The organism is Chelatococcus sambhunathii (assembly GCF_001418005.1).
GTDB classification, from domain to species: Bacteria; Pseudomonadota; Alphaproteobacteria; order Rhizobiales; family Beijerinckiaceae; genus Chelatococcus_A; species Chelatococcus_A sambhunathii.
In genome coordinates this window covers 224,429-452,457 of sequence record NZ_LIOL01000003.1, presented here as the reverse complement: position 1 = coordinate 452,457, position 228,029 = coordinate 224,429, and the positions used below count along the sequence as shown (strand labels likewise).

The window sequence follows — 228,029 nt, the reverse complement described above, 5'->3', positions numbered from 1 at the left end:
AACTGTTCACGGGCATCGCGCCCGACGCCGACCGGATGAAGGCCGCCTTCGCGGCATTCACGCACGAGCCTGCCGGATAGCAGGCCAGTTTCGGAAAGAAGAACAGGGAGGAATTCAAATGAAATTACATGCCACACGCCGCCAGTTCCTCATCGGGAGCAGCATTCTCGCAGCCTCCTCGGCCGTCCCGGCGTTCGCGCAGGACAAGCCGAAGCTGCGCTTCTCGGCCGTCTTTTCCGAGCAGGACATCCGCGCCGAGATGATGAAGAAGTTCGCCGACGCGATTGCCGGCGACTTCACCTTCGAGGGCTATTACGGCGGCAACCTGTTCAAGCAGGGCACCGAGCTCGTGGCGCTGCAGCGCGGCAACCTCGAGATGGGCAATATCGCGCCGCAGGACATCTCCAACCAGATCCCCGCCTGGTCGATCCTGACCGCCGGCTACCTCTTCCGCGACGCGGCGCATCTCAAGGCCTTCTTCGCCAGCGATGCCGGCGCCGAAATGAAGAAGATGACCGAGGACCAGCTCGGCGTGAAGGTGCTGGGCCCGACCTATTTCGGCGTGCGCCAGGTCGGCCTCAGGGTCGACAGGGAGATCAAGACGCCGGCCGACATGGCGGGGATCAAGCTGCGCATGCCCGGCGGCGACGCCTGGCAGTTCCTGGGCCGTGCGCTCGGCGCCAACCCGACGCCGATGGCCTATGCCGAGGTCTATACCGGCCTGCAGACAGGCGCCATCGACGGCCAGGACAATCCGCTGCCGAACGTCGAGAACATGAAATTCTATGAGGTGATGAAGCAGATCGTGCTAACCTCTCACCTCGTCGGCTTCGACCTCCTGACCGTATCCAAGAAAGTCTGGGACGGGATGGATGCCGACCGACAGGCGCGGTTCCAGGCGGCGGCGGACGCGGCGATCGACTTCTCGACCGAGAAGCACCTCGCCCGCGAAACCGAGCTCGCCGAACGGTTCAAAGCGGCCGGGCTGAAGATCTACGAGCCCGACGTCGAGGCCTTCCGCAGCCATGTGCAGCAGCAGTACCTTGCGTCGGACCTCGCGGCGAGCTGGCCCGCGGGCATGGTCGACAAGATCAACGCCCTCTGAGAACGTCACGCGGCGTACCGCCGCCCGCGAGGGCCGGCGGTACGTCCACGGGAGACAAGCCGATGCGGCACGGTGCGCGGCTCCTGGCGGGCTGGCTCTATCGACGCGGCGAGAACCTCGTCGTCGTCATGATCGGCGTGATGTTCGCCGCCTTTCTGCTCCAGGTGATCTTTCGCTATCTCCTGCAATGGCCGACCGGCTGGAGCAACGAACTCACCGTGGTCCTCTGGATCTGGGTCGTCCTGTTCGGGGCCGCCTTCGTGGTGCGCGAGGAGGAGGAGATCCGGTTCGACCTCATCTACGGCGCGGTCCGCCCCCGCGTGCGCCGCGTGATGACGGTGATCGCGGCGGCCGCGCTCCTCGTGCTCTACGGCTGCTCGCTTCCCGCCGTCTACGACTACGTGACCTTCATGAAGGTGCAGAAGACCGCCTATCTGAAGATCCGTTTCGACTGGCTGTTCTCGATCTATGTCATCTTCGTCGTCGCCGTCCTCGCCCGCTACCTGTGGCTCGGCTGGCATGCTCTCACGGGTCGGGAGCCGGACGAAACCGATCCTGCCAAGGCGAGCCCCACCACATGATCGTCATCGACCCGTTCTGGCTGGCGCTGGTCTCCATCTGCGCGCTGGCACTCATCGGCCTGCCGATCGGCCACGCGATGATCGCATCCTCGATCCTCTATCTGTGGCTCGCCGGACTCGACATGGGCACCGCGGCAGAGCAGATCCTCAACGGCCTCTATACCGGATACCTCCTGCTCGCCGTGCCCATGTTCATCCTCGCCGCCGAGATCATGAACGCGGGGACGATGACGCAGCGGCTGCTCCATTTCTGCAATGCCGTCGTCGGCCGCTTCCGCGGCGGCCTCGCACAGGTCAACGTGCTGCAGTCCCTCATCTTCGCGGGCATGTCCGGCTCGGCGATCGCCGATGCGGCCGGCACGGGCAAGATGATGCAGCAGCTCATGACGAAGGACGGCAGGTATCCTGCGAGCTATGCCGCGGCGCTGACGGCGGCCACGGCCGTGATCGCGCCGATCATCCCGCCCTCCATTCCGCTCGTCATCTATGCGCTCGTCTCGGACGCCTCGGTCGGCTTCCTGTTCCTCGCAGGCATCACGCCCGGGATCATGCTGGCGCTCGCGCAGATGACTATCGTGGCCATCGACGCACGCCGCAAGAACTTCCCCGTCGAGAAGCCTGTTCCGCTACACCGGTTGCCCGGCCTCACGCTGCGGGCCCTGCCGGCACTCATGCTGCCGGTGGTTCTGCTCGTCGGCATCCGGGGCGGCGTGATGACGCCGACAGAGGCGGCGGCCGTGGCGGCAGGCTATGCGCTCCTCATCTCCGTCGCGATCTACCAGAGCGTCACGCCCGGGCAGCTCTATCGCGCGCTCCTCAGCAGCGGGCGCACCACCGCCTCGATCGGCATGCTGCTGGCCGGCGCGATGGTGTTCAACTACGTCGTCACCGTCGAGAACATTCCGCAATCGCTGTCTGCCCTGCTGCTCGGCTGGAATCTCACGCCGACGCAGTTCCTCCTCCTCGTCAACGTGCTGCTTCTTCTCCTGGGCTGCGTGCTCGAGGGCACCACGATACTGCTCGTCATCGTGCCGGTGCTGATCCCCGCGGCGCGGGCCCTCGGCATCGACATGGTGCATTTCGGCGTGGTGGTCGTCCTCAACATCATGCTCGGGCTGATCACGCCGCCCTACGGGCTGCTGCTCTTCATCATGACCCGCATCGCTGAGGTGCCGCTGCGCGATATCGTCCTCAACGTCCTGCCTTTCCTGTTCGCCATGCTCGGCGCGCTCGCCATCGTCACGCTGGTGCCAGGCACCGTCCTGTGGCTGCCGCGCCTGCTCGGATACGGGGGATGACCGTGAAGCCGATCTTCGTTCTCAACGGGCCCAACCTCAACCGGCTTGGCACGCGCGAGCCGCACGTCTACGGCACGACGACACTGGCCGAGATCGAGGCCATGTGCCGGCAGGCGGCCGGCGACACGCCCGTGCGCTTCCACCAGACGAATGCCGAGTACCAGCTCGTCGACTGGGTGCACGAGGCGATCGACGGGGGAGCGGGCATCCTCATCAATCCGGCGGGGCTGAGCTTCCGCTCCATCCCGCTGCTCGACGCCCTGAAGATGTTCCCCGGGCCGATCGTCGAAATCCACATCTCGAACATCCATCGGCGCGAGGAGATCTATCACCACTCGCTTGTGTCCAGGGCCGCCACGGCTGTCATCGCCGGGCTCGGGCCGCGCGGCTACGTCCACGGCATCCGTGCCCTGATCGAGATGATCGATGGAGGATCGCCATGAAGACATCCATCGCCACGGTCTCGATCAGCGGCGACCTGCGGGAGAAGCTGGCAGCAATCGCCGCGGCCGGGTTCGACGGGGTCGAGATCTTCGAGCAGGACTTTCTCGCCTTCGACGGGACGCCGGCGGAGGTCGGCCGCATGGTGCGCGACCACGGTCTCGCGATCACGCTCTTCCAGCCCTTCCGCGACTTCGAGGGCCTGCCCGAGCCGCAGCGCAGCCGCGCGTTCGACCGGGCCGAGCGCAAGTTCGACCTCATGCAGGAGCTCGGCACGGACCTGATGCTGGTCTGCTCCAATGTCTCGCCGGCAGCGCTCGGCGGCATCGACCGGGCCGCCGCCGACTTCCGCGAGCTCGGCGAGCGGGCGGGCAAGCGCGGCCTGCGCGTCGGCTACGAGGCGCTCGCCTGGGGCCGCCACATCGGCGACCACCGCGATGCGTGGGAGATCGTGCGCCGCGCGGACCACCCGGCGATCGGCCTCATCCTCGATTCCTTCCACACGCTGGCCCGCGGCATCGACGTCGACACCATCCGCGCCATTCCCGGCGACCGCATCTTCATCGTGCAGCTCGCCGACGCGCCGAAGATGACGATGGACCTGCTCTCCTGGAGCCGGCACTACCGCAACATGCCCGGCCAGGGCGACCTCCCGGTCGTCGATTTCATGCGCGCGGTGGCGGCGACGGGCTATGTCGGGCCGCTCTCACTGGAGATCTTCAACGACCAGTTCCGCGGCGGCTCGCCCCGGTCGATCGCGGTCGACGGCCGGCGCTCGCTCGTCAACCTCATGGACCAGGTCCGCCGGTCCGAGCCGGCCATCGCGATCGACGTGCCGGCGATGCCGGAGCCGGTGCGGGTGGAAGGCGTCGCCTTCGTCGAATTCGCGGCGAACGAAGAGGAAGCGGGCGCCCTCGGCTCTCTGCTCATGACGATGGGTTTTGCCCCGCACGCCAGGCACCGCAACAAGGAGGTCGTGCTGTGGCGGCAGGGCACAGCCGACGATGGCATCAACATCGTCATTAATACCGAACACGAGGGCTTTGCCCACTCGTCCTATCTGGTGCACGGCACCAACGCCTATGCCTTCGGCATCAAGGTCGGGGACGCCGACGCCACGGTGGCCCGCGCCCGCGCGCTCGGCGCCGAACCCTTCGAGCAGAAGCACGGGCCCGGAGAACTGGCGATCCCGGCCATCCGGGGAGTCGGCGGCGGCGTTATCTATTTCATCGACGACCGCACCAATCACGTCTGGGACATTGAGTTCGAACCTCTGCCGCAGGCCCCACAGACGGGGCAGGCGGTGGGACTCGTCGGGATCGATCATGTCGCCCAGACGATGAACTACGAGGAGATGCTGACCTGGATCCTGTTCTACACGGCGATCTTCCGCATGGAGAAATCGCCGATGGTGGACGTGGTCGATCCCGGTGGACTTGTGCGCAGCCAAGTGGTCGCGAGCACCGACGGGGCCGTCCGGCTGACGCTCAACGGCGCCGAGAACCACAAGACCCTCGCCGGGCATTTCATCGCCGAAAGCTTCGGCTCGTCGGTGCAGCACCTCGCCTTCCGCACGGATGACATCTTCGCGAGTGCGGCGGCCATGGCAGAACGTGGCTTTCGGGCACTGGAAATCTCGCCCAACTACTACGACGATCTCGCGGCCCGCTTCGGCATCCAGCCGGAGCTGCTCGACCAGCTGCGCACCCACAACATTCTCTACGACCGCGACGACGGCGGTGAATATTTCCAGGTCTACAGCACCAACTACAGCGAGGGCTTCTTTTTCGAGATCGTCGAGCGCCGCGGCGGCTATCGTGGATACGGCGCCGCCAATGCACCCTTCCGCATAGCAGCGCAGAAGCGGCAGCTGCGGCCGCCGGGGCTGCCCCGAAGCTGACGCCCGTCATCCATGGCTATGGGACCCGCGAGGATCGGCTGATCGGGACTTTTCCGATGGAACACGTCAGCGTCATCGCCCGTGACGCGCATCAGGATGCCGCCGGAGCCATTCCGCGACACCAGGCGTCGCCGCCCCGGACCGACCCGAAATGCCCGGCTCACGCTTTTGCGGGCTGCTGCGTCTGATGAGGTGCCGTGCCATCCGCGACCGGCACCTCGCGCAGCCTTTGGACGTCCTCCGCACTGGAACGAAATGTCCGGCCGGGCGTTTCCCTCGTGCCGAAGGGACGCAAAGCGACCCGACAGCACTGGACCAGACTTACAAAGAAAGGGCCGAGCGGCCATAGCAAACACATGGTGACAAGCATAAAATAATCAACAATGACCTATTTACTTGAGCATGGTTCTTTTGGAATGAGAACGATTATCAATAGCTCATTTCAGTCTAATCATTATTGCATCGCGACAGGAAACCCGGGGCTGGCTGCGGCAAAGGAAAACGCGATATGCTTCGCCGGACCCTATTTCTGATCATCATGGCCTTCGCTCTGACCGTGGGCGCCGGAACCGCCTTCGCCCAGCAGGAACGGTTTGCGCTCGTCATCGGCCAGGCCGATTATCCGAGCGGCCGCCTGCCGACCACCCTCAATGACGCCGGCCTCGTGGCCCAGACCTTGCGAACCGCCGGCTTCGACGTGTCGGGGGGCGCTGACCTGAAGGGCGACGACCTGCGCCATGCCATGCGGGCGTTCCTGGACAAGGTCCAGGGAGCGGGCCGGGATGCGGCTATCGTCGTTTATTTGGCGGGACAGGCGCTGCAGCTTGAGGGAGAGAACTATTTCCTGCCCGTCGATGCGCGGCTGAGCAACGACAGCGATGTTCCGCTCGAGGGCTTCAGGATCTCGGATCTGCTTCGCTCGCTGGCGGGCGCCTCGGCCGGCGTACGCATCGTGATCCTCGACGCCGCCCGCCCCCATCCGGAGCTTGGCGGGCAGCCGATCGCGCCAGGTCTCGCCATCATCGACCCCCCGCAGGGGTTCGCCATTGCCTACTCCGCGGCGCCCAACTCGGTCGCGCCGGAAGGGCAGGGCCCCTACGGCCCCTATGCCACGGCGCTCGCCGAAATGATGCAGCAGCCCGGCCTGCCGATCGATGTGCTCTTCGGGCGGGTGCGGCTGCGCGTGCACGAGGAGACGGGCGGCCGGCAGACGCCCTGGGACAGCGTCAATATCGGCGATGCCGATTTCTTCTTCTTTGAGCCCGAGCCGGGATCGGCGCCGGTGGCCGGCCCGCCGCCGCGCCGTTCGATCGCGCGGCTTCCGGCTCCGGAAGCCTATGTCTATGCCATCGAGGAGGACACCATTCCGGTCTACCAGGAGTTCCTGCGTATCTATCCGCGGGATCCGATGGCCCGGCGCGTGCGTGTCATCCTTGCCGAGCGGCGCGAAGCGCTGATCTGGCGCCGCACCCTCCTCACGGATTCGCCGGAAGCATACTGGACCTACCTGCACCGCTATCCGCGCGGGCCGCATGCCGTGGACAGCCGCCGCCGCCTTTCGAGGCTGTCGGTCGCGCTCGAGCCGCCGCGCCGGTTCGACATCATCGAATATGACGACCTGCCGCCACGGCTGCCGGACGAGTTCGAGGATTATGCCGAGATCTACGAGATCCGCGACCTGCCGCCACCGCCACCGCTCCCCGTCGCCATCCTGCCGCCGCGGCCGACCGAATTCGAGCGCCTGCCGCCGCCGCCTCCGCCGACAGCCGGCTTCCTGCCGATCCCCACCGAAGTACCCCTGCCGAGCGCAGCGCGGCGGCGGCCGGAAGGCGTTTTCCGTCCGGCACTGGATCCGCAACGGGTCATCGACGTTCAGGTGCCGCGAACCGCGCCTGCGCCGGCGGCGCCCGAAGGCGCGCGCCCGGACACCGATCAGCCACCGCCCCCGACCCCGCCTGCCCCGCAGCGCACGGCCCCACAGGGCGACCGGGCGCCGCAGCCGGCCGATGATGCCCGGCCCGGCTCACCCGCGCCCGCCCAGCGAGGCGAGGCGCCCCGCCAGCGCCGCGCTCCGGGTGAACCGCCTGTACCGGACCGGGACGCGGCGCCGCCCGCATCCGCGCCGGGCCACCTGCGCGACCCGGAAAGGGCTCCTGCCGATCAGGTCCGGCCACGGCGAGAGCGAACGCCTCGACCGGCAGATCGCGAAGCGCCGCGGCAGCGCCGCGCGCCGGGCGAACTGCCGGTGCCGGGCGAGGGCGCGGCGCCACCCGCGCCGGTACCCGTGCCCGACGAGCTTCGCGGCCAGCGGACGGAGCCCAGCGACGAGGCTCGGCCGCAAAGGAGAACTCGGCCCGCCGAGCGCCAGGCCCCAGCGCAGCGCAGCACGCCGGAAAGGTCGTCGAGGCCGGGGCGAGACGCCGCCCCGCCTGAGCGCCCGCCCGCTGCGGGCGCTCCCGGTCGGCAGACGGCGCCGAGCGAAATTCAGCCGCGGCAACCGGCGAGGCAGGCGCCCGCCGGCACCCGTCCCCGACGCGAGCCCGCGCCTTCAGAGACCGCTCCCCCGGTACGCATGCCGCAGCCGTCCGTTCGCGAGGCGCCGCCCCGACAAGAACGATCAGGGCCGGTGCAGCCGCAACGTCCATCCGGTTTCGATTGGCGCGCACCGGTCATGCCTGACGCACGGCCGGGTCGCGCAGAACAGCCCCGCGCCCCCGCCGCCATGCCGCGTCCAGAACGGCCCGCGCCCGAACAGCCGCGCATGCAGGCCCCCCGTCAGCAGCCGTCCGGTCCAGCGGCGGAGCGCGGCCCGCGCGGACCTGGCCGGCGCGGCTGCCCAGAAGGCGCGGACTGCCCGCAACCATAGATGCGTGGTGAATCGACGCCCGGTCCAGTGATCATCGCCTGCGGGCCACGATGTAGGGACGCCGGTCCCTTCCTCTGCTGGCGTGGGTCTCCAGGGCAAGAATGTCGAACCCCGCACCGGTGATCAGCTGGTCCAACGCGGATGTATCGAACGAATTGACATGCGGCGCTTGTCCGACAGCCCGCATCGCGGGCAGCAGGAGCAGCCGGATGAGCGGGTTCATGTCTCCGAGGCAAGGGGTTTTCGAGATGAACAGACCTGCGGGCTTCAGCAGCGTGTGAATGCCACGCAAGGTGCCCGGCACGTCACGCACCAGGTGCAGGTAGTTAAAACCGAGGACGACGTCGAACCGGCCTTCGTCGTGGATCAGTTCCTCGGCCGTCGCCGTGCGAAACAACAGTGCCGGGACCGGCTCTGCCGCCAGCTTGTCTTCGGCGATCGCGATCATGCCGCGGGAAAGGTCCGTCGCGAGATAGCTCTGAACGCCGCTTGCAAGTCGCAATGCCGTCGTTCCCGTGCCGCAACCGAGTTCCAGCACATCATCGGTGGGCCGCAGATGGGCGCGCGTGCGTTCGAGAGTGCGCTCGTACCCAAGCTGGTCCGCGATGGCGGAGCGAGCATATCTGCGGGAAGACCTGTCCCAGAAGCGAGCGTCGCTGGCGGTGCTCATCATGCCGTTCTCTCTGGGCAGGAAAGCTTGCCCTGATATGCGGTGGGTTAGATCGTGGCGGCCCGCTTCGCAACACCAGCAGTTTCGCCATCTGCGCCACCTCCGGCAACAGGCGCATCCGCGCCACTCGAGCGGCACATGGCTCAGCAGTCGATCCACATGATGGATGCCATGAGAATCGCTTCGGCCGGCAGGGGGCCGGCGCAACCGCCGTCGCAACATCGTGCGCACGTCATCCAGGGTCTGCGGCCGGCATTGCCTGTGGGCGACGGGATGGTTAGTTGCTTGGTTCGAATACTGGGGCGGCGACCGGCAGCCCGGACGGGTGCGGAAAGGAATGCAGCCGATGGTTCTGGCGAATGCGCAGATGGCCGTGGAGTTGCCCCGTGCCTGGGTCGGCGATCTTGCCGGCTATGCCTGCCGGCCGCAGACCATCGGCTGCTCCGAGGCGGCGGTCTACCGGCTCGAGGCACATGGCCGTCCGACCCTGTTCGTGAAGGCGGAGCCGGTCGGACCGCTGTGTGAGTTGCCGGGAGAGGCAGCGCGACTGCGCTGGCTGGCCGGGCAGGGTATCGCCTGCCCGCGGGTCCTCGCCGAGGCCGAGGAGGCGCAGTGCTGCTGGCTTCTCATGAGTGCCGTGGCCGGCCGCGACCTTGCCTCCTCGACCGATCTCGCGCCCGGGCAGATTGTGACCATCGCGGCGGAAGCCTTGCGTGGGCTGCACGCGCTCGCCGCACGCACCTGCCCCTTCGATCATGGACTCCGCCCGCGTATCGCGCTCGCCCGGACGCGCATGGATGCCGGGCTGGTAGACGAGGAGGATTTCGACGATGAGCGCCGCGGCCGCAGCGCGGCCGACCTCTTCAACGATCTGCTGTCAAGCTGTCCCGAAGGCGAGGACCTCGTCGTCACGCATGGTGACGCCTGCCTGCCCAATCTCCTCGCCCAGGACGGGCGTTTCACCGGCTTCGTCGACTGCGGCAGGCTCGGCGTGGCCGACCGCCACCAGGATCTGGCGCTGGCAAGCTGGAGCATCCGCCACAATCTCGGCGAGGACTGGGTCGAACCCTTCCTGCGGCATTACGGCGGAACGGTCGATCCCGATCGTCTGGCCTTCTACCGTCTGCTCGACGAGTTCTTCTGAACGCGCTCCGCCTATCGGCCCCGCCGCCTCCCGTTCGGAAGGGAAGAGGGCGAGGTCGCTCGAACAGTTCTCCAGAATCGCATAAGCGTTCTTATGGAACCAGATGGCCGGATCGGGGATCAGAACCCAAGGACGCCGCGCACGCAGAGATTGTCGTCGAGATGCACGATCTCGGCGACTGCACCACGGCGCAGGCGTCCGCGCCTTGCGTCGCCGATCAGTTCGGCCGGATAGAGGGAAGCCATGCGCAGCGCCTCCTCCGTGCCGAGGCCGAGGTCCCGCGCCGCATAGCGCACCGCGCTCGCCATGTCGATGTCGGCTCCGGCCAGGGTGCCGTCCGCGAGCGTGAGCCGGCCGCCGCGGCGATAGACCGTGCGCCCGCCCAGCGTGAAGCTGTCGCCGCTCCAGCCGACCGAGGCCATCGCATCGGTGACGAGATAGAGCCGTCCCGGCCCGCGCTTGGCCGCCAGCGCCACGCGCAGGCTCTCCGGATGCACGTGGTGGCCGTCGGCGATGATCCCGCAAAACACGGCGCCGGCCGCCAGGGCGGCGCCGACCATGCCCGGGTCGCGGTTGCCCAGCTGGCTCATGGCATTGAAGAGGTGGGTGACCGCGCGCGCGCCGGCATCGATGGCCGCCCGCGCTGCGTCATAGCCGGCATCGGTGTGGCCGAGGCTCACGATGACGCCGGCATCGGCCAGGCGGCGGATGAGCCGCAGCGGCGCCTGTTCGACCGCCACGGTCACCATGAGCACCCCGATGCGCTCCCTCGCCTCGATCAGGCGGGCAACGTCGTTCTCCGTCAACGGACGCATCAACTCGGCCAGATGCGCACCCTTGCGGGCGGGCGCCAGGTGCGGCCCTTCGAGATGAAGGCCGAGAACGCCGGGGATCCGCCCTGCCACCTCTGCCGCGGCGGCGATGGCCGCCGCCGTCACGGCGGGCGTGTCCGTGATCAGCGTCGGCAGCAGCCCCGTCGTGCCGAAAGGCCGGTGCGCGGCCGCGATCTGCTCAATCGCCTCGCCGCTCGGCCCGTCGTTGAGCATGACCCCGCCGCCGCCGTTGACCTGCAGGTCGACGAAACCCGGCGCCAGCAGCCCGCCGTCGAGCACGCGGCGCTCGGCATGCGCGGGCACGTCTTGCGCCCGCACCACGTCGAGGACGGTGCCGCTGGAGACGAGGACCGCCGCCTCCTCCCGGATCCGATCGCCGTCGAAGACGCGGGCGCCGACCATGGCTGTGAGAGACATCAGACGGTTTCCGTAACCTTGAGGAGATGGGGCGGGCGGTCGGGATCGAAGCCGCGCAGACGGCTGACCTTCTCGATCAGTCCATAGAAGGACACCGCCATCGACAGAGGATCGAGATGGGCGTGACCGGTCGCCGCGACGGGCAGCCGCTTGCCGGGCGCGTCGGCTGTCGCCGCCGGAAAGACGTGGCCGCCGGCCGCCTGCAGGCGCTGCAAGGCGGCGCGCCCGGCCGCGGCCGCCCTGTCTTCCGGCAGGAAGGCGAGGATCGGGAAATCCGCGCGCACGAGGCGCAAGGGGCCGTGCATGATCTCGGCAGTCGAGAAGGCCTCGGCATGAATGGCAGCGGTTTCCTTGCTCTTCAGCGCCGCCTCCTGCGCGATGGCCAGGGCCGGCCCGCGGCCGACCATGTAGCATGAAGAGGCCGTCGACAATGGCTCCTCGAGCGCGGACCAGTCGGCGGCCAGCGCCTCGGCAAGGCTCTTGGGCAGACCCCGGATCGCTGCGAGCAGGCGCTCGTCGCCGGCCCAGGCCGCGACAATGGTGGCAGCCGCGGCGGCGGCAGCGATGAAGGATTTCGTCGCCGCCACGCTGCGCTCGACGCCGGCCTGGAGCGGGATGGCGACATCGGCCGCCTGCGCCACCGGGCTGTCGTCGACATTGACGAGGGCGACCGTCAGCGCCCCGGCCGCCCGGGCGGCGGCCTGCAGCGCAACGATGTCCGGGCTCTGGCCCGACTGCGAGATCGTGAACAGCACGGCGCCGCGCAGGCGCAAGGGCGCGTCGTAGACCGACGCCAGCGAAGGCCCAAGCGAGGCGACGGGCGTGCCGGTCGCAATCTCGAGGAGGTACTTCAGATAGCCCGCCGCATGGTCAGACGTGCCGCGCGCGCAGGTGGCGACGATCGGCGGCGCCATGCCGGACAGGCGGCGACCCAGCGCCGTCAGGTCGTCGAGGCTGGCGTCGAGAAGCCGGGCGACAGCCTGCGGTGCCTCCCGCGTCTCCCGCTCCATCTCAGTCATAGGATTCAACACACCCTCCGGATCGCCATCAGCTCTCGTCCTTCGGGGCATCGGCGGGCTGCTGTGACCTTCCCTCGAAAGCCGCCGCCGTCACCGCAGGCAGGTCTTCGCCGGACGCGCGCGAGGCCTGCTCGGCCTCGGCCGGCGACAGGCCCTGCACCACGAAGATGGCGAGCTTGACCTGGAATGTCGCCTTTTCGAGAGCTGCCCGGGCCGCGGCCGGGCTGCAGCGGTGACGTTCGCCACGATGTCCCCGCGCGGCGATGGAGCTTGCCAGCGGGATGACCCGCTGGAGCGACGGCAGCACCGCCCAGACGGTGCCAATCGCCTTCTCCTGTCCCCGTACGAGCGCGCGCAGCATCTACTCGCCCAGAAGCTTCTCGAGGTTCCGGTACTTGAGGCTGCGGCGTTCGGTATGGCCGATCAGGCCTGCCCTGGTCATGCCACCGCTCCATAACCACTATGATACCGGAGTAAACTGCGCGGAGAACCGACGCAACGGACTTTCACGGGATGGGTCATCGACTCCAAGCGGCTTGAACCAAGGATGCCGTGCACAACCCCCTCCCCGCAACGACCCCGCTGGCGTGACGAAGCGCTCGAAAGAAGACCGCAACTGGTTGACAACGGGCTCTCTCCGATCCGCTTGGCGGGGTCGGCCGGCCTGCCCCGCAGGAAGGCATGCGCCTTGGACAGACACGCGATCATCGGCGGCGTGCGCCTGGAGGGTACCGTCCAGGTCCCGGCGCGAAGAACGCGGCCCTGCCGGTGCTGGCGGCTAGCCTCCTCAGCGGCCAATCGCTCCCGTTGAGCAATGTTGCGGATGCTGCCGACCTGCATACGATGCTAGCCCTGCTGCGCCGGCTCGGCACCGCGATGGACGTGGGCCCATCCCGCGTACTCTCGATTTCCTCCGGCTCGCTGACCAACACCGAAGCAATCTACGTCCGCAAGATGCGGGCCTCTTTCCGCATGCTCGGGCCGCTCGCGGCCCGGCTCGGAGAGGCCCTATCTCGCTGCCCGGCGGCTGCGCCATCGGCGCCCGTCCCGTCGATTTCCACCTCGCGGCCATCGAGCGGCCGAGCGCCAGGGGAGAGATCGCCGTCGGCGCAACCCATACTGCCAGGATGGCGGCGACGGACGCTAACGGCCAGACCCCGATCGTCCTAACGTCGCACAGATGCGATGCAGCCCTGCCTCGCGTCCTGCGAGCCGGTCGCGACGATCGGCGCCTCAGCCGAGTGTGTGACTGGCGAGCGCCATGCGGCGCGGGCCATCGGCGCTCGCCGGCCTGAAGGGTGCGCGACCAAGCCCCATCGATGTCAGCGTGTCATGGACCTGCATGCCGGCGGCGGCGAGAAAGCCGGTAAAGGCCGCGTTGGCGGCCGGCGTATCGGCGCGCAGGAAACCGCCGGCGTGAGCTTCGACATGCGGCATCGCGACGGCAATCGCGTCCTCCTCGGTGGCAGCGATCACCGGACCGATGACATGGCCGCGCCCGAACTGGCGGCAGAGCGCGAAGGCGACCGTCTCGCCGTTGCGGACAAGCACGTGACCCGTCGATAGCGGCAGCAGCCGGCGGAACATGGCGGACCGGTCGCAGCCCACCGCCGCCCGGTCGAGATCGAGCAGCGCATCGTGATCCGCCGGGCGGACGGGCCTGAGGCTGCCCGCGACGACGGCCCGCACATCCGCGGGCACAACGGCCCGGCCCTGGCACTGCAGGACCTTCTGCTCATGGCCATAACCCAGCGAGCGATAGAGCCGCCTCGCCGCACGCGTCGCCGTGAGGCCGAACACCGACCCCTTGTTCAGCTCGTGCACGCGCTGCATCAGCCAGCGTCCGGCACCCTGCTCCTGCAGGCGCGGCGACGTAATCAGCATGCCGACCTTGACGAAGTCCGGTGCATAGCGGAACCACATGACAGAGCCGACCACGCGGCCGATCTCGTCGACGGCCGCGATGCCCCGTCCCAGGTCGAGCAGCATGCGCCAGTCGCTCTCACGATGGGGCCAGCCGACCGCGACGGACAGGGCGTGCAGCTGGTCGATGCCCACTACCGCGATATCGCGCAGGGTGACCTCGAAGGCATCCAGCTGCAGTTGAACGTCGGTCTCCAAAATCGAAAGCTCCGGCGAGTCCCCGCCGCGCGGGCGGGAACGATCGGGCCACCAGCCCAGAGCTCTTTCTAAACCATTCTCTCGACAGGAAGCACTGTTCTTCCGCGGCATTTCGGCAGGTTCGACCGTCGGCGCGCACACAAACGAAGGGACGGCCGCTGCGCCCGGCCTATCTTGTTCGCGCCCCCGATATCCCGATGTTGCCGGAGAACGCCTCTTGACCTTCCTCTTCAACTCCACCGAGGAGCGCGCCAGGGTGTTCGCGGCGCGTTTTGCTGAGGAACTCCCCGACATCCGCTTCGTGCGGAACGGCGACGCCTTCGATCCCGCCGACGTGCGCTACCTGATCACCTGGACGGCGCCGGACGATCTCGGCCGCTTCTCCAGCCTCGAGATCCTGTTCTCGATCGGCGCCGGCATCGACCAGCTGAACACGGATGCCCTGCCCCCGCACGTCCTCGTGGTGCGCATGGTCGAGGAGGGCATCACGCGCATGATGCAGGAATATGTCACGCTCGGCGTGCTCGCCCTGCATCGGCAGTTGCCGCTCTATATCACCCAGCAGAAGGAGGCGCGCTGGCAGGCGCACGACCTCCTCCCGGCAACGCAACGACGCGTCGGCGTGCTCGGCCTCGGCATGATGGGCTCGGCCGTCATCGAACGACTGAAGCCCTTCGGTTTCCCGATCGCGGGCTGGAGCCGCTCGCCGCGGTCGCTCGACGGCATCCGCTCGTTCCACGGCAAGGAGGGCCTGGCCGCCCTCCTCGCCGAAACCAACATCCTGATCTGCCTGCTGCCCCTCACCCCGGAAACCGTCGGCATCCTCGACGCCGATCTCTTTTCGCGGCTCCCCGCCGGTGCCGGGCTCGTCCATGTCGGGCGCGGCCAGCATCTCGACCAGGCGGCCCTCATCGAGGCGCTCGACAGCGGCCACCTGTCGGGCGCCGTCCTCGACGTCACCGACCCGGAGCCGCTGCCGGCGGATCACCGGCTCTGGAACCACCCCGGGGTGATCCTGACGCCGCACGTCGCGAGCAAGGTCGAGGCCGCGCCGGCGGCCAAGGCCGTCATCGACAACATCCGCCGCCACCGGGCCGGCCTGCCGCTCATCGGCCTCGTCGACCGCGGCCGCGGCTACTGACACCCCCACCAGGAAAGGTTGACCCATGTCCCTTCTCGTTCAGCTCGATCTTGCCCCGACCGACGAGCCCAGGCACAGCAGGCCGGCGCCCGACCGGCTCATCGCCGGCGATCCCGCCTTCAAGACCTGGGCACAGGACGCCTCCCGCGACGACACCGTCAAGACCGGCATCTGGGAGGCGACGCCCGGCGAGACCCGCTCCATCAAGGGTGAGACCTTCGAGTTCTGCTACATCCTGTCAGGCGTCGTCGAGCTCACGGAAGAGGGTAAGGCACCGCGCATCTTCCGTGCCGGCGACAGCTTCGTCATTAAGCCCGGCTATGTCGGCGTGTGGAAGACCATCGAGACCGTGCGCAAGATCTACGTCGTCGTCGGCTGAACGCGTGGCGGCAGGTTTCTCCGTCACGGGCGCGGCGAACGGGATTTCCCGTCGAGCCAGCCCGTCCTTCCGATCGCACCTGCGGACCGCGGCATGTGAGGCTTGCGGCCGCATGCGGAGATGAGCCCTTGTCGCTGAGTTTCGATCCTGCCGCGGTCATCATGCCGCAGGTCCATTTCATCGGCGGCGAGCGCGTGGCCGCGGCCGATGGCATCACGCTTCACCGCCCCTCAGACGGCGTGGCCTTCGCCAGTTGTCCGGTCGCCGATGCCGGCATCGTCGATCGCGCCGTCGGCGCCGCCAGAATGGCCCTCGCGACCAGCGGCTGGGGCCGGGTGCGGCCGCGCGAGCGCGTCGATGCCCTCCACCGCTGGGCCGATCTCATCGCGGCCGAGGCGATGACGCTGGCGCGGCTGGAGGCGGTGGCGTCGACCCGGCCGGTCGCGGAGCTGATCAGGGTCGACATTCCGATCACGGTCGAGCAGATCCGCTTCTTCGCGGAATTCGCCGACAAGGAAGGGGGCGACCTCGCCCCCACAGCCGCCGACAGCGTCGGCATGATCGCGACGGAGCCCTATGGCGTCATCGGCGCCATCACGCCGTGGAACTTCCCGATCTCGATGGCCGCCTGGAAGCTCGGCCCAGCTCTCGCCGCCGGCAATGCCGTGGTGCTCAAGCCGTCGGAGATGACGCCCTTCGCCACGCTTTTCATGGCCGAGCTGTCGGTGCGGGCGGGATTGCCGGCGGGGCTGATCAACGTCGTGCTCGGCGACGGGCGCACCACCGGCGCGGCGATCACCAGCCATCCCGACATCGCCAAGATCAGCTTCACCGGCTCGACGGGCGCCGGGGCGGCGATCATGGAGAATGTCGCGCGCACCGGCATCAAGCCGATGACGCTGGAGCTCGGCGGCAAGAGCCCGCAGCTCGTCTTCGCCGACGCTGACCTTGCGCTCGCCGCCGGCGCCATCGCCCGCAGCATCCTCGCCAATGCCGGCCAGGTCTGCGTCGCGGGCTCCCGGCTCATCGTTGAGGCAACCGTCGCGGATGAGCTCATCGGGTTGATCACCAAGCATATGGCGGCGATCCGGCCCGGCCCGACCTGGGACGAGGCCACGGGCTATGCGCCGATCGTCTCCGCGCGCCAGCTCGGCCGCATAAAGAGCATCGTCGATGCCACCCTCGCGCAGGGCGCCCAGTGCCGCTTCGGCGGGGAGTGCCTCGACCGGCCGGGCTATTTCTATGCCCCGACCCTCATCGACGGCGTCGACGCCAACTCCCGGGCCGTCGCGGAGGAAATCTTCGGGCCGGTGCTCACCGTCCAAACCTTCCGCGAGGAAGAGGAGGCGCTCGCGCTTGCCGATCATCCGACCTACGGTCTCTGCGCCGGCCTCTATACGCGGGACCTGTCGCGCGCGCTGCGCCTGAGCGGCCGGCTGGAGGCCGGCACGGTGTGGATCAACCGCTATGGCCGCTCGCGCGACCACATCCTGCCGACCGGCGGCTACAAGCAATCGGGGCTCGGCAAGGACCTCGGCCGCGAGGCCTATCTCGCGAACCGCAGGTCGAAGAGCGTCCTTATCGCCATCTGAGGAGGAAGACCAGTGAAATCCTACAAGATCGCCCTCATTCCGGGTGATGGCATCGGTGTGCCCGTCACCGAAGCCGCCTGGGAGGTGCTGGGCAAGGCGGCGCGCGGCGCCGGTTTTTCCCTTGAAGGCACGACCTTTCCCTGGTCCTGCGACTTCTACGAGCGGACGGGCAAGATGATGCCGGCGGATGGCATCGAGACCCTGCGCAGCTTCGACGCCATCCTGCTCGGCGCGGTCGGCTGGCCGGCGCGCGTGCCCGATGCGGTCTCGCTGCACGGGCTGCTGCTGCCGATCCGCAAGGCCTTCGTGCAATATGCCAATATCCGGCCGCACCGCCTGCTGCCGGGCGTCGAGGGGCCGCTGCGCGCAGGCGCCTTCGACATCCTCTGTATCCGCGAGAACACCGAGGGCGAGTATTCCGGGGCCGGCGGCCGCGTCCACAACGGCACGGACGACGAGGTCGCGGTGGAGACGTCGATCTTCACGCGCAAGGGGGTGGAGCGCATCCTGCGCTTCGGCTTCGAAGAGGCGCGCCGGCGGCGGGGCAAGCTTGCCTCGGTGACCAAATCGAATGCCCAGAAGCATTCCATGGTGTTCTGGGACGAGGTCACGACGCGGCTCGCCGCCGACTATCCGGACGTCACGGTCACGAACTACCACATCGACGCGATGGCGGCGCGGATGGTGATGGCGCCGGAGAGCCTCGACGTCGTCGTCGCTTCCAACCTGTTCGGCGACATCCTGACCGATCTCGGCGCCGCCATCCAGGGCGGGCTCGGCTTCGCCGCCTCGGCCAACATCAATCCGGACCGCACCGCCCCGTCGATGTTCGAGCCGGTGCACGGCTCGGCGCCGGACATCGCCCATCTCGGCATCGCCAATCCGATCGCGGCGATCTGGTCCGGGGCGATGATGCTGGAGCATCTGGGCGAGCCGTCCGCAGCGGCGGCCGTCATGGCCGCCATCGAAGCTGCGACCGCACGCGGCATCGGCACAGAGCCCGGCAAGCACCGCACCACCGAGATCACCGCCGCCGTGCTCGCGGCACTCGCCTGACAGGAGACGAACGACATGACCATCGAAGGCCTTCGCGATCCCGGCCTCGTCCGGGAGGCCTGCCTCGTCGGGGGCCGCTGGAGCGGAGCCTCCGCCGGCCGGACGCTCGATGTGATCGACCCGGCCACGCAGTCGGTGCTCGGCACGGTGCCCGATGCCGGCGCCGAGGAGACCCGCGCCGCGATCGAGGCGGCGGCCGCCGCCTTCGAGCCCTGGCGTGCCAGGACGCCCGCCGAGCGCGCCGCGCTGCTGGAGGCGTGGCACGCGCTGATGCTGGAGCATCTGGAGGACCTCGCGCTGATCCTGACGCGCGAGCAGGGTAAGCCTCTTGCCGAAGCGCGGGGCGAGATCCGCTACGGCGCCTCCTTCGTCAAATGGTTCGCCGAGGAGGCGCGCCGCATCTACGGCACGACGATCCCTGCCCCGACGGCGGACCGGCGCATCGTGGTGCTCAAGCAGCCGGTGGGCGTCTGCGGCATCGTCACGCCCTGGAACTTCCCCAATGCAATGATCACCCGCAAGGTCGCCCCGGCGCTCGCCGCCGGCTGCACGGTGGTCATCAAGCCCTCGGAGCTGACCCCCTTCTCGGCGCTGGCGCTCGGCGTGCTCGCCGAGCGCGCGGGCATTCCGGCGGGCGTGATCAACATCGTCACCGGCATGCCGACGCCGATCGGGGCGGAACTGACCGGCAACCCCGCGGTGCGCAAGCTCTCCTTCACCGGCTCGACGCGCGTCGGCGCCCTGCTCATGCGCCAGGCGGCCGACAGCATCAAGCGGCTCAGCCTGGAGCTCGGCGGCAATGCGCCCTTCATCGTCTTCGACGATGCCGATCTCGACCTCGCCATCGAGGGCGTCCTCGCCTCGAAGTTCCGCAACGGCGGCCAGACCTGCGTCTGCGCCAACCGCATCCTCGTGCAGGACGGCATCTACGACCGGTTCGCCGAGAAGCTGTCGGCCAAGGTCGCGGCGATGAAGGTCGGCCCCGGCACGCAGGAGGGCGTCGCCATCGGCCCGATGATCAATGCCGCCGCGATCGAGAAGATCGAGCGCCACGTCGCGGACGCGCTCGCCAAGGGCGCCCGGCGGCTCGCGAGCGCCGCCGAGGTGCCGGACGGGCCGCAATACGCGTCCCCGACCGTGCTCGGCGACGCCAGCACCGATATGCTGCTCGCGAGCGAGGAGACCTTCGGGCCGGTGGCGCCGCTCTTCCGCTTCCGCCACGAGGAGGAGGCGATCGGGATCGCCAACGGAACGCCCTTCGGGCTCGCGGCCTATTTCTTCACGCAGGACCTGCGGCGCTCCTGGCGCGTCGGCGAGGCGCTCGAATTCGGCATGGTGGGGCTCAACACCGGCGCCATCTCGATGGAGGTCGCGCCCTTCGGCGGCGTCAAGCAGTCCGGCCTCGGCCGCGAGGGCTCGCAGCTCGGCATCGAGGAATATCTTGAGGTCAAGGCCTTCCACATGGGCGGCCTTGCCTGAGCGCATGGAAAAGGCGCCGGGGGATCCTCCCGGCGCCTGCAGCATCATGTGCCTACTGGATGCGGTCGAGCATCTTGTAATAGAGCCCGACCAGCGGCAGGAACCAGGGCTTGCCGAAATGGCCGGGCACCGCCGGCCAGGCGAGGTCCTTCAGGGGATTGCGGTCGGACCGGCCGAGGATCGCATCGGCCATGATCATGCCCAGATGCGTCGACAACTGCGCGCCGTGGCCGGAATAGCCCATGGCATACCAGACGCCGTCGGTACGGCCGGCGCGGGGATAGCGGTCCCTGGTCATGTCGACGAGGCCGCCCCAGCAATAGTCGATCTCGACATCGGCCAGCTGGGGGAAGATGCGTGCAAGGCTCGCCCGCAGGATGGCGCCGCTCATTGCATCGGACGCCTCATCGGAGGTGGCCGAGAAACGCGCGCGCCCGCCGAAGATCAGGCGGTTGTCGGGCGCGAGGCGGAAGTAGTTGCCGATGTTGAGCGAGGTCACCGCGGTGCGGTTGCCCGGCATGGTCGCCGCGATCTCGGCCTCGCTCAATGGCCGCGTCGCGATGATGAAGCTGCCCACCGCGATGATGCGCCGCCGGAACCAGGCGAAGGGCCCGCTCGTGTAGGCCCCTGTCGCCAGCAGCACCTCCCTGGCCGAAAGGCTGCCGCGCGGCGTGCCGAGGAGATGCCGACCGCCCTTCTCCCGCCGTGCGGTCACGGGCGCATGTTCGTGGATCACCGCGCCGTACCGCACGGCCGCGTCGGCCATGCCGGTGACGAAGCGACCCATGTGCATCATGGCGCTCTTCTTCGAGAGCATGGCGCCGTGGAAGCCGTCGGAGCCGATCTCGCCGGCAAGATCCGCCCGGCCGAGGAGGGCCGTGTCGGGATCGACCTCGCGATGCACCGCCTCGAAGTTGCGCGCGATCGCGTCGAGATGCCCGGGCTTGGAGGCGAGCTTCAGCTTGCCGGCGCGGCGGAAGGCGCAATCGATGCCCTCCTCGGCGACGAGGCGCTCGATCGTGTCGACCGCATCGTCGAAGGCTTTGTAGAGCGCGATCGCCCGCTCGGTCCCCAGCGCCGCCTTGGCGGCGATGAAGCTGTGCGCGAGGCCGTTGTTGAGATGGCCGCCGTTGCGGCCGGAGGCGCCGCAACCGACGGTGCCGGCCTCCAGCACCACGACTTTTGCACCCGCCATCGCGAGCGCACGCGCGGCAGCGAGCCCCGTGAAGCCGCCGCCGACGACGGCGACGTCATAGGCGCCCTCGACCGGGCCGGAGGCTGCGCCCGCGAAGGGCGGCGCCGTGTCGTGCCAGTAGGACCGGAACTGCATGGGCTGAGCCTCACAGGCCGAAGACGCCAGGAAGTCCCGAGATGTCCTTGATCTCGACGTAGCCGTAGTAGGGGTTCGCCGGCTCGTGGCCGCGGTTCACCCAGACCTTGTGCGTGATGCCGAGATCGTGTGCCGACATGAGATCGTAGCGGAACGAGGACGAGCAGTGCACGATGTCCTCCGGCCCGCAGCCCAGCATGTCGAACATGTATTCGAAGGCCTTGAAGCGCGGCTTGTAGGCGCCGGCCTGCTCGGCCGTGTAGACGGCATGGAACGGCGCGCCGAGCTTGGCGACATTGGACGGGATCTGCGCATCCATCGCGTTCGAGAGGATAACGAGCGGGATTTCCTTGGCCACCTTCGCGAGGCCGGCCGGCACGTCCGGATGCGGCCCCCAGGTCGGGACCTGCTCGTAGACCCAGCGCGCATCTTCCGGGCGGAAGGCGACATCGTTCCTGCGACAGGTCCGCGCGAGCGCGTTGTAGACCACTTCCTCATACGGCTTCCAGGCGCCGAGCACCTCGTCGAGCCGATAGGCGGCGAAATCGGCGAGGAACTGCTGCATGCGCGGCTCGTTAAGCCTCTCGCCGTAGAGCGTGCGCGCGGCATCGGCCATGGCGAAGTAGATCAGCGTGCCGTAGCAATCGAAGGTGACGTATTTGGGCTTGAAGGCGCTCATGGGTTCATTCCCTGCTGGCGAAAGGTCGGTTCGCTCCCACACCGATCATAGTCCGGGCGGATCCGGCCCCGGGCACCGCATTGCCGCCGCTGGGGAGCACAAAGTGCCGTCTGCCTCTCGGCCTTTGGCAGACAGTTGCGCCGGTCACCGCCGCCGGCCTGCCGGAGGGGGCCCTTCGCCCATCCCAGTGCCGGAGGACTTTGGCATTCCATGCGGTCCCCGCCCGCTCCTTCGGCCGAAGATGTCGCTCAGTGCCGATCCACAAGAGCAACTGCGCCTGTGCCCGTCTTATTCATGGAGCAAGTGAAACGGACCGAGGCACATGAAGCAGGACACCATCGACCTCGCGATTTTCGACGAAAGCCACCTCGACGGCGCCCACGTCCTGTCGCGGGAGGCAAACTGGCCGCATCGACGCGAGGACTGGGCAATGGTCCTGTCGCTCAGCCGCGGCTTCGTCGCCTTGGAGGACGGCGCCGTCGTCGGCACGGCGATGATGACGCCCTTCGGCGACACCGCCGCGACCATCAACATGGTCATCGTTGCAGCAGCGATGCGCGGCTGCGGCCTCGGCCGGCGGCTGATGGACAGGGCCCTCGCCGCCGCCGGCCCGCTGGAATGCCGCCTCATCGCGACCGCGGAGGGGCTGCCGCTCTATGAAAAGCTCGGCTTCCGCGCGACGCACGAGATCCGCCAGCACCAAGGCGTGCCCGACGGGATCGCAGCGGTTGCGATGCCGCAAAGTGGCCGGGTCGCCTGGGCCGGCGCCGGAGATCTGGCGGCGATCGCCGCGCTCGATCGTCTCGCCCTCGGCATGGACCGGGGCCCCTTGCTGCACCTCCTCGCCGAAGCGGGGCGCATGGCCGTCCTGCGCGCTGCCGACGGGCAGGTTGCGGGCTACGGCGTGTTGCGTCCCTTCGGGCGCGGCGAGGTGATCGGGCCGGTGATCGCCGGCAGCGAAGAGGAGGCGCAGGCCCTGATCGCCTTTCTGATGGCGGCCCGCCCCGGCGCCTTCCTGCGCGTCGACACGCCCGCGCTCACGCACCTTTCGCCCTGGCTCGCCGCCTGCGGCCTCGAGGAGGTGGGCGGCGGCATCGCCATGTGCACCGGGCCCGCGCGGCCCGGTCCGTCGGCCCCTTGCAAGCCCTTCGCCCTCGCCAGCCAGGCGCTCGGATAACCGGAGAACCGTCATGTTGAGCAATTCGCTGATCGAGCTCGATCGCGCCCACTGGGTCCACCCGGTCGCCTCCTATCGCGGCCACGAGAAGGCCGGAGTCCGCGTGCTGCGCTCCGCCAAGGGCGCGACCGTCACCGACGCGACCGGCCGCCAGCTCATCGACGGCTTTGCCGGGCTGTGGTGCGTCAATGCCGGCTATGGCCACGACAGCATCGTCGAGGCCGCCGCCAACCAGATGCGGGAACTGCCCTACGCGACAGGCTACTTCGGCCTCGGCTCCGAACCGGCCATCCGGCTCGCGGCGGCGCTCGCCGAGCGGGCCCCCGGCGATCTCGACCATGTCTATTTCACGCTGGGCGGCTCCGACGCCATCGACAGCACGGTGCGCTTCATCCGCTATTACCAGCAGGCGCGCGGCAAGCCGCAGAAGGACCAGTTCATCTCCATCGAGCAGGGCTATCACGGCTCGTCCACCGTCGGTGCCGGGCTGACGGCGCTGCCCGTCTTCCATGCCGGCTTCGGTGTGCCCTACGACTGGCAGCACAAGATTCCGTCGCACTATACCTACCGGAATCCGGCCGGCTCCGAGCCGGCGGCCGTCATCGCCGCGTCGCTCGCGGCGCTCAGGGCGAAGGTCGACGCCCTCGGCGGCCCCGAGCGCGTCGCCGCCTTCTATTGCGAGCCGATCCAGGGGTCGGGCGGCGTCCTGGTGCCGCCACCCGGCTGGATCAAGGCGATGCGCGATCTGTGTCGGGAGCTCGACATCCTCTTCGTCGCCGACGAGGTGATCACGGGTTTCGGGCGCACCGGCCCGCTCTTCGCCTGCGAGGACGAAGGCATCATCCCTGACCTGATGACGACCGCCAAGGGCCTGACCGCCGGCTACGTGCCCATGGGGGCCGTACTGATGTCGAGCAACGTCTACAACGTCATCGCCGATGGGGCGGGCGCGGCGACGATCGGCCACGGCTATACCTATTCCGCCCATCCGGTCAGCGCCGCGGTGGGGCTCGAGGTGCTGCGCCTCTATGAAGCGGGGCTGCTCGACAACGGCCGCAAGGCCGGCAGGCGGCTGATGGAAGGGCTGCGCAGCCTCGCCGACCACCCGCTCGTCGGCGAGGTGCGCGGCCGCGGTATGCTGGCCGCCGTCGAGCTCGTGATCGACAAGGCGCGGAAGACCCCTCTGCCGGCGGCCTCTCTGCCGGCGCAGCGTATCTTCGACCGGGCCTGGAACAACGGCCTCATCATCCGCGCCTTCGGCAACGGCGTGCTCGGCTTTGCGCCGCCCTTGTGCTGCACCGAGGCCGAGATCGACGCCATCGTCGAGCGCACGCGGGCGACGCTCGACGAGACGCTCGCCGACCCGGACGTGCGCGCCGCGATGGCATGAGGCAGGGGCTGCGGCCCGGCCGGCGCCGCAGCCGATATTCCGCCAGGCCGGCGAATTCGGAATTTTGTGCCGCCGGATTTTCGACATTCGGCGAATCCGGCGATCCGGGCGGTGAGACAGTAGCGTTCAGAGCCGACGCAGACGCGGCAGGGGAACAGAGCGTGAGCATCGCAAGAGGCGCCCGAGCGGCGCGGCGATGACGTGACTGTGCTTTGCAGGTGATCACGGGATGTCCCGCCGGCGATACGCGGGATGAGGCGGAGGGACCATGGCCAAGAGTTTCGCCGATTTCCGCTACATGACCTTCGACGTCGTGGGCACGCTGATCGATTTCGAGGGCGGCCTCGTCGGCTGCCTTGAGGAGATCGCCCGGGAGGCCGGCGTCTCCTTCGACGGCGAGGAGGCCCTCGCGCTTTATCGCGCCGCCCGCTACATGCCGGATGCCGGGCATTTCCCCGACGACCTCGCCCGGGTCTATGGTGTGATCGCGCCGCAGCTGGGCCTGCCCTCGGGCGCCGCCGATGGCGAGCGCCTGCGGGACAGCGTGAACGACTGGCGGCCCTTCCCCGACAGTGCCGACGCGCTCGCACGGCTGGCGCGGCGCTACAAGCTCATCGCCATGACCAATGCCCAGCGCTGGGCCTTCGCGCACTTCTCCCGCGCCCTCGGCGATCCGTTCTACGCCGGCTTCACGGTCGACGACACCGGGACGGAAAAGCCCGATCCCGCCTTCTTCGAGCACGTCTTCGCCTTCGTCGAGAAGGACGGCGGCTCGCGCGACGAGATCCTGCACGTGGCGCAGAGCCAGTACCACGACATCGGCATCTCGCGCCGGCTCGGCCTCACCAATTGCTGGATCCAGCGGCGCCATGCCCAGCCCGGCTATGGCGGCACGATCGAGCCCGAGCGCTTCACCGAGCCCGACTTCCATTTCATCTCGATGGCCGGCCTCGCCGATGCCGCCGGGACCAAACCGGCCGCCTGAAAGGCGGAACCGGACAAAAAGCCGGCGGCAAACGCCGGCGACAAACCAGAGAAGGGAAAGACCGTGAGCGAGAAGATCACCTCCAGCTGGACGGGCGCTGACGACGCCCTTGTCGAACATGCCATCCGCCGCGGCGCCAGCCGCCGCGACCTCCTGCAGATGTTGATGGCCGGCGGCCTCGCGGCCTCCGCCGGCAGCCTCGTACTCGCCCGCGCCAGCACGGCGCTGGCTGATACCCCGGTCAAGGGCGGCCACCTGAAGGCGGCCGGCTGGTCGTCCTCCACCGCCGACACGCTCGACCCGGCCAAGGCCTCACTCTCGACGGACTATGTCCGCTGCTGCGCCTTCTACAATCGGCTCACCTTCCTCAACCAGGGCGGCGTCCTGCAGATGGAACTCGCCGAGGCGATCGGCACGGAGGATGCCAAGGTCTGGACGATCAGGCTGAAGAAAGGCGTGACCTTCCACGACGGCCGGCCGCTCACCTCTGCCGACGTCATCTATTCGCTGAAACGGCATCTCGATCCGGCCACCGGCTCGAAGGTGAACGCCATTGCCAAGCAGATGGTCGACTTCAAGGCTGTCGACCCGCTGACGGTCCAGATCACGCTGGCGGCGCCGAACAGCGACCTGCCGACCATCCTGGCGATGCACCATTTCATGATCATCGCCGATGGCACCACCGATTTCTCGAAGGCGAATGGCACGGGCGCCTTCGTCTGCGAAAACTTCGAGCCCGGCGTGCGCTCGATCGGCGTGAAGAACAAGAACTACTTCAAGCCTGGCGGGGCAAACCTCGATTCATTCGAATTCTTTGCCATCTCGGAGGATACGGCCCGCGTCAACGCGCTCCTGGCCGGCGACATCCAGCTCGCGGCCGCGATCAGCCCCCGCTCGATGAGGCTCGTCGAGAGCCAGCCTGGCGTCGCCCTGTCGAAGACGACCTCCGGCAACTACACGAACCTCAACATGCGCCTCGACATGGCTCCGGGCGACAAGATGGATTTCGTGACGGGCATGAAATACCTGCTCAACCGGGAGCAGATCCAGAAATCGGCGCTGCGCGGTCTTGCGGAGATCGCCAACGACCAGCCCGTCTCACCCGCCAATATCTATCACAACAAGGAATTGAAGCCGAAGGCGTTCGATCCCGAGAAGGCGAAATTCCACTTTGAGAAAGCGGGCCTCCTCGGCCAGTCGATCCCCATCGTCACCTCCGAGGCGGCCAATGCGGCCATCGACATGGCGGTCCTCGTTCAGCAGGCCGGCAACGCCATCGGCATGAAGTTCGACATCCAGCGCGTGCCGTCCGACGGCTATTGGTCGAACTACTGGCTGAAGGCGCCCGTCCACTTCGGCAACATCAACCCGCGGCCGACCCCGGACATCCTGTTCTCGCTGCTCTATGCCTCCACCGCACCGTGGAACGAGAGCCGGTACAAGTCCGAGAAGTTCGACCAGATGCTCCTCGAGGCCCGCGGCTCGCTCGACGAGGCCAAGCGCAAGGAGATCTACGGCGAGATGCAGGTGATGGTCGCCGAAGAGGCAGGCACCGCGATCCCCGTCTACATCTCGAACGTCGACGCCATCTCCAGTAAGCTAAAGGGTCTCCAGCCCAACCCGCTCGGCGGCATGATGGGCTATGCCTTCGCCGAATACGTGTGGCTCGAGGCCTGAATCTTGCTTGCCTTGTAGCACGTTGAGCACAAGGCATTTCGCTGCCGGACGGCATCCGGCCGGCACGAGGTGCTCGCGGGCCGGGTCCCATGTGGCCCGGTCCTCCTTCCTCGTGTCACACTCTCCCTGGAGCCATCAGCTGCAGGAGCGCCCGATGAACACTCACCTGTTGTCCCTGCTGGGCGGCCGCCTTCTCGTCGCGTTGTTCACCCTCTTCGTGGTGTCCTTCGTCGTGTTCGGCGCGACGCAGATCCTGCCCGGTGACGTGGCCGAGGTTCTCCTCGGCCAGGCCGCGACACCCGAGGCCGTGGCCGGCCTGCGCGCGGCCATGCATCTCGACGATCCGGCGATCCTGCGCTTCTTCTATTGGCTCGGCGGCCTGGTGACGGGCGATCTCGGCACGTCCTACGCCAACAACATGCCGATCGCGCAGCTGATCGGTGGCCGCCTCAAGAGCTCGCTGCAGCTCGCGGCCGCCACGGCACTGTTCTCGGTGCCGATCGCGCTCGCCCTGGGCATCACCTCGGCCATGCTGCGCGGCACGCTCTACGACCGCGCCATCACGACGGCCACGATCACGGTGATATCGGTCCCCGAGTTCATGGTGGCGACCGCGGGCGTCCTGATCTTCGCCGTCTGGCTGAAATGGCTGCCCTCGCTCTCGATCACGCGCAACGTCGATTCCTTCGGCGAACTCATCCGCATCTACGCCATGCCGGTCTTCACCCTGAGCTTCGTCATCTCGGCGCAGATGATCCGCATGACGCGGGCAGCCGTCATCGAGGCGCTCAACACTCCTTACGTCGAGATGGCGCGGCTCAAGGGCGCGTCCCGCACGCGCATCGTGCTGCGCCATGCGCTGCCCAATGCACTCGGGCCGATTGTCAACGCCGTGGCCCTGTCACTCTCCTACCTGCTCGGCGGGGTCATCATCGTCGAGACGATCTTCAACTATCCCGGCATCGCCAAACTGATGGTCGATGCGGTGTCGACGCGCGACCTGCCACTCATCCAGAGCTGCGCGATGATCTTCTGCTTCGTCTACCTGCTGCTGATCACGACGGCGGACATCATCGCCATCCTGTCGAACCCGAAGCTGCGCTGAGCCATGGCCATCGACGTCTCCCCCACCTTCAAGCCGCGCCTTCCGGGCTACCGGTTCAACCTGACCGGCTGGGCGAGCCTCGCCGTCGTCATCACCTGGGCGGCGGTCGCGGTCCTGGCGCCCTACCTGACGCCGCACGGCGTCGGCGACATCGTCGATCTCGACTACTTCGGCCCGATGAGCGCCGAGTTCCCGCTCGGGACCGACTATCTCGGACGCGACATGCTCTCGCGCATCCTGTTGGGCGCGCGCTACACGGTCGGCATTTCGCTCGCCGCGACGCTCATCGCCTGCACCGCCGGGGTGACGCTCGGCATGGCCGCTGCCGTCAGCGGCGGGTGGTTCGATGCGGCCCTCAGCCGTTTCCTCGATGCCTTGAACTCCATCCCCAGCAAGCTCTTCGGCCTCGTCGTCGTGGCCGGCGTCGGCTCCTCGATCCCGGTGCTCATCCTGACGCTCGCCATCATCTATACGCCTGGCTCCTATCGCTTCGCCCGGGCGCTCGCCGTCAACGTCAACACGATGGATTTCGTGACCGTGGCCCGCATCCGCGGCGAGAAGCTGGGCTATCTGATCGGCTCGGAGATCCTGCCGAACATCATCGGCCCGGTCTTCGCCGACGTCGGCATCCGCTTCGTCTTCATCGTGCTGCTGCTCTCGGGCCTGTCCTTCCTCGGGCTCGGCGTGCAGCCGCCCGAGGCCGACTGGGGAGCGCTGGTGCGCGAGAACATCGGTGGCCTGCCTTTCGGCGCTCCGGCGGTGATGGCGCCCTCCTTTGCCATCGCGAGCCTGACGATCGCGGTGAACCTGCTGATCGACAACCTGCCGCAGAAGATCCGGGATCGGAGCGCCTGATGAGCCACCTCGTCGAGATCCGGAACCTCAAGGTCGAAGCGACGACCGATGCCGGCCGGCGCGTCGACATCATCAAGGGTGTCGACTTCGACATCGCCGAAGGCGAGATCGTCGCGCTCATCGGCGAGAGCGGCTCGGGCAAGACCACGATTGCGCTGACCCTGCTCGGCCATACGCGGACGGGCTGCCGCATCGCCGGCGGCAGCATCCGCGTCGCAGGACGGGATATGGCACAGCTGAGCGAGAAGGGGCGAACCAGAGTCCGCGGCAGCGAGGTCGCCTATGTGCCGCAGAGCGCGGCCGCGGCCTTCAACCCGGCGCAGCGCATCATGGATCAAGTCATCGAGATCACCCGCATCCACGGTCTGATGCCGCGCGCCGCGGCCGAGGCCAAGGCGGTGGAACTGTTCCGCGCCCTTTCGCTGCCCTCGCCCGAGACGATCGGCACACGCTACCCGCACCAGGTTTCCGGCGGCCAGCTGCAGCGTCTGTCGGCGGCCATGGCGCTGATCGGTGATCCAAAGCTCGTGATCTTCGACGAGCCGACCACGGCGCTCGACGTCACCACGCAGATCGAGGTGCTGCGCGCCTTCAAATCCGTCATGCGGCAGAGCCGGATGGCCGGGGTCTACGTCTCGCACGACCTTGCCGTCGTCGCCCAGATCGCCGACCGCATCGTCGTGCTGAAGGGCGGCGAGGTGCAGGAGATCGGCACGACGCGCGAGATCCTGTCCGCGCCCAAGCATCCCTATACGCGCGCGTTGCTCGCCGCCTTCTCTCCGCCCGGCCGGGTCACAGCACAGCCGGCAGCGGAGAACGACACCGCCCGGCCGGTTCTGGAGCTTGAGGCCGTGAGCGCCGGCTATGGCAAGCCCGGCGCCGACGGGACGCCGCCGATCCTCGCCGTCGACAAGGTCAGCTTCAGGCTCGAGCGCGGCCGCAATCTCGGCATCATCGGCGAATCCGGCTGCGGCAAGTCGACGCTCGCCCGCACCATCGCCGGTATCATCCCGCCCGCCTCGGGCCACATCTATTTGGACGGCAAGCCGGTCGCCCCCCGGGCGCGCGACCGCAGCCCGGACGAGTTGCGCAGACTGCAGATCGTCTTCCAGTCAGCGGACACCGCGCTCAACCCGGCGAAGTCGATCGCGGACATCCTCGGCCGGCCGCTCGCCTTCTATCACGGACTACGCGGCGCGGCGCGCGACGCCCGCATCGACCGGCTGCTCGACCTGGTGCATCTGCCGCGCACCCTGAAGCACCGGCTTCCAGCGGAGCTGTCGGGCGGCCAGAAGCAGCGCGTCAACCTGGCACGCGCCCTTGCCGCCGATCCCGACCTCATCCTGTGCGACGAGATCACCTCGGCGCTCGACACGGTGGTCGCCGCCGCCATCATCGACCTGCTGAAGGACCTCCAGCAGGAACTCGGCCTGTCCTATGTCTTCATCAGCCACGACCTCCACACCGTGCAGGCGATCTGCGACGAGGTCGCGGTCATGTATCGCGGCGAGAAGGTGGAGCAACTGCCGGCCAGGGATGTGGGCAGCGCCGCCGGGCACCCCTACTCCCGCCTGTTGATGGCGTCGGTGCCGAAGCTCGACCCGACATGGCTCGACCGGCTGGAGCGCGACCCCGAGCTCGTGGCCGCCTTCGCGAAGCGCTGAGAGCCGTCACGCGCTGACGGGAAAGAGGCTCGTCAGCGGCAGGTGCGGCTTCACGATCGGCGACTTCAGCACGACGAAGCTGAAATACTTGTCGATGCCGATATCGAGGTCGATCAGCCGCTCCATGAGCGTCTGATATTCGATGATGCCGCTGGTGACGAACTTGACGAGATAGTCGTAGCCACCGGAGACGAGATGGCACTCGACCACCTGGTCGAGCTTGTCGACGGCCGCGAGAAAGCGGGCGAAATCGATCTGGCGGTGGTTCTTCAGCGTCACCTCGGTGAAGACCGTCAGCGTCTGGCCGAGCTTGCCGATGTTGATTAGGGCCGAATAGCCGAGGATATAGCCTTCCTGCTGCAGCTTCTTGACCCGCGTCAGGCAGGGGCTCGGCGAAAGGTGCACGAGATCGGCCAGCTCGACATTGGTGATCCGGCCGTTCTTCTGCAGCTCGCAGAGGATTTTGACGTCAATCTGATCGAGCTTCATCGCAACCTCGTCGGGCTGGGCGCTTCGCCGTCGAGGCGCCGTCTTGCTCTCGCGAGCCGGGTGCAGGCGACAGCCTGCACCCACCATACAGCAGATAGTGCCGTAGAAAAATCGAGAAGCTTGCCGGCATTAACGGAATAATATCGCAGATGGCTGGGGTACCCGCGAAAGGAAATGCCGCGTCGGATCGATCTACGGTGCCCGCGCCTTCTGCGGGGGCGCTAGGGTCTTTGCGTCCAGGGAGACCCACGATGCCGGCGCCACTTTTCGAGATCGAGACCAGCCCGACCCTGCCCGAGCGGGCCGATGTCGTCGTGATCGGCGGCGGCATCGTGGGCGTCTCGACCGGCTATTATCTCGCGCGCCGCGGCCTCAAGGTCGCCTTGCTGGAAAAGGGCCGGATCGGCGCCGAGCAGTCGAGCCGCAACTGGGGCTGGTGCCGCCAGCAGAACCGCGACGCCCGCGAGTTGCCGATGGCAACGCACAGCCTCGCGCTCTGGGACCGCCTCGCCACCGAGATCGGCGAGGACCTCGGCTTCCGCCGCTGCGGCCTGCTCTATCTCAGCAACGACGAGGCCCAGCTCTCCGTCTGGGCCAAGTGGCGCGATTTCGCCGCGAGCGAAGGGGTCGTCACGCACATGCTCTCAAGCGAGGAGGCCTCCGCCCGCGGCAGCGCGACCGGGCGGCGCTGGAAGGGCGGCGTCTTTTCCCCGAGCGACGGCACAGCCAACCCCGCACGGGCCGCTCCGGTAATCGCCCGCGGCATCATGGCTGCCGGCGGCACGGTGCATCAGTTCTGCGCGGCGCGCGGCATCGAGACGGCCGGCGGTCGCGTCGCTGCCGTCGTGACGGAGAAGGGCACGATCCGCACCGCGACCGTGGTCCATGCGGGCGGGGCTTGGGCCTCCTCCTTCCTCAACCAGCGCGGCATCCGCTTTCCCCAGTCTTCCGTACGCGCGTCGATCCTCTCCGTCGCCCCCGGCGCAGCGGGTCTGCCCGATGCGCTCCATACGACCGAGGTCTCGGTCACGCGCCGCGCGGACGGCGGCCATACGCTGGCGATCAGCGGCGGCGCCCGCGTCGATCCGACCCCACAGCAGCTGCGTTTCGCCCGCCAGTTCGTGCCCATGTTCCTCAGGCGCTGGCGCAGCCTCGCCCCGGGCGGGCTCCAAGGCTGGCGGGCCGGGCACGAGACGCTCGCACGCTGGCGGCTCGACGCGCCAACGCCGATGGAGGCGACGCGGATCCTGGATCCCACCCCCGATCCGCGCCAGATCGCCGAGACCCACGCCCGGGCGCGGCGCCTGCTGCCGGCCCTCGAGGCGGTCCCCGTCGCGGCGCGCTGGGCGGGCTATATCGACAGTACGCCGGACGGCGTGCCCGCCATCGGCGAGCTCGCAGCCCTGCCGGGCTTCATCCTCGCCGCTGGTTTCAGCGGCCATGGCTTCGGTGTCGGCCCCGGTGCGGGCCACATGATCGCGGACCTCATCACGGGCACGAAACCCATCGTCAATCCGGCGCCCTACCGGCCGGAACGGCTCGAAGGCTCCGCCTTCGGCAAGGTCGCGGAGTTCTAGGGACCGGTCATCCTCAGGCGGCGCGGCTCTGTCGAGGGGTGACGCCCTCCTTCAGCGAGCCCTCGACGACGACATAGGGCGCGCCGGATGCGGTCCGTTCCATGCGTGCGGCGATGCCGTAGACCTCGGCGAGGAGCGCCGGCGTGATCACTTCGGCTACCGAGCCGAGCGCGGCGAGGCGGCCGCCTGCGAGCATCATGACGCGATCCGCCACCTGCAGCGCCTGGTTGAGATCGTGCAGGGAGATGAGCACGCACAGGCCCCGCTCGCTGGCGAGTCGGCGCACGAGCGACAGCACCTCGAACTGGCGGTGAAGGTCGAGCGCGCTCGTCGGCTCGTCGAGCAGCACGATCTCCGGCTCGCGCGCCAGCGTCTGGGCGATGGAGACGAGCTGGCGCTGGCCGCCGCTCAGTTCGCCGAGGGAACGGAAGGCGAGATCCTCGATGGCGAGCGCCCGCAGCACGGCGTCGATAGCGGCGAGTTCGTCGTCGCTGACGCGCCAGGAGCCGTCCTGCTTTTTGGCGAGGAGGACGGACTCGTGGACCGTGAGCACGGCGTTCACGGCCATGTCCTGCGGCAGGTAGCACGGGACCCGCCCGGTGGAGCTGCCGACGCGCACCTCGCCCGGGCCGCGCGTCAGGCCGGCGATGCGGCGGAAGAGGCTGGACTTGCCGGCAGCGTTGGGGCCGATCACCGCCACCACCTCCCCGCCCCGCAGCGGAGGCGTGGTGATGCCGGCGAGGATCTCCCGCCGGCCGTAGCTGACACCGACGCCGACGAGTTCGAGACTCACCATGACCGCCTCCGAGTCGAGAGAATGAGGCTGAAGAAGAACGGCACGCCGATCAGTGCCGTAACGATGCTGATCGGGAAGACGAGGCCCGGGATGAGCGACTTGCTCACCACCGAGGCAGCCGAGAGGATGGCCGCCCCGGCGAGCGCCGAGGCCGGCAGGAAGAAGCGCTGGTCCTCGCCGATGATCATGCGGGCGATGTGCGGCCCGACGAGGCCGATGAAGCCGATGGTGCCGACGAAGGCGACGGGGACGGCGGCGAGCAGGCTGACGAGCAGCATGGTCTCGAGCCTGAGCCGGCGCACGTCGATGCCGAAGCTCGCCGCCTTGTCGTCCCCGAGCCGGAGCGTCGTCAGCGCCCAGGCACGGCGGACGAAGACGGGCAGGCACAGCGCCAGCACGGCCGTGGTGATGGCGAGCTTGTGCCAGGTGGCCTTGGTCAGGCTGCCCATGGTCCAGAACACGACGGCGCCGAGCGCCTGTTCCGAGGCGAAGAACTCGAGGAGTGCCAGGAGGGCGTTGAAGGTGAAGACGAGCGCGATGCCGAGGAGGACGATGGTCTCGGTGGTCACGCCGCGCCGCTGGCTGAGCACGTGGATGATGAGCGCCGCGGCCATGGCGGCGAGAAAGGCGTTCACCGCCACCACATAATTGATGGCTAAAGGCACGATGGCGATGCCGAAGACGAGGGCGAGCGCGGCGCCGAAGCTCGCCGCCGCCGAGATGCCGAGCGTGAAGGGGCTCGCCAGCGGGTTGTTGAGGATGGTCTGCATCTGCGCTCCGGCGATCGCGAGCGCTGCACCGACGACGACGGCCATGAGCGCGACCGGCAGGCGGATGTCCCAGATGACGACGCGCACCGCCACGGGCGCCGCATCCGGCGTGAACAGCGCCGCGAGCACCTCGCCCGCGCCGTAGCGCGCGGGGCCCAGCATCATGTCGGCGACGAGGCTCGTGAGCAGCAGGACCGCCAGCGCGAGCAGGATGAGCTGCTTGCGGAGGGTGCGAGCGCGGTAGGCGAACCGCGCTCCCTCCGGCTGCTCGGCGGCGATCGTGTCGCCGGTCACCGTCACTGCACCTTCTCCAGTGACACCCAGTAGCCCGGCTTGTACGGCAGGGGCAGAAAGCGCTCATGCAGGGTCTTCAGGGTCGCGTCGGCATCGACGTCCTTGAACAGATCCGGATGCAGCCAACGGGCGATCGCCTGGATGGCCACGAACTGGTAGGGGCTGTTGTAGAACTGATGCCAGATGGCGTGGACGCGGCCGTTGCCGACGGCGGCGGTGTGGGCGAAGGCCGGACGCTGGGTGAGGTTCGCGAGCTTGCGGCGCGCCTCGGCGAGGTCCGTGCCCGGTCCGAGGCCCACCCAGGCGCCGCCCGGCACATAGGCATCCCAGTTGCCGCCGGTGACGATGACGACATCCGGATTGGCGGCGACGATCTGCTCGGGATTGACGACGCCGAAGGTGCCCGGGATGAGGTCGGCGGCGAGATTGCGGCCGCCGGCGATCTCCACCATCTTGCCGAAGTTCTCACGGCCGAAGGACATGCAGCAGTCGTCGGAATAGCCGCCCGCGCGCTCGATCATGACGAGCGGCTGGTCGACTTTCGCGCCCTTCAGCCGGTCGGTGATACGAGCGATCTCGGCGGCGCGGAAGGCAATGAACTCCTCCGCCTTCTCCTCCTCGCCGAAGAGCTTGCCGATGAGGCGCATGGATGGCTCGGTGTTCTCGAAGGGCCGCTCGCGGAAATCGACATAGACGACCGGAATGCCGACGGCGGCGAGCTTCTCGATCAGCTTGGCCTCGTCGCTCGCGACCTTCGATTCGATGTTCATGAAGAGCACGTCGGGCTTCAGGGCAATCGCCTGCTCGACGTCGAACGAGCCCTCCTTCATGCCGCCGAAGGTCGGCAGCTTCGCGATGTCCGGATAACGCGCGAGATAGGCCTTGTAATTGTCCGGGTCGGCCTTCGGCAGGTCGTCGCGCCAGCCGACGATGCGCTTGAAGGGATCGTCCTTGTCGAGCGTGGCGACGAAATAGATCTGGCGCCCCTCGCCCAGGATGATGCGCTCGACCGGTGCCTTGACCTCAACCTCGCGGCCGAGCACGTCCGTCACCTTGACGGTCTCGGCCCGAGCCGCCAGGGGAGCCACGAGAGACACCGCCAGTGTGACCGCCACCGCCATCTTGCGAAGAAACTGCATTGTCGCCTTCCACCATACCGGGCTAGTTGGTGCAGGCACGTAGAGAATGTATTCGGACGGGTCAATCGCTATCTTTTTTAACTGATACAATGTGCATTACATGAATTAGAAAAATTTTAAAGAACCAGAGAGAAGAATTAGCGCACTGTCCCTCACGAAAGCGCTTGTTCACGCTTCCGTATCGGCCTAATACTGCGCGCCCGCACACGACCCGCAAAGACCAGGCGTGAGGACAGGAAGGCGCCATGACCCAACCCGCTCCCTTGTCGAACTTCTCGCTCAAGGAGGAGATCCGCGCCTATTGGTCGGACCGGGCGCCGACGTTCGACGGCGACGTGCAGCATCGCATCGCCGCCGGCCCTCCGTTCGACGCCTGGGCACGGGAGATTCGCGAGAGGCTCGGCACGGCGCCGTTGCACGTCCTAGAGCTCGCCAGCGGCACGGGCGAAGTGACGCGCGTCCTGACCGGGCTCGGCCACGAGGTGACGGGGCTCGACTTCTCGCCCGCCATGCTGGAGCTGGCGCGGGACAAGCACCGCGACAATCCGCGGGCGCGCTTTGTCCTCGCCGATGCCGAGAACACGATGGAGCCGGACGAACATTACGACGCCGTGGTGTGCCGCCATCTCGTGTGGACGCTGACGGACCCCGCCGCCGCCCTTGCCGACTGGCACCGCGTCCTCAGGCCGGGCGGCCATCTCATCATCTTCGATGGCAACTGGGTGCGGCAAGGCCTCGTCGGGCGGCTGGCGGCGTGGCTCATCGCCCGGCTGCAGCAGGCTCCGGCCGTGCCGGGCGGACGGGACGCGACGAGCCGCGCCCGGCACGCGGCGATCATGCAGCAACTGCCCTTCGGCGACGGCCTGACCTTTGAAGCCCTCGCCGGGCTCGTCTCCGCCGCCGGCTTCACGGACATCCGCCGCGGCAGCCATGCGCGCATCGGTGCGGCGCAGCGCCGGGGCGCGGCCTTCGCCGACAAGCTGCGCACCCTCACCTACAGGCGTTTCATCCTCCACGCGCGCCGCGGCTGACGCTAGCGCTCCCCGATCTCGAGCAGGAAGCTCTCGAGAACCTTCCGGCTCTGGGCCAGCTTCTCCGTCTTCAGGTCGGCGAGGCGGATCTGTTCCTTGAGAACGTCCCCCAATTCATCGCAAGGCTCGAAGACCGGGCCCTCTCCGCGCACGCACGGCAGAAACTGCCGGATGGTCGCCAGCGTCATGCCCGCCGAGCCGAGCAGCCTGATCCGCTCGACCGTGCGCACCTCGGCCGGGTCGTAGTCCCGATAGCCGCCCATGGTGCGCTGCGGCTTCAGCAGCCCCTCGGCCTCGTAATAGCGCAGCATGCGGACGCTCACGCCGGTGCGCCGGGACAATTCGCCGATCCTCATATCACGCCTTGACTCTGACAGCGCTGTCAGACCCTAAGGCCGTTGCTCGTCGATGTGAACACCACGAGGAGCAAGACCATGTCTTCTGACGCCAGCCTTTACGGGGCCTGGATCGACGGCCACGCGGCCACCCCCGATGAGCTGATACCCCGGGCCTTCGCCGGGTTTGCCCATTTCACGGCGATGCAGGTGCGCGGCCGCAGGGTCAAAGGACTGGATCTGCATCTGGCGCGCCTGCGCAAAGCATCCATGGCGCTTTTCGGAAGGGCGCTGCCCGACGAGCAAGTCGCGTCCCGGATCGCGGCGGCAATCGCGGCGGGCCCCGAAGACCTGTCCCTGACGGCCACGGTCTTTTCGCGCAAGGGCGAGTTCACGGCGGACAGCATGGATGCCGAGCCGGTGGTTCTCGTGCGGACGGCGGCACCATCCAGCGGCCCAAAGGGGCCGCTCCGGTTGGCTGCGGTCGACTACGAGCGGCCGCTCGCCGCCATCAAGCATGTCGGCGAGGTGGGCAAGACCCACTACTTGCACCAGGCCATACGCCAGGGGTTCGACGACGCCGCCTTTCGCGACCGGCACGGGCGGCTGAGCGAGGCGACCATCTGGAACCTCGCCTTCTGGGATGGCGACACCGTCATTTGGCCGAAGGCCGCGATGTTGACCGGCACGACGATGGGCATCGTGCAGCGGCAGCTCGAGCGCCTGGGGATCCCCCAGCGCCGGGAGGAGATCACCCTGGAGAAGCTCCAATCCTTATCCGGCGCGGCCGTGATGAACTCGTGGACGCCGGGCATCGCAGTGACCGCGATCGGTTCGAACGTCCTGCCCGAGGCAAGGCCGTTCATCGCCCTGCTGCATGACGCCTACGAAGCCGAGCCGGCCAGGGAAACGAGCTGATCGTCCTTGAGGGCGACGCCGCTGAGGCGCCGCCGCAGCATCTCGCCGGCGAGCCAGACGATCTTGTCGGCCGCGGCGGCGTAGGAGAGCCCGCCGTTGCGATGGATATTGGAGATGCAGTTGCGCTCGGCGTCGCGCGTGCCGCGCTTCGGCGCATAGGTGAGATAGGCGCCGACGCTGTCCGGCACCGTCAGACCGGGTCGCTCCCCGATGATCACGACGACCGCCCGGGCGCCAAGCGCCTCGGCGATCTCGTCGCCGAGGGCGACGCGGCCCTCTTCGGCGACGACGAGCGGAGCGAGCCCGAGGTGGCGCGGCAGGCGCGCCAGGATGGCGGCGACGAGCGCCGGCGCGTGGGCAGTGATGCCCGTGGCGGAGAGGCCGTCCACCACGACGAGGGCAAGGTCGTGGTCGCCCTTGGGCAGCGACGGCAGGCAGGCAGGATCGAGCCGGCGGCCGAGGTCGGGGCGCCTCAAATAGGTCGGCCGGTCCGGCGCGAGGCTGCGCACGCGGATGGCCGGCGGATCGGCCAGCGCCGCCGCGAGCGCGGCAGCGTCGAGCCGGGCATGGACAGCATCGCGGGCGAGGGCATGGGCGGCCTGGAAGGCGAGCACCGCGCGCGTCGGCTGGGCATCGCCCACCTGGCCGAGGCCGATGCGGGCCGGGGTCGCGGCTCTCAGCCGCGCCCAGGGATCGGGCGGCTGCGGATCGGGCCCGTGCCGGACGGGAGGCTGCTCAGCCATCGGTGCCACCCGCAAGGGCGAGGAAGCGCTGGGCCGGCAGGGCATCCCGATCGAGCGTGCGCAGGCGCCCATCGGGGCGGGCGAGGCCCGTCTCCGCGAGCCAGGCCTCGAATTCCGGCGCGGGGCGCAGGCCGAGAGTGGAGCGCAGGTAGAGGATATCGTGGAAGGAGAGCGACTGGTAGTTGAGCATGACGTCGTCCGCCCCCGGCACCGCGATGAGGAAGTTGACCCCGGCAATGGCAAGCAGCGTCGCCAGCGTGTCCATGTCGTCCTGGTCGGCCTCGGCATGGTTGGTGTAGCAGACGTCGACGCCCATCGGCAGGCCGAGCAGCTTGCCGCAGAAGTGGTCCTCGAGCCCGGCGCGGATGATCTGCTTGCCGTCGTAGAGATATTCCGGCCCGATGAAGCCGACGACGGTGTTGACGAGCAGCGGACGGAAGGCGCGGGCGACGGCATAGGCGCGCGCCTCCAGCGTCTGCTGGTCGACGCCGTGGTGGGCATCGGCCGACAGCGCCGAGCCCTGCCCCGTCTCGAAATACATGACATTGTTGCCGAGCGTGCCGCGCTTCAGCGATAGCGCGGCCTCGTGCGCCTCGCGCAGGATGGCGAGATCGACGCCGAAGCCGCGGTTGGCCGCCTCGGTGCCAGCAATGGATTGGAAGACGAGGTCGACCGGCCCGCCGCGCGCCATGATCTCGATGGTGTTCGTAACATGGGTGAGCACGCAGCTCTGGGTCGGGATGGCATGGCGCTGGCGCAGTTCGTCCAGCACCTCGAGCAGGGTGATGGCATTGCCGACACTGTCGGTGACCGGATTGACGCCGATGAGGGCATCGCCGCTGCCGAGGAGAAGCCCGTCGAGCGTGGCAGCGACAATGCCGGCAGGATCGTCGCTCGGGTGGTTGGGCTGCAGGCGGCTGGCGAGCCGCCCCGGCAGGCCGAGCGTCGTGCGGAAGGCGACCTCGACACGGCACTTGCGGGCGACCGCGATCAGGTCCTGGTTGCGCATCAGCTTCGACACCGCCGCCACCATCTCCGGCGTCAGCCCGGGCGCCAGCGCCGTCAAGACCGGCGTCGTCGCCGCGTCGGACAGCAGCCAGTCGCGAAAGTCCCCGACCGTCATGTGGGCCACGGGCGCGAAGGCCGCGGCATCGTGGCCGTCGATGATGAGGCGCGTGACCTCGTCGTTCTCGTAGGGCACCACGACCGCGTCGAGGAAATGGGCGAGCGGCACATCGGCAAGTGCCTGCTGCGCGGCAGCGCGATGCGCGGCATTCGTCGCCGCGATGCCGGCCAGCTCGTCGCCGGAGCGCGGCGGAGAGGCGGCGGCGAGCAGCCCGGCAAGCCCGGCGAAGACGTAGCGGGTGCCGCCGAGATCGGCGGTGAACGCAGCCATGCGATCCACTCCCTCGCGCGACGATCGAGGTACACGACGACCGGGGCAATGCTAGCACGCCGCCGTTTTCGCGCGAGGCCCACCTTGCTCCGGAACAGCCTGCGACGGCATCGGCCATCAGGAGGATGCACAGGGCTTCCTGCCCCCGGAACAATCTCGGCTCTCGAACGCTTTGGGCGAAACAAGGGAGTGGATGCCATGGGTGATGACAGTATCAGCACCATCCGCGGGACCTTCGCCCCACGGGAGGCCGCCCGTGCCGAAAACTCAGACCTCGACGCCGCACTGCGCGGCAGCATCGCGATATCGGCCGACGTCAGCCGCAGCCAGACCGCACGGGCCGAGCAGGTTTTTCGCGAGGCCGGCGCGACCGATGTCGAGACAGGTTGAGGGCCGTCCCATGTCAGAGCTCAGTCCCTTCGAACTCGAAGGCCGCATCAACGGCCTGAAGGAAGTCCTCGCCATCGTCGTCGGGCATCTCGTGAGGAACGGCGCCGACGATCTGAAGGCCGCGTTGGAGGATCGCCTGACGATCATGGACCAGCAGGAGGATCCCGGCGCCGTCATGCAGCCGAGCTTCGCGGCCGAGGCCGCCGCGGCGCGGGAGATCCAGTCGCTCATCGAGCACGCCTTGGGCCGCACGGAAGGGCTGCGTGATGGACGACGTCACCCAACTGGCTAATGAGCCATCGAGCGAAGGATAGTTCCGGAATGAAAACGACCGGAGCGGATGAGAGGCCGCCTGACACGAAGGCGGTCGCCATCATCGTCGAGGCGGTGGCAAGAAAGGCGGCCCGGAACCCGTCCAAGCTGCGGACAGGGCGAGCGGATCGCCATCGCAGGCCGGACCAAGGCCGACATCGGTCATGGTCTCCCTAATTGCAAGGGCCGGCGGGCCGCAAGGGTCCGTGGACGCCCGGCACGCGCGCCCGCCGCGCGCTGACGCGGCGGGCAGCCGTTCAAAGTTTAGTTTTCTCGACGGCGCCGATGGGTAGTGCGACCGCATGGAGGAAGTCGTCCAAGAGCTGTCTGGGCTTTTCGAAGAGACACCTGTCCTGATCGCCGTCTATGACGGCTTCGATCGTCTGCGCTACGCAAACAAGGCCTTTCGCGCCGCCTATTTCATCGAGCCGGGCGAGATGCCGCTGTGGGCCGACCTGATGCGGCGCAACCATCAGGCCAGCCGGGGCACGGTCATCCACGCGGCCGATTTCGAGGAGTGGCTGCGTTCCACGCAGTCGCGCCGCGGCAAGATGGGCTTCCGCGCCTTCGAGACTGACCTGCTCGACGGCCGCTGGCTGTGGATGACGGAGACGATGCAGGCCGACGGCTGGATGCTGTGCATCGCCAGCGACATAACCGGCTTGCGGGCCAGGAGCCGCGCGGTCCGCCAGGACCGGGACCTCGCCATCAAGGCCTCCTACACCGACGAACTGACCGGAGTGGCCAATCGCCGCTTCGTGATGGGGCGGATCGAGGACATGCTGCAGCGCGGCGCTGCGGTGCGCGGCTGCCTCGCCGTCCTCGACATCGACGGCTTCAAGGCCATCAACGACCGGTTCGGACACCAGACGGGCGACCAGATCCTGCGCGACTTCACGATCAAGGTGCACGGCCTCGTTCAACGCACCCATTGCTTCGGCAGGGTCGGCGGCGAGGAATTCGTCCTCGTCATGCCGGGCACCTCCCTCGAGGAAGCGGCCCTGATCGTGGAGAAGATGCTCGTCATCGTCCGCAAATCGCGTCCGCTCACCGAGCGGCCCGACTTCAGCTATACATTCTCGGCGGGAATAGCTGCCTGCCGGGAGGGGGACATCGCCCTCAGCCTCTATTCGCGCGCAGACAAGGCGCTCTATTGCGCCAAGATGGCCGGCCGCAATCGTATCCAGCTCGACGGCTCCGACTCCGACCAGTCGGCCGCCAGCGGATAGAAAGCGCCCCCCCCCCCCGCTCCCGCGCCAGGGGCGCCGGCCGACTATGCCTCCGCTCAATCCTGCAGGTATTTCCACTTCACCATCCGCTCCCGAAGGTCGATCACGCGGCCGTCGACGGTGAAAGTGCCGTCGCCCCGGTGGTGGAGCGTTCGCTTTTCCCTGCGGTCCGCGTCAATCCAGATGCGCACCGCCTCCAGGATGAAGAGGTTGTAGCGGTCCACCAGGCTCGTATCCGCCACCCGACATTCGATATTGGCGAGGCAGTCGGCAACGAGTGGCACGGCGACATCGCGCGCGGGGACTGAGGTGAGGCCGAAGGTCTCGAATTTGTCGGTCGTCTCGCCGGAGCAATTACCGATGGCGACAACTTTCGCCGCAAGATCGACCGTCGGAATGGCGATGACGCATTCGCCGCTGTCGCGCAAGGCGCCGAAGCTGTAGTCCCACGGGCCGATGATGCAGCCTATCAGCGGCGGCATGTGCTGCATCACCATGTGGAAGCCCACCGTCATGACGTTCGGCTTTCCATCGCGGACGGTGGCGACGAGGACCACCGGGCCAGCCTCGAGCAGACGGTACGCCCTGGAGGCGGGCATCTCCTGCATGGTCTCATCTCCTCGGCAGGATCTTGATCCATCGTACTGTGCCGCTCTGGCGGTGTCATCGCGGCAATCACGGCAGCATGCCGCCCGACACCCGATGCAGCGCGTCTCGCCATCTCCCCTGGTGGAACGCCCGGCCCGGCAAAACGACCCCTGCCGGACGCTATGCGCCGCGACCTCGACCGGCGGGCGCGGAAGAGGTAGAGACGCAGCATGGCCACCGTCCTGCGCACACCCCAATCGTTCCGCGAACGCGTCGGTGCCCTGCGCCATCTGCCGGCCTTCATCCGCCTCGTCTGGGCTGCGAGCCCGGCGCTGACCTCGGCGAGCATCGCCCTGCGCCTCGCGCGCGCCGTCGTGCCGGTGCTGATGCTCTATATCGGCAAGCTCATCATCGATGCCGTCGTCGCCGAGGCGCGCGTACCCCATCCCGACTGGTCGCTCGGCGACTGGATCGAGAGCGGCCGGCTCGCGCATGTCGGCACGCTCGTGGCGCTGGAGCTTTGCCTCGCGATCGTGGCGGATGTCTCCGGCCGCCTCAGCTCGCTCGTCGACAGCCTCCTCGCCGAGACCTACAGCAATTTCGCCAGCATCCGCCTGATGGAGAAAGCGGCCTCGCTCGACCTCGAGCAGTTCGAGAGCAGCGAGCAGCAGGACCGGCTCGACCGCGCCCGGCGCCAGGTCACAGGTCGCACCAGCCTGCTCGGCCTCGTCTTCGGCCAGATTCAGGACATCCTCGGCGCCGTCACGCTGATGATCGCGCTCGCCGCCTACTGGCCCTCGCTGATCCTGCTGATGCTCGTCGCGCTGCTACCGTCGCTGCTCGGCGAACTGAAGTTCAACGCGCTCGGCTACCGCCTCGACTATTTCCGCACGCCCGAGCGGCGACAGCTCGACTACGTGCGCTATCTCGGCTCCAGCATCGAGACCGCCAAGGAGGTCAAGCTCTTCGGTCTTCAGCGCTTCCTCATCGAGCGTTTCCGCCGCTTCGCCGAGACCATGTACCGCGACAACAGGCGCCTCGCCACCCGCCGGGCCTTCTGGGGCGGTCTGTTCGCCGCCTTCGGCACCCTCGCCTATTACGTCGCCTATGCTGCCGTCATCTGGCGCACCATGGCGGGCGACTTCAGCGTCGGCGACATGACGTTCCTCGTCGGCTCCTTCCTGCGCCTCAAGGGCCTGCTCGATGGGCTGCTGCTCGGCTTCTCGCAGGTGGCGGGCCAGGCGCTCTATCTCGAGGACCTGTTCTCCTTCTTCGAGATCGCACCGCGCGTCGTCTCGCCACCCGATCCGGTGCCCGTCCGGCAGTCGATCCGCTCCGGCTTCGTCTTCGAGGACGTCGGCTTCCGCTACGAGGGCGCGCAGCAATGGGCCATCCGGCATCTCGACCTCGAGATTCCGGCCGGGGAAGTGCTGGCCCTCGTCGGCGCCAACGGCGCGGGCAAGACGACGCTCGTCAAGCTCCTCGCGCGGCTCTACGATCCGACGGAGGGCCGCATCCTGCTCGACGGCCGCGACCTGCGCGACTACGACCTCGACATGCTGCGCAGCCGCGTCGGCGTCGTCTTCCAGGATTTCGTGCGCTTCCACTTCACGGCAGCGGAGAACATCGCCATCGGCGACATCGGCGCGGCGGGCGACCGCGAGCGGATCGCCGAGGCGGCGGACCGCAGCCTCGCCGGCGCGATCATCGCCCGGCTGCCGCTCGGCTTCGAGCAGCCGCTCGGCCGGCGCTTCGGCGGCGGCATCGACCTCTCGGGCGGCGAATGGCAGAAGATCGCCATCGCGCGCGCCTATATGCGTGACGCCGAGGTGCTCATCCTCGACGAGCCGACCTCGGCGCTCGACGCCCATGCCGAATACGAGGTGTTCCAGCGCTTCCGCGACCTCAGCGCGGGCAAGACGACGCTGCTCATCTCGCACCGCTTCTCCACCGTGCGCATGGCCGACCGCATCATCGTCCTCGAGGGCGGCCGCATCCTGGAGGCCGGCACGCATCAGGCGCTCGTCGCCCGCGGCGGTCGCTATGCGCAGATGTTCGAGTTGCAGGCCGCCGGCTATCGCTGACGACCGCGGCTGTTCGGGTCAGCGCTTGCGCAGCACCGCCTTCGCGTCCTCCACAAGCTTCTCGGCCGCCTCGGCGACGGTCAGCTTGCCATAGGCGAGCTGGTCGGCAACCGGGCGGAAGACGTTGCGGTCGTATTCGTTGGCGCCGATCGGCGCGGGAGGCGGATAGTCCATCACCCGGTCCTCGAGCATGTTGACATAGGCGACCGTCGCCTGCTCGGTCGGGTTGAGATTGGGCAGGATCGCCTCGCGCACCTTCGGCGACATGGGCACGCCACGCTCGACGCCGAGGATCTTGCCCGCCTCGATGTCGTTGACGAAGAAGCTGATGAACTCCGCCGCCGCCTCGGGGTGCTTGCAGCTCGCACCGATGCTCCAGATGAGCGCTGGGCGATAGAAGTGGCCGGACGGCGCCCCCTTGCCCGCCTGCGGCACCATGGCGATGCCGAGCTTGTTCTTGATCAGCAACTGGTAGCCGACGAGCTGGTTGGAATAGGTGAAGCCGATGGCCGACTTGCCGAGCGCGAGGCAGTTGTTCTGGATGGAATTGTCGTCGATGGAGGCGACGTCGGCCGGCACGATGACCTTCTTGTCGCGCAGACCCTGCCAGTAGGTATAGAACTCCTTGATGTCGTCGACGGTAAAGCCGATGCCGCCATCCTCCGAGAAGGTCGTCTTGCCGCGCTGGCCGAGCCAGACCTGGAAGACGTAGTGATAGCGGCTGCCGTCCGGCGAGGCCCAGTATTCGCCCGGGCGGCCGACGGCCTTGTTCAGCTCCGTCACGAGCCGGGCATAGTCGTCCCAGGTCGTGTCCGGCGTCGGCGCCGGCAGGCCCGCCTTCTCGAACATCGCCGTGTCGTAGAACATCGAGAAGGAGTTGAGGCCGAGCGCGACGCCGTAGAGATTGTCGTAGACACGCCCGAGATCGACCATGCGCTGGCCGAAACCCTCGATGTCGAGGGGCTTGGGCAGGAATTTCGTGAGATCAAGGCAGGCGCCGCGCCCCGAATAGTCGGGCAGCGTGTTGGGCTCGAGCTGGAACACGTCCGGAATGTTGCGGCCGGCCATCTGGGTCGCGAGCTTCGGCCAGTAGGCGTCGCCGCCGACGGGCTCGCCGATGACCGAGATGCCCGGATGGGTCTTCGAGAAGAGCTCGGCCACGGCGAGCGTGCGCTGGGCCCGGTCCTGCGAGCCCCACCACGTCGCGCGCAGCCGGACCGTCTGCTGCGCCTGCGCGGGGCCACCGGCGAGCGCCGGCAGCGCGGTCGCGGCACCCGCGGCGAGGGACGATTTCAGAAAGCTCCGCCGATCCAAGCGCATCATTTCCTCCTCCGGGTTATGACGGCCGGACGCCAGACAAGGCTCGCCGGTCCGCAATTTTGCAGAAGGATATGCAAACGGGAAAATGAGCGCAAATGTTTTCTTGTATTGCAAATTTGCATTAACTCACGCAAACATGAGCCCATGACCGACGCCGCATCCATATCAGCAAGACGCCCCCGCCAGGCGGACATCGCCGAACGGGCCGGCGTTTCCATCAGCACGGTCTCGCGGGTGCTCGCCAACGAGCCGGGCATCAGCGACAGCGTGCGTCGCCACGTGCTCGAGGTGGCGGAAGAGATCGGCTATCTCGCGCGCCGGCAGGCCTCCGGCCCCGGTCATCAGCTCGTTGCCCTGGTCCATGCCGTGCAGGCGACGGCCGACCTCAGCTCCTTCTACGACGGCGTGCTCAGGGGGCTCCGTGAAGCCGCCGAGGATGCCGGCATGCCGCTCGCGGTGCGCCTCACCTATGCCGACGCGATCACGCGGGAGGAGCTCGAACGCCACCTCGCCGAGGCGGGGGCGGGCGGGCTCTTCCTCGTCGGCGTCGATGCGCCGGAGACGACCGGCCGCTGGCTGCGCGAAGCGGGGATCCCCGTCGTCCTCGTCAATGGCGCCGATCCAGGCCTCACGTTCGATTGCGTCTCGCCGTCGAACTTCTACGGGGCGCGGCAGGCGACCGAGATCCTGCTCGCGGCTGGCCACCGGCGCCTCGCCTATCTGACGCGCAGCGTCCGGCCGACCCTGCGCGAGCGCATCCGCGGCTTCGAGGCGGCCATCGCGGCGACGCCCGGCGCGCGCGGCACGGTCGTGGAGCTGAAGCAGGGCGAGACCGGGCTGCAGGAGGGCATCAACACGATGAAGACCCTCATCGCGGAGGGAACGGACGTCACGGCCGTGCTGTGCCTCAACGACCTCATCGCCGTCGGAGCCATGGAGGCGGCCCAGCGCGCCGGCCGCCGGGTGCCCGACGACATCTCCTTCATGGGCTTCGACGGCCTGCCCTGCGCGGCCATGGCGAGCCCGCGGCTCGCCACCATGGACGTGCCGCGCGAAAAGCTCGGCCGCGAGGCCCTGGCGCTGATGCAGGCGCGCCTCGCCTCCCCGCACGAGCCGGCGCGGCAGGTGCTGCTCGCGGTCCGGCCGCAGGCCGGCGGCAGCGTCGCCCCGCCCGGATCGTAAGGAAGCGACCGCCCGGCCGGGCCGCGTCAGAGCCCATGAGATCAGCGCCCACCACCAGCGATCCGCCCAGACAAGGCGAGCCCCCGATGCCCATCGATCCCTCGCGCAGCAACCCCTTCGCCGGCAACCCGCTGCGGACCCGCGCCGATGTCGTCAAGGCGCTCGACGACAGCTTCGCGCCGCTGCTGCCCTATTTCGACCCGGGCGGCGGCGCGCGCGTGCGCCTCGACGCCGCGGCGGCGCATTTCGACCGTGCCGCGGCCGATTTCGAGGGCTTCGCCCGGCCGCTCTGGGGGCTCCTGCCGCTCGCGAAAGGCGGCGAGCCCTTCGCCCACTGGGCCATGTACCGCGACGGCCTCGCGAACGGGCTCGATCCTGAGCATCCCGGCTTCATCGGCCGGGCCGGCCCGCGCGACCAGCGGCTCGTCGAGCTCGCGGTGATCGGGCTGGCGCTGCGCCTCTGCCCCGACATCTTCTGGGAGCCGCTCGACGCCCGCGCGCGCAAAAATGTCGCGAACTATCTCCTCGAGGCCCGCCGCCACGACTATGCCGACAACAACTGGCGCTTCTTCCGCGTCCTCGTCGACATGGGGCTGAAGCACGTCGGCGTCGCCTTCGACGAGAGCCTGACGGAGGCCTATCTCGACGAGATCGACGGCTGGTATCTCGGCGACGGCTGGTATCGCGACGGCAATGTGCGCCGTATCGACCACTACATTCCCTTCGCCATGCATTTCTACGGCCTCATCTATGCGGCGCTCGCCGCGCCGGGCGATCCGCGCGCCGCGCGTTTCCGCGAGCGGGCGCGGCTGTTCGCGCAGGACATCCGCCACTGGTTCGATGATGCGGGCGGCGCCCTCGCCTTCGGCCGCAGCCTCACCTATCGCTACGCCATGGCCGGCTTCTGGGGGGCGCTCGCCTTCGCCGACGAGGAGGCGCTGCCCTGGGGCGTGGTGAAGGGCCATTACCTCAGGCACCTGCGCTGGTGGGCGGACAAGCCCATCGCGCATCGCGACGGGGTGCTCTCCGTCGGCTACGGCTATCCCAATCTCCTCATGTCGGAGAACTACAATTCCGCCGGCTCGCCCTATTGGGCCTTCAAGGCCTTCCTGCCGCTGGCGCTGCCCGAGAGCCACCCCTTCTGGCAGGCCCGGGAAGAGCCGGCCGAGCCGGCGTCGGAGCCGGTCCCCCTCCGGCATCCGGGCATGGTGATGACGCAGAGCCCCGGCAATGTGGTGGCGCTCTCCTGCGGGCAGGAGAACCTCGCCATGCGCTTCGGCTCCGAGAAATACGCCAAGTTCGTCTATTCGAGCCGCTACGGCTTCAGTGTCGAAAGCGACGAGCGCAACTTCGGCCTCGCCGCGCTCGACGGCATGCTCGCCTTCAGCGACGACGGCCTGCACTTCCGCGTGCGCGAGGGCAACGAGGAGGCGCAAATCGCCGGGGACAGCCTCTTCGCGCGCTGGCGGCCCTTTCCCGACGTCCTGGTCGATACGTGGCTCGTGCCGGCGGGCCTGTGGCACATACGCCTCCACCGGATCGTGACGCCGCGGCCGCTCCTGACCGCCGAAGGCGGCTTTGCCATCGCCCGGGCCGACGGCGCCGCGGACAGGACCGAGGAGGCGGACGGCCGAGCCTGCGTCACGAGCGTCACGGACTTCAGCGGCATCGCCGACCTCGGCTCCACGGTGACGCGGCGCGGCATCGCCAGCAAGGTCGCGCCGAACACCAACCTCATCGTCGCCAAGACCACGGTGCCGCAGCTGCGGGCCACTGTTCCCGCGGGCGAGAGCCTTCTCGTCACGGCGGCGCTCGCGAGCCCGGACCTCGCGGCAGTGCGGGCGGCGTGGGCGAGCCCGCCCCCGGCGCCGGACCTGCCGACCGTGGAGCGATTATTCGCCACCAAGGGCGAGCGGGTGAGCGCGATCATGATCGAGGAGGCGCCGCGATGAAGCCCGGCATCGCCTTCGCCATGGATCCGGCCCGCACCGGCCACGTGCTGCCGCCGGATCTCCTGGCACGCCTCGCAACGCTCGGGCGCATCGTCGATCCCGTGCCGCTGAAGCGCTTCGACGACGCGCGCGCCCGTTCCGTCCTGGCCGCCACCGAGATCCTCGTGACGGGCTGGGGGTGCCCGACCATCGATGCGGCGGTGCTCGGCCTCGCTCCGCACCTCCGGCTCGTCGCCCATGCGGCGGGGACGGTGAAGCATTTCATCGGTGAGGAGGTCTATGCCGCCGGCATCCGCGTCACCCATGCGGCGGAGGCCAATGCGGTGCCGGTGGCCGAGTTCACGCTGGCGGCGATCCTCTTCGCGGCCAAGCAGGTCTTCCGCTTCCACCGGCTCTACCGCGAGGATCGCCACCGCGGGCGCATCGATGCGCTCAAGGGCCAGCCGATCGGCAATTACCGCAAGACGGTCGGCATCGTCGGCGCCTCGCGCATCGGCCGGCGGGTCGTTGCCCTGCTGCGGCCCTTCGGCTTCACCATGCTGCTCTACGACCCGCATGTCGATGCGGCGGAAGCCGCGCTTCTCGGCGTCGAAGCCGTGCCCCTCGGACAACTGATGGCGCGTTCCGACGTCGTCTCGCTGCACGCGCCGGCCCTGCCCGCGACGCGGCACATGATCTCGGGGCCGATGCTGGCACGCCTGAGCGACGGCGCGACGCTCATCAACACGGCGCGCGGCATCATCGTCGACGAGGAGGCGCTGATCGCCGAGCTGCGCACCGGCCGCATCAGCGCCATCATCGACGTGACGGAGCCGGAGGTGCCGCCGCCCACGTCGCCGCTCTACGATCTGCCGAACGTGTTCCTGACGCCGCACATTGCCGGCGCCGTCGGCACCGAGCGCACCCGGCTCGGCGAGATGGCGGTGGACGAGATCGCCCGTTTCTGCGCCGGCGAGCCCCTGCTCTACGAGGTCCATCCGACCCTGCTCGAGCGGCTCGCATGATCGGGCTCGCACCGGCCCTTTGCTCCGTCACCTTCCGGCAGCTGCCGCCGGGGGAGATCGTGGCGCTCGCCCGGCAGGCGAATCTCGCCGCCATCGAATGGGGCGGCGACGTGCACGTGCCCGCCGGCGATGTCGCCATGGCGCGGCACGTGCGCCGCATCACCGAGGAAGCGGGCCTCCTGCCCGCCTCCTACGGCTCCTATCTCTACCCGCCGGACCACGGCCTCGAAGACTTCCGCCGCGTCCTCGACACATGTCACGCACTGGGCTCGAGCAACGTGCGGATCTGGCCGGGCCGGCGCGAGCGCCCCTCCGCCGCTTATGACACCAAGGAGCGCAGCGAGGCGGCCGACCTCATCCACGCCATGGGAGAGCTGGGGCGCGCGGCCGGCATCTCCATCTCGCTCGAATACCACCCGAATTCGCTCACCGACGAGACGGGCTCCGCCGCAAGCCTGATGGACGAGATCGCGCACGATAATGTCCATCTCTACTGGCAGCCGCGCCCGGGCCTGCCGCTCGACGAAGCCCGCGAGGAGATCGCCCGCATCGGCCCGCGTGTCTCCCATGTCCATGTCTTCGCATGGGACGGCGCGCGCCGGCGCTATGCGCTCGCCGACCGCGCGACGTGGTGGTCGGCCGTCTTCGCGGCGTTGCCGGAAAGCCGCTTCGAGGGAGTGCGCTACGCCATGCTGGAATTCGTGCGGGACGATGCGCCGGAGGCGTTCCTTGCCGATGCCGCGACCCTTCGCCGGCTCCTCGACCGCCGGGCGCCGGCGAGCGCCTGAACCATCGCCGGTATCAGCCCGCCGCGATGATCTGCGCGCGGAAACGGGCGCGGCGACACCGGCCAGCCCGTCCGCCGCATCGCCCTCGCCAGCTTTCCGAAGCAATCGTTGCGGCAGCGCATGGACTCGCGCCACCGATATGCTACTGGCGGTCACTGTCCAGCGACAGGGGCACAGATGCGTCTCAGAGACTGCCACAACTTCCATGATTTCCGCCGCATGGCGCGGCAGCGGCTGCCGGGGCCGATCTTCAACTACATCGACGGTGCCGCCGACGACGAAGTCACCTATCGCCGCAATACGGAGGCCTTCGACCGTTGCGATCTCGTGCCCAATGTCCTGCGCGGCGTGGGTGACGTCGACATGTCGGTGACGGTCATGGGGCAGCGGCTGGCGATGCCGGTCTACTGCTCGCCTACGGCGCTGCAGCGGCTCTTCCACCATCAGGGCGAGCGTGCGGTGGCGGCCGCCGCCGCGCGCTTCGGCACGATGTTCGGCGTCTCCTCGCTTGGCACTGTCAGCCTCGAGGAGGCGCGCCGCATCAGCGGCGGACCGCAGGTCTACCAATTCTACTTCCACAAGGACCGTGGCCTCAACCGCGAGATGATGGCCCGCGCCAAGGAGGCGGGTATCGAGGTGATGATGCTGACCGTGGACAGCATCACCGGCGGCAACCGCGAGCGCGACAAACGCACGGGCTTTGCCATCCCCTTCCGGCTCAATTCCTCCGGCATCGCCCAATTCGCCATCAAGCCGGCCTGGGCCCTCAATCATTTCCTCCACGAGCCCTTCCGACTCCCGCAGCTCGAGAGCCATGTGGACATGGGTAGCGGCGTAATGTCGATCAGCCGCTACTTCACGGAGATGCTCGACCCCTCCATGTCGTGGGACGACGTCGCGGGGATGGTGCGCGAATGGGGCGGGCCGTTCTGCCTCAAGGGCGTCATGTCGGTCGAGGATGCGCGGCGCGCCGTCGAGATCGGCTGCACCGGGATCGTCCTCTCCAACCACGGCGGGCGCCAGCTCGACGGCTCGCGCACCGCCTTCGACCAGCTCGCCGAGGTCGTCGATGCGGTCGGCGACCGCATCGACGTCATGATGGACGGCGGCGTGCAGCGCGGCACCCATGTGCTCAAGGCGCTCTCGCTGGGCGCCAAGGCGGTCGGGCTCGGCCGCTACTACCTCTTCCCCCTCGCCGCCGCCGGACAGGTGGGCGTCGAGCGCGCCCTCGAGCTGATGCGCAACGAGATCGAACGCGACATGAAGCTGATGGGCTGCGCCTCGGTGGGCGAACTCACCCGGCAGAACCTGCGCTTCCGCTGACCTTCGCCCGGCACCATCGTCCTGCTGTCCATGTCGTCATGACAACGACCTTCTGACAGAGGAGAAGCGTGGACGCGCTGCCTCACAAGCCGCCGAGACAGACGTATTTCAGCTCCAGGAAGCCCTCGATGCCGTACTTGGAGCCTTCGCGCCCCATGCCGGACTGCTTGACGCCGCCGAAGGGCGCCATCTCGTTGGCGAGGAGGCCAGTGTTGACGCCGACCATGCCGCTTTCCAGCGCCTCGGCCACGCGCCAGACGCGCGCCATGTCCCTGGCGTAGAAATAGGAGGCAAGGCCGAATTCGGTATCGTTTGCCATCGCAATCACCTCCTCCTCATCGCGGAAGGCGATGATCGGCGCGAGCGGGGCGAAGGTCTCCTCCTTCGCGACCCTCATCTCCTGGGTAATGCCGGTCATCACCGTCGGTTCGAAGAAGGTGCCGCCAAGGTCGGAACGCTGGCCGCCGAGGACGAGCCGGCCGCCTTTGGCGAGGGCGTCCGCCACGTGCTCCTCCATCTTGGCGACGGCGCGTTCGTCGATCAGCGGACCCATCGCGACGCCGTCCTCGGTGCCGCGGCCGAGCTTGAGCGCGCGGGCCTTGGCCACGAGCTTCTCGGTGAAGGCCTCGACCACAGTCTCCTGCACGTAGATGCGGTTGGCGCATACGCAGGTCTGACCGGCGTTGCGGTATTTGGAGATGATCGCGCCTTCGACGGCGGCATCGAGATCCGCATCGTCGAAGACGATGAAGGGCGCATTGCCGCCAAGCTCCAGCGACAGGCGCTTGATGCCGTCGCCGGCTTCGCGCATCAGCCAGCGGCCGACACCGGTCGAGCCGGTGAAGGTGATCTTGGCGACCTTCGGATTGCGGCAAAACTCCTCGCCGATGGGCCGCGCCTCACCGGTGATGACTGAGAAGGCCCCCTTCGGGACGCCCGCCCGTTCGGCGAGCACGGCAAGCGCGAAGGCGGACAAGGGCGTCTGCGCCGCCGGCTTGAGCACCATGGTACAGCCGGCCGCCAGCGCCGGGCCAACCTTGCGGGTGATCATGCCGTTGGGGAAGTTCCAGGGCGTAATGGCCGCGCAGACGCCGACAGGCTGCTTGAGCACGACGATGCGCTGGTCAGGACGCGCGCCGGGAATGACGTCGCCGTCAATACGTTTCGCCTCCTCGGCGAACCATTCGAGATAGGCGGCATTGGAGACGATCTCGCCCCTGGCCTCGGCGAGCGGCTTGCCCTGCTCCGTCGTCAGGATCAGCGCGAGGTCGTCGACATTGGCGAGGATGAGCTCGTACCAGCGTCGCAGGATCTGGCTGCGCTCCTTCACCGGGCGCTTCGCCCATGCCTTCTGCGCCGCCTCAGCCGCATCGATGGCACGGCGGGCGGTCTCGGGCCCGAGGTCCGGCACCTCCATGATGAGCGCGCCGTCGACGGGATCGGTGACGGGAATGGTCCGGCCGTCCGGCGCTTCGATCCACTCGCCACCGACATAGGCCTTGCCCGTCAGCAGCGACGGGTCCCTGAGGTCGAGCACGCGGCGGCCGGCTGTCTTGTCGTGTACGGTCATCAATGCACTCCCAGGAGGCGCAGGACGGCGGGGACGCCGAGCGACACCCCCGACAGGAAGAGGAGGACGAAGACGATGCGCCGCATCACCTGCGGAGCGATCGGCGGCGGCCAGCGGCGCGCGGCGAAGGTCGCCGCCATCACGGCCGGGATGGCGAAGAGGCCGGTCAGCGTCGAGGGCCCGGGCAGGTTGCCGGAAAAGGCGACGAGGCCGATGCGGAACACGGCATTGAGCGCGAAGACGCCGACGAGCGTCTCGCGGATCGTCGCGAGGGCCAGCGGCTGGCGGTAGAAGTGATAGACGAGCGGCGGCCCGGCCGTCGAGAACATGCCGCCCATGAGGCCCGCGATACCGCCGAAGAAGAGGAAGGAGGCGCCGCCGGACTTCTGCGCGAGCGGCGCCGGCCGCATGGCCAGCTGCAGGCTGGAGGCGATGATGACCGCACCGAGCACGAGGCGCAGCATGTCGGCCCGGGCGTCGGCGAGCCATTCGAGCAGCCAGTAGCCGGCAAAGAGCAGCGGCACGCTCGCGGCCATGACGAAGGCGAACTCGCGCCAGGCGACATCGCGCCAGCCCTTCAGCAGCATCTGCGTTGCGTTGACGAGCGTCAGCACGCTGACGATCATCGCCGCATCGGGCAGGGACAGGAGGCCGGTGAGGCCGACGCCGCCCATGGTGATGAGGCCGAAGGCGAAGCCGGTCAACGTCTGGGCATAGGCGGCGGCGAACGCGAGCGCCAGAAAACCGATGAGTTCGCCCGGCGACATGCCTCAGAGGGTCCTCGTACAGGCGAAGAGCTTCGCGAAGGCCGAACCGGCACGGCGGACGACCGGCGCGACGATGACGTCCGGCCCATGCAAACAGGCATCCTGCGCGGCATCGGCGCGCGGATCGTCCTCGAAGTGGCGGAAGAGCGGGCGCTGCGCGGGCCGGCCGCGGATGGAGGCTTCGTTCACGAGGGACTTCAGGTGGAGCACGAGGCGGGCATGGATTCGCGTGATGCGCGCGGAATGTGCCAGTACTTCGCCGTCCTGATCAATCTATAGATTGTCGCGCGGGCGATTCCCCTCGTGGCTGCGCATCACCGGGGGACGGAAGCGCCGGGGAAGACATGCACGGTTGCCCCGCCGCTCAACGCGGTGCCTCGGAGACCCGCGCGCCCCGCGCCTCGTACCATCCCTGCGAGCGGTTCACGATCCAGACGACGGACAGCATCACCGGCACCTCGATGAGCACGCCGACGACGGTGGCGAGCGCCGCGCCGGAGTTGAAGCCGAACAGGCTGATGGCGGCGGCGACCGCGAGCTCGAAGAAATTGGACGCGCCGATGAGCGCCGAGGGTCCGGCGACGCAATGGGCCTCGCCGCTCAAGCGGTTGAGGAGGTAGGCGAGGCCGGAGTTGAAATAGACCTGGATCAGGATCGGCACCGCAAGGAGCGCGATGACGAGCGGCTGCGCCAGAATCTGCTCGCCCTGGAAGGCGAAGAGCAGCACCAGCGTCGCGAGCAGCGCGACGAGCGAGAGCGGCTGCAGGACGCCGAGGAAGCGCGCCAGCGCCGCCTCGCCGCCCGACTTGAGAAGCCGGGCGCGGATGACCTGCGCGGCGATGACCGGCACGACGATGTAGAGCGCCACGGACAGGATGAGCGTGTCCCACGGCACGGTGATCGCGGACAGGCCGAGCAGCAGGCCAACGATCGGTGCGAAGGCAACGATCATGATGGCGTCGTTGAGCGCCACCTGCGACAGGGTGAAGTGCGGCTCGCCCTTCGTCAAGTTCGACCACACGAAGACCATGGCCGTGCACGGCGCCGCCGCGAGCAGGATAAGGCCGGCGATATAGCTGTCGATCTGGTCGGCAGGCAGATAGGGCCGGAACAGGTAACCGATGAAAAGCCAGCCGAGCAGCGCCATCGAGAACGGCTTGACGGCCCAGTTGACGAAGAGCGTCACGGAGATGCCGCGCCAGTGCCGGCCAACCTCGCGCAGAGCGGCGAAGTCGATCTTCACCAGCATCGGCACGATCATGAGCCAGATGAGAACGGCGACCGGCAGGTTGACGCGCGCCACCTCGAGCCCGGCGATGGCGTGGAACACGGAAGGCGCCAGCGAGCCGAGCGCGACGCCCGCGACGATGCACAGGAAGACCCACAGGGTCAGATAGCGTTCGAAGGTGGACATGGGAATTCCTCAGGCCGTCGCGACGCGGCGGCCGTGCTCGTCGATGACGCGCTCGCCGTCTTCCTTGACGAATTCGCCGCGCTGCGGCGGCAGGAGGTCGAGCACCTCCTCCGACGGGCGGCACAGGCGCACGCCCTTCGGGCTCACCACGATGGGCCGGTTGATGAGGATCGGATGGGCGAGCATGGCGTCGAGGAGCTGATCGTCGCTCAGCGCCGGGTTTGCGAGGCCTAGTTCGGCATAGGGTGTACCCTTCTCGCGCAGCAGGGCGCGCGCCGGGATACCCATGCGCGCAATCAGCCACTGCAGCATGGCTCGCGTCGGCGGCGTCTTCAGATATTCGATCACATGCGGCTCGACGCCCGCATTGCGGATCATCGCCAAGGCGTTGCGCGAGGTGCCGCAGGCGGGATTGTGATAGATGATGACGTCCATGACGGTCCTCATGCCGCGCTCGGGCGCGGCTTCGTCGCCCCTTCGAGCTGTCCGATCTCGGCGAGCCGGGAGCCTAGCGCGATATGGCCGAGGCTCCGCACAGGCAGCGCCGTGAACACGGAGATGCGGTTCTTCATGTAGCGGAAGGCGGCGACGAAGGCAGCCTCCCGTTGGATGTCGGTTCCCTCGACGGCGGCGGGGTCCTCGATTCCCCAATGGGCCGTCATCGGCTGGCCCGGCCACAGCGGGCAGGCCTCGCCAGCCGCGCTGTCGCAGACGGTGAAGACGAAGTCCATCACCGGCGCGTCACTCCCGGCAAATTCCTCCCAACTCTTCGAGCGCAGCCCCGCGGTGGGATAGCCGTAACCTTCGAGCACCTTGAGCGCCAGCGGATGGATGACGCCCTTGGGCCGGCTGCCGGCGGAGAAGGCGCGGAACCGCCCTGCCCCGTCCTTGGCGAGGATGCTCTCGGCCAGGATGGAGCGGGCGGAATTGCCGGTGCACAGAAAGAGCACGTTGTAGATCGGGTCAGCCATGATCAGGCCTCGTGGGTGGCTTGGACGTTCGCTCGGGCAGGAGGGCAGCAGGGCGCAAGCTCGGCGACGAGCGGCGCGCAGATCTCGGGACGTCCGCCGCAGCAGTCCTTGAGCAGGAAGGCCGTCAGCGCGCGCACCGTGTCGAGTTCCGCCCGGTAGACGATGGAACGGCTGCGGCGCGCGGCGCTGACGAGACCGGCCCGCGCGAGGATGCCGAGGTGGGAGGACATCGTGTTGTGCGGCACGGCGAGGCGCCGTGCGATCTCGCCTGCCGCGAGCCCGTCCGGCTCGCTCTCGACGAGCAGGCGGAACACCTCGAAACGGGTGGGCTGGGCGAAGGCCGCAAAGGCGAGAAGAGCCTGTTCATTTTCCATATGTCGAGACTACCCGACATATGGACATGATGCAACGGCTCATGGCGCCGTTCCGGTCGTAGGACACGCAACCAACGCCGCCGACATGCAGGCCGCCCGGACATCCACAAGGACCGGTGGAGCGTCACGGAACTGTCGCCGATCTTTCATCGAAGCGTCACCCGCCTTCGCTACGCCGCTTGCCGGATACCCGAGCGCTGGTTGCTCAATTCACACCCTGTGTCATAACAGAAACAATCGAAACGCCGATCACTGCCCGATAACGTTTCATGACTGGTCAGGATGGGCAAACAGCGTTGCGGGACATGGCAGAGATCGTCGTCGACAATCTGACGAAGGTATGGAGCGGCTCGCCGGCGGTCGACGGCATCAGCTTTACCTGCGCGTCGGGTGAATTCACGGTCCTGCTCGGTCCCTCCGGCTGCGGCAAGTCGACGACGCTGCGCCTCATCGCGGGGCTCGAGCAGCCGAGCGCGGGCGCCATCGCCATCGGCGGGCGCGACGTCACGCGCCGCTCGCCCGCCGAGCGCGGCATCGCCATGGTGTTCCAGTCCTACGCGCTGTTTCCGCATCTCTCGGTAGCCGAGAACATCCTGTTCGGATTGAAGGTGCGGCGCGTGCCGCGCGCCGAGCGCGACGAGCGGTTGAAGCGGGCGGCGCAGACGCTCGGCCTCACGCAGCTTCTCGACCGCAAGCCCGCCGCGCTCTCCGGCGGCCAGCGCCAGCGCGTCGCCCTCGGCCGCGCCATCGTCGCCGATGCCGCCGTCTGCCTCATGGACGAGCCGCTGTCGAACCTCGACGCCCAGCTGCGCCAGGAGATGCGCGCCGAGATCCGCAGCCTGCAGCGGCGGCTCGGCATGACGATGATCTATGTCACGCACGATCAGGTCGAGGCCATGACGATGTCCGACCGGGTCGTGCTGATGCGCGAGGGGCGCATCGAGCAGCAGGGCACGCCCGCCGAGCTCTACGATTGCCCGGCGAGCGGCTTTGCCGCCCGCTTCCTCGGCACGCCGCCGATGAACCTGCTGCCCGCCGCCATCGGTGCCGGCCTCCTGCCCGGTGTCCCTGCCGCCGCTGGCGGCAGCATCGGCGTCCGGCCGGAGCGGCTGCGGGTCGGCGCCCCCGGGCGCGGGCTCGCGGCTTCGATCGAGGCCATCGAATATCTCGGCGCCGATACGTTGCTGACCCTCGACGCCGCCGGGGCGAAGCTCATTGCCCGCACCGACGGGCATGCGCGCCATCGGATCGGCGAGGTCGTCGGCGTCAGCTGCGCGGCGGGCGATCTCCATTTCTTCGACGCGGGCAGCGGCCGGCGCGTCGAGGCGAACGGCAACGGCTGCAACGCACCCGAACGGGGAGAAGGGGCATGAAGTTCTTCACGCAGGTCCGCTGCGGGGCGGCAGCGCTTGCCGCGTCGCTCGCGCTCGCCGTGGCGCCGGCCTCGGCCGAGACCACGGTCAACATGTACTATCCGGTCGCGGTTGGCGGCCCCATCACCAAGATCATCGACAAGATGGTCGCCGATTTCTCGGCCGCGAATCCGGACATCAAGGTCAACCCGATCTATTCCGGCAGCTACCAGGACACGATCACCAAGGTCGTCACCGCGCTCAAGGGCGGCAATGCGCCGGAATTCGCCGTCATCCTCTCGACGGACATGTTCACGCTGATCGACGAGGACGCGATCGTCCCCTTCGAGGAGCTGGTGTCCGACGCCGACAAGGCCTGGCTCGACGGCTTCTACCCGGGCTTCATGCTCAACAGCCGTACCGGCGGCAAGACCTGGGGCATCCCCTTCCAGCGCTCCACCATCGTGCAGTACTGGAACAAGGATGCCTTCAAGGAGGCCGGGCTCGATCCGGAGGTGGCGCCGAAGACCTGGGACGAGATGGTCGCGGCCGCCGAGAAGCTGACGAAGCGCGACACCTCCGGCAACGTGACCCGCTGGGGCGTGCAGATCCCGTCGTCGGGCTTCCCTTACTGGCTGTTCCAGGCGCTGACGACGCAGAACGACGTCATCCTCGCCAACGAGGCGGGCACGAAGGTGACCTATGACGACCCGCGCGTCGTCGAGGCGCTGCAGTTCTGGGTCGACCTTTCGAAGAAGTACAAGGTGCATCCGCAAGGCATCGTCGAGTGGGGCACCACCCCGAAGGATTTCTTCGAGGGCAAGGTCGCGATGATGTGGACGACCACCGGCAACCTGACCAACGTGCGCAACAACGCACCCTTCCCCTTCGGCGTCGCCATGCTGCCGGCCAAGGTGCGCGGTGGCTCGCCCACCGGCGGCGGCAACTTCTATGTCTTCAAGAACGCCTCGCCCGAGCAGCGCAAGGCCGCCCTCGCCTTCATCAAGTGGGCGACGGCGCCGGAGCAGGCGGCCGCCTGGTCGATCGCCACCGGCTATGTCGCCGTCACGCCCGCCGCCTGGGAGACCGAGGCGATGAAGAAATATGTCGCCGAGTTCCCGGCTGCGGCGGTCGCCCGCGACCAGCTCGACGTCGCGGTGGCGGAACTGTCGACCCACGACAACCAGCGCGTCACCAAGGCCCTCAACGACGGCCTGCAGGCGGCGCTGACCGGCGCCAAGGAGCCGGGCCAGGCCATGAAGGACGCCCAGGCCGAGGCCGACCGCGTCCTGCGCCCCTTCCAGTGACCCGACCTCGCCCGCGCGGTTTCCTCACCCGCGCGGGCCCTTTCCGGACCCGCCCGTGAGTCGTCTGCGCGCCTCGATCCACGCCTCGCTGCTGCTCTTGCCCGCCGTCGTGCTGCTGGCGGCTTTCACGCACGTGCCGGCGGTGCGCACCTTCATCGGCGCGCTCTACACGACGCCGCGCGGCAACCGGCCGGAGGTCTTCATCGGCCTCGACAACTATCGTCATCTTCTCGACGATCCCGTCTTCTGGCAGGCGATGGCGAACAACGTCTGGTACGCGGCCCTCACCATTCCGCTCTCGGTCATCCTCGCGCTCGTCATGGCGCTCGCCGTCGATGCCCGCCTGCCCGGCCGGGCGGCGCTCAGGATGGCCTATTTCACGCCCACCGTGCTGCCGATGATCGCGGTCGCGAATATCTGGCTCTTCTTCTACACGCCCGGCTACGGCCTGCTCGACCAGGTCCTCGGCCTCTTCGGCGTGGCGCAGACGAACTGGCTCGGCTCGCGCGACACCGCCCTCAATGCCGTGATCGCGGTTGCGGTGTGGAAGGAGGCGGGTTTCTTCATGATCTTCTACCTCGCCGCCCTGCAGACGATCCCGCACGACCTGCGCGAGGCCGCGGCCATCGAGGGGGCGAGCCGCTTCACCTTCTTCCGGCGCGTGACGCTTCCGCTCCTGATGCCGACGACCCTGTTCGTGCTGGTCAATGCGGTCATCGGCGCCTTCCGCCTCGTCGACCACATCGTGGTCATGACCCGCGGCGGGCCAGACAATGCCACGGCGCTGCTGCTCTACTACATCTACGAGATCGGTTTCCGCTTCTGGGATTCGGCCTATGCGGCGACGCTGACGACCGTGCTTCTTGCCATCCTCGCCGTGCTGGCCGCCGTGCAGTTCCTCTTCCTCGAGCGACGGATCCACTATCGATGAGCATCGCCGACCGCTCTGCCGGCGCGATCGAGACGGTCGGCGCCTGGCTTCTCGGCCTCCTCTGGATCCTGCCGCTCGCCTATGCGGCGTGGACCGCCTTCCACCCTGCGGCCTATGCCACGCGCTTCGATCTCCTGGCGCCACTGACGCTCGCGAACTTCGTCGCCGCCTGGGAGGCAGCGCCCTTCGGCCGCTATCTCCTCAACACGACGGCGATCGTCACCATGATCCTCGCCGGGCAGTTCCTCGTCTGCACGCTCGCGGCCTATGCCTTCGCGCGCTATACCTTTCCCGGCAAATCGGTGCTGTTCGCGCTGGTGCTGATGCAGCTCATGGTGATGCCGGACATCCTCATCGTCGAGAATTACCGCACGATGTTCGGCCTCGGCCTCGTCGACACCATCGGCGCGGTGGCGCTGCCCTACATGGCCTCGGCCTTCGGCATCTTCCTCCTGCGCCAGACCTTCATGACCGTACCGAAGGAACTGGAGGAAGCGGCGATCGTCGAGGGCTGCTCCACCCTCGGCGTGCTCTGGCGAGTCTACGTACCACTGGCGCGACCCGTCTTCGTCGCCTATGGCCTCGTCTCGGTGAGCCACCACTGGAACAACTTCCTGTGGCCGCTCATCGTCACCAATTCGGTCGAGACACGCCCGCTGACTGTGGGGCTCGCGGTGTTCTCCTCCACCGACCAGGGCATCGACTGGTCGATCATCTCGGCCGCCACGCTGATGACGGCCGCGCCGCTCCTCGTCGCCTTCCTCATCTTCCAGCGCGCCTTCGTGCAGTCCTTCCTGCGCGCCGGCATCCGCTGAACCGCCATCACCGCCGTCGGCATCAGTGCAGCTTCTCGGTATAGACGAATTTCGGCATGCTCCAGCCATAGCGCAGCGCAAGCAGACGCAGCGCAAGGCCCGTGAGCATCGCGATTCCCATGGCGAGGGCATGCGGCAGGCCGGCATATTGGCCCCCGATGTAAAGGGCGCCTGCCAGGATCGAAACCGTCGCATAGAGTTCGGCGCGAAACAGAAGCGGCACCTCGGTGCACAGGATGTCGCGCAGCACGCCGCCGACACAGCCCGAGATCATGCCCGAGGCAATGACGATGACGTAGGGCATGCCGAGCGCGAGCGCGATGTTGCAGCCGATCACGGTGAAGACGACGAGGCCGACCGCATCGAGGAAGAGGAAGAGGTGGCGCAGGTGATGCATGTAGCGGGCGATGAAGACCGTGGCGAGCGCCGCCCCAGCCGTGACGAGGAGATAGGAGGGATGCTCGATCCAGGTGAGCGGATGGCGGCCGAGCAGCACGTCCCGTACCGATCCGCCGCCAAGCGCGGTGATGGCTCCGAGCATCGCGACGCCCAGCCAGTCCATGGAACGCCGGCCGGCGGCAAGGGCCGCCGTCATCGCCTCCGCAACGATCGCCACGATATAAAGGACGTTGAGGATCTGCTCGGATTGCATGCTCGGCGCGCGGCGTGAGGGGGCTCCGTCGGTCAGCGCAACTGTACGCGCGAAAAGCCAACAAAAGCTTTCAGCACAGGGGCAAACCTAAGCCGAACCTGCGGCTTCGCGGGGCGACGGGGACATGACGGCCTCGCCGCCCGACGAAAAGCCCATGCGTGTCAGCCGGCTGCCGCCCTCCGCACGGCCACCTTGGCCGCCACGCCGCCGCCGTCGGCATCGAAGGTCAGCGGCCGGTCGCCGGCCTCGTCCTTGATGCGGCTCGGCAGGCCCATCCGCCCGAGAAGGCCGAGGAAGGGTTGCGGCGGCAGTTCCTCCACATTGGCCATGCGGCCGACGTCCCAGGTCCCCTCGGCGATGAGGAGCGCGGCCGCGACCGGGGGCACGCCCGCCGTGTAGGAGATCGCCTGGCTGCCGACCTCGCCGTAGGCCTCCGCATGGTCCGAGACGTTGTAGATGAAGACCTCGCGCGGCTTGCCGTTTTTGACGCCCTTGACGAGGTCGCCGATGCAGGTCTTGCCCGTGTAGTCCGGGGCCAGCGACGAGGGATCCGGGAGCACGGCCTTCACCACCTTGAGCGGAACGACCTCCTGCCCCTCGGCCGTGCGGATCGGCTGCTCCGAAAGAAGGCCGAGGTTCTTCAGCACGGTGAAGACGGTGATGTAGCGCTCGCCGAAGCCCATCCAGAAGCGGATGTCCGGCACGCCGAGGTTCTGCGAGAGCGAGTGGATCTCGTCGTGGCCGGTCATGTAGGTCGTGCGTGTGCCGACCACCGGCAGGTCCCAGTCCTTGCGGACCTCGAACATCTTGTTCGACCTCCACTCACCCTTCTGCCACGACCACACCTGCCCCGTGAACTCGCGGAAGTTGATCTCGGGATCGAAGTTGGTGGCGAAGTAGCGGCCGTGGTCGCCGGCATTCACGTCGATGATGTCGATCGAGTCGATGCGGTCGAAATGCTCATCGCGCGCGAGCGCCGCATAGGCGTTGACGACGCCCGGGTCGAAGCCGGCGCCGAGCACGGCCGTCACGCCGGCTTTGGCGCATTCCTCGCGCCGCTTCCACTCGTAGTTGCCGTACCACGGCGGGGTCTCGCAGATCTTCAGCGGATCCTCGTGGATCGCCGTGTCGATATAGGCCGCACCGGTGCGGATGCACGCGGTGAGGATCGACATGTTGAGGAAGGCCGAGCCCACGTTGATGACGATCTGACTGTTCGTGGCCCGGATGAGCTCTGCCGTCTTCTCCACGTTAAGGGCGTCGAGCGCATGGGCGACGAGCTTGCCGGCCGTCTTCAGGCTCTTCTTCTCGTGGACGGACTGGATGATCGCCTCGCACTTGGCGAAAGTCCGCGAAGCGATATGGATATCGCCGAGGACGTCGTTATGCTGCGCGCATTTGTGGGCCACGACCTGGCCCACGCCACCGGCACCGATGATCAGAACGTTCTTCTTCATTTGGGCTCGGATCTCCTTTCGTTCCGCATGAGCCTCAGGACAGGCTCGACTTGTAGTCTTCGAAGGAAAATTCGCGCGCGACACGAAGGCTGCCGTCGAGTTCACGCACGACGATGGACGGCATGTGGACGCCGTTGAACCAGTTCTTCTTGACCATCGTGTAGCCGGCCGCATCGTTGATGGAGATGCGGTCGCCCGGCTTCAGCGGAGCCTCGAAGGAAAACTCACCGAAGATGTCGCCGGCGAGGCACGACTTGCCGCAGACCAGATAGCGGTGCGGGCCCCGGTCGGGGCTGACCTTGGCGCTCTGCCGATAGATCAGCAGGTCGAGCATGTGCGCCTCCGTCGAACTGTCGACGATGGCAAGGTCCTTGCCGTTGTGGAGCGTGTCGAGCACCGTCACCTCGAGCGTGGTGCTCCTCGTCACCGCCGCCTCGCCCGGTTCCAGATAGACCTGGACGCCGAAGCGCTGCGAGAAGGCCTTCAACCGTTCGCAGAACAATTCGAGCGGGTACCCCTCGCCCGTGAAATGGATGCCGCCGCCGAGGCTGACCCAATCGACCTTGGAGAGAAAGGCCCCGAACCTGTCCTCGATCTGCCCGAGCATCCGGTCGAAAAGGCCGAAATCGGCGTTCTCGCAGTTGTTGTGGATCATGAAGCCATCGAGCCCGTCGACGACGGCTGCGATCTTCTCGGGGTCCCATTCCCCCAGCCGGCTGAACGGGCGGGCGGGGTCGGCGAGGTCGAAGTCCGACGAACTGACGCCGGGGTTGAGGCGCAGCCCGCGCGCCAGCGCGCCGGCGCGATCGGCGAAGCGCTCCAGCTGGCCGATCGAGTTGAAGATGATCTTGTCGGCATTCGCCACGACGGCGTCGATCTCGTGATCGGCGAAGGCCACGCTGTAGGCATGCGTCTCGCCGCCGAAAGTCTCGCGCCCGAGCCGGACCTCGAAGAGCGAGGAGGAGGTGGTGCCGTCCATGTACTCGCGCATGAGGTCGAAGACGGACCAGGTGGCGAAGCACTTGAGCGCCAGCAGCGCCTTCGCGCCGGAATGTTCGCGCACGCGCTCGATCACGCGCAGGTTGCGCATGAGCGCGCTCTTGTCGATGAGGTAATAGGGCGTCTGCAGCTTCAAGATGTCTTGCCCGTCCGGGTTGATGGTTGGCGCGCCGCGGCCCCCGGCCGCAGCGCTGAAATGCCGTCTGGCGCGAGACCATCCGGTGGCCGCATGGCCATCGGTGCCGGTGCGCGGAACGACTGTTATGGGCGGGGAACGGCTATGCCTGGCAGGCCGCAAGACCCGCCGCGGGGAAAAGCGCTTTGGCGCTGTTGCCCCGTTCGCGTGTCTTTCTGTCCGCTGTTCGTGCGGGCGGCCATTTCACCGCATCAGGACAGATGCCCCGATCCGTGGCGCATGGCGCCGTCGCGTGCGCCTTCTTGGCGCGCGCCCCAAAAGGTTCTTCCGTTTGGGTGGCATCCAGTCCGACTGAGCCCATCCCCAATTGGAAGAGGGCGTCGTGAGACATGGCGTCCTCCCCAACCAGCAGATGAAACCTGCAAAAGGTCGTCCGGCCTTATAGCATCGATGGCCCGAATGCAACAGTGAGGGGCCTTCCGGCCATGCCGGAACGACCCGATGGCGCTCGGCGTTGTCGTCGAAGGGGACGAGACGGCCCGCCTTGCGGTAGGGCTCCCGCGAGGCGACGGCGCCCTCGAAGAGCTCCTTCTTGTTCGCCGGCGCCGCGACGCGATTGGCCTCGCTCAGCCAGTAGTCGATGTCGCGGCGGTGGGCGTGGACGGTGGCATTGGGGAAGACCTGCCCCCATCGACGACGAGGCCACCCGAATGGTCCGTATGGACATGGGTGAGGACGACGTCGTCGACCCGTTCGGGCGAATAGTCGGAGGCCATCAGCGCCGAGGGCAGCCGCCCGGGCGTCGGGCCCAGCAGGGTGCCCGTCCCGGCATCGACGAGAACGAGCCGCTCGCCGGTGTTGACGAGGATGGCGTTGACCGAGAGATCGACGGGCGAGCGCAGGAAGGCGGCCGCCAAGACCTCCTCCACCCGCTCGGGGCTGGTGTTGTTGTAGAGCGTGGCGCCTTCGGGCGGTCTGATTCAGCGCTGCACGGCCTGCGGCAGGGCGCAGACCCGCGAGCGGACCAGGAAGCGGCGCTCGCGCCCGTTGTCGAGCGAGAACATGCCGCCCCTCCCCGGCACGACGTCGATGATGAGCGCGGTGTGCTTCCAGGCCTCGTACTGGGCCGCGCCGATATAGAACGGCGCCCCGCCGATGTGCCCGAGGAGGACATCGCCGTCCCCGAGCATGAACTCGTCCCGCCGGTAGCACATGGGTGAGGAGCCGTCGCAGCAGCCGCCGGACTGGTGGAAGAGGACCGGACCGTGCTCGGCGACGAGTTCCGCGATGAAGGCAAGCGCCGCGGCCGTCGCCGTGACGCGCGACGTGCCCTTTTCCTCCGCCATGTCCATGGGTAGCACCCTGCATCGCTGCGGAAGGGCGGGTCGGACCCGCCCTTCCCTGTCGGTATCAGAAGAAGCCGAGCTTCTTCGGGCTGTAGCTCACCAGCATGTTCTTGGTCTGCTGGTAATGATCGAGCATCATCTTGTGCGTCTCGCGCCCGATGCCGGACTGCTTGTAGCCACCGAAGGCGGCGTGAGCCGGATAGGCGTGGTAGCAGTTGGTCCACACGCGCCCGGCCTCGATGCTGCGGCCGAAGCGATAGGCACGGTTCATGTCGCGCGTCCAGATGCCGGCGCCGAGGCCGTAGAGCGTGTCGTTGGCGATCGACAGCGCCTCCTCGTCGTCCCGGAAGGTGGTGACGGAGACGACCGGGCCGAAGATCTCCTCCTGGAAGATGCGCATGCGGTTGTGGCCGCGGAAGACCGTGGGCTTGACGTAATAGCCGCCGGCGAGGTCGCCGGGCAGCGCGTTGCGCTCCCCGCCAGCCAATACCTCGGCACCCTCCTGCCGGCCGATGTCGATGTAGGACAGGATCTTCTCGAGTTGCTCCCCGGAGGCCTGCGCACCGATCATCGTCGCCGGGTCGAGCGGATCGCCCTGCACGATCGCGGCGACGCGCGCGAGCGCCTTTTCCATGAAACGGTCATAAATCGCCTCGTGGATGAGCGCGCGGCTCGGGCAGGTGCAGACCTCGCCCTGGTTGAGCGCGAACATGACGAAGCCCTCGACCGCCTTGTCCAGGAAGTCGTCGTCCTCGGCGAGCACGTCCTTGAAGAAGATGTTCGGCGACTTGCCGCCGAGCTCGAGCGTGACGGGGATGAGGTTCTGGCTGGCATATTGCATGATGAGCCGGCCGGTCGTGGTCTCGCCGGTGAAGGCAATCTTGGCGATACGCGGGCTCGAGGCGAGCGGCTTTCCGGCCTCGAGGCCGAAGCCGTTGACGATATTGAGCACGCCCGGCGGCAAAAGGTCGCCGACGAGTTCGGCCCAGACGAGAATGGAGGCCGGCGTCTGCTCCGCCGGCTTCAGCACCACGCAATTGCCGGCCGCAAGCGCCGGCGCGAGCTTCCACGCCGCCATCAGGATGGGGAAGTTCCACGGGATGATCTGGCCGACGACGCCGAGGGGCTCGTGGAAGTGATAGGCCACCGTGTCATGGTCGATCTCGCCGATCGAGCCCTCCTGGGCGCGGACGACGCCGGCGAAATACCGGAAATGGTCGATGGCGAGCGGAATGTCCGCCGCCGTCGTCTCGCGGATCGGCTTGCCGTTGTCCCAGGTCTCCGCCCGCGCGAGGAAGTCGAGGTTATCCTCCATGCGCTGCGCGATGGCATTGAGGACGGCGGCGCGCTCGGCAGCGCTGGTGCGCCCCCAGGCGCCCTTGGCGGCATGGGCGGCGTCGAGCGCGGCCTCGATATCCGCCGCGTCCGAGCGGGCGATGTCGCAGAGCGGCTGCCCGTTCACCGGCGAGGTGTTCTGGAAATAGCGGCCGGCCTTCGGTTCGACCCAGGTGCCGTTGATGAAATTTCCGTAGCGGGCGGCGAACGGCGAGCGCGCGGTGCGCGAGACATCGACCTTGTTCATTCTCTTTCCTCCCAAGGCTCTGCGAGAAGGCTGCTGCGAGCCGGTGAGGAAGCTTGCCCCCCGGACCGGAGGCCGTCAGCCGCTCCCGCACGCCTGCCGGCCGGCGAGTGTTTCAGAACTGAGACAGTTCGGCGGGAGATTTTCGGGTCGGGATCAGTGGGCGGCGTCGAGGCGCAGCCGCTTCAGTGCCCGGTAGAAGGTGGCGCGGCTCATGCCGAGCGAGGCGGCCGCCGCCGAGACATTGCCGTGCGAGCGTGCCAGCGCGCGCTGGATGACGCCGCGCTCGGCATCCGCCAGCTGCTCGCGTCCTCCCGGCCCGCCGGCAAGGAGATCCGCGGCCGGCAGCGAGCCCCTGAGGTCGTCGTCGCGGAGACCGAAGGCAAGCCGGGCGGCGCGCGTCGCGCCGATGATGAGGTCGTGCCGGTCGACGGCGATCAGTCCGCCCCCGCCACGCTCCGGCGATGGCGCCAGGAGCACACGGGCGTCGGGAAAGGCGCGCCGGAAATTCTCCGCCTCGATGCGCCGCACCGCGTCGCTCACCGCGACGGCGATGAGGTTGACGAAGCCCTCGGTGAGGTCGGCGCGGCAGGACGACACGTCGAGCGCCGCCGCGAGCCGGCCCTCATGGTCGTGGATCGGGGCGGTGGTACAGCTGAGGCCGCTGTTGCGGGCGTGGAAGTGCTGGTCGCGGTGGATGGTGAGGAGACGCTGCTCGACGAGGCAGGTGCCGATGCCGTTCGTCCCCTCGCTCGCCTCGCTCCAGACCGTCCCGGTCCACAGGCCCCAGCGATGAAAGGTCTCGTCGTCGGCGGGGGCGCCGCGCCGGTCGACGGGCACCCCGTCGGCATCGGCGAGGAGCACGCAGCAGCCGACGCCTCCCACCGCCTGGTAAAGGCGGTCGAGGCTGTCCTGCGCCGACCGGATCAGCAGATCCAGCCGTTCGCGCGCCCGCTGCAGCTCCGGACCCGTGAGCGTCTGCGGACCACGGGCGTCGGCGGGATCGAGCCGGTGCAGGGCACAGGAGCGCTGCCAGGACGCGACGAGGGCCGAATGCGCCGCCTCGCTGCCTGCGATGGCTGATTCGATGCGGTCAACGTGGCGTGCCACCGACGCATCGCGCATGTGGCTTCCTCCCACCGTGCGGGCGTTATGGCCGCCCCTTGCCACCGACGATAGTGGCGCCGGCCCGAGCGGACAAGCCGTGTGACCCTAGACTTAAGGCCGCATGGCGCGAACCGGCCAGCCTCTCGCTCAGACGAAGACCATGCCGCCGTCGACGAGCAGTGACTGGCCGGTCATGAAGTCCGAGGCCGGCGACGCAAGGAAGCAGGCCACGCCGACAAGATCCTGCGCCGTCGACGCCCGGCCGAGCACGGCGCCGGTCACGATGATGCTCCTGTCCTTCAGTCCGAACGGCATGGCTTTCTCCTCGGCCGGCCACGACGGGCCGGCCTCCGTTGCAGGTCTACGGCGTTCTCAGCGGTCTTCAGGCGGTGATATGGGCGCCGATCAGCTCGTTGACGCGGCTTGCCTTTTCCATCTGCACCATGTGCCCGGCGCCGGGGATGACCTCGGCCTTGGCGCGGCCATTGAGCGCCTCGGCATGGGCGGCCGGGATGATGCGGTCCTCCGCGCCCCAGACGACGAGGACGGGGATGTCGAGTGCGGCAAGGGAGGAGGCGACGAGCGTCTTCTGCCGCCCGTGGGCGAGGAAGGCGCCGGACAGCGCCTCGAGCGCCGCCGAGACGCCGTCGAGGCGCTTGTATCTGAGGAGGTCCTCCACGAGCTGGCGGCTGACGAGGGACGGATCGGCGAAGAGCTGTTCCACCACCGGCTTCAGCTCCCGCCGGGAGGCGGCCGAGACGAAGCCGGCGATGTAGTCGGCATTGATCTCCTCCCCGAGCCCGGCCGAGCCGATCAGGGTCAGCGATCTCACCCGCCCCGGCGCGGCGCTGGCCGCGAGCGTCGACACGGCGCCGCCCATGGAATGGCCGACGAGGTGGGCGCACTCGATCGAGAGCGCGTCCATGAAGCCGAGGAGGGCGCGGGCGAGGCCCTCGACGCCTCCCTCCGGCATCGCCTTGGCCGACTGGCCATGGCCCGGCAGGTCGAGCGCATAGACCGTCGCCTTGTCCGCCAGCGCATCGATGTTGAACAGCCAGTTGTCGAGATCGCCGCCAAAGCCGTGCACGAGCACGATCGTCTCGGCGCCCTCCCCGCGCCGCGCATAGCACAGCCGGCCGGCGGGCGTCTCGACGAATTCGTAGGTCGGGCCGGCTTCCTCCTCGCCTGCCTCGTCGGCGGAAGGGGTGACATAGCCGGCCACATAGGCGTCGATCTCCGCCTCCGGCACGTCGGCATCGGCGACGACGCCGATGAGGGCCTTGACCGGATAGACCGTGTCGACCTCGCCGATGGCGCGGCGCAGGACGCCGGCCTCGCTCGCCTCGACGACGCCGGCGATCTTGTCGGTCTCGACCTCGACAATCTCGTCGCCGACGGCGATTCGGTCGCCGGGCCGCTTCAGCCAGCCCGTGACCTTGCCCTCTTCCATGGCAAGGCCCCACTTGGGCATCACCACCGGCTTGATGCGCTGATCCGTCATGTCCTTCCCCTCAAGCTGCCATGGCGCGCGGCGCGATCTTCGACACCGCGGCGGTGATCGCATCCGCCGTTGGGATGTAGAGGTCCTCGAGCACGGGCGAGAACGGCACCGGCGTGTGCGGCGCCGTCACCATCTGCGGCGCGGCCTTCAGCGCCCCGAAGGCCTCCTGCACCACATGCGCGGACACATCCGTCGCGATGGAGCAGCGCGGGTTCGCCTCGTCGACGACGACGAGCCGGCCGGTCGTCTCGACGCTCTCGAGGACCGTGTCCCAGTCGATGGGCGAGAGCGTCCTCAGGTCGATCACCTCGGCCTCGATGCGCTCCTTGGCGAGCCGCTCGGCCGCCTCCAGCGCCCGGTGCACGGTGAGCCCGTAACTGACGATGGTGACGTCCTTGCCCTCGCGCACCACCGCCGCCTCGCCGAAGGGGATGGCATAGGCCTCCTCCGGCACGTCGGCCTCATGGCCGTAGAGGTTCTTGTGCTCGCAGAAGATGACGGGATCGTCGTCGCGGATGGCCTGGATGAGCAGGCCCTTGGCGTCATAGGCGTTGGACGGGCACACGACCTTGAGCCCCGGCACATGGGTGAAGACGGGCGTCAGCATCTGCGAATGCTGGGCCGCGGCGCGGAAGCCGGCACCCACCATGGCCCGGATGACGACGGGGGTCTTGGCCTTGCCGCCGAACATGTACTTGAACTTCGCCGCCTGGTTGAGGATCTGGTCGAAGCACACGCCCATGAAATCGAGGAACATCAGCTCGGCCACCGGGCGCATGCCGCAGGCGGCCGCGCCGATGGCGGCGCCGATATAGGCCGATTCCGACAGGGGCGTGTCGAGCAGCCGGCCGGGATATTTGGCGTGCAGCCCCTTGGTGACGCCGAGCACGCCGCCCCAGGCATCCTCCTCGCCGGGGCTGCCGGCCCCGCCGACGATATCCTCGCCCATGACGATGACGGCGGGATCGCGGCGCATCTCGAGGTCGAGCGCCTCGTTGATCGCCTGTTTCATGCTGATCTTGCGGGCCATGACGGTTTCCTCCGGATGTTCTTGGCTGTCGAGCGTCAGTAGGCGACGTAGACGTCGGTGGTGAGGTCGCGTGCCGACGGCAGCGGCGCGGCCTTGGCGGAAGCCACCGCATCCTCGATGAGCGCCCCGACCTCCCGGTCGATCGCCGCGAATTCGTCCGCCGTGACAACGCCTGCCTCGCGCACGCGCGCGGCGAAGATCTTCAGGCAGTCGCGGTGCTCGCGGTTGTAGTCGTTCTCGCCCTTGGCCTTGTAGGTCTGGGCGTCGCCTTCGAAATGGCCGAAGAAGCGGACCATCTTGCATTCGAGCAGCGCCGGCCCGCCGCCCTCGCGCGCGCGGCGGATCATCTCGCCGGCCGCCTCGTAGACGGCGAAGAAGTCCGTGCCGTCCACGGTCACGCCCGGCAGGCCGAAGCCGGAGGCGCGGTCGACATAGGAATCGACGGCGGTGGCGTAATCGACCGAGGTCGATTCCGCATAGCCGTTGTTCTCGACCACGAAGATGACCGGCAGGTTCCACACGGCGGCAAGGTTCATGCTCTCCAGCACCATGCCCTGGTTGGAGGCGCCATCGCCGAAGAAGGTGATGCCGACGCCGCCGTCGCCGCGGAACTTGGCCGCGAGGCCGGCGCCGCAGACGAGCGGGGCGCCGGCGCCGAGGATGCCGTTCGCCCCCATCATGCCCTTGGCGAGGTCGGCGATGTGCATGGAACCGCCCTTGCCGCGGCAGGCGCCGGTCGCCTTGCCGTAGATCTCGGCCATCATCTCGTGGACATCGACGCCCTTGGCGATGCAGTGGCCGTGGCCGCGGTGCGTGGAGGCGATGCGGTCGACGTCGGTCAGGTGCATCATGATGCCGGTGGCGCAGGCCTCCTCTCCCGCATAGAGGTGGACGAAGCCCGGAATGTCGCCCTTGGCGAACTCGACATGCAGCCGCTCCTCGAATTCGCGGATGGTCCGCATGGTGCGGTAGGCCTTCATCAGGTCCGCCTTGTCGAGCGGGAAGGGATTGGTGGACATCGGCATTTCCTCCTTTGGTCGACCCTTGGGGTTGTCGTTGGTTCAGGCGAGAGCCGTGGCGAGCAGGGATGCCCCGGCCCTGAGGAGCCCGTGCGTCGCGGCGAACTGCATGACGGCGGGCACGTTCACGGTGCGGAAGGCATCGGCCGTGAGCGTCACCGAGACAGCCTCCCGCCCGTCGAAGAAGATCTCGCGCTCGCCGTCGAGAGCGACGGAGCCGGCGGCCAGATGCGGGTGGAAGGGGATGCCCGCCGGCATACGCCGCCAGTCGTCGATGCCGACGGGCACCACGAGGCCGGGTGCGATGGGAGCGCTGAGGACGGTGCGCGCCGTCGCGGCGGGCGCCAGCGAAACCATCATGCCGCCCGCCTCCCCGCGCCCGACCGGCTCGATCAGCCCGGCGATGGCCGCCATGCCGATCACCTCCGGATCGGCGAAGGTGACGAAGAGCTCGCGGAAGGTCTCGGTGCGCCACAGCGCCCTGGCGCCGATATAGCTGTCGGTGACGAAGGCGACGTCGACGAGCGCGATCTCCGCCGGTCGCTCGCCGACCGCGACGTCGAGGCGCTTGTTGGACGCGAAGGCGACTCTGGCCGGCACGCGCCCGGTGGCGGCTAGGCCGGCCGCGAGGCCGGTGATCGTCGGCTCGCGATGCTCCGGGAAGGCGTTGTTGGTGCCCGTCGAGATGCCGGCGATCGGCACCCGCCCGCATTCCTTGACCACGGCCCGGTGCGTGCCGTCGCCGCCGAGCACGACGATGGCTGCGACGCCCGCGCGGTGCATGAGGCGGGCGGCACGCGCACTGTCCTCCGCCGTGCCGGTGACCGGCATGTCGAGATGCGTGACATGCGGAAAGCGGGTCTCGCCCTGGTTGCGCGAGCGCTCGATGCCGCGCATCACGTGGCCGCGGATGCCGCCGTGCTCCGGCATCATCACCACCTGCTCGATGCCGCAGGCGGCGAGCGCGGCGAGCACGCGCAGCACGATGTTGGCGCGATCGGCGATCTGCAGGCTCGCCGCATTGGCGACGACACGGCGGATGTCGCGTGCCGAGACCGGATTGGCAATGATGCCGACGATGGGCCCCAAGCCGTCCTCCCTTCGCTTGTCGTCTTTTGCGAAGGATGCGGCAAGGACGATGCCAACGGCGCGATCAGCGCCAAGTCATTGCAAACAAACAATCCGGCTGTTCTCTCAGGCGGGACTGGTGAGGCGCCGGCGCCCCAGCTGTGGCGCCCCGCCTGCAACAGGTGTGGCACCCGTCAGCTCAATTTATGCGGCGGCACGATGCCGAAGCGGCGCATGCGACGGTGGATGGTGGAGCGGTCGAGACCCCATTCCCGCGCCACCGCCGAGACGTTCCACTGCCGCGCGCGCAAGGCCTCGACGAGGCGCTCCGCCCGCGCCGTCTCCTCCGGGACGGCGGCGCGGGCCGGCGATGGCACCGGGGAATGAAGCAGTGCCTCCTCAAAGATGGTCGGCGGCAGATCGGCAACGTCGATGACGTCGCTCGTCGCGACGGCGCGGGCATAGTCGAGGCAATTGACCAGCTCGCGGATGTTGCCGGGCCAGGAATAGGCCTTAAGGGCGTTCATGGCGGCGGGCGAGAGCCGCCGCGGCAGCGCGCCGTCGCCGTGCGTGGCCATGAGGTGCCCGATGAGCCAGACGAGATCGGCGCGCTGGCGCAGCGCCGGCAGGGCGAGCACGGCGCTGTTGAGGCGGAAGTAGAGGTCCTCGCGGAATTCGCCGGCCCGCACCAGCTCGACGAGATCGCGGTGCGTGGCGGCGATGACGCGGATGTTAACCGGCACCGGCCGGGTGCGGCCGACGGGCGTCACCTCGCGCTCGGCGAGCACGCGCAGCAGGCGGGTCTGCAGCGCGAGCGGCATGTCGCCGATCTCGTCGAGGAAGAGCGTGCCGCCGTCGGCCTCGATGACGAGGCCCTTCTTGCCCTTGGCCGCAGCGCCCGTGAAGGCGCCCGGCTCGTGGCCGAACAATTCGCTCTCGATGAGCGTTTCGGGCAGCGCCGCGCAGTTCACGGCGACGAAGGGCTTTCCCGCTCGCGCGCTCGCAGCGTGGATGGCCTTGGCGAGATGCTCCTTGCCGGTGCCCGTTTCGCCATGGATGAGGATGCTCATCTGCGTGTTGACGAGCCGGGCGGCCCTGGCGACGACTTCCTCCATCATCGGGTCGCCGCCATGGAGCGTCTCGAGCGGACGAGCCAAGGCCGCCTTCCGTGCCGGCGCAGGCTGCTGCGACGCGCGAGCCGGCGGCGGCAGGCTCTGGGCGAAGAGGGTCGTGCCGCTCGCCAGCAGCCGGACCGCCCGCTGGCGCGTCGGCAGCGAATGGGCGAAGAGGGGCAGGTCGTCGATCCGGCAGTCGAGATAGTCGCTGATCATCGCCCCGAGCGGGTTCGGATTGCGCATCGAGCGCAAGGCGGCTTCGCGCAGCAGGAGGCGGCGCGCGCGGTCGTTGAAGCCGATGATGCGCCCGCCCGCATCGATCGCCAGCACGCAGTCGGGATCGACGTCGGCGAATTCCTGGCTCGCCGCCAGCTTGAGGATCCACTCGCTGCGGAAATTGTTGAGGAGGTTGGCGTTCTCGATCTTGTGAGCATAGGATTTGACGAGTTGGAGCGCGAGGTATTGGCTTTGTTTCGGCTCCGGCGACTTCAGTGCCGAGATGTCGAGAACGCCTGCGAGCGTGCCGCCTGAATCGAAGATTGGGGCGGCAGTGCAGGTGAGTGGAATGTGCGTCGCGTCGAAATGGTCGCTTTGGTGCACCGTCAGCGCCTCGCCGGTGGCGATGCAGGTGCCGACGGCGCAGGTACCCATATGCGTCTCGGCCCAGTCGGCGCCCAGATAGAGCCCGGCCCGGTGCAACTGGTCGTTGAAGGTGGGATCGCCGATGAAATCGACTGTGACCCCCTTGGCATCGGTGAGAAGCAGCACATAACCGAGGCCGCAGACCTGCCGATAGAGCGTCTCGAGCCCCACGCGCGCGGTGTGCAGGAACTCGTCCATGGCGTCGCGATGCTCGCGCAGTTGCGCCTGGGGCAGGATCTGCGCATCGCGCAGCACGACGGGATCGAGCTTGTGCTCGTCCACGCACCGCCGCCACGACTCCTGAATCACCGCATCGCGCGCTGTCCGCTCGCCGACGGCGACCCGCACGACCTCGTCGATATGGGCGGCCTGCTCCTGCCTCATGGCTGCGCTCCTCCCCATATGTCTGTTCGATTTTTTCGTGAAGTGTCGCCCCGGACGCCGGTCCGATCAAGCCGCGACGGCACGGCCAACCCTCGCGACGCCTTCCACCTCGCTTCAAACCGTTGACCGTGCGTGTGAAACCGTCTCAAACCCGTTGCGCCGTCATACCCGCGCCTGACGCGGGCCTCGAAATCGTGGATGGCCGGGATAAGGCCGGCCATGGCGAGCGGAGAGGCGGCCCACCCGCTCATTCACAATCCCACAAGAACCGCTCCCGGGGGAAGAAAGCGTCCTGCTCAAGGGGGCGGCAACGCCGCAACCGGTCTGCCCAAACCGTCATCGGGATGTTATGAATGGGACCTATGTCCCGACCTGGCTTGCAGGGCATCGCCGTTCCGCGATGCACACCTGTGCAACGGGGGGCTCGATGACACTGGCGCCGTTTCTCGAGGTCAAGAAGGCGAGCGTCGCCTATGGCGCGACAACGGTGCTCGACGGCATCGACCTCGCCATCGCCAAGGGGGAATTCGTCGCCCTGCTCGGCTCCTCGGGCTGCGGCAAGACCACCTTGCTCCGGACCATCGCAGGCTTTGTGATGCCCTCGGCGGGAACCGTCTCCGTCGCGGGCCGCGACGTGACGCGCCTGCCGCCGGACAAGCGGGGCATGGCTCTCGTCTTCCAGTCCTATGCCCTGTGGCCGCACATGACCGTGGCACAGAACATCGGCTATGGCCTCAAGCTGCGTCACCAGCCGGCCGAGGCGATCGCCCGGCGTGTCGCGGAGATGGAGGCGCTGCTCGGTCTCACCGGCCTTGCGCGCCGCAAGCCGGCCGAGCTCTCGGGCGGCCAGCGCCAGCGCGTTGCCCTCGGCCGGGCGCTCGCCATCGATCCCGAGATCCTGCTGCTCGACGAGCCGCTGTCGAACCTCGACGCCCGCATCCGCCTCTCCGTGCGGCACGAGATCCGCGCCCTGCAGCGCCGGCTCGGCATCACCGCAATCCATGTCACGCACGATCGCGAGGAGGCGATGGTGATGGCCGACCGCATCGTCATCCTTGACAGCGGCCGCATCGCTCAGGCCGGCACGCCGGAGGAGGTCTACAACCGGCCCGTCTCGTCCTTTGTCGCCGCCTTCATGGGTGCGGAGAACAGCATCGGCCTTGTCGGAACCGTCGCGGGCGACCGCTTCGCCATCACGGCCGGACCGACGAACGAGCCCTGTGCCGTGCCACTCTCGGGGCGGCCGCTCGCCGACGGACCTGTCGTCGCCCGCTTCCGCGCCGAGGCGGCCAAGCTCGTGCCGGCAGGCGATGCCGCGCATGTCCCGGAGGGCACGCTGGTTCTACCCGGCCGCATCGAGAGCGCGAGCTATCCCGGCGGCCACTGGCGCCACGCCGTCGCCGTCGGCCCCGACACCGTTCTCGCCGACGCGCCGCAGGCCTTCGCCCCGGACGCGGCCGTGAAGGTGTGCGTGCCGCCTGAGGCGCTCTTCCTGTTCAACCCGCCCGGCGCCGAACCGGCCGCGGCCGAGTTTGCCGGACACAAGACAGACAAGGCTAGCGAACTGGCCGGAGCCTGACACAGGGCCCCGCGCCCGCCATAACGGAGACCGAACGATGAAAACGTTGTTCAATGCGGCTCTCGCCCTCGGCTTGGCGGCCACGCCGGCCGCGGCAGCCGAGCTGACGGTGGTCACCGCCGGCGACCAGAACATGGTCGAATATGTGAGTGAATATCTCGGCCCGCTGTTCGAAAAGGAAAATCCCGGCGCCAAGGTGCGCGTGGTCGGTACCGGGCCCGGCGATGCCGGCTCGCAGAAGATCCTCGAGCGCTTCGAGGCCCAGGCCAAGGCCGGCAGCGCCAAATGGGACGTCGACGTCGCCGTCGTGCACGAGAAGTTCGCCGGCCCCATGGTGGAGGCGGGCTATCTCGAGGCCTATCGCGACAAGATCCCGAGCGGCAAGCTCGTCACCCGCGGCAATGCCGACATGGCGCTCGGCACCAGGGTGAGCGGTTATGTCATGCCGATGTTCAACAGCCAGACGGCGCTCGCCTACAACCCCAATCTTCTCGCCAACCCGCCGAAGAGCTATGCTGAGCTCGCGGAATGGGCCAAGGCGAACCCCAAGCAGTTCGGCTACAACGGCATCAAGGGCGGCGCCTCCGGTGTCAGCTTCGTCATGGGCTGGATCTACGCCTTCGGCGAGGGCGACGCCGGCAAGCTGCAGAACGGCCCCTTCGAAGAAGCCGAGACGAAGAAGTGGGACAAGGCGCTTGCCAGCCTCAAGGACTTCACGCGCCACGCGACCCTCACGCCCGGCAACGCCGGCACGCTCGACCTCCTGAGCCGCGGCGAAATCGCCATGGGCCCGGTGTGGGTCGACATGTTCTATTCCTGGCAGGCGGACGGGCGCCTGCCGCCGGACCTCAAGCTCATCCTGCCCGAGCCCGGCATGCCCGGCCAGCCGATGCATTACGTGGTGCCGGCGAAGAGTCCGAACCGGGAGCTTGCCGAGAAGTTCGTCGCCATGGCGACGAGCCCGAAGGTACAGGCCGAGGGCATCGTCAAGCGCTTCAACTGGTATCCCGGCATCGACGCCCAGCACGTCCAGGCCGAGCTCGACGACGCGACCTGGAACAAGCTGTTCAAGGACATCACTCCGGAGGACCTCGCCAAGAACGGCAAGCCTTTCCCGATCGCGCCCTACAACAACGCGATCCTCGAGGCCTACGAGCGGCAGGTCTCGAACTGAGCGGGCCATTGGCGCCCGGCGGAACAGCCGGGCGCCATTCGCCCCTCTCCCCTTGTGGGGGAAGGGCCGGGGGTGGGCGTCGCGACGCAGGAGCACGACCTCCTGCCTGCTGCCCCCCTCCCCCATAAGGGGGGAGGGGCGGCACCGTTCCACTACAATGTTCCCGGCATAACCGGATCACCCCATGTCGAAACGCCTCCTCGGCCTCATCCTCGTCCTGCCGGCGCTGGCCACGATCACGCTGCTCTTCATCGTGCCGCTCGGCGCCTCGGTCGTCGGCGCCTTCGAGGTCGAGGGCCGCTACGGGCTCGGCAATTTCGACAAGGCCTTCGCCCTCTACAGCCAGGACATCCTGTTCACGGTCGTCATCGTCAGCCTGTCGACGGCGATCATCGGCCTCGTCGCCATCGCCATCGGCGGCTATCTCACGCTCGGCGAGAACCCGCACGCCGTCGCCGTCCTGCGCTGGCTCTACCGCTGGCCGCTGTTCATCCCCTTCATCGTCGTCGGCCAGGTGCTGCGAACCTTCCTCGCCAAGAACGGCATGATGAACAACACGCTCGTCTCCCTCGGTATCCTGACGCCGCTCGAGACGACGAGCTTCCTCGACTGGCGCGGCATCGTCATCGCCTTCGTCTGGAAGCAGGCGCCCTTCGTGGCCCTGCTCGTCTCCGGCGCCATGGCCTCGCTCGACCGCGGCACCATCGAGGCGGCGCGCAACCTCGGTGCTTCGCGCCTGCGCATCCTCATCGAGATCGTCGTGCCGCAGGTGGCGACGACGCTCATCGTCGGGCTCGTCCTGTCCTTCGTCACCATGATGTCGGTATTGTCGGTGCCGCTCATGATCAACGCCCAGTCGCCGACCATGATCACCGCCGACATCGCCTTCCGCCTCAACGCCTATCGCGACTACGGCGTCGCCAATGCGCTCGGCCTCATCTCGCTGCTCATCACGGCGAGCATTGCCTGGATCTACCTCAGGCACAACGTGAGGAGCCGGGCATGACGAGCCTCGCGACGACGACACCGGCCACCGGCCGCCGGCTGCCGCGGATCGACCTCTGGTGGCTGCCGCGCGGGCTGGTCCTCGGCCTTCTCGCCTTCATCATCTTCGGGCCGCTCACCAATCTCGTCTTGTGGACGGTGGCGGAGCGCTGGTACTTCCCGCACGCGCTGCCGCTGGAATACGGCTTCAGCTACTGGCAGCGTGTCTTCTCGCCGCGCGGCAATGCCATGGAATCCCTGGCGAACAGCGTCTTCGTCGCAACCCTGACGGTGATCGCGGCGCTCGCGCTCGCCGTGCCGGCGGGCTATGCGCTGGCGCGGCTCAAGCTGCCGCTGCGCAGCCTCATCCTGATCGCCTTCCTCATCCCGCAGGCGTTCCCGAACCTGCCCGTCTACGTCAACATCGCGCGGCTGTTCTACGGACTCGGTCTCAACGGCACCATTCCCGGCGTCGTCCTCGTCCACGTCACGCACGGGCTCGTCTATGCGGTGTGGATCGCCACCGCCGCCTTCTCGGCGGTCGACCGGGAGCTGGAGGAGGCCGCCCGCTCCATCGGCGCGAGCGCGCTGCGCGCCTTCCGCGACGTCACCCTGCCGCTCGCCGCCCCGGGGCTGATGGCGAGCGCCATCTTCGTCTTCCTCGAATCCCTCGACGAATTCACCGGCTCGTTCTTCGTCGGCGCGCCGGATGTCAACCTGTTGCCGCTTCTGCTCTATACGGCAGGCGCCGGCGGCAACTACCAGATCGCCTCGATCACGGCGCTGCTGCTGCTCGTGCCCTCCATCGCCTTCATGCTGGTGGTGGAACGTTTCCTCAAGGCGGACGTGCTGTCGCGCGTCGGCCACTGAAGCAAAAGCCGCATGACCGTGGACGACACCGCCGCCAGGATCCGAACGACCGGCAAGCCGCGCTTCGTCAGCGCCCAGGACGTGGCGCACCGCGCCGGCGTGTCGCGCTCGGCTGTCTCGCGCGCCTTCACGCCCGGCGCCAGCATCGCGGAGGAAACGCGCAAGAAGGTGATCAAGGCCGCCGCCGAGCTCGGCTATCAGGTCAACGACCTTGCACGCGGCCTTCTCGCCAACCACAGCCGCCTCGTCGGCATCGTCGCGACCAAGCCAGAAGTCGGGTTCCGAGCCGATCTCACCGCCGCGCTCGCCAAGGCGCTCATCCGGCGCGGCAGCGTGCCGCTGCTCATCAACACGGGCGAGACGAAGGACGAACTCGCCGCAGCCCAGCAGACGCTCTTCGGCCATCGCGCCGAAGCGACCATCATCCTCTCCGGCTCGCCGCCGGCCTCCTTCGTCGATCTCGCCCGGCGCAACGGGCAGCCCCTCGTCGTCATCGGTCGCTCCGAGCCGGAAACGGATCACGTGATGGTGGACAATAGCGCCGCCGCGCGCCTCGCGGCCCGCCTCTTCGTGGCGCGCGGCTTCACGCGGCTCGGTCTCGCCGGCTCGCGATCGGCGACACCGAGCATCGTCGAGCGTGAACAGGCGTTCTGCGACGAGGCCGCCCGCCTCGGCGCCAGGGTCGCCGTCGCACGCGGGACCGACACGGACTATGCCGGGGGCCTTGCCGCCGGCCGCGCCCTGCTCGCCGGACAGCCGCGGCCGCGAGCGATCTTCTGCGTCAATGACCTCGTCGCGCTCGGCGTCACGGATGCGGCGCGTACTGATCTTGCCCTCGCCGTGCCCGGCGATGTCGCCGTGATCGGCTTCGACGACATACCCCAAGCCGACTGGCTCGCCTATCGGCTGACGACCTTCCGCCAGGACGCGGAGCTGATGGCCGGCCGGGCCGTCGCCGTGCTCGATGCGCGCCAGCGGCGCCCGACAGGCCCCCTTATCAGCGAGCGCATCGAAGCCCGGCTCGTGGTGCGGCACAGCTTCGTTCCCAAGCCATGAGCGGGCCTCTTGAAGCCCGCCGGTCTCCACCTAGATCAATGATGCCGGTTGCCGCGACAGGGGCCGGCGGACCGCGGGTCCGCTCCGCAGCGCCCGCTGCTCCATGCCGCTTGTCGAGGGCATGGAGAACGGGTCGCGCTCGACCGCTCTCCTCCGGCTTCTGCCGCGCCAAGCCGGCGCTCCGCTTCGGAGCCGCTTCATCCCGAGCAATGGAGGAGACTCATGACCATTCGCGATCTCATCCCCTGGGGTCGAAACGACGAAACCGCCCCCGTCGCCTATCGGGAGCGCGACCCCTTCCTCGCCCTTCATCGCGAGGTGAACCGGCTGTTCGACGACGTCTTCCGGGGCTTCGAGAGGCCCTTCCGCGACGGGCCCGGCCGCCTCGCCGGATTCTCCGCCGCCTGGCCGAGCATCGAGGTCAGCGACGACGACAAGGAGATCCGTGTCGTGGCAGAGTTGCCCGGCCTCGAGGAGCAGGACGTCGAGGTGCTCCTCGATGACGATACCCTGACGCTGCGGGGAGAAAAGAAGGCCGAAACCGAGGACAAGGATCGCCGGTTCTCGGAGCGCTTCTACGGTCGTTTCGAGCGCCGCATCCGGCTCGGTTACGAGATCGAGGACGACAAGGTGAGCGCGAGCTTCCGGAACGGCGTGCTCACGGTGACGCTGCCGAAGAGCGAGAAAGCCGCAAGCAAGGCGAAACGCATCGCCATCGGCACCGAGAAACGGTAATCGCCGAACGCGCTACGGCTCGTCCGCACCGAGGATCCGGGCGGGTGAGGAGTGGTGCATCGACCCTGGCGCTGTCGCGCTTGACCGCTGCGTCCGAAACCGGGGATGGGCCCCGCGCCTGCGCTGCGGCGCCCGGCCCGGCGCAAGGCGCAAGGCGAGCGCGGGGCCGACGACGAGCGCCGTCCATTCGAGCTAAGATTGCGGTGGCGGCTATCGGCTGGTCTTCTGGGCCGGCCGCCGCCGATACGCACCAGCCGCAGCAATGATGTCAGTGCAGGGGGCTCGTGAGGAAGACCGAAAAGAGCCTGCTGCCGGTGGCGTCGGTGATGTCGAACCGCCACCCGTCCCAGTTCGCGAACGGATTCTCGTCGCGCAACTCTTCGATGGCCTGCATGACCTCGGTGCGAACCTCATCGAGGTCCGACCGCTCGAGACCGCAGTCGTCCAGCACGATCTCGCGCCCTGTCGACAGATGGAAATAGTACCGCAATGGCACCTCCTGTCCCTGCGGGCATGATGAGGCTTTCGGAGCGGGCCGGTTGAAGCAGGATTGCCCGGCCTTACGTGACATGTGACCTGTCCCTGCGGACGGCATTGCGGGCAAAACGCTCGCGCCAGAAGGCGATGGTACGCACGAGCCCCTCGCGCAATTCCACCTTCGGGCGCCAGCCGGTTGCCTTCATGAAGCGCGTGCTGTCCGCCAGGAGGACGCGTACCTCCGAATTGGCGGGGCGCAGCCGGTTCGTGTCCTGCTCGACGGGCTTTTGCCGGTCCGTCAGCGCCATGAGAAGATCGACCAGTTCACCGATGGCGATGCCTTTGCCGCTGCCGGCGTTGTACGGCCGCCCGAATTCGATGTCCGGCGCACAGCCGATGGCGAGGAAAGCCGCCACCGTATCCTCCACGTAGGTGAAGTCGCGGCTCGTCGAGGTATCGCCGACACGCACGGTCGCGGCGTCGGGATCGAGGATCTGGCGCAGGACTGTCGGGATGACCGCGCGCTCGCTCTGGCGCGGGCCGAAGGTGTTGAAGGGGCGCAGGATGGCCACGGGCATGTCGAAGCTCCGGGCGTAGGCCTCGGCCATCATGTCGGCGCCGATCTTGGAGGCCGAATAGGGCGACTGCCCCTGCAGGGGATGGCTTTCGCCGATCGGCACCGTGATCGCCGTGCCGTAGACCTCGCTCGTGGAGGTCTGCACGACGCGCCGCACGCGGTGCTCGCGCGCAGCCTCGAGGATGTTGATGAGGCCGAGGACGTTGGTCTCCACATAGGACTGGGCCGCGGAATAGGAATGGGGAATCGAGATCAGCGCCGCCAGGTTGAACACGACTTCCTGCTCCGCGAGGAGGCGGCGCACGAAGGCGGCGTCGCGCACGTCGCCGCGCACGATCCTGAGCCTTGTCACGACATCCGCCGGCAGATGGTCGAGCCAGCCGACGGAGTCGAAGGAATTGTAGAGCGCGAGCGCGGTCACGTCGGCACCCGTCTCCACGAGCCGCTCGGTGAGGTGCGAGCCGATGAAGCCGTCGGCGCCCGTCACCAGCACCCTCGCCTTCTTGTAGTCCGGTATGTGCGGCTGCGATGGAATGATGGGAGGGCGTTCCATGGCGTGCCTCTCGACTGGCATGCTGCTAGCGCAGGTGAAGCGGTGGGGTTTCCGTCACGCCGGCATCCGCGATGGCGCGCTCCGGCTCGCTGCCGAAGCCAAGGATGGCGAGGCAGCACAGAGCGATCCACTTGACATCGGATGCGAGCGTGCGTCCGGGATAATAGGCGAGGTCGAGCTGCGCCTTGGCCGGGAACAGCGTCTGCCGGTAGAACGCGATGGGATCGACGTCGGGCGGAAAGAGCGCGCTTTCGTTGCGGAAGGCCCACTGGCTCGGCCCGAAGATGCCGGGCTTGTAGGCGAGAACGGGGCGGGTCGCTTCGGTGAAGCAGTCGGCGAGCTCGAGGCTCTCCGGGCGCGGGCCGACGACGGCCATGTCACCGCGCAGGATGTTGACGAGCTGGGGCAGTTCGTCGAGCTTGCTGAGGGCGAGGAAACGCCCGACGCGCGACATGCGGTCATCGCCCTTCATCGTCAGCGGCAAGCCTGCGTTGCGCGTGTCCGGACGGAATTTGCGGAACTTGAGCATCCGGAAATGGCGGCCGCCAACGCCGAGCCGGGTCTGCGCGAACAGGACCGGCCTGCCCGTCTCGGCGACGATGGCGATGCTGACGAGCGCGATTACCGGGCTCAGCACCGCGAGGCCGATCGTAGCGAAGCTGATGTCGAACAGGCGTGCCAGCCCGGCATGATAGGCCCGCCTCCGGTTGGTCGTCATGTGCGCCTCGCCAAGTCCGTTGCAGCGTTACACCCTAGGTGCGAAGGGCGGTGGCGAGCGCGTTGACCACGTGCTCGACATCCGCGGCCGTCATCTTGGGATGCAGGGGCAGCGTCAGTTCGCGGCTGGCGAATTCCTCGGTCACCGGCAGCGGCCCGATATCCGGCCGCTCTCGGTAGAGGGTGAGGTGATGCACCGGCCGATAGTGGATGGTCGTCTGGATGCCCGCGTCCCGCAGCCGCTCGATGACGAGGTCGCGATCGGCTGCGGCCGGCAGGAGGGCCGGCATGATGTGGTGCGACGACGCCCGCTCGTCCGAGAAGGGCACGCGCACGTCCGGGCAGACGCGGTCAAGCAGCCGACGGTAGAGCCTGCTGAAGGCACGACGGCTGGCGTTCCACGCCGGCAGGTGAGCGAGCTGGACGAGGCCGACGGCGGCTCTCAATTCGTCCATCCGGTAGTTGAAGCCGAGCAGCGTCACGTCATAGTGCGGCGTGCGGCTGTTGAGACGCGCGAAGGTGCCACTCGTCATGCCGTGGCCGCGCAGCAGCCGCACCCGCTCGAGCAGTGCCGGATCACGCGCCGTGACGACGCCGCCCTCGCCGGTCGTCATGTTCTTGTTGCCGTAGAAGCTGAAGGCTGCCGCGTCGCCGATGGTGCCGGGTCCCTCGACGCCGACCGCATGGGCCGAATCCTCGACGAGCAGCAGGCCGTGCCGATTGGCCAGGGCACGCCAGGCGGCCCTGTCCGCCAGCGCTCCTGCATAATGGACGAGGATCACCGCCCTCGTCCTGGCGCTGCAGAGCTGTTCGGCGCGCGCGGGCGAGATGAGCGGCACATCGAGGGATTCGATATCGACGAAGACCGGTTTCGCCCCCACGTACATCACGCTGTTGGCCGTGGCGGCAAAGGTGAGCGAGGGCACCAGCACCTCGTCGCCGGGGCCGATCCCGGCGGCGAGGAGGATGAGATGCAGCGCCGCCGTGCATGAGCTCACAGCGATGCAGTCGGACAGGCCGTGCGCCGCGGCGAAGGCTTCCTCGAAGGCGCGCACCCGCGGCCCCATGGTGATCCAGCCGCTCTCGATGACCTCCGACAGCGCTGAGGTCTCCTCGGTGCAAAGAACGGGTTCCGATACGAGCAACATCGTCAGCCCCCAAAACCCCGAGCCATGTCGACGCTGGCTGTGGCAGCCGCTCAGGCGGCCGCCACGACCTCGAAGGCCGGCAACTGGTCGTCCCAGGCGAGTTCCTGCGCGATCTGGAAGTCCTCGATCCGCCCGATATCGAGCCACAGGCCATCATGCGCGAAGGTGTGGGCCGGTAGGCCGCGGGCAAGAAGCGTATGAATGAGGTCGTCGAAGCCGAAGGGCACGCCGGCCGGGATGTAGTCCAGCACGCGCGGCTCCATGCAGTAGACGCCCATGCTCATCATGTTGGTGAGCGAAGGCTTCTCCTTGAAGCCGACGATGCGTCCGTTGGTCTGTTCGATGACGCCGAAGTCGAGCTTGGTCTTGCGTACCGATGCGGCCACGGTGACGAGCGCCCCCTGCTCGCGGTGAACCTGGGTGAAGGCGCCGAGGCTGAGGTCCGTCAGCACGTCGCCATTGATGACGAGGAAAGTGGCGTCGAGCTCCTCGCGCAGCATGGTCAGCGGGCCGATGGTGCCGAGCGGCTCCTTCTCGCTGGTATAGCTGATATTCATCCCCCACTGGTGGCCGTCGCCGCAGAAACTGCGGATGAGATGCCCGAGGTAGCCGGTGGTGATGTAGGCGTCGGTGAAGTCGTTGCGCCGCAGCCATTGCAGGAGGAGTTCGAGGACCGGCTTCGACTTGACCGGCATGAGAGGCTTCGGAAGCACCATGGTATAGGGACGCAGCCTCGTGCCAAGGCCTCCGCACTGGATGACGACCTTCATCTTGTCCTCCCTCGCCAGCGGCACCGGAATACGCAGATCGGCCGCACCTGACGATGAAACAGCGAGGTTTTCGACGTGTACAGGGCGCAAAAGGGTAGATGTCCGAAGTAAATCCAGCCGACGGCCGCGTCCTCTCACCGCAAGCGGGCCGAGAGGTCCGTCCACCTGAGCGCATCGATCGTGCGACGAAGGCGGGGCGGGCGTCGGCGGGCTCGAACCCTGTCCCGTCCGGCGAAAGGGGCGGACACCGGCTCGCGGTCCACCCTGCCGAATGCTCCCCCTGAACTTTCCTTTCGGGCAATTGACCGGCCGGTGCTGCCAATTCCACCCTGACGCGCACAATCCTCAGGGCGAAGGGTGATGCGACGCCAATCCCGCGAACCAGACGGCAGGCCCGATCCCGGCAGTACGTCGGCCCACGTGCGTGGCATCCTTCTGTGCGTTCTCGTACTGTTGCCGGTCGGCCTCGCCGGCCGGGCGACCGAGGTCCTGCCTCTTGCCGGGAGCGCCGCCTTTCCCTCCCGTCCTGTCGTCGTCTCGACGCCGGCGATGCCCCGGCCGCGCTATCTCGAGACCGTTCGCGACCCCGTGTTCGGTACCTCCTTCACGCGCGTCACCGATCCCGGCGGCCGGATGGGCAGGACCATGGCCTGCGACGCTGCGCTTTGCCGGCACCGCTATTCGAGCACGCAGGCGTGGAACGCGGACCAGAGTCTGCTCGCGATCACCAACGGATGCTCGGGCATGTGCTTCCTCGACGGTCGCACGTACGAGCCGCTGTTTCACCGCCCCATGGACGAGGACTGCAAGTGGCATCCGACGCGGGCACAAGAGATGGTCTGCGTCTACGACGACCGTGTGACCCTCTGGTCGCCGCAAAAGGACGAGCATCGTGTGGTCTACTGGCCGGACGGCTATTGGGACCTTTCCTTCGGCCCCTACAAGGGCAACATTTCGGCAGACGGCCGCCGCCTCGTCCTCGGCGCCCGCAACAAGTCCGGCGCGCTCGTTGCCTTTGCCTACGATCTCGAAGAGCGCCGGAAATTCCCGGACATCGCCGTCTCCGCCCTGCCCGGCGACAACGGCTATTGCGGCATCTCCGCCACGGGTCGGTTCATCATGTGCTTCCAGACCCTGCCAACGCGCACGGAGACGGTGCATGTCTTTACCGTCGACGGGAGACAGGTCCAGCTCTGGCCGGAACATCACCGGCCCGGGCATGGCGACATGGCGATCGACGCGGACGGCCGGGACGTCTACATCGGCATCAGCAAGGCCGACCCGGACAAGTGGCACGTGATCAAGCGGCGCTTGGAGGACGGCCATGTCACCGACCTCACCCCGCCCGGCTATGCGTCGCACGCCTCGGTGCGCAACATCGGGCGCCCCGGCTGGGTCTTCCTCAGCTACGAGGGCACCTACGACAAGGTTGCGGAGGCGCCGGACTGGGCGCCCTTCTACCGAGAGATCGTCGCACTGCGCACCGACGGAAGCGGCGAACTGCGGCGCATCGTGCACACCTACAACGACCGGTCCGACTATGACAGCGAGATCCATGCCTCGCCATCGCCGGACGGCTCGCAGGTCATCTGGTCGAGCAACTGGGGCGTGCCCGGCGGCCCGGTGGCGGACTACGTTGCGCGCATCGAATGGCCCGACGCCGTGCGCTGACGGCCGCGACCCGTGCCACCTTCTCAGGGGATGTTGCGCACGATGTGCGGGCCGATGCCGTTCGCGACCCTGATCGGCAGCTTCTTCCAGCAGGTGATGGCAAGCGCAAATCTGGGATTGGTCGGCGCCAGCTCCGGCAGGGTCCCGCCGGCGGGCAGCCAGTAGGACCAGAACAGCGGCACCACTTCCGGCTGCCACTGCAGCTTGAAGGTGTAGGTGCCGGCGCCGATGGTGGAGCGGCCGAGATCGAGATGGCGGACCCCCGCGCCGCACGCCATCTCGATGGCCTTCCAGTAGAGGAACTCGTTCACGTACCGGGATGAGACGTCGTAGTCCGACGCAATCCAGGGCAGCTCGATCGTATCCCGCGAAGGGATAGCGAGCGCCGCCGCCACGGGCCGGCCGTCGAGCTCGACAAGCAGGATCTGCGCCCCGCGCACACGCTCGAGGATGGTGCGGAAGAACTGCGGCCGGTGTACCGGCGTCCCGAGATCGCGCATGTTCTTGGCGAAGACGCGATAGAAGCGGTCAAGCCCGTCCGTGCCGGCGCGCGAGAAGACCGCGCCCGCGCGCTCGGCCTTGCGCACCTTTCCACGAAGGCGCGAGCTCAGCGCCACCCAGTGCCGCTCGGGGTCGGGCTCGATCGGCACGACAAGCGCCGCCTTGTGATGGCGCACCTGCCAGCCCCGCGCGGCCTCGAGGCCGGAGGCGAAGGACTGTCTGAGCTCGATGTGGCCGGCACCGCGGCGGACGGCCAGGTGCATCGCGGCCTCGGCGAGCGCCGCCTCGACGTCGGGCCGGTCGGCGAGGATGCCGCCGTAATTCACGAAAGGCAGGGAGACGAGATAATGCCCAAACAGCCAGCTCTTCATCTCGAAGAGCGGCAGAACGCCTACGATGGCACCGCCCGCGCGGGCGGCAAGATAGTATGGATCGTGGCCGAAGCTGCGGCTCAGGATCTCCCGCCAGACGAGCGCATGATAGCAGGAGCCGTTCGGCGCCGATGCGACATAGGCATCCCAGGCCTGCTCCAGCCGCGTTCCGACCAAGTCCACGATCTCGATGGATGCCATCGTGCCACACGCTCCCGCGGCGCCACTGCCCTTAGCGACGGGAATCTATACGCGCGGGGGCGGTGCGTCGCTGGCCAGAAAGGCAGGACCGCAGGCTCTTCCTGCCAGGCGCGCGCATCCCCTCGCGATCTTCCGCGATACATCCCGCTCATAGATCGCTCCGGGTATGACACGTCCGCGTGCGTCGCATGCCGGCCGCCACTTTAGGGATATACCCCTACAGAACCGGCGTCCAACCATGCCCGTGTGGTATTCTGAAAAGGTTCCACTTGGCGCTGGAAAGAAAAAATCAGCGCCCGCCATGCCTGCCGCGTTTCTTCCCATAACTCGGCAAGCACAGAACCGGGAGGTGCCAGTCAATCTCCATCCAAACGCCGGAGCAGCAAGAACGAACAAAGCGCCCGAGTTCAGGAGTGAAGGGGAGAAGTCACATGCCGGACGGGGCGCGCGCCTGTTTCATGACCGTGGATGTCGAGGACTGGTTTCACAGCTACAATTATGGATCGCTGGTCTCGAAAGACCGCTGGCCGGACTATGAAAGCCGCGTCGAGCACAATACCTCGCGCGTGCTCGACATCCTCGCACGACGCTCGATCCGCGGCACATTTTTCATCCTCGGATGGGTCGGCGAGCGCTATCCGCATCTCGTTCGCCGCATCGCCGGTGCCGGCCACGAGGTGGCGTCGCATGGCTACTGGCACGAACCCGTCTATTCGCTGACTCCCGACCAATTCCGCGACGATGTGCGACGATCGAAGATGGTCCTCGAGGATATCACCGGCCGGCCCGTGCGCGGCTATCGCGCACCCTGCTTCTCGATCACGAACTGGGCACTGCCGATCCTGCGCGATCTGGGCTTCGCCTATGATTCCTCGTTCTTCCCCACCACGGCGCACGACCGCTACGGCCGCCTCGAGGGCATCAGCCCGGGCACCGGCCCCTTCGAGGTGATCGACGGGCTCCACGAAATCTGCATCTCCTGCCTTCCCATGGGCCGCTTCGCCTTGCCCTGGGGGGGCGGTGGCTATTTCCGGCTGGTGCCCTACGGGCTGTGGCGCGTGGGTGTCGAACGGATCCTGCGCACTGGCATCCCTTATGTGTTCTACATTCACCCCTGGGACATGGACCCCGGGCAGCCGCACGTGGCCGGCATGCGCACGCTCGATGCCATGCGTCAGCGCGTGAATCTCGCCCGTTGTGCCGGACGTCTGGACGCCCTGGCAGGCGCCTTGTCCTGGCGCCCCATCGGCGAAGCCATCGCAGAGCCCGCCACGGCGCCGGCCGCGTGCCGGCCAATGGCTGCACGGGCGCAGGCGACCCCCATGTCCGGGAGGGCGTGATGCACGGCATGCGTCCGCATCTCCTGTGCATCGGCGGTGACGACCACGCCCTGCGCATTCCCTTCCTCCTCGCGCTGCGCGAGCGCGGCCTCAACGTGTCGGCGGCCGGCACGGGCGATGCGGGCGCATTCGCCAATGCGGCGATCGACTATCATCCCTATGCCATGAGCCGCTTCCTCGCCCCGCGCACCGACCGGGCGGCGATCGCGGCACTGTCCCGGCTGATCGGCGAATTGCGGCCGACGATCATCCAGTGCTTCGATACGAAGCCCGACATCCTCGTGCCCTTCGCCGCCCATGCGGCGGGCGGCGTGCCGGTCGTCAGCACGATCACGGGGCTCGGCTGGCTCTATTCGTCTCGGTCGCCGCTTGCCCTCGGCCTCAGGCCGGTCTTTACCCTCCTGCAGCGCAAGGCCTCCCGCCTGACGACCGAACTCGTCTTCCAGAACCGGGACGACGAGGTGTTCTTCGCCCGACACCGTCTCCTCGGCACGGCCGGCCATCGGGTCATCCCGGGCTCGGGCATCGATATCGCGCGGTTCGACCGCGCGGTGGCGGACGGACCCTCGCCCACGGCGCTTCGCGCCGAACTCGCGCTCGGCGAGGTACCTGTTGTCGTGACCGTCGCGCGTCTGACGCGACAGAAGGGCATCGCGACGCTGCTCGCGGCGGCCGCCATCGTGCATCGGCAGGTGCCTGACGTGCGTTTCCTCCTCATCGGCCCGCGCGAGAACGAGGGTCCGCTGGCCATCGGCAAGGCAGAGATCGACCGGCATCGACCCTATGTGCGCGCGCTCGGAGTACGGGCGGACGTGCCGTCGCTGCTGCGCATGGCCGATGTCTTCGCCTTTCCGACCGAGCTGCGCGAGGGCGTGCCCCGCGCGCTGATGGAGGCCTGCGTTGCGGGCCTGCCCTGCGTAGCGACGGACATGCCGGGGTGCACAGATGTGATAGACCACGGCACAAGCGGGCTCGTCGTCCCTGCCCGTTCGCCGGCCCGCCTCGCGCAGGCCATCCTTCAGTTGCTGCGCGACCGGACCACGGCGCGGAATTACGCCGCGCGCGCCTCGGCCCATGTCCGCAAGGAGCTCAATCTCGACGTCACCGTCGAGCGCTACGCGGCCCTCTATGAAGAGATTCTCTGCCGGCTCGGCGGGGCAGCTCGGCTATGGCCGGCCTATGCGCCGCTGCCGCCCGCCAAGCTCGCTGCAAGGTCCGGAGCCGCAGCCTCGGGCCCGAGCGTATCGTCGTCGGGGTGAGCCATGCTGCTGGATCTCATGCTCATCATTGGCCTTCTGCTCTCCACGACCTCACAGTTGCGCGTGGCTGCCATTCCAATCGGCCCGGGGGAGGCGCTCCTCCTTCTGTGGCTCGCTATCACGGCGACCCGCGAGATGGCCCGGCTCGGCCCACCACTGACGCACGCCCTGAGCCGCCTCCTGATCTTCTGGTCGGCCTTCGCCGCCGCCCTCTGTCTCGGTGCTATGACGGGCTATGCCATGGGCGACATGCATGACCCCCGCTGGTTCTATCATGACATCGCGGCCTATGGGCTCGCCGCCCTCATCAGCTGCTTCGGCGTCATCCATCTCGAGGCAAGCGGCCGGTTGCGTCCGCGCATCTGGCTGTTCGTCGGTCTCGGCACGGGGCTCCTTGCGCTTCAGGCGGTCCTCGGCTGGTTCGATGCGGGCGGCGGGCAGTTCGCAACCTGGGAATGGGACCGGCTGCGCGGCCTCACCGAGAACGCCAACCAGCTTGCCCTGACGAGCGCCATCATCGGGCTCCTCGCGCTCCACCTCGCCGACACCGCGCGGCAGCCGCTGCCGCGGCTGGCTGCAGGCCTATGCATCGTCGTCGCCGTCGTCGTGGGGCGCCTGACGAAGAGCGATGCCTTCCTCCTCGTCATCGCGGTATCCGGCGTCGTTTACGTCCTCATGAAGCTGAGGACGTGGATGCTCGCCGAGGTGAACCCCCTGCCGCTGCGCTCGGCCGCGGCCTGGGCACTCGCCCTGTCCCTGCCCTTTGCCGTCGCGCTCGCCGCTCCCTTCGGCTCGTCGCTCGCGCAGCAGGCAGAGGCTGTCGCCGCGCATGCCATGCGTGGCGGCGGCGAACGGGAGACGCGCGAAACGGCGAATCTGCGCATCGCCATCTGGAGCGAAGCCATGCGCCGCGGGCTCGAGGCCCTGGCGCTCGGCCTCGGTCCCGGCCCGCACCTGAAGATCCCGGATGAGATTGCCATCGGGCGCCGCAGCACGAGCGGCGGGCCGCAAGACGTTCCGCAGCCGGAGGTCAGGCTCGCCCCGAATTTCGAGGCGCACAACACCGTGCTCGACGTCTTCGTGCAGGGCGGGCTCCCGGCCCTTCTCGGTCTTGGATGGCTGATCGGCGGCATCCTCGTGGGCGCCTGGCGCGGCCGGCTCGATGCCGTCACGACGCTCGTGTGCGGCCTCGCCGCTTACAGCCTGTTTCATTTCATCCTGCGCCAGCCGGTCGTCTGGTTCGCTCTGGTCTTCTGCCTCGCGGCGACGGCCGGGCCGTTCCCCGCGGACGCCCGACAAAGGACGGGTGCGGCCTTTCCAACGGGAGACCGGGAACCATGCGCGTACTGAACACGGAAGGCATCCTGCGCCTCGCCGAACCCGGCCGGTCCAAGAACTTCGCCGACGATCGCGGGCATGGACCGCTCCAGGATCCGACGGCTGCTCCCCCCTTCCTTCACCTCATTCAGGCGCTTCTGCGCAGGCGCTGGCTCATCGTCGCCATCGCCGCCGCGGGGACGCTGCTGGCTGCGATCCTCGCGCTCGTTGTGCCGCCCCAGTACACCGCGACGGCCCAGTTGACCGTGGAGCGCCCCGCCGGCGGCGGCCAGGCACCCGAGCGCATCCTCGATGAGATCATCGACACTCACCTCGCCCTCATCGCTTCCCGGGACCACCTCCGGCGTGTCGCGAGCCGCCTGCAGCCGCTGCAACTTGCGAAACCCGACGCTCAGGCGCCCGCTGCACCGTCGTTCGGTGCGCCGGAGAGCGCGGCCGGAGGCCGCTCCGAGGCAGCCGGACAGGATATCGGCCAGCGGATGCTGCAGCGTCTCACCGTCTGGATCCCGTCCTTGTCGGGACGCAGCGAGGCCGACCGTTTCCTGGAGAACCTCTACCGCAGGACAACGGTCCTCCAGGAGCGGCGCTCACGGCTGATCACGGTGGCCTTCACCTCGCCCGACCCGCGTACCGCAGCCATCTATGCCAACCGCATCGCCGAGGCCTATGTCGACAGCCTCCAACAACAGATGGAGGCGGATGCGGTGGCGCAGCTGCACGACATCGACCGTCAGGTCGACGCCGCGCGGCGCGAGGTGCAGGCTGCACAGCAGGCGGTGCAGGATGCGATCCGACGCCGCGTCGAAGCGCCTTCCGGGCCGGGCGGCGCTGTCGACGCGGACCGCGAGATCCGCGACCTGACCCGCCTCAGCCGCGAGGCCGCCGAGTTCCACGAAAACCTGCTGCGCCGCCGCACGGAGATGAAGGAAGCGCAAGCGAGCATCCGGCCGGGCATCGGGGTGCAATCGCGTGCCGCCGTGCCGACTTGGCCGAGCTCGCACAATCCGCTCCTGTTCGTGGTGCCGAGCGCCTTCCTGTCCCTCATGGCGGGCTGCTGGCTCGCACTGATCCTGGAACGAGCGGACCGCAGCCTGCGCAGCGACCGGGAAGTTCAGCGGGTCCTGGGGATTCCATGCATCGGCCTTTTCCCGCGGGTGCGCGCCGGCGCCATCGGTGCGCCGAGGCTCCACATCCTCAACCATCCCGGTTCACCCTATTCGGAAGCGGTGCGGAACATCGCGGCAGCCCTGCAGGCACATCACACCGGCCGCGGCTCGCGGGTCGTCCTGGTCACCTCGAGCCTCGCCGGCGAGGGCAAGTCGACGCTTGCAGCGGCACTGTCGGCCTATTTCGGCACCCTTGGCCGCCGGGTCCTCCTGATCGACCTCGATATCCTTCCGGCAGCGGAACGCTCGCGCGAGCCGGCGCGCGCAGGCAACCGGCGCTCGCCCTCGCGCGAGCAAATGCGGGAGATGATTGCTCCCCAGCCCGAGCTCGGAGTGGACTATCTCGGCCTGTCGCGTCTTGGCGTCGATCCGCTGCTGTTTTTCGAGCCGGAAGGGCTGCCGCGGCTCTTGACGGACCTGCGCAAGTCCTACGACGTCATCGTCGTGGGCGGACCGCCGGTGCTGGGCGCGTCGGAGGCTCGGCTGCTGCCGTCCATCGCCGACCAGGTGCTCTTCGTTGTGCGCTGGGCATCAACGAAGCGTGACGTCGCCGAACATGCGCTGAGCTTCCTGCGCCGATTCCGCGCGATGGACGAGCCCGGCCCCGGCGCGACCTTTGCCGTGCTCTCGCATGTGAAGCTCAAGCAGCAGGCGCGGCTCTCCTTCGGCGACACCGGTGGTGACCCACCGGCATTCGGCCCCGGTCCCGACCGGCCACCGGCCGATCGCCCCTCCGCACGGACGGCCGAGGACGCCGGCCCTGTCGAGAGGAGCGCCTGATGGTCCAACCGCACCGAGCCGAGCGCCGCCTGCGGGCCCTGCGGCCGATGCCACCGCACGCGCCGCGGCCGGATCTCGTCCTCGACCTCCTCGCGCGCTTCGGCCAGCAACAGATTTGCTATTGCTACTGGAAGGGCACGGAGAAGCTCGCCGGTGCCCTCGGCGGCGAGGGCGACCTCGATCTCCTCGTCTCGCGCGCCGACCACGGCCGGGCCCAGGCGATCCTGCTGTCCGCCGGTTTCAAGTTCTTCCCCTCCGTCAAGGATCGGGAACCGGTCGGAGTCTTCACCTATCTGGGCTTCGACGAAGGCCACGGACGTCTCGTTCATGTCCACCTGCACACCCGGCTGGTGAGCGGCGGACCGCTGACGCGGCACTGGCACCTGCCGTGGGAGGAGGCGGTGCTGGCGCGGGCCGTCTCCCACGAGCACCTGCCCGTCAGGCACCTCGACCCGGCCTCGGAGGCGTTGCTCCTTCTGACGCGCTGCTGCCTCGAATGCGGCGGTTGGGACCCCGTCTCGCTGCGCCGCGGGCGCGCGCAACGCGCGGCGTTCGCTACCGCCCGGCAGGGCCTTCGCGGAAAGGTGTCGCGCGAAGACCTGTATGCGCTGGCCGCGGCGCTGCTGCCGGACGATCTCGCGGTGGCGTTCTCCGATGCCCTGAACGGCCCCCTGCCGGACCGCCACTCGCCCCTCGGCCGGGCGATCCGGCACCATCTGGCCGACGGCGCCCGTGCCTACAACGGGACGGAGAGCGCGCTGCGCAGCGCAGGCCGGTCGATGTCCTGGCTTCTCGGACGGTTCAACCGCGACGTCGTGCAGTTGCCGCGCCCGTGGAACCGCCGCCCTGCCGCCGGCGGCCTCGTGGTGGCGCTCGTCGGGGTCGACGGCAGCGGCAAATCCACGCTGCTCTCGGCCCTCACGCAATGGCTCAGTCCGAAGTTCGACGTCCTGCCGATCTATTTCGGCACCGGTGACGGTCGCCCGTCGCTGGTCCTGCGGCCGCTCAAATGGCTGTTGCCGCTCGCGACCCGCGCCGCCGGCAGCAAGCCGCGTGTCGCCTCGCACGGCAAGCCCTCGGCCGCCGCTCCGTCCTTTGCTTACGGCCTTCTGCTCACCGTCTGGGCCCTGGCGGTGGCGGCCGACAAGCGTGCCAAGCTCGCCGCGGCATGGCGGGGCGCCAACCGCGGCCTTCTCGTGCTGACCGACCGCTATCCGCAGTGCGAGAGCCGGCGCTTCAATGACGGCCCGCTGCTGGAGCGCCTGCCGGCGGTGCCGGGCTGGCTGCGGCGGCACGAACGGGCGGTCTACGAACGGGCCCGGCGGCTGCCACCCCACCTGGTGCTCAAGCTCCTGGCGGCACCCGAGTCCCTGGCGCTGCGCGAGCCCGCCATGGATCCGACAGTGATCCGTCAAAGACTCGACGCCTTGTCCGGACTCGCCTTCGGCGGCGCGGACATCGTCTGCCTTGATGCCGACCGGCCACTCGAGGAGGTGATCCTGCGGGCAAAGAGAGAAATCTGGCAGCGCCTCTAGAAAGGCAGGCCCCATGATCGTCGAATTTTTCGGTCCTCCGGGCGCCGGCAAAACGACGCTGGCGCGCATGCTCGCCGCACGGCTGAACGCGCAGGGCTACGACACGGTCCTCTGGCACAGCAGCAGGCCGACGGAACTCGTTCCACTGCGCGGGCCGGACCGCCTCACACGCCAGCTCGCCCCCATCCGCCGCATGCGCAGGTCCGTCGCCGAAACCCTGTCGATCGTTCGCCACCCCCTCGCCAATGCCGAGCAGATCGCCCTCGCGAACCGCATGCTCAAAACCCTGCCCCCGCGCGGCATCCTCACGCGGCTGCGCGAGGCCCAATACATCTGCCGCATGGCGCAGGCCTGGTACGGCGCCGCGCGACTGGGGCGGATCACGATCTTCGACCAAGGGCTCGTCCAGGAGCTCTGCTCTCTGGCGATCCTTTCCGGTCACGCCGACGTCGCGTCGCTCGTCATGCTCCTCGAAAGCATCCCGCTCGCGCAGCTCTCGGTGCTCGTGAGCGTATCCCCGACGCTGCTGAAAAAGCGGACGATCGAGCGGCTGTCGCGCCTGCAGCTCATCGAGCGCTTCTTCGAGCGCCGCGACAGGCCGGATTTCGTTCCGGTCGCGCACCAGCTCCGCGACCTGCTCGTCCGCAGCGGACATCCGGTCCTGTGTGCCTGCTCGGTGGACGATCCCTCGACCGAGAGCAGCCTCGAGCGGATCGAGCAGGAGGTGGTTCGTCAATACCGTTCCGCGCAGCACCAGGAGCTGAGGAGGTCCGGCGGATGAAACCGATGAAGACCGTGCCGGCAGTAGACGCCCCCGCGGGCGAACCGGCCGACGGCAAAGGCGCGGAGGCGCATCTCTTCTCGGCTGCCGCGGCTGCCGGGCGCGTGCGGCGTGGCGGCCTCGTCGCCTTCTTCGTCTACAGCGCCGGCTATGCGATCACCTATCTCTCGCAGCTCGTCGTCGCGCGCCTCATCGGCGTACACGACTATGGCATCTACGCCTATGTGACGGCCTGGGCGACGGTCCTCATCTATGTCTCGACCCTCGGCTTCGATGTCGCGCTGCTGCGTTTCGTGCCTGTCTACCGAGCGAAGGAAGCCTGGGCGCTGATGCGCGGCGTCGTGCGCTACGCCCGGCGCAGCGTCGCCGTCGTCGGGTTGACCCTCACCCTTGCGAGCGCCTGCCTGATGCTGGCCTGGCAGCCGGACGACGACCTGGCCGTGCCGTTTCTCATCGGCTTTGCCGCGGTTCCTTTCGTCGCGCTGCTGCGGGTCCAATGCACCGTGCTTCGGGCCTCGGGCGCCGTCGTCGCCGCTCTCGCCCCGGACCGCATCGTCCGTGAAGGCAGCCTCGTCGTGCTCGTCACGATTGCGACCCTTCTTGTCGGCCGCCAGATCAGTGCGCAATGGGCCCTCACCGCCGCCCTCGCCGGTGCCGTGACCGGCCTGCTGCTCGCCCATTACGCCATGCGGACCCATCATCCGTTGCCCGGACCGGAGGTCCCGCCCGAGTACGATACGGCCGCCTGGCGGAACGCGGCCCTGCCCTTGATGATCGCCGGGGCGACCGAGGTGCTGCTCAACCGCACCGGCGTCATCGTGCTCGGCTGGATGGACCATACGACGGAAGCCGGCATCTACAGCCTGGCGTTCAATGTCGCGCTGCTCGTGACCCTGCCGCGGGTGGCCGTCAACACGCTTTTTGCGCCGGCAATCTCCAGCCTGCACGCGGCCGGGGACCGGCACGCCCTGCAGGCGCTGGTACAGCGCACCGCCCAGTGGACGCTCGCCGCGGCCGCGGCCATCGCGGCCGTCATCTTCGTTGTCGCCGAACCGCTGATGTCGTCCTTCGGCACAGCTTATAGCGAGGGCGTCGTGCCGCTGCGCATCCTGCTCGTCGCGCAGGTGCTCGCCGTCGGGGCCGGATCTCAACTCTATGTGATGACCATGACGGGGCACGAGCGCAGCGCCGCGACACTGCTCGTCGGCGCAGCCGGCGCGAACATCGTCGTCAGCCTGGTGCTGGTGCAGTTCTTCGGCGTCGCCGGCGCGGCCCTCGGATCGGCGGGCACCCTGCTCGCCTGGAATGCCGCCATGGCGCTCTGGATCTGGCGGCGGCTGGGGCTCGCGCCCGGTCTCCTGCGCCTGGCCGCGCCGCGGTCCTGACGGTGCGGCCCCGCAGGACGCCGCCCGCCCCCAATCGATCCTTGGCGAAAGGTCTGAAACCCATGAGCGGCAACGCCAAATTCCGGCAGCTAATTTAAACAGATTAACTGCCCCGCGTTGACACATGCATCATTTAAGATAAATTTTTAATGTCCGGGATCACGCTGGCAGGGGATGTGGGGATGAGACAAATTCCTGCCATTACTATTGTTGTATCCTCAAATACACTTCTAAGGGAAGGTTTAGCGCGGGTTCTGAGTGGCGCCAGTTTTACGGAGATCATGTCAGCCCCCGCACTCGACGGGCTCGATATATCGGCTCTTCCCGTCTCGGGCTCGGCTTTGATTATCGTCGATGTCGATTCCGACTTTGATCACAAGATCAGGCAGATCCGATCGCTCAGGGACGCCTGCCCGACGGCGCGCATTGCGGTCTTCGGCGAGAGCCTCCGCCGCAGCGACATTGCCACCGCGCTCAGGGCCGGCGCCAATGCGTGCTTTGCCCATGTGTCAGCCTGCGACGTCTTCATCAAGGCGCTCGAGCTCGTGATGCTGGGCGAGCCGGTCGTGCAGCCGGTGCTGTGGGCGCTCAATCTCGCCGACGACACCGAGCGTTCGCCCGATCGCAGCGACGCGGCGGGCGGCGACGACGACACCCCCAAGCGCTCTGATCCGGAGCCGGGGCCGGGTGCCGACGTCAAGCTAGCGGCATTCGGCATGGAGACGGCCGCAACATCCTTCGCGCACGTCCCGGAGCATGGGCTGCCTGCCCTTTCGCCGCGTCAGCACTTCATCCTGCGCTGCCTCGTCCAAGGCGACTCGAATAAGCTCATCGCGCGCAAGATTGCCGTCAGCGAAGGCACGGTGAAGGCGCATCTCAAGGTGCTGCTCAGAAAGATGAAGGTCCGCAACCGCACCCAGGCGGCCATCTGGGCCCTCAGCCATCAATCCTACCTGTCGACGGTGGCGGACGATGCAGAGGAGCGCTCGCTCGCCGAGGCCCCGGCGGCATCCACAGCGGCACGCAGCCCTTGCCGGGCGCTGACGTGACGCGGGCCCCTGCGGGACCGGCCCGACCGGATCGCGCACGGGCAGGTTCGGAGGGGCACCGCCAAACCAACCATCGGGGCCACGACCATGGATCTGACAGGCTCTTCTTGCCGCATGTGGCACGATACGGGTGATGGCGGCAGCGGTGTCGCACGGCGGCTTGCCGGCGAGGCCATGCTGGTCCCGCTTCCTCGCCGGCTGTCCGCCCGGCTTCCCTTTCCCCTCGTCCTCGTGGCCGCCTTGCTCGTCCTCCTCGTCCCGGCAAGGGCAGATTTCCGGGTCGACGTTGGCGACGTGATCGAGATCGTCGTGACGGCAGCACCCGAATTGCAGCGCCGCCTGCCCGTGCGCATCGACGGCCATATCGCGTTTCCGCTGATCGGCACCATGAAGGTCGCCGGTCTCACCGCCGCGGAGCTGCAGGACCAGGTCCAGGCGGCGCTCGCCGCCAAGGTCTTTCAGCGCCGGATGCCCGATGGCAGCCAAGTCGACATCATCATCGGCCCGGACGAGGTCACGGCCAGCGTCGTCGAATACCGACCGATCTACGTCAACGGCGACGTTCTGAAACCGGGCGAATACGTCTATCGCCCGTCTATGACCGTGCGTCAGGCCGTGACGGCCGCCGGCAGCTATTCGCTCGTGCGTTTCGGCACCGGCGACCGCTTCGCCGAGACGGCCAATTTCGAGGCCGAGTTCGGCGCCCTGTGGGCGGAATACGTGCGGATCGAGGCACGGATCTGGGGGTTGCGCAAGCTGCTGGGGCAGGACGCACCCTTCGACTTCTCCACCCTCGTCGGCGGGCCCATCACCCGTGCGAGCGCCACCCAGATCCTGACCCTCGAATCCGAGCGCGTCGCCGCCGTCGAGGCCGATCAGCATCGCCGCCGGGATGCCCTCGTGCGCTCCCTCAAGGAATGCGACGACGAGATCGAGGTCCTGGCCGAACGCCAGAAGGTCGAGGACAAGAGCGCCGCTGACGATACCGAGGAGCTGGAGCGCGCCACGAAGCTCTACGGTCGCGGGGAACTGATCAGCCAGCGGGTAACGGATGCGCGGCGAGCCGTGATGCTGTCGGCGTCCCGGCGGCTCGAAACGACCTCGCGCCTGATGCAGGTCCGGCGGCTGCGCGTCGAGATGCAGTCACAGCTCGACCGGCTCGATGTGGAGCTACGCATGGTTCTGCTGCGCGACCTGCAGGAAGCGAACGGCAGGGCCGAAGGCCTGCGCTCGCGGATCAACGGCCTGATGCTCGTGCGGCAGCGGACGCTGGACCTGCCCGACGCCGGCCCGAGCGCCGCGTTGAAGCCCCAGGTGATGATCGTCCGCAAGGACGATGGAGGCCGCGCGCGCTTCCTCGCGGACGAGGACACGGAGCTTTATCCCGGCGACGTGCTGCAGGTTTCCGTCAGCGCGGTGACACCCGGCGGCATCGCGAGCGGTGGCGCCGTGAACGGAACGGTGGCGGTGCGCTGAAGCGCCGGGCACTCCTCAGTGCGCCTCGTCCATGCGGCCGAGCCGAGCCATCATCGCCGTGATGTCGGCGGCGAAGAGCTGTGCCGCGGCGCCGAGGGCGCGGCCCCGCTTTTTCAGCAGCATGGATCGGGCCCCCACGAGCGGCCCGTCGGCGAGGGCGACGGTGGCGAGCCCGCCATCGATGCCGTGGATGGCGAAGCGCGGCAGGAAGGTGACGCCGCTGCCTTCGCGCGCGAATTCGAGCAGTAGGGCGATGGAATTGCTCTCCACCTGCTTGCGCAGGCGAAAGCCACCGAGCCATTCCGCCTGCTCGATGGCACGGCGCGTGCCGTAACGTGTCAGCTGGAGCGCGCACGGCACATCGGCGAAGGCCGACAGCGGCAGACGCTCCGCGCCGGCGAAGGCATGGCCCTTATGCATCACCGCGAAGACCGGCGTCGCCGCCTCGGCCAGGCAATCGAGCGCGGGCGTGAGGCGCGGGCTGAAGGCGAGGGCAAGGTCGAGCTCGCCCGCGCCGAGGCGCTCCAGCATCTGTTCGGTGCCCGCCGTCTCCGCATGCAGCGTCACATTGGGATGGGTGGCAAGGAAGCGCGCCGCGCGCGTGCGGAAGGTGGCGGCGATGAAGCCCTCTCCGATGGCGAAGCGCACGATGCCGCGCTCCCCGCCCTCGACGGCCGACAATTCCTCGATGAGGCGCTCGTCAAGCCGCCAGCGTTCCTGCGCATGCTGCGCCAGGAGTTCGCCCGCGACGGTGGCGCGGATGCCGCGCCGCCCGCGCTCCAGCAGCGGCACGCCGAGGTTGAGCTCGATGGCGCGCACGGCACGGCTCACCACGGAGGGCGCGACGCCCATGGCCTCGGCTGCGCCGCGGATGGAACCGGCATCGAAGGCGGCCCGGAAATACTGCAACGAGCGGTCGTCGATGGAGCGCAGGGCGCGCGCCAGCCGCCCGCGGGCCTGGGTCAGGCCCCGCCGGCTGCGCGCGCCGCCATCTCCATCAACCGTAGCCAAAGCTGAAGCCGGGCTTCTCTGCTGTCTCGATCCAGATGCTCTTGGTCTGCAGGTATTCGTCAAGTCCCTCGCGCCCGCTCGAGCGGCCGAAGCCGCTGTCCTTGAAGCCGCCGAACGGCGTCATCACGCTGATCGTCTTGTAGGAATTGACCCACAGCGTGCCCGCCTCGAGCTGCGAGACGATACGCATGGCGCGCCCGACGTCGCGGGTCCAGACCGCACCGGCGAGGCCGAAGTCGCTGTCGTTGGCGATGGCGAGCGCCTCCGCCTCCCCGTCGAAGGGAATGACGCCGACCACCGGGCCGAACACCTCCTCGCGGGCGATCTCGAGGTCGTTGGTGACATCGGCGAGCACCGTCGGGCGATAGAAGAAGCCGTCGTCACATCCCGCCGGCCGGGCGCCGCCCGCAAGAAGCCGGGCACCGTCGCGCCGGGCCTGGGCCACCATCGTCTCGATGCGCGCGTGCTGACGCGCGTTCTGCACGGGGCCAACCTGCGTGCCGGCCGCCAGCGGCGCGCCGACCACGATCTTCTCGGCGAGCGCGGCGAGCCTCTCGGCGACCTCACCGTAGATCCTGCGCTCGACAAGGAGCCGCGAACCGGCGACACAGCTCTGGCCCGCGCCGGAGAAGATGGCGCCGGCGGCGCCGCCCACGGCCTTTTCGAGGTCGGCATCGGCGAAGACGATATTGGCTGACTTGCCGCCGAGCTCGAGCACGCAGGGCTTGACGCCTTCGGCGCATAGCGCCGCGATGCGCCGGCCCGTGGCCGGTGAGCCGATGAAGGCCACCTTGCGCACGGCGCGGTGGCGGATGGCGGCCGCACCCGTCGTGTGGCCGAGGCCGGTCAGCACGCCGACGGCTGCTTCGGGCACGCCGGCCTCGATCATGAGCCGGCCGAGGGCGAGCGCGGTGAGCGGCGTATTCTCGGAAGGCTTGAGCAGCACCGCATTGCCGGTGGCGAGCGCAGGGGCCACATTCCAGCCGGCGACGAAGAGCGGTGCATTCCACGGCGTGATGATCAGCACGACGCCGTAGGGCACTTTCATGGTCTGGTTGACGTGCGAGGTCGGCACGGGGATGACCTCGCCGTGGATCTTGTCGCACCAGCCGGCGTAGTACTCGAACATCTCGGCGACCTTGATCGCCTCGGCGCGCGCATCGGCCAGCGGCTTGCCGACATTGACCGCCTCCATGCGGGCGAGATCCTCCACCCGCTCGCGCACCAGTGCGCCGACGCGATGGAGGATGCGGCCGCGCTCGGCAGCCGTCAGCCCCCACCACGCCTTGCGCCCCTCATCGGCCGCCGCCGCGGCGTTGGCGACGAGCGCCTCGCCCGCATCGGCATAGGTGAGGAGGGTGCGCCCGCTCGCCGGGTCGGCGACCGTCACCGTGTCGCCGGCGCCGTCGACGAGGCGGCCGGCGACGAGGCTCGCCACCCGGGCCTCCTCCCCCCAGAACGGCGAAAGGAGCGAGCGCGCGTCGGCAGGTGCTGCGGAAAGGGCGGTCGCGGAAGGGTCGGTCATGCAGGATCTCCCAGAGCGGCGCGGTTGAAGTCGGCAGCCGGTCCCCAGCCCCTTGTCAGCGCATTCCAGCGCTCGCGCACCTCGCGCAGCATGGGGATGGCGAGGCCCGTGCGCTCGGCGAGCGCGAGCGCGAGGCCGACGTCCTTGGCCATGAGGCCCATGGTGAAGCCGGAATCGAAGCTGCCGCTCGCGATCCAGCGCGGATAGTTCACCTCCGTGACGGCGCTGCGGCCGGAAGCGCCGTTGACGACCGTGATCAGCCCCTCCTGCGAGGCGCCCGCGGCGACGCCGACGCGCATCGCCTCGCCGGCGAGGATGAGCTGGCCGGCGACGAGCACGTTGTTGACCAGCTTGGCGATGTGGCCGTCGCCCGGCCCGCCGACGACCGAGACCTTCTGGCCGAGGATGTCGAGCACGGGCCTCGCGCGGGCCACCGCCTCGGCCGTCCCGCCCACCATGATGGCGAGCGTGCCGGCCGCGGCGCCGGCAGGGCCGCCGCTGACGGGCGCATCGACGAGCGTGTGCCCGGCCGAGGCGAGGCGGGCGTGCAAGGCGCGCGTCAGGTCCGGATCGCTCGTCGAAGTGTCGATGACGAGCCGGCCGCTCGCGGGCGAGGCGGCGAGGCCGCCCTCCCCCGTCAGCACCGCCTCGACGGTGGCCGGGAAGGGCAGCGACAGGACGATCGTCTCAGCCTCGCGCCAGATAGCGGGGAGGTCGGCGGTGACCTCGGCGCCGGGGACCGTTGCCACCGCCTCACGGGCGCCGGCAGCGACGTCATAGCCGATCACCGGCACGCCCGCCCGCGCCAGGGTCGCGAGCATGCCCTGTCCCATGCGGCCGAGACCGACGACCGCAACCTTTTGCACTGCCATGGTTCGGGAACCTTCTCAGCCGGTGATGCGCAGCACGAGGTCGGCGATGACGACCGAGCCGATATAGGTGCCGAACATCACGCAGATGGCGACGATGACGATCTTCCAGCCCGACTTGCGGGCGATCGCGAACTCGTTCTTCGTGAGCGCGAGGCCCGCATAGGCGAGCGCCGGCGTCGCCATCGCGAGAAAATTCAGCTTGCCGACCGCCTCGTTGACAAAGGCGGCTCCCGGCACGCCGGGGATTGTCGCGATGATGGCGACGAGGGAGATCCAGGCGACGCTCGGCAGGTAGAACGGCATGTACTTGGCGATGACGAGGCCGACGATCGTCATGGCATAGAGGCAGGCCATGCCCGGCAGCGCCTCGAGCGGCGAGACGTTCGTCGCCACCCAGTTGCCGACGAGCGCGACGGCGCAGACGACGAGGAGCTGAACGGCATGGCTGGCGAGGTCGATCGCACGACCCTCGGCCGGCGCATCGGAAATGGCGATCTCGTTGTTCATGGCTGAGGCTCCTCAGTGCATCGTGCTGGCGCGGTCGGCCGGCGCACAGGTGCGGTAGAGCCACTCGGTGAGCGGCAGGGCGAGGAAGAGGCCGGCATAGAGCCCCGTGGCATAGGTCAGGATGTTGCTCGCTGCGGCGAGGGCGAGAATGAGATCCTTCTGGTCCGGCACGGCCGCGACGAGACCGCCGGTGCAGGCCGCGAGCATCGAGCCGGAGCCGACGCCGCAGGACATGGCGAGCGCACGCACGTCGAAGATGCCGAGCCCGTGCACGAGCGGCGGCATGAGGGCAAAGACGAAGGTGCCGATCAGGGTGCCCGTGGCATAGACGCCCATGGCGCCGGCGCCTTCCGGGCTGTTGAGCCCGTACTTGTCGGCGATGAGGGCAAGGTTCGGCTCGCGGTCGATGGAATAGCTCGCGCCGATGGCCTCGCGGCCCATGCGCAGGAGGAAGACCGCGACCGGGAAGGCGATGAGGATCGTGCCGAGGTTGCCCAGCTCCTGCAGGATAAGCGCGGGCCCGGCGGCGATGATCTTCTCGATCTGCGGGCCGACCGTCGTGCCGAAGCGGGCGATGAACGGCATGATCGCGATGGTGATCATGGTGCCGGCGAGCTTCGTCGCGTCGTGGTTGAGCACCCTGCCCGTCGCCTTGAGCACATTGGGATTGAAGATGATGCCCAGCGCGAAGGCGTAGAGGATCGGCAGGAGGATCACCGCCCCGATGCCGATCGGCACGCGGATGAGGCCGATGATCTCGGACACGACGACGATAGCGAGAACCGCCAGATGAAGAACGAGCGCGGGACCGATCGCCCCGCCGCGGCTGGTAGCCATGAGAAGACCCTCTCTGTGGCGCCGGCCGTCGTCGATTCTCGAACGCTCGCGCCCACGATCAGGCCGGCAAGATGGCACCATGCCGGCAAAATTGCGTTGCGAATAGAACTGTTTTCGCGCCGGAGAGTTGCGCCTTGAGCAACGCTGAGGAGGATGCGGCCGCCTGCAGCGGCGGCCGCGAGCGCGCTTCAGGTCTTGAGGCGGTAGCCGGTCCGGAAGATCCAGCTGACGACGGCGAGGCAGAGCACGAGGAAGGCGAGGGTCATCGCGACGCTCACCGCGATGTTGACGTCGGAGATGCCGTAGAAGCTCCAGCGGAAGCCGCTGACGAGATAGACGACCGGGTTGAACAGGCTCACGGCGCGCCAGAAGGGCGGCAGCATGTCGATGGAATAGAAGCTGCCGCCGAGGAAGGTGAGCGGCGTGACGATGAGCAGCGGCACGAGCTGCAGCTTCTCGAAATTGTCGGCCCATATTCCGATGACGAAGCCGAGGAGGCTGAACGTCACCGCCGTCAGCACGAGGAAGGCGAGCATCCAGAAGGGATGCTCCACGCGCAGCGGCACGAAGAGGGCAGCCGTCGCCAGGATGATGAGGCCGAGGATGATCGATTTCGTCGCCGCCGCGCCGACATAGCTGACCACGATCTCCATCGGCGAGACCGGCGCCGACAGCACCTCGTAGATGGTGCCGACGAAGCGCGGGAAATAGATGCCAAAGGAGGCGTTGGAGATGCTGTGCGTCAGCAGCGTCAGCATGATGAGCCCGGGCACGAGGAAGGCGCCGTAGCTCACGCCGTCGATCTCGGCCATGCGCGGGCCGATGGCCGCGCCGAAGACCACGAAGTAGAGCGAGGTCGAGATGACGGGGGAGACGATGCTCTGCAGCAGCGTGCGCCCGGCGCGCGCCATCTCGAAGCGGTAGATGGCGCTGATGGCGTGAAGGTTCATCGGGCGTTCCTCACGAGGCTGACGAAGATTTCCTCAAGGGAGCTCTGCCGCGTCTGCAGGTCTCGGAAGCGGATTCCTGCGCCCGACAGGTCCTGCAGCAGCGTGGTGATGCCGGTGCGCTCGCCCTGGGTATCGTAGACGTAGGTCAGTTCCGTCCCGTCTTCCGACAGCTGGAGCGCATAGCCGTCGAGCCCCGGGGGTAGCGCCTCGAGCGGCACCTGCAGATGCAGCGTCAACTCCTTGCGGCCCAGCTTGCGCATCAGTTCATCCTTCTCCTCGACGAGCACCAGCTCGCCGCGGTTGATGACGCCGATGCGGTCCGCCATCTCCTCCGCCTCCTCGATGTAGTGGGTGGTGAGGATGACGGTGACGCCCGTGTCGCGCAGCGTGCGCACGACGTTCCACATGTCGCGCCGAAGCTCGACGTCGACGCCGGCCGTCGGCTCGTCGAGGAAGAGGAGTCGCGGCTCGTGCGCCAGCGCCTTGGCGATGAGCACCCGGCGCTTCATGCCGCCCGACAGCGTCATGATCTTGGCGTTGCGCTTGTCCCACAGCGAGAGGTCCTTCAGTACCTTCTCGATATAGGCCGGGTTCGCCGGCTTGCCGAAGAGCCCGCGACTGAAGCTCACGGTAGCCCAGACGGTCTCGAAGGAATCGGTCGTCAGTTCCTGCGGCACGAGGCCGATGATGGAGCGCGCGGCCCGGTAGTCGGCGATGATGTCGTGCCCGTCGACGCGCACGGTGCCCGTGCTCGGCGTCACGAGCCCGCAGACGATGCTGATCAGCGTCGTCTTGCCGGCGCCGTTCGGCCCGAGCAGCGCGAAGATCTCGCCGCGCCGGATCTCGAGATCGATGCCCTTCAGGGCCTCGAAGCCGGATGCATAGGTCTTCGAGAGATTCGTGATGGAGAGGATGGGCTGCATGCGCGGCAGGATAGCGTCGGCGCGTGCCGTTTCGACGGTTTTTTCCGGCTTGCCGGACGCGGCGTCCGGCTCGGCCTCCGCGACAGCCGCGTCGTGGCCATGGATGGTGGGCATGGATCGGTCCTTGCGAGGGTGCAGGCCCGACAGGTGGGGTCACGCTTGCGTGATCGCAACCCGTTCACCGGCTGCGACCGCACGTTGCCCGCGCTTCAGCCAGGCCCGCGGCGCCTCGCCCGTCATGCGTCGGAACATCGTGATGAAGGCCGCGATGCTTTCATAGCCGAGGTCGAGCGCCACAAGGGTCACCGGCTCGCCGTCGGCAAGGCGCGGCAGCGCGGCGAAGACGCAGGCCTGCTGGCGCCACAGGGAGAGGCTGAGCCCGGTCTCGCGCTGGAAGGTGCGGGTGAAGCTGCGCCGACTCATGCCGGCGGCCTTCGCCCAGGCGTCGATGGTGACATGCGCCGACGGCTCGGCGAGGAAGCGGCGGCACAGCGCGACGAGCTGGGGATTGGCCGGAAAGGGCAGCGCCAGCGGCCGCTCGGGAAGGCGCGGAATCTCGTGCAGGATGAGGTCGAGCAGCAGCGCGTCGCGGCCGGCCGCGGGCACATCGCGCGCCAGCGCCATCGCCTCGACGATGAGGCTGCGCATGAGGCTGGTGACGGCGACCACGCGCAAATCCTGCGGCAGGCCGGGAATGGCCGCGGGGCGGACATAGACGGAGCGCATCGCGACGTCGCCGAGCATGTCGACCGCGTGATCGATCCCCGCCGGCAGCCAGATGGCATGGCCGGGCGGCACCATCCAGCGGCCGCTGTCCGTGTGGACCATGGCGACGCCGGACAGGGCATAGAGCAGCTGCGCGCGCGTGTGGCGGTGGCGCGTGACGTGATGGCCGTCCGGATAGTCCGCCGGCAGGGCGATGACCGCCGCCTGCGCGCTGTCGATCCACTCCCGGCGCTGCCGATCGACATGCAGGGGCTGCATGACGCTACGCCCATTCATGCGCCACCCTCAGACTTGGCCCAACCACGAAACTTTTGGACCAAAACACGAAAGCAGTACGCCCGCAAGCGGCCTATGGAAGAAGCAGCAAGCCATCGGAGCCCAGCCCGTGACCGACACGCCCGTCACCGCCAGATCCCATGCCGAGAACACGGCCTTCCTCGTGATCGCGGCGGTGAGCCTGTGCCATCTCATCAACGATGTCATGCAGTCGCTGCTGGCGGCGATCTATCCGATGCTGAAGCGCGACTACGGGCTCGACTTCTGGCAGATCGGGCTCCTGACCATGACCTTCCAGGGTACGGCGTCGCTGCTGCAGCCGATGATCGGCCTCTACGCGGACAAGCGGCCCATGCCCTATTCGCTGCCCGTCGGCATGGGCTCGACCTTCGTGGGCCTGATGGTTCTCGCCTTCGCCAGCGACTACCTCCTCCTCGTCGCCGGGGCGGCGCTCATCGGCATCGGCTCGGCGATCTTCCATCCCGAGGCCTCGCGCGTCGCGCGTCTCGCCTCCGGCGGACGCTACGGCCTCGCCCAGTCGCTGTTTCAGGTCGGCGGCAATTTCGGCTCGGCGCTCGGGCCTCTGCTCGCCGCCTTCATCGTCGTGCCCCGCGGCCAGGCGAGCGTCGCCTGGTTCTCCCTCATCGCCTTCATCGGCATGGCCATCCTGTGGCAGGTCGGCGCCTGGTACGCGCGCTACCAGGCGCGGGTGACGCAACGCCCGAAGGCGACGCGCACGGTCTCGATCGCCCGGTACAAGATCGTCGTCGCCCTCGTGGTGCTCGCCATCCTCACCTTCTCGAAGAACGTGTACATGGCGAGCATCTCCAGCTTCTACACCTTTTACGTGCTCGACCGGTTCGGCGTGTCCGTGCAGCTGTCGCAGGTGATGCTGTTCGTCTTCCTCGGATCGGCGGCGGCTGGCACGATCCTCGGCGGCCCGATCGGCGACCGCATCGGTGCCAAGGCAGTGATCTGGGTGTCCATCCTCGGCGCCGTGCCGTTCACGCTCGCCCTGCCCTACGCCAGCCTCGAGTGGACGATCGTGCTTTCTGCCGTCATCGGCCTCGTGATGGCCTCCGCCTTCCCGGCCATCGTCGTCCTCGCGCAGGAACTCGTCCCCGGCCGCGTCGGCATGGTTGCGGGTATCTTCTTCGGTCTCGCCTTCGGCACGGCCGGCATCGCGGCGGCGCTGCTCGGGGTCGTCGCCGACGCCAAGGGCATCGCCTATGTCTACTGGCTGTGCTCCTTCCTGCCGCTGCTCGGGCTCCTCACCATCTTCCTGCCCAACCTGCGGCGCGGCGGGGCCGCCTGATACGGCGCGCCGGGAAGAGGACGCTTCCGAACAAGGGCGAGCCGGGAACAGCGACGCCCTCCCTCACCACCGCTTCATCGCGTTTTCCACCTTCATAAAGTTCGCTGTCGGGCTGCGGCAGCACCAGGATCATCGCCCCCGGCTCCGGCCATGGACGACGATGTCGCACGCGGACGCGCCTAACGACGCGGGCGACGGCCCGCGGCATGCCGATCGGCCAATTTGATGCGCCTCAAAGTGCCGGAGGCCGAATGCGCCCAAACAGGATGCACGCCGCGCCCAACTCGGGGGCAGGCGACGATCCTGACGAGACATGATGAACCGCCGCACCCCCTTCGCCTTCCTGGCCGTGCCGCTTCTCGTTGCGGCGTGCCTCCTTCTCGCCGCGGCGGGGCAGCCGGCGGCAGCGGGCGAGCTTGACCGCTACCTCGGCAAGGTCGCCCCGCAGGACATTTTTCCACAGGCGGAGCGCTTCGGCCCGCCCCAGGGGGAGCCGCCGATCGCGCCGGTGATGCGCGGCGAGGAGCGGCTCGGCTTCGTCTATCTCAATTCCGACTTCGCCAATGCCGTCGGCTATTCCGGCAAGCCCATCAAGATGCTCGTGGGCATCGAGGCGAGCGGCGTCGTGCGGTCGATCAGGCTCGTCGACCACAAGGAGCCGATCGTTCTCATCGGCATCCCGGAAGAACGCATCGTTGCCGCCGTCAACAGCCTCATCGGCAAGGACACGGCCGCCGTGGCGCACGGCGCCGAGCGCCCGCCGCAGGTCGACATTGTCAGCGGCGCCACCGTCACGGTCCTCGTCATGGGCGACAGCGTCGTGCGCTCGGCCGTGAGCCTCGTGCGCAGCGGCCGCCTCGGCGGAGGCACCGATGCCGCGCCGGTCGCAGCGCCGGTGGCGCGCGCCATCGACATGTCCGTGAGCGAGATCCGTAGCTGGGAGGACCTCGTCGGCGACGGCTCCGTGCGGCGCCTTAACCTGTCCGTCGGCGAGGTGAACGAGGCCTTCGCCAGGGCCGGCCAGGCGGAAGCGGCGGCCCAAGCGGAAGGGGAGAACGAAGACCTCTTCATCGACCTCTATGCCGCGCCCGTCTCGGTGCCGACGATCGGCCGCAGCCTCCTCGGCGATGAAGGCTACGAGCGCCTGACGAAGCGGCTCGCGCCCGGGCAGCACGCCCTCCTCGTCGCGGGCGAAGGCGCCTATTCCTTCAAGGGCTCCGGCTACGTCCGCGGCGGTATCTTCGACCGCATCGAGCTGGTGCAGGACGGCAGCACGACGCGCTTCCGCGACCGCAACCACACTCGGCTCGGCAACCTCGCGGCCGACGGAGCGCCGGACCTGCCCGAGATCGCGCTCTTCGTGGTGCCCGAGCACTTCCCCTTCGATCCGGCGCGGGAATGGGACCTGCAACTCCTCGTGCAGCGCCCGGTCGGGGCCCGCGACAAGGCCTTCCTCACCTATGACCTCGCCTATCGGCTGCCCGAGCGCTATCTCGTCGCCGAGACGCCCGCCGCGCCCACCCCGGCGCCGGCACTGGCTGAAGCACGCCCGTCGGCCAGCATGGACGACGTACTCGCCATGCCGCTGTGGGAGCGCATCTGGCGCGACAACACCGTCAACATCTCGATCGCCGCCGTCGCCATCGCGGTCCTGACGCTGATCTTCTTCTTCCAGGACTGGCTCGTGTCGCGGCCGCGGCTCTTCACCTGGGTGCGGCGCGGCTATCTCGCCTTCACGCTCTTCTGGCTCGGCTGGTGGATGAATGCCCAGCTGTCGGTGGTCAATGTCATCACCTTCACCAATGCGCTGATCACGGGCTTCAGTTGGGAATATTTCCTCGCCGCGCCGCTCGTCTTCATCCTGTGGTCGTCGGTGGCAGCGGCGCTGCTCTTCTGGGGGCGGGGCCCGTTCTGCGGCTGGCTGTGCCCCTTCGGCGCCCTGCAGGAACTGACCAACAACCTCGCGCGCTTCCTCAAGGTGCCGCAGCTGACGCTGCCCTGGGGCCTGCATGAGCGGCTGTGGCCGCTGAAATACATCATTTTCCTCGTGCTCTTCGGTCTGTCGCTGCACTCGGTCGGGCTCGCCGAGCAATGGGCCGAGGTCGAGCCGTTCAAGACCGCAATCATCCTCAAGTTCGCGCGCGAATGGCCCTTCGTCATCTATGCGCTGACGCTCCTGTCCATCGGCCTGTTCATCGAGCGCTTCTTCTGCCGCTACCTGTGCCCGCTCGGCGCCGCGCTCGCCATTCCCGGCCGCATCCGCATGTTCGAATGGCTGAAGCGCTGGCCGGAGTGCGGCTCGCCCTGCCACCGCTGCGCCAAGGAATGCCCGGTCGAGGCGATCCACCCCGAAGGGCACATCAACGTCAACGAGTGCATCTACTGCATGCACTGCCAGGAACTCTACCACGACGACCAGCGCTGCCCGCACATGATCCAGGTGCGCGTCAAGCGCGAGCGCTGGCTGGCTCAGAACGCTCCCCGCCCCGCGGGAAAAGCCCCCAACAAGCCCATCATCACGCGCAACGGCAAGGCCGTGGCTGATGCGGCCCGGCCCGCCGAGACGGCGGGTGCCCCCTCATGAGCGAAAAGGAGGCTCGGATGGCACAGGAAGACACGAAGTCGGTAGAGACGAAGGCCGGCGTCAGCCGGCGACAGCTACTCGGATCGACCGCCTCCGTCGCGGCGGTGGCGGGTGTCGCCGGTGCCGGCGGCACGGCTGCGCTGACGACGCTCGCAGGCCCGCTCGCGAACCCCGCCGAGGCCCAGACGCGGCCCGCCGCGCGCGCCGGCCAGAAGGCGGAGGTGCATCCCGGCGAGCTTGACGAATATTACGTCTTCTTCTCGAGCGGCCAGACGGGCGAACTGCGCATCGTCGGCCTGCCCTCCATGCGCGAACTGATGCGCGTGCCGGTGTTCAACCGCTGCAGCGCCACCGGCTGGGGCCAGACCAACGAGAGCCTCAAGGTGCTGACCGAGGGCCTCCTGCCCGAGACGCGGGAGTTCCTCGCCAAGCAGGGCCTCAAGACCTATCTCAACGGCGACCTGCACCATCCCCACATGTCGTTCACCGACGGCAGCTACGACGGGCGCTACATCTTCGTCAACGACAAGGCCAACACGCGCGTCGCGCGCATCCGCTGCGACGTGATGAAGTGCGACAAGATCATCCAGTTGCCCAACCAGCACACGGTGCACGGCCTTCGCGTGCAGAAGTACCCGCGCACCGGCTATGTCTTCGCCAACGGCGAGGACCGCGCGCCGATCCCCAACACCGGCGACGTGCTCGACGACCACAAGCAGTACCATGCCATCTTCTCGGCCATCGACGGCGACACGATGAAGGTTGCCTGGCAGGTGATGGTCGACGGCAACCTCGACAACGTCGATGCCGACTACCAGGGCAAGTATGCCTTCGCCACCTGCTACAACTCGGAAGAGGGCGTGACCCTGCCCGAGATGATGGCGAACGAGCAGGACTGGATCGTCGTCTTCAACCTCAAGCGCATCGAAGAGGCGGTGAAGAAGGGCGACTTCAAGGAAATGGGCGGCGTGCCGGTCATCGACGGCCGCAAGGGCTCGCCCTACACGCGCTACATCCCGGTCTCCAACAGTCCGCACGGCATCAACACGGCACCCGACGGCATCCACGTCGTCGCCAATGGCAAGCTCTCGCCAACCGTCACGGTCTTCGACGTGCGCCGGTTCGACGACCTGTTCGACGACAAGATCAAGCCGCGCGACACGGTCGTCGCCGAGCCGGAGCTCGGCCTCGGACCGCTGCACACGGCCTATGACGGCAAGGGCAACGCCTATACGACGCTGTTCATCGACAGCCAGGTCTGCAAGTGGAACATCGACGCCGCCAAGCGCGCCTACAAGGGTGAGAAGGTCAACCCCATCATCCAGAAGCTCGACGTCCACTACCAGCCCGGCCACAACCACACCTCCATGGGCCAGACCAAGGAGGCGGATGGCAAATGGCTGATATCGCTGAACAAGTTCTCGAAGGACCGCTACCTCAACGTCGGCCCGCTGAAGCCGGAGAACGACCAGCTGATCGACATCTCCGGCGATCGCATGGTCATCGTCCACGACGGCCCGAGTTTCGCGGAGCCGCATGACGCGACCATCGTGCACCGCTCCAAGGTCAATCCGGTGCACGTGTGGCAGCGGGACGACCCGCTCTTCGCCGATGCGGTGAAGCAGGCCGCGGCCGATGGCGTCAACCTCATGGAAGACACCAAGATCGTGCGCGACGGCAACAAGGTGCGCGTCTACATGACGTCGGTGGCGCCGACCTTCAGCCTCGAGACCTTCCAGGTGCAGCAGGGCGACGAGGTCACAGTCTTCGTCACCAACCTCGACGAGATCGAGGACCTGACGCACGGCTTCTGCATCGTCAACTACGGCATCAACATGGAAGTCGGGCCGCACGCCACGGCCTCCGTCACCTTCACGGCCGACCGGCCCGGTGTGTACTGGTACTACTGCAGCTGGTTCTGCCACGCCATGCACATGGAGATGAAGGGCCGGATGTTCGTGGAGCCGCGCAACGCCTGAGCCGAAGACGAGGCCGGGGGGCCTCATCCCCCCTCTCCCCGCGGGCTGGCCGGGCTTGCCCGACCTGCCCAGACAACGGCGGAACCCGGAATCCCGCGTTCCGTCGGGGAGAGGGGGGCAAGGCCATCACGCCCCGTTCCAGAAGGACCTTGAGCGATGTGTGCGCTCGCGACCATCCTGCGCAGCCTGCCGGCGGCGGCCCTTGCCGCCGGCCTGTCCTCAGCCGCCGCGGCGGGGGAGATCGTCGTCTCCCCTGGCGAGGCGCTGCAGGCGGCGCTCGACCGGGCTGAGCCCGGCGACATCCTGCGCCTTCAGCCGGGCGTCCATCGCGGGCCCGTCACCATCGGCCGGGCGGTGACGCTCGACGGGCAGGATGCGGCGACCGTCGCGGGCAGCGGCGAGGGCAGCGTCATCACCGTGACCGTGCCGGGCGTAACGGTGCGCAGGCTCACCGTGCGCGGCTCGGGGCGCAGCCTGGAGACGCTCGATTCCGGCATTCTCCTCACCCGCACCGCGGCCGGAGGCGCACTCGTCGAGCACAACCGCATCGAAAACAACCTCTTTGGCGTCTACGTGCACGGCGCCGCCGGGGCCCTCGTGCGCGACAACGTCATCGTCGGCCAGACGAGCGGCCGCTCGAGCGAGGCGGGCAACGGCGTCTCGGTGTGGAATGCGCCGGGGGCGAGGATCATCGGCAACGACATCAGCTTCGGCCGCGACGGCATCATGGTGATGTCGAGCCGCGACAACGTCTTCCGCGGCAACCGCTTCCACAACCTGCGCTTCGGCGTCCACTACATGTACACCAACAACAGCGAGGTCTCCGGCAACATCTCGCGCGGCAACGCCATCGGCTTCGCCATCATGTTCTCCAACCGGCTTACCGTGCGCGACAATCTCTCCGACGGAGACCGCGACCACGGCCTCCTCTTCAACTACGCCAACGGCTCGGTGATCGCGGGCAATGTCGTGCGCGGGCGCATGCTGCCGGCGACGCGCTGGCGCGACGCGGGTCTTTCGGCCGATGCCGGCGAGCACGGCCTGCCGGTCGGCGGGGCGGAGGCGCGCGAGGCCGACGGCGCCGCACGCACCGGCCCGGAGAAATGTGTCTTCATCTACAACGCCAACAACAACCGCTTCGAGGGCAACCGCTTCGAGGGCTGCGAGACCGGCATCCACTTCACCGCCGGGTCCGAGGGCAATGCCATGACGGGCAACGCCTTCATCAGAAACCGCACGCAGGTGAAATATGTCGGCACCCGCTTCCTCGACTGGTCGAAGGACGGGCGCGGCAACTACTGGAGCGACAACCCCGCCTTCGACCTCGACGGCGACGGCATCGCCGACATCGCCTACCGGCCCAACGGCATCGTCGATCGGGTGCTGTGGACGGCGCCGCAGGCCAAGGTGCTGCTCAACAGCCCGGCGGTGCAGGTGATCCGCTGGGCGCAATCGCAGTTTCCCGCCCTCTACCCCGGCGGGGTCGTCGACAGCCGGCCGCTGATGGCGCCGCCCGCGCCGCCGCCGCACCTGCCGCAAGGAGACCGGTCATGACCGCAACCGTCGCGCTCTCGGGCGTCGGCAAGCGCTTCCGCACCGTCGAGGCGGTGCGTGACGTCTCATTCTCGCTCGACGAAGGCGAGATCGTCGCCCTCGTCGGCCACAACGGCGCCGGCAAGACGACGCTGATGAAACTGATGCTCGGCCTCATCCAGCCGACCGCCGGCAGCGTGCGCGTGCTCGGCGAGGACCCGGCCTCGGGCGCCTTCGCCGCCCGCCGGCGCCTCGGCTTTTTGCCCGAGAGCGTGTCCTTCAACACGGCGCTGACCGGGCGCGAGACGCTCGCCTTCTACGCCCGCCTCAAGGGCGAGCCGGTCGGCGAGGCGCTCGCCCTGCTCGAACGCGTCGGCCTCGGCGCCGCCGGCAGCCGCCGCGTCGGCACCTATTCCAAGGGCATGCGCCAGCGCCTCGGCCTCGCGCAGGCCCTCATCGGCGCGCCGCGCGTGCTGCTGCTCGACGAGCCGACGACCGGCCTCGATCCGGCGCTGCGCCAGAGCTTCTACGAGATCCTGCAGGAGCTGCGCGGCCGCGGCACGACGATCCTGCTCGCGTCGCACGCCCTCTCGGAGCTCGAAGGCGAGACCGAGCGCGTCGTCATCATGAACCGAGGCGCCATGGTGGCGGACGGCTCCCTCGCCGAATTGCGCCGGCTCGCCCGCCTGCCGGTGCGCGTGCGCCTCACGGCAGTTGGCGGGCTCGACGGGCTCGCGGGGCGCTTCGCCGATTGCGGCCCGCTACAGCGCGTCAACGGCCACGCGGTCGAAATCGCCGTTGATGACGCCCGCAAGATCGAGGTCGTGCGCCGCGCCCTCGCCGACGAAACGCGGATCGAGGACATCGAGGTGACGCCGCCGAGCCTCGACGAGCTCTATGCCCATTTCCTGCGCTCCGGGGAGGCGCGGCCATGAGAACGATCCTGATCATCGCCGGCAAGGAAATCCGGGACGGGCTGCGCAACCGCTGGGTGCTGGCCACGACCCTGCTGCTCGCCGGCCTCGCCCTGTCCCTCACCTTCCTCGGGGCGGCACCCTCCGGCGCGACCGGCGCCCAGCCGCTCGATGTCGTCATCGTCAGCCTGTCGAGCCTGACGATCTTCCTCCTGCCGCTCATCGCGCTGCTCATCGCGCACGACGCCGTCGTCGGCGAGGTGGAGCGCGGCACCATGCTGCTCCTCCTCAGCTATCCGGTCGGCCGCTCGCAGGTGATCCTCGGCAAGTTCGCGGGCCAGGTCGCCGTGCTCGGCTTTGCCACCTTCGTCGGCTACGGCGCGGCGGCGGCAGCGCTGCTTGCCAGCGGGGCGGAAATCGACGCGACGAGCTGGCTCGCCTTCGCTGCCATGATCGGCTCCTCGGTCCTCCTCGGCGCGGCCTTCGTCGCCATCGGCCAGTTCATCAGTGCCGCTTCCCGCGATCGTGGCACGGCCGCGGGCATCGCCGTCGGCGTGTGGCTCGTCTTCGTGCTCATCTACGATATGGGCCTTCTCGGGCTGATGGTCATGGACCAGGGCCGCACCGTCACCGCGCCGGTGCTCAACGCCCTCCTGCTCGCCAACCCGACGGATGCCTACCGGCTCTTCAATCTCACCGGCTTCGCCAATGTCAGCCAGTTCGCCGGCATGGCGGGCCTTGCCGGCTCCGCCGCCATGAGCCCGTCGCTGCTCCTCGGCGCCCTCGGCGCCTGGGCGCTCGCGCCGCTCGCGCTCGCCACGCTTGCCTTCTCGCGGAGAGAACTATGAAACGCCTTCTGGCCGTCGGCCTCGTCCTCGCCATGGCCACCGTCGCCGGGTGCCGGCAGGAGGAGGCCGCCGCCCCGCCGCCGCCCCATGCCCTGACGCGCGAGGCGCTCGGCGCCTATTGCGGCATGAACGTGCTCGAGCATCCCGGGCCCAAGGGCCAGATCATCCTCGACAGCCGGCTGCACCCGGTCTGGTTCTCCTCGGCCCGCGACGCCCTCGCCTTCACGATGCTGCCGGAAGAGCCGAAGGACATCCTCGCCATCTATGTCTCCGACATGGGCAAGGCACCGAGCTGGGAGGCGCCGGGCGAGCGCAACTGGGTCGAGGCGCGCAAGGCCTTCTTCGTCATCGACAGCACGCGGCGCGGCGGCATGGGGGCGGCGGAGGTCGTGCCCTTCGGCGAGCGAGCGGCCGCGGACGCATTCGCCGCCGACAACGGCGGGCGCGTCGTCACCTTCGCCGAGGTACCCGAGGATTACGTGCTCGGCTCCGGCGGGGCCGATGCGACCGGAGCCCTTACCAACCACGTCTTGCATTGAGACTGCCATGACGAATGTCCCGACGCGCCGCCGCTTCATCGGCATCAGCGCCGCCGCCGCCGGCCTTGCGCTTCTGCCGATCGGCACTGCCCTGGCGCAGCCGGCGGACGGCGAGGTGGTGGTCTGGCGCGGAACGGCGCTCGGCGCCGTCGCGACGCTCAGGATCCACCACAGGAACCGGTGCGCGGCCGAGCGGCTCGCCGCCCACGCCGTCGCGGAGGTGCGCCGTCTCGAAGCGCTCTTCAGCCTCTATCGTGACGATTCGGCCCTCGCCGCGCTCAACCGGCGCGGCGTGCTGGAGGCGCCGCCGCCGGAACTCGTCGCGCTCATCGAGGCGTGCCGGCGCTTCCACACGCTGACCGCAGGCGCCTTCGATCCGACCGTGCAGCCGCTGTGGGAGCTTTATATCCGCCACTTTGCGCAGGAGACGGCCGCCCCGGACGGGCCGCCCGCGGATCGCCTGGCCGAGACCCTGCATCGGGTCGGCCTGCAACATGTCATGGTGGACCGCAACCGCATCGCCTTCGCCCGCCCCGGCATGGCGCTGACGCTGAATGGCATCGCCCAGGGCTGGATCACCGACCGCGTGGTGACGCTGCTGCGCGCTGGCGGCATCGCATCGAGCCTCGTCGATATGGGCGAGGCGCGAGCCTTCGGACAGCGGCCCGACGGGACGGCCTGGCGCGCGGGCATCGCCGATCCCCACGCCGCCGGCCAACTCATCGAAACCGTCGCGCTCGACGACTGCGCCGTCGCGACCTCCGGCGGATACGGTCTGCGCTTCGATGCCGCCGGGCGGTTCGACCATCTCATCGATCCGCGCACCGGTCGCTCCCCCCGCCGCTATGACAGCCTCTCCGTCATCGCCCCGGACGCAACGACGGCCGATGCCCTGTCGACAGGCTTCAGCTGCCTTGGCGCGGCGGAGATCCGCCGCATCCGGCAGGAAGCAGGAGCCACCACCGTGCTGGCCACGAGCGGCGCCGAAACCCTTCGCCTCTGAAGCCGGCGCCTCGGCGATTCCCGCTCCACGTCGACGTGCGGCTCACCGTCGTCTGAGGTTCCGGCGCGCCTCTTCGTCTCGCAACTTGCGCGTCCTAAGTTCATAAATTGCAACTTTCAGCTAAATTTTTGCGGAACGCACAACACGACCTGCCTTCGGCCGGCCGCTCCCGACGGTGCACCAGCCTGCAAACAAAGAGGATCGATCTTGCCGGCCCGGCAGGGCCGCGCATCCGCAACTGGGTGTGAGCGGCATCGGCCAAGCTGCCTGCCCTGCATTTCGGCAGGGGCCGCAGATGTTGCAGGCGCATGATCGTGCTAGTCTTGCCGCAGGGCGGGAGCGAGGCGTGCTGGTGGACAAGAGCGATCTTTTCTACCTCACCGACGATATGCCTCAGAACGAAGAGGCCAGCGGGACGCGACCCTGGACGGTCGCCGTCATCGACGACGACCGGGCCGTGCACGAGGCGACGCTCTTCGCCTTGCGGGACTACCGGCTCGACGGGCGCGGCCTCGAGATCCTCAGCGCGAGTTCGGCCGCCGAAGGTCGCCGGCTCGTCGCCGAGCGGCCTGATATCGCGGTGATCCTGCTCGACGTCGTCATGGAGCGTGACGACGCCGGCCTCAGCCTCGTCGATTTCATCCGCCGCGACCTCGCCAACGAGACCGTCCGCATCGTCCTGCGCACCGGCCAGCCCGGCCAGGCGCCGGAGCGACGCATCGTCATCGACCACGACATCAACGACTACAAGGCGAAGACAGAGCTCACCGCCGACCGGCTCTTCACCACGCTGACCGCGGCGCTGCGCAGCTATGCCCAACTGGAGCGTCTCGGGGCAGCGCGCCGCGAGCTCGCCGACGCAAACGCCCTGCTCGAGCAGCGTGTGGCCGAGCGTACCGCCAGCCTGCGTGAGGCCAATGAGCGCCTCGCCGCCCGCAGCGCCGAACTCGCCCGGGCCAACCGCCTGAAATCCGAGATGCTCGGCACCATCGCTCACGACCTGAAGAACCCGCTCGGCATCATTCTCGGTCGAATGGAAATGCTGGACGATCTCGTGCGCCAGGAGCCGCCGCCGCGCGAGACCATGCGCGCGCAGGTGGAACACGTGCGCAACTCCGCCCGCCACATGAGCCGGATGATCGATGCGCTCATCGCCGACGCCATGGGCGATGCCCTCGACATCGCGTTGCGCCGCGGCCCGGTCGACCTTGCCGTGCTCGTTGCCGAGGTCGCCGCGAGCAACCGCATCCTCGCCGAGCGCAAGGGCCAGCGCCTCACCATGGAAGTGCCGGAGCGTCTCATGATCACGGGCGACGCCGACCGCCTGCGCGAGGCGCTCGACAACCTCGTGTCCAATGCCGTCAAGTACAGCCCCGGGGGCACGAACATCACGCTGTCGCTCGCGCGCGGGCCGGGCGGCGCCGCCTGCCATGTGCGCGACGAGGGACCGGGCCTCTTGGCCGAGGACGAGATGCGCCTCTTCGGCCGCTTCCAGCGCCTCTCGGCCCAGCCGACGGGCGGAGAGAGCGCGACGGGCCTCGGCCTGTTCATCACCCGCCGCATCGCCGAGCTGCACGGCGGCACGGTGACGGCGCAGAGCCACGGTCCGGGCCGCGGCACGACCTTCAGTCTCCTTCTGCCCCTCGACGACGGTGATGACCCGCCATGACGAACACGGGGCCGCATATCGCGGTGGTGGACGACGAGCCGGCCACCCGTGAGATGGTGGGCGACTACCTGCGCCTCCACGGCTTTGCCGTGACCCTATGCGACGGTGCCGCCAGCCTGCGCCATTTCATGGCCAGGCAGCAGCCGGACCTCGTGGTGCTCGACCTCAACATGCCTGGCGAGGACGGACTGTCGGTGGTGCGCCAGCTCAAGGCGGCGGGCGACGTGCCGGTCATCATGCTCACCGCCACCGCGAGCGCCATCGACCGGATCGTCGGGCTCGAGCTCGGCGCCGACGACTATCTCGCCAAGCCGTGCGAGCTGCGCGAGCTCGTTGCGCGCGTCCGCTCGGTCCTGCGTCGCAGCACACGGGCCGGCGCCTCCCAGCCCGCAGCCGGCCGCAGCGTCCGCTTCGGCACCAAGTGGCTCGACGTCGACACCCACCGCCTGCGCGACGAGGCGGGCCAGTCGCAGCCGCTGACCAAGTCCGAATTCCTGCTGCTCAAGGCCTTCGCCGATCATCCGCGCCGCGTGCTTTCGCGCGAATTTCTGCTCGACGTCGCCGATGCACGTGATGCCGAGGCCTTCGACCGCGCCATCGACGTGCGCATCACGCGCATCCGCCGCAAGATCGAACCCGATCCGGCCAACCCGCGCTTCATCCGCACCGTGCGCGGCCTCGGCTACGCCTTCGAGCCCGACGGCGGATAGGCCTCCCGTTTCGCGCCCGGCCACGGGCGCGAAACATCATGTCACGTCCGCAAAGAAATGGCGGCTCCCGGCACCGGCAACGCAAAAGCCCCGCAACGGCGAGCGGGCAGGATGCCCTCCAGTCGGTCGGAGGGATCATGCGGATCAGGAACAAGATCATGCTCGTCGGCGGCATTCCCATCGCGATTGCCGCCGGCATTGCCGTCGCCGCGTGGCTGCTGCTGAACGAAGCCGAACGCGCCCGCAGCGGGGCCGTCCTCGCCGGCGCCATCTATCGCGACCTTCTCGTCGCGATGACCGTCCGTGATGATTACGTGAGCGCCAATCCGGTCGAGCGCGACCCGCATGCGGAGCGCTTCCGCGAGCGGGCGGCGCGCGCCCAGGTTCAGCTCGCCGCGCTCGGCCCGCTCGCGCGCACACAGGCGCAGCGGCGCGAGGTGGCGAGCCTGCAGGACACGCTCGCCCGCTATGTCGCGCGTATGGACGAATATATCGCCGTGACGACAGTGAATGACCGTCTCATCGCCGAGATGTCACTGCGCGCCGCGAGGCTCGTCAATCTGGCCGACGAGGCTCGTGCCCGGCAGCACGCCTCGAATGCCGACATCATCACGACGCTGACCGAGAAGGACCAGCAGTTGCGGCGCCTGCGCGACATCGTCGACCGGGCCTATCAGCTGCGCGCCACCCTGTGGGGCCTGCAGACGGCGCTGCGACAGCCCGACGGCAATGACCATGGCTTCGCTGTGGCGCAGATCAGCCATGCCGCCGGTAGCCTCGCCGAGGCGCTGGGTGCCGGGCGCAGCGGCGCCACCCGCGAACTGGACGACCTCACGCGCGCCGCGGCTGCGGCGGGGCCCGCCGAGACCGGCACGGTCGCCGAGCGCCTGCTCGCATGGTGCGACCGCCTGCTCAAGATCGAGGTGACGGCCCAGCGTGCCCTGCAGGAAGAGGTGGCCCAGCTCCTCACCTATTCCGTCGAGGCCAACGAGACCGAGCAGGCCACCCAGAACGTCGCCGTCTCCACCCTAAAGCTCGGCCAGGAGACGCACGAGGCGCTCACCCGCCGCGATGCCGACGTCGCCGAGCGCAAGCTGGCGCGCAGCGGCGAACTCGCCGCCATCGCAGCCGCCCTGCCGATCTCACCCCTCATCCAGACCGACATGATCGATGCCATCACCGAGTGGGGCGAGCGGCTCGGCACCACGATCGAGGGCATCCGCAAGCAGAACGCGATGATCGCCGACATGGACCGGACAGCGGCGGCCATGGTGGCCAAGGCGCGCTCGCTCAACGACCTCTTCACGGGCGATGCCGACTGGCTTGGCGCCTTCATCGGTCACGTGCTCGTGATCGGTGCCACCATCGGCCTGCTGTTCGGCTCGGTGGTCGCCTTCGCGGCCGCCAAGTCGATCACCATGCCACTGCGCCGCCTGCAGAGCAGCATGCTGGCACTCGCAGCCGACCCGCTCGCCGGGCGCATCACCGAATCCGACCGGCGCGACGAACTCGGCGACATGGCGCGGGCGGCCAATGTCTTCGTCACCGAGATCAGCCGACGCGAGCGCGACCTGCGCCACGCGAAGGAACGGACCGACGAAACGCTGGCCGAGCTGCAGCAGACGCAGGCGGACCTCATCCAGGCGGAGAAGCTCGCTTCTCTCGGCCAGCTCGTCGCCGGCGTGGCCCACGAGATCAACACCCCGCTCGGCATCGCGCTGACCACCGCCACGCTGCTGGGTGACGAGGCGCAGGAATTCGAGCGGGCGCTCGACGGCAACCAGCTGGCGCGCTCGCGCCTTGCCCATTTCCTCGATCGCATGAAGGAGGGCTCACGCCTGCTCTTCGACAACCTCGGCCGGGCGAGCGACCTCGTGCACAGCTTCAAGCAGGTCGCGGTCGACCAGGTGAGCGACGAGCCGCGCCGCTTCGAGATGAAGGGCTGGCTCGACGACGTGATTCGCAGTCTCGGGCCGCTGCTGCGCAAGACGCGGCACATGGTCACCGTGGACTGTCCCGTCCACCTGCAGGTCGGCACATATCCCGGGGCGCTCGCGCAGGTGCTGACCAATCTCATCATCAATGCCGCCCTGCATGCCTATGAGGAGGGCGAGAGCGGGCGCATCACCGTCACCGTGCAGGACGCTCCCGAGCTGCTGCGACTGACCGTGCGCGACGACGGCAAGGGCATCGCGCCACAACATCTGGGGCGCATCTTCGATCCCTTCTTCACCACCGCCCGTCATCGTGGCAGCACCGGGCTCGGGCTCCACATCGTCTACAACCTCGTCACCAACAAGCTGCAGGGACGCATCGACGTGGAGAGTCGTCCGGGCGCCGGCACCGCCTTCCGCATCGAGATGCCGAAGCAGCTTGCCGGCGAACCCCGGCCCGAAGCCCTCGCGGCGCTCTGACAAAGGGGGAGAACATGGTGAAACATCTGGTGGCGGCCGCCTGCGGGCTCGCCCTCGCCGCCTCGCCCGCCGCCGCCAAGACGCTGGTCTTCTGCTCGGAAGGCAGCCCCGAGGCCCTCAACCCGCAGATCGTGACCACGACGACGGGCATGAACGCGGGACGGCCAATGTTCAACAACCTCGTCGAATTCGTGCCCGGCACGACGCGGATCGTGCCGGCGCTCGCCGAATCCTGGGAGATCTCGCCGGACGGCACGGTCTACACCTTCCGTCTGCGGCGGGGGGTCAAGTTCCATGCCAACGCCGTCTTCACCCCGACCCGCGACTTCAACGCCGACGACGTCCTTTTTTCCCTGATGCGGCAATGGAAGGAGGATCATCCCTTCCACGGCACGCCGGGGGCCACCTTCGACTATTTCCGCGACCTCGGCATGCCGGACCTCATCCGCGCCATCGAGAAGGTTGACGACCACACCGTCCGCATCCGCCTCGCCCGCGCCGAAGCGCCGTTCCTCGCCAATCTCGCCATGCCTTTCAACGTGATGCTGTCGGCGGAATACGGCGATCTCCTTCTGCGCCGGGGCGAGCCCGCGCGGCTCGATGCCGATCCCGTCGGCACCGGGCCGTTCGCGCTCGTCGGCTACCAGAAGGACATCGCCATCCGCTACCGGGCCTTCGCCGACCACTGGAACGGGCGGCAGAAGATCGACACCCTCGTCTTCTCCATCACGCCCAATCCGGCCGTGCGGCTCGCCAAGCTCAAGGCGGGCGAATGTCACGTCATGGCCTTCCCCAACCCGAGCGACCGGGAGACCATCGCCGCCAATCCATCGCTGCGCCTCCTCCAGCAGGAAGGGCTCAACATCGGCTATCTCGCGATGAATGCCGCGCGCCCGCCCTTCGACAAGGTCAAGCTGCGGCACGCCGTGAACATGGCGATCGACAAGCGCGCCATCATCGAGGCTGTGCACCGGGGCACAGGCACGGTGGCCAAGAATCCGATCCCGCCCCTGCTGTGGTCCTATAACGAGGCGATCGAAGATTACCCCTATGACCCCGGGCAGGCCCGGCGCCTCGTCGCCGAGGCGGGCTATCCGGACGGGCTCGACACCGAGCTTTGGTACATGCCGGTCAGCCGGCCCTACAATCCCGACGGCCACCGCGTCGCCGAGCTGGTGCAGGCCGATCTCGCGCGCATCGGCATCCGTGCCCGTCTCGTTACCACCGAATGGGACCAGTATCGCGCCAAGCTGCAGGCCGGCGAGCCGCCCCTCGCGCTATACGGCTGGACCGGCGACAACGGCGACCCCGACAATTTCCTCAACGTGCTGCTCGGCTGCGCGGCGGCCCGGCCCGGCGGCAACAACGTCGCCAAGTGGTGCCTGCCCGCATACGACGCGCTCGTCACGCGCGCCAAGGCCACGAGCAACCGCAACGAGCGCGAGGCGCTCTACCGGCAGGCGCAGCAGGTCTTCAAGCGCGAGGCGCCCTGGGTTCCCCTCGCCCATTCCATCGTCTTCATGGCCACGCGCAAGGAAGTGAAAGGCTTCGGCATCGACCCGCTCGGGCGCCATGTCTTCGAAGGTGTTGACCTCGAGGCAGAAACTCCGCGTTGAAAGCGAAGCCCAAACGAAAGCTGAAATAGCCAGAATCGAACGAATATTGCGGCAGAATCGCAAATGACGAAATCGAAAACGTTTCGGACGCAATGTGCCTGAAATGCGGTTCGTGCATTCTCGACCCCATCGGCACTACCGGCCGGGCTCCCGCCCGGTGGCGGGCCACCGGCTCGTGGGTCAGCCATGCGCGCTCCTCTTCCGCACATACAACGTCACCGGCACCGGACGGCGACATTCTCTCTCGCCGTTCTCGTCCTGCCTCTCGTCGTCGGACTTCCCCTTGCGGTGTGGCTCGACCTGAGGGGCCTGTCCACCCGGATGATGCAGGGTGAGGCGACCGAGATCGGCGTGCTCATCGACGAGATGCGCACCTATTACGCCAATGACGTGCTCGGGCGGCTCGACGGCGAAAGCCATGGCGAGGACGCCCCCATGCCGACGGCCATGTCCATCGAGCTCGGCAAGCGCATCAGCGCGCGCGATGGAGCGGTCAAGATCCGCATCTTCTCGGATTTTCCCTTCCGCAAGCGGGCGGGCCATCCGATCGATGCCTTCGAGCAGACGGCCCTGGAACAACTGCGGCAGGATGCGGCAAGGCCGGTCGTCGACGTCTCTGGCACGCTCGTCGACCGCACCGTGCGCATCGCGACGCCCATCGTCATGGGCCCGGCCTGCGTCGCCTGCCACAACAGCCATCCCGACAGCCCGAAGCAGAACTGGCGCGTCGGCGACGTGCGCGGCGTGCAGGAGGTCACCGTGCGCCGGCCCATCGAGGCGAGCATCTTCTCTTTCCAGTCCCTGCTCGTCTATTTCGCCGTGGTGGCGGCGTGTGGCCTCGCCTTCATCCGCATGCAGAGCCGGCAGGCGGCCGTCATCCGGCACATGAACGGCGAACTCGCACAGGCGAACGCCTTCCTCGGCACCGTCTCGGCCAAGATCGCGCGCTATCTCTCGCCGCAGGTCTACCGCAGCATCTTCAGCGGCGCCAAGGAGGTCGCCATAACCGCCGAGCGCAAGAAGCTCACCATTTTCTTCTCCGACATCAAGGACTTCACGGCCCTGACGGAGCGCCTGCAGCCGGAGGACCTGACCGCGCTCCTCAACGAATATTTCACCGAGATGTCGGTCATCGCGCTGCGCCACGGGGCGACCATCGACAAGTTCGTCGGCGACGCCATCCTGCTCTTCTTCGGTGATCCCGATACGCGCGGCGTCCGGGAGGACGCGGCCGCGGCCGTGCGCATGGCGCTCGACATGCAGGCGGCGCTCGGCCGGCTCAACGCCGAATGGCGCAAGCGCGGCCTCGCCGAGCCGCTCGAGGTGCGCATGGGCATCAACACCGGCTTTTGTCACGTCGGCAATTTCGGCAGTGACAACCGCATGGACTACACGATCATCGGGGCGGAGGCGAACCTCGCGGCGCGCCTGCAGGCCGTCGCACAGCCGGGTTCGATTGTCATCAGCTACGAGACCTATGCGCTGGTGCGCGACATCGTCGAAGCCGAGGCGCTTGCGCCGATCGCGGTCAAGGGCGTGAGCCGCGCCGTCGTGCCTTATGCCGTGCGGGGACTTTCCGGAGCGGCCGAAGCCGACGTCATCCATGGCCAGGTCCAGGGCCTCGATCTCTTTCTCGACATCAAGGCGCTCGACGCAGGCTCGGCAGGCGAGACGCGCCGGCTCCTCGAAAAGGCGCTGACGGCGCTGGAGACCCGGGCCGGACGGGAGAGGCCGCGCGCCATGTGACCAAACCGCTGCCTCCGATGCTGCCCCGCCGCGGGTTCCGGAGATGGCAGCGGCAGGAACGGCGCAGCGATGATGCCGACGGCACCAGCGCGCCGCATGTTCCCAACCGTTCGACTCGCTCATCAACAAAGCAGCCGCGCATCCGCCTCAGCGATTCCTCGGCAAAAGGGAACGACCCTGAGCAGGTCGTCGAATTAGGGGGGATGAGAGCCGCTCAGGGTCAGGAGTGGTTAGCGTTTGGGCTGGAACAACGCCAAGTTGAAACACTTTTCTGCAACACAACAAATCTACCGTGAATTATTATCGATAACAAGTTGCAAGATCGGCAGTATTTATTTGTCCGCAAATAGTAATGCTAGTTGAATATTTCAAGGAAGCCGGTGCCGCTGCTCGCGCTCACCGTCGACGACGCCGTCCTCAAAACCGAGGAGCCCTTCATGCGGATTGCGACGCGGGACGGACGCTGGTTCGCGACCCGCGTGACGAATCCGCTCGGCTCGCCGGCCAATCCGGTCGGCGAGGCGGCCTTTTTCGACAAGACGCGCGGGCTGTGCGGCATGGCGCTGTCGGCACCCGCCGTCGGACGCCTCATCGCCGGAGTGCACGATCTCGGTGGTGACCCGGACATGCCGTGGCTCGGCGACGTTCTCGGCCCCCCACGTCCGCCGCCCGTCTTCGACTGACCCTCGGCCTGGCTGCTGCGCCTGAGAGGGATGATGTTCGAGCATCCGAAGCGCTATCGTCCCCTTTTTCCGCGTGCGCACGCTGCTGACACGGGACATCCACTGCGAGCACCGCGCGCTGCTCGGTTCGGCGCTCGAATGCGACACCACCCGCGCGGTCGACGCCATCGGCACGCATGTGCAGCGCACGACGGACGCCGTCGTTGCCGCCCTCGCGGACGCGGGGCGCGTACGAGGGGGACCCGCCGGCTCCGGCAATTTCCCGGCGCTGCGGTCCGGATCGGATGGAAAGGCTCGTGCTTCGTGCATTGCCCATTGCGCGCCGCCCCTCCGTGGGCGTATTCCGGCGCTCGGGCGCACTGCCGGGACCAGAACGCCGGTCAGCGTGCGGCCATGCAGCCGGCGGCAGCCGCCGACCTCCTCATGCTCACCGTCGGCACCTGACGAGGCTCCCGATGCTCGACCTCCCGACTCGCCCGACCGAAGCCGCATCCGACATGACCGGCCCGCTCTTCGCGCTTGACGATGTCGCCTTCGCGCTGCCCGAGCGCACCCTGCTTGGACCGCTCTCATTGACCCTCCCGGCGAAGCGCGTCGTCGGCCTCATCGGTCACAACGGCTCCGGCAAGTCGACGCTGGTCAAGCTGCTGGCGCGCCAGCAGCAGCCGTCGGCCGGCACCGTGCGTTTCGCCGGCCGGCCGCTGCCGGAATGGGGCGACCGGGCGTTTGCCCGCAAGGTCGGCTACCTGCCGCAGCAGACGCCGCCCGCCACGGGCATGCTGGTGAAGGAACTCGTAGCGCTCGGCCGCTATCCCTGGCACGGCGCGCTCGGGCGCTTCTCCGCCATCGACCGGGAGAAGGTCGCCCAAGCGATGGCGCTCACCGATGTCGAGATCTTCGCCGACCGGCTGGTCGACACCCTGTCCGGCGGCGAGCGCCAGCGTGCCTGGCTCGCCATGCTGGTGGCGCAGGATACCGAATGCCTGCTGCTCGACGAGCCGATCTCCGCCCTTGACGTCGCCCATCAGGTCGAGGTGCTGGCGCTGGTGCGCCGTCTCGCGCACGAGCGCGGCCTCGCCGTCATCGTGGTACTGCACGACGTCAACATGGCGGCGCGCTTCTGCGACGAGATCGTCGCCCTGCGCGGCGGCCGCCTGCTCGCCCGCGGCACGCCGGACGCGATCATGACGCCGCGGCAGCTCGAGACCATCTACGGCATCGCCATGGGCGTGATGCGCCACCCCGACACCGGCGAGCCCATGGGCTTCGTGCGGTAGCTAGACCGGCGCGTGGTCGAGGCCGCGGATCTTCAGGTCGTCGGGCGCTGAAACATAGTTGAACGTCAGGAGGCGCGCGGCAGCCGGCGAGACGGCGCGGTTCACCGCGAAGACGGTGACGGCGCCCGGCACGAGGGGCGCGAGGCTCTGGGGCGCGAGCCCGACGAGGACGTCGCAGGTGGCGCGCACGACGCCCTCGTGCGTCACGACGACCGCGTCCCCGGGCGCGCGGGCGAGGATGTCCGCGATGGCCGCGCCGACGCGCCCACGGAACGCCTGCCACGTCTCGCCCCGGGGCGGCGTATGGGTGCCGAGCCGCCAATCGCGATAGGCGTGCCTGTCCTCGGCCTCGATCTCCGCAATGAAGCGGCCCGTCCAATCGCCGAGGTCCATCTCGCGCAGGCGGGGATCCGTCACGGCGTCGGGAAAGCCGAGGATCTCGGCCGTGCGGCGCGCGCGGCCGAGGTCGGAGGAGACGACGAGGCCGGGCGCCGGCTCCGCAGCGAAGAAGGCGGCCGCCCGCCGCGCCTGGACCATCCCCCGCTCCGACAAGGGGGCATCGGCATGGCCCTGCAGACGGCGCTTGGCGTTCCACTCCGTCTCGCCGTGGCGGATGAGGATCAGTCGCATGGGATGGGTCCTGAGGCTCAGGCGGCGACCGCCTCGTCGATGAGGGACGGCAGCTCGGACATGGTGTCGAGGAGGCGGTCGGCCCCGAGCTCGGCGTGGGGCCGGTGGCTGTAGCCGTAGGTGACGGCGAAGGCGCGCACGCCGGCGGCTCGCGCCGCCTCCACGTCGTGATAATTGTCGCCAACCATGATCGCCGCTTCGGCCGGCACGTCGAGGCGCGCCAGCGCGGCCACGAGCGGCGCCGGGTGCGGCTTGCGCTCGGGCAGGCTGTCGCCGCCGATCACCGCGCCGAAGAAGCCGGCGAGGCCGAGCGCCTCGAGGATGTCCATGGTCGCCGCATAGGGCTTGTTGGTGACGACGGCGAGCCTCAGCCCGCGCCGCTTGAGCTCATGGAGCACCTCCGGCACGCCGGGATAGGCCGCCGTGTGACGGGCGGCGCCCGTTTCGTAGATGGCGAGGAAACGCACGACATGGGCGGGCAGGCGGGACAGGTCGCCCCCCGTCGCGGCGAGCGCGCGCTCCACGAGCTTCGCCGCCCCGTCGCCGATCATCGACTTGACCGCCGCGAGGCTCACCTGCGGCAGCCCCTCCTCGGCGAGAAGGGCATTGACCGCGTCGGTCAGGTCGCGGGCACTGTCGACGAGCGTTCCGTCGAGGTCGAAGAGAATGGCCTTGGGGGGCGTCATGGGAAGCTCTCGGATTGGGAAGCGCGAATGTGGAGCGGCGTCGCGCGGCGGCGGGAGGACACCGCCGCGCGAGAAATCGCCGCAACGCATATGCCACGCGGCGGACCGCTGCACATCCCTTCAGGATGCAAGCCAGACAGCCGCATTCAGCGACAGGCCCACCTCGACGGCGGCGCCCGGCTTGTGGATGGCCTCGCCCGACTGGAAAGGTACGTCGATCGAGACCTCGGCGGAGCCGACCTTGACTCCGTAGCGCACCGTCGAGCCCAGGAATTCGCTGTGCAGGACCGTGCCCGGCAGGGACACGTCGCGGGCGCCGTCGGCCCCGAGCGAGGCATGCTGAGGGCGGAAGACGAGCTTGGCCCCCTCCGGCACCGTGACATGAGCCGGGATCGGCAAGCGCACGCCGGCGTCGATCTCGAAGAGGCGCGCCCCGCCCTCCTCGATCACGCGACCGGGCACGATGTTGGCCGTGCCGAGGAAGCTGGCGACGAACAGGTTGGCCGGCTTCTCGTAGAGCTCCATGGGCGAGCCGACCTGCTGCACGGCGCCGTCGTTCATGACGGCGATACGGTCGCAGATCGTGTTCGCCTCCTCCTGGTCGTGCGTGACGAAGATCGTCGTCAGGCCGAGGCGCTGCTGCAGATCGCGCAGCTCGCGCCTCACCTGCACGCGCATCTTCGCGTCGAGGTTGGAGAGGGGCTCGTCGAGCAGCAGCACCTTGGGCTCAATGGCGATGGTGCGGGCCACGGCGACGCGCTGCTGCTGGCCGCCGGAGAGCTGCGAAGGGCGACGGTCGGCGAGATGCGAAAGGCCGACGAGTTCCAGCGCGGCCGCGACGCGCCGCTCGATCTCGGCCCTGGGCACCTTCCTTTCCTCGAGGCCGAAGGCGACGTTGCGCTTCACGCTCATGTGCGGCCACAGGGCATAGGACTGGAAGACCATGCCGACGTCGCGCTTCCACGGCGGCAGGTGCGACACCTCGCGCCCGCCGACCAGCACCTCGCCGCCGTCGGCGCGGTTGAAGCCGGCGATCAGGCGCAGCAGCGTCGTCTTCCCGCAGCCCGACGGACCGAGGAAGGCGAAGAACTCGCCGGGCCGGATGTGGAGGTCGATGCCCTTGAGGACATGGTTGGTGCCGTAGGAGAGATCGACGCTGCGGATATCCACGTCGACGGCCTGGGCGCCGAGGGTGGAGACGGAAAGGGGCTGGTTCATTGGCGTTTTCCCTTGGGGGCGGCGGGGCGCATCAGTGCCCCGCCCCCTTGGCCTTCTGGCTCTTCTCGATGATGAGGTGCGAGGCGAAGGTGCACAGGGCGACGAGCAGCACGGCGATGACGCCGAGCGCCGCCCCCGGCCCGCGCCCGGCGGCCGATTGCATGAAGACGTAGAGCCCGTAGGCGAGCGGCGCATCCGCGTTCGACTGCACGAGCATCAGCGTCGCCGACAGTTCGACCGCCGCCGTGGCGAAGCTCGTCACGAAGCCCGCAAGGATGCCGCCGGCCATCAGCGGCAGAACGATGCGGCGCACCGTGCGCACCTTCGTGGCACCAAGGTTCTCGGCCGCCTCCTCGAGCGAAACCGAGATCTGCTGGAGCGCGGCATAGCAGGCGCGCAGCGCATAGGGCAGGCGCCGGATGGCGAGCGCCAGCACGATCACGATCCACAGCGTCGCGAGCGGCGTCCCGTCCGGCAGCTGCACGCCGTAGAAGGTGCGCAGATAGCCGATGCCGAGCACGACGCCGGGAATGGCGAGCGCCGCCGTCGCCGCCCAGTCGAGCCATTGCCGGCCGATGAGCTTCGTGCGCAGCACGAGATAGGCGATGGCCGTGCCGAGCACCACGTCGATGAGTCCGGCGAGCGAGGCATAGATCAGCGTGTTCTTGACGTAGACGAAGCTCTCGCCGAACACGCGGCCATAATGCGCGAGGGTGAAGCCGTCGGGCAGCGGGCTGAAGGACCAGATCGTGGCGAAGGACAGCAGCAGGAGCCCGATGTGGGGCGCGAGCACGAGCAGGAGGATGAGCAAGACGGCCGCATAGGCCGCGACGCTCTCCCACGGCCGCATCTGCCGCTTGGCGAGGCCGCCGCCGCCACGCTGGACGGTGGCGTAGTCCTTGCCGCGCATCGCCCGCGCCGACACCCACATGGCGAGGATCGACATCACGATGAGCACCACCGAGATGACGTAGCCCATCGGATCGGCGATGCCGATCGACGTGACGCGCAGATAGGCCTGCGGCGCCAGCATGTCCTTGACGTTGAGCAGGAGCGGCGTTGCGAGGTCGTCGAAGACCTTGACGAAGACGAGCGAGGCGCCGGCGATATAGCCGGGCATGGCGAGCGGGAAGACGATGCGGCGGAACAGGCGGAAGCCCGAGCAGCCGAGGTTCTGCGCCGCCTCCTCCATCGCCCGGTCGATGTTGCGCAACGCCGCCGAAAGATTGATGAGGATGAACGGGAAATAGTGCACCGCCTGCACGAAGATGACCCCGTTCAGCCCCTCCATGAAGGGGATGCGGAAGCCGAACCAGTCGTTGAGCAGGAGGTTGACCGTGCCGTTGCGCCCGAAGAGCAGCAGCATCGCGACCGCGCCGACGAACGGCGGCATGATCAGCGGCAGGAAGCCCAGCGTCTGGATCAGCATCGCGCCGCGGAAGTCGAAGCGCGTGGTGATATAGGCGAGCGGCAGGGCGAAGATCGAGGCGAGCACCACCGACATCGCCGAGACATAGACCGAGTTCCAGAAGGAACGGATGAAGAGGTCGGTCCGCGCGAAGTCGACGAAATTGACGAGCGTGAAGGTGCCCGTGCCCTTCTCCGTGAAGGCGACGTAGATCACCGTCCCCACCGGGATGATGAGGAAGAGGGCGAGGAAGACGGTGATCGCGAGGGCAAGGGCGAGCTGCCCTGGCGTCGCGGACGTCATGAAATGCCGGAAAGGTCCGGACGGCGCATGCGCACGCCCGGCGGTCGTGGCGTCAGCCATGGACGCTCCCCCGAATGGACATGAAAACGTGGGGGCGGCCCCGCCGGGGGGGCCGCCCGGTCATGGCGCGGGATCAGCGCGCGCGCTTGAGCGCCTCTTCGGCCTTCGCCTGCGCCTGCGCATAGCGCTCCTTGGCGAAGGCGGACCATTGCTGCTCGAGCTCGGCCTGGCGGGCGCCCTTCTCCTTGCCGCCGGTGAAGGCGCCGGTGATCTCGGGTGAAGCGGCCTGTTCCGCGGTAATGGGCATGGCGGCGACGAGGTCGCGCGCCTCGCTGACGAGGGCCCGGGCCTCGGCGTTGTCCTTCTTCGCGAGGGCCGCCTCGGCGTCATGGATGGCCTTGGTCGCCGCCTTCAGGGCGTCGAGCTGGAAAGTGACGGTCTGGTCGTAGAGCACGTCGACGACGTTGGAGCGCTTCTCCGACACCTCGACGTCGAACTTCACCCGCGCCCCGAGGGAGGGATCCTTGAACGGGTTGGGATAGTCGGCCGGGGCCTTGTCATAGACGGCCGGGTTGACCGGCAGGCGGCGGATGCTCGGCTCGAGCAGCACCTCCTGCCCGGCGGGCGAGATGAGATAGTCGACGAAGGCCTGGGCGCCGGCCTTGTTCGGCGCATTGGCGACGACCGCGACATTGGCCGGCACGATCGTCGTCACCGTCGGATAGACGAACTTCACCGGAAAGCCGGAAGCCTGCGAGGAGAAGGCGAAGAAGTCGATGACGATGCCGAAGCCGACCTGGCCGGAATTGACGGCCTCCGGCACGCCGAAGGAGCGCTCGGTGATCTGCCGGAAGTTGCCGGACACCTCCTTGAGCGTGCGCCAGCCCTTCTCCCAGCCCTCGCCCTGCAGGATGGTCTCGATGGTCAGGTGCGTCGTGCCCGAGCGCGACGGCGCCGCCATGGCGACATGGTCGAAATAGACCGGCTTGGCGAGGTCCTGCCAATCCTTCGGCTCCGGCAGCTCATTGGCCTTGGCGTAGCGCTCGTTCCACATGATGCCATAGCCGGAGGCGGCAAAACCCGAATAGAAGCCATCGGGATCGTTGATCGGATAGGAGCCGATCTTGTCGGGGATGCCCTCGGCCTTGGGCTTGTAGGCTTCGAGCAGGCCCTTGCCCTTCAGCACCTCGAAGGCGTCCGGCGCCGAGGCCCAGAACAGGTCGACCTGGTTGTTGGCCTTCGTCTCCTCGAGATATTTCACGCCGGCATTGGTGTTGCGGTTCTGCACGTCGAGCGTGACGCCCGGATGGGCCTTCTCGAAGGCCTGCTTGAACGGGTCGGTCACGTCCTTGGAGAAGGAGGTCACGACCGTGACCTTGCCGGTCTGGGCAAAGGCGACACCCGTGAACAGGGCAGCGCCGATCAGCGCCGCAGCGGCGGCGTAATGACGTGGCATCTTTTTCCTCCCGAATGGGCTGTTCTGCTGGGCCGCCCGAAGGCAGCACACCCCTTCCAGCAACAAGCGGGCCAGATGCCGGAAACGGCACGCTGCAAGGGCTTGCGCACAGCCGACAGCCGACCCCGGCGGGTCAGGCGGGTAACAGCGCCGACGGCCGATGGGTCAGGACGGTAACATCAGGCGTCGATCGCGGTGCCGCGGCCGAGGTCGTATTTCTTCATCTTCAGGTAGAGAGTCTTGCGCGTGATGCCGAGCGCTTCGGCCGTAACCCCGATGCGCCCGGAGAACTGCGCCAGCGTCTCCTCGATGATGCGCCTTTCGGCCGCCTCCATCTGCTCCTCGAGGCTCTGGAGCCCCGCGCCGCCGCGCGCAGGCTGCTGCGGCTCGTCCTCGTCGAGCCCTAGGAGATAGCGCTCGGCCGCGTTGCGCAGCTCGCGCACGTTGCCGGGCCAGTCCTGCTGCCTGAGCCGCTCGCTGAGCGCCGGGTCGGGCGGAGGCGCCGCCCGGCCCTGCCGCTGGGCGGCGAGATCGAGGAAATGGGCGAAGAGCAGGGGCACGTCCTCGCGCCGCTCGCGCAGCGGCGGCAGGCGCAGCGTGACGACATTGAGGCGATAGACCAGATCCTCGCGAAAGGCGCCGCGGCCCGCGAGCTCGGCGAGATCGGCCTTGGTCGCGGCGACGACGCGCAGGTCGACCGGGATTTCCCGGTTCGAGCCGAGCCGCTCGATGGTGCGCTCCTGCAGGACGCGCAGCAGCCGCACCTGCGCCGGCAGGGGCATCGATTCGATCTCGTCGAGAAAGAGCGTGCCGCCGCTTGCATGCTCGATCTTGCCGATGCGCCGCTCGCGGGCGCCGGTGAAGGCACCCGGCTCGTGGCCGAACAACTCGCTCTCGATCATCGTCTCGGGGATCGCGCCGCAATTGACGGCGACGAAGCGGCCCTTGGCGCGCCGGCCGAAATCGTGCAGGGCCCGCGCCGCCACCTCCTTGCCCGTGCCCGTCTCGCCGAAGAGGAGCACGTCCGTCTCTGCATCGGCAAGGGTGCGCAGAGTGCGGCGCAGCCGCTCGATGGCGGCCGAGCGGCCGACGAGACGGCCAGCGAAGGGGTCCCGGTCGGCCGCCCCCCTCCGCAGGGTCCGGTTTTCGAGGATGAGGGCGCGGTGGGCGAGAGCGCGCCGCAGCGTCTCGGCGAGCCGCACCGGATCGGCGGGCTTCTCGACGAAGTCCCAGGCGCCGGCCCGCACCGCCTTGATCGCCATCGGCACGTCGGCATGGCCGGTCACGAGCACGACCGGGATCTCCGTATCGATCGCGCGCACAGCCTCCAGAAGGCCGAAGCCGTCGAGACCCGGCATGCGCACGTCGCTGAGGATCACGGCCGGCTGGTCCGCGGTCAGGAGGTCGAGCGCCTCGCGCGCCGAGCCGACGGCCGTCACGGCAAGCCCGTCGAGCTCCAGCGTCAGCCGGTAGGCGTCGCGCACCTCGCGATCGTCATCGACCAGAACAACGCTTGCCGCCATTTCGTCTGCCATGCTCACGCCTGCCCCGCTGCAGCAAGCTCTACCACGAAGGTCGTGCCCGCCGGCCCCGTCTGCGCCAGCGAGAGAGCGCCGCCGAAGTCCTTGACGATGTTGTAGGACATCGACAGGCCGAGGCCGAGCCCCTGCCCCACCGGCTTGGTGGTGAAGAACGGGTCGAAGACGGCTGCTCGCGCCTCCGCATCGATACCCGAGCCGCTGTCGCTGACGGACAAGAGGATCCGTCCGCCTTTCGCTTCGGCGCCGATGGCGATGTGCCGCTCTCCGCCGCCGTCGAGCGCGTCGAGCGCGTTCGAGACGAGGTTGACGACGACCTGCTCCAGGCGAATCTCCTCCGCCTCGACCGTCACTGGGCCATCGGGGAAATTAAGCCGTACAGCGACACGCTCCTCGTCGAGACGCTGCGCGAAGAGGCTGAGCGCGCCATCGACCACGGCCTTCAGGTCCACCGGTTCGAGCGTCGGCGCCGGCCGGCGGGCGAACCGCTTGAGATGGCGGATGAGCTCGGCCATCCGGGCCGTCAGGCCCTGGATCCGCTCAAGGCTCGCCCGCGCCTCATCCATGCGTCCGCGCGCGATGAGGACGGCGCTGTTGTGTGCGTGGGAGCGGATCGCGGCGAGCGGTTGGTTGAGTTCGTGGCTGATGCCGGCCGCCATCTGGCCGAGGGCGGCGAGCTTGGCGGCCTGGACGAGATCGTCCCGCGTCTGCCGGAACACCGCGAGCGCCTTCGCAAGGTCGCCGAGTTCGTCGTCGGTCGGCGGCGGCAGGACCGGCATGGTGGGCCCGCTCGCGATCGTCGTCGCGGCGAGCGTCAGACCCTCGAGGCGCGCGACGAGGCTGCGGCGCACGTAGAACCAGCCGACGACGATGGCGATGGCGAGCGAGGCGATGGCGATGGCGAGGAGGAGGTTGCGCCCGACGACGATGGCGGCGGCCGAGCGCTCCGCCGCCCGCCGCGCGATTTGCTCCGTGCGGCTGACCTCCTGCGAGACGAGCGCGCCGAGCTGGGTGACAAGACGCCGGTTCTCTGCCAGCAGCGCCTGGGCCTCGGCAATGGCTGCGAGTTCTGCCCGCTTCAGGGCGGCAAGACCAGCCCGGTTATCGGAAACGGCCAGGAGGCGCGCCACGATCTGGCTCACCGTGACAGTGTCGGTCCAGCTCGCAAGCGCCTTCGTCTCGATGTCGAGCTGGTCGGCTATCTCGCCGATGAAATGGCTCGTCGCGTCGAGATCCTCCACGGTCGGCACGGTCGCGAGCCGCCCGAGGAGCCCGACGATGAGATTGGCGTGGGCGTTGATGGTAAGCAGGGCCTCGCTCTTGCGACTCTCCTCGCGCAGCGTGCGGCGGCCCGATTCCGCGGCATCGCCCGGCCCGACACGACCGATGGCCGATTCCATGTTGAAACGAGCGTCGTCGATCAGCGGCTCGACCTCTTCGATGAGGTCCGCCTGCAGCCAGCGCAGTTCCTCGCTCATTTCCCGGACGCGCTCGCCGAGCGGAAAGCGCAGCTCCGCCACCCGGTCGATGGCCTGAAGATTGGCCTCGATGCCCTCGGTCACGACGATGAGCTCCGGCGACAGCGAATCCTCGCTGCTGCGCGTGTCGAGCACCGAACGCAGCACGGCGAGCCGCTCGACGAGCGTCTTGCGTATCGCATCATAGGCCTCGCGCCGCTCGGCGACGGCAAGGTCGGGCGTGCTGGCGATGACGTTGGCGCCCGCCTCCGCGAGACGGGCGGAAAAGGCGAGCGCCGGCAGATGATCGGTCGCGACCGCGTTCAATTCCTCGCTGAGGCGGGCATAGGACAGCCAGCCGACGATGCAGGCCCCGACGGCCAGCCCACCGACGCCAAGGAAGGCGAGTAGGAGGCGCCCGCCGATACCAAGCCTCGCCCTGCGGTTCATCGGGAGACCTCTGCACCGGCGACGCCGCGCCCCGTTGCCTGCACGTCGAGCCGCGCGGCCGCCTCGCCCACGGCTCGGCCGGCCCGGCGCAGGTTGTCGTCGATGGCCGCCCTGATGCGCGCTTCGAGCCGTGCCTGCGGCTCGGAAGCAGGAACGCCGCGCCGCACCCGCTCCAGCTTCCGCCACCGCTCGAGGTCCATGACCTCGTCCGCACCGATGGGCGAGCGCGTCAGGGCCTCGCGCGCCTCGCCGACCAGGCGCGCCGCCTCCGCATCGCCGCGCCGGACCAGCGCCGCCTCCACCGTCCGCACCGACCGCCAGAGACGCGCGAGCTCGGCACGACGGAAGGTGATCATCTCGTCGAAGATGATATTGACGAGTTCATAGCGGGCGGCCGACAGGCGCGGATCGAACAGCCCGTGCGCGAACAAACCCTCGCGCCTGAAGGGGCTGCCGGTCACGACATCCCCGACGGCATAGGCGGCAGGTGAGATCGGCAGCCGGGCGATGGCCGGATCGAGCAGGATCGCCTGCCCATCGGGTGAGAGCACGAGATCCACGAACCGCTCGGCGCCCTCGCGGTTGTCCGCATCGCTGAGCACCGCGATGCTTGCGGGGACGAACAGCGTCTCCTCCGGCAGTGCGAAGGCCATGGCACCCCGCGGCAGGCCGTCCTGGTTGGCGAGGAAATCGATGGAGGGGCCGATGCCGAAGCGTCCGCGCGCGACACCGGCCGAGACGCCGAAGCTGCGGGCGGTGACGGTGGCGAGATTGCCGCCGATCTCGGACCACAGGCCCCAGCCGCGCTCCCAGCCGTAGACCTGCAGGATGGCTTCGACCATGAGGTGCATGGTGCCCGAGCGCGAGGGCGCGCTGATGCCGACGTGCCCGGCATAGGCTGGCGCCGCAAGATCGGACCAGCCGCGCGGCACCGGCAGCCCCTTCTCAGCCATGTAGTCGGGATTGTAGACGAAGCCGTAGCCCGACAGGGCGAAGCCGAGATAGGCGCCGTCCGGATCGTTCACGGGATAGCCGGCGATACGCTCCGGCGCGCCTGTCGGGCGCGGCTTGAGGCGCGCCAGCCGGCCGGCCGCCTTCAGGATCTCGAAGGCATCGGGCGCCGAAGCCCAGAAGACGTCCGCCTTCTGCCGGCCGCCGACGAGTTCGGCCACCGCCGCCGTCGTCTTGCGCTGCACGAATTCGATCGTGCTGTCGGGATGGCGCTGTTCGAAGGCCCGCCTGTAAGGCTCGAGGAACTGCGGGGGAAAGGAGGTCAGGACCCGCACGGGACGTGCGCCCGCCCCGGCCGCCGTCGCCGGAAGGGCAAGGTGGACGAACAGGGCGGCGAGGCAGACGGCGAGGATGCGGACCATGGCCCCTGGCTGTTATCGCAGATCGCGCGGCAGTTATGCCCCTCTTCTCACGAAGGGCCCGCCTTGTCACGGCCTGCGCAGGGCCCTGCCTGCCGAGCCACATGCGCTCTGCGCGACCGCCTTCAGGACATGCGCTGATCCAGCGGGCCGTCCGGTCAACGCGCCAGCTGGAAGCGCTCGAAGCGGTGCAGTTCCTCGTCGATGCGCGTCTTCAGGCCGTCACGCCTGCCATCGGTGAACCAAGTCCACTGCTGGATGAGCAGCTTGCCGTTCTCCCGGTCCGCCTTGAGGTCGATGGCGGCGACGATCTCGTCGCCGACGAGGACAGGCAGCGCAAAATAGCCGAGACGACGCTTGTCCTTCGGCACATAGGCCTCGAAGCGGTGCTCGTAGCCGAAGAAGAGCTGCGTGCGCTTGCGCTGGATCATCAGCGGGTCGAAGGGCGAAAGGATGTGCACCGTATCGGACGGCGCGCCGCCCGCCGTGGCGAGCACCTCCGGCCGGGCCCAGTGGAGCAGCTTCTCCTCCCCCGCGAGGACGACGGGCACGAGCTCCTTGCGGCGCACCCGCGCCTCGATCGCCTGCCGCACGGCGGGCTTGCTGCCGGCGTCGAGATAGCAGATGGAATCGAGGCTCACGAGCCCCTGCGCCCTCAGCGCGCGGTCGAGCAGATAGGCCGCCCGCTCTTTCTCGGAAGCCGGCTTCGGCGGTGCGTCCCAGCCGAAATGCCGCTCCATCAGCTCGTAGGTCTTGACCATGCCGTTGCGGGCGCTGACCGTCAGCACACCCGTGTAGAATGCAAGCTGCAGCGCCCGCTTCGACGGTTTGCGGCTGGCCCAGGGGTGGTCCTTCTCGACGAGGACGTCGTCCTCGATGTCGCGGATGGTCAGCGGCCCCTCGCTCCTGACGAGCGTCAGCACCTTGCCGAGATCCGCCTTCTTGACCGAGGCGAACCACGGCCGCGGCTGCCGGCGGTAGCGCTTCATCGCCCCGAGGTAGAAGCGCAGGTCCCGCGTCGGCACGTAGGACAGGGCGTGCGTCCAATATTCGAAGACACTCTTGTCGACGCTCTGCGCCCGGGCGAGATCCTCGCGGCGATAGGCCGGGATGCGCGTCCACAGGATGTGGTGATGGCAGCGCTCGATGACGTTGATGGTATCGATCTGGACATAGCCTAGATGTTCGACCGCAGCCTGCGTCGCCTCCGGTCCTGCACCGAAGGGCTCGGGCGTGTCGAGCCGCTGCGCGGCGATCCAGATATGCCTGGCCGCGGCCTTGGAAAGCACATGGGGTGTCGTCGTCTTGGGCGCCATGGCGCGGACGATAACCGGATTCGCCTCATGAGGGGGAGCTAGCGACGGCCGCCCACCTCGTCGATGTGCTTGAGCAGGTCGGCCGGGTCGTCGTAGACGCGGAAGGCGCCGGCCTGGCGCAATTCGTCCGGGCCGTAGCCGCCGCTCAGGAGGCCGACGCCGAGGGCGCGACAGCGCGTTGCCGCCAGCATGTCCCAGATGGCATCACCCACGACGACCGCCGTCTCGATGGGCGCGCCGAGCCGGCCGGCAGCGGCGACGAAGAGGTCGGGATCGGGCTTGGCATATTTCACCTGGTCGCGCGTGACGACCGGCACCTTGGCAGGGTCGACGCCGAGCGCCTCGATGTTGAGCGCTGCCGTCTCCATGCGGCCGCTGGTGGCGATTGCCCAGGGAATGCCGTTGTCGGTGAGCCAGGCGAGCAGTTCGCGCGCGCCGGGCAGCGGCCGCACCTGGCCGGCGAGGCGTTTGTAGGCCGCCGCGTGACCCTGGCGCAGGCGGTCGACGCGCTCGGCCGAGATGTCCAAGCCCGTCTCGCGCAGGAGCTGGTTGGTGAAGAGGCCGCCGCTCATGCCGATCTTGCGGTGGATGCGCCAGACGGACAGGTCGATGCCCTCGGCATCGAGCGCCTCCTTCCAGGCGAGGACATGCTGGTAGACGCTGTCGACGAGCGTTCCGTCGAGATCGAACAGGAAGACGGGTTCGATACGCATGGGGTCGCACCTTGCGGCTGGGTCGGGAGCTCACACCGTCTTCTCACGACGCGTCCGGCTTGTCACCGCTCAAGAGCGCAGGACAGGCGACGGCGTGCCGCTCGAGCGCCGCACCGAAGGCGCGCGCCGCCGGGCCGAGCGGCGCGTCCGTCCGGTGCACCAGATAGGCGGTGACGATGGCCTCCCCGCCCGGCCCGAAAGCCGTCGCGTTGAGCCGCACCAGGCGGCCCTCGGCGAGATCGTGCGCCACGAGCCACAACGGCAGGCGGCCCCAGCCCAGGCCGCCGATGATGAGGGCGTGCTTCACCTCCTGGCTGTCGACGCGCCATGTGTTGGGCGACAGGACGCCGAAGTCCCGCCCCTGCGACAGGGGCGAGGAATCTTCGAGCACGATCTGCAGATGGTCGGCGAGGTCCTCCGTGCCGAGGGGCTCCTGCGGATCGCGCCGGCCGAGCGGATGGGAGGCGGCGGCGACGGCGACGAAGGCGAGCCGCGTTAGGATGCGGCGCGCGATGCGCGGGTCGGGAAAATCGCCGCCCACGTTGATGCCGAGCGTCGAGCGGCCTTCGCGCACGGCGACGAGCGGGCCGCCGAGGGGCAGGAAGGAGACGCGTACCGCCACGGACGGGTGGCTCGCCCTGAGGTCGCGCAGAGCGGCGGCGATGACGGGCAGGGAAAAGAGCGTGTCGACCACGATCGGCAGCTCGATCTCGAGGTCCTGCGAGAGGCCGCGTGCCCGGGCGCGCAGGAAATCGACCTTGAGCAGCGCCGCCCGCGCATCCTCGAGCAGCGCCCTGCCCTCCCGGGTCAGCACCGGGCGCCGGCCCGAGCGGTCGAACAGGGCAAGGCCGAGTTCCGCCTCGAGATTGGCCATCGCATGGCTGATGGCCGACTGCACGCGGCCGAGGCGCGCGGCGGCAGCGCGGAAGCTGCCGGCCTCGGCAACCGCGACGAAAACCCGGAGCTGATCGAGAGTGAGTGCATCCAGCATGATCTATATCTTCGATCGTTCAGAGCGAAATTTTCTCACTTATATCGATCGATGCAAGCGTCCATCTCTTCTGTGCCACGCGCTGAGAGGATGCACGACATGCGAACACGCGAAGACATAACGGACGGCAGGCACGGCAACGAGGTGCGCCCGCGGGTGCTCGTCCTCTATTACTCGTCCTACGGCCATATTGCCGCCCTCGCCGCCGCGGTCGCCGAAGGGGCCGGCGCGGCCGGAGCCGAGGTCGCGGTCAAGCGCGTACCGGAGCTGGTGCCCGACGAGGTGGCGCGCCGGGCCGGCTACGACCTGACGCAGGAGGCGCCCGTCGCCGCGGTGGCCGAGCTCGCCGACTACGACGCCATCGTCATCGGCACGCCCACCCGCTTCGGCAACATGGCGGCGCAGATGAAGAACTTCCTCGACCAGGCCGGCGGGCTCTGGGCGCGGGACGCGCTGGTCGACAAGGTCGGCGCCGTCTTCACCTCCACCGGCAGCCAGCACGGCGGGCAGGAGACGACCATCCTGACGGCGCATGTGGTCATGATGCACCTCGGCATGGTCGTCGTCGGCCTGCCCTACACCTTCAAGGGTCAATTGCGCATGGACGAGATCACCGGCGGCTCGCCCTACGGCGCTTCCACGCTCGCCGACGACGGCAACGGCGGCGACCGACGCCCGAGCGAGAACGAGCTCGCCGGCGCCCGCTTCCAGGGCCGCCACGTCGCCGAGATCGCGGGCCTTCTCGCTTTCGGCCGCGCCCGGCGGGACATCCGCGCAAAGGCTGACGCATGACCGGCGGGCGCGGCACGACGGGCCTCATCGTCGGCGCCGGCATCTTGTCCGCCTTCCAGGTCGGCAAGGCGCCGCTGGCGCTGGAGGCGGTGCGTGCGGATCTCGGCCTATCCCTTGCCGCCGCCGGCTGGCTCCTCTCGGCCTTCGCCATCGTGGGCGCCGTAGCGGGCATGGCGATCGGCCTCGCGGCAGGGCGCGCCGGCATGCGCCGGCTCGCCGTCGGCGGCCTTCTCCTGCAGGCGCTCGGCAGCGCCATCGGGGCCGGCGCCGGCGGCGCGCCCCTCCTCCTCGCGAGCCGCGCCATCGAAGGCCTCGGCTTCCTCGCGGTCGTCGTCGCGGCTCCGGCGCTTCTCGCGGCGATCACGCCCGCGCCTCGCGCCGGCCGGGTCTTCGCGCTGTGGAGCACCTTCATGCCGGTGGGCATGACGATCATCCTCGCCGCGGCACCGCTGCTGCCCGTCCTCGGCTGGCGCGGGTTATGGCTCGGCAATGCCGCGCTGCTCGCGGGCTGTGCCTTGCTCGTCGCCCTGCGCACGAAGAGCCTTTCCCTGCCCCTTCCGCCAGAAGGCATGGGCGCGGATGCGCGCGAAACCCTCGGCAGGCGCGGACCATGGCTGCTCGCCGGGCTGTTCGCGGCCTTCTGTATGGCCTTTTTCGCCGCCTTCGGCTTCCTGCCGACGATCCTCGGCGAGCGCCTGGCCGTCGCGCCGGCGGCGGCGAGCCTGCTGACCGCACTCGCCATCCTCGCCAGTGCCGGCGGCAACCTTGTCTGCGGCCGCCTCATCGCCCGGGGCTGGGGCCATCGGGGCCTGCTTGTCATCGGCTTCGCGGCCATGGCCGTCTGCGGCCTCGGCATCTTCACCCCGTCGATGCCGGGTGCCGGCGCCTATGTGTCGTGCCTCATGTTCTCGGCTATCTCCGGCCTCATCCCCGTCGTCCTCTTCGATGCCGCGCCGCATTACGCACCGCGGCCCGACCGCGCGGCCGCCACCATGGGGCTGCTGATGCAGGGCAACAACCTCGGGCTGCTCGTGGGCCCGGCCGCGGCGGGGCTCCTCGCCGGAAGCCTCGGCTGGCCGAGCCTCGCCGCCCTCGTGGCCGTCGTCGCGCTCGCCGGCATCACGCTTGCGGCGATGCTGCCGCCGCGGCGGGCGGAGCTCAGCGGCGGGGCGAAACCGTCGGCCGCTCCCAGTTGAAGGCAGCAAGGCGCGGATCGTCGGCGAAGGCCTCGCGGCCGAATTCGAGGCCGCTCGCGGGAAAGTCGCAGACGGCCTGCACGCCGCTCGGCCCGAGGCGCATGCGCCAGGTCTGCCGCTCGAGCGGGCGCGGCTCGGAGAAGGCGGCGCAGGTCAGCACCGCGAGATTGGCGCCGCGCTCGGGATCGCGCACCGATTCATAGCGGATGACGGCGATGCCCGCCTCCCGCGCCGCATCGGCGAGCCCCTGGCAGGCGTCATAGGCGAGAAGGTCGGTCCACAGCGCCCTGTCGCGCACGAGCGGCGGGGCCGTGAGGTCGAGCGCCCGCGCCACGGCGACGGCGGCGGAGAAGGCTGTGTAGTCGGTCGTGTTCGCCGGCCAGGGCGTCATCGGCGATTCGGCGAAGAAGAGGAGGCGGTAGAAGGCCATCTCGGCCACGGCGGTGCGCGGCGTCTCGGCGGCGTAGTAGACGCCGGCGGTGCGGCCGGCGCGGCGGAAGCGCGAGCCCCTGGGATATTCGGCCCCGTAGCGGAACGGCGTGGCCAGCAGATAGTCGAGATGGCGGCACTCGGGCGGCAGCGCCGGCTTCGTCTCCTCGATGAGATCTTCGAGAAGCTTCTGCTCATCGAGGTTGTCGACGAGCTTGAGCGTCGCGACGCGATGCTGCGCCTCGATGAGCCGCCAGCAACGCCCAGCATGCGGACGCGCCTCACACGACAGCGCGGCGGGCGTTCAGATAGGCGATGACATCGACGAGACCGGCGACGGTGCCGATCCGGTCGAGCGGCCGGGCACCGAGAAGGGTGTTGGGATTGCGCAGCCAGGCGCGGGCGACGGTCTCGTCCCCGCCGACGATCGCATCGAGCGAGCGGAAGAGACGCACGAACAGGACCGACAGCTCGAAGGCCTTGGTGCCGGTCTCGAGCACGTAGTCACCGCGCTTCATGCGCGAGACGGTGGCTTCGCTGAGGCCAACGATGCCGGCGAGCGCCCGCGCGGTGATGTCGAGCCGGTCGGCCGCCCGCAACAGCGCCTTCGTCAGCACCGTGCCCGGGTCGGGCACATCGGCTCGCCGCTCGAGGATCTGCGCCATGGTCGCTTCTTTCAAACGCTTCTTTCCATGGAAAACATGAATAGCATAAATTTCTATGGGATGGAAATGTTCACCGGCTCTGCCCCGCTTTCAGCCGCGCCACTTCGGCGCGGATGGGCCCAAACGGCCCGTAGCGGTGCTGGCTTTCCGAAAAGCCGTCAGCATAGGGGCCGTAGGGCGCATCCACCGGCTTGTCGAGCTTGTCCGGGAAATCCGCGGCAAGGTCCCCCTTGCGCGGCCGCGGCTGCGAGACGACGAAGGCGGCGACGTCCCAGGCGTCCTCGGGGGGGAGCCGCGGCATCACCCAGCTCGTGCCGTTCGGCATGTTGTCGTGCACGAAATTGGCGATGGTGATGAGCCGGTTCATGCCAGCCCCGTCGTTGAAGCTGTCCTCGCCCCAGAGCGGCGGCGTCGCATAGCCGAGCGCATCGCCCCTGACGCCGCGCCGCACGCCTTCGCCGCCGATGCCGTGGCACCGGGCGCAGTTGTCGCGATAAATACCGGCGCCGCGCGTCGGATCGGCCGGTCGATCGAGCTCCGCCATCGCCCGCAGGCCCTGCCCGGCCACGGCGGCATCCTTCGGCAGGCCATTCGAGAGCACACGGATATAGGCAACGAGCGCCTGCATCTCGCGACCGTCCGCCGGCAGGGGCCGGCCGTTCATGGATCGCGTCATGCAGCTGTTGACCCGGTCCTCGATCGACACGTCCTCGCCGCGCCGGGTGCTGTAGCGCGGGTAGTCGACGAAGGCACCCACGAGAAGCAGGCCGAATTTCTTGCGCCCCTCGTCGAGATGGCAGTTGCGGCAGGCGAGATTGTTGCCGGCATAGCGCCGGGAAGCATCCGCCACCTCCGGCCCGACATGGGCATAGGTCGCCGCCACCAGCGAGCGGCCGTAGCGCACGAGCCGGCCGTTCTCGTCATCCGGCAGATGATCGATGTCCGGCACGCTCCAGACGGTGACGGGCGCCGCCGGCGCGCTCTGGGCTTGCGCTCGCTCCGCGCCGGCGAGCCCGACGAAGAGGACGAGGCCCGCGGCAAGCCTGCCCAGAACCCTGTCGACCATCATGATGTGCCCCCGTCCATCCCGGCGAATGCCCGGCCCCCGCCGTCCATGCAAGCCGAAGCGGCCGGCAAGAGCAAGGCCGCAGGCAACTGGACCCGCACCGCTGGAACAATGGGCCGCCGTTCCCATTTCTTGAAGGGAGCCCGCTGCGAACCCGGGCTCAGATCCGTGGCTCCCGATCGAGGGGAGAACAAGCGATGCTGCCATCCCGCCGCTCCGTCCTCCACGCCTTCCTTTCGGCACCCGCAGCCTCCCTGCTCGCCTCGGCTTCCGGCGCGCAGCCGGTCCCCGCACCGCTCACACGCACGCCGGCCTGCGACGGGCTGGAGCCGACGCCGCCCGCAACCGAGGGGCCCTTCTACAAGCCGGGCACGCCGGAGCGGCGCAGTTTCGCCGAGGACGTGCCCGGCGGTGAGCCGATCACGCTCGCCGGCTTCGTGCTCGACGAACAATGCCGGCCGCAGGCAGGGGCCCTCGTCGAGCTCTGGCACGCCGACGACGAGGGGCGATACGACAATGCCGGCTACAGGCTGCGCGGGCACCAGTTCACCGACGAGGGCGGACGCTGGTGGTTCTCCACCATCGTGCCCGCTCTCTACACCGGCCGCACGCGCCACTACCACGTCAAGGTGCAGCGCCGCGGCGGCGACGTGCTGACGACGCAGCTCTACTTTCCCGGCGAGGCGCGCAACGCCCGTGACCGCCTGTTCGACGAGCGCCTCCTGATGCGTGTCGAGGAGACCGCCGACGGAAAATTCGCCCGTTACGACTTCGTCGTCTGACGCCGGCAAGGCGGGAGTACCGATCCACGAGCATTGCGCAGATCATCATATGTATTGATCGCGCCATTCGGCACACGCCAGGCTTTCTCCGATCATATCCGCCATCCCTTGCGGCCCTGAAGGGTTGCAATGCGAGGCTATATCGCCTAACGTGCGCCGCATCATACATATGCAGCAATCATCAACTGCGCAGACGCATGTCTGCGCAATGCTTGTTGTATTTGACATCGATTTTCTTGCGCAAGAACAAGAAATATAAAGAATCAAATTCACGGAACCAAGAGGAAGAGCTAATGAAAATCACGAAGACGATCGGCCTTACCGCCGCGATGTCCCTGGCTGCCATCATCGGCGCCGCGGCGCCCGCTGCCGCCCAGAGCTGCGAGGTCGACAGGCCTGTTGTTTTCGGCGATCTCGATTGGGATTCGAACTTCTTTCACAATGCTGTCGCCCGCTTCATCGTGGAGAAGGGATACGGCTGCAAGACCGATTCGATCCCCGGCTCCACCATCCCGCTCTACACGGGTGCGGTGCGCGGCGACGTCGACGTCGTGATGGAGATCTGGTCGAACACGGCGCCAGAGGTGTGGCGCGACGGCGTCAAGGACGGCAAGGCGGTGGAGATCGGCGTCAACTATCCCGACGCCATCCAGGCCTGGTTCGTGCCGCGCTACCTCGTCGAGGGCGAGGACGCCCCCGCCAAGGACCTGAAGTCGGTCGCCGACCTGCCGAAGTTCAAGGAGCTGTTCAAGGATCCGGAGGAGCCGGAGAAGGGCCGCTTCTACAACTGCATCTCCGGCTGGGCCTGCGAGGTCATCAACACGAAGAAGCTCGCCGCCTACGACCTCAACGAAACTTACGTCAATTTCCGCCCCGGCACGGGCGCGGCGCTGATCGCGGCCATCGAGAGCAACATCAAGCGCAAGCGGCCTATCGTCTTCTACTACTGGGGCCCCACCTGGGTGCTCGGCAAGATCGGCGATCAGGTCGTCCAGCTCGAGGAGCCGGCCTATGACGACGCCGTCTGGAACACGCTGATGGAGACGAAGAACGCCGAGGACGTGGAGAAGGCGACCGCCTATCCCCTCACCAAGGTGCTCATCGGCGCCAATGCCGAATTCGCCAAGAAGGCGCCGAACCTGATCGCCTTCCTCGAGAAGTACGAGACGACGAGCGCGCTCGTCTCCGAAGCCCTCGCCTACATGCAGGACAACGACGGCTCGGCCGAGAAGGCCGCCGAGAACTTCCTGAAGACCCGCGAGGATCTGTGGACGCAGTGGGTGCCGGCAGACATCGCCGAGCGCGTCAAGCAGGCGCTCTGACTGCCCCAGCGCCTCGCCGCCCCCGGCGGTGAGGCGCCCCACCGGACACCTTTGGCATGAACATCTTTCCCGACATCCGCGGGCCGATCGCGGCCGCGACGAACGACCTCGTGGATTTCCTCGTCGTCGATTACGGCGACGCCTTCGAAGCCTTCTCCAACGTCCTCCTCCAGGCGCTGCTCTTCATCGAGCGCGGCCTGCGCGCCCTGCCGCCCTGGGCGATGATCCTGATCATCGCGGCGGTGGCGCTGGCGGCGAGCCGCAAGCCGCTCATGGCCGTCGGCGCCGCCGCCGGGCTGTGGTTCATAGGCGCGCTCGGGATGTGGGACCAGGCGATGCAGACGCTCGCCATCATCCTCGTGTCGGTCTGCTTCTGCATCCTCGTCGGCCTGCCGCTCGGCGTCCTCGCCGCCTCCTCGCGGATGTTCCGCCGCGGGCTCATCCCCGTGCTCGACCTGATGCAGACCATCCCGAGCTTCGTCTATCTCATCCCGGCGGCGATGCTCTTCGGCCTTGGCAAGGTGCCGGCGATCCTCGCCACCGTCATCTATGCCCTGCCGCCGCTCATCCGCCTCACCGATCTCGGCATCCGCGAGGTCGACGGCGAGGTGGTGGAGGCGAGCCGCGCCTTCGGCGCGACGCGCGCCCAGATCCTCACCGGCGTGCAGATTCCCCTGTCCCTGCCCACCATCATGCAGGGCATCAACCAGACCACGATGCTGGCGCTGTCCATGGTCGTCATCGCCTCGATGATCGGCGCGCGCGGCGTCGGCGAGACGGTGCTGCTCGGCCTGCAGCGCAACGATTCCGGCACCGGCCTCGTCGGCGGCATCACCATCGTCATCCTCGCCGTCGTGATCGACCGCATCACCCAGGCCTACGGCCGGCGCCTGCAGCGCCACCGCAGTGCCGAGGCCTGAGAGGAGCCGCCATGCCGCTCATCGAACTCGACCATGTCGTCACCATCTTCGGCAACGATCCCGAAGGAGCCCTCGCGCGCGTGCGCGCCGGGGCCGACAAGAAGGCCCTGCTCGCCGAGACGAACCACGTCCTCGGCCTCGACGACATCACGCTCTCCATCGAGGCGGGCGAGATCTTCGTCGTCATGGGCCTGTCCGGCTCGGGCAAGTCGACGCTGGTGCGCCACATCAACCGGCTGATCGATTCGACCGCCGGGGCGGTGCGCATCGACGGCACGGACATCATGGCCCTGTCGAAGAAGGAGCTCATCGCCCTGCGCCGCCGGCGCATCGCCATGGTCTTCCAGCGCTTCGGCCTGCTGCCGCACCGGCGGGTGCTCGAGAATGCCGCCTACGGCCTCGAGATCCGCGGCCTGCCCAGGGCCGAGCGCGAGGCGCGCGCGCAGGAGTGGCTGGAGCGCGTCGGCCTCAAGGGCTACGAGGACCGCTATCCCGGGGAGCTGTCGGGCGGCATGCAACAGCGCGTCGGCCTCGCCCGCGCGCTCGCCGCCGATACCGACATCATCCTCATGGACGAGGCCTTCTCCGCGCTCGACCCGCTCATCCGCAGCGAATTGCAGGACGAGCTCGTCGCCCTGCAGCGCGCCACGGGCAAGACCATCGTCTTCATCACCCACGATCTCGACGAGGCGCTGCGCCTCGCCGACCGCATCGCCATCCTGAAGGACGGGCGGCTCGTGCAGGTGGGCACGCCTACCGACATCCTGCTTTCCCCGGCAGACCCTTACGTCGAGGCCTTCGTGCGCGACGTGAACCGCGCCCGCGCGCTGACCGTCGACAGCCTGATGCAGCCGCCGGCCCTGCGCCTCAGCGAGGAGAGCATCGGCGAGGCGCTCGCCGCCATGCGCCGCACCAAATCCGACGTCGCCTACGTGGTCGACGACGGGCGTTTTGCCGGCGTGGTGACGAAGGAAGGGCTGGAGCGCGCGGCGGTAACGCAGGGCACCGGAGAAGCCGTCGCCGCCGTGGCCGAGGCCCATCCCGCCGTCACCGCCGATACGGCCATCGAGAGCGCCATCCCGACGCTGCTCGAAAGTCCCCATCCGCTGCCGGTCGTCACCGAGGACGGGGAACTTGCCGGCATCGTCCGCCCCGAAAGCGTGAGCGAGGTGCTCGTCAGCGAGCGCACCCAGGCGGATCTCGTCGAGACTGCGACCGCCGGCCAGGAGGTGGGCCGCCGCGCCGATATCGACAGCGCGGCGTGAGCGGGGGCTGGCCGGCGGCCCGCCCCGTCGTTTCACCGCGGCAGCACGGCCTCCACCGCCGCCTTCGCCGCGGCGACGACCACATCCGCCTCCGCGCGCGTCAGGCACAGCGGCGGCGCAAAGCCGAGGATGTCGCCCTGCGGCATGGCGCGGCCGATGACGCCGCGATCGAGAAGCGCTGCCGCGACGCGCGGCCCGACCTTCTCGTCCGCCGCGAAGAAGGCGCGGTCGTGCTTGTCCTTCACGAGCTCGACGGCGGCGAGCAGCCCCTCCCCGCGCACCTCGCCGACATGGGGATGGTCGACGAGCGCCTCCTTGAGGTTCTTCACGAAATAGGCGCCGACCTCCGCCGCATTGGCGACGAGGCCGAGCTCGTCGACGAGCTCGAGATTGGCGACGCCTGCCGCGGCGCAGAGCGGGTGGGCCGAATAGGTCCAGCCGTGGCCGATGGGACCGAATTTGTCCGAGCCCTCCTCGAGCACGCGCCACACCTTCTCCGACACGATGACGCCCGAGAGCGGCGCATAGGCCGAGGTCAGCCCCTTCGCGATGGTGATGAGGTCCGGCCGGATGCCGTAGTGGTCGGAGCCGAACATCGAGCCGAGGCGCCCGAAGCCGGTCACCACCTCGTCGGCGATGAGCAGGATGTCGTACTTGGCGAGCACGGCCTGGATCTTCTCCCAGTAGCCGGCCGGCGGCGGCACGATGCCGCCCGTGCCGAGTACCGGCTCGCCGATGAAGGCCGCCACCGTTTCCGGCCCCTCGGCGAGGATCAGCGCCTCGAGCCTCTCGGCGCACCAGGTCGAGAACTGGTCCTCGCTCATGCTCCGGTCGGGGCGGCGGAAGTAGTACGGCGCCTCGGTGTGCAGCACCGGCGGCAGCGGCAGGTCGAACTGGTTGTGGAAGGCTGCAAGGCCCGTGAGGCTGCCGGTCATCAGGCCGGAGCCGTGATAGCCGCGCCAGCGCGAGATGATCTTCTTCTTCTGAGACCGGCCGAGCACGTTGTTGTAGTACCAGACGAGCTTGACATTGGTCTCGTTGGCATCCGAGCCCGAGAGGCCGAAGAAGACGCGGCCCATGCCCTGCGGCGCGCGGTCGATGATCATCTTGGCGAGGCGGATCGACGGCTCGGAGCCGTGGCCGACATAGGCGTGATAATAGGGCAGCTTCGCCGCCTGCTCGGCGATGGCCTCGGCGATCTTCTCCCGGCCGTAGCCGACATTGACGCAGTAGAGCCCGGCGAAGGCGTCGAGGCTGCGCCGGCCCTGCCGGTCGACGATATGGACGCCCTCGCCGCCGGCGATGATGCGGTTAGGGCTCTCGCCACGGGCGTGCTGGCCCATGTGGGTCGACGGGTGGAAGAAGTGGTCCCGGTCCCAGGCGGTGAGTTCGTTGTCGGGCAGGATGGTCTTGTCGAGCATGGTCGTCTCCGGGATCAAGAAAGGTCGAGGCAGAGGTATTTGAGATCCGTGAAGGCTTCGAGGCCGTGGCGCGAGCCCTCGCGGCCGAGACCGGAGAGCTTGACACCGCCGAAGGGCACGGGCGGGCCGGTAAGCTTGACGCGGTTGACGGCCACCATGCCGTAGTCGAGCGCCCGGCCGAGACGCAGGGCCCGCGCCCCGTCCCGCGTCACCACATAGGCGGCAAGGCCATAGTCGCTGGCATTCGCCCGGACGATCACCTCCGCTTCGTCGTCGAAGGACGTGACGGGGGCGACCGGCGCGAATGTCTCCTCGCGCATGATGGCCGCTTCGTCCGGCACATCGACGAGCACTGTCGGCTGGAAGAACAGCGTGCCGTCCTCCGCCTCCCCGCCCGCGAGGCAGCGCGCCCCGCGCCGCACGGCATCGTCCACATGTGCCTTGGCCTTGGCGACCGCGCGCGCATGCATCAGGGGGCCGATATCGGTCCCGGACGCGAGGCCGGGGCCGACCTTGAGCGTCCTCACCCGGGCGGCGAAGCGCTCGCAGAAGGCCGCGTAGAGGCCGCGCTGGACATAGATGCGGTTGGCGGCGAGGCAGTCCTGCCCCGAGGTGGCGAATTTGGCGTCGATCGCGATGGCAACGGCACGGTCGAGGTCGGCGTCGTCGAAGATGATGAGCGGGGCGTGCCCGCCGAGTTCCAGCACCAGCCGCTTCATGCCGGCGGCGGCCTTCATCGCCACCGGCCGGCCGATCTCGGTCGAGCCGGTGAAGCTCACCGCGCGCACCCGCTCGTCCTCGCAGAAGCGCCCGGCGATGGTGGCCGCATCGCCCGTCACGATGTTGAAGACGCCCCCGGGCAGGCCGGCCCGCTCGCCGAGCTCGGCGAGCGCCAGCGCCGACAAGGGCGTGTAGGAGGAGGGATGGGCGACCACAGTGCAGCCGGCGGCGAGCGCTGCGGCCGCCTTGCGCGTCAGCATGGCGGAGGGGAAGTTCCACGGCGTCAGCAACGCGGCGACGCCGACCGGCTCGCGCCGCACCATCATCTCCGCGTGGGCCAGATGGCTGGTAACGCCCTCGACATTCACCCGCACGGCCTCTTCCGCATACCAGGCGACGAAGGAGGCGGCATAGTCGATCTCGCCGCGGGCCTCGGCGAGAGGCTTGCCCTGCTCCATCACCATGATGACGGCGAGGTCCTCGCGCGCCGCCATGATGAGGTCGTACCAGGTTCCGAGCCGCGCCGCCCGCTCCTGCGGCAGCAGCGCTCGCCAGGCGGGGAAGGCGCGATGCGCCGCCGCAACGGCCGCATCGGCGGCATCGGCCCCGAGCGCCGCAACACGGGCGACGAGCGTGCCGTCGGCGGGATCGTTCACATCGAAGACGGCACCGTCGGGCGCCGCCGTCCAGCGCCCGTCGACATAGCCGAGCGTGCGCATGAGTCGCGGGTCCTTCAGGCGGCCATAGCCCGGGTGGTGCTGGGGGTGCTGCTCGGCATGAGCCGTCGCGGCATGGGCGTTCATGGGTTCTCCTCCGGCGAAGTCCTTCACCGCGAGGCTAGCCGCGGCGACGCCGAGACTTGGTCCTTTCTCGCCTCCCGCCGCCGACGAAGTTTCGGTATTTCGGCCCGAGGGCGAAAAATTTTCGCCACCTCAGCCGAGCACCGACTGCAGGAACTCGCGCGTGCGCGGCTCGGCCGGGGCCGTGAAGATGCGCTCGGGCTCGCCCTCCTCGACGATGCGGCCCTTGTCGAAGAAGCAGACCCGGTCCGACACCTCGCGCGCGAAGCGCATCTCGTGCGTGACGAGCAGCATGGTGAGGTCGTGCTCGCTGGCGAGGTTGCGGATGACGCCGAGCACCTCGCCGACGAGCTGCGGGTCGAGCGCCGAGGTCGGCTCGTCGAACAGCAGCACGCGCGGGCGCATGGCGAGCGCGCGGGCGATCGCGACGCGCTGCTGCTGCCCGCCGGAGAGCTGAGCGGGATAATGGTCCTTCTTGTCGGCGAGGCCGACCATGCGCAGCAGGTCGATGGCACGGCACTCGGCCTCGGCACGCGACAGGCCGAGCACGGCGACCGGCGCCTCGGTGACGTTGCGCAGCACGCTCATGTGCGGGAAGAGATTGAAGCTCTGGAACACCATGCCGACGTGGCTGCGGATCTGGTGCAGGTGCCGGTCGCTGGCGCGGAAGGGGCCCTTGCCGTGCGGTTCGTGATAGGGAATGCCGGCGAGCGTCAGCTGCCCTTCCTGGAACGGCTCCAGCGTCATGAGAATGCGCAGCACCGTCGACTTGCCCGAGCCCGAGGGGCCGATGAGCGTCACCTTCTCGCCCGGCGCGACGGCGAAGTTGAAGTCGTCGAGCACGGTGAGCGCGCCGAAGCGCTTGGTGACACCCCGGAACTCGATGACGGGAGTAGCGGCGGCGCTCGCCGCATCCGGCTGTTGTGCAAGGACCTTGTTCATCGCAGCGGTATCCCGGCTTTCGGCAGCACCTTCTCAAGTCGATGGATGCCGGCCGAGCAGATGAGGGTAAGCAGAAGGAAGATGATGCCGACCATCGACAGGGGCACGAGATATTCGAAGGTGCGCTCGCCGATCATGTTGGCGAGGCCGAGCATCTCGAGCACGGTAACGACGGAGAGCACGGGCGTCTCCTTGAGCATGGCGACGAGGTAGTTTCCCATCGTGGGGACGATGCGCGGCACCATCTGCGGGATGACGATGTCGCGATAGGTCTGCCAGCGCGTCATGTTGAGCGCCGTCGCCGCCTCCCATTGCCCGCGCGGGATGGCCTCGATGCCGCCGCGATAGACCTCGGACGTATAGGCGGAATATTGCAGGCCGAGCGCGATGACGCCGGTGAGGAAGGCCGGCAGCGTGATGCCGTAGTCGGGCAGCACGTAGTAGAGGAAGAAGAGCTGCACTAGAAGCGGCGTGTCGCGCAGGAACTCGACGACGAAGGCCGTCGCCAGGGCCACCGCCTTGATGCGGCTGCGGCGCAGGAGCGCGAAGGCGAGGCCGAGCACGAGGGCGAGCGCGAAGCCGGCCGCCGCCGCCTGCAGCGTGACGGTGAGGCCGATCAGCAGGATCGGCAGGATGGACGCCGCATAGGTGAGCGGTGTCGTGAGGTCCCAGGCGTAACCGTACATCATGCGTGCGCCGCCCTCGGAAAGGCCGCCCCGCGCCGCACCATCCGCTCGATGAGCCGCATGGCGAGCATGAGCACCAGCGACATCAGGAAGTAGCCGACGAGCGTCAGCGTGTAGACGGTGGCGCTGTCGAGGGTGATGTTGCGGATGGACTGAGCGCGGAAGGTCAGGTCCGCGATGGAGATGAGCGAAACGAGCGAGGAGAGCTTCAGCGTCTCAATGGCGAGATTGCCGAAGGCCGGCATCATCTCGACGATGGCCTGCGGCAGGCAGATGCGCACAAGCGTGTGCACGCGCCCGAAATTGAGCGCACGCGCTGCCTCGCGCTGTGCCACCGGCACGGCGCTGAGCGCCCCGCGCACAATCTCCGAGCCATAGGCGCCGACGTGGAGCGACAGGCCGACGATGCCCGTCGTCACCGGATCGAAGGATAGGCCGACCAGCGGCAGGGCGTAATAGAGCCAGAAGAGCTGCACGAGCAGGGAGGTGCCGCGAAACACCTCGGTGTAGCACAGCGCGAGCGTCGAGACGGCGCGCCCGCCCTCGACGCGGGCGATGCCGGCGGCAAAGGCGAGCGCCGCCCCGATGGCGATGGAGGCCAGCGTGATCCATGCGGTCACGAGGGCGCCCTGCGCCAGGGATGGCAGATAGGTGAGCCAGTCCATCACGGCCCTCCCGGTCGGACATCGTGGACGGGAATGTCGCGTCCGGCCCACCCGGACGCGACGCTGCGCTCTAGCCGAGGCTCACTTGCCGGCGCACAGGTCGGCGACGTTCTTCTCGGACGCCGCCTTGATGCTCTCCTCGCTGAGGCCGTAGGAGGCGAGGATCTTCTTGTACTCGTCCGTCTTGCGGAACGCGACGAGCTCCTTGTTGAAGGCGTCGTGAAGATCCTTGTCCTCGGGACGGAAGGCGAAGCCGCCGTAGTTGCGCACCGGCTTGTTGTCGACGACCGGGTCGGTGAAGGGCTTCACCTGCTCGACCGCCCCCTGGCCCTTGGCGAGGTTGGCGACGGTGAGCTCGGTCGCCGCATAGGCATCGGTGCGGCTTTGCACGGTGGCGAGCGCATCGGCATTGGCCGTGATGAACACCACCTGCTCGTCCTTGACGCCGACGGCACGCAGGAAGTCGATGTTGTTGGCGCCGGAGACGACGGCCACCTTCAGCGACGGGTCCTTGGCGATGTCGGCGTAGGTCGTCAGGCCCTTGGGGTTGCCCTTCTTGACGAGCAGGCCCTCGCCGTAGCTCGAGTTCGGCTCCGTGAAGGCCACCTGCTTGCAGCGCTCGGGCGAGATGTTCTGCTCGGCCGCGACGAAGTCATAGCGGTTGGCCTTGAGGCCGGGGATGAGGGTGCCGAAGGGCGTCACCGTCCAGTTGATCTCGGTGATGCCCATGCGCTTCAGAACGGCGATGGCGACTTCTGGCCCGATGCCGGCGGCGGCGCCGTCGGGGGTCATGTAGCCGTAGGGCACCTCGTTGGCAGTGGCGGCGCGGATGTAACCCTGAGACTTGATGTCATCGAGGCTCGCGGCCTGCGCGGTGCCAAGGCCGAGAACGAGAGCAACGGCGGCGGCACCGGTGGCAAGAGACAGTTTCATCGATCTTCTCCTCTGGTCTTCAATCATCCGCATGCCGATTGGCTCGGCTTTCGGCGCTGCCGCCGGCGGAAATGGCTTGGCCGCCCTGAAGCCCTTGCGGCTCCAGGGCGGCGAACGGGTCAGGGCGCCTCCTCGACCGTTGCGGTGACGAAGAGGCAGTCGCCCGGCTTGACGAGGCCGGGGAAATGCCGCGCGGCGAGGATCCCGCCGTGCTTCGCGCGCATCGCGAGGGGGGCGAGCCCGGTGCGCGCGATGGGGTGGATCAGCGCGACCACCTCCCCTTCCGAAACCTCCTCGCCGAGGTCCCTGGCGAAGGCGACGAGGCCCGCCTCCTCGGCGAAGACAAAGCAGTCGTCCGACGGCATGTCCAGGAAGCGGCTCGCGGCCGGCTCGGGCTGTCCGGCGAGGATGCCGGCGTGCCGCAGCACGTTGGCGACGCCGCGCCGGGCGATGGCGATGGTGCGCGCGCTCGCGGTGCCGCCACCGCCGAGCTCGGTGGTGACGAAGACCTTCCCCATCTCCTCGACGGTCGTGTCGTACATGCCGACCGCGTCGATCTCGCGCATGCGCATCGAATAGGGAGCGCCGAAGGCGGCCACTGCCGCGAAGCAGCGCGCCTCCTGCGCCTTGTCGGGCAGTTCGTGCGCGGCCGCATAGGGCACGAAATCGAGCGTGCGCCCGCCGGAGTGGAAATCGAGCACGATATCGGCGAGCGGCACGAGATGGCGGGTGAAGTAGTCGGCGATCTTCTCCGTGACCGTGCCGTCGGGCCGGCCGGGGAAGGAGCGGTTGAGATTGCCGCGGTCGATGGGCGAGGTGCGCGTACCGGCCGCAAAGGCCGGGTAGTTCATGGCCGGCACGATGATGACACGCCCGCTCACCGCCTCCGGCGTGAGGCGCTGCGCGAGGTCGAAGAGCGCCGCCGGCCCCTCGTATTCGTCGCCGTGATTGCCGCCGGTGAGGAGCGCCGTCGGCCCTTCGCCGCCCACGACGACGGTGATCGGAATCATCACGGAGCCCCAGGCGCTGTCGTCGCGGCTGTAGGGCAGGCGCAGGTGTCCGTGCCGCACGCCGGGAGCGGCAAGGTCGACGGTCGGCACGACCGGTGAGGGGCGCGAAGCAGGGTTCATGAGCACGGGTCTTCAGTCCCTGACGAAGAGCTGGCGCGGCACGTTCGACAGGCACGCGACGCCGTCGTCGGTGATGACGATGCTCTCGGTGATCTCGAGGCCCATGTCATCGAGCCACAGCCCTGTCATGAAGTGGAAGGTCATGCCCGGTTCCAGCACCGTGCGGTCGCCGGGCCTGAGGCTCATGGTGCGCTCGCCCCAGTCGGGCGGATAGCTGAGGCCGATCGGATAGCCTGTGCGATTGTCCTTGACGATGCCGTAGCGCCGGAGCACCGCGAAGAAGGCATTGGCGATGTCCTCGCAGGTGTTGCCGGGCTTCGCCGCGGCAAGCCCCGCCTCCATGCCCTCGAGCGTCGCCTTCTCCGCATCGAGGAAGGCCTCAGTCGGCTTGCCAAGGAAGACGGTGCGCGACAGGGGGCAGTGATAGCGCCTGTAGCAGCCGGCGATCTCGAAGAAGGTGCCCTCGCCCGCGCGCATCGGCGCGTCGTCCCAGGTCAGGTGCGGGGCGGAGGCATCGGCGCCCGAGGGCAGGAGCGGCACGATGGCGGGATAGTCGCCGCCGTAGCCGTCCGCGCCGCGGATGCCGGCGTCGTAGATCTCGGCGACGAGGTCGCTCTTGCGCAGGCCGGGCTTCACGACCTCGAGGATGCGCGCATGCATCTTCTCGACGATGCGGCCGGCCTTGCGCATGTAGTCGAGCTCGGTCGGGCTCTTGACCGCGCGCTGCCAGTTGACGAGCGCCGTCGCATCCTTGAAGCGCGCGTTCGGCAGGTGCCTCTGCAGCGAGGCATAGGCAGCGGCGCTGAAATAATAGTTGTCCATCTCGACGCCGACGACGGCATTGCCCCAGCCGCGATCGGTGATGATCTCGGACAGCAGATCCATCGGGTGCCGCTCGGTGGACTGCACGTAGTGGTCCGGATAGGCGAGGATGTTGTCATTGCCGATCCAGGCCGTGCGCCTGGCGCCATTGGCATCCTGCGTGCGGCCGTACCAGACCGGCTCGCCGTCGCCGGCAACGAGCACGCACTGGTGCACGTAGAAGGACCAGCCGTCGTAGCCCGTCAGCCAGTGCATGTTGGACGGGTCGGTGACGATCAGGAGATCGATGCCCGCCTTCTCCATCGCCGCCCGCGTCTTGGCGAGGCGCGCGGCATATTCCTCCCGCGAGAAGTTGAGTGTGGCTGCGCTCACGCGTCCGCTCCCGTCCCTGTCGTTGTGTCGAAGGCCATGCCGGCATCCGCCTCCACCGCGCGGCGGTGGGCGAGGATGGCGATAGCCGTGTCCTGCACGCCCGTGCCCGTCAGGTCGCACAAAGTGATCTCGTCCTCGCTCTGCCGGCCCGGAACCAGGCCCGCGACGACGGCGCCGAGCTCGGCAAAGATCGCCTCGTCGGCGACGACGCCGGCGGTGATGGCATGGTGAAGTTCGCCGAGCCGGCGCGTCTGCTTCAGGCTGTCGGCGACATAGGTGGCCCGGCCGAAGACCACCGGGTCGATCTCGTTCTTGTGCTCGGCGTCCGAACCCATGGCCGTGACATGCTGGCCGGGGCAAAGCCAGGCCGCCTGGAGGATCGGCGTCTCGGCCGGCGTCGTGGTGACGATCACATCGGCGCCGGTCACGGCGCTCTCGGGATCCACCATAGCCGTCACGGCGATGCCGAGCTTGTCGGCCATGGCTGCCGCCGTCTCGCGCGCCTTCTCCGCGTCCCGCGCCCAGATGCGCGCCTCGGCGATCGGCCTTACCAGCGTCAGCGCCTCGAGCTGCAGGCGCGCCTGCACGCCGGCGCCGAGGATGGCGGCGACGCGCGCATCGGGCCGGGCGAGGTGTGTGGCCGCCACCGCGCCGGCTGCAGCGGTGCGCACGTCGGTCAGATAGCCGTTGTCGAGGAACAGCGCCTCGACGAGCCCGGTATGGGCGGAGAAGAGCATCATGAGCCCGTTGAGGCTCGGCAGGCCGATCTTCGGATTGTCGAAGAAGCCGGGGCTCACCTTGATGGCGAAGCTGCCGAGACCGGGCACGTAGGCGCTCTTCACGTCCACCTCCCCGCGGTGTTCGGGGATATCGATGCGCATGATCGGCGGCATCGCCACCGCCTTCGTCGCGAGCGCGGCGAAGGCCCCCCCCACCGCGTCGACGGCGCTCCTGTCGAGGGCGACGATGCGGCGCAGCTCGGCCTCGCCGAGGATCAGCATGCGGCTCATGCGGCATCTCCTTGCGCGACGATGGCGCGATGGCGCTCCGGATCGATGTTGCGCCCCGTGACGAGCGCGACGACCGGGCCGTCAGCCGCGATCCGGCCGGCGAGGATGGCGGCGACCCCGACCGCACCCGCGCCCTCCACCACCTCGTCCTCCGCGTGGAAGGCGTGGCGGATGCCGGCGGCGATCTCCGCCTCGTCGATGAGCACGACATCGTCGAGCAGCGCCTGGCACATGGCGAAGGTGTAGCGGTTGGCAAGCCCGATGCCGCCGCCGAGGGAATCGGCCAGCGTCTCCACCTCCTCCACGGCGACGGGCCGGCCGGCCGCGAGGCTCGCCTGCATGGCCGCGCCGCGCGCCATGGAAATGCCGATCACGCGCACGGACGGCTTCACGCCCTTGACCGCCGCCGCAACGCCCGCCGCGAGCCCGCCGCCGGAGAGCGGCACGAGCAGTGTGGCAAGCTCCGGCAGCTCCTCCACCACCTCGAGGCCGAGGGTGCCCTGGCCCGCGATGACGTCCGGATGATCGAAGGGCGGGATGGCCGTCAGCCCCTCCTCGCGCACGAGGCGATCGACCTCGACCTGGGCGTCGTCCTGCGAGCGGCCGACGATGCGCACCTCGGCGCCGAGAGCCCGCACGGCCTCAACCTTGTTGGCCGGCACGAGGGCCGAGAGGCAGACGACAACGCGGATACCGAGCGCCTTCGCCGCATGGGCGAGCGCGCGGCCGTGGTTGCCGGTCGAGGCCGTGGCGACGCCGCGCCGACGCGCATCATCACCAAGCGCAAGGAGCGCGTTGGTGGCGCCGCGCAACTTGAAGCTGCCGGTTTCCTGCCGGCTGTCGAGCTTGAGGAAGACGGGCGCGCCCAGCCGCCGCGTCAGGCTCGGCGAATGCGCCAGCGGCGTCGCCACTACCTTCCCTGCAAGCGCGCCCCGCGCGTGCCGGATAGCGGCGAGGCCGACCGGCAGAGCGTCGATGGGTGGCGCGTCGATTGACCTGGACCCGACAGATGACATGGGGGAAGGCAGCTCCCGTCACTGGTTCGGGAGCATGCTCGGACCGCGCATGTATCATGTCAATCAAAACATTAAATCATTACAATTTTTCGTCAGGCGATGGCATCGACGTCGTAAATCGGCGGCAATTGGGCAAAGGTATCGCGTACCGCCTCCAGCGTCTCGCGCAGGGCCGCGTGCGACAGCCGACCGCCGAGGCAGATGCGGATGCCGCCTGCCGGCCGCTCCTCACCGGCAACAAAGGGATCGGAAGGCGTCACCGCGATGCCGCGGCGCGCCAGCTGGCGCACGAGCCCCTCCTCGCTCCAGTGCGGCGGCACGGCGAGCCAGGCGCTGAGCGAGAGCGGATGGCTACCGGCCACATAGGCGCCGAGTACATCGGCGACGATTGCCTGACGCGCCCGGGCCTCGGCCCGTTGCAGGACCACGAGTTCGTCCGCCGTGCCATCCTCCACCCAGCGCGTCGCGATCTCCGCCGCAAGGTTGGTGGCGCTCCAGCTCGTCACGCGCAGGATGCTGGCAACGCGGATGGCATATTGCGGCGGCACCACGAGATAACCCACGCGCAGCCCCGTCAGCACCGACTTGGTGAAGCTCGTGACGAAGAAGGCGAGGTCCGGCAGGAGTTCGGCATAGGCCGGCAACGGCTCGGCGACTAGCGGCTTGTAGACCTCGTCCTCGATGACGAAGACGCCATGCCGGCGCGCCACCTCGGCGATCTGCCGGCGCCGCTCGGCTCCGGCCACGTGGCTCGTCGGATTGCCGAGGGTGGGCACCATGACGAGCGCGGCGACGTCCCCGCTGCGGCAGGCGGCCTCGAAGGCCTCCACCAGCACGCCTTCCCCGTCGGTCGGCAGGCCGCGCAAGGTGAAGCCGAGCACGTTGGCAAGGCCGATGATGCCGTGGTCGGTCAGGCTCTCCGTCAGCACCACGTCGCCGCGCCGCACCACGGCGGCGACGGCCAGGAAGAGGCCGTGCGCCGCGCCGTTGGTGATGAGGATGCGGTTGCGGTCGGTGCTGACGCCAAGCCGCGCCACCCATTGCTGGCCGGCGGCGCGGTGCGCATCAAGCCCGGCGATCGGTCGGCACGGGCGCATGAAGGCGCTGTTGTCCGCCTCGGCGAGCGCGGTCATCATGGCCCGCGAGGCGCGCTCGTGCGCCTCCGTATAGACGGCGCGGATGATGGACAGGTCCGCCTTGTCGCCCGGGCTGCGGTCGAGCATGAAGCGGTCGGCCTGCTCGGTGATGCGGCTGCGCACGAAGGTGCCGCGCCCCACCTCGCCGCTCAGGTAGCCGAGCCGCTCCGCCTCCTTGTAGCTGATGCTGACCGTCTGCACGGAGACGCCGATGCGGCGGGCGAGCTCTCGGTGCGTCGGCATGCGCGCCCGCGGCCGCAGGAGGCCCGCCTCGATATCGGCGATGATCGCCTCGGTGAGCAGTTTGTGCTTGGTCGCGCCGGGCCGGCGCGGCAGCAGCGGATGCCATCCCCCGGCCGATCCGGATGCCGCCTCTCCATGGCCCGCCTCGCCGCCGGCGTCAATTTCGATGTGTCGCACCATGGATTGACCCGCTACAATGCCGCTTCGACATCATTACAATATCCGGCTGCGGGACGCGATGGCAAAACTCGACAGGATCGACCTCAACATCCTTTCCGTGCTGCAGCGCGACGGGCGCATCACGAAGCTGAAGCTCGCCGAGGCGGTCAACCTGTCGCCGACCGCCTGCTGGGAGCGGCTGAAGCGGCTCGAGGAGATCGGTCTCATCCGCGGCTACGAGGCGCGGCTCGATCTCGAACGCATCGGCCGCTTTACGACCGTGCTCGTCGAGGTGACGCTGCGCAGCCACGCGCAGGCTGACTTCCGGCGCTTCGAGGATGCGATCGCCCGCGAGCCGCAGATCGTCGCCTGCGACGCCACGGGCGGCGGCGTCGACTACATCATGCGCGTCATGACGCGCGACATCGACAGCTACCAGCGCCTCATCGACCGGCTGCTGACGGCCGAAATCGGCATCGAGCGCTATTTCACCTATGTGGTGACCAAGACGATCAAGGCCGCCCCGCCGAGCGTCGCGGAGATCGCGGCGGCCACGTAAGGCGCGATCAGCCCTGGCCGGGCGTGCCTGCGAAAGCCGCCGGGTTCTTCACCTCGATCTCGATGAAGGACAGCGGATGGTCGGAGCCGTTCATCACGTCGTGCTCGACGCCCGCCTGGCGCATGTAGGACTGGCCTGCGACGAGGTGGTTGTCGTGGACCTGCTTGCCGTCGTGGATGCGCAGGATGCCGTCCGTCAGCAGCACGACGAAATAGGGCCAGCCGTGGCTGTGCCAGCCGGTCACTGCGCCCGGCGCGAAATCCCAGCGCGTGATGCGAATGTTGGCGTCGTCGACCTGCACGGTGGGAACGGCGGGGACGGTGCATTGGAAAGCCATCGGATCACCTCACGGGACACGTTTCAGGACAGGCGCGGACGGGGCAGCACCGCTGCCGCCGCGGCGACGAGGAGGGCAAGGCCGAGCCAGTCGGTGACGGCCGGCCGCTCGCCGATGAGGAGCATGGAGCCGAGGACGCCGACGACGGGAACGAGCAAAGTGCCGAGGCTCATCGTGCCGGCCGGCACGCGCGCCAGCGCCGCAAACCAGACGAGATAGGCGAGCGCCTGCGCAAGGAGCACGTGATAGGCGAGCGCCGCGAGCACCTTCGGCCCTGGCAGGACGGGCGCCGGCAGTCCCTCGAAGGCGAGCATGCCGGCCGCCGCCGCGGCGGCGCCGATGAGGAGCTGCCAGCCGGCGATGACGAGGGCGGAGGCGGGAACGGGATGGCGCTTGCCGATGACGGTGCCGAGCGCCCAGGCCATGCCGGCACCGAGCGCCAGCAGGAGGCCGTAGGACCAGGCGCCGGCGAGGACGAGCGGCACGCCGAGCGCCGCAAGGCCGAGGACACCGAGCACAAGGCCCGCGCGCTTGCGCCCGTCGAGGCGCTCGCCGAGGAGCAGCCGGGCGAAGAGCGCGGCCCACAGCGGCATGGTGAAGGTCAGGATCGCCGCGCGCGAGGTCGGCGCCGCGAGCTGCGCGAAAGCGAGCAGGATGTTGAAGGCGGCGATCGAGAGAAGGCCGGTCAGGACGAGCACCGGCACCGCCCGCGCCGGCACCAGGAGCGGCAGGCCGCGCATCCGGGCGACGCCCATCAGCACCGCCCCGCCGAGCGAGAGGCCGATGGTGCGCAGCGTCCACGGCGCGATCTCATCGAGCGCGATGCGCACCGCCGGCCAGTTGAGGCCCCACAGCAGCGCGAGCAGCAGCACGGCCCCGATATGCCGCCCTTCGAGCGCGACGGGAGCGGGTGTGCCGGAGGCGGCGTCCGCGGTGCTCATTGGGCCAGGCCGCCGAGCACCTCGTCGACAGCGGCGAGGAAGAGGTCCGCATCGGCCTCGGAGAACACGAGCGGCGGGCGAATCTTGAGGACATTGCCGGCGGGACCGGCGGCGCTGATGAGGATGCGCCGCTCCCTCAGGCCATTGACGAGACGCGCGGCGATATCGCCCGCTGGCGCACGGCTCGCCCGGTCGCGCACCAGCTCGACGCCGACGAACAGCCCCGCGCCGCGCACATCGCCGATCACCTCGTGGCGCTGGGCGAGGCTGTCGAGCCCCCCCTTGAGATGGGCACCGACGCGCCGCGCATTGTCGAGGAGGCCCTCCTTCTCGATGACGTCGAGCACCGCCATGCCCGCTGCGCAGGAGACGGGATTGCCGCCGAAGGTGTTGAAGTAGCGCACCGTGCGGCCGAAGGTCTCCACCACCTCCGGGCGCACGACGAGCCCGGCGATCGGGTGGCCATTGCCCATGGGCTTGCCGAGGCTGACCATGTCCGGCGTGATGCCGTGGCGGGCAAAGCCCCACATGTGCGAGCCCGTGCGGCCGAAGCCCGGCTGCACCTCGTCGGCGATGAAGACGCCGCCGGCCCGGCGGATCGCCTCCACCGCCGGCGCGAGGAAGCCGGCGGGATCGGGAAAGATGCCGTCGCTCGAGAAGATGGTGTCGACGATGAGGCCGGCCGGGCGGATGCCCGCCCGCTTCATGTCGGCGATCGCCGCCTCGACATCCTGCGCGAAGCGGGCACCGACGTCGCCTTCCGTGCGATAGCTGTCGGGTGCCGGCACGGTGCGCACCGCCTCGCCGAGCGGCGCGCCTTCGCCGAGCGACGGCGACATGCCGGCGAGCGTGCCGGTGACCCCGTGATAGGCGAAGCGGGTGACGATGAAGCCGGTGCCGCCGGTGTGGGCGCGGGCGATGCGCAGGGCAAGGTCATTGGCTTCGCTGCCCGTGCAGGTGAACATCACATGCGCGAGCGCGGGCGGAAAGCAGGCGAGGAGGCGCTCGGCATAGTCGAGCACGAGGTCGTTGAGATAGCGCGTATGCGTGTTGAGCACCGCCGCCTGGCGGGCGATCGCCTCCACCACGTGCGGATGGCTGTGCCCGACGCAGGCGACGTTGTTGTAGACGTCGAGATAGGTGTTGCCGTTCGGGTCGTAGAGCCGCGCCCCCTCCCCGCGCACCACATGCACGGGGTTCTCGTAGAACAGGCGGTAGGCGGGTCCCAGCAGCCGCTGGCGGCGGGCGATCATCTGCCGCTCGCGTTCCGGCACCGCTCCGGCGCCGGCGGGATCGTAGGCATTGATCATGGTCATGGGCTGTCTCCCCTCGCAGCGGCCGCCAGGAAGGCCCGGGCCTCGTCGCGCGTGAGCGCGGCAAGGCGCTCAAGGCCGGCCCAGGCGGCGGCGTTGTTGCGCAGGATATAGGCGGCGTTATCCGGATAGCGCGCCGCACGCCAGCCGCCGATGGCGACGATGAGTACGAGCCGCGTGGCGATGAGATCGAACAGCACCGCTAACTCTTCTGCCTCAAGGGCCATGCCTTGCGCAAAGCCCGCCACCACATCGGCGGCACCGGCGAGCGGATGACCCTCGTCGAGCAATTGGTAGGCGGCGGCGACGGCGAGCTCCTGCACCAGCGGCGCCCGCACCATGTCGCCGAAGTCGATGAGGCCCGACACCACCTCAGGCGCGTCGCGCGCCACGAGGAGGTTGTGCGGATTGGCGTCGTTGTGGATCACCTGCCGGCGCAGGCCGGGCAGCGCCGGCAGGGCGTGCTCCTCGAAGGCGTCGAGGAAGCGCCGAGGCAGGCCATGGTCTCGCCCCGGCGGCAGGTGGGGGAAGAGCTCGCGCACCTTCGCCGCCTGCTGCAGGTCCCACAGCAGGGCGTGGTCGGCCGCCGGATGCGTAAAGTCGCCGAGCGCGGCGTCGAGCCGGACCAGGAGCGCGCCGATCGCCCGTCGCTGGGCCGGGCTGCACGGTGCCTCGGGCAGCGGCAGGCCGTCGAGATAGGAGAGGATGCGCAGGACGCGCGCCCCGGACGGCCCGGGGATGTCCACCATGAGGGCGCCGTCGCGCGCCGGCACCGGCTGCGGCAGGGGCAGGCGCGGATCGCGCGAGCGCGCATGCTGCAGCGCGCGGGTCTGGAAATCGATGACCGCGCGCTCCTCCGCCGGGTTGCCGAGCTTGAGCACGAAGCGCCGGCCGTCCGCATCGGTGACCAGGAAATTGCTGTCGCGCTCGCCGGTGAGCGGCCGGGCGGTGACCGCGAGGCCGAAGTGTGCGCGCGCCAGCCGTTCCGCCTCGGCCCCGTCGAGCGGCGGCACGCCGGTTGCCAGAAGATCGCCGGCCGGCGGCCGGGTGCGAGGGCTCGTCATCATCTTCATCCGTGCGGCGGCCGCTTCAGCGGTCGGCCCGGGCCACGGCGGCATGCAGCAGCACGTTGACGCCGGGGGCCAGTTCCTCGCAGCTCGCGAATTCGTTGTTGTTGTGGGTGATGCCGCCGCGACAGGGCGTGAAGATCATCGCCGTCGGGCAGATCCGCGCCAGGAAATAGGCGTCGTGCCCCGCCTGGCTCGGCAGGTCGCGATGGCTGTAGCCGAGGCTGCGCGCCGTCTCGCGCACCCCTGCGACCATGTCGGCATCGAAGATGCGGCCGCCCCATTGCCAGCGGTCGAGGATCTCGGCCGCGCAGCCGGCCCGCGCCGCCGCCTCGCCGACCGCGCGCGTGACGCGCTCGGCCATTACCGCGGCAGTCGCCGGATCGTCGTGGCGCACGTCGCAGACGCATTCGGCCCAGTCCGACAGGATGCCGGCCTTGTTGGGCCAGGCGGTGAGGCGCGCGGCCGTCGCCTTGCCGCCGGTCGCGGCATGGTCCCAGCCGATGTCGTCGACGGCGACGAGCAGGCGCGCGGCGGCGACGAGGGCATTGCGCCGCTTCTCCATGGGCCACGGCCCGGTATGGGCCGTCTCGCCGCGGAAGGCGACGAGGAAGCCGTGCGAGGCATAGGCGTGGGTGACGACGCCGACCTCGATCCTTTCGGCGTCAAGGATCGGCCCCTGCTCGATGTGCAGCTCGAAATAGGCGTCGAGCGGACGCCCGCCGACCGGCGCCTCGCCGAGATAGCCGATGCGCTTCAGCTCCTCGCCGAACGTCGGGCCGTCGTCGCCCGGCCGGCCATGCACGAAATCGAGGCTGTAGGCGCCGGCAAAGCAGCCCGAGGCCGTCATCGGCGGCGAGAAGCGCCCGCCCTCCTCGTTGGTCCAGTCGACGATCTCGATGGGCCGGCGGGTGACGTGGCCGATGTCGTTGAGCCGGCGCACGACCTCGAGCGCGCCGAGCACGCCGACGATGCCGTCGAAGCGGCCGCCGTTGGCCTGGGTGTCGAGGTGGCTGCCCATCACGACCGGCGGCAGGTCGTTCTCGCGCCCCGCGCGGCGGGCGAAGATGTTGCCGACCTTGTCGACCGTCACGACAAGGCCGGCCTCCCGGCACCAGCCGACGAAGACGTCGCGCATCTCCTTGTCGGCATCGCTCAGCGCAAGGCGCGACAGGCCGCCCTCGCGGCCGAGGCCGATCTCGGCCGAACGCTCGATGGTCGACCAGAGGCGCTCGGCATCGATGCGCGTATCACGCGGGAGGGACGAGGGGATGCTGGCCATGGCGGAGCTCGCAAATCAGTCGTCGGAAGGGGAAGCAAGCACGTCGGTGCCGAGGATGACGTCCCCGCCGCAGGCGATGTCCTGCTGGATGGCGGCGCGCGCCCCGGCGGGGTCGGCCCGGCGCACGGCGTCGAGCACGGCATGGTGATGATCGATCATGGTCCGTCCGCCGCGCTCGTAGGCGGCCGAGATGACCGGCCCCATCTTCAGCCACAGCCGGTGCAGGATGGCGCGCAGCTGGCCGAGGCCGGCGATCTCGGCGAGCGCGAAGTGGAACACCTGGTTGAGCGCGACCGCCTCGTCGAGGCGCCCCTCGGCGAGGGCGCGCTCGTTGTCGGTGAGGATGGCGGCGAGGCGCCCGATGTCGTCGAGCGTCGCCTTGCGCGCCGCATCCTCCGCCGCAAGGCCCTCGAGCTCGAGGCGGATGCGGCGGATCTCCAGATATTCGTCCCGCTCCAGCACGGGCACGCGGATGTCGCGCGGGCTGCGCTGGACGAGCGCCCCGTCCTGCACGAGACGCAGGATGGCGTCGCGCACGGGGGTGACGCTCGTGCCCATCTCCTCGGCAATGTCGCGGATCTTCAACCGGACGCCGGGGCGCAGTTCGCCTTTGACCAGCGCTTCGGCGATGCGCTGGTACACCGCCTCGCCGAGACGCACGTGCTCGATCACGTCGAAGGCCCGGGGCCTGACGCGCGCGCCGGCGCTATGGCGGACGCGGACGGTCACGGGACCTATCCCGCAAGCCCGGTCAGGAAGCGCTCGAGGCAGTCGCCGATGACGGAGACCTGGTAGCCGCCCTCCTGCACGACGACGGTCGGCAGGCCGGCGGCGCCGATCAGCCGGCCGACGCCGGCAAAGCCGTCCGTCGTGACCGAGAGCACGCTGAGCGGATCCTCCCGGTGGCTGTCGTAGCCGAGGGCGACGACGAGCGCCTCGGCGCCGAAGGCGGAGACCGCTTCGAGCCCGCGGGCCACGGCGGCGTGGAACGCCTCATCACCACTGCCGGCGGCGAGCGGCAGGTTGAGGTTGAAGCCTTCACCCTCGCCCGAGCCGCGCTCGTCCGCATAGCCGATGTAGAAGGGATAGTAGATCTGCGGGTCGGCATGGACGGAGACCGTCAGCACGTCGGCCCGGCGATAGAAGATCTCCTGCGTGCCGTCGCCGTGATGGGCATCGACATCGAGCACCGCCACCTTGGCGAAACGCGAGCGCAGCCGCTGCGCGGCGATGGCCGAGTTGTTGAGATAGCAGAAGCCCGAGGCCCGGTCCGTGCGGCAGTGGTGGCCCGAGGGGCGGCACAGCGCATAGGCGTGGCGCTCGCCGCCAAGGACGGCATCGGCCGCGGCCGTCGCGGTATGGGTCGATGAGAGGGCCGAGCGCCACGTCTGCGGGCCGAGCGGCACGGCGAGGTCGCCGAGATAGTAGCCGGCCTCGGCCACGACGTGGCTGGAGCGGCACGGCGGCCGACCGTCCCGGTCGGGGCTGCCGTTCCAGTAGGGCGAGACGTTGGGCAGCACCTCCGGCCCGGCGTTCGGCAGTTTCACCCAGCGCTCGTAGGCCATGGCGAGGAAGTCGAGATAGTGCGGCGCGTGAATGGCGAGCGCCGGCGCGGTGCCGTAGTCCTCCGGCAGCTGCGGCGCGATGCCGACGCGCGTCAGCGCCGCCATGAGGGCTTCCGTGCGGCTCGGCAGGTCGGTCGGATCGGCGATGCGGCCGACGCGCATGAACTGCTTTGGGTCGTGGAGGTGCTGGTCCGGGTGGAAAAATGCGCGCATGGCGCTCGGCTCCTTGGCTGCGCGGGGCGCCCGCCCTCGTCAGGCGACGGCGGCGCGGGGGTTCCAGTGGCGACCCGGGATGGCCGCGATGAGCTTCTGCGTATAGGCGTGGCGCGGCGCATTGAAGACCTCGGCCGGGGGGCCGGCTTCGACGATGGCGCCGCGATACATCACCGCGATCTTGTCGCAGACCTCGGCCGCGACCCTGAGGTCGTGCGTGATGAAGATGACGGCGATGTCGAGCTTCTTCTGCAGGTCCTGCATCAGGTCGAGCACCTGCGCCTGCACCGAGACGTCGAGTGCCGACACGCTCTCATCCGCCACCAGCAGCTCGGGATCGAGCGCGAGCGCACGGGCGATGCCGACGCGCTGGCGCTGGCCGCCCGAGAACTCGTGCGGGTAGCGGTCATAGGCCGAGGGGTCGAGCCCGACGAGGGCGAGCAGGTCGCGCGCCTTCTTCTGCGCCTCGTCCATCGGCACACCGTTGGCGACCGGCCCGTCCGTGAGGATGCGGCCGATGGTGTGGCGCGGATTGAGCGAGGCAAAGGGATCCTGGAACACCATCTGCAGGTGCCGGCGCATGGGCCGGAAGGCCGCCTGCGAGAGCGGCACGAGGTCCTTGCCGCGGTAGCGGATCTCGCCGCCGTCCACGTCGGTGAGCTTGAGGATGCAGCGCCCGAGCGTCGATTTGCCGGAGCCGGATTCACCGACGACGCCGAGCGTCTCGCCACGCCGCAGGGTGAAGCTGACATCGTCCACCGCCTTGACGATGCGCGGGCGTGTGAAGAGACCACCGCCGCTGCGGTAGGTCTTCTGAAGGTTGCGCACCTCGAGGAGCGGCTCGCCGGCGGCCTCGGCGCGCGTGGCACTCTCGTCGGGATGCGGCACGGCCGCGATCAGGCGGCGCGTATAGGGATGCTGGGGCCGGTTGAGCACGTCGTCCGCCGTGCCCTGCTCCACGATGAGCCCCTTCTCCATCACCACCACCTTGTCGGCGATGTCGGCGACGACGCCGAAATCGTGGGTGATGAAGAGCACGCCCATGCCCTTGGCGCGCTGGATGCGGCGGATGAGCTCGAGGATCTGCGCCTGGGTCGTCACGTCGAGCGCCGTCGTCGGCTCGTCGGCGATGAGCATCGCCGGCTCGAGCGCGAGCGCCATGGCGATCATGACGCGCTGGCGCTGCCCGCCCGAGAGGCGAAAGGGATAGGAATGGCGCAGGCTCGCCGGATCCGGCAGGCCGACGTAGTCCAGCAGTTCGAGCACGCGCTCATCGCGGCTCCTGGCATCGCCCTCGCCGTGCACCAACATGACCTCGGCGATCTGCTCGCCCACCGTCATCAGCGGATTGAGCGCAGATAACGGCTCCTGGAAGATCATGGAGACGGTGCGGCCGCGCTCGCGCGCAAGCTCTTGCTCGCTCATGACGAGGAGATCGCGCCCGTTGAGGAGGATGCGGCCCGACGACGGCTTCAGGTAGGACGGCAGCAGCCCCATGATGGCGTTGGCCGTCATCGACTTGCCGGAACCGGATTCACCGACGACGCAGAGGATCTCGCCGGCTTCGAGCGTGTACGAAAGGTTCTCGACGGCATATTTGCGGTCGAAACCGGCGGGCAGCTCGATCGACAGGTTGTCGACCTTGAGGAGAGGTGTGGTCGGCTTCATCGTCTCGTCCTCACCCCTTGCGACCGCGCAGGTGGGGGTTCATGGCGTCGTTCAGCCCCTCGCCGATCAGGTTGATGGCGAGCACCGTGACGAGAATGGCGACACCGGGAAAGACGCTGAGCCACCAGGCCTCGCGCAGCATGGTGCGCGCCGCGCCGATCATGAAGCCCCAGCTCATCATGTTGCGGTCGCCGAGGCCGAGGAAGGACAGGGAGCTCTCCGTTAGGATGGCGGTCGCGACCATCAGCGAGGCGGTGACGATGATGGGCGAGATGGCATTGGGCAGGATCTGCGTCGCCATGATGCGCGGGCCCGTCTGGCCGACAACCACCGCCGCCTGCACGAACTCGCGCGAGCGCAGGCTCAGGAACTCGCCGCGCACCAGCCGCGCCACCGGCGGCCAGGAGACGACGGCGATGGCAAGCGTGATGGAGGTGATGTTGGGGCTGAAGATGGCCACCAGCACCACCGCCATGGCGAAGGCCGGGATGGTCTGGAAGAACTCGGTGAAGCGCATCAGCATGTCGTCCACGCGCCCGCCGTAGAAGCCGGCGAGCGCGCCGAGCGCCACCCCGATGACGACCGCGACCGCCGTCGAGATGATGCCGATGAGGAGCGAGACGCGCGCGCCATAGGCGATGCCGGCGGCGATGTCGCGGCCGAGCAGATCCGTGCCGAGCGGATATGCGGGATCCTCGAAGGGGCCGAGCAGCGGCTCGCCCACGCCCTGCCAGGGGCTGACGGGATAGAGGACGGGCGCGGCGAGCGCGACGAGGACCACGACCACGAGGATCGCGAGGCCGATCAGCGCGCCGACGTTCTGCGCATAGCGGCGAAGGAAGCTCATGGCCGTTACCCTGCAGTTTCGATGCGCGGATCGACGAAGCGATAGAGCAGATCCGCCACGAGGTTCACGAGGACGACGACGGCCGCCGTGACGAGGAAGACGCCGAGCAGGACCGGATAGTCCCGCTGCATCAGCGCGTCGAACATCAGCCGGCCGATGCCTGGCCAGGCGAAGACGGTCTCGGTCAGCACCGCCCCGCCGACGAGCTGGCCGGCCTGGACGCTGGCAAAGGTGAAGACCGGCAGGATGGCGTTGCGCAGCACGTGGCGGCGGATGATGCGCCCCTTGGGCACACCCTTGGCGCGGGCCGTCTTGACGAAGTCGAGGTTCATCACCTCGAGCATGGAGGCGCGGGTGAGGCGCGTGTAGACGGCCGTGAAGAAGAGGCCGAGCGTCACGGTGGGCAGCACCAGATGGTGGGCAATGTCCATGACCCGCGCCCAGCCGGTATAGCCGGCGCCGATGCTCTCCATGTCGAAGGGCGGCAGCCAGTCGAGATGGATGGAGAAGACGAGGACGGCCATCAGCGCCACCCAGAAGAGGGGCGTCGCGTAGAAGATGAGCGCGCCCGTCATGATCAGGCTGTCGCCGAGGCTGCCGCGCTTGTAGGCGGCGAGCACGCCGAGCACAATGCCGAGGACAAGCGAGAAGAGGAAGGCGCTGCCGGTCAGGAGCAGGGTCGCCGGCAGGCGCTCCATGATGAGATCGGCGACCGGCACCTGGTTGCGGTAGGAATAGCCGAGATCGCCGGACAGGACGTTCTGGAGATAGCTGAGGAGTTGCACGTAGAGCGGCTGGTCGAGACCGAACTGGGCCCTGAGCTGGGCGATGAACTGCTCGTCGCCGGCACCCGCCTCGCCCGCCAGCACTGCCGCCGGGTCGCCCGGCGCGAGCTGGATGAGCAGGAAGTTGAGGATCACCACCCCGAGGACGACGAAGGCCGCCTTGGCGAGGCGCTGGATGAGGAACTCGAGCGTCTTCACGCTTTACTCCGGAGTTTGGCTTGGCCCCCGGCCAGCGGGCGCAGGGGGGCGGGCACGGATGCCCTCGCCCACCCGCCCGGCGTCGCGCGGGCGGCGCCGGGCTTGAGGGATCGACCCGCGTCAGATCGACCGGCGCGTCACTTCGCGATCCAGACGTCGTCCATCGACTCGTTGACGCCGATGCCGGTGCGCACGAGGTTCTTCACCTTGTCGCGCATGATGGTGACGTTGCGCTGCTCGAACAGCCAGCCGAGCGCCACGTCGTCCGTGATCATCTTCTGCACCTCGGCATAGGCGGCCTTGGCCTCCGCCTCGTCCACCGCGCTCGCGGCCTTGAGGAACAGCTCGTCCACGGCCGGGTTCTGGTAGCCCTCGTTGTTGGCGAAGGGCGTGCCCTTAATGATGTTGGTCGACAGGTAATGGCGAGCGACGCCGAGCGCCGGGTCACCGTACTGGTAGGTGAAGTTGAAGGTGATGTCGAAGTCCCACTCTGACAGGGCCTGCGACCAGCCGCCGGCATCGACCGCGCGGATGTCCACCTTGAAGCCGAGCTGCTCGAGCTGCTGCTTGACATATTCGGCCATGCGGTCCCACTGCGTGCCGTAGGGGATCGGCATGAGGCGGATGGTGTGCTCCTGCGGCTTCACGCCGGACTGGGCGATGAGTTCCTTCGCCTTGGCAAGGTCGAAGGGATAGGTCGACACGTCGTCGGAGAAGAAGCGCGTCGTCGAGGCGAAGGGGCTGACCGCCGGCTTGCCGAGGCCGAACCAGACGTTGCGGACGATGAAGTCCCGGTCGATCGCATGCATGATGGCCTTGCGCACCAGCTTGTTGTCGAACGGGGCCTTGCGCATGTTCCACTGCATGAAGACGAGCGGGGAATACATCTCCCAGCCATCCGTCGTCGTCGTGACGCCCTGGAGCTTCGACAGGCGCCGCACCTCGAAGCCTTCCACGTCGCCGCCGCGCAGCACGTCGACGGTGCCCTTCTCGAAGGCCACGGCGCGCGAGGCCGCGTCCGGCACGATGCGGAAGTAGAGTTCGTCAAGGTGGGGCATGCCCGGTTTCCAGTAGTCCTCGTTCTTCACGAGGTGGATGTAGGAGCCGCGCTTCCACTCCTTGAACTTGAAGGGACCGGTGCCGATGGGCGCCTGGTTGGCCGGGTTGGTGCGATAGTCCGCGCCGTCATAGATGTGTTTCGGCACCACCGGGAAGGAACTGAGCTCGAAGGCGTAGAGGAAGGCCGAGAACGGCCGCTTGAGCTTGAACACCACCGTATCCGGCGAGGGCGACGTGATGCTCTCGATGTAGGTGTTGGCGATGTAGCGCCAGCGCGGATGCGCCTCGCGCAGGAACTTGTCGGCGGTGAAGACGACGTCCTCGGCCGAGAACGGCTTGCCGTCGTGCCACTTCACCCCCTCCTGGATGGTGAAGGTGTAGGTGAGCCCGTCCTCCGACACCTCCCAGGCCTTGGCGAGCGACGGCAGGACCTTGAGGTCCTTCCCGTAGCTCAGGAGGCCCTGGTAGATCTGGCCGCCGACGTAGAGCGTCGGCCCCTGGGTGTTGAGCCCGACCATGAGCATCGGCGGCTCGGGCTGGGCGATCATGTTGAGCGTGCCGCCCGGCGTCGGCTTCTCCTGCGCACCCGCCGCCGCGGCGAGCGTGAGACCGGCAAGGCCGACGAGCCCCGCGATCAACCGGCTAGACTTCTTCATCCACTCCCCCTTGCTGCTTGCCCTGCCTCACGGCCATGGCCTTGCCAGGGCGTCGCAAGGCCTGTGCCAATCCGGTGCGAGACGAAGAAGGGAATGAAGGCACGGCAAGGCGAATGCGCCACCTTGCACGCCCGGCCCTCGCGGCCGGTTTCCCCGCTTGCGATCGTCTCCTCCTGACGGGCGGCGGTGGCCTTGCGGCCGTTCTCGCCGGCGCTCCCGTCAGCATTGCGCCTACCCCTGCCCAGCGATGGAGCAAGCGCCCAATTAAGATGCATCATACAGCATCTGCGTCAATTATATTCGACACCCGGGAACGACATGTCCCCGGTTCATACAACTGCTTCAATGAGGAAGGGGCCACGCTGGCGCAGCGCGCCGTCGAAGAGGCGGACAAAATCCTCGACGGTTTCGGCGCGCCCGGCCTCCACGCCCATGCCGCGCGCCATCGACACCCAGTCGAGCGCCGGATCGTCGAGCGTCAGCATGCGCTCGGCATTGCGACCGAAGTGGTTGACGCCGACGTTGCGCATCTCGCCCTCGAGGATGGCGTAGCTGCGGTTGGCGAAGACGACGGTGACGATATCGAGCCGCTCGCGCGCCTGGGTCCACAACCCCTGCACCGTGAACATGCCGCTGCCGTCGGCCTGCAGCGCCACCACCTTGCGGTCCGGGCACGCCACCGCGGCGCCAGCCGCGAGCGGAATGCCGATGCCGATCGACCCACCCGTGATGCGCAGGTAGTCGTGCGGGGCGGAATCCTGCGAGAGCCCGAAGAAGCGGGCGCCCGCCGTGATGCTCTCGTCGCAGACGATGGCGCCTTCCGGCAGCATGCGCGCCACGGCAAGCGCCACCGCATCGTCCGTGAGCGTGCCACCCGGCAGCGCCATCTCGTCGGTGAAGCCCCGGCTCACCCGCACGGCTGCCTCGGCCGCGACGCCGATCTCGTCGGCGAGCCAGGCGAGCGCCTCGGCAAGGTCGTCGCCCGGGCGCGCGAGGTCCACGATCTCGCAATCCTCGCGCACGAGAAGGCCCGGCTTGCCGGGATAGGCGAAGAAGGCGACCGGGACCTTCGCGCCGACGACGATCATGGCGTCGATATCGGCAAGGGCGGCGAGCGCCGCGTCGACCGGATAGGGCACGTTGTCGATGGCGACGCGGCCCGCCCCGCGTTCCACGCGGCTGTTGGAGGTCTGCATCAGGAGGCGCGCGCCCGTTGCGGCGGCGATCCTGTCGGCCGTGGCGAGCGCATCGGCCCGCAGCGCGCGGCCGGTCAGGAGCAGCGCGACGCGCCGACCCGAGCGCAGCGTCTCGGCGGCCTGACGCACGGCCTCCGGCGTGACGGAGCGGAAGGGCGGCAGCGACGCCCGGCGCGGCGGAGCCCCGGCCGGCAGCTCACCCCAGGCGGCATCGGCCGGCAGCACGAGCGTCGCGACGCCCGGCAGGCGCATGGCCGCCTCGTAAGCTTCCAGCGTCTTCGCCTCCACCTCCTCGGCACGGCCGATTCGGCCGTACCATTGCGACATGGGACGGGCGAGGCTGTCGATGTCGCTCGCCAGCGGCGCGTCGTGCTTGAGGAAATAGGTGGCGTGGTCGCCCACGACGTTGATCATCGGCGTGCGGGCGCGCCGGGCGTTGTGCAGGTTGGCGAGGCCGTTGGCGAGCCCAGGCCCGAGGTGGAGGAGCGTGGCCGCCGGCTTGTCCGCCATGCGCGCATAGCCGTCGGCCGCGCCGGTCACCACGCCCTCGAACAGGCCGAGGACGCAGCGCATCTGCGGCCGGCGGTCGAGCGCCGCCACGAAATGCATCTCGGACGTGCCCGGATTGGCGAAACACACGTCGATGTCATTGGCGAGCAGCGTCTCGCACAGCCGGTCGGCGCCGTTCATGTCATCCTCTTGAAAAGGGGTTGTCCCACGCTCAGGCGCTGACGGCCTCGGCCAGCGCCTCTTCGAGGATATCGAGTCCCTCGCTCACCTGCTCCTGCGGAATGGTCAGGGGCGCCAGAAGGCGGATGATATTGCCATCCGGCCCGCAGGTGAGGAGGATGAGGCCCTTTTCCTGCGCCTTCGCTACGAGCCGGCCGGCCAGTGCCGCATCGGGCTCGCGCGTCGTGCGGTCCTTGACCAGCTCGAAGGCCACCATGGCGCCGAGGCCGCGCACGTCGCCGATGGCGTTGAAGCTGTTGCGCCGGGCCATCTCGGTGAGGCGCTCGCGCATCATGGCACCGATCGTCTCGGCGCGCTCGCACAGCTTCTCGTCCTCGATGACGTCGAGCACCGCATGGGCGGCGGCGATGCCGATGGGGCTGCCGCCGTAGGTGCCGCCGAGCCCGCCGGGATGGGCCGCGTCCATCACCTCGGCCCGGCCGGTGACCGCCGCGAGCGGGAAGCCGCCGCCGAGCCCCTTGGCCATGGTGACGAGGTCCGGCACCACGCCCGCATGCTCGACCGCGAACATGCGCCCGGTGCGGGCGATGCCGGTCTGGATCTCGTCGGCGATGAGCAGGATGCCGTGCTCGTCGCAGAGCGCGCGCAGCGCCGCGAGGAAATCGGCCGGCGCCGGATAGAAGCCGCCCTCCCCCTGCACCGGCTCGACGATGATGGCGGCGACCCGGGCCGGATCGACGTCGCTCTGGAAGAGCTGGTTGAGCCCCTTGAGCGCCTCGGCGGTGCCGACGCCGTGATAGGTCTTCGGATAGGGCACGTGATAGACGTCGGCCGGGAAGGGCCCGAAGCCCTTCTTGTAGGGCGCGACCTTGCCGGTGAGCGCCATGCCGAGCAGCGTGCGGCCGTGGAAGGCGCCGCCGAAGGCGATCACCGCCGGGCGCCCGGTATGGGCGCGGGCGATCTTGACGGCATTCTCCACCGCCTCGGCGCCGGTGGTGACGAACATCGTCTTCTTCGGGTGGTCGCCCGGCGTGAGGGCGTTGAGACGCTCGGCGAGGCGGATGTAGCTCTCGTAGGGCGCGACGTGGAAGCAGGTATGCGTGAAGCTCTCCGCCTGCTCCTTCACCGCGGCGATGATGCGCGGATGGCGGTGGCCGGTGTTGAGCACGGCGATGCCGGCGGCAAAGTCGATGTAGCGCTTGCCGTCCACATCCCAGAGCTCGGCGTTCTCGGCCCGCGCGGCGAAGATCTGCTTGGTGGCGATGCCCTGCGGCACGGCCTCTTTCTGGCGCTTGCTCAATGTCTGCGTCGTCATGGCCTCTCGTCCTGCCGCGGCTGCCGGTTGTCGTTTCGCTCAAAATATTGAGCGGGCCGCGGAAGGCAAGCCCTCTCAATAGGCGGGGAGCCGGACCAATCGCCGAGCCTGCCAACATCCGAAACGGGCTTCCGGCGCTGTCCCCCGGCTGCATTCCTCTTGCAGCGCTGCCGTTTGGCGACGCCTTGGCCCGTCTTAGGTCGGCAGAGGCACTCTGCTGCCGGCCTTGACGATCCCCGCTTGCGGCGAGCCAGCAACCATCCTACCACTGTCATGCATAGAATTTTGAGCGTCCAGCGGCGCTCGGTCGCGGGCATAAATCAAGAGAAGCGAAGCCATGAAGGACCATCTCCAGTTCTACATCGACGGTGCCTGGGTGCCGGCCTCCGGCGGGCGCACGCTCGAGGTCGTCAATCCGGCGACCGAAGAGGCCTATGCCCGCATCGCGCTCGGCGAGACGGCCGATGTGGACAAGGCCGTGGCCGCGGCCAAGCGCGCCTTCGGCCGCTTCGCCCATGCGAGCCGCAAGGAGCGCGTCGAGCTGCTCGAATCGGTGATCGCCGTCTACAAGAAGCGCTACGATGACATCGCCGAGGCCATCAGTGACGAGATGGGCGCACCGATAAGCTTCGCCCGGCAGGCACAGGCCGCCGCCGGCCTCGGCCATCTCTCGGAGGTGCTGCGCGTCCTGCGCGACTACGAATTCGACGAGGTCGTCAACGAGACCGTGGTGACCCGCGAGCCTGTGGGCGTGTGCGGCTTCATCACGCCGTGGAACTGGCCGCTCAACCAGATTGCCTGCAAGGTCGGGCCGGCGCTCGCCGCCGGCTGCACCATGGTGATCAAGCCGAGCGAGGTCGCCCCGATCTCCGGCATCGTCTTCACCGAGGTGATGCACGAGGCCGGCGTGCCGGCCGGCATCTACAACATGGTCAACGGCGACGGGCCGACGGTGGGCCAGGCGCTCGCCACCCATCCGGACATCGACATGGTCTCCTTCACCGGCTCGACCCGGGCCGGCATCGCCGTGGCGCGGGCGGCCGCCGACACGGTCAAGCGCGTGGCGCAGGAGCTCGGCGGCAAGTCGCCCAACATCATCCTGCCCGATGCGGACATCGTGCGCGCCGTCACCCACGGCACGCGCCAGTGCTTCTCCAACAGCGGCCAGTCGTGCAACGCGCCGACGCGCATGCTGGTGCCCGCCGACCGGCAGGAGGAGGCGATCGCCGTCGCGCGCGAGGTGGCCGCGGCGACGGTGGTGGGCGATCCCCGCGCCGAGGGCACGACCATCGGCCCCGTCGTCAGCAAAGTGCAGTTCGACAGGATCCAGCGCCTTATCGAGCAGGGCATCGCCGAGGGCGCCCGGCTCGTCGCCGGCGGCCCCGGCCGGCCGGAGCACCTCAACCGCGGCTATTATATCCGCCCGACCGTCTTCGCCGACGTGCGCAACGACATGACCATCGCGCGCGAGGAGATCTTCGGGCCGGTGCTCTCCATCCTGCCCTACCGGGACGAGGAGGAGGCGATCGCCATCGCCAACGACACGGTCTACGGCCTGTCGAGCTACGTCACCTCCGGCGACCTCGACCACGCCCGCGCCGTGGCGCGGCGCATCCGTGCCGGCATGGTGCACATCAACGGCTCGCCCGGCGACCTCGCCGCCCCCTTCGGTGGCTACAAGCAATCCGGCAACGGCCGCGAGTGGGGCCGCTACGGCCTCGAGGATTTCCTCGAGGTCAAGTCGATGTTCGGGTACAGTCCGAAGGGCACGTGACGAAAGAGGGGCGGCTCGCGGGCCGCCCTTTTCATTTCACAGATAGGGCGGCGAGCAGGCGCTGACGACCGTGCAGCGCCCCTTGCCGACATTGCGGAAGCGGTGCGGGATGCGGCTGTCGAAGAGATAGGCGTCGCCGGCCTTGAGCACGCAGACCTCGTCGCCCACCGTCACCTCCAGCTCGCCCGTCAGCACCACGCCGCCCTCGTGCGAATCGTGGGCGAGCATGGTGAGCCCCGTGTCCGCGCCCGGCTCGTAGCTCTCGTGCAGGATCTGCAGGTTGTGGGCATGGGCGTCGCCCACCTGGCGCAGCGTGAGCTTGCCTCGGGCGCGCGTGCCGTTGACCTGGTGCAGGCGCGAGGTGAGGTCGACGAGCTCGTCGGCGGCAAAAAACACCTTGTTCCTGACCGGCCGGTCCTCCTCGAAGAACTGGGCCATGGTCATCGGAATGCCTTCGAGGATCTTGCGCAGCGAGGCGACGGACGGGCTGTTCTTGTTCTGCTCGATGAGCGAGATGAGCCCGTGGGTCACGCCGGCGCGGGACGCCAGCTCGCGCTGCGACAGGCCGGCGGCTTGCCTGATCTGTCTGAGGCGGGCGCCCACGTCGAATGTCATCTCGTCCCTCCGGCGCATCGGCGCCCCTGCCGCAAGCACGGATTTGGCTGCGGCGCGGGGCATCCGTCAATTGTTCGAAGGGAGCAAATGCCCGAACCGTCAGCGTTCGTCCAGCCGGGCGGTCGGCGTCCCGCTCCCGACCGGCCGCACGACGATCACATCGTCCAGCCGCCGTCGATGACGTGGGCCTGGCCGGTGGTATAGGCGGCCTCGTCGCTGGCAAGATAGACGACGAGGGCCGCGATCTCCTCCGGCTTGCCGATGCGGCCGATGGGCTGGCGGGCGATGAAGGCGGCCTTGGCGGCCTCGTAATCGCCCTGAGCCCTCAGCCGCTCGTCGAGCGAGGGGGATTGCACCGTGCCCGGGCAGATGGCGTTACAGCGGATGCCGCGCCCCACATAGTCGGTGGCGACCGACTTGGTGAGACCGATCACAGCCGCCTTCGAGGCGCTGTAGGCGAAGCGGTTGGGCACCGCCTTCACGCTCGAGGCAACCGAAGCCATGTTGATGATGGAGCCGCCGCCCTTCTCGAGCATGCCCGGCAGATAGGCGCGGATGGTGCGGTAGGCTGCCGTGACGTTGAGCTGCAGCGCGAAGGCAAGATCCTCCGGCGGGCAGTCGAGGATCGCCCCGGCATGGACGATTCCGGCGCAGTTGAAGAGAATGTCGACGGCACCGGTGCGCTCGCGTGCGGCGGAAACGTCGGCGTCGCTCAGCACATCGAGGCGGAAGGGCTCGATGCGGGCATCCGCCTGCTTGAGCGCAGCAAAGGCCGCCTCGTTGATATCCGTCGCGAAGACCCTGGCGCCGGCCCTGGCCAGGGCCACGGCCGACGCGAAACCGATGCCCTGTCCAGCCGCCGTCACCAGCGCCGACTTGCCGCTCAAATCGAACATCCCGGATCACTCCCCATCTGTCGCGGCCACGCCGCGGAGCCTTCACTGGTGGCGCATGGCACCTGCATCTTGCTACTTATCCGCCTCGCAATGGTCGGTACAGACACCGGATCCGTTACTCTCGCAATTTGCGGGCAAGCAATGACGGTCCCCAATCGAGCTGTCATGACCAAGGACGTTATCGATCTGATGGCTGCGAAGGTGCTCTTCAAAGCTGAATGGGTCCGTCATGATTGTCCCCGTGGAGCCCGCCGGGCATATCGGCGGGAGCGATCGCGCTTCCCACCAGCCGCGACTGCGGCCACGGACTGTCACACCGCTCGGGCTGACAACGCTGCCGTTGCAGCGCCATCCCTGCTGCCGCATGCAAGCCATGCGGGGAGGGAATATGCGCTCGCGGCATCTTCGGTCATAGATGGCGCACCGCTCGCGGGCGGTCCGACCTGCCGGCTGCGGGCCGCGAAAACGTTGCGGCACGCGGCTTGCACCTGCCCGCCCATGGACCACTTTCGGGTGCCTCCCGTCCCATGACGGAGCACCGCCGGCAGCGTCGACGAGGTCGTGGAGTTAACGTGCACATCGTCCTCTTCAATCCGAATTCGAACGAGGCAACGACCGACACCATGGTCGCCATCGCGCGCGAGGCGGCGGCGGGTTCGGCCATGATAACAGGGCGCACGGCGCCCTTCGGCGCGCGCATGATCGTCGACCAGACGGCCCTGTCGAAGAGCGGCGAGGCCATCGCGCAGATGGCCAAGGACCTCGCGGCCGAGATCGCGGCCGGCCGGCAGCGCGTCGATGCCGTGATCGTCTCGGCCTTCGGCGACCCGGGCCTCGATGCGGCGCGCGACGCCCTGCCCTGCCCGGTCATCGGCATCGGGGAAGCCGGCATGGCCGAGGCGGCCGCTGGCGGACGTCCGTTCGCCGTGGTCACGACGACGCCCGGCCTCGTCGAGGCCATCAACGCACGCGCGGCCGCGCTCGGCTACACGGCCCAGTTCCGCGGCACGCGCCTCACGGAAGGCGACCCGACCGAGCTGACCGCGGCTCCGGCCCGGCTGGAAGCGGCGCTCGCCGCGGCCGTCGATGCCTCCGTCGAAGAGGACGGCGCCGAGGCCGTGATCATCGGCGGCGGGCCGCTCGCCCGCGTCGCCAAGCTGCTGACGCCCCGCTCCGCCGTCCCGATCATCGAGCCGGTGCCGGCCGCCATCCGCCGGGCGCTGACCCTGTCGGCCGCGGCCGCCTGAAGGTCTACTCAGCCGCCTCCAGCCTGTCCGCGAGAACGCAGGCGACGCGGCGACCCGGCCCCGGCACGATCACCGGCGGCGGGGCCGTGCGGCAGCGCTCGTCGGCGAAGTCGCACCGCGGCGCGAAGGAGCAGGCCTCGGGCGGCCTCTCGAGCGCCGGCGGCGCACCGCGGATCGCCTCGAGCCGCGCACCCTTGACGGCGCCGTGCAAATTCGCGGCAAGCAGGCCCTTCGTATAGGGATGGCGGGCGTCGCGGATGACCTCGGCGACCGTGCCCGTCTCCACCACATTGCCGGCATACATGACCGCAATCCGGTCGGCGACCTCGACCGCGACGCCGATGTCGTGGGTGACGAAGATGACGCCCATGCCGAATTCGCGTTGCAGCTCGCGCAGGAGGAGCAGGATCTGGATCTGCACCGTGGCGTCGAGCGCCGTCGTCGGCTCGTCGGCTAGCAGCAGCTTCGGCCGGCAGGCGAGCGCCAATGCGATCATGGCGCGCTGGCGCATGCCACCGGACATCTCGTGCGGGAAGACCTTCAGCCGCCGCTCGGGCGAGGGAATGCGCACGCGCGTCAGCATGTCGAGCGCCCGCTCCATCGCCGCCCGGCGGCCGAGGCCCTCGTGGCGCATCACCGCCTCGGCGATCTGGTCGCCGATGGAATAGACGGGATCGAGCGCCAGCATCGGCTCCTGGAAGACCATGGAAACCGTGCGGCCGCGGTAGTCGGCGAGCCGGCGGCCCGAAAGCGAGAGCACATCGACGCCGTCGACCGAGATCATGCCGGAGATGGCCGTGCGACGCGGCGGCAGGAGGCGCAGCAGCGTCTTGAGCATCACGCTCTTGCCCGAGCCGGATTCGCCGAGGATGGCAAGTACCTCGCCGGGGGCGAGCGAGAGGTCGAGGCCGTTGACGGCGTGCACCGTGCGCTCGCCGGAGAAGGTGACATTGAGATCGCGGATGTCGACGAGAGGCTTCGTCATGCGGCGGCTCCGACGGCCGAATGGCCGGAGCCGGCCACCAGCATGTGGCAGGCGGCGACGTGGGCCTCCGCTCTCGCCTCCCCTCCCCGGGCCTCGCCGGGAACGGACGCCAGCGCCGGCTTCACCGCCGTGCAGACCGCTTCGGCGAAGCGGCAGCGGGTGTGGAAGCGGCAGCCCGTGGGCGGATCGATGGGGTTTGGCGGGTCGCCCGCCAGGGGCGGCTCCTCGGTGCGCGCATCCGGGTCCATCGACGGCATCGCGGCAAAGAGCGCGGCCGTGTAGGGATGCGCTTTACGGGCGTAGACCGCCTCCGCCGGGCCGATCTCCACCACCTCGCCGAGATACATCACCATCACCCGGTCGGAGATGTAGCGCACCACGTTGAGGTCGTGCGAGATGAAGACATAGGTGAGGTCGCGCTCCTCCTTGAGGTCGGCGAGGAGGTTCAGCACCTGCGCCTCCACCGACTTGTCGAGGGCCGACACCGCCTCGTCGAAGATGACGAGGCGCGGCGCCATGGCGAGCGCCCGCGCAATGTTGACGCGTTGGCGCTGACCGCCGGAGAGCTCGTGCGGATAACGGCCGGCAAAACGCGCCGGCTCGAGGCCGACACTCGCCAGCAACTCGCGCGCCCGCCGCCGCGCCTGCCCTTCGCTCATGCCGTGCACCCTGGGGCCGAAGGCGATGGAATCCTCGATGGTGAGGCGCGGGTTGAGCGAGGCGTAGCTGTCCTGAAACACCATCTGCACGCCGCGGCGCAGCTCGCGCAGCGAAAGTTCGTCGCCAAGGCGGTCGCCGTCGAAGATGATGTCGCCCGCGTCGAGCGCGATGAGGCCGACGAGGAGGCGCGCCGTGGTCGACTTGCCGCAGCCGGATTCGCCGACGATGCCGAGCGTCTCGCCCTTCACCACCTCGAAGGAAACGCCGTCGACGGCGTGCACCGTGCCGGTGCGCCGGCCGAAGAAGCCGGAGCGGATGGGGAAATGCCGCCTGAGGTCGCGCGCGATGACGAGCGGCTGCTGCGGGCCGCCGCGGTCGGGCAGCGGCGCAACGGGGGCAAGGTCAGTCGCGGACATTCATCGCACTCCTGAGGCCGTCGCTGACGAGATTGAGGCAGAGCGACGTGACGAAGATCATGAGCCCCGGCAACGCCGCCACCCACGGGTTGATGTAGATGGCCGTGCGCAGGGTGTTGAGCATCAGGCCCCATTCCGGCTCCGGCGGCTTGACACCGAGGCCGAGGAAGGAGAGCCCGGCGGCGAGGATCATCGAGACGCTGGTGAGGCTCGTCGCATAGACGAAGATCGGCCCGAGCACGTTGCCGAGGACATGCACGCGCACGATGGTGAAGGCGCCCGCCCCGGACGCCCGCGCCGCATCGACGTAGTCGAGCGAGCGCACGCTCGCCGTGACGCTCTCGGCGACGCGGGTGATCGGCGGCACGAAGACGATGGTGAGCGAGACGAGGCTATTGACGATGCCGGCCCCGAGCGCGCCGGATATGGCGATGGCGAGCAGCACCGAGGGAAAGGCGAAGAACACGTCGACGAGGCGCATGATGACGGTGTTGGTGCGCCCGCCGACATAGCCGGCGACGAGGCCTAGTACCGTGCCGATGCAGAAGGCCGCCACGACGGGCGTTATGCCGAGGAAGAGCGTGAGCCGGCCGCCGTAGACGAGGCGGGCCAGCATGTCGCGGCCGAGCTCGTCCGTGCCGAGCGGGAAGCCGGGCGTGCCGATCCTGCGCAGACGCCGCGCCATGCTGCCGGCATAGGGGTCGGCCAGGCCGAGATAGGGCGCAAAGATCGCCGCGAGGATCAGCAGGAGGAGCAGGACGGCGCAGCCGACGGCGACCGGATCGCGCCGGAAGCGGCGGGCGACGCCCGACCAGTAGCCCTGCGTGCGCTCCACCGGGGCGGCGATGCTCTCGGTGATGACGGCCATCGTCATGTCCTCTTGATGCGCGGGTCGATCACCGTCTGGGCGAGATCGACGAGGAGGTTCACGGCGACGAAGAAGAGCGCCAGCACGAGGATGGTGCCCTGCAACAGCGGCAGATCACGCTGGAAGATGGCGTTGGAGAGCAGGAAGCCCGTGCCCGGCCAGTTGAACACCGTCTCGATGAGGATGGAGCCGCCGAGGAGATAGCCGAGCTGCAGGCCCATGACGGCGAGCGCCGTGGGGGCGGCGTTGCGCACCACGTGGCGCAGCACGCCGCCGTGCATCAGCCCCTTGGCATAGAGCGCCTGGACGAATTCCTGCGAGAGGATGTCACCGACGAGGGCGCGCACGGTGCGCGCAACGATGCCCATGGGCACGACGGCGAGCGTCACAGCCGGCAGGACGAGATAGCGCAGGTGCTCTGCGTCCCAGCCCCAGTCGCGCGAGCCGCCGGGCCCCGCCCCCATGGCGGGCAGCCAGCCGAGCGTGACGGAAAAGACGATGACGAGCACCATGCCGAGCCAGTAGTTCGGCACCGAGACCCCGGTGATGGCGAGGGCCGTGACGGCCCGGTCGACACCGGTGTCGCGGAAATAGCCGGCGACGAAGCCGCAGAGGAGCCCGAGCGGAAAGCCGATGAGGCTCGCCGCCGCGGCGAGCACGAGGGTGTTGCCGACAGCGGTCATCACCTCCCCCGCCACCGGCCGGCCGGTGGAGATGGAGCGGCCGAGGTCGCCCGTCGCCGCCTTGGCGACCCACAGGCCGAACTGCACCGGCAGCGGCTTGTCGAAGCCGTAGGCGGCGCGCATCTCGGCCTCCTGCTCGGCCGTCGCGTCGAGCGGCATCACCGCCACGAGCGGATCGCCCGGGGCGATGTGCACAAGCATGAAGCAGATCAGGCTGACACCGAGCGCCACCGGGACGACATAGACGAGGCGCCGGAGAAGATATGCGAGCATGCGTCGTCCACCCTTCGTGAGATGCGCCGCATCCGTTCGATGCCCGGAAGCAAGGGGCGCGGCGGACCCGGCCGGCATGGCGCCGGCCGGGAGCGCTGGGGTCAGTCCATCGTGATGGAGCCGAAGTTCTGGTACCAGTTCTGCGCCTGGACGAAGCCCTTGACCTTCGTGCTCATGGCGCGCGGCGCGACGTCGTGCGTGACCATCAGGAAGAGTGCCTCGTCGACGAATTTCTCATGCGTGCGCCGCATCACCTCGTCCTGTGCGGCAGCATCGAAGGTGGTGCGAATCTCCTTGAAGAGGGCGTCCATCTCGGGGTCGCAGTAGTGGCCCCAGTTGGTGCCGTTCGGCGGCCTGAGATCGCAGGCGAGGTGCCGGATGAGACCGGTGAAGGGATCCTGGATGAAATAGCTGAAGTTGATCGACTGCGTGCCCTTGGCGCTCTCGTGCCCGGCGCCGGCGCGCCAGATGTTGATCATCGTGTTCCATTCGACGACCTCGAACTCGACATCGATGCCGACCTCGGCGAGGTTCTGCTGGATGAACTCGTTCATCGGCAGCGGCAGCATCTGGCCGGAGCCGGAGGGCGAGATCAGCGCCTTGACCTTGAGGCGCTTGTCAGGGCCGTAGCCGGCTTCGGCAAGCAGGGCCTTCGCCGCCTCAGGGTCGTACTTCACCTCGAAGGTCGGCTCGCCGAACCATTGCGAGCCGGGCGTGAAGAACCCCTTGGCCGGGAGCATCAGGCCGCCGAGCAGCTCCTTCATGCCTTCGCGGTCGATGGCGAGATTGGCCGCCTTGCGGATGCGGATGTCGTTCCAGGGCGAGCCCTCGAGGCGCGACAGGTGCCACGTCCAGTTGTGCGGCAGGGCGTTGGAGACGATCTGGTGGCCGGCCCCCGTCAGCGCCGGGATGACGTCGGGTGCCGGGGCCTCGATCCAGTCGACCTGACCGGACAGGAGCGCGGCCGAGCGCGCGTTCGGCTCCGGCAGGGGCACGAGCACCATCTTGTCGAGCTTCGGCACCCGGCTCTGGTCCCAATGGTCCTTGAACGGCACGAGATCGGCCCGCTCGCGCGGCACGACGTCGGCCAGCATCCAGGGCCCCGTGCCGGACGGCTTCTTGGCGACCGCTTCCCAGCTCTTGCCGAGCGCCTCCCAGTTGGCGGGCGAGGACATTAGGATCCAGGCGAGCTGATAGGGCAGCGTCGCATCCGGCTCCTTGGTGACGATCTCGAGCGTGTACTTGTCGAGCGCCTTGTAGGCGGCGACGGCGGGAATGCGCGACTTGCCCTGCGCCGCCTGGCGTGGGTCGTATTGCGGGCTCTTGTCATCGAGCAGCTTGTCGAGGTTCCACACCGCCGCCTCGGCGGTGAACGCGCTGCCGTCGTGGAACTTGACGCCCTCGCGGATCTTGAAGGTCCACCTGGTCTTGTCCGCCTCGTCCACCTTCCATTCGGTGGCGAGGCCCGGGATGAGGCCTGACGGCTTGTCGGCGCTCGTCAGGTCCCAGTTGATGAGCGCGTCATACAGCGTATAGCCGATAAAGCGCATGCCCTCGCCGCCGTTGTCCGTCTGGCCGGTGGTCAGCGGAATGTCGGAGGCGGTCATGCCGATGCGCAGCGTGCCGGCGGCAAACGCCGGGGCCGCCAGCGCCGTTCCGGCCAGGACCGCCGCGGCGAAGGCCGTTCTCAGTCGCCCGATACCCATGCTCTAAACTCCTTCCTGTCCTCTGGTCTTGTCGCTCCGATCATTCGTGGCGGATCGGATGAAGGATGCGATGGCGGCCGCGCCGACGATCCCGGGACGGCCGGGGAGCGGGAGAGGCCGGTCGAGCCGCGCCTGGCGCAGCCGCTCGCGCTCGCCCTCCCACACGGCCATCAGGAATCCGGCCGGCCGGTCGGCCGTGGTGAGCGGCGCATGCCAGACGCCGGGCCCGTAGACGATGGCCTGGCCGTGCCGGCCGACGAAGGCGGCGAGCGTCCCGGCGGCGACGGCGCCGTCCTCGCGCGCCAGCGCCACGACGACGAGCGGCGCACAATCCTCGAGCGGCAGGAAGGCCTGCGCCGAGAAGGGATGGCATTCGAGGCCGGCGATGCCGGCCCCGGCCGGCCGCGGCGAGACGGCGAAATGGGCGAGGCACAGCCGCGCCGTCGGATCGCGGCTCTCGAGGTCGAGCAGCGCGTCGCGACGCCGGGCATGGCCCTCGTTCACGACGGCGGCCGCGCCGACCTCGATGACACGGCCGTAGGGCGCGAAGGCAGCCGCGGACAGCGGGCGCCAAGAAACGCCCGGCGTCGAGGAAATGGCGTCCTGCCCCGTCTCGCCAATGCCGTTCATGTCGGCCTACGCTCCAAGTTCCGGGCCTGATGTTCCGGAGGTGATGTTGCAGACTTGCCAATCCCGGTGCCGGCCAGCATGGTGACGAGCCGGACTGACCGGTCTGACCAGTCAAGGCTGCGATCTGCCGCTTTCCGGTTCAAGCAACAAGTCTAGGCAGCGGCGCGCGAAAATTGGTCAACGGAGCACCGCGAAGGATGAGACGGGAGGCAGGAAGGTGACACCAGCCATGCCGCGCGGGCGTGAGCATCGCTCCGTACCGATGAAGACGGCAGAGGCCATCGAGGCCATGATCCGGGCCCGCGGTCTCGCCCCCGGCGACCAGTTGCCGGCCCAGCGCACGCTTGCCCAGGATTTGGGCATATCCCGCCCCTCGCTGCGGGAGGCCCTCTCCGTGCTCGAGACGCTCGGCATCGTGCGCATCGAGATCGGCCGCGGCGTCTTCGTCGCACCGCGCGAGGAAGGGCCGAAGGCGCCGTCGTGGCGTTTCGGGGAAAGCTTCACGCTCGCCGAGGTCTTCGAGATGCGCCTTGCCGTGGAGGGCCTCGCCGCCATGCTCGCGGCGCCGCGCATGCCCCAGCCGGCTCGCGAGACACTGGCCGCCTCTGCCCAGGGCATGGGCAATGCCGCCCGGCGGGGCGATGTCGTCGGCGCCGCGGAGGCGGACACCGTCTTCCACGACCTCGTCGTCGCCCATTGCGGCAACCGCCTCCTGCAGGAGGTGCACGGCCGCACGCACGCGCTGACCACCGAGAGCCAGCGCGTGCCCATGGTCGCGCGCGACAGCCTGTTCGACACGGCCGACGAGCATTTCGCGATCCTCGCCGCCTTCGTCGAGCGGAACGGCGAGCGCGCCCGCGCCGCGATGGAGGCGCACATCCGCGCCGCCGCCGGGCGCGCGGGGATCCACCTCGGCGCCGGTCCTGCGGTGCCGATGCTTCAGGCGGTGCCGTAGCAGCGCCGGTCGTGGTCGAGCACGGCCGCGAGCAGCACCTGCGCTCCCGCGCGGCATTCCTCATAGGACGTCGCCTCGGCCTCGTTGTGGCTGAGCCCGCCGGCGCAGGGCACGAAGATCATCGTCGTCGGTGCGATGCGCGCCACATAGGCCGCGTCGTGGCCGGCGCCGGAGACGATCTCCCGCCAGGAGAGCCCGAGCCCGTCCGCGGCCCGGCGCACGGCATCGACGAGGGCCGGGTCGAAGGCGACGGCAGGCGAATTCCAGACCTGCCGCAGGGCGTGCTCCAGACCGCTCGCGCGGCCCGCCTCCTCCACCGTCGCGAAGAGCGCCTCCTCCATGACATCGAGCGCCGCATCGTCGGGATGGCGGAAGTCGACGGTCAGGAAGACATGGCCGGGAATGACGTTGCGCGAATTGGGGCCGACCTCCACGAGGCCCACAGTGCCGACGCCGGGCGGATGCGTCCGCGCGATGGCCTCGACCGCGCCGATGATGCGGGCCGCGCCGACGAGCGCGTCGCGCCGCAGGGACATCGGCGTCGAGCCCGTATGCGCCTCCCGTCCGGTCAGCGCGATCTCGTACCAGCGCATGCCCTGCACGCCGGTGACCACGCCGATCGCCTTCTCCTCGGCCTCGAGGATCGGCCCCTGCTCGATGTGCAGTTCGAACATGGCGCCGAAGGCCGTGGACCCCACCTTGGCCGGCCCGCGATAGCCGATCTCATCCAGTGCCTCGCCGAAGGTCACGCCCTGCCTGTCAGTGCGGCTGTCGGCATAGGCGCGATCGAAGACGCCGGCATGGACGCCCGAGCCGAGCATGGCGGGCGAGAAGCGCGAGCCCTCCTCGTTGGTCCAGTTGACGAGCATGAGGGGCGCGTTCGTCTCGTAGCCGGCCTCGTCCAGCGTACGCAGCAATTCGAGCCCGGCGAGGACGCCGAGGATGCCGTCGAACTTGCCGCCGGTCGGCTGCGTGTCGAGGTGGCTGCCGACGGCGATCGGCGGCACATCCAGCCTGCCCGGCCGCACGGCGAACATGTTGCCGACCTCGTCGACCGTGACCGTGCAGCCGAGGTCCTCGCAGGCGCTCTTCAGCCAGTCCCGCGCCTGCCTGTCGCGGTCCGTCAGCGCCAGCCGGCTGATGCCGCCTTTCGGCGTGCCGCCGATGGCCGCCGTCTCCATGATCGACCGCCACAGGCGGTCGGGATCGATCGTCAGGTTGTGCATCTGCTCCTCATTGCCGGTTCGACCTTCCGGCAACGGGAGCAAAAGCCGTACCGCTTTCCCTAAACCTTTCCTATGCAATTGAACCGGAAAGGCTTCCATCCTTTTAAACAGAACATTTTCTTCGCGCCAAACCGGCATCCACTTCGGCGCAAATTCGGCGCAAAATGCGTTAGAGCGGCTTCAGATTGGCCTCGATCGCCGCCCGCTGCGGCTCGAGGAAGGGCGGCAGCGCGAGCTTCTCGCCGAGGCTGTCGAGCGGCTCGTCGACCGCGAAGCCGGGGCCGTCGGTCGCGATCTCGAAGAGGATGCCGTTCGGCTCACGGAAGTAGAGCGAACGGAAGTAGTAGCGTTCCACCTCGCCGCTGTTGGGCAGTCGGGCAGAGCCGAGCCGCGCTGTCCAAGCCTTAAGAGCGTCCCTGTCCGGCGTGCGGAAGGCGACATGGTGGACACCGCCCGCCCCTTGCATCGCCGGCCCGAGGCCGGGCTCGGCAAGGACGTGCAATTCGGCCGCCGGGCCGCCCTCGCCCATGGCGAAGACATGCAGCGTGGTGCCGCCGTCGACGGGATGGACGCGCTCAGGCCGCATGCCGAGCACCTCGGTGAGGACGAACTGCGTCGGCGCGAGATCGGGCACCGAAAGTGTGATCGGCCCGAGGCCGCGGATCTGGTGATGCGCCGGCACGGGGCTGTCCGGCCACGGATGGGCCTCGCCCGAACCGCCGTCGTCGACGAGGTGGAGGCGCTGGCCCTCCGGGTCCTCGAAGACAAGTGCGGCGCGCCCCGCCCGCTCACCGATCTCGCCGACCGTGCAGCCTGCCTCGGCAAGATGCTCGCGCCACCAAGCGAGGCTCTCCTCGCCCGCGACCCTGAGGCCGGTGTTGACGATGGCATGGGTGCCGCGCCGCTCGCGCCCCACGGGCCAGTCGAAGAAGGTCACGTCCGAGCCGGGCGAGGCGGCGCCGTCGCCGTAGAAGAGGTGGTAGGCGGAGGTATCGTCCTGGTTCACCGTCTTCTTGACGAGGCGCATGCCGAGCACGCCGGTGTAGAAGCGGTGGTTCTCGCTCGCCTGCGCCGTGATCGCCGTCAGGTGGTGAATGCCCGTCAGCGTGTGATCCATGGCCGTTCTCCTCGCCGAAGCCTCAACGACATATCGGCGGGGAGGCGGGCATTGCAATGTCAGCGCCGGGAATTGTCCCAGGGGGACGGTCAGGCCCGGATGCCTGCCAGGATAAGATCGACGACGTGGGCCCGGCGCTCGGCGATCTGCTTCTTCGACATCAGGTCGCGGTCGAGGATCACCGACAGGGTGAAGATGTTGGAGAAATAGAAGAAGGACACGCCGGCAATCGAGATCCACAGCTGCGCCGGGTCGATGCCGCTGCGGAAGACGCCGGCCGCCACGCCCTTGTCGAGAATGTCCTGGATCATGCCGATGAGCGGCGAGTGCATCGTCTTGATGCGCGTCGAGCCCTTGAGATGGCGCGCCTGGTGCAGGTTCTCGCTGTTGAGCAGGTTGATGAAGGTGCGCTCGCCGACAAAGGAATCGAAGGTGAAGGCGACAAGCGCCCGCATCGCCTTCTCCGGCGCGAGTTGCTCGAGATGCAGGCGCAGTTCGGCCGTGCGCACGCGCTCGTAGGCCGCCTCGAGCACGGCGAGCCACAGCCCGCGCTTCGAGCCAAAGTAGTGATAGATCATGCGCCGGTTGGCGCCCGAGCGCTTGGCGATGGCGTCGATGCTCGCACCAGCGAAGCCCCGCGAGGAGAACTCCACCGTCGCGGCGGCGAGGATGTTGCCGCGCGTCCGCTCGGGATCGCGCGTGCGCACCTCGCGCTTCGCTACCGCGCCTTCGGGCGCCGCTGTCGCCTCGGCGGCCTTCGTTTTCGCCATGCCGTCGTTACGCTCCACTGCCCCGGCGTGACGAAAGACGCCCCGCCCCTTCTAGACTGCCGACCGATGGCGGGCGATGCAGGTCGCCAGCACCTCGTCCATCGGCCTTGCCCACCAGTCCTCGGAAAATATCTCGACTTCCGCATAACCCGCGTAGCCCACCGCTTCAACTGCGGCGCGGATGGGTTTGAGGTCGATGACGCCGTCGCCCATCATGCCGCGGTCGAGCAAGAGGTCGCGCGTCGGCACCAGCCAGTCGCAGACATGATAGGCGAGCATGCGCTCGCGCCCCGCCCGCGCGATGCCGGCGAAGAGGTCCGGGTCCCACCATACGTGATAGACGTCGCAGGCGACACCGAGAAAGCCGGTGCGAGCCGGATCGAGCCGGTCGCAGATGTCGAGCGCCTGGCCGAGCGTGTTCACGCAGGCGCGGTCGGCGGCGTACATCGGGTGCAGCGGCTCGATGGCGAGCGGCATGCCGATGGAGCGGGCATAGTCCAGCAGTTCGCTGATGCCGTCCTCCACCATGATGCGCGCCGCGCCGAGGTCCTTCGACGGGGCCGACCCCGGCCGCGAATATTGCGGCAGGCCGCCGACGACGAGGACAAGGCAGGGCGCGCCGAGGGCCTTCGCCTCGTCGACGGCGCGGCGGTTGTCGTCGCGCATCTCCGCAAGATGCGCCGCATCGCTCGGGAACATGCCGCCACGGCAATAGCCGGAGAGTTCGAGTCCGGCTGCCTTGACGGCAGTGACCGCCCGATCGAGCCCGACAGCCGCCACCTGGTCGCGCCACGGCGAGATGGCGCGGATCTCCGCCCGCGCGCAGGCGTCGATGATGGCGAGAAGGTCGCCTTGCTTGCGCACGGTCGCCGTGTTGATCGACAGGAAGCGGTGGTCCCGCGAGAAGTCGCGCAACGCCGCATCCGCGACGGTGGAAGCGATATGGTTCATGCACTCATCCTTCCACGCCGCGCGTCGCGAGCACGTGGCGCATGCGCCTGACCGCAAGGGCCGGATCGCGCAGCAGGCCGGCCGCATCGGCGAGCCGGAAGAGCTCGGCGAGATGCAACGTCGAGCGCGCACTCTCCTGGCCGCCGACCATGGTGAAATGGTCCTGCCAGCCGTTGAGATAGGCCATGAAGACGACGCCCGTCTTGTAGAAGCGCGTCGGCGCCCGGAAGATGTGGCGCGACAGCGGCACCGTCGGCGACAGGATGTCGTGGAAGGTCGCTTCGTGCCCCCTGGCGAGGCTGACGAGCGCGGCCGAGGCTGCCGGCGCGATGGCATCGAAGATGCCGAGCAATGCGTCGGAATAGCCCTTGTCGTCGCCGGCGATCAATTCGGCATAGTTGAAGTCGTCGCCGGTATACATGCGCACGCCCGGCGCAAGGCGCCGGCGCATGGCGATCTCGCGGTCCTTGTCGAGCAGCGATATCTTGACGCCGTCCACCTTGGCCGCATGGGCGTTGATGATGGCGACCGCCGTGTCCATGGCCACCGCGAGCTCGCGCGTGCCCCAGTAGCCGGCGAGCGCGGGATCGAACATGTCGCCGAGCCAGTGGATGATGACGGGCTCGCGCGCCCCCGTCAGCAGCCGGTCGTAGACGCGCACGTAGTCGTCGGGCCCCGCCGCCACGCGGGCGAGCGCCCGCGAGCACATGAGGATGATGCGCCCGCCGACCTTCTCGATGGCCTCGAACTGCGTCTCGTAGGCCGCGATCACCTCGTCGACGCTCTTCACTGCGGCAAGGTCGAGATGGTCCGTACCGGCGCCGGAGAAGACGAGCGCCCCGCCGCGCGCCTTCGCCGCCGCGACCGAGCGCGTGATGAGATCGAGCGAGGTCGGCCAGTCGAGGCCCATGCCGCGCTGGGCCGTGTCCATGGCCTCGGCGACGCCGAGGCCGAGGTCCCACAGGTGCTCCCGGTAGGCTATGGTGCGGTCCCAGTCGATGGCGCAGTCGAGCCACGGGTCCGCCTCGCGCAGCGGATCAGCGACGACATGCGCCGCCGAGAAGGCGACGCGGTTCATGGGGCCGGCCGCGCGCTCGGGAAAGTCGCGTGGCGCACGCGGCCGGAAGGTCTCGAGCGACCGGTCGGCGCGCGGCAGACGGATGGTGAGGCTCTGGTCGACGACGTTCATGGCCTGTTTCCCTGCCCTCACTCGGCCGCCTGGGCCCGCGCCGCCTTCAGCGGCAGCGGCGGTACGTCGACCCAGCGGCGCTCGCGCCAGCTCTCGAGCGCGCATTCGACGAGCTGCACGCCCTTGGCGCCCTCGCGCAGCGTGTACTTGTAGGGCGCGCCCTCGACGACGTGGCGGATGAACATCTCCCACTGGGTCTTGAAGCCGTTGTCGTAGACGGCGGTGTCTGGCACCGGCTGCCAGTCGGCATAGAAGTCGTGCGTCTGCTTCTGGTCCGGGTTCCACACCGGGCGCGGGGTGCCCTGGCGGGCCTGCATGACGCAGTCGGTGAGTCCGGCCACCGCCGAGCCATGCGTGCCGTCGACCTGGAAGGTGACGAGGTCGTCACGATAGACCCGTACGCACCAGGACATGTTGATGTGGGCGATGACGCCGCCCTCGAGCTCGAAGGTGGCATAGGCGGAATCGTCGGCGGTCGCCGGGTAGGACTTGCCACGCTCGTCGACACGCGCCGGAATGTGCGTCGCGCCGAGGCAGGAGACGGCCTTCACTTCGCCGAAGAGATTGTCGAGCACGTAGCGCCAGTGGCAGACCATGTCCAGGATCATGCCGCCGCCGTCCTCGCTACGGTAGTTCCAGGACGGGCGCTGCGGTGCCTGGCCCCAGTCGCCCTCGAAGACCCAGTAGCCGAACTCGCCGCGCACCGACAGCATGCGGCCGAAGAAGCCGGAATCGCGCAGGAACTTCAGCTTCTGCAAGCCGGGCAGGAAGAGCTTGTCCTGCACCACCCCGTGCCTGACGCCCTTGGCGTCGGCAAGCTCGCAGATCCGGAGCGCCTTGGTGAAGTCGGTGGCGATCGGCTTCTCGCAATAGATGTGCTTGCCGGTGGCGATCGCCTTCTCCAGCAGTTCCGGCCGCATCTGCGTCGTCGCCGCGTCGAAGAAGATGGTGTCGTCGGGATTGGCGATGGCGGCGTCGAGGTCCGTCGTCCAGCGGGAGATGCCGTGGGTCTTGGCGAGCGCCTCGACCTTCTCGGCATTGCGGCCGACCAGGATGGGGTCGAGCTGCACGCGCGATCCGTCCGACAGCGGCACGCCGCCCTGCGCGCGGATGGCGGCGACCGAGCGGATGAGATGCTGGTTGAGCCCCATGCGGCCGGTGATGCCGTGCATGACGATGCCGAGAGTACGCTGGCTCATGATGTCTGCCCTTCGAGAATGGATTGGGAAGTGAGGCGCGCGAGGCTGCCCCAGATGGGTTCGGCGCCGCCGGCAAGGCCGGGAACGCGGAAGAGGGAACGGGTGGCGAGCGCGCCGCTGCCGGTCGCGAGTTGCAGGCGACCGTCGCGCTCCTCGTAGAGGTCGGGATGGGCGGCGGCGAAGGCCTCCGCCTCTTCCGCCGGCGCCGGCCCGAAGCCGTCGACATAGTGATGACCGTTGCGCTCGACGTGGCCAAGGCCGAGGAGCGCGACGAGCGCCGTGTCCTGCTGCACGCCGAGGCCGGCCTGGCAGGTGAGGTCTTCACCGCTCAGGAAGCAGTGACCGGGGCGCCCTGCGGCCTCGTTCAGCGCCCGGGCCCGCACGGCATTGAGGAGCGACTTGTAGAGGCCCTTGCAGGCCTTGGACGAGACGCCGCGGTAGCCGCGTGCCACCGCCTCGGGAAAGGCATCGTAGGTGCCGTCCGCCTCGTCGATGATGAAGGCCATGCCCTCAGCGACGTCGCCGAGGTCGTGGGCGAGGGTCGTGGCACGGTCGAGCGGCTGCTCGACATACATCAGCCGCTCGCGCAGGGGAGCAAGGGCGGCATCGGACGTGAGCGCCTCGACGAGCGCCGCGAGGCCGGGAAGGTCGTATTGCTCGTTGGCGTCGAGCGTCACGCCCGTGATGGTGCCCGCCCGCGCCATGATGCCAGCGATCTCGGCCAGGCGCGCCCGGTCCCGCGCAACGTCGCCGCCGAGCTTGAGCTTGAGGTAGTGGAGCGACGAGCGCGCGATCTCGCCGGGCAGCTCCGCAAGATCGTCGCCGAGGCCGACCGTCCAGCGCAGGGCAACCTCCGCCCGCGGCGCGAGACCGGCGAGGAAGTCGTCGATCCGCCCGGCCTCGATGTCCGGCGTCAGCCGCGCATCGAGCCCCGGCAGGTTGCGCCTGAGGCCCGTCGCGGCGTCGACGCCGAGCGCCTTGAACAGGGCGTCGAGGATCGCCTTGTCGATGACGGCGGGGCCGTAGCCGCGCACCAGCGCCGGCGCCGCATCCTGCGCCGTCTCGCCGACCGTGCGGGCATGATGCCCGAAGGCCGTGTCGAAGCCGCGGGCATCGCGATAGACCGCCGCGGCCCGCGTGAGCCCGGCGCGCAGGTCGTCGATGGTGTCGGCGGGGCTCTTCGCCGGGTTCTTGTCGAACCACTTCGGCATCATCATCTCGGCCGCGGCGCCCGTCGCGATACCGTGGCCCTCGACCTCGACGGTGACGCACACGAAGGCCTGCGGCGCCGCCGTCACGCTCACCGCGCCGAAGCGGAAGGCATGCGTGAACGGCACGAGCCGCTCGAAACAGGCGATGTCGAGGAGGCGAAGCCGTGGGGCCATGGCGTCAGTCCAATGCGCCGCGGGCATAGAAGTGCCCGCGGATTTCCTTGGTGATCTCGGCGAAGCACCGTTCGCCCATCATCTCCAGCGAGCGCGGCCGCGGCAGGTCGACCTTGTAGATCGCCTCGACCGTGCCGGGACGCGACGACATCACCACCACCCGGTCGGCCAGGAACACCGCCTCCGGGATCGAGTGGGTGATGAAGATGATGGTCTTGTTGGTCTCGCCGTGGATGCGCTGCAACTCGAGGTTCATGTGCTCGCGCGTCATGGCGTCGAGCGCCCCGAAGGGCTCGTCCATCAGGAGCAGCGCCGGGTCGTGCACCAGCGCCCGGCAGATGGCGGCGCGCTGCTGCATGCCGCCCGAGAGCTGCCAGGGATACTTGTCCTCGAAGCCCTTGAGGCCCGCCGTCTCGAGCAGTTGGTGCGCCCGGGCGAGATGCGTGGCGCGGTCGAGGCCGCGCACCTCGACGGGCATCATGACGTTGCGCAGCAGCGTGCGCCAGGCGAGCAGGACCGGGCTCTGGAAGACGATGCCGACATTGTCCGGCGGCTCGCGCACGGCCTCGCCGTCGATGCGCACCTCGCCCTCGGTCGGCGCGATGAGGCCGGCGAGAAGCTTCAGGAGCGTGGACTTGCCGCAGCCCGAGGGGCCGACGACGGCGATGAACTCGCCCTCGTCGACGTCGAGGTCGACCGGGGACAAGGACGGCACGTCCCCGGCCCGCGTGCGGTAGGTCTTGCTCAGGCCACGGATCTCGATGAGACGGCGCGTCCTGGCCGGCTCGTCCCGGCTGATCACGGTGAAGCGGCGCGCAGCGGCAGGCATCGCGGCACCCCTCACTGGCTCGCCGCGGGCAGGAAGTCGTTCGTGTAGAACGCCTTCGGATCCCCGGCCGACGCCGCCTCGACGCCGCCGTACTGTACCAGGAGATCGACCGTGTCGGCCATGATCTTGTCGCTCACGCGCCACGGCCGCTGCCCCTTGGTCTCGTCCGTGTGATAGAGCGGGATCGTCAGCTCGAAGCCTTCCTGCAGGGTCTCCTTCTTGCCCGCCTTGGGCAGGGCCTCGAGCACGGCCTCGGCCGCCTCGGCCGGGTGCTTCTCGGCATATTCGATCGACTTCGTCGCAGCCGCCATGAAGCGGCGCACGAGATCGGGGTTCTCGCCGAGCATGTCCCTGTGCACGAAGATGCCGGACGAGACCATGTTGATCCCGTAGTCGGCGAACATCACCGGGAAGACATCCTTGCCGGTGGCGTCCTTGATCTTCATGCTCTGGTCCATGGCATAGCCGAGGAGCACGTCGGCGCGCCCGTTGATGACGGCGTTGAGCTTCGTCTGGGCGTCGCCGGAGACGACCTGGAAATCGCCCTCCTTGAGGCCCGTGCGCTTGAGGAACAGGGGCCAGATCTGCGACATGGAATCGCCGGGCGTCATGGCGACGGTCTTGCCCTTGATGTCGTCGGGCGTGCGGATGTTCTTCTCGGAGAAGCCCATGACGGACATGGGGCTCTTCTGCAGGGCGATGCCCGTGGCGACGACCGGCGCGCCCTTCACGGCGGCGCGGATCATGGTCGGCACGTCGGCATAGCCGAAGGGCACCGTCTTGGCCGCCACCGCCTGCACGGTCAGCGCCGAGCCCCTCCCCTCCTGGATGTCGAGGTCGATGCCCTCCTCCGCGAAGAAGCCTTTCTTCTTGCCGAGATAGAAGGGCGCGTGCTCGCCGTAGACATACCAGTTGAGCAGCAGCACCGCCTTGTCGGCGGCCTCGGCCTGCGCGCCTGCGAGAAACGCCGCGATACCCGCCAGGGACAAGATCTTCACAAACCGGGCCTTCAACATGATGTCCTCCCCATAAGCTCTGTCGGAGCGTTGCTTCGGTGCTCCCGTCTTGGCGCGGGATGAGGATCAGGCGGTCGCGATGACGTCGGCGCGCTGGCTGGCGTGCCAGGGCACGGCCAGGCGCTCGACGAGGTCGACGATCCAGAACAGGACGACGCCGATGAGGGCGAGGATGGTGAGCGCCGCGAACATCGTCGGCAGCTCGAAATTGCCGATGGAGCGCTGCAGCACGAAGCCGATGCCGGAATTGGCACCGACGAACTCGCCGACCACGGCTCCGACCACGGCGAGCGTCACCGATACCTTGAGGCCGGAGAAGATCGACGGCAGCGCGTGCGGCAGGCTGACGATGATGAAGGTCTGCAGCCAGGAGGCCTTCACCGAGCGGGCGAGGTCGCGCATGTCGGGCTCGACCGACTTGAACCCCTGCACGCCGGCGACGACGACGGGGAAGACGCCGAGCAGGAAGGCGCAGATGACTTTCGGCGCCATGCCGAAGCCGAACCAGACGACGAGCAGCGGCGCCACCGCCACCTTCGGGATCGACTGCGAGAAGACGAGCAGCGGATAGAGATAGGCCTCCACCGTGCGCGAACCGGCGATGAGCATGGCGAGCGGAATGCCGACGGCGACCGAAAGGGCAAAGCCGCCGATGGTGGCAATCGTCGTCGGCATCGATTCGGCGAGCAGCATGTCGCGGTCGTGGACGAGGACGAGGATGACGTCCCACGGCTTGGGCACCAGATAGGGCGGGATGGCGAAGAGCCTGACCGCCAGTTCCCATAGAACGACGACGACGACCATGAGACCCACCGGCCGCACCCAGGCCGAATCGAGCCATTGCACAAGCATGCGTCCGCTCGCACGAGAACCCGCGGCTGGGGCCATGGTGCCGTCCTCCCGATGAAGCGCGAGAATCGCGCGGGCGTGTGATCACGCTCTTAAGTAACTCATCAGGTAGTTACTATTGGGCGAGAGCGGCGACCTGTCAAGCACCGCCCGGGCAAGGCCCGTGACGCTGCGGCGGCGCCGGGAACGGCGCCAGGCAATGAGGCAGTGGCTATGGACCGGAAAAGAGGGATTATACAGCAAGAATGCGGCCGCGCCTCTCCCGCAGCGGAAACTGAGCAGGGCCGGGGTCCACCTTCTGATGTGCAAGTCCGACTTGCATGCGGGGAGAAGGGTCAACGGGCCATCCGAGGCCCTGGTATCAGGCGAAGCAGACGACCTCCTGAAGGAGCGTCAGACGAGCCCGGCGGCGCGCGGGTCGCGGGTGGCGAGGCGCTTGAGGAGATAGTCGATCTCGGCCACGGCCATCTCGGACAAGCGGCCCGCCGGCTTGCGCTGCGCATCGGAGGCGAGGATGCCGCGGCGCATCATGACATATTTGCGGACGGCGAGGCCGACGCCCGGCTGCTGCTCGTAACGCAGCAGCGGCAGATGCGCGTCGAAGATGTCATGGGCCGCATCGCGCTCGCCGCGCGCCTGCAACCGGACGACGTCGATCAGCATCTCGGGGAAGGCATAGCCGGTGTTGGCGCCGTCGGCGCCGCGCTCCACCTCGAAATCGAGGAAGAGGCCGCCGTTGCCGCACAGGATCGCAATCGGCCGCATGGACCCGTCCTGCTGGAAGCGGCGCAGCGCCGAAATCTTCTCGAGGCCAGGCCAGTCCTCGTGCTTCAGCATCACGCAGGAGGGATTGTCCATGACGATGCGGCGGATGACGCCGGGCGTCATGACGACCGAGAGCGTCAGCGGATAATCCTGGATGACGAAGGGAACGTCGGTGCCGATCGCCTCCACCGCCTGGGCGTAATAGGTGACGATCTGGTCGTCGGTACGCAGCGACGACGGCGGCGCAATCATCACGCCGGCTGCACCAAGATCCATGGCCGAGCGCGCCATGGCGCGCATGGCGGCGAAGCCCGGTGCCGAGACGCCGACGATGACGGGCAGGTTGCCGACGCGCGCGAGGCAGCGCCTGACGAGCGCAACCGATTCCTCGACCTCCAGCTTGGGCGCCTCGCCCATGATGCCGAGCACCGTCAGGCCGTCGGCGCCGATCTCGCGATAGAAGTCGAACAGCCGGTCGACGCTTGCCCAGTCGATCTCGCCCGATGGGGAAAAGGGCGTCGGCGCGATGGGGAACACGCCGCGGGCTTCATTGGTGAGGGGCATGGTCGTCTCCGTGACAATCGCTCGGGCGGCTTCGGGATAGCACCCTTCCTGCCCACTCATCGCCGCTGGCCCTTCGAAATAAAATCTCTATTGTTGTTTCTTCAAACGATAGATTTCCTGTTCGATGGATACGCGCTTCCTCGAGAGTTTCATCGCCGTGGCGGACCACGGCTCCATGGCCGAGGCGGCACGGCGCCTCGCCATCACGCCCGCCGCCGTGGCCCAGCGCGTCAGGGCGCTCGAGGCCGAGCTCGGCACCTCCCTCCTTGCCCGTGCCGGGCGCACCATGCAGCCGACGGAAGCCGGTGCCGCCGTCATCAAGCGGGCGCGCCGCCTCCTCAACGACGAACGCGAGCTCAAGGCGCTCGCCCTCGCCGACACGCCGGCGGGCGAACTGCGCATCGGCGCCATCGCCACCGCTGTCACCGGCCTTCTGCCGGGCGTGCTGGCACGCCTCGCCGCCAACCATCCGCAGGTCGAGATCTATGTGCAGCCGGGCAACTCGATCGAGCTCTACGATCGGGTGATCGGCGGCGAGCTCGATGCGGCGCTCATCGTCGAGCCGCCCTTCGCGCCGCCCAAGACCCACGCCTTCGTCCTGCTGGGGGAGGAGCCCATCGTCCTCGTCGCGCCGGGCGAGCGGGCGAGAGAGGACCCGCTGCGGCTTCTCGCGAGCGAGCCCTTCATCCGCTACGACCGCAACCACTGGGGCGGGCGGCTGGTCGATGTCGCGCTGCGCCGGCTCGGCATCCGGCCGCGCGAGCGATTCGAGCTCGACGCGCTCGATGCCATCGCGGTGCTGGTCGACCGCGGCCTCGGCGTCGCGCTGCTGCCCGACTGGCCGCCGCCCTGGCCCGAGGGGCTCGCCATCGCCAAGCTGCCGGTGTCGGGCCTCGCCATCACCCGGCGCATCGGGCTGATCTGGCCGCGCAACTCGCGGCGCCGGCGGCTGATCGAGGCGCTCATCGGCGAGGCGCGCGGGCGCTAGCGGGATAACGGCCGGCCGAGCGGGCGCAGCGGCGGCGCCGGCGGCAGCAGGCCGCGAATGTCGCTGAAGGGAAAGCGCGGCGAGAAGGAGAAGGCCTCCGCATAGGCGCCGCCGTCATAGCCGCACTGCAGCGCCCGAAAGCGGTTCCAGCCCGTCACCGCCTCGACGAAGCGCTGCGGCCGCTGCGAGGCATGCGCCGCGATGGCCGCGCATTTGGCGGCGAAATGGGCCGAGATGTCGACATAGATCGTCGGCGCAGCCTCGACCCCGAGCAGGGTGTCGGCGAAGAGCACCGGCATGCGGAAGCGCGCAGCGTCGCTCACGAGGCGGCTGAGCGCCCGATGGTCCGGGTGATAGTCGTTCGGCGCATGGGTCACGACAAGGTCGGGCGCCATCTCCTCGATCAGGGCGGCGATGCGGCCGGCAACCGCCCGGTCTTCGGCCAGGGCGCCGTCCGGCGCGTCGAGGAAGACCGGCGTGACGCCGAGGATGGCCGCGCCGGCCAGCGCCTCGGCCCGGCGGGTGCGGCGCAGAGCCTCCTTCTCCCCCTCCCCTCCGGCGGCGCCATCCGTCGCGATCACCCAGCCGATGTCATGGCCTGCCGCCTGGTAGGTGGCGAGGAGGCCGAAGAAGAAGATCTCGACGTCGTCCGGATGGGCGCCGAAGCCGATGATGCGCATGGTTCCCCCTCGCGCCTCAGGCAGCGGCGCTCGTCGCCAGCGTCTCGATGAGGATCGCCGCCGTCCAGGTGAAATTGCCGCCGCCGAGGCCCTCGCCGGTCAGGGGGTCGTAATATTCGGCGAAGCCGTTCTCGACGAGCGCCAGGCTGTCGGCCCGCACGGCAGCCGCATCCGCGGCGAAGCCGCAGCGGTCGAGCCCGTCGGCGAGAAGATAGTTGATGATCAGCCAGCACGGCCCGCGCCAATAGCGCTTGGCCTCGAAGCGTGGATCGGTGGGATCATGCGTCGGCACGCCGTAGCGCACGTGCGTGCGCAAGGTGCGGATGCGATCGCGCATCGCGGCGCGCTTCTCCGCATTCCCCAGCCCGGCGAGGAGGGGCAGGAGGCCGCCCACCGAGGGGCTTGCGATCAGCTGTCCGGCAACGCGATCGAACGGCAGGTACTGGCGGAGATCGGCGCTCCAGAGACCATCGAAGGCCGCGCGCGCCCGCGCCGCCCGCGCCTGCGCCTCCTCCGCCAGCGCCTTGTCTCCGAAGCGTTCGGCGAGGTGCGCAACGTCCTCGTCGGAGCGGACGAGGATGGCGTTGATGGCCGGGTCCACGACCTGGAAGGGGGAGGCGTCGTGCAGCAGGCGGTTGTCCCAGCCGAGGTCGCGGAAGCGCTGCACGAGCCACAGGTAGCGGTCGTACTCGGCCTTGTGCGGCCGTTCGGCGGCATCGACGTGCTGGGTGTCGCGACGAACGTAGGGCTCTACGCCCTCGGTCGGCACGCGTGCCAGGGCGTCGTCCCAGTCGATGCTGTTGTCGCGGCCCGATTCCCAGGGATGCAGGATGGCGACGAGTCCCGAGCCGGCGGGATCGCGCATGGCGTGGAACCAGCGGTGCCAAGCGGCGATCTTCGGCAGGAGGGTCCGCGCCTTCTCCTCCGCGAAGGCCTGATCGGCGGCCGTCTCGACGAGGCGGCGCAGCACGAGGCCGGCGACCGGCGGCTGGGTGATGCCGGAGGTCGGCGTCGGCCGGCCGGTGCGCCAGACGTCGGGGCCGGGAAAATAGCTGTCGTCCGGCGTGTGGAAGACGATGTGCGGCACCATGCCGTCCGGCCACTGGTGGGCGAAGAGCGTCTCGATCTCGAGGAAAGCGCGGCGCTCGTCGCTATGGCGCTGGCCGAGGGCGGTCAGGCAGGAATCCCAGTTCCACTGGAAGGGATAAAGCCCCTTTGTCGGTACGGTATAGGCGCCGCGATCATTGTCGGCGACGATCGCGGCGGCGCGCGTCCGCAGGGCCTCAAGGGAATGGGTCGTCATCTCATGCTCCGGTGACGGGTTCAGGCTGTGTGATCTCGGCCAGGCTTGCGCCGCTGTCGGCGTCGAACCAGCGCGCCCGGCCGGGCCGCGGCGCGAGCACCAGGGTTTCACCGGGACGCACGGCAAGATCGTTGTCGAGCACGGCGCGGAAGAGATGGCCGGCGAGGTCCATTGTCACGAGCTGGTGCGGACCGAGCGGCTCCACAACCTTGACGCGGCCGGCAAAGCCCTCGCCCGCCGGCGCGAGATCCTCGGGCCGGATGCCGAAGGCAAGAGCCCCGTCGCTCGCCGGCGCATGGCGGAAGAGATGGCCGGCGACGCGCGCGCCCTGCCCTTCCCGGCTGGCGGGCAGGAAGTTCATGGGCGGGTTGCCGATAAAGCTGCCGACGAAGCGTGTTGCGGGGTGGTGATAGACCTCGGGCGCCGGCGCCGCCTGGACGATGCGGCCTTCGTGCATGACGGCGATGCGGTCGGCGAGGCTCATCGCCTCAACCTGGTCATGCGTCACGTAGATGGTCGTGGTGCGGCTCTCCTGGAGCACGCCCTTGAGCTCGGCGCGCATCTCGAGCCTGAGGAGCGCGTCGAGGTTGGACAGCGGCTCGTCCATCAGGAGCACCGCGGGCTCCACGGCGAGCGCGCGGGCCACGGCGACGCGCTGGCGCTGACCGCCGGAGAGCTGGCCGGAATAGCGCTTCAGCAGCTCCTCGATGTGCAGCATCCCGGCAACGCGACGCACCTTCCGCTCGATCTCAGCCGCCGGAATCTTCTGCATGGCGAGGCCGAAGCCGATGTTGTCGAACACCGTCATGTGCGGAAAGACGGCGTAGTTCTGGAACACCATGGCGATGCCGCGCCGGCGCGGCGGCAGGCCGTCCACCCGCCGGCCGCCGATGCTCACCGTGCCCTCGCTCGCCGTCTCGAGCCCGGCGATAATGCGCAGGAGCGTCGTCTTGCCCGAGCCGGAGGCGCCGAGAAGGACGACGAACTCCCCGTCCGCCACCGTGAGGTCCACGGCGTGCAGGGCCTGGTGGCTGCCGAAGCGCTTGGCGACCTGCCTGATGTCGATATCGGCCATCCGGTGACCCTTTGCTCATCGCCTAGCGGTTGGCGATGCCCCAGAGGGAGAAGAGATACTTGCGCACGGCGAAGAGAAAGAGGAGCGCCGGCACGATGAGGACGGCCCCGCCGGCGAACTTGAGCGGCAGGGGCGAGACATCGAGGCTCTGCAGCAGGAAGGCCGTCAGCGTCTTGTTCTCGATGGTGAGCACGGCCGCGGCGAAGACCTCGTTCCACGAGATGACGAAGGCGAAGATGCCCGCCGCCGCGATGCCCGGCAGTGCCAGCGGCAGCACCACCTTGCGGAAGGCGGAGAGCCGCGAGCAGCCGAGCGTCCAGGCCGCCTCCTCGAGCTCCTCGGGAATGCTCATGAAGAGCGAGGCCATGATCAGCACGGCAAAGGGCATGGCAAGCGTCGTGTGGACGAGCGCCAGGCCGATGATGGTGTCGTCGAGGCCGACGCGGATGAAGAGCACCGTCAGCGGCAGGGCGAGCAGCGGCAACGGGAAGGCGCGCGTCATCAGCACCGCGAGGCGGAAGAGGTTCGCCCCGGGGAAGCGGAAGCGCGCCAGCGCGTAGCCGGCCGGCGCGCCGAGGCCGATGGACAGCACCATCGTCAGCCCGGCGACGAGGAAGGAGTTAAGCAGCGCCCGCGGCACGCCGGCGTAATTGGCGAAGAAGGCGAGGCTCGCGAGGTCGAACTCCGGCACCAGCGCCTTCGGCCAGGCCGTCACCGCCGCGACGGAGCCGAGCGCGTTGACGACGAGAAGATAGATCGGCACCAGCACCCAGGCGACGAGCACGATGACAGCGCTCGCCATGACGAGCCGGCCGCTGCTGCGCGGCTCGGCCCGCGCCGAGGCTTCGGCTTCGGTGGTCGCCAGAGAGGTCATGCCGCGGCCTCCCGCGTGCGGTCGCGCAGCACCCACAGGAAGAAGACCGTGAAGGCGAGCGAGATGGCGAGGATGACGATGGCATAAGCCGAGGCCACCTTGTGGTCCTGCAGGTCGAACTGCCAAGCATAGGTCTCGCCCATCAGCACCGGCAGGTTGTTGCCGGCGACGACGGCGACGACGGCGAAAACCTCGAAGGCGAGGATGGTGCGCAGGATCAGCGCCGTCTGCAGGCTGGGCCTGAGCAGCGGCAAGGTGATGAGGAAGAAGCGCTTCAGCGGCCCCGCGCCGAAGACCTCGGCCGCCTCGTCGTATTCCTTCGGGATGAGGCCGAGGCCGGCGACGAGGATGACGAGCACGATGGCCGTGGCGCGCCATACCTCCGCGATGACGACCGCGACGAACAGCCCCGCCGTGTTGCGGTAGTCGAGCAGGTTCTGCGGGCCCGGGATGATGCCGAGGCCATAGAGGATGCTGTTGAGGAAGCCATTCTGCTCGAGCAGCGCGAACCAGATGAGCCCGGCCGCGAGGTCCGAGATGCCGAGCGGGATGGTGAAGACATAGAGGACCACGTCGCGCCCGCGCCTGAGGCGCGTGACGAGGCTCGCCATGACAAGCGCGAGCGTGATCTGGATCGGCACGACGACGAGGGCCAGGCCCAGCGTGTTGCTGAGCGCGGGCATGAACTTCCAGTCGTCGGCCATCGTCCTGAAATGCGTGAAGGTGAAGCCATCGTCGCTCGTGAAGGCCGCGAGGACGACCTGCACGAAGGGCACGAAGAAGAAGGCCGCGAGAAATAGGCTCGCGGGCAATATGAGCAGGTAGGGCAGCACCTTCTGGCTGCTCAGCAGTCTTTGCATCGCACGCCTCCGCGGTGTCGGCCTACGCGGAACGCCACTGGTGTCCGCGCAGGCCAAGCCGTACCGGTCATTCCACCGGGCAGGGCCCTTCGCTTGTCTTGTCCGGTGCCCAGCACGGGGCCTTGCTTTCGGTCATGATGTCCTTGAGCGTCGCTGCCTGCTCGTCGAGCACCTGGCGCACGTCCTGGCCGCGCAGCACGACGCGCTGGAACGTGTCGATGAACACCTTGTTGAACTTGCCGTCGAGACCGCCGATGCCGACGGGCAGCAGGCTCGGCTTGGCATCCGGTGCTGCCGACTGGGCGGCCACCGTCGCACCCGACATCTTCACCGCGGCGGGCATGTCGTCCGGCAGCGTGACCTCGACGACCGGGAAGAAGCTCGTCGCCCGCAGCGTCGCGATCTGCGTCTCGGGCTTCAGCATGTAGGCGGCGAGCGCCTTGGCCTCCTCGACATTCGGCGAGGTCTTGGGGATGGCGATGCCGGCGACGACCGGCATGAAGCCGCGCCCGGCGGGACCGGCCGGCGCCGGGAAGGTGACGAATTGATCCGGCTTCTGGTTGAGCGCGTCCTGCAGGCGCGCCGTGTGCTCCCAGGCCACCCAGACCTCACCGGTGAGCAGCGGTTCCTGCATGAAACCGTAGTTGGTCGAGGCGGGGTTGATCTCCTCCCACAGCATCTTGAAGGCGTTCCACATTGCCTCGGCTTCGGGCGAGCGGAACTTCGTCACGACCGAACCGGTGTAGGAGGGATAGAGATAGCCCTGAAAGAAGCGGTGCAGCAGGCCCTTGGGGCCGGCAGGCAGGCCGATCTTCGGCGATCCCGTCGCCTCGCGCATCGCCTTGCCCCAAGCGATGAGTTCGTCATAGGTGAGCTTCTGCACATCGGCGCCCGCAGGCAGATATTGCAGCGCCTCCTTGTTGGCGGCCATGACGTAGCTCGCCTGCATCCAGGGCAGGTATTTCTGCTCGGCCGTGCCATAGGTGCCGAGCGAGACGAGCGTCGGGTTGATCTTGGCGTCCCCCGTGGCCGAGAGCACGTCCTTCAGGTCGACGAGGTCGGACGACAGCGACGCGAGCTCGCCGTGCAGGCCGCCGAGCAGCGCGATGGTGCCCTTGCCGGCTTTGAGCTCCGCCTGGATGCGGGTGAAGAAGGGACCGGCATCGTTGCCGTAATAGTCGACCGGCTTACCGAAGCCGCCGAGCACCTCAGTGCGCATCTTCTGCGTCTCTTCGACGGGCTTGGCCTGGGTGGACCAGAACAGGAGCCCCTGCGCCTCGGCCCGCCCGGCAACGCTGAACGCCAGCGTCAGCGCGGCGAGCGCGATCATCGTTCCCTGTTTCCTGCGCATCATGTCACGTCCTCCCCTTCGGTTTGGCGGAGCGCCTTGTTGTCGGTCTTCACACTCCCACCGCTGCGGCACCGGCCGCGTTCATGTCGCTCCGGCCGGCGCGGGTCCGTGGCTCGCGCGCGGCACGAAGCGTGGCTCGACGAGATGTCCGGCAATGCCGGCCTCGCCCTTCTCGAGACGCTCGATCACCATGGCGGCGATCATCGCTGCGCCCTCGGCGATGTTCTGGCTGAAGGTCGTCAGCGGTGGGTCGGCGTAGGCTGCCACCGGCGTGTCGTCGAAGCCGACCACCGTGAGCGCCTGCGGCACGGCGATGCCTTCGCGCCGCGCCTCGTCGAGAACGGCGAGCGCGAGCTGGTCCTTGAGGCCGATGATGGCGGTGGGCCGCGGATCGCGGTTGATGAGCTGTGCCGCCGCCCGTGCCATCGCAGCCGCGTCTCCGAGTGGCACCGTCAGCACGTCCGGCGGCGGCAGGCCCGCCTCGGCGAGCGCCCGCTCGAAGCCGCGCCGACGCAGGAAGGCATAGGTGAAGTCCTTCGTCGGCGCGAGCATGGCGAAGTGGCGGTGGCCGAGGGCGACGAGCTTGCGGCCGAGGTCGTGGAAGGCGCCCTCGCCGTCGGTGTCGAGCCAGGAATAGGCGTCAGTGCCGGCAAGCGTGCGCCCGTGCGCGACGAAGGGCACGCCGCGCTCGATGAGGAAGGCGACGCGCGGATCCTCGCAGGTCAGGCGATAGAGCACGACCGCATCGGCCCGCCGGCTCTCGACGACGCGTTGCAGCACGGCAAGGTCGTCCTGCCCCGTGGGCACGGTCGCGAGGAAGAGGTCCCGCCCGCGCTGCGTGAGGCCGCCGGCGAGTCCTGCGAGAAAGTCGGCGAGATAGGGATCGACAAGCTCGTGCGGGTGGATCGGCAGCAGCATGCCCACGAAGTTGCTGCGGCCGGAGACGAGCATCCGGCCCATCTGATTCGGTACATAGCCGAAGGCGTCCGCCGCCTCGCGCACGCGCCGCCGCGTCTCCTCGCTCACGTCCGAATAGCCAGCGAGCGCCCGCGACACCGTCGTGATCGACAGGTCGAGATGCGCCGCAAGTTCCTTGAGGCGCAATCGCTTTGTCCAGGTCCTATGGGCGCGTGCATGCATCGGCAGTTCCAAAACGTTTTGGAAACGTGGCGCCAATGCCCGCCCGAGTCAAGCGGCTGCGCGCTCAGTCGGGCATGGTGGCCACGTCCGGAGCGGCTGCGGCGGTGCCGTCGACATTACTGACCTCTACTCTCCCCTCCTCCAGGATGACGATGGAGGCGCGGAAGGAGGGTTCCAGGTGCCGTCGTCATAGTCGACCGCGGGCACGGAGAGCCGACGGATGCCGGACGGGACGATGCCGCGCTCGAGCGATGGGCGACGTGGATCCGGGCCTGGGTCAGTGGGTAGCGGAATGGAAGGCATCGCGGATCGCGCCAGGCACCGGGCTGGAGGATGCGTTGTCTATGTTTATTTCGACAACGACGCCAAGGCTCGCGCTCCGGTGGATGCCCGTCGCCTGGATGCGTCGCGGTGACGGATCGGGGTGGAACGAAGGGGCATTCTTGTTGAGGCGTGCCCGCAAGGCTGAAGATCTTTCGGACATCTCATGTTCGAGGTCCGATTCGGACGAGAGGGCCGTGTCTCCGATAGCGCTTAACGTTTTCCGGATCGGGGTAGCCGAGTTGTCCGAGACGGATGGGCGGGTGCAAGCGGGGAGATGGGAGCGTGTCAGAGGGGTGCGGACGAAGAGGGCCGATGGCCTTTCCGGCAGCTTCTTCTCGCGTCGCAAAAGCATCGGTTGTCGATGGTTCCGTGGCGAGCTTGGCGCGCCTCAGGGCCAGCAGCATTGGACCGACCGAGAAGGTTCCGCTCCTGGCGCGAGCGGTCAGCGTATGCAGGTAGGCACGAGGACTGCGGATCTGTTGGTGGCGCTCCAGGATGGCAGCAATCACGGCTGCTGCGGTTCTTGGCCCGAGCAACCCACAGGTGTCATGCCACGCTTCTCGGCCGACGCCGAGGAAGGTGCGGACGAGATCTGCGGCCTTCAGCAGTTCGTTCCAGCTGGTGATCGGGGTGCGGCTGTAGTCGGTGATTGCCGGGCAGGCAGAAAGAACGTCGTCGAGGCGCACGTCGTCCTGACGACCTTCATGTCGATGAAGAGATGGAGGCGTTTCCGACGTCGTTGCGGCAATGCGCTCATCTTCAGAATCTCGATTCTCTGAGGGTTGATTCTGTAGGTGGCGCTCAGATTGGGATTCATCGGCGCTCAGTTTTTGGAAAATGATGTTTTTTTCCAACGTCTTATGCACGTCCGTGCAAAGGTGTTGAAGCGCGTCGACGGTCGTTTCGAGAATGGTCTTGGGTGTGGTCGAAGGCAGATGGCCGGACAGGCTGGCGAGTTGGGCGGTGAGATCGGTCCAGGGTCCTGGCAGTGCCTCCTGCTCGGCAAACTGGATGAGCTTGCGGATGTCGCGGCGCAGAAGCGTGATGCGTTCGCGCAGCAGCATGATGGCTTTGCGGTGGGCTCTGACCTCGTCGGCAACGCGTTCGAACTCGCCGGCACGGCTGACGAGGGGCGTCAGGTCGAATCCGTAGGCGGTCTCAATGACGCCTCCCGGGCCCTTGCGGGCATAACGCTTGCCGTTGGGACTGTCCCGGCGGATGACGAGCCCGGCTTCGACGAGTGCGGCGAGGTGCCGTCTCAGCGTTGCGGGCGCCATGCCGTGGGCGCGCAAGGATAGTTCGCGGTTCGAGGGAAAGACCACGAGCTCGTTGCCGGCGGACAGCAGCGTTTCGGGATGGAAAGACAGGAGGGCGTTGAGGACGGCGAGTGAGCGGTCGCTCACGCCGAGCCGCGCCTTGCCTTCCGTGATGTTGCGGAAGACCTGCCATTTCTGGACCTGACCTTCGGGGGCCACCGCTCGGGCAGCAGTCTGCCTGGCCAATTGGCCAAACGTCACCGACCGCCGCCCGAAGGGCGTCGTGAAATAGGCGTCGCTCATCATTCCTGCTCCTCGCAGGCAAAAGATTTTTGCTCGCCGAAACGACGCCGACGCTTGACTGCGATTCGCGGAAGTGCGATTCTCACGGTCGCTACACACATGAGGAAGGGCTTCCGGAGCGGAGACGTTTCGGGGGCCTTTTCTTTTGCGGTGCTTGCTCCTCGTGTTGCTACGGTTCGTGACGGAGGACGGGCCTCAGCGCCGTCCCTTTTCCTGCGCTGCGTAACGGTCGAACAGCGCCGGAATCTGATCGAGCACGAAGGCGGCAAAACCTTCGTCGAGCGGCTGGGCGAAGGTGAGCTTCAGCGCACGGCCCTTGTGCTCCGCGTCCGCGATCTTGGCTCCATTGGCTGTAACGACGGCTTGCTTTGCCGGCCGACTGGCCCTCCCCTCGTCCGTTTGCGCTGCGCTGGCGAGGACCTGCAGGAAGCGGCTGTCGGAATCCGACTGACCGAAGGTCGCGCTCTTGATGAGGCGGCGCGTGCGGCCAAGCGCTCCGGGCTCGGAAAGCCGGGCGGCGAGGGCCTGCCAACGTGGCCGCCCGATCTTCGGCGCGCGGCCGATGGCGGTCACGATGTCCTCGGGGATCTCGCTCGCGACCGCAATCAGCTTGGAGACCTCTGCCCGATCGACCGTGAGCGCCTCCTGGATCACCGAGCGCTCGTGCCCAGCTCTCTCGAGGCGTAGCGCAAAGACCGCGCGTTCGATGAACGACAGGTCCTGACGGGCCGAGTTCTCGATGCCCTGAGCGATGACAAGGTCGGTATCCGACAGCGCCCGGACGACCGCTCGCACGTTGAGGCCGAGTTCACGCGCAGCCCGGATGCGGCGATGACCGAAGGCCGTCTGGTAACGCCCTTCCTGCGTGGGATGCCGGCGCAGCAGCACCGGCACTTCCTGCCCGTTGACCCGCATGGAGGCCTTGAGCTGCTCGAACTCGGGCCCGCCGTCGTCGATGAAACGATCGCTGTAGGGCGACGGCTCGATGAGCGCGGGATCGATCTCGACCACGCTGGCGCCGGCGGCGATCGTTTCGCGCAGCACTTCATTCTCGCGCTCGATGCCGGAAAAAGATTCTTTTATCGAGCGGATTGAGCCGGCGGCCACGCGCGGCAACGGCGCAGCATGGTTGTCAGCTGACAACGCCTGTGCCTGCGGCGCGCCGAAAAGAGCCTTCAGGGTATCGGATCGTTTCGTCATCGGCCCCACACTGCGTTGATGAGCTGGACGATTTCGGCATTGACGGCATCGACGGATTCGAGCGCCCGGTCATAGGCCGCCCGACCGACGGAGCCGCGCTCCAGCTCGTAAAGCGACTGCTTGGTGAGCCCGGCATTGGCAATGGCGGTGGACTTCCAGGCGGTTGCCTTCAGCACGTCCTCGCCGAAAAGGCTGCGCAGGAGCGCGACGATCTGCGTCTCCGGCACATCGTTGGGATCGTGTCGGGTGACGACATAGCGGATGAAGTCGTGATCGAGCCGGCCGCCATATTCCTCCACGACCGACATGAGGTCGGAGGTCATGAGCAGGAACTGGTTCATCGAGGCGACGTCGACCATCTGCGGATGGACGGTCACGACCATCGACGTCGCCGCATTGAGCGCGCCGAGCGTGAGATAGCCGAGCTGGGGCGGGCAATCGATGACGACGATGTCGTAATCATCCTCGACCTCGCTGATCGCGGTCGCGACGCGGCGGAAGAAGAGGTTCTGGCCGCGGGCGCTCGGGTCGCGCATCGCGCGCGGGGTGTGGTGCTCGAACTCCATGAGCTCGAGATTGCCCGGCACAATGGAAACGCCGTCGAAATAGGTCGCGTGGATGATCTCCCGCATCGGCCGCCGGTGCTCGTCATAGCGGATGGCGCCATAAAGCGTCTGGTTTTCGGCGATGTCGAACTCCGGCTGATAGCCGAACATCGCTGACAGCGATGCCTGCGGGTCGAGATCGATGGCGAGCACGCGAAAGCCGCGCAGGGCCAGATATTGCGAGAGGTAGAGCGATGTGGTCGTCTTGGCTGATCCACCCTTGAAATTGGCCACGGCGATGATCTGCAGCTTGTCGCCGGGCCGGCGCGTCGGGAGGAAGTTGAGCGCGTCGCGGGGTCGGGAGGCGGCAAGATAGCGCCTCAATTCGTTGATCTGCGCCAGGCTGTAGGATCGCCGCCCGCCGGTGAGGATGGTCGGCATCGGCCCGAGGCCATCCAGCGAGAGCTGACGCAGATAGCCGTCGGAAACGCCGATGATGCGTGCAACTTCCCCCGATGTGAAAGACCGCAACGTCTTTTGAGCCATGGGCGGGAAGAGGGTCGCGCCGAGGCTGCGCAACTGGGCCGAAAGGACGCCTGCGTGGCGCGCTATCCTGGCCGAGGCCGACTCGATTCTGGTCTGGTTTTCGACGATCGTCTGCATATCCTATCGCTCTCAGACGGAATTATGGCGTCTAACGCTCATATGCCGTCTGGCGCAGGAGACACGATTCTGCCCCGGGCGGCAAGAAGATTAGGGTTAACGAAATCTTAATGGCCCCTTTCGTCATCTCGACGACGATGGCGATGCTGTCGGCGAGATTTCTGTGTTGACGAGCAGCGTAAAGTAAAAGTCCCAGCGTAAGGTCGAGGTGCGGATTGCGGGCATGCTGCGGCGACGGGATGTTGTCACCTGACAACGGCGGAGCGGTGTTGCTTCCGCCCGCGGGGTTGTTCCTTGCACGCAAGGTGTCGCGCCGTCTGCGTTCAGGCAGCAATGCGGCGCGAGGCCGGCGCCCGATCGTCCGCCCGCGGTGATCGTTATCATTGGCTGGGCAGCCGGGCGGGGGTGCGCGCTCCGGGGCCTCGGGCTGGGTGGGTGCGCTGCCGAAGGCCGATGCGACCCCGAGCCTGGGAGCGGCGCGACGAGGGGCGGCGATCGGCGGCCCGATGGAGGGTTGATGAGTCCTACCGGCGCCGTTGGGTTCGGTAGTTCGGTCATGATCTGCCGCTTGTGGCGGCTCGGACTGGAGATGGCGTTCTGTTGTCAACTGACAACAGGACGCCGGTTGGCGGCTGGGAAGGCGACCGCTATTGCCTTTGCGACGACATGTTGTGGTCAAGGACCTGTCCTGCGCGGCCACAGCGTCTGCAGGGACATCGGAGACTGGTCCCGGCTTCGCTGGCCGGCCTGTAGGTGCACGGGTCGCAGGGCTTAGAGGCCGAGCGCTTTCGTGAAATTGACAAGGAAGTGGCCTCGGCGGTCGGCGCCTTCGCTGCCGAGGAGGCGTGTGCGGCGCGCGCCGGCAACGGTCGCGAACGTCCGGCCGGCGCGCAGGGCGTCGGCGCCGAAGATTGGCGCGCGGCCCTCGCGTGTGCGATCGGCGTCAAGGCCGGCGGCGAGGGCGGCTCGCCGGACGAGACGGGCCACGTGCTTGTCTGCGAGCCGTGCGTCCGCGACCGTGCGGCCGTCGCGGCCGATGCGGCGGAACAGGGGGCCGTCGCCAAGGCGGGCGAATCTGATCCACCGCTCTACTGCGGCCACCGGGCAGGTGCTCTCGCTGGATCCGCGACCGACAGTCGCCTCCAGCCAACCGTCGGCTTCGCGCAGTCTCAGCCGCAGTCCTTCCCCGTCGATCTCGACGGCGCCGCGGCTGCTGGCGGCAGCGCGGCCGATGTCGAGCCCGACGATCTGCGAGCGACGCAGTCCGGCTGCGAAACCGAGAAGGAGGATGGCACGGTCGCGCAGGCCGCGCAGGTCGTGCGGCAAGGTGCCCAGCATGGCGAGGATATCGGCTGCGTCAGCGGCCTCACGGCGACGCGCCAGATCGGGCTGTCTGCGGAGATTCGCAAGCGCCCTGGCGATCGCGGGGGAGGAGCGGTCGAAGGTCTGGCCACGCTGTGCCGCATTCCAGGCAATCGCGCAGAGGCGGCGCTCGATCGTGGCACGGGAAAGGGGGCGGCTGCTCGCGTCGCCGATCGCACAGGCCTCTATGTAGAGTGCGATGGTTTGCGGATCCGGGGCCGGGGCCGCGCGTCCGCTGCGGCGGCACCAGGCGGAAAAGTGCTTCCAGTCCTTGGCATAGGCAAGGCGCGTGTTGGCGGTGTGAGGCTTGCCGGTCGGCTCGCCGCGCCTGGTGGAGGAGGAGAGGGGGGGCACGCACTCCGGGCCGGGCGATGCGCCCGGGGCTCTCGCCTGCGCGCGGGCCTGCACGCTTCCGGGGTTCGGGTGAGCGGCATTTTCAACAAGCGAGGTGTTGTCGGTTGGCATGGTCCGGTCTCGCCTGCTTACGTCCGATAAGGTAACATTATCGGACATGAATGGCGTTCGACAAGGGCGGCGCTTACACGGGTCAGGGATAGGAAAAAGCGCCGCGCCGGGTTAGCCTTCGCCCATGGAGAATGCACGATTCGTTCCCCGGCCGATGGCGCCGCCGCCTGTCTGGCTGCGCGGCCGTACCGACGGAGAGGGCGAGGCCGAGGCGGCCTTCCGGGCCGGCGCTGCCCTGGCGCTGCTCAATACGGTAGCGACAGCGGAGCACGAACTCGGCGTCCTGTGGCGGCAGCGCTGCGCGCTGCGCGCGGCCGTCGCCCATGTTGGGTTCCTCGGCCGACGCGAGGACGAGGCGACCTTGCGCGACAGCTGGTATCTGCGCCGGGCCGGTGACGACCCCGGTCCGGGCGGCCGCATCCTCGGGTTCTGGCGGCGTCTTGCTTTGCCGGGAGCCTTGCGCTTTCAGGCATGGCCGGGCGCGCTGCGCGAGGTGGGCCATGCGGCCGAGCCCGAGGCGCTCGAGCGGGTTCTCACGCTTGTGGCCGATACGGCGTCGAACAGGCGCGGCTTCCCCGTCGCGGCCGCTGCCCGCGCCGCTACCATTGTTATGCAGGCGAGGCCGGAGCTCGACTGCGTGGCCCTGTGGCTGGCCGATGTCGTGCTTGCCCGGCAGCTCGGCTGGCTCTCCGCGGTACCGATGATCGCGCCGCAGGTCCGCCGCGCCGACCTGCGCCTTGCGTCAAGGCCCGATGGTGCGGAAGCGTGGCTGCGGGTGTGCTGCCTCGCCTATCAGCGCGGGGCGCTCGAGGCGCTCGAGCTCTATGGCGATCTTGCAAGGCGCGCCGAAAGGCTGGTGGCAACTGCGCCACGGCTGCGCTCCAGGGCCGCGGCGGGGGCGGTCGCGCTGTTGCTGCGCGAGGATGCGACGGCGGCGGCCAGCGTCCGGCAAGGGACGAGCGACCGGGCAGGAAGGCGCCTGTTCGAGCGGCTCGTCGCCCTCGGGGCCGTGCGGGAGCTCACCGGGCGGCCGAGCTTCCGCCTCTACGGGCTGTAGCCGTGGCGACGCGCCCCAGAAACGAGGATGCGCTCGACCGGGAGCTTGCCGATCTGCCGGCCGAACTGCGCTGGCGGGAATGGATGGGGCGCGTCGAGGCGGTGCTCTTCGCCGCGGCCGAGCCGGTGCCGCGTGAGGCGCTCGCCCGCATCGTCGGCCGTGGCTGCGATGTCGATCTCGTCATCGACGATATCCGCGCCGAGCTTGCCGGTCGTCCCTATGAGGTGGTCGCTGTCGCCGGCGGCTGGCAGATGCGTACGCGCCGGGCCTATGGCGCGGCGGTGCGTGCCGTGCGCGGCCAAGGCGAGCGGGGGGAGGTGCTGTCGTCGTCGGAAATGCTGACGCTCGCCGCCATCGCCTATTTTCAGCCGATCACGCGCGGCGCGCTGTCCACCTTCTTCGGGCGGGAGGTCGGGCGCGACCTCGTCGCGCGTCTGCGTGCCGCAGGTCTGGTCGCCGCCGGGCCGCGCAGTCCCCAGCCGGGAGCGCCCTACACCTATGTGACGACCCCGACCTTCCTCGCCCGCTTCGGGTTCACCAGCCTGCGCGATCTGCCCGACATCGAGCAGCTGGAGGAGGCCGGGCTGCTCGACAAGGAGAAGCTCCTTGCCGATGGCTGGACCATGCCGGGCGGGGAGGAGGATGAGCACGCCGCCGACGATGGCGACGAAGAGCCCCACTCAGACGCGTGACGAAGAGGCGGGCATCGGCTCAACTCTCCTTCGACGACCAGGCGCCGAGGAGGCGCGGCAGGTCGCCGAAGCGGGCGACGAGGCTGAAGATGAGCGCGGCTGCCGCGACGAAGAACACCGTTACCGCTGCCATGGTGGGCGTGTAGCCGTAGCGCAGGGCGTTGAAGATCTTGATCGGCAGTGTCTCCACGGTGAAGCCTGCGACCATGTAGGCGATGATGTATTCGTTGAGCGAGAGCACGAAGGCGAAGGCATAGCCCGAGACGAGATAGGGCGTGACGAGCGGCAGCACGACCGTTCTCAGCACGGTGCGATCGTCAGCGCCCATGGTGGCGGCGGCTTCCGTCAGGCTGCGGTCGACGGAAGAAAAGCCGAGGGTGATGGTGACGAGCGGCAGCGTGACGAGGAAGATCGCGTGGCTGATCACTACCGTCCAGGGTGCGCCGTAGAAGCCGGCGGTCGCCCAGAAGCTCAGGAAGCCGAGGGCGGTGATCACCGGCGGCAGGATGAAGGGCGCCGTGCCCAGCGCCTGGAACACACGCGCCCAGGGGGCATGCCAGCGCCACAGGAACCAGGCGAGCGGGAAGGCGATGGCGACGGCGAGGGCCGCCGCGCCGGCCGCGATGGCGAGGCTGGTGAGCAGCGCGCCGCGCCAGCCGGCATCGGTGAAGACCTCGCCGAACCAGGCGAGCGAGAAGCCGACCGGCGGAAAGGTGAGCGTCCTCTGCGCATTGAAGGAGACGCCCGCGACGACGACGATCGGCGCCGCCAGCACCAGGGCGACGAGCACCATGAACAGGCGCGTGAAGAGGCGGCTCATTGGGCGGCCTCCTTGCGTCCGACGAGCAGCGAGAGCCCGACGAGCGCGAGGCTTACAAGGACGAGGAACACGGCCATCGCCGCCGCGAAGGGCAGGTTGGACTGGTAGATCGCCTGGTCGGTGATGAGCACGGAGAGGGTCCAGTTGCTCGGCCGGCCGAGCAGCTGCGGCAGGAGATAGGAGCCGAGAGCGAAGACGAACACCATGATCATGGTGGCGAGGATGGTGTTGCGCAGGGCCGGAACGACGACCGTGAGGAAGGCGCGGGGAGGGGAGGCGCCCAGGGTGCGCGCCGCCTCCATCAGCGTTGGGTCAAGCCGGGCGAGCGCCGGATAGAGCACGAGCACCGTATAGGGAAAGGCGTGGTAGCTGAGGCCGGTGAGCAGCGCCCCGAAGCTGGGCGACAGAGACATGGGTTCGCTCATGAGGCCGAGCGCGACGAGGATATTGGTGACGCCGGCCGTGCGCGAGAACAGCGTCGACCAGGCGAAGCCCACGATGACCTCGGACAGCGAGACGATGGAGAGCAGCGCCACGAGCCACACCACCTGCCAGCGCCGCGGCAGCCGCGCGAGCAGGAACGTGAAGGGGAAGGCAATGGTGACGGCGACCAGGGCAACGAGGGTCGCCAGCACCAGCGAGAAGCCGAGCACCTGGCCGAAGAAGGCGGACAGGAACCGCGCGTAATTGTCGAAGACGAAGTCCGGCTCGTAGAAGGCGCCCTGCACGCGGCGGAAGAAGCTGATCGCCACCATGATGCCGAAGGGCACCACGAAGAAGACGGTGAGCATCAGCGCCGGAAAGACGAGCGGCGCGTAGTCCTGCAGCCGTTGGGGCCGTGCCGCCGTCATGCGCCGAGCACCACGCAGGCGTCGGCGGGGAGCGCGAGGCCCACCGGGGCGCCGGGCTGGAGGTCCGGCCGCTCGCGCGGGCTCGCCACGGCGACGATCCTCTGGCCGTCGGCCTCGACATAGATCTCGATGCTGGCGCCGAGGTCGCGCACGAAGTCGACCCGGCCGGTGATCGCCGCCGCATGCGGCGGCACGAGGCGCACGTCCTCCGGCCGCACGGAGATCGTCGCCTCCTCCGTCGGCAGGGCGATGCCGACAAGCGTCCCGCCCGGCACGAGCACCGTGTCGCCTGCGCCGCGCCGCGCCTTGATGAGATTGGTGATGCCGATGAAGTCGGCGACGAAGGTGTCCGCCGGGCGGCGGTAGATGTCGACGGGTGGCGCGCTCTGGCGGATGCGTCCCTCGTTCATCACGACGACGAGGTCGGCCATGGTCATGGCCTCGCGCTGGTCGTGGGTGACGACGACGGTGGTGATGCCGAGGCGCTGCTGCAGCTGTCTGAGCTCCACCTGCATGGCTTCGCGCAGCTTGGCGTCGAGCGCCGACAGCGGCTCGTCGAGCAGGAAGAGCCGCGGCTGAAGCGCCAGTGCCCGGGCGATGGCGACGCGCTGGCGCTGGCCGCCGGAGAGCTTCGATACCGGCCGTTCGCCGAAGCCGGGCAGGCGCACGAGCGCAAGCAGTTCCTCGACGCGCCGCGCCTGCTCAGCTTTCGCCACATTGCGGATGCGCAGGGGGTAGGCGATGTTCTCGCCGACGGAGAGGTGGGGAAACAGCGCCAGCGACTGGAAGACCATGCCGAAATCGCGCTGGTGGGCGGGCGTCCGCGTCACGTCCGCGCCGCCAACGAGGATGCGCCCCTCGCTCGGCTCCTCGAGGCCCGCGATCATGCGCAGGAGCGTGGTCTTGCCGCAGCCCGAGGGGCCGAGCAGGCAGACGAAGCTGCCGTCGGGCACGGAGAGGTTCACCCGGTCGACGGCCGCGACGGAGCCGAAGCGCTTCGTGATGTTGTCGAGCACGAGGCCGGTCATGGGAATCCCTTTGCGGCAGTCGGCAATGGGCAGTCGGTAGCGCAAAGACCTGGCGACTGCCTACCGCCGATTGCCCCCTCTCAGCCGACGATCATCTCCGTCCATTTCTGGTTCAGCCAGTCGGCCCGCGACAGATAGAGGTCGTAGCGCGGCACGATCGGCGGAATGTCGGAGGAAACGGCCGCGAATTCGGCATCGGTCAGGTCGAGGAGATCGCGGCGCACCGTGGGCGAGGTACCGACTTTGCGCGACATCAGTGCCTGGATTTGCGGCTGGCACATGTAGTCGATGAAGACATGCGCCTCGTCGAGGGCCTTGGAGGCGCGCGAGACCGCCCAGGAGCCGGAATCCAGGATGCCGCCCTCCTTCGGGAAGGTGGAGCGCACCGGGTGCCCGTCGGCAGCGGCAAGGCCGGTGACGTCGTGATAGTACTGGCCCATCGGGATCTCGCCCGATTTCAGCGCCTGCTCGAACTGCGCCTCGTCGCGATACCACAGCTTCACGTTGGGCTTGACCTCGGCCAGCTTCTCGAAGGCCTTGAGCTGGCCGGCCTCATCGTCGAGCGCCTGGGTGCCCCCAAAGAATGTGGCGGCCGTCACCTCGAGGAGGAAGGAGTTGGAGACGAGGGCGAGCAGGCCGAGCTTGTCCTTGTTGGCCGGATCCCACAGGGCCGCCCAGGACGTGGGCGCCTCGGGAAAGACCTTCGTATTGGTGACGAGCGTGATGTACCAGGAGACGGCGCCGATCCCGGCGACGCGGCCGTCCGGGTACTTGTTGACGAAGCGCTCGACGAGACTGGCCGTGTTCTTCATCTTGGCCAGATCAAGCGGCGCCCACAGCTCGCCGGCTGCGCCCTTGAGCAGCGCGGTCTGCGACATCATCGACACATCGGCGGGAGCGACGCCCGCCCGAGCGGCCTGCGACAGCTGCACCAGCCAGGCCTCGCCCGTGGGCTCGGCGATGCTCTCGACCGCGATGCCTGTCGCCTTGGTGAACTCCGGGAAGATGTGCTTGTCGAACGAATCCTTGAAGAAGCCCCCGTAGACGCCGACCTTCAGCGTCTTGTCGGCGGCGCGCAGGATGGTCGGCATGCCAAGCGCGGCAAGGCCCGCGGCCCCGCCGGCAAGGATCGTGCGGCGACTGACGCCGTTATTTGGTCTCGTCATGACAATCCCCTCGATATCCCGGCGTTGAGTCGCCGTTTGATGCATCTTGCCGCCGTTTAGCGCCGGCGGCACGCGGTTTTCAATCCTTCCTTCCACCGACCGACGGGCTGAAGACCATCAGGCTGAGGATTTCGAACAGCATCTGTGCGCCGGCATGGGCCGTATTGGCGGTTGCATCGTATTGCGGCGCCACTTCCACCACATCGCCGGCGACGATGTTGAGCCCCTTGAGACCGCGCAGGAGTTGCTGTGCCTCGCGCGTCGACAGTCCGCCGACCTCGGGTGTGCCGGTGCCCGGCGCGAAGGCCGGATCGAGGCTGTCGATGTCGAAAGAGAGATAGGTCGGGCCGTCGCCGACGACCTCGCGTGCCCGGGCGATGACCGCCTCTGGACCCATCGCGGCGAATTCCTCGGCGTGGATCACCGTCATGCCGGAATCGGTGGAGAATTCCCACAGATATTCGGCCGCGCCGCGGATGCCGATCTGGATGGTGCGCGTCGGGTCGAGCACGCCGTCGAGCACGGCGTTGCGGAACGGGCCGCCGTGGTGGAACTTGGTGCCGTCGAAGGCGCCGCCCGTGTCGCAATGGGCATCGATGTGGATGAGGCCGACCGGTGCCTCGCGGCCGACCGCGCGCAGAATGGGATGGGTGATCGAATGGTCGCCGCCCACCGCGAGCGTCGCCACGCCCTGTTCGAGGAAGCGGCGGAAATGGGACTCGATGTCGGCATGGCAGCCCTCGAGATCGTAGCGGCTGCGGAAAGGCACGTCGCCGACGTCGGCGGCGGTGAGTTCGCCGACGGGCATGCAGTCGAGCACATGGTTGTAGGGGCCGATGCGCTCGATGGTGCGCAGTGCCCGCGGGCCGAAGCGCGAGCCGGAGCGGTTGGTGACGCCGAGGTCCATGGGCACGCCGACGAGCGCCACCTGAAGGTCGCCGAAGGTCGTCTCCTCGGGGCCGACCGGGCGGTATGGCGCCGACAGGAAGGTCGGCACGCCGCCATAGGGCAGGGCGCGTGTGCCCTTGGCGCTGAAGATCCGCTCGGCCACCTTGCGAAAGCGCGGATCGAAGACGGAGCCGCCATGCCCTGCACCGTATTTCTCCCTGAGCCGCGCGAGGTTCTTCTCATTGATCGTCATGGCAAGCGTCCAATCCTTGTAAAGTTGCTCAATTTCTCCCGCGGTGGAGAAACTACGATATGACTATGCTATGATAATTTCCTATATGATTTTCAGACAACGTATATGGATTGTTGTAAGATGGGTTCTGTTGAAATATATGCTGATGCCAATGCGCTCCGCACGTACGCACCCTCTTGATATGACGATGCTGCAGACTCGCCCGGCTGCTGGCAAGCGAGATTATTAGAGGCTAATCTGTGAGGAATTTTCACAGCCCGGACGATGGCGCCGTGTCCAAACGCCTGCCGCCCCTCAATCCCCTGCGCGCCTTCGAGGTGACGGCGCGTCACCTCTCGGTCTCGCGCGCGGCGGCCGAGCTGCACGTGACGCACGGGGCGGTGAGCCATCAGATCAGGGCACTCGAGATGGCACTCAAGGTGCAACTGTTCGAGCGGCGGGGCGGACGGCTCGCGCTGTCGCCGCACGGGGCGGCGCTGCTCCCGGTCGTTGCCGGCGCCTTCGGTTCCATCGCCGAGGCGGTCGCCCTGCTCACACGGCCGACGACGGAGGGCGAGCTGGTGGTGAGCTGCGTGCAGGCGGTGGCGTCTTTCTGGCTGGTGCCGCGGCTCGGCAGCTTCACGGAGCGTCATCCCGGCGTCCGCCTCAAGCTCATCGCTTCCAACGACCCGCGCGAGATCTATTCCGACCGGGTGGATCTCGCCCTCGTCTACGGCGACGGCCATTGGCCGGACCGCGTCGTCGAGCCCTGGACGGACATCTCGCTCTTTCCCGTCTGCAGCCCAACGCTCGCCAACAGCCGGCCGCTGCGCGAGGTGGCGGATCTCGCCAGCCACGTTCTCCTGCACGGCGACGACGGGCGCGAATGGAACAGCTGGCTCGCTGCGGCCAAGGCGCCGACGCTGGCCTATGGCCGCCGGCATTTCATGTCGAACGCCCATCTCGCGCTCGAGGCGGCGATCAACGGCTTGGGGGTGGCGCTCGGCGACACGGTGACGGTGAGCCGGCTCCTGGCGGACGGGCGGCTGATCGTGCCGTTCGACCTCGCCGTGCCAGCGCCCGACGCCTTCTTCATCGTCACCCGGAGCGAATTGCGCAACACGCCGATGGTGCGCGCCTTCATCGACTGGCTCTTTGCCGAGCGCGTCCGGGACGAGGCGCGGCCGGAGCGGACGCCGCGACGGGCGCGGACCCGCCGGCGCGAGTTGCAACGCGCCTCCTGACAGGCTAACCCGCGGCGTCACGCGCGCCGCTTTCCCATCCGAGACACATCCGATGCCGGTCAATCCCCTTCTCGCCGCCACGGCGAGCCCGCCCGTCCCCGAGGCGCAAGCCTGGCGCGCCGCCTATGACGGCGCCTTCGGCCCGTTCATCGACCTGTCGCAGGCCGTGCCGGGGCGCCCGCCCCATGCCGACATGTTGAAGAAGCTGGCGGAGGCAGCCGCCAGTGCGGAAGCCGCCCGCTACGGCGCCATCACGGGCGACAGATCCCTGCGCGAAACATATGCGCAGCATGTGTCCGGGCTCTACGGCGGACCGGTGATGCCGGAGGAGATTGCCGTCACGGCCGGCTGCAACCAGGCCTTCTTCGTCGTCATGCTTGCACTCGCGCAGGCCGGGGAGGCGGTGCTACTGCCGACGCCGTGGTACTTCAACCACCAGATGACGCTCGCAATGCTGGGCATCGAGGCGCGGCCGCTGCCCTGTGATCAGGAGGCCGGTTTCGTCCCGGATCCGGAAGCTGCGGAAGCGCTCGTCGACGAGCGCCTGCGCGCCATCGTCCTCGTCACGCCCAACAACCCGACCGGTGCCGTCTATCCGCCTGACGTCATCGCGCGCTTTGCCGAGCTGTGCCGGCGGCGCAACCTGTGGCTCGTCATCGACGAGACCTACCGCGACTTCCTGCCGCCGGAGGCGGGCCGGCCGCATGATCTGCTGGCGGGGGAGACGTGGCGCGACAACGTCATCCAGCTCTACAGCTTCTCGAAGGCCTACGGCATTCCCGGGCACCGGCTCGGCGCCCTCATCGCCGGCACGCCCGTCATCGCCGAGATCACCAAGGTGCTCGACTGCCTGCAGATCTGCGCCCCGCGCACCGGCCAAGCGGCGCTCGCCTGGGCGATCCCGGCGCTTGCCGGGTGGCGCGCCGCCAATGCCGAGGACATCAACCGCCGGCTTGCCGCCTTCCGTGCTGCGCTCGCCGATCTGCCGGAGTGGGGCGTCACCTCGATCGGCGCCTATTTCGCCTATCTGCGCCATCCCTTCCCCGGCCGCAAGGGGCGGAGCGTGGCCGAGCGGCTCGCCGCCGAGCGCGGCGTGCTCGCGCTGCCAGGCAGCTATTTCGGTGAGAGCGCTGACGCCCATGTGCGCGTCGCCTTCGCCAATGTGGAGGCGGAGGAGATCGCCCGCCTGCCGGAGCGGCTGGCGGCTTTCCGGCTTTGAATGCCGGCAGCCTGCGCGAGTCTCGTCCTCGCGTAGCCGCGCCGTCAGGCCCGCGCCTGTCGCGGGCATCCACGCCTTGGAAAGACGTCCAACGTCGGACGCGTGGATGGCCGGGACAAGCCCGGCCATGACGGTGGCGAGGGCCGGATCAGCGGCGGAAATGTCGCCCGCGCGTTCCTGTTCCTGGCGTCGACGAAGTGCCATGGAGCGCCCGTGCTGCGGCGAGACGCAACAAGCCCCACCGTCATGCCCGCGCTCGTCGCGGGCATCCATGCCTTGGAACGACGTCCAACGTCGGAGGCGTGGATGGCCGGGACGAGCCCGGCCATCACGCGGGAGAGGGAGCGTTTGTTCTTCGGCTAAGCGACTATTGCGCCTCGATACCGGCGAGATAGGCGCGGACGGCGTCGAGGCCTTCGCTGCCGCCGTGCCAGGACTGGCGGCCGGAGGCTTCGAGCTCGGGGTCGACCGTCCAGCCCGGTTCGATGCCCGTCATGTCCGGCAGGAGATGGGCGATGCCCTTGTGGCAGTCGATGCAGGTGCGCTCGCCGGTGACGAGATAGCGGCTGTGGATCTCCGCCGCGCGCCGCGTCTGCTTCGTGAAGTCCATGGCGATGGACGAGTGGCAGTTGCGGCATTCGAGCGAGTCGTTCGCCTTGAGGCGCGCCCATTCGTGCTTGGCGAGCTCGAGCCGGGCGTCGAGAAACTTCTGGCGCGTGTTGATGGTGCCGAAGATCTTGCCCCACACTTCCTTCGAAGCCTGCATCTTGCGGGCGATCTTGTCCGTCCAGTTGTGCGGCACGTGGCAGTCGGGGCAGCTCGCACGCACGCCCGAGCGGTTCGAGAAGTGCACCGTCTGGGTGAGCTCCTGATAGACATTGTCGTGCATCTCGTGGCAGGAGATGCAGAATTTCTCGGTGTTGGTGACCTCGAGCGCGGTGTTGAAGCCGCCCCAGAAGATGACGCCGCAGATGAAGCCGCCAAGCGTCAGGAAGCCCAGACTGAGATAGGCGCTCGGCCGCGTGATGACGTGCCAGAAGCGCAAGCAGACCTGCCACAGCCGTCCGAAGAGGTTTCTCAGCCCCTGCATGGCAGCCCCTTATCGT

208 protein-coding genes (2 of these 208 running past the window's edge) are annotated in these 228,029 nt (G+C 68.5%); 83 read left to right on the top strand and 125 right to left on the bottom strand.

All coding sequences use genetic code 11. The features are described 5' to 3' along the window. The 7 genes from ASC46_RS08665 to ASC46_RS08635 form a co-directional block, all read left to right on the top strand. Positions 1-80 carry the 3' portion of a shikimate dehydrogenase gene (locus tag ASC46_RS08665; RefSeq protein ID WP_055458877.1) on the top strand. Its footprint begins 829 nt before the window's first position, so 80 of the gene's 909 nt are visible here — the last part of the coding sequence; the start codon falls outside the window, past its left edge; the stop codon is at positions 78-80. A 38-nt stretch (positions 81-118) separates the two neighbouring features. Then, on the top strand, positions 119-1,105 hold the full coding sequence (dctP, locus tag ASC46_RS08660) for a TRAP transporter substrate-binding protein DctP (RefSeq protein WP_055458876.1): 987 nt from the start codon (positions 119-121) through the stop codon (positions 1,103-1,105). Positions 1,106-1,167: 62 nt separating this feature from the next. Then, complete coding sequence (locus tag ASC46_RS08655) at positions 1,168-1,686, top strand: TRAP transporter small permease (RefSeq protein WP_055458875.1); 519 nt, start codon at positions 1,168-1,170, stop codon at positions 1,684-1,686. After that, positions 1,683-2,984 carry a TRAP transporter large permease gene (locus ASC46_RS08650; RefSeq protein WP_055458874.1) on the top strand — a complete coding sequence of 434 codons (1,302 nt, stop codon included), beginning with the start codon at positions 1,683-1,685 and terminating at the stop codon, positions 2,982-2,984. Before ASC46_RS08655 ends, ASC46_RS08650 begins: the two co-directional genes overlap by 4 nt. Next, positions 2,981-3,427 (top strand): type II 3-dehydroquinate dehydratase, encoded by a 447-nt coding sequence (locus ASC46_RS08645; protein WP_055458873.1) that lies wholly within the window; start codon positions 2,981-2,983, stop codon positions 3,425-3,427. The genes ASC46_RS08650 and ASC46_RS08645 overlap by 4 nt, the downstream gene beginning before the upstream one ends. Continuing rightward, positions 3,424-5,325 (top strand): bifunctional sugar phosphate isomerase/epimerase/4-hydroxyphenylpyruvate dioxygenase family protein, encoded by a 1,902-nt coding sequence (locus tag ASC46_RS08640; protein WP_055458872.1) that lies wholly within the window; start codon positions 3,424-3,426, stop codon positions 5,323-5,325. Before ASC46_RS08645 ends, ASC46_RS08640 begins: the two co-directional genes overlap by 4 nt. A 508-nt stretch (positions 5,326-5,833) precedes the next feature. Continuing rightward, positions 5,834-8,191 carry a caspase family protein gene (locus ASC46_RS08635; protein WP_055458871.1) on the top strand — a complete coding sequence of 786 codons (2,358 nt, stop codon included), beginning with the start codon at positions 5,834-5,836 and terminating at the stop codon, positions 8,189-8,191. 31 nt (positions 8,192-8,222) lie between these two features. Here the strand turns inward: ASC46_RS08635 and ASC46_RS08630 are convergent, their stop codons facing one another. Then, on the bottom strand, positions 8,223-8,861 hold the full coding sequence (locus ASC46_RS08630; protein WP_055458985.1) for a class I SAM-dependent methyltransferase: 639 nt from the start codon (positions 8,859-8,861) through the stop codon (positions 8,223-8,225). 346 nt (positions 8,862-9,207) lie between these two features. Here ASC46_RS08630 and ASC46_RS08625 point away from each other — a divergent pair, with 346 nt between their 5' ends. After that, on the top strand, positions 9,208-10,005 hold the full coding sequence (locus ASC46_RS08625) for an APH(3')-II family aminoglycoside O-phosphotransferase (RefSeq protein ID WP_055458984.1): 798 nt from the start codon (positions 9,208-9,210) through the stop codon (positions 10,003-10,005). Positions 10,006-10,124: 119 nt separating this feature from the next. On the opposite strand, the gene nagA is transcribed toward ASC46_RS08625, so the two are convergent. Genes nagA through ASC46_RS08610 form a run of 3 tightly spaced genes read right to left on the bottom strand, consistent with a single transcriptional unit; the run spans position 10,125 to position 12,635 of the window. Next, positions 10,125-11,255, bottom strand: coding sequence for an N-acetylglucosamine-6-phosphate deacetylase (gene nagA, locus ASC46_RS08620; protein WP_055458870.1), 1,131 nt, complete (start codon positions 11,253-11,255; stop codon positions 10,125-10,127). After that, a complete protein-coding gene (locus ASC46_RS08615) occupies positions 11,255-12,274 on the bottom strand; it encodes an SIS domain-containing protein (protein WP_055458869.1) in 1,020 nt (339 codons plus the stop codon). The genes nagA and ASC46_RS08615 overlap by 1 nt, the downstream gene beginning before the upstream one ends. A gap of 28 nt (positions 12,275-12,302) precedes the next feature. Then, a complete protein-coding gene (locus ASC46_RS08610; RefSeq protein WP_055458868.1) occupies positions 12,303-12,635 on the bottom strand; it encodes a hypothetical protein in 333 nt (110 codons plus the stop codon). 320 nt (positions 12,636-12,955) lie between these two features. Here ASC46_RS08610 and ASC46_RS21935 point away from each other — a divergent pair, with 320 nt between their 5' ends. Beyond that, a complete protein-coding gene (locus tag ASC46_RS21935) occupies positions 12,956-13,444 on the top strand; it encodes a hypothetical protein (RefSeq protein ID WP_072249460.1) in 489 nt (162 codons plus the stop codon). A 63-nt stretch (positions 13,445-13,507) separates the two neighbouring features. On the opposite strand, the gene ASC46_RS08605 is transcribed toward ASC46_RS21935, so the two are convergent. Beyond that, positions 13,508-14,395 carry a GNAT family N-acetyltransferase gene (locus tag ASC46_RS08605; protein ID WP_055458867.1) on the bottom strand — a complete coding sequence of 296 codons (888 nt, stop codon included), beginning with the start codon at positions 14,393-14,395 and terminating at the stop codon, positions 13,508-13,510. A 217-nt stretch (positions 14,396-14,612) separates the two neighbouring features. Here ASC46_RS08605 and ASC46_RS08600 point away from each other — a divergent pair, with 217 nt between their 5' ends. From ASC46_RS08600 to ASC46_RS08580, 5 genes are all read left to right on the top strand, one after another. Beyond that, positions 14,613-15,536, top strand: coding sequence for a 2-hydroxyacid dehydrogenase (locus ASC46_RS08600; protein WP_055458866.1), 924 nt, complete (start codon positions 14,613-14,615; stop codon positions 15,534-15,536). Positions 15,537-15,561: 25 nt separating this feature from the next. Continuing rightward, the gene (locus tag ASC46_RS08595; protein ID WP_055458865.1) at positions 15,562-15,915 is read left to right on the top strand and encodes a cupin domain-containing protein; all 354 of its coding nucleotides are present in this window, start codon (positions 15,562-15,564) and stop codon (positions 15,913-15,915) included. Positions 15,916-16,043: 128 nt separating this feature from the next. After that, positions 16,044-17,507: an aldehyde dehydrogenase family protein gene (locus tag ASC46_RS08590; protein WP_055458864.1), complete on the top strand. Its 1,464-nt coding sequence runs from the start codon at positions 16,044-16,046 to the stop codon at positions 17,505-17,507. A gap of 12 nt (positions 17,508-17,519) precedes the next feature. Further along, positions 17,520-18,563 (top strand): tartrate dehydrogenase, encoded by a 1,044-nt coding sequence (locus ASC46_RS08585; protein WP_055458863.1) that lies wholly within the window; start codon positions 17,520-17,522, stop codon positions 18,561-18,563. Between the two features lie 15 nt (positions 18,564-18,578). Further along, positions 18,579-20,042, top strand: a complete 1,464-nt coding sequence (locus ASC46_RS08580) for an NAD-dependent succinate-semialdehyde dehydrogenase (RefSeq protein WP_055458862.1) — start codon at positions 18,579-18,581, stop codon at positions 20,040-20,042. 52 nt (positions 20,043-20,094) lie between these two features. Here the strand turns inward: ASC46_RS08580 and ASC46_RS08575 are convergent, their stop codons facing one another. Next, positions 20,095-21,372: an NAD(P)/FAD-dependent oxidoreductase gene (locus tag ASC46_RS08575; protein WP_055458861.1), complete on the bottom strand. Its 1,278-nt coding sequence runs from the start codon at positions 21,370-21,372 to the stop codon at positions 20,095-20,097. A 10-nt stretch (positions 21,373-21,382) separates the two neighbouring features. Beyond that, the gene (locus ASC46_RS08570; protein WP_055458860.1) at positions 21,383-22,051 is read right to left on the bottom strand and encodes a haloacid dehalogenase type II; all 669 of its coding nucleotides are present in this window, start codon (positions 22,049-22,051) and stop codon (positions 21,383-21,385) included. A 322-nt stretch (positions 22,052-22,373) separates the two neighbouring features. On the opposite strand from ASC46_RS08570, the gene ASC46_RS08565 reads away from it, so the two are divergent. From ASC46_RS08565 to ASC46_RS08535, 7 genes are all read left to right on the top strand, one after another. Next, positions 22,374-23,228, top strand: a complete 855-nt coding sequence (locus ASC46_RS08565) for a GNAT family N-acetyltransferase (protein ID WP_055458859.1) — start codon at positions 22,374-22,376, stop codon at positions 23,226-23,228. A gap of 13 nt (positions 23,229-23,241) precedes the next feature. Next, positions 23,242-24,618, top strand: a complete 1,377-nt coding sequence (locus ASC46_RS08560; protein WP_055458858.1) for an aspartate aminotransferase family protein — start codon at positions 23,242-23,244, stop codon at positions 24,616-24,618. Positions 24,619-24,886: 268 nt separating this feature from the next. Continuing rightward, the gene (locus tag ASC46_RS08555; RefSeq protein WP_055458857.1) at positions 24,887-25,603 is read left to right on the top strand and encodes an HAD-IA family hydrolase; all 717 of its coding nucleotides are present in this window, start codon (positions 24,887-24,889) and stop codon (positions 25,601-25,603) included. 63 nt (positions 25,604-25,666) lie between these two features. Continuing rightward, on the top strand, positions 25,667-27,280 hold the full coding sequence (locus ASC46_RS08550; protein WP_055458856.1) for an ABC transporter substrate-binding protein: 1,614 nt from the start codon (positions 25,667-25,669) through the stop codon (positions 27,278-27,280). A 154-nt stretch (positions 27,281-27,434) separates the two neighbouring features. Further along, a complete protein-coding gene (locus ASC46_RS08545) occupies positions 27,435-28,385 on the top strand; it encodes an ABC transporter permease (protein ID WP_055458855.1) in 951 nt (316 codons plus the stop codon). A gap of 3 nt (positions 28,386-28,388) precedes the next feature. Further along, on the top strand, positions 28,389-29,240 hold the full coding sequence (locus tag ASC46_RS08540; protein ID WP_055458854.1) for an ABC transporter permease: 852 nt from the start codon (positions 28,389-28,391) through the stop codon (positions 29,238-29,240). Then, a complete protein-coding gene (locus ASC46_RS08535) occupies positions 29,240-30,904 on the top strand; it encodes an ABC transporter ATP-binding protein (protein ID WP_055458853.1) in 1,665 nt (554 codons plus the stop codon). The genes ASC46_RS08540 and ASC46_RS08535 overlap by 1 nt, the downstream gene beginning before the upstream one ends. Positions 30,905-30,910: 6 nt before the next feature. Here ASC46_RS08535 and ASC46_RS08530 read toward each other — a convergent pair whose 3' ends face one another. Beyond that, positions 30,911-31,393, bottom strand: coding sequence for an Lrp/AsnC family transcriptional regulator (locus ASC46_RS08530; RefSeq protein WP_019402962.1), 483 nt, complete (start codon positions 31,391-31,393; stop codon positions 30,911-30,913). Between the two features lie 251 nt (positions 31,394-31,644). Between ASC46_RS08530 and ASC46_RS08525 the strand changes: the two genes are divergently transcribed. Next, on the top strand, positions 31,645-32,970 hold the full coding sequence (locus ASC46_RS08525) for an NAD(P)/FAD-dependent oxidoreductase (RefSeq protein WP_055458852.1): 1,326 nt from the start codon (positions 31,645-31,647) through the stop codon (positions 32,968-32,970). 13 nt (positions 32,971-32,983) lie between these two features. Here the strand turns inward: ASC46_RS08525 and ASC46_RS08520 are convergent, their stop codons facing one another. From ASC46_RS08520 to ASC46_RS08510, 3 genes are read right to left on the bottom strand one after another with little or no spacing between them, the layout of a single operon-like run. Next, a complete protein-coding gene (locus ASC46_RS08520; protein WP_055458851.1) occupies positions 32,984-33,766 on the bottom strand; it encodes an ABC transporter ATP-binding protein in 783 nt (260 codons plus the stop codon). Continuing rightward, a complete protein-coding gene (locus tag ASC46_RS08515) occupies positions 33,760-34,836 on the bottom strand; it encodes a FecCD family ABC transporter permease (RefSeq protein WP_210165981.1) in 1,077 nt (358 codons plus the stop codon). The genes ASC46_RS08520 and ASC46_RS08515 overlap by 7 nt, the downstream gene beginning before the upstream one ends. Next, on the bottom strand, positions 34,833-35,969 hold the full coding sequence (locus tag ASC46_RS08510; protein ID WP_055458850.1) for an ABC transporter substrate-binding protein: 1,137 nt from the start codon (positions 35,967-35,969) through the stop codon (positions 34,833-34,835). Before ASC46_RS08510 ends, ASC46_RS08515 begins: the two co-directional genes overlap by 4 nt. A 245-nt stretch (positions 35,970-36,214) precedes the next feature. Here ASC46_RS08510 and ASC46_RS08505 point away from each other — a divergent pair, with 245 nt between their 5' ends. After that, a complete protein-coding gene (locus tag ASC46_RS08505; protein ID WP_055458849.1) occupies positions 36,215-37,000 on the top strand; it encodes a class I SAM-dependent methyltransferase in 786 nt (261 codons plus the stop codon). Between the two features lie 2 nt (positions 37,001-37,002). Here the strand turns inward: ASC46_RS08505 and ASC46_RS08500 are convergent, their stop codons facing one another. Continuing rightward, positions 37,003-37,356 carry a MerR family transcriptional regulator gene (locus tag ASC46_RS08500; RefSeq protein WP_055458848.1) on the bottom strand — a complete coding sequence of 118 codons (354 nt, stop codon included), beginning with the start codon at positions 37,354-37,356 and terminating at the stop codon, positions 37,003-37,005. 78 nt (positions 37,357-37,434) lie between these two features. Between ASC46_RS08500 and ASC46_RS08495 the strand changes: the two genes are divergently transcribed. Beyond that, positions 37,435-38,253 carry an aminotransferase class IV family protein gene (locus tag ASC46_RS08495; protein ID WP_055458847.1) on the top strand — a complete coding sequence of 273 codons (819 nt, stop codon included), beginning with the start codon at positions 37,435-37,437 and terminating at the stop codon, positions 38,251-38,253. Here ASC46_RS08495 and eutC (ASC46_RS08490) read toward each other — a convergent pair. Beyond that, a complete protein-coding gene (eutC, locus tag ASC46_RS08490; RefSeq protein WP_055458982.1) occupies positions 38,220-38,996 on the bottom strand; it encodes an ethanolamine ammonia-lyase subunit EutC in 777 nt (258 codons plus the stop codon). The two genes, ASC46_RS08495 and eutC (ASC46_RS08490), sit on opposite strands and share 34 nt — an antisense overlap. After that, positions 38,989-40,392: an ethanolamine ammonia-lyase subunit EutB gene (locus tag ASC46_RS08485; RefSeq protein ID WP_055458846.1), complete on the bottom strand. Its 1,404-nt coding sequence runs from the start codon at positions 40,390-40,392 to the stop codon at positions 38,989-38,991. The genes eutC (ASC46_RS08490) and ASC46_RS08485 overlap by 8 nt, the downstream gene beginning before the upstream one ends. Positions 40,393-40,590: 198 nt before the next feature. On the opposite strand from ASC46_RS08485, the gene ASC46_RS08480 reads away from it, so the two are divergent. From ASC46_RS08480 to ASC46_RS08470, 3 genes are all read left to right on the top strand, one after another. After that, positions 40,591-40,782 (top strand): hypothetical protein, encoded by a 192-nt coding sequence (locus tag ASC46_RS08480; protein ID WP_055458845.1) that lies wholly within the window; start codon positions 40,591-40,593, stop codon positions 40,780-40,782. A gap of 10 nt (positions 40,783-40,792) precedes the next feature. After that, on the top strand, positions 40,793-41,074 hold the full coding sequence (locus tag ASC46_RS08475; RefSeq protein WP_055458844.1) for a hypothetical protein: 282 nt from the start codon (positions 40,793-40,795) through the stop codon (positions 41,072-41,074). Positions 41,075-41,396: 322 nt separating this feature from the next. Beyond that, positions 41,397-42,323: a sensor domain-containing diguanylate cyclase gene (locus tag ASC46_RS08470; protein ID WP_055458843.1), complete on the top strand. Its 927-nt coding sequence runs from the start codon at positions 41,397-41,399 to the stop codon at positions 42,321-42,323. Positions 42,324-42,379: 56 nt separating this feature from the next. Here the strand turns inward: ASC46_RS08470 and ASC46_RS08465 are convergent, their stop codons facing one another. Continuing rightward, complete coding sequence (locus tag ASC46_RS08465; RefSeq protein WP_055458842.1) at positions 42,380-42,931, bottom strand: flavin reductase family protein; 552 nt, start codon at positions 42,929-42,931, stop codon at positions 42,380-42,382. 210 nt (positions 42,932-43,141) lie between these two features. On the opposite strand from ASC46_RS08465, the gene ASC46_RS08460 reads away from it, so the two are divergent. Then, positions 43,142-44,995, top strand: a complete 1,854-nt coding sequence (locus tag ASC46_RS08460) for an ABC transporter ATP-binding protein (RefSeq protein ID WP_055458841.1) — start codon at positions 43,142-43,144, stop codon at positions 44,993-44,995. Positions 44,996-45,013: 18 nt separating this feature from the next. On the opposite strand, the gene ASC46_RS08455 is transcribed toward ASC46_RS08460, so the two are convergent. Next, positions 45,014-46,315 (bottom strand): ABC transporter substrate-binding protein, encoded by a 1,302-nt coding sequence (locus ASC46_RS08455; protein ID WP_055458981.1) that lies wholly within the window; start codon positions 46,313-46,315, stop codon positions 45,014-45,016. A 144-nt stretch (positions 46,316-46,459) separates the two neighbouring features. Here ASC46_RS08455 and ASC46_RS08450 point away from each other — a divergent pair, with 144 nt between their 5' ends. From ASC46_RS08450 to ASC46_RS08430, 5 genes are all read left to right on the top strand, one after another. Continuing rightward, on the top strand, positions 46,460-47,497 hold the full coding sequence (locus tag ASC46_RS08450) for a LacI family DNA-binding transcriptional regulator (protein WP_055458840.1): 1,038 nt from the start codon (positions 46,460-46,462) through the stop codon (positions 47,495-47,497). A gap of 86 nt (positions 47,498-47,583) precedes the next feature. Further along, on the top strand, positions 47,584-49,449 hold the full coding sequence (locus tag ASC46_RS08445; RefSeq protein ID WP_055458839.1) for a DUF2264 domain-containing protein: 1,866 nt from the start codon (positions 47,584-47,586) through the stop codon (positions 49,447-49,449). Next, complete coding sequence (locus ASC46_RS08440) at positions 49,446-50,453, top strand: hydroxyacid dehydrogenase (RefSeq protein WP_055458838.1); 1,008 nt, start codon at positions 49,446-49,448, stop codon at positions 50,451-50,453. The genes ASC46_RS08445 and ASC46_RS08440 overlap by 4 nt, the downstream gene beginning before the upstream one ends. Continuing rightward, a complete protein-coding gene (locus ASC46_RS08435) occupies positions 50,450-51,241 on the top strand; it encodes a sugar phosphate isomerase/epimerase family protein (protein ID WP_055458837.1) in 792 nt (263 codons plus the stop codon). Before ASC46_RS08440 ends, ASC46_RS08435 begins: the two co-directional genes overlap by 4 nt. 177 nt (positions 51,242-51,418) lie before the next feature. Further along, positions 51,419-52,564: an alpha-hydroxy acid oxidase gene (locus ASC46_RS08430; RefSeq protein WP_055458836.1), complete on the top strand. Its 1,146-nt coding sequence runs from the start codon at positions 51,419-51,421 to the stop codon at positions 52,562-52,564. 82 nt (positions 52,565-52,646) lie between these two features. Here ASC46_RS08430 and ASC46_RS08425 read toward each other — a convergent pair whose 3' ends face one another. The 7 genes from ASC46_RS08425 to ASC46_RS08395 form a co-directional block, all read right to left on the bottom strand. Beyond that, positions 52,647-54,134, bottom strand: coding sequence for an NAD-dependent succinate-semialdehyde dehydrogenase (locus tag ASC46_RS08425; RefSeq protein ID WP_055458835.1), 1,488 nt, complete (start codon positions 54,132-54,134; stop codon positions 52,647-52,649). Then, positions 54,134-54,901 (bottom strand): sulfite exporter TauE/SafE family protein, encoded by a 768-nt coding sequence (locus ASC46_RS08420; protein ID WP_055458834.1) that lies wholly within the window; start codon positions 54,899-54,901, stop codon positions 54,134-54,136. Before ASC46_RS08420 ends, ASC46_RS08425 begins: the two co-directional genes overlap by 1 nt. 3 nt (positions 54,902-54,904) lie before the next feature. Beyond that, positions 54,905-55,090, bottom strand: a complete 186-nt coding sequence (locus ASC46_RS21905) for a hypothetical protein (protein WP_342585597.1) — start codon at positions 55,088-55,090, stop codon at positions 54,905-54,907. A gap of 175 nt (positions 55,091-55,265) precedes the next feature. Further along, positions 55,266-56,315 (bottom strand): ACR3 family arsenite efflux transporter, encoded by a 1,050-nt coding sequence (gene arsB / locus ASC46_RS08410; RefSeq protein ID WP_055458832.1) that lies wholly within the window; start codon positions 56,313-56,315, stop codon positions 55,266-55,268. 9 nt (positions 56,316-56,324) lie between these two features. Continuing rightward, the gene (gene arsC, locus ASC46_RS08405; RefSeq protein WP_055458831.1) at positions 56,325-56,750 is read right to left on the bottom strand and encodes an arsenate reductase (glutaredoxin); all 426 of its coding nucleotides are present in this window, start codon (positions 56,748-56,750) and stop codon (positions 56,325-56,327) included. An 8-nt stretch (positions 56,751-56,758) separates the two neighbouring features. Then, the gene (locus ASC46_RS08400; RefSeq protein WP_055458830.1) at positions 56,759-57,286 is read right to left on the bottom strand and encodes an arsenate reductase ArsC; all 528 of its coding nucleotides are present in this window, start codon (positions 57,284-57,286) and stop codon (positions 56,759-56,761) included. Between the two features lie 2 nt (positions 57,287-57,288). Next, positions 57,289-57,660: an ArsR/SmtB family transcription factor gene (locus ASC46_RS08395; RefSeq protein WP_055458829.1), complete on the bottom strand. Its 372-nt coding sequence runs from the start codon at positions 57,658-57,660 to the stop codon at positions 57,289-57,291. Between the two features lie 305 nt (positions 57,661-57,965). Between ASC46_RS08395 and ASC46_RS08390 the strand changes: the two genes are divergently transcribed. Genes ASC46_RS08390 through ASC46_RS08375 form a run of 4 tightly spaced genes read left to right on the top strand, consistent with a single transcriptional unit; the run spans position 57,966 to position 62,065 of the window. Continuing rightward, on the top strand, positions 57,966-59,033 hold the full coding sequence (locus ASC46_RS08390) for an ABC transporter ATP-binding protein (RefSeq protein ID WP_055458828.1): 1,068 nt from the start codon (positions 57,966-57,968) through the stop codon (positions 59,031-59,033). Then, the gene (locus ASC46_RS08385; protein ID WP_055458827.1) at positions 59,030-60,319 is read left to right on the top strand and encodes an ABC transporter substrate-binding protein; all 1,290 of its coding nucleotides are present in this window, start codon (positions 59,030-59,032) and stop codon (positions 60,317-60,319) included. Before ASC46_RS08390 ends, ASC46_RS08385 begins: the two co-directional genes overlap by 4 nt. A 55-nt stretch (positions 60,320-60,374) precedes the next feature. Further along, positions 60,375-61,250, top strand: a complete 876-nt coding sequence (locus ASC46_RS08380) for a carbohydrate ABC transporter permease (protein WP_055458826.1) — start codon at positions 60,375-60,377, stop codon at positions 61,248-61,250. Further along, positions 61,247-62,065 carry a carbohydrate ABC transporter permease gene (locus tag ASC46_RS08375; RefSeq protein ID WP_055458825.1) on the top strand — a complete coding sequence of 273 codons (819 nt, stop codon included), beginning with the start codon at positions 61,247-61,249 and terminating at the stop codon, positions 62,063-62,065. Before ASC46_RS08380 ends, ASC46_RS08375 begins: the two co-directional genes overlap by 4 nt. 22 nt (positions 62,066-62,087) lie before the next feature. On the opposite strand, the gene ASC46_RS08370 is transcribed toward ASC46_RS08375, so the two are convergent. The 13 genes from ASC46_RS08370 to ASC46_RS08315 form a co-directional block, all read right to left on the bottom strand. Next, complete coding sequence (locus ASC46_RS08370) at positions 62,088-62,717, bottom strand: trimeric intracellular cation channel family protein (RefSeq protein ID WP_055458824.1); 630 nt, start codon at positions 62,715-62,717, stop codon at positions 62,088-62,090. 161 nt (positions 62,718-62,878) lie between these two features. Next, positions 62,879-64,174 (bottom strand): saccharopine dehydrogenase family protein, encoded by a 1,296-nt coding sequence (locus ASC46_RS08365; protein WP_055458823.1) that lies wholly within the window; start codon positions 64,172-64,174, stop codon positions 62,879-62,881. A 34-nt stretch (positions 64,175-64,208) separates the two neighbouring features. Continuing rightward, positions 64,209-65,309, bottom strand: coding sequence for a carboxynorspermidine decarboxylase (gene nspC / locus ASC46_RS08360; protein ID WP_072249459.1), 1,101 nt, complete (start codon positions 65,307-65,309; stop codon positions 64,209-64,211). A gap of 626 nt (positions 65,310-65,935) precedes the next feature. After that, complete coding sequence (locus tag ASC46_RS21695; protein WP_055458822.1) at positions 65,936-66,226, bottom strand: MBL fold metallo-hydrolase; 291 nt, start codon at positions 66,224-66,226, stop codon at positions 65,936-65,938. A gap of 63 nt (positions 66,227-66,289) precedes the next feature. After that, positions 66,290-66,661, bottom strand: a complete 372-nt coding sequence (locus tag ASC46_RS08350; RefSeq protein WP_055458821.1) for a DUF779 domain-containing protein — start codon at positions 66,659-66,661, stop codon at positions 66,290-66,292. Positions 66,662-66,719: 58 nt separating this feature from the next. After that, entirely contained in the window at positions 66,720-68,237 is a 1,518-nt protein-coding gene (gene adh, locus ASC46_RS08345) for an aldehyde dehydrogenase (protein ID WP_055458820.1), read from the bottom strand. Positions 68,238-68,390: 153 nt separating this feature from the next. Beyond that, positions 68,391-69,359 carry a helix-turn-helix domain-containing protein gene (locus ASC46_RS08340; RefSeq protein WP_055458819.1) on the bottom strand — a complete coding sequence of 323 codons (969 nt, stop codon included), beginning with the start codon at positions 69,357-69,359 and terminating at the stop codon, positions 68,391-68,393. Positions 69,360-69,488: 129 nt separating this feature from the next. Beyond that, positions 69,489-69,656, bottom strand: coding sequence for an SDR family oxidoreductase (locus tag ASC46_RS20795; RefSeq protein ID WP_245280504.1), 168 nt, complete (start codon positions 69,654-69,656; stop codon positions 69,489-69,491). A gap of 67 nt (positions 69,657-69,723) precedes the next feature. After that, entirely contained in the window at positions 69,724-70,842 is a 1,119-nt protein-coding gene (locus tag ASC46_RS08335) for an acetoin dehydrogenase dihydrolipoyllysine-residue acetyltransferase subunit (RefSeq protein WP_055458818.1), read from the bottom strand. Between the two features lie 10 nt (positions 70,843-70,852). Beyond that, positions 70,853-71,872, bottom strand: a complete 1,020-nt coding sequence (locus ASC46_RS08330; RefSeq protein WP_055458817.1) for an alpha-ketoacid dehydrogenase subunit beta — start codon at positions 71,870-71,872, stop codon at positions 70,853-70,855. Positions 71,873-71,907: 35 nt separating this feature from the next. Continuing rightward, entirely contained in the window at positions 71,908-72,891 is a 984-nt protein-coding gene (locus ASC46_RS08325) for a thiamine pyrophosphate-dependent dehydrogenase E1 component subunit alpha (RefSeq protein ID WP_055458816.1), read from the bottom strand. 42 nt (positions 72,892-72,933) lie between these two features. Continuing rightward, positions 72,934-73,980: an ATP-NAD kinase family protein gene (locus ASC46_RS08320; RefSeq protein WP_055458815.1), complete on the bottom strand. Its 1,047-nt coding sequence runs from the start codon at positions 73,978-73,980 to the stop codon at positions 72,934-72,936. A 173-nt stretch (positions 73,981-74,153) separates the two neighbouring features. After that, positions 74,154-76,100 (bottom strand): sigma-54-dependent Fis family transcriptional regulator, encoded by a 1,947-nt coding sequence (locus ASC46_RS08315; RefSeq protein WP_055458814.1) that lies wholly within the window; start codon positions 76,098-76,100, stop codon positions 74,154-74,156. A gap of 427 nt (positions 76,101-76,527) precedes the next feature. Between ASC46_RS08315 and ASC46_RS08310 the strand changes: the two genes are divergently transcribed. The 6 genes from ASC46_RS08310 (at position 76,528) to ASC46_RS08285 (ending at position 82,498) form a co-directional block, all read left to right on the top strand. Then, positions 76,528-77,679 carry an ABC transporter ATP-binding protein gene (locus tag ASC46_RS08310; protein ID WP_055458813.1) on the top strand — a complete coding sequence of 384 codons (1,152 nt, stop codon included), beginning with the start codon at positions 76,528-76,530 and terminating at the stop codon, positions 77,677-77,679. Between the two features lie 37 nt (positions 77,680-77,716). Beyond that, the gene (locus ASC46_RS08305) at positions 77,717-78,853 is read left to right on the top strand and encodes an ABC transporter substrate-binding protein (protein ID WP_055458812.1); all 1,137 of its coding nucleotides are present in this window, start codon (positions 77,717-77,719) and stop codon (positions 78,851-78,853) included. 184 nt (positions 78,854-79,037) lie between these two features. Next, positions 79,038-79,859 carry an ABC transporter permease gene (locus tag ASC46_RS08300; RefSeq protein ID WP_055458811.1) on the top strand — a complete coding sequence of 274 codons (822 nt, stop codon included), beginning with the start codon at positions 79,038-79,040 and terminating at the stop codon, positions 79,857-79,859. After that, positions 79,856-80,707, top strand: a complete 852-nt coding sequence (locus tag ASC46_RS08295; protein WP_055458810.1) for an ABC transporter permease — start codon at positions 79,856-79,858, stop codon at positions 80,705-80,707. Before ASC46_RS08300 ends, ASC46_RS08295 begins: the two co-directional genes overlap by 4 nt. Positions 80,708-80,719: 12 nt before the next feature. Further along, positions 80,720-81,763 (top strand): LacI family DNA-binding transcriptional regulator, encoded by a 1,044-nt coding sequence (locus ASC46_RS08290; RefSeq protein WP_055458809.1) that lies wholly within the window; start codon positions 80,720-80,722, stop codon positions 81,761-81,763. Positions 81,764-81,985: 222 nt separating this feature from the next. Further along, entirely contained in the window at positions 81,986-82,498 is a 513-nt protein-coding gene (locus ASC46_RS08285) for an Hsp20/alpha crystallin family protein (protein WP_055458808.1), read from the top strand. A 268-nt stretch (positions 82,499-82,766) separates the two neighbouring features. Here the strand turns inward: ASC46_RS08285 and ASC46_RS08280 are convergent, their stop codons facing one another. The 5 genes from ASC46_RS08280 to ASC46_RS08260 form a co-directional block, all read right to left on the bottom strand. Beyond that, positions 82,767-82,988 carry a DUF6894 family protein gene (locus ASC46_RS08280; RefSeq protein ID WP_055458807.1) on the bottom strand — a complete coding sequence of 74 codons (222 nt, stop codon included), beginning with the start codon at positions 82,986-82,988 and terminating at the stop codon, positions 82,767-82,769. A 70-nt stretch (positions 82,989-83,058) separates the two neighbouring features. After that, complete coding sequence (locus ASC46_RS08275; RefSeq protein WP_055458806.1) at positions 83,059-84,105, bottom strand: SDR family NAD(P)-dependent oxidoreductase; 1,047 nt, start codon at positions 84,103-84,105, stop codon at positions 83,059-83,061. 25 nt (positions 84,106-84,130) lie between these two features. Continuing rightward, positions 84,131-84,823 carry a sugar transferase gene (locus tag ASC46_RS08270; RefSeq protein ID WP_055458805.1) on the bottom strand — a complete coding sequence of 231 codons (693 nt, stop codon included), beginning with the start codon at positions 84,821-84,823 and terminating at the stop codon, positions 84,131-84,133. A gap of 34 nt (positions 84,824-84,857) precedes the next feature. Beyond that, a complete protein-coding gene (locus ASC46_RS08265) occupies positions 84,858-85,970 on the bottom strand; it encodes a DegT/DnrJ/EryC1/StrS family aminotransferase (RefSeq protein WP_055458804.1) in 1,113 nt (370 codons plus the stop codon). Positions 85,971-86,020: 50 nt separating this feature from the next. Beyond that, complete coding sequence (locus tag ASC46_RS08260) at positions 86,021-86,740, bottom strand: nucleotidyltransferase family protein (RefSeq protein ID WP_055458803.1); 720 nt, start codon at positions 86,738-86,740, stop codon at positions 86,021-86,023. Between the two features lie 360 nt (positions 86,741-87,100). Here ASC46_RS08260 and ASC46_RS08255 point away from each other — a divergent pair, with 360 nt between their 5' ends. Continuing rightward, on the top strand, positions 87,101-88,411 hold the full coding sequence (locus ASC46_RS08255) for a hypothetical protein (RefSeq protein ID WP_245280503.1): 1,311 nt from the start codon (positions 87,101-87,103) through the stop codon (positions 88,409-88,411). Positions 88,412-88,434: 23 nt separating this feature from the next. On the opposite strand, the gene ASC46_RS08250 is transcribed toward ASC46_RS08255, so the two are convergent. Further along, positions 88,435-89,484 carry a FemAB family XrtA/PEP-CTERM system-associated protein gene (locus tag ASC46_RS08250; protein ID WP_055458802.1) on the bottom strand — a complete coding sequence of 350 codons (1,050 nt, stop codon included), beginning with the start codon at positions 89,482-89,484 and terminating at the stop codon, positions 88,435-88,437. A 431-nt stretch (positions 89,485-89,915) separates the two neighbouring features. Between ASC46_RS08250 and ASC46_RS08245 the strand changes: the two genes are divergently transcribed. From ASC46_RS08245 to ASC46_RS08205, 9 genes are all read left to right on the top strand, one after another. After that, on the top strand, positions 89,916-90,824 hold the full coding sequence (locus tag ASC46_RS08245) for an XrtA system polysaccharide deacetylase (RefSeq protein WP_055458801.1): 909 nt from the start codon (positions 89,916-89,918) through the stop codon (positions 90,822-90,824). After that, on the top strand, positions 90,824-92,083 hold the full coding sequence (locus ASC46_RS08240; RefSeq protein ID WP_072249458.1) for a glycosyltransferase: 1,260 nt from the start codon (positions 90,824-90,826) through the stop codon (positions 92,081-92,083). The genes ASC46_RS08245 and ASC46_RS08240 overlap by 1 nt, the downstream gene beginning before the upstream one ends. A 3-nt stretch (positions 92,084-92,086) precedes the next feature. Further along, positions 92,087-93,433, top strand: coding sequence for an O-antigen ligase family protein (locus ASC46_RS08235; protein WP_055458800.1), 1,347 nt, complete (start codon positions 92,087-92,089; stop codon positions 93,431-93,433). Beyond that, positions 93,421-95,367 carry a tyrosine-protein kinase domain-containing protein gene (locus ASC46_RS08230; RefSeq protein WP_055458799.1) on the top strand — a complete coding sequence of 649 codons (1,947 nt, stop codon included), beginning with the start codon at positions 93,421-93,423 and terminating at the stop codon, positions 95,365-95,367. Before ASC46_RS08235 ends, ASC46_RS08230 begins: the two co-directional genes overlap by 13 nt. Then, positions 95,367-96,902, top strand: a complete 1,536-nt coding sequence (locus ASC46_RS08225) for a hypothetical protein (RefSeq protein WP_055458798.1) — start codon at positions 95,367-95,369, stop codon at positions 96,900-96,902. Before ASC46_RS08230 ends, ASC46_RS08225 begins: the two co-directional genes overlap by 1 nt. Before the next feature lie 13 nt (positions 96,903-96,915). Beyond that, positions 96,916-97,683 (top strand): AAA family ATPase, encoded by a 768-nt coding sequence (locus ASC46_RS21105; protein ID WP_055458797.1) that lies wholly within the window; start codon positions 96,916-96,918, stop codon positions 97,681-97,683. Continuing rightward, the gene (locus tag ASC46_RS08215; protein ID WP_063188402.1) at positions 97,680-99,068 is read left to right on the top strand and encodes an oligosaccharide flippase family protein; all 1,389 of its coding nucleotides are present in this window, start codon (positions 97,680-97,682) and stop codon (positions 99,066-99,068) included. Before ASC46_RS21105 ends, ASC46_RS08215 begins: the two co-directional genes overlap by 4 nt. A 149-nt stretch (positions 99,069-99,217) precedes the next feature. Further along, positions 99,218-100,117 carry a LuxR C-terminal-related transcriptional regulator gene (locus ASC46_RS21595; RefSeq protein ID WP_082464760.1) on the top strand — a complete coding sequence of 300 codons (900 nt, stop codon included), beginning with the start codon at positions 99,218-99,220 and terminating at the stop codon, positions 100,115-100,117. 87 nt (positions 100,118-100,204) lie between these two features. Then, the gene (locus ASC46_RS08205) at positions 100,205-101,593 is read left to right on the top strand and encodes a polysaccharide biosynthesis/export family protein (protein WP_082464759.1); all 1,389 of its coding nucleotides are present in this window, start codon (positions 100,205-100,207) and stop codon (positions 101,591-101,593) included. 15 nt (positions 101,594-101,608) lie between these two features. On the opposite strand, the gene ASC46_RS08200 is transcribed toward ASC46_RS08205, so the two are convergent. From ASC46_RS08200 to ASC46_RS08165, 8 genes are all read right to left on the bottom strand, one after another. Next, a complete protein-coding gene (locus ASC46_RS08200; protein ID WP_055458793.1) occupies positions 101,609-102,604 on the bottom strand; it encodes a LysR family transcriptional regulator in 996 nt (331 codons plus the stop codon). Continuing rightward, complete coding sequence (locus ASC46_RS08195; protein WP_055458792.1) at positions 102,591-104,129, bottom strand: aldehyde dehydrogenase family protein; 1,539 nt, start codon at positions 104,127-104,129, stop codon at positions 102,591-102,593. Before ASC46_RS08195 ends, ASC46_RS08200 begins: the two co-directional genes overlap by 14 nt. Then, positions 104,126-105,001, bottom strand: coding sequence for an NAD(P)-dependent oxidoreductase (locus tag ASC46_RS08190; protein ID WP_055458791.1), 876 nt, complete (start codon positions 104,999-105,001; stop codon positions 104,126-104,128). The genes ASC46_RS08195 and ASC46_RS08190 overlap by 4 nt, the downstream gene beginning before the upstream one ends. Before the next feature lie 15 nt (positions 105,002-105,016). Next, positions 105,017-105,508, bottom strand: coding sequence for a hypothetical protein (locus ASC46_RS08185; RefSeq protein ID WP_055458790.1), 492 nt, complete (start codon positions 105,506-105,508; stop codon positions 105,017-105,019). A gap of 12 nt (positions 105,509-105,520) precedes the next feature. Further along, positions 105,521-106,345, bottom strand: a complete 825-nt coding sequence (locus ASC46_RS08180) for a DUF3100 domain-containing protein (protein ID WP_055458789.1) — start codon at positions 106,343-106,345, stop codon at positions 105,521-105,523. A 188-nt stretch (positions 106,346-106,533) separates the two neighbouring features. Further along, complete coding sequence (locus ASC46_RS08175; protein WP_055458788.1) at positions 106,534-107,295, bottom strand: ABC transporter permease; 762 nt, start codon at positions 107,293-107,295, stop codon at positions 106,534-106,536. Further along, positions 107,292-108,218 carry an ABC transporter ATP-binding protein gene (locus tag ASC46_RS08170; protein ID WP_055458978.1) on the bottom strand — a complete coding sequence of 309 codons (927 nt, stop codon included), beginning with the start codon at positions 108,216-108,218 and terminating at the stop codon, positions 107,292-107,294. Before ASC46_RS08170 ends, ASC46_RS08175 begins: the two co-directional genes overlap by 4 nt. A gap of 153 nt (positions 108,219-108,371) precedes the next feature. After that, a complete protein-coding gene (locus ASC46_RS08165) occupies positions 108,372-109,220 on the bottom strand; it encodes an AraC family transcriptional regulator (RefSeq protein ID WP_055458787.1) in 849 nt (282 codons plus the stop codon). A 109-nt stretch (positions 109,221-109,329) separates the two neighbouring features. Here ASC46_RS08165 and ASC46_RS08160 point away from each other — a divergent pair, with 109 nt between their 5' ends. The 15 genes from ASC46_RS08160 to ASC46_RS08090 all read left to right on the top strand — a co-directional run bounded on the left by ASC46_RS08160 (position 109,330) and on the right by ASC46_RS08090 (position 130,050). Then, complete coding sequence (locus ASC46_RS08160; protein WP_055458786.1) at positions 109,330-110,535, top strand: MFS transporter; 1,206 nt, start codon at positions 109,330-109,332, stop codon at positions 110,533-110,535. 313 nt (positions 110,536-110,848) lie between these two features. Next, complete coding sequence (locus ASC46_RS08155) at positions 110,849-113,119, top strand: 4Fe-4S binding protein (protein WP_055458785.1); 2,271 nt, start codon at positions 110,849-110,851, stop codon at positions 113,117-113,119. Positions 113,120-113,136: 17 nt separating this feature from the next. Continuing rightward, on the top strand, positions 113,137-115,098 hold the full coding sequence (gene nosZ / locus ASC46_RS08150) for a TAT-dependent nitrous-oxide reductase (RefSeq protein ID WP_055458784.1): 1,962 nt from the start codon (positions 113,137-113,139) through the stop codon (positions 115,096-115,098). Positions 115,099-115,254: 156 nt separating this feature from the next. After that, positions 115,255-116,652 carry a nitrous oxide reductase family maturation protein NosD gene (locus ASC46_RS08145; protein WP_210165980.1) on the top strand — a complete coding sequence of 466 codons (1,398 nt, stop codon included), beginning with the start codon at positions 115,255-115,257 and terminating at the stop codon, positions 116,650-116,652. Then, a complete protein-coding gene (locus tag ASC46_RS08140; protein WP_055458783.1) occupies positions 116,649-117,566 on the top strand; it encodes an ABC transporter ATP-binding protein in 918 nt (305 codons plus the stop codon). The genes ASC46_RS08145 and ASC46_RS08140 overlap by 4 nt, the downstream gene beginning before the upstream one ends. Beyond that, complete coding sequence (locus ASC46_RS08135; RefSeq protein WP_055458782.1) at positions 117,563-118,393, top strand: ABC transporter permease; 831 nt, start codon at positions 117,563-117,565, stop codon at positions 118,391-118,393. The genes ASC46_RS08140 and ASC46_RS08135 overlap by 4 nt, the downstream gene beginning before the upstream one ends. Next, positions 118,390-118,932, top strand: coding sequence for a nitrous oxide reductase accessory protein NosL (locus ASC46_RS08130; protein ID WP_055458781.1), 543 nt, complete (start codon positions 118,390-118,392; stop codon positions 118,930-118,932). The genes ASC46_RS08135 and ASC46_RS08130 overlap by 4 nt, the downstream gene beginning before the upstream one ends. Positions 118,933-118,939: 7 nt before the next feature. Further along, positions 118,940-119,935 carry an FAD:protein FMN transferase gene (locus ASC46_RS08125; protein WP_055458780.1) on the top strand — a complete coding sequence of 332 codons (996 nt, stop codon included), beginning with the start codon at positions 118,940-118,942 and terminating at the stop codon, positions 119,933-119,935. Positions 119,936-120,284: 349 nt separating this feature from the next. Continuing rightward, on the top strand, positions 120,285-121,604 hold the full coding sequence (locus ASC46_RS08120) for an ATP-binding response regulator (RefSeq protein WP_425349109.1): 1,320 nt from the start codon (positions 120,285-120,287) through the stop codon (positions 121,602-121,604). Further along, positions 121,601-122,314 carry a response regulator gene (locus tag ASC46_RS08115; RefSeq protein ID WP_055458778.1) on the top strand — a complete coding sequence of 238 codons (714 nt, stop codon included), beginning with the start codon at positions 121,601-121,603 and terminating at the stop codon, positions 122,312-122,314. Before ASC46_RS08120 ends, ASC46_RS08115 begins: the two co-directional genes overlap by 4 nt. A gap of 137 nt (positions 122,315-122,451) precedes the next feature. Beyond that, positions 122,452-124,728, top strand: coding sequence for a sensor histidine kinase (locus ASC46_RS08110; RefSeq protein ID WP_055458777.1), 2,277 nt, complete (start codon positions 122,452-122,454; stop codon positions 124,726-124,728). A 14-nt stretch (positions 124,729-124,742) separates the two neighbouring features. Next, positions 124,743-126,344: an ABC transporter substrate-binding protein gene (locus ASC46_RS08105; RefSeq protein ID WP_055458776.1), complete on the top strand. Its 1,602-nt coding sequence runs from the start codon at positions 124,743-124,745 to the stop codon at positions 126,342-126,344. A gap of 186 nt (positions 126,345-126,530) precedes the next feature. Then, positions 126,531-128,090, top strand: a complete 1,560-nt coding sequence (locus tag ASC46_RS08100; protein WP_072249457.1) for an adenylate/guanylate cyclase domain-containing protein — start codon at positions 126,531-126,533, stop codon at positions 128,088-128,090. 380 nt (positions 128,091-128,470) lie between these two features. Continuing rightward, on the top strand, positions 128,471-128,773 hold the full coding sequence (locus tag ASC46_RS08095) for a hypothetical protein (RefSeq protein ID WP_055458775.1): 303 nt from the start codon (positions 128,471-128,473) through the stop codon (positions 128,771-128,773). A 455-nt stretch (positions 128,774-129,228) separates the two neighbouring features. Continuing rightward, entirely contained in the window at positions 129,229-130,050 is an 822-nt protein-coding gene (locus ASC46_RS08090) for an ATP-binding cassette domain-containing protein (protein WP_055458774.1), read from the top strand. Here the strand turns inward: ASC46_RS08090 and ASC46_RS08085 are convergent, their stop codons facing one another. The 11 genes from ASC46_RS08085 to ASC46_RS08035 form a co-directional block, all read right to left on the bottom strand. Next, positions 130,051-130,680 carry a histidine phosphatase family protein gene (locus tag ASC46_RS08085; RefSeq protein WP_055458773.1) on the bottom strand — a complete coding sequence of 210 codons (630 nt, stop codon included), beginning with the start codon at positions 130,678-130,680 and terminating at the stop codon, positions 130,051-130,053. A 17-nt stretch (positions 130,681-130,697) separates the two neighbouring features. Next, on the bottom strand, positions 130,698-131,366 hold the full coding sequence (gph, locus tag ASC46_RS08080; RefSeq protein ID WP_055458772.1) for a phosphoglycolate phosphatase: 669 nt from the start codon (positions 131,364-131,366) through the stop codon (positions 130,698-130,700). Positions 131,367-131,486: 120 nt separating this feature from the next. Further along, positions 131,487-132,584 (bottom strand): ABC transporter ATP-binding protein, encoded by a 1,098-nt coding sequence (locus ASC46_RS08075; RefSeq protein WP_055458771.1) that lies wholly within the window; start codon positions 132,582-132,584, stop codon positions 131,487-131,489. Positions 132,585-132,615: 31 nt separating this feature from the next. Then, positions 132,616-134,295: an ABC transporter permease gene (locus tag ASC46_RS08070; protein ID WP_055458975.1), complete on the bottom strand. Its 1,680-nt coding sequence runs from the start codon at positions 134,293-134,295 to the stop codon at positions 132,616-132,618. 133 nt (positions 134,296-134,428) lie between these two features. Next, the gene (locus tag ASC46_RS08065; RefSeq protein ID WP_055458770.1) at positions 134,429-135,751 is read right to left on the bottom strand and encodes an ABC transporter substrate-binding protein; all 1,323 of its coding nucleotides are present in this window, start codon (positions 135,749-135,751) and stop codon (positions 134,429-134,431) included. Between the two features lie 179 nt (positions 135,752-135,930). After that, on the bottom strand, positions 135,931-137,286 hold the full coding sequence (locus ASC46_RS08060) for a sigma-54-dependent transcriptional regulator (protein ID WP_055458769.1): 1,356 nt from the start codon (positions 137,284-137,286) through the stop codon (positions 135,931-135,933). A gap of 2 nt (positions 137,287-137,288) precedes the next feature. Further along, positions 137,289-139,196: an ATP-binding protein gene (locus ASC46_RS08055; protein ID WP_055458768.1), complete on the bottom strand. Its 1,908-nt coding sequence runs from the start codon at positions 139,194-139,196 to the stop codon at positions 137,289-137,291. Then, complete coding sequence (locus ASC46_RS08050; protein WP_055458767.1) at positions 139,193-140,569, bottom strand: ABC transporter substrate-binding protein; 1,377 nt, start codon at positions 140,567-140,569, stop codon at positions 139,193-139,195. The genes ASC46_RS08055 and ASC46_RS08050 overlap by 4 nt, the downstream gene beginning before the upstream one ends. Positions 140,570-140,724: 155 nt before the next feature. After that, the gene (locus ASC46_RS08045) at positions 140,725-141,882 is read right to left on the bottom strand and encodes a winged helix-turn-helix domain-containing protein (protein ID WP_055458766.1); all 1,158 of its coding nucleotides are present in this window, start codon (positions 141,880-141,882) and stop codon (positions 140,725-140,727) included. 38 nt (positions 141,883-141,920) lie between these two features. After that, complete coding sequence (locus ASC46_RS08040; protein WP_055458765.1) at positions 141,921-142,595, bottom strand: HAD family hydrolase; 675 nt, start codon at positions 142,593-142,595, stop codon at positions 141,921-141,923. Positions 142,596-142,638: 43 nt separating this feature from the next. Next, entirely contained in the window at positions 142,639-143,586 is a 948-nt protein-coding gene (locus ASC46_RS08035; RefSeq protein ID WP_055458764.1) for a LysR family transcriptional regulator, read from the bottom strand. Positions 143,587-143,685: 99 nt separating this feature from the next. Here ASC46_RS08035 and wrbA point away from each other — a divergent pair, with 99 nt between their 5' ends. Both wrbA and ASC46_RS08025 read left to right on the top strand, forming a co-directional pair. Next, complete coding sequence (wrbA, locus tag ASC46_RS08030; RefSeq protein WP_055458763.1) at positions 143,686-144,378, top strand: NAD(P)H:quinone oxidoreductase; 693 nt, start codon at positions 143,686-143,688, stop codon at positions 144,376-144,378. Further along, entirely contained in the window at positions 144,375-145,574 is a 1,200-nt protein-coding gene (locus ASC46_RS08025) for an MFS transporter (protein ID WP_055458762.1), read from the top strand. Before wrbA ends, ASC46_RS08025 begins: the two co-directional genes overlap by 4 nt. On the opposite strand, the gene ASC46_RS08020 is transcribed toward ASC46_RS08025, so the two are convergent. The 3 genes from ASC46_RS08020 to ASC46_RS08010 form a co-directional block, all read right to left on the bottom strand. Then, positions 145,537-146,295: an RES family NAD+ phosphorylase gene (locus ASC46_RS08020; RefSeq protein ID WP_072249456.1), complete on the bottom strand. Its 759-nt coding sequence runs from the start codon at positions 146,293-146,295 to the stop codon at positions 145,537-145,539. The genes ASC46_RS08025 and ASC46_RS08020 overlap by 38 nt on opposite strands. Continuing rightward, complete coding sequence (locus tag ASC46_RS08015) at positions 146,285-146,668, bottom strand: antitoxin Xre/MbcA/ParS toxin-binding domain-containing protein (RefSeq protein WP_055458760.1); 384 nt, start codon at positions 146,666-146,668, stop codon at positions 146,285-146,287. The genes ASC46_RS08020 and ASC46_RS08015 overlap by 11 nt, the downstream gene beginning before the upstream one ends. 70 nt (positions 146,669-146,738) lie before the next feature. Further along, positions 146,739-147,737 (bottom strand): c-type cytochrome, encoded by a 999-nt coding sequence (locus ASC46_RS08010; RefSeq protein ID WP_055458759.1) that lies wholly within the window; start codon positions 147,735-147,737, stop codon positions 146,739-146,741. 194 nt (positions 147,738-147,931) lie between these two features. On the opposite strand from ASC46_RS08010, the gene ASC46_RS08005 reads away from it, so the two are divergent. The 4 genes from ASC46_RS08005 (at position 147,932) to ASC46_RS07990 (ending at position 152,023) form a co-directional block, all read left to right on the top strand. After that, positions 147,932-148,516, top strand: a complete 585-nt coding sequence (locus tag ASC46_RS08005; RefSeq protein WP_055458758.1) for a dioxygenase family protein — start codon at positions 147,932-147,934, stop codon at positions 148,514-148,516. A gap of 293 nt (positions 148,517-148,809) precedes the next feature. Next, positions 148,810-149,838, top strand: coding sequence for an ABC transporter substrate-binding protein (locus ASC46_RS08000; RefSeq protein WP_055458757.1), 1,029 nt, complete (start codon positions 148,810-148,812; stop codon positions 149,836-149,838). Positions 149,839-149,900: 62 nt separating this feature from the next. Continuing rightward, complete coding sequence (locus tag ASC46_RS07995; protein ID WP_055458974.1) at positions 149,901-150,758, top strand: ABC transporter permease; 858 nt, start codon at positions 149,901-149,903, stop codon at positions 150,756-150,758. An 11-nt stretch (positions 150,759-150,769) separates the two neighbouring features. Next, positions 150,770-152,023: a quaternary amine ABC transporter ATP-binding protein gene (locus ASC46_RS07990; protein ID WP_055458756.1), complete on the top strand. Its 1,254-nt coding sequence runs from the start codon at positions 150,770-150,772 to the stop codon at positions 152,021-152,023. A 32-nt stretch (positions 152,024-152,055) separates the two neighbouring features. On the opposite strand, the gene ASC46_RS07985 is transcribed toward ASC46_RS07990, so the two are convergent. From ASC46_RS07985 to ehuR, 11 genes are all read right to left on the bottom strand, one after another. Beyond that, a complete protein-coding gene (locus ASC46_RS07985) occupies positions 152,056-153,444 on the bottom strand; it encodes an aspartate aminotransferase family protein (RefSeq protein ID WP_055458755.1) in 1,389 nt (462 codons plus the stop codon). Positions 153,445-153,458: 14 nt separating this feature from the next. Beyond that, a complete protein-coding gene (locus tag ASC46_RS07980; protein ID WP_055458754.1) occupies positions 153,459-154,967 on the bottom strand; it encodes an NAD-dependent succinate-semialdehyde dehydrogenase in 1,509 nt (502 codons plus the stop codon). 129 nt (positions 154,968-155,096) lie between these two features. Continuing rightward, the gene (gene ehuA, locus ASC46_RS07975) at positions 155,097-155,906 is read right to left on the bottom strand and encodes an ectoine/hydroxyectoine ABC transporter ATP-binding protein EhuA (protein ID WP_055458753.1); all 810 of its coding nucleotides are present in this window, start codon (positions 155,904-155,906) and stop codon (positions 155,097-155,099) included. Then, positions 155,903-156,595, bottom strand: coding sequence for an ectoine/hydroxyectoine ABC transporter permease subunit EhuD (gene ehuD / locus ASC46_RS07970; RefSeq protein ID WP_055458752.1), 693 nt, complete (start codon positions 156,593-156,595; stop codon positions 155,903-155,905). Before ehuD ends, ehuA begins: the two co-directional genes overlap by 4 nt. Next, positions 156,592-157,257 (bottom strand): ectoine/hydroxyectoine ABC transporter permease subunit EhuC, encoded by a 666-nt coding sequence (gene ehuC / locus ASC46_RS07965; protein ID WP_055458751.1) that lies wholly within the window; start codon positions 157,255-157,257, stop codon positions 156,592-156,594. The genes ehuD and ehuC overlap by 4 nt, the downstream gene beginning before the upstream one ends. An 81-nt stretch (positions 157,258-157,338) precedes the next feature. Continuing rightward, positions 157,339-158,190 carry an ectoine/hydroxyectoine ABC transporter substrate-binding protein EhuB gene (gene ehuB / locus ASC46_RS07960; protein WP_055458750.1) on the bottom strand — a complete coding sequence of 284 codons (852 nt, stop codon included), beginning with the start codon at positions 158,188-158,190 and terminating at the stop codon, positions 157,339-157,341. 119 nt (positions 158,191-158,309) lie between these two features. Continuing rightward, complete coding sequence (doeB, locus tag ASC46_RS07955; protein ID WP_055458749.1) at positions 158,310-159,320, bottom strand: N(2)-acetyl-L-2,4-diaminobutanoate deacetylase DoeB; 1,011 nt, start codon at positions 159,318-159,320, stop codon at positions 158,310-158,312. 12 nt (positions 159,321-159,332) lie between these two features. Beyond that, entirely contained in the window at positions 159,333-160,514 is a 1,182-nt protein-coding gene (doeA, locus tag ASC46_RS07950; protein WP_055458748.1) for an ectoine hydrolase DoeA, read from the bottom strand. Then, complete coding sequence (gene eutC, locus ASC46_RS07945) at positions 160,511-161,524, bottom strand: ectoine utilization protein EutC (RefSeq protein ID WP_055458747.1); 1,014 nt, start codon at positions 161,522-161,524, stop codon at positions 160,511-160,513. Before eutC (ASC46_RS07945) ends, doeA begins: the two co-directional genes overlap by 4 nt. Then, positions 161,521-162,540 carry a hydroxyectoine utilization dehydratase EutB gene (gene eutB / locus ASC46_RS07940; RefSeq protein WP_055458746.1) on the bottom strand — a complete coding sequence of 340 codons (1,020 nt, stop codon included), beginning with the start codon at positions 162,538-162,540 and terminating at the stop codon, positions 161,521-161,523. The genes eutC (ASC46_RS07945) and eutB overlap by 4 nt, the downstream gene beginning before the upstream one ends. Positions 162,541-162,632: 92 nt before the next feature. Further along, positions 162,633-164,099, bottom strand: a complete 1,467-nt coding sequence (gene ehuR, locus ASC46_RS07935; RefSeq protein WP_096335343.1) for a MocR-like ectoine utilization transcription factor EhuR — start codon at positions 164,097-164,099, stop codon at positions 162,633-162,635. A 58-nt stretch (positions 164,100-164,157) separates the two neighbouring features. Here ehuR and ASC46_RS07930 point away from each other — a divergent pair, with 58 nt between their 5' ends. Beyond that, positions 164,158-164,637: an Lrp/AsnC family transcriptional regulator gene (locus ASC46_RS07930; RefSeq protein ID WP_055458972.1), complete on the top strand. Its 480-nt coding sequence runs from the start codon at positions 164,158-164,160 to the stop codon at positions 164,635-164,637. Between the two features lie 7 nt (positions 164,638-164,644). Here the strand turns inward: ASC46_RS07930 and ASC46_RS07925 are convergent, their stop codons facing one another. The 13 genes from ASC46_RS07925 to gabT all read right to left on the bottom strand — a co-directional run bounded on the left by ASC46_RS07925 (position 164,645) and on the right by gabT (position 179,769). Continuing rightward, a complete protein-coding gene (locus tag ASC46_RS07925; protein WP_055458745.1) occupies positions 164,645-164,974 on the bottom strand; it encodes a cupin domain-containing protein in 330 nt (109 codons plus the stop codon). A gap of 23 nt (positions 164,975-164,997) precedes the next feature. Beyond that, positions 164,998-165,915 carry a DMT family transporter gene (locus tag ASC46_RS07920; protein ID WP_055458744.1) on the bottom strand — a complete coding sequence of 306 codons (918 nt, stop codon included), beginning with the start codon at positions 165,913-165,915 and terminating at the stop codon, positions 164,998-165,000. Beyond that, positions 165,912-167,231, bottom strand: a complete 1,320-nt coding sequence (locus tag ASC46_RS07915) for an aspartate aminotransferase family protein (RefSeq protein WP_055458743.1) — start codon at positions 167,229-167,231, stop codon at positions 165,912-165,914. Before ASC46_RS07915 ends, ASC46_RS07920 begins: the two co-directional genes overlap by 4 nt. Further along, positions 167,228-168,292 carry a phosphotransferase gene (locus ASC46_RS07910; RefSeq protein WP_072249470.1) on the bottom strand — a complete coding sequence of 355 codons (1,065 nt, stop codon included), beginning with the start codon at positions 168,290-168,292 and terminating at the stop codon, positions 167,228-167,230. Before ASC46_RS07910 ends, ASC46_RS07915 begins: the two co-directional genes overlap by 4 nt. 25 nt (positions 168,293-168,317) lie before the next feature. Continuing rightward, the gene (locus ASC46_RS07905; RefSeq protein WP_055458741.1) at positions 168,318-169,577 is read right to left on the bottom strand and encodes a Zn-dependent hydrolase; all 1,260 of its coding nucleotides are present in this window, start codon (positions 169,575-169,577) and stop codon (positions 168,318-168,320) included. Positions 169,578-169,592: 15 nt separating this feature from the next. Beyond that, a complete protein-coding gene (locus tag ASC46_RS07900) occupies positions 169,593-170,306 on the bottom strand; it encodes a GntR family transcriptional regulator (RefSeq protein WP_055458740.1) in 714 nt (237 codons plus the stop codon). A 5-nt stretch (positions 170,307-170,311) separates the two neighbouring features. Continuing rightward, positions 170,312-171,355, bottom strand: coding sequence for a histone deacetylase family protein (locus ASC46_RS07895; protein WP_055458739.1), 1,044 nt, complete (start codon positions 171,353-171,355; stop codon positions 170,312-170,314). Between the two features lie 39 nt (positions 171,356-171,394). Next, a complete protein-coding gene (locus ASC46_RS07890) occupies positions 171,395-173,023 on the bottom strand; it encodes an ABC transporter ATP-binding protein (protein WP_055458738.1) in 1,629 nt (542 codons plus the stop codon). Positions 173,024-173,033: 10 nt separating this feature from the next. Next, positions 173,034-173,870 carry an ABC transporter permease gene (locus ASC46_RS07885; protein ID WP_055458737.1) on the bottom strand — a complete coding sequence of 279 codons (837 nt, stop codon included), beginning with the start codon at positions 173,868-173,870 and terminating at the stop codon, positions 173,034-173,036. 5 nt (positions 173,871-173,875) lie between these two features. After that, positions 173,876-174,853, bottom strand: coding sequence for an ABC transporter permease (locus ASC46_RS07880; RefSeq protein ID WP_055458736.1), 978 nt, complete (start codon positions 174,851-174,853; stop codon positions 173,876-173,878). A 137-nt stretch (positions 174,854-174,990) separates the two neighbouring features. Beyond that, a complete protein-coding gene (locus tag ASC46_RS07875; RefSeq protein ID WP_055458735.1) occupies positions 174,991-176,568 on the bottom strand; it encodes an ABC transporter substrate-binding protein in 1,578 nt (525 codons plus the stop codon). 329 nt (positions 176,569-176,897) lie between these two features. Continuing rightward, positions 176,898-178,454, bottom strand: a complete 1,557-nt coding sequence (locus ASC46_RS07870; protein WP_055458734.1) for an acetolactate synthase large subunit — start codon at positions 178,452-178,454, stop codon at positions 176,898-176,900. Positions 178,455-178,485: 31 nt separating this feature from the next. Beyond that, positions 178,486-179,769: a 4-aminobutyrate--2-oxoglutarate transaminase gene (gene gabT, locus ASC46_RS07865; protein ID WP_055458733.1), complete on the bottom strand. Its 1,284-nt coding sequence runs from the start codon at positions 179,767-179,769 to the stop codon at positions 178,486-178,488. Positions 179,770-180,106: 337 nt separating this feature from the next. Here gabT and ASC46_RS07860 point away from each other — a divergent pair, with 337 nt between their 5' ends. Continuing rightward, on the top strand, positions 180,107-181,543 hold the full coding sequence (locus ASC46_RS07860; protein WP_055458732.1) for an aldehyde dehydrogenase family protein: 1,437 nt from the start codon (positions 180,107-180,109) through the stop codon (positions 181,541-181,543). A gap of 36 nt (positions 181,544-181,579) precedes the next feature. Here ASC46_RS07860 and ASC46_RS07855 read toward each other — a convergent pair whose 3' ends face one another. Both ASC46_RS07855 and ASC46_RS07850 read right to left on the bottom strand, forming a co-directional pair. Beyond that, complete coding sequence (locus tag ASC46_RS07855) at positions 181,580-182,158, bottom strand: cupin domain-containing protein (protein WP_050996660.1); 579 nt, start codon at positions 182,156-182,158, stop codon at positions 181,580-181,582. A 155-nt stretch (positions 182,159-182,313) separates the two neighbouring features. Next, positions 182,314-183,054: an SDR family oxidoreductase gene (locus ASC46_RS07850; protein WP_055458731.1), complete on the bottom strand. Its 741-nt coding sequence runs from the start codon at positions 183,052-183,054 to the stop codon at positions 182,314-182,316. 572 nt (positions 183,055-183,626) lie between these two features. Between ASC46_RS07850 and ASC46_RS07845 the strand changes: the two genes are divergently transcribed. Next, on the top strand, positions 183,627-184,301 hold the full coding sequence (locus ASC46_RS07845) for an aspartate/glutamate racemase family protein (protein WP_019403499.1): 675 nt from the start codon (positions 183,627-183,629) through the stop codon (positions 184,299-184,301). A gap of 4 nt (positions 184,302-184,305) precedes the next feature. Here the strand turns inward: ASC46_RS07845 and ASC46_RS07840 are convergent, their stop codons facing one another. The 6 genes from ASC46_RS07840 to ASC46_RS07815 form a co-directional block, all read right to left on the bottom strand. After that, the gene (locus ASC46_RS07840) at positions 184,306-185,286 is read right to left on the bottom strand and encodes an ABC transporter ATP-binding protein (protein WP_055458730.1); all 981 of its coding nucleotides are present in this window, start codon (positions 185,284-185,286) and stop codon (positions 184,306-184,308) included. Continuing rightward, a complete protein-coding gene (locus ASC46_RS07835; RefSeq protein WP_055458729.1) occupies positions 185,283-186,362 on the bottom strand; it encodes an ABC transporter ATP-binding protein in 1,080 nt (359 codons plus the stop codon). Before ASC46_RS07835 ends, ASC46_RS07840 begins: the two co-directional genes overlap by 4 nt. After that, positions 186,349-187,236, bottom strand: coding sequence for an ABC transporter permease (locus tag ASC46_RS07830; protein WP_055458728.1), 888 nt, complete (start codon positions 187,234-187,236; stop codon positions 186,349-186,351). Before ASC46_RS07830 ends, ASC46_RS07835 begins: the two co-directional genes overlap by 14 nt. Beyond that, positions 187,233-188,186, bottom strand: a complete 954-nt coding sequence (locus ASC46_RS07825; RefSeq protein WP_055458727.1) for an ABC transporter permease — start codon at positions 188,184-188,186, stop codon at positions 187,233-187,235. The genes ASC46_RS07830 and ASC46_RS07825 overlap by 4 nt, the downstream gene beginning before the upstream one ends. Before the next feature lie 101 nt (positions 188,187-188,287). Continuing rightward, positions 188,288-189,892, bottom strand: coding sequence for an ABC transporter substrate-binding protein (locus ASC46_RS07820; RefSeq protein WP_055458726.1), 1,605 nt, complete (start codon positions 189,890-189,892; stop codon positions 188,288-188,290). A gap of 3 nt (positions 189,893-189,895) precedes the next feature. Continuing rightward, complete coding sequence (locus ASC46_RS07815) at positions 189,896-190,522, bottom strand: ureidoglycolate lyase (protein ID WP_055458725.1); 627 nt, start codon at positions 190,520-190,522, stop codon at positions 189,896-189,898. A gap of 217 nt (positions 190,523-190,739) precedes the next feature. Here ASC46_RS07815 and ASC46_RS07810 point away from each other — a divergent pair, with 217 nt between their 5' ends. After that, a complete protein-coding gene (locus tag ASC46_RS07810; protein ID WP_141659668.1) occupies positions 190,740-191,477 on the top strand; it encodes a FadR/GntR family transcriptional regulator in 738 nt (245 codons plus the stop codon). Here ASC46_RS07810 and ASC46_RS07805 read toward each other — a convergent pair. The 11 genes from ASC46_RS07805 to ASC46_RS07755 all read right to left on the bottom strand — a co-directional run bounded on the left by ASC46_RS07805 (position 191,462) and on the right by ASC46_RS07755 (position 203,337). Beyond that, positions 191,462-192,703, bottom strand: a complete 1,242-nt coding sequence (locus tag ASC46_RS07805; protein ID WP_082464754.1) for a Zn-dependent hydrolase — start codon at positions 192,701-192,703, stop codon at positions 191,462-191,464. The two genes, ASC46_RS07810 and ASC46_RS07805, sit on opposite strands and share 16 nt — an antisense overlap. 169 nt (positions 192,704-192,872) lie before the next feature. Continuing rightward, positions 192,873-193,820 (bottom strand): ring-cleaving dioxygenase, encoded by a 948-nt coding sequence (locus ASC46_RS07800; protein WP_055458722.1) that lies wholly within the window; start codon positions 193,818-193,820, stop codon positions 192,873-192,875. Between the two features lie 89 nt (positions 193,821-193,909). Then, entirely contained in the window at positions 193,910-194,590 is a 681-nt protein-coding gene (locus ASC46_RS07795; RefSeq protein ID WP_082464753.1) for a TetR/AcrR family transcriptional regulator, read from the bottom strand. Between the two features lie 51 nt (positions 194,591-194,641). Then, a complete protein-coding gene (locus tag ASC46_RS07790) occupies positions 194,642-195,505 on the bottom strand; it encodes a sugar phosphate isomerase/epimerase family protein (protein WP_055458970.1) in 864 nt (287 codons plus the stop codon). Positions 195,506-195,545: 40 nt separating this feature from the next. Beyond that, on the bottom strand, positions 195,546-196,730 hold the full coding sequence (locus ASC46_RS07785) for a dihydrodipicolinate synthase family protein (RefSeq protein ID WP_055458721.1): 1,185 nt from the start codon (positions 196,728-196,730) through the stop codon (positions 195,546-195,548). Positions 196,731-196,747: 17 nt separating this feature from the next. Beyond that, on the bottom strand, positions 196,748-197,929 hold the full coding sequence (locus ASC46_RS07780; RefSeq protein WP_055458720.1) for a Gfo/Idh/MocA family protein: 1,182 nt from the start codon (positions 197,927-197,929) through the stop codon (positions 196,748-196,750). Next, positions 197,926-199,314, bottom strand: coding sequence for an enolase-like domain-containing protein (locus ASC46_RS07775; RefSeq protein WP_055458969.1), 1,389 nt, complete (start codon positions 199,312-199,314; stop codon positions 197,926-197,928). Before ASC46_RS07775 ends, ASC46_RS07780 begins: the two co-directional genes overlap by 4 nt. A gap of 4 nt (positions 199,315-199,318) precedes the next feature. Continuing rightward, complete coding sequence (locus ASC46_RS07770) at positions 199,319-200,143, bottom strand: ABC transporter ATP-binding protein (RefSeq protein ID WP_055458719.1); 825 nt, start codon at positions 200,141-200,143, stop codon at positions 199,319-199,321. Between the two features lie 11 nt (positions 200,144-200,154). Then, complete coding sequence (locus ASC46_RS07765) at positions 200,155-201,159, bottom strand: ABC transporter substrate-binding protein (RefSeq protein ID WP_055458718.1); 1,005 nt, start codon at positions 201,157-201,159, stop codon at positions 200,155-200,157. Positions 201,160-201,225: 66 nt separating this feature from the next. Then, positions 201,226-202,011 carry an ABC transporter permease gene (locus tag ASC46_RS07760; RefSeq protein ID WP_055458717.1) on the bottom strand — a complete coding sequence of 262 codons (786 nt, stop codon included), beginning with the start codon at positions 202,009-202,011 and terminating at the stop codon, positions 201,226-201,228. 390 nt (positions 202,012-202,401) lie between these two features. Further along, entirely contained in the window at positions 202,402-203,337 is a 936-nt protein-coding gene (locus tag ASC46_RS07755; RefSeq protein WP_055458968.1) for a dihydrodipicolinate synthase family protein, read from the bottom strand. A 124-nt stretch (positions 203,338-203,461) separates the two neighbouring features. Here ASC46_RS07755 and ASC46_RS07750 point away from each other — a divergent pair, with 124 nt between their 5' ends. Next, positions 203,462-204,325 carry a LysR substrate-binding domain-containing protein gene (locus ASC46_RS07750; protein WP_055458716.1) on the top strand — a complete coding sequence of 288 codons (864 nt, stop codon included), beginning with the start codon at positions 203,462-203,464 and terminating at the stop codon, positions 204,323-204,325. On the opposite strand, the gene ASC46_RS07745 is transcribed toward ASC46_RS07750, so the two are convergent. The 11 genes from ASC46_RS07745 to ASC46_RS07695 all read right to left on the bottom strand — a co-directional run bounded on the left by ASC46_RS07745 (position 204,322) and on the right by ASC46_RS07695 (position 217,615). Continuing rightward, positions 204,322-205,005, bottom strand: a complete 684-nt coding sequence (locus ASC46_RS07745) for a PIG-L deacetylase family protein (RefSeq protein WP_055458715.1) — start codon at positions 205,003-205,005, stop codon at positions 204,322-204,324. The genes ASC46_RS07750 and ASC46_RS07745 overlap by 4 nt on opposite strands. 16 nt (positions 205,006-205,021) lie before the next feature. Then, positions 205,022-206,308: an MGH1-like glycoside hydrolase domain-containing protein gene (locus ASC46_RS07740; protein ID WP_055458714.1), complete on the bottom strand. Its 1,287-nt coding sequence runs from the start codon at positions 206,306-206,308 to the stop codon at positions 205,022-205,024. 1 nt (position 206,309) lies between these two features. Continuing rightward, positions 206,310-207,383, bottom strand: a complete 1,074-nt coding sequence (locus tag ASC46_RS07735; protein WP_055458713.1) for an ABC transporter ATP-binding protein — start codon at positions 207,381-207,383, stop codon at positions 206,310-206,312. 22 nt (positions 207,384-207,405) lie between these two features. After that, complete coding sequence (locus ASC46_RS07730; RefSeq protein WP_096335341.1) at positions 207,406-208,257, bottom strand: carbohydrate ABC transporter permease; 852 nt, start codon at positions 208,255-208,257, stop codon at positions 207,406-207,408. Next, positions 208,254-209,108, bottom strand: coding sequence for a carbohydrate ABC transporter permease (locus tag ASC46_RS07725; protein ID WP_055458966.1), 855 nt, complete (start codon positions 209,106-209,108; stop codon positions 208,254-208,256). The genes ASC46_RS07730 and ASC46_RS07725 overlap by 4 nt, the downstream gene beginning before the upstream one ends. 76 nt (positions 209,109-209,184) lie before the next feature. Further along, the gene (locus ASC46_RS07720; protein WP_425349108.1) at positions 209,185-210,468 is read right to left on the bottom strand and encodes an ABC transporter substrate-binding protein; all 1,284 of its coding nucleotides are present in this window, start codon (positions 210,466-210,468) and stop codon (positions 209,185-209,187) included. Between the two features lie 81 nt (positions 210,469-210,549). Further along, a complete protein-coding gene (locus tag ASC46_RS07715; protein WP_055458711.1) occupies positions 210,550-211,572 on the bottom strand; it encodes a LacI family DNA-binding transcriptional regulator in 1,023 nt (340 codons plus the stop codon). 521 nt (positions 211,573-212,093) lie between these two features. After that, positions 212,094-213,491 carry a plasmid replication protein RepC gene (gene repC, locus ASC46_RS07710; RefSeq protein WP_082464770.1) on the bottom strand — a complete coding sequence of 466 codons (1,398 nt, stop codon included), beginning with the start codon at positions 213,489-213,491 and terminating at the stop codon, positions 212,094-212,096. A gap of 195 nt (positions 213,492-213,686) precedes the next feature. Next, complete coding sequence (gene repB / locus ASC46_RS07705) at positions 213,687-214,691, bottom strand: plasmid partitioning protein RepB (protein ID WP_055458965.1); 1,005 nt, start codon at positions 214,689-214,691, stop codon at positions 213,687-213,689. Then, positions 214,688-215,899: a plasmid partitioning protein RepA gene (gene repA, locus ASC46_RS07700; RefSeq protein ID WP_055458710.1), complete on the bottom strand. Its 1,212-nt coding sequence runs from the start codon at positions 215,897-215,899 to the stop codon at positions 214,688-214,690. The genes repB and repA overlap by 4 nt, the downstream gene beginning before the upstream one ends. A gap of 771 nt (positions 215,900-216,670) precedes the next feature. Next, on the bottom strand, positions 216,671-217,615 hold the full coding sequence (locus ASC46_RS07695; protein ID WP_055458709.1) for a site-specific integrase: 945 nt from the start codon (positions 217,613-217,615) through the stop codon (positions 216,671-216,673). Positions 217,616-217,850: 235 nt separating this feature from the next. Between ASC46_RS07695 and ASC46_RS07690 the strand changes: the two genes are divergently transcribed. Continuing rightward, the gene (locus ASC46_RS07690; protein ID WP_055458708.1) at positions 217,851-218,783 is read left to right on the top strand and encodes a DUF1403 family protein; all 933 of its coding nucleotides are present in this window, start codon (positions 217,851-217,853) and stop codon (positions 218,781-218,783) included. 2 nt (positions 218,784-218,785) lie between these two features. Then, positions 218,786-219,475: an SMC-Scp complex subunit ScpB gene (gene scpB, locus ASC46_RS07685; RefSeq protein ID WP_055458707.1), complete on the top strand. Its 690-nt coding sequence runs from the start codon at positions 218,786-218,788 to the stop codon at positions 219,473-219,475. 19 nt (positions 219,476-219,494) lie between these two features. Here the strand turns inward: scpB and ASC46_RS07680 are convergent, their stop codons facing one another. From ASC46_RS07680 to speB, 5 genes are all read right to left on the bottom strand, one after another. Continuing rightward, a complete protein-coding gene (locus ASC46_RS07680) occupies positions 219,495-220,295 on the bottom strand; it encodes an ABC transporter permease (RefSeq protein WP_055458706.1) in 801 nt (266 codons plus the stop codon). Beyond that, on the bottom strand, positions 220,292-221,146 hold the full coding sequence (locus ASC46_RS07675; protein ID WP_055458705.1) for an ABC transporter permease: 855 nt from the start codon (positions 221,144-221,146) through the stop codon (positions 220,292-220,294). The genes ASC46_RS07680 and ASC46_RS07675 overlap by 4 nt, the downstream gene beginning before the upstream one ends. Continuing rightward, a complete protein-coding gene (locus ASC46_RS07670) occupies positions 221,143-222,174 on the bottom strand; it encodes an ABC transporter ATP-binding protein (protein WP_055458704.1) in 1,032 nt (343 codons plus the stop codon). Before ASC46_RS07670 ends, ASC46_RS07675 begins: the two co-directional genes overlap by 4 nt. Positions 222,175-222,254: 80 nt before the next feature. Then, the gene (locus tag ASC46_RS07665; RefSeq protein ID WP_055458703.1) at positions 222,255-223,340 is read right to left on the bottom strand and encodes an ABC transporter substrate-binding protein; all 1,086 of its coding nucleotides are present in this window, start codon (positions 223,338-223,340) and stop codon (positions 222,255-222,257) included. Positions 223,341-223,419: 79 nt separating this feature from the next. Continuing rightward, the gene (gene speB / locus ASC46_RS07660; protein ID WP_055458702.1) at positions 223,420-224,481 is read right to left on the bottom strand and encodes an agmatinase; all 1,062 of its coding nucleotides are present in this window, start codon (positions 224,479-224,481) and stop codon (positions 223,420-223,422) included. 272 nt (positions 224,482-224,753) lie between these two features. Here speB and gcvA point away from each other — a divergent pair, with 272 nt between their 5' ends. Further along, positions 224,754-225,704, top strand: a complete 951-nt coding sequence (gcvA, locus tag ASC46_RS07655) for a transcriptional regulator GcvA (RefSeq protein WP_055458701.1) — start codon at positions 224,754-224,756, stop codon at positions 225,702-225,704. A 52-nt stretch (positions 225,705-225,756) separates the two neighbouring features. Next, complete coding sequence (locus ASC46_RS07650) at positions 225,757-226,923, top strand: aminotransferase (protein WP_055458700.1); 1,167 nt, start codon at positions 225,757-225,759, stop codon at positions 226,921-226,923. Positions 226,924-227,290: 367 nt separating this feature from the next. On the opposite strand, the gene ASC46_RS07640 is transcribed toward ASC46_RS07650, so the two are convergent. Beyond that, entirely contained in the window at positions 227,291-228,013 is a 723-nt protein-coding gene (locus tag ASC46_RS07640; RefSeq protein ID WP_055458698.1) for a cytochrome c3 family protein, read from the bottom strand. Between the two features lie 9 nt (positions 228,014-228,022). Then, positions 228,023-228,029, bottom strand: partial view of a nitrate reductase cytochrome c-type subunit gene (locus tag ASC46_RS07635; protein WP_055458697.1) — the 3' end only. 491 nt of this gene lie beyond the right edge of the window; 7 of the gene's 498 nt are visible here — the last part of the coding sequence; its start codon lies off the right edge, out of view; it ends in the stop codon at positions 228,023-228,025.

Coding starts and splice junctions, on each gene's coding strand:
- dctP (WP_055458876.1), top strand. CDS start 119: ATGAAATTACATGCCACACGCCGCCAGTTCCTCATCGGGAGCAGCATT.
- ASC46_RS08655 (WP_055458875.1), top strand. CDS start 1,168: ATGCGGCACGGTGCGCGGCTCCTGGCGGGCTGGCTCTATCGACGCGGC.
- ASC46_RS08650 (WP_055458874.1), top strand. CDS start 1,683: ATGATCGTCATCGACCCGTTCTGGCTGGCGCTGGTCTCCATCTGCGCG.
- ASC46_RS08645 (WP_055458873.1), top strand. CDS start 2,981: ATGACCGTGAAGCCGATCTTCGTTCTCAACGGGCCCAACCTCAACCGG.
- ASC46_RS08640 (WP_055458872.1), top strand. CDS start 3,424: ATGAAGACATCCATCGCCACGGTCTCGATCAGCGGCGACCTGCGGGAG.
- ASC46_RS08635 (WP_055458871.1), top strand. CDS start 5,834: ATGCTTCGCCGGACCCTATTTCTGATCATCATGGCCTTCGCTCTGACC.
- ASC46_RS08630 (WP_055458985.1), bottom strand. CDS start 8,861: ATGAGCACCGCCAGCGACGCTCGCTTCTGGGACAGGTCTTCCCGCAGA.
- ASC46_RS08625 (WP_055458984.1), top strand. CDS start 9,208: ATGGTTCTGGCGAATGCGCAGATGGCCGTGGAGTTGCCCCGTGCCTGG.
- nagA (WP_055458870.1), bottom strand. CDS start 11,255: ATGTCTCTCACAGCCATGGTCGGCGCCCGCGTCTTCGACGGCGATCGG.
- ASC46_RS08615 (WP_055458869.1), bottom strand. CDS start 12,274: ATGACTGAGATGGAGCGGGAGACGCGGGAGGCACCGCAGGCTGTCGCC.
- ASC46_RS08610 (WP_055458868.1), bottom strand. CDS start 12,635: ATGCTGCGCGCGCTCGTACGGGGACAGGAGAAGGCGATTGGCACCGTC.
- ASC46_RS21935 (WP_072249460.1), top strand. CDS start 12,956: ATGCGCCTTGGACAGACACGCGATCATCGGCGGCGTGCGCCTGGAGGG.
- ASC46_RS08595 (WP_055458865.1), top strand. CDS start 15,562: ATGTCCCTTCTCGTTCAGCTCGATCTTGCCCCGACCGACGAGCCCAGG.
- ASC46_RS08580 (WP_055458862.1), top strand. CDS start 18,579: ATGACCATCGAAGGCCTTCGCGATCCCGGCCTCGTCCGGGAGGCCTGC.
- ASC46_RS08575 (WP_055458861.1), bottom strand. CDS start 21,372: ATGCAGTTCCGGTCCTACTGGCACGACACGGCGCCGCCCTTCGCGGGC.
- ASC46_RS08570 (WP_055458860.1), bottom strand. CDS start 22,051: ATGAGCGCCTTCAAGCCCAAATACGTCACCTTCGATTGCTACGGCACG.
- ASC46_RS08565 (WP_055458859.1), top strand. CDS start 22,374: ATGAAGCAGGACACCATCGACCTCGCGATTTTCGACGAAAGCCACCTC.
- ASC46_RS08560 (WP_055458858.1), top strand. CDS start 23,242: ATGTTGAGCAATTCGCTGATCGAGCTCGATCGCGCCCACTGGGTCCAC.
- ASC46_RS08555 (WP_055458857.1), top strand. CDS start 24,887: ATGGCCAAGAGTTTCGCCGATTTCCGCTACATGACCTTCGACGTCGTG.
- ASC46_RS08545 (WP_055458855.1), top strand. CDS start 27,435: ATGAACACTCACCTGTTGTCCCTGCTGGGCGGCCGCCTTCTCGTCGCG.
- ASC46_RS08540 (WP_055458854.1), top strand. CDS start 28,389: ATGGCCATCGACGTCTCCCCCACCTTCAAGCCGCGCCTTCCGGGCTAC.
- ASC46_RS08535 (WP_055458853.1), top strand. CDS start 29,240: ATGAGCCACCTCGTCGAGATCCGGAACCTCAAGGTCGAAGCGACGACC.
- ASC46_RS08530 (WP_019402962.1), bottom strand. CDS start 31,393: ATGAAGCTCGATCAGATTGACGTCAAAATCCTCTGCGAGCTGCAGAAG.
- ASC46_RS08525 (WP_055458852.1), top strand. CDS start 31,645: ATGCCGGCGCCACTTTTCGAGATCGAGACCAGCCCGACCCTGCCCGAG.
- ASC46_RS08520 (WP_055458851.1), bottom strand. CDS start 33,766: ATGGTGAGTCTCGAACTCGTCGGCGTCGGTGTCAGCTACGGCCGGCGG.
- ASC46_RS08510 (WP_055458850.1), bottom strand. CDS start 35,969: ATGCAGTTTCTTCGCAAGATGGCGGTGGCGGTCACACTGGCGGTGTCT.
- ASC46_RS08505 (WP_055458849.1), top strand. CDS start 36,215: ATGACCCAACCCGCTCCCTTGTCGAACTTCTCGCTCAAGGAGGAGATC.
- ASC46_RS08500 (WP_055458848.1), bottom strand. CDS start 37,356: ATGAGGATCGGCGAATTGTCCCGGCGCACCGGCGTGAGCGTCCGCATG.
- ASC46_RS08495 (WP_055458847.1), top strand. CDS start 37,435: ATGTCTTCTGACGCCAGCCTTTACGGGGCCTGGATCGACGGCCACGCG.
- eutC (WP_055458982.1), bottom strand. CDS start 38,996: ATGGCTGAGCAGCCTCCCGTCCGGCACGGGCCCGATCCGCAGCCGCCC.
- ASC46_RS08485 (WP_055458846.1), bottom strand. CDS start 40,392: ATGGCTGCGTTCACCGCCGATCTCGGCGGCACCCGCTACGTCTTCGCC.
- ASC46_RS08480 (WP_055458845.1), top strand. CDS start 40,591: ATGGGTGATGACAGTATCAGCACCATCCGCGGGACCTTCGCCCCACGG.
- ASC46_RS08475 (WP_055458844.1), top strand. CDS start 40,793: ATGTCAGAGCTCAGTCCCTTCGAACTCGAAGGCCGCATCAACGGCCTG.
- ASC46_RS08470 (WP_055458843.1), top strand. CDS start 41,397: ATGGAGGAAGTCGTCCAAGAGCTGTCTGGGCTTTTCGAAGAGACACCT.
- ASC46_RS08465 (WP_055458842.1), bottom strand. CDS start 42,931: ATGCAGGAGATGCCCGCCTCCAGGGCGTACCGTCTGCTCGAGGCTGGC.
- ASC46_RS08460 (WP_055458841.1), top strand. CDS start 43,142: ATGGCCACCGTCCTGCGCACACCCCAATCGTTCCGCGAACGCGTCGGT.
- ASC46_RS08455 (WP_055458981.1), bottom strand. CDS start 46,315: ATGCGCTTGGATCGGCGGAGCTTTCTGAAATCGTCCCTCGCCGCGGGT.
- ASC46_RS08450 (WP_055458840.1), top strand. CDS start 46,460: ATGACCGACGCCGCATCCATATCAGCAAGACGCCCCCGCCAGGCGGAC.
- ASC46_RS08445 (WP_055458839.1), top strand. CDS start 47,584: ATGCCCATCGATCCCTCGCGCAGCAACCCCTTCGCCGGCAACCCGCTG.
- ASC46_RS08440 (WP_055458838.1), top strand. CDS start 49,446: ATGAAGCCCGGCATCGCCTTCGCCATGGATCCGGCCCGCACCGGCCAC.
- ASC46_RS08435 (WP_055458837.1), top strand. CDS start 50,450: ATGATCGGGCTCGCACCGGCCCTTTGCTCCGTCACCTTCCGGCAGCTG.
- ASC46_RS08430 (WP_055458836.1), top strand. CDS start 51,419: ATGCGTCTCAGAGACTGCCACAACTTCCATGATTTCCGCCGCATGGCG.
- ASC46_RS08425 (WP_055458835.1), bottom strand. CDS start 54,134: ATGACCGTACACGACAAGACAGCCGGCCGCCGCGTGCTCGACCTCAGG.
- ASC46_RS08420 (WP_055458834.1), bottom strand. CDS start 54,901: ATGTCGCCGGGCGAACTCATCGGTTTTCTGGCGCTCGCGTTCGCCGCC.
- arsB (WP_055458832.1), bottom strand. CDS start 56,315: ATGTCCACCTTCGAACGCTATCTGACCCTGTGGGTCTTCCTGTGCATC.
- arsC (WP_055458831.1), bottom strand. CDS start 56,750: ATGGACGTCATCATCTATCACAATCCCGCCTGCGGCACCTCGCGCAAC.
- ASC46_RS08400 (WP_055458830.1), bottom strand. CDS start 57,286: ATGGCTGACCCGATCTACAACGTGCTCTTTCTGTGCACCGGCAATTCC.
- ASC46_RS08395 (WP_055458829.1), bottom strand. CDS start 57,660: ATGGAAAATGAACAGGCTCTTCTCGCCTTTGCGGCCTTCGCCCAGCCC.
- ASC46_RS08390 (WP_055458828.1), top strand. CDS start 57,966: ATGGCAGAGATCGTCGTCGACAATCTGACGAAGGTATGGAGCGGCTCG.
- ASC46_RS08385 (WP_055458827.1), top strand. CDS start 59,030: ATGAAGTTCTTCACGCAGGTCCGCTGCGGGGCGGCAGCGCTTGCCGCG.
- ASC46_RS08375 (WP_055458825.1), top strand. CDS start 61,247: ATGAGCATCGCCGACCGCTCTGCCGGCGCGATCGAGACGGTCGGCGCC.
- ASC46_RS08370 (WP_055458824.1), bottom strand. CDS start 62,717: ATGCAATCCGAGCAGATCCTCAACGTCCTTTATATCGTGGCGATCGTT.
- ASC46_RS08365 (WP_055458823.1), bottom strand. CDS start 64,174: ATGAAGAAGAACGTTCTGATCATCGGTGCCGGTGGCGTGGGCCAGGTC.
- ASC46_RS08350 (WP_055458821.1), bottom strand. CDS start 66,661: ATGGACATGGCGGAGGAAAAGGGCACGTCGCGCGTCACGGCGACGGCC.
- adh (WP_055458820.1), bottom strand. CDS start 68,237: ATGAACAAGGTCGATGTCTCGCGCACCGCGCGCTCGCCGTTCGCCGCC.
- ASC46_RS08340 (WP_055458819.1), bottom strand. CDS start 69,359: ATGCGCGATGCGTCGGTGGCACGCCACGTTGACCGCATCGAATCAGCC.
- ASC46_RS20795 (WP_245280504.1), bottom strand. CDS start 69,656: ATGCCGTTCGGACTGAAGGACAGGAGCATCATCGTGACCGGCGCCGTG.
- ASC46_RS08335 (WP_055458818.1), bottom strand. CDS start 70,842: ATGACGGATCAGCGCATCAAGCCGGTGGTGATGCCCAAGTGGGGCCTT.
- ASC46_RS08330 (WP_055458817.1), bottom strand. CDS start 71,872: ATGGCCCGCAAGATCAGCATGAAACAGGCGATCAACGAGGCGCTCGAC.
- ASC46_RS08325 (WP_055458816.1), bottom strand. CDS start 72,891: ATGTCCACCAATCCCTTCCCGCTCGACAAGGCGGACCTGATGAAGGCC.
- ASC46_RS08315 (WP_055458814.1), bottom strand. CDS start 76,100: ATGAGGCAGGAGCAGGCCGCCCATATCGACGAGGTCGTGCGGGTCGCC.
- ASC46_RS08310 (WP_055458813.1), top strand. CDS start 76,528: ATGACACTGGCGCCGTTTCTCGAGGTCAAGAAGGCGAGCGTCGCCTAT.
- ASC46_RS08305 (WP_055458812.1), top strand. CDS start 77,717: ATGAAAACGTTGTTCAATGCGGCTCTCGCCCTCGGCTTGGCGGCCACG.
- ASC46_RS08300 (WP_055458811.1), top strand. CDS start 79,038: ATGTCGAAACGCCTCCTCGGCCTCATCCTCGTCCTGCCGGCGCTGGCC.
- ASC46_RS08295 (WP_055458810.1), top strand. CDS start 79,856: ATGACGAGCCTCGCGACGACGACACCGGCCACCGGCCGCCGGCTGCCG.
- ASC46_RS08290 (WP_055458809.1), top strand. CDS start 80,720: ATGACCGTGGACGACACCGCCGCCAGGATCCGAACGACCGGCAAGCCG.
- ASC46_RS08285 (WP_055458808.1), top strand. CDS start 81,986: ATGACCATTCGCGATCTCATCCCCTGGGGTCGAAACGACGAAACCGCC.
- ASC46_RS08275 (WP_055458806.1), bottom strand. CDS start 84,105: ATGGAACGCCCTCCCATCATTCCATCGCAGCCGCACATACCGGACTAC.
- ASC46_RS08270 (WP_055458805.1), bottom strand. CDS start 84,823: ATGACGACCAACCGGAGGCGGGCCTATCATGCCGGGCTGGCACGCCTG.
- ASC46_RS08265 (WP_055458804.1), bottom strand. CDS start 85,970: ATGTTGCTCGTATCGGAACCCGTTCTTTGCACCGAGGAGACCTCAGCG.
- ASC46_RS08260 (WP_055458803.1), bottom strand. CDS start 86,740: ATGAAGGTCGTCATCCAGTGCGGAGGCCTTGGCACGAGGCTGCGTCCC.
- ASC46_RS08255 (WP_245280503.1), top strand. CDS start 87,101: ATGCGACGCCAATCCCGCGAACCAGACGGCAGGCCCGATCCCGGCAGT.
- ASC46_RS08250 (WP_055458802.1), bottom strand. CDS start 89,484: ATGGCATCCATCGAGATCGTGGACTTGGTCGGAACGCGGCTGGAGCAG.
- ASC46_RS08245 (WP_055458801.1), top strand. CDS start 89,916: ATGCCGGACGGGGCGCGCGCCTGTTTCATGACCGTGGATGTCGAGGAC.
- ASC46_RS08240 (WP_072249458.1), top strand. CDS start 90,824: ATGCACGGCATGCGTCCGCATCTCCTGTGCATCGGCGGTGACGACCAC.
- ASC46_RS08235 (WP_055458800.1), top strand. CDS start 92,087: ATGCTGCTGGATCTCATGCTCATCATTGGCCTTCTGCTCTCCACGACC.
- ASC46_RS08230 (WP_055458799.1), top strand. CDS start 93,421: ATGCGCGTACTGAACACGGAAGGCATCCTGCGCCTCGCCGAACCCGGC.
- ASC46_RS08225 (WP_055458798.1), top strand. CDS start 95,367: ATGGTCCAACCGCACCGAGCCGAGCGCCGCCTGCGGGCCCTGCGGCCG.
- ASC46_RS21105 (WP_055458797.1), top strand. CDS start 96,916: ATGATCGTCGAATTTTTCGGTCCTCCGGGCGCCGGCAAAACGACGCTG.
- ASC46_RS08215 (WP_063188402.1), top strand. CDS start 97,680: ATGAAACCGATGAAGACCGTGCCGGCAGTAGACGCCCCCGCGGGCGAA.
- ASC46_RS21595 (WP_082464760.1), top strand. CDS start 99,218: ATGTCCGGGATCACGCTGGCAGGGGATGTGGGGATGAGACAAATTCCT.
- ASC46_RS08205 (WP_082464759.1), top strand. CDS start 100,205: ATGGATCTGACAGGCTCTTCTTGCCGCATGTGGCACGATACGGGTGAT.
- ASC46_RS08195 (WP_055458792.1), bottom strand. CDS start 104,129: ATGACCGACCCTTCCGCGACCGCCCTTTCCGCAGCACCTGCCGACGCG.
- ASC46_RS08190 (WP_055458791.1), bottom strand. CDS start 105,001: ATGGCAGTGCAAAAGGTTGCGGTCGTCGGTCTCGGCCGCATGGGACAG.
- ASC46_RS08185 (WP_055458790.1), bottom strand. CDS start 105,508: ATGAACAACGAGATCGCCATTTCCGATGCGCCGGCCGAGGGTCGTGCG.
- ASC46_RS08180 (WP_055458789.1), bottom strand. CDS start 106,345: ATGGCTACCAGCCGCGGCGGGGCGATCGGTCCCGCGCTCGTTCTTCAT.
- ASC46_RS08175 (WP_055458788.1), bottom strand. CDS start 107,295: ATGAACCTTCACGCCATCAGCGCCATCTACCGCTTCGAGATGGCGCGC.
- ASC46_RS08170 (WP_055458978.1), bottom strand. CDS start 108,218: ATGCAGCCCATCCTCTCCATCACGAATCTCTCGAAGACCTATGCATCC.
- ASC46_RS08165 (WP_055458787.1), bottom strand. CDS start 109,220: ATGAATGGGCGTAGCGTCATGCAGCCCCTGCATGTCGATCGGCAGCGC.
- ASC46_RS08155 (WP_055458785.1), top strand. CDS start 110,849: ATGATGAACCGCCGCACCCCCTTCGCCTTCCTGGCCGTGCCGCTTCTC.
- nosZ (WP_055458784.1), top strand. CDS start 113,137: ATGGCACAGGAAGACACGAAGTCGGTAGAGACGAAGGCCGGCGTCAGC.
- ASC46_RS08145 (WP_210165980.1), top strand. CDS start 115,255: ATGTGTGCGCTCGCGACCATCCTGCGCAGCCTGCCGGCGGCGGCCCTT.
- ASC46_RS08140 (WP_055458783.1), top strand. CDS start 116,649: ATGACCGCAACCGTCGCGCTCTCGGGCGTCGGCAAGCGCTTCCGCACC.
- ASC46_RS08135 (WP_055458782.1), top strand. CDS start 117,563: ATGAGAACGATCCTGATCATCGCCGGCAAGGAAATCCGGGACGGGCTG.
- ASC46_RS08130 (WP_055458781.1), top strand. CDS start 118,390: ATGAAACGCCTTCTGGCCGTCGGCCTCGTCCTCGCCATGGCCACCGTC.
- ASC46_RS08125 (WP_055458780.1), top strand. CDS start 118,940: ATGACGAATGTCCCGACGCGCCGCCGCTTCATCGGCATCAGCGCCGCC.
- ASC46_RS08115 (WP_055458778.1), top strand. CDS start 121,601: ATGACGAACACGGGGCCGCATATCGCGGTGGTGGACGACGAGCCGGCC.
- ASC46_RS08110 (WP_055458777.1), top strand. CDS start 122,452: ATGCGGATCAGGAACAAGATCATGCTCGTCGGCGGCATTCCCATCGCG.
- ASC46_RS08105 (WP_055458776.1), top strand. CDS start 124,743: ATGGTGAAACATCTGGTGGCGGCCGCCTGCGGGCTCGCCCTCGCCGCC.
- ASC46_RS08100 (WP_072249457.1), top strand. CDS start 126,531: ATGCGCGCTCCTCTTCCGCACATACAACGTCACCGGCACCGGACGGCG.
- ASC46_RS08090 (WP_055458774.1), top strand. CDS start 129,229: ATGCTCGACCTCCCGACTCGCCCGACCGAAGCCGCATCCGACATGACC.
- ASC46_RS08085 (WP_055458773.1), bottom strand. CDS start 130,680: ATGCGACTGATCCTCATCCGCCACGGCGAGACGGAGTGGAACGCCAAG.
- gph (WP_055458772.1), bottom strand. CDS start 131,366: ATGACGCCCCCCAAGGCCATTCTCTTCGACCTCGACGGAACGCTCGTC.
- ASC46_RS08075 (WP_055458771.1), bottom strand. CDS start 132,584: ATGAACCAGCCCCTTTCCGTCTCCACCCTCGGCGCCCAGGCCGTCGAC.
- ASC46_RS08070 (WP_055458975.1), bottom strand. CDS start 134,295: ATGACGTCCGCGACGCCAGGGCAGCTCGCCCTTGCCCTCGCGATCACC.
- ASC46_RS08065 (WP_055458770.1), bottom strand. CDS start 135,751: ATGCCACGTCATTACGCCGCCGCTGCGGCGCTGATCGGCGCTGCCCTG.
- ASC46_RS08060 (WP_055458769.1), bottom strand. CDS start 137,286: ATGGCAGACGAAATGGCGGCAAGCGTTGTTCTGGTCGATGACGATCGC.
- ASC46_RS08055 (WP_055458768.1), bottom strand. CDS start 139,196: ATGAACCGCAGGGCGAGGCTTGGTATCGGCGGGCGCCTCCTACTCGCC.
- ASC46_RS08050 (WP_055458767.1), bottom strand. CDS start 140,569: ATGGTCCGCATCCTCGCCGTCTGCCTCGCCGCCCTGTTCGTCCACCTT.
- ASC46_RS08045 (WP_055458766.1), bottom strand. CDS start 141,882: ATGGCGCCCAAGACGACGACACCCCATGTGCTTTCCAAGGCCGCGGCC.
- ASC46_RS08040 (WP_055458765.1), bottom strand. CDS start 142,595: ATGCGTATCGAACCCGTCTTCCTGTTCGATCTCGACGGAACGCTCGTC.
- ASC46_RS08035 (WP_055458764.1), bottom strand. CDS start 143,586: ATGCTGGATGCACTCACTCTCGATCAGCTCCGGGTTTTCGTCGCGGTT.
- wrbA (WP_055458763.1), top strand. CDS start 143,686: ATGCGAACACGCGAAGACATAACGGACGGCAGGCACGGCAACGAGGTG.
- ASC46_RS08025 (WP_055458762.1), top strand. CDS start 144,375: ATGACCGGCGGGCGCGGCACGACGGGCCTCATCGTCGGCGCCGGCATC.
- ASC46_RS08015 (WP_055458760.1), bottom strand. CDS start 146,668: ATGGCGCAGATCCTCGAGCGGCGAGCCGATGTGCCCGACCCGGGCACG.
- ASC46_RS08010 (WP_055458759.1), bottom strand. CDS start 147,737: ATGATGGTCGACAGGGTTCTGGGCAGGCTTGCCGCGGGCCTCGTCCTC.
- ASC46_RS08005 (WP_055458758.1), top strand. CDS start 147,932: ATGCTGCCATCCCGCCGCTCCGTCCTCCACGCCTTCCTTTCGGCACCC.
- ASC46_RS08000 (WP_055458757.1), top strand. CDS start 148,810: ATGAAAATCACGAAGACGATCGGCCTTACCGCCGCGATGTCCCTGGCT.
- ASC46_RS07990 (WP_055458756.1), top strand. CDS start 150,770: ATGCCGCTCATCGAACTCGACCATGTCGTCACCATCTTCGGCAACGAT.
- ASC46_RS07985 (WP_055458755.1), bottom strand. CDS start 153,444: ATGCTCGACAAGACCATCCTGCCCGACAACGAACTCACCGCCTGGGAC.
- ASC46_RS07980 (WP_055458754.1), bottom strand. CDS start 154,967: ATGAACGCCCATGCCGCGACGGCTCATGCCGAGCAGCACCCCCAGCAC.
- ehuA (WP_055458753.1), bottom strand. CDS start 155,906: ATGAACAAGGTCCTTGCACAACAGCCGGATGCGGCGAGCGCCGCCGCT.
- ehuD (WP_055458752.1), bottom strand. CDS start 156,595: ATGATGTACGGTTACGCCTGGGACCTCACGACACCGCTCACCTATGCG.
- ehuC (WP_055458751.1), bottom strand. CDS start 157,257: ATGGACTGGCTCACCTATCTGCCATCCCTGGCGCAGGGCGCCCTCGTG.
- ehuB (WP_055458750.1), bottom strand. CDS start 158,190: ATGAAACTGTCTCTTGCCACCGGTGCCGCCGCCGTTGCTCTCGTTCTC.
- doeB (WP_055458749.1), bottom strand. CDS start 159,320: ATGAACCCTGCTTCGCGCCCCTCACCGGTCGTGCCGACCGTCGACCTT.
- eutC (WP_055458747.1), bottom strand. CDS start 161,524: ATGAGCCGCATGCTGATCCTCGGCGAGGCCGAGCTGCGCCGCATCGTC.
- eutB (WP_055458746.1), bottom strand. CDS start 162,540: ATGTCATCTGTCGGGTCCAGGTCAATCGACGCGCCACCCATCGACGCT.
- ehuR (WP_096335343.1), bottom strand. CDS start 164,099: ATGGTGCGACACATCGAAATTGACGCCGGCGGCGAGGCGGGCCATGGA.
- ASC46_RS07930 (WP_055458972.1), top strand. CDS start 164,158: ATGGCAAAACTCGACAGGATCGACCTCAACATCCTTTCCGTGCTGCAG.
- ASC46_RS07925 (WP_055458745.1), bottom strand. CDS start 164,974: ATGGCTTTCCAATGCACCGTCCCCGCCGTTCCCACCGTGCAGGTCGAC.
- ASC46_RS07920 (WP_055458744.1), bottom strand. CDS start 165,915: ATGAGCACCGCGGACGCCGCCTCCGGCACACCCGCTCCCGTCGCGCTC.
- ASC46_RS07915 (WP_055458743.1), bottom strand. CDS start 167,231: ATGACCATGATCAATGCCTACGATCCCGCCGGCGCCGGAGCGGTGCCG.
- ASC46_RS07910 (WP_072249470.1), bottom strand. CDS start 168,292: ATGACGAGCCCTCGCACCCGGCCGCCGGCCGGCGATCTTCTGGCAACC.
- ASC46_RS07905 (WP_055458741.1), bottom strand. CDS start 169,577: ATGGCCAGCATCCCCTCGTCCCTCCCGCGTGATACGCGCATCGATGCC.
- ASC46_RS07895 (WP_055458739.1), bottom strand. CDS start 171,355: ATGCGCGCATTTTTCCACCCGGACCAGCACCTCCACGACCCAAAGCAG.
- ASC46_RS07890 (WP_055458738.1), bottom strand. CDS start 173,023: ATGAAGCCGACCACACCTCTCCTCAAGGTCGACAACCTGTCGATCGAG.
- ASC46_RS07885 (WP_055458737.1), bottom strand. CDS start 173,870: ATGAGCTTCCTTCGCCGCTATGCGCAGAACGTCGGCGCGCTGATCGGC.
- ASC46_RS07875 (WP_055458735.1), bottom strand. CDS start 176,568: ATGAAGAAGTCTAGCCGGTTGATCGCGGGGCTCGTCGGCCTTGCCGGT.
- ASC46_RS07870 (WP_055458734.1), bottom strand. CDS start 178,454: ATGAACGGCGCCGACCGGCTGTGCGAGACGCTGCTCGCCAATGACATC.
- gabT (WP_055458733.1), bottom strand. CDS start 179,769: ATGACGACGCAGACATTGAGCAAGCGCCAGAAAGAGGCCGTGCCGCAG.
- ASC46_RS07860 (WP_055458732.1), top strand. CDS start 180,107: ATGAAGGACCATCTCCAGTTCTACATCGACGGTGCCTGGGTGCCGGCC.
- ASC46_RS07855 (WP_050996660.1), bottom strand. CDS start 182,158: ATGACATTCGACGTGGGCGCCCGCCTCAGACAGATCAGGCAAGCCGCC.
- ASC46_RS07850 (WP_055458731.1), bottom strand. CDS start 183,054: ATGTTCGATTTGAGCGGCAAGTCGGCGCTGGTGACGGCGGCTGGACAG.
- ASC46_RS07840 (WP_055458730.1), bottom strand. CDS start 185,286: ATGACGAAGCCTCTCGTCGACATCCGCGATCTCAATGTCACCTTCTCC.
- ASC46_RS07835 (WP_055458729.1), bottom strand. CDS start 186,362: ATGTCCGCGACTGACCTTGCCCCCGTTGCGCCGCTGCCCGACCGCGGC.
- ASC46_RS07830 (WP_055458728.1), bottom strand. CDS start 187,236: ATGACGATGGCCGTCATCACCGAGAGCATCGCCGCCCCGGTGGAGCGC.
- ASC46_RS07825 (WP_055458727.1), bottom strand. CDS start 188,186: ATGCTCGCATATCTTCTCCGGCGCCTCGTCTATGTCGTCCCGGTGGCG.
- ASC46_RS07820 (WP_055458726.1), bottom strand. CDS start 189,892: ATGGGTATCGGGCGACTGAGAACGGCCTTCGCCGCGGCGGTCCTGGCC.
- ASC46_RS07815 (WP_055458725.1), bottom strand. CDS start 190,522: ATGAACGGCATTGGCGAGACGGGGCAGGACGCCATTTCCTCGACGCCG.
- ASC46_RS07805 (WP_082464754.1), bottom strand. CDS start 192,703: ATGCACAACCTGACGATCGATCCCGACCGCCTGTGGCGGTCGATCATG.
- ASC46_RS07800 (WP_055458722.1), bottom strand. CDS start 193,820: ATGGATCACACGCTGACGGGCATTCACCACCTGACGGCGATCACGGCG.
- ASC46_RS07795 (WP_082464753.1), bottom strand. CDS start 194,590: ATGGCGAAAACGAAGGCCGCCGAGGCGACAGCGGCGCCCGAAGGCGCG.
- ASC46_RS07785 (WP_055458721.1), bottom strand. CDS start 196,730: ATGAACGTCGTCGACCAGAGCCTCACCATCCGTCTGCCGCGCGCCGAC.
- ASC46_RS07780 (WP_055458720.1), bottom strand. CDS start 197,929: ATGAGCCAGCGTACTCTCGGCATCGTCATGCACGGCATCACCGGCCGC.
- ASC46_RS07775 (WP_055458969.1), bottom strand. CDS start 199,314: ATGGCCCCACGGCTTCGCCTCCTCGACATCGCCTGTTTCGAGCGGCTC.
- ASC46_RS07770 (WP_055458719.1), bottom strand. CDS start 200,143: ATGCCTGCCGCTGCGCGCCGCTTCACCGTGATCAGCCGGGACGAGCCG.
- ASC46_RS07765 (WP_055458718.1), bottom strand. CDS start 201,159: ATGTTGAAGGCCCGGTTTGTGAAGATCTTGTCCCTGGCGGGTATCGCG.
- ASC46_RS07760 (WP_055458717.1), bottom strand. CDS start 202,011: ATGCTTGTGCAATGGCTCGATTCGGCCTGGGTGCGGCCGGTGGGTCTC.
- ASC46_RS07755 (WP_055458968.1), bottom strand. CDS start 203,337: ATGCCCCTCACCAATGAAGCCCGCGGCGTGTTCCCCATCGCGCCGACG.
- ASC46_RS07750 (WP_055458716.1), top strand. CDS start 203,462: ATGGATACGCGCTTCCTCGAGAGTTTCATCGCCGTGGCGGACCACGGC.
- ASC46_RS07745 (WP_055458715.1), bottom strand. CDS start 205,005: ATGCGCATCATCGGCTTCGGCGCCCATCCGGACGACGTCGAGATCTTC.
- ASC46_RS07740 (WP_055458714.1), bottom strand. CDS start 206,308: ATGACGACCCATTCCCTTGAGGCCCTGCGGACGCGCGCCGCCGCGATC.
- ASC46_RS07735 (WP_055458713.1), bottom strand. CDS start 207,383: ATGGCCGATATCGACATCAGGCAGGTCGCCAAGCGCTTCGGCAGCCAC.
- ASC46_RS07730 (WP_096335341.1), bottom strand. CDS start 208,257: ATGACCTCTCTGGCGACCACCGAAGCCGAAGCCTCGGCGCGGGCCGAG.
- ASC46_RS07720 (WP_425349108.1), bottom strand. CDS start 210,468: ATGCGCAGGAAACAGGGAACGATGATCGCGCTCGCCGCGCTGACGCTG.
- repC (WP_082464770.1), bottom strand. CDS start 213,491: ATGAGCGACGCCTATTTCACGACGCCCTTCGGGCGGCGGTCGGTGACG.
- repB (WP_055458965.1), bottom strand. CDS start 214,691: ATGACGAAACGATCCGATACCCTGAAGGCTCTTTTCGGCGCGCCGCAG.
- repA (WP_055458710.1), bottom strand. CDS start 215,899: ATGCAGACGATCGTCGAAAACCAGACCAGAATCGAGTCGGCCTCGGCC.
- ASC46_RS07690 (WP_055458708.1), top strand. CDS start 217,851: ATGGAGAATGCACGATTCGTTCCCCGGCCGATGGCGCCGCCGCCTGTC.
- ASC46_RS07680 (WP_055458706.1), bottom strand. CDS start 220,295: ATGAGCCGCCTCTTCACGCGCCTGTTCATGGTGCTCGTCGCCCTGGTG.
- ASC46_RS07675 (WP_055458705.1), bottom strand. CDS start 221,146: ATGACGGCGGCACGGCCCCAACGGCTGCAGGACTACGCGCCGCTCGTC.
- ASC46_RS07670 (WP_055458704.1), bottom strand. CDS start 222,174: ATGACCGGCCTCGTGCTCGACAACATCACGAAGCGCTTCGGCTCCGTC.
- ASC46_RS07665 (WP_055458703.1), bottom strand. CDS start 223,340: ATGACGAGACCAAATAACGGCGTCAGTCGCCGCACGATCCTTGCCGGC.
- speB (WP_055458702.1), bottom strand. CDS start 224,481: ATGACGATCAATGAGAAGAACCTCGCGCGGCTCAGGGAGAAATACGGT.
- ASC46_RS07650 (WP_055458700.1), top strand. CDS start 225,757: ATGCCGGTCAATCCCCTTCTCGCCGCCACGGCGAGCCCGCCCGTCCCC.
- ASC46_RS07640 (WP_055458698.1), bottom strand. CDS start 228,013: ATGCAGGGGCTGAGAAACCTCTTCGGACGGCTGTGGCAGGTCTGCTTG.